Origin of the sequence: Thermomonas sp. HDW16 (genome assembly GCF_011302915.1) — a bacterium.
Taxonomy (GTDB): Bacteria; Pseudomonadota; Gammaproteobacteria; order Xanthomonadales; family Xanthomonadaceae; genus Thermomonas.
Map to the genome: position 1 here is coordinate 2,043,505 of NZ_CP049872.1, position 226,698 is coordinate 2,270,202.

Sequence of the window (226,698 nt, forward strand, 5' to 3'; positions counted from 1 at the left end):
CGGCTTGATGTGCTTCAAGCCGCGCACGATGTCGTCGCGGGTGAACAGGTTCGGTTCGGGCCACAGCATCAAGTCGCCGCCGCCTTCGGGTAGACCGCTGTTGTGCACCAGCAAGTCGCTCACGGTCATGTGCCGGGTGACCCATGGGTCGTGCATCGCGAACTGCGGCACGTGCTTCACCACAGGATCGTCCCAGCGCAGTTTGCCTTGTTGCACCAGCCGCGCCAACACCGCGGAGGTCATCGCCTTGCTGTTGGAGGCGATCTTGAACAGCGTCTTCGTGGTCACCGTATCGCCGGAACCCGCGACAGTTTCGCCATAGCCGCGCGCGTACACCACCTTGCCATCCTCGATCACACCAACGGCGATGCCGGGCAGCTGGTAACGATCGACGGTGGCGCGCACCGCGGCATCGATGGCGGCAGGCGTCGGCCCGAATGCCGGCTCTTTCGCCTGCACCATGGGCGCGAAAGCAACCGCAAGTGCGAGCAATGCATGCGATGCTGCGTGGTTCATGCGGGTTTCCAGTTATTGGCCAGTTGTTCGCCTGCGATCATCTCATCGAAGTACCATCGGCATCATGACGCGTCAGGGTAAACGGAACGACATGGCCGAGAAGCGATACCGGCGGGGTGCACTTCTCGCCTTGGGCGTCCTTGCGATGGCACTCGCCCTAGCCACACTCCCCGGTACCGCGCGCGACCTGGACAGGACGAGCGTGCTGCCCGCCAGCGGGGTAATCGGCGTTGAGGATGCGTATTTTTCGCCCGATTTCTGGATCGCCCGCCTGCGCGAGCCGGATGCCGTGCTGATGGATCGCGCGACGATCGATGCACGCAACGCGCGCCTGCTGCGCGAAGACGATTCGATGCATGACCTTGCGGCGTTGCCGTCGGCACTTGACCGCGCGCAAGTGGTCGGATGGATAAATGACCTCGCATCGCGGCCTGTAAAGGCCTTGTGGGATGAAGCCGGCAATCCGGTATCGAAAACTGCACTCGATGCCATCATCGCCAACCGCGCCATGGATGCGATTCCCGCCAACCAGGCCACGCGCTATGGCATGACGGTCAAGCGCGCCGCACTGCGCACTTTCCCCACGGCACTGCGGGTCTTCAGCAGCCAGGGCGACACCGACATCGACCGCTTCCAGGAAAGCGCGCTGTTCCCGGGTGACCCGGTGCTCATCGCGCATGCCAGCACCGACGGACAATGGCTGTTCGTGGTGAGCCCACGCTATGCCGCCTGGGTAGACGCCAAGACCATCGCCGAAGGCGACCTGGCCAGCGTGCTCGGCTATGGCGCGCGTGCGCCTTATCGCGTGATCACCGGCGCCAAACCGCGCACCGTGTTCACCCGCGAGGAGCCGCAACTGTCCGAGCTGCAGCTGGACATGGGGCTGCGCATTCCACTGGCCGGCGTGGCGCTGGACAAGTCGGTCAATGGCCAGCATCCGTACACGTCGTGGATCCTCGACCTGCCGTTGCGTGGCAACGATGGCCGCCTCGGCTTCGCCCCCGCGCTGCTGCAGAAGAATGCCGACAGCGCCGCCGATTACCTGCCGCTGACCCGCGCCAACTTGATCCGCCAATCCTTCGAGTTCCTCGGCGAACGCTACGGCTGGGGACATTCGTACAACGGCCGCGACTGCAGCGGTTTCGTGTCCGAGGTCTATCGCAGCATGGGCGTGCAGCTGCCGCGCAATACCAGCGACCAAGCGGTCAGTCCGGTCTTCGCGCGCACCCATTTCGAACCTCGCGATTCGCGCGAAACGCGCATGACTGCAGTCGAAGCGCTGGACGTCGGCGACCTGATCTATATCCCGGGGCACGTGATGATGTACATCGGCCGCATCGACGGCAGGCCCTACGTGATCCACGACACCAATGGCGGCAGCGTGCTCGACACCAACGGCGCCTTGTATTCGATGCACCTGAACGCCGTGTCGCTGACACCGCTGCTGCCCCTGCGATTCGACAAGGAACACGATTACGTCGACCGCATCACCAACATCGTCCGGGTGACTCGCGCGCAATGAAGATCACCGCCGTCCGCTTCGGCATGCTGCGCGCGCCACTGAGGACGCCGTTCAAGACCGCCTTGCGCACGGTGGAACAGGTGGAGGACGTGGTTTTCATGATCGACACCGACAGCGACCATGTCGGCTACGGCAGCGCACCGGCCACGGAAGCCATCACCGGCGACACCCATTCCTCCATCGTGGCTGCATTGCGCAACCATATCGCCCCGCGCCTGCTAGGCCAGGACATCGCCGATCTCGACCACGTCACCGCCCTGATCCAGGGCGCCGTCGCCGGGAACGGCAATGCGAAGGCCGCGGCCGAGATTGCAGCGCATGATCTTTGGGGGCAATTGCATGGCGAACCCTTGTACAAACTGCTGGGTGGCGGCACGCCCCGGCTGACCACCGACATCACCATCAGCGTGGATACCATCGACAAGATGGTGGCGGATGCCATCGATGCGGTGGAACGCGGCTTCGTTGCGCTGAAGGTCAAGCTGGGCAAGGATGCCGACGAGGACATCGCGCGCTGCAAAGCGATCCATTCCGCCGTATCCAACCACGCGCTACTACGGCTGGACGCCAACCAGGGCTGGACGGCAACGCAGGCCGTGCATGTGCTGCGCACGCTGGAAGCCGCGGGAATCGAACCGGAACTGATCGAACAACCGGTCAAGGCGAACGACCTGACCGGGCTGAAATACGTCTGCGAGCACGTGCACACGCCGGTGATGGCGGACGAAAGCGTGTTCGATGCCGAGCAAGCGCTGCGATTGATCGACATGCGGGCAGCCGACATCGTCAACATCAAACTGATGAAGGCCGGCGGCATTTCCCCTGCCCTGCAAATCGCCGATGTATGCGAACGGCACGAAACGGAGTGCATGATCGGCTGCATGCTGGAATCCAGCATCGGCGTGTCCGCCGCCGTGCACCTGGCAGTGGCGCGCTCTACCGTGATCCGCAAGGTGGACCTGGACGTCCCGATGCTGTGCCACTTCGATCCGGTGCACGGCAACGTGCGCTTCGACGGAGCCGCGATCGAAATCGACGATGCCCCGGGACTCGGCATTCGTAGCATCGAAGGATTGCAACCGCTGCCGCCGCATCTTGCCTGATAGCCGCCGCTCGGTGACCGCCAACCTGCGCTGGTGCATGCTTGCCGGTATCTTCATGCCTCAGTTTCCTGGAGCCATACGCATGTCGTTCCGCTACATTGCCTTGTTGCTGTCGCTACTCGCCACGGCCTGCGCACACCAACCCAGCACGAATGGCGAAGCCGCGCACTGGGCGAACGCCGGGCAACTGGTGCTGGTGACCACCACGGATTGGGATGCGCCGACCGGCACCCTGCGTTACTACGAACGCGCAGGCGATGGCTGGCGGCAGGTCGGGGATGCTTTCGATGTCACCGTCGGCCGCACCGGCACCGCCTGGGGCATCGGCCTGCATGCCGCGCGCAGCGATGGCCCGGTCAAGCGCGAAGGCGATGGCAAGGCGCCGGCCGGCGTGTTCGCCATCGGCACCGCTTTCGGTTACGCGCCCACCGCGACCACCGGCCTGGCCTACCAGGGCATGGGCGTGAACGACTGGTGCATCGACGTGCCGGAATCGAACTACTACAACAAGATCATCGACCGAAGCATGGTCAAGGCGCCCTTCCTCGACAAATCCAGCGAACCGATGCGTCGCGACCTGCATGTTGATGGCGACCAGCGCTACCGCGAGGGCTTCGTGATCGAACACAACGCCGATGGCGCCGTGCGCAATGGCGGCAGCTGCATCTTCGCCCACCTGTGGAAAGCGCCGGGCGAAGCCACCGCCGGTTGCACCGCGATGGCACCCGACAACATGGCGCCGTTGCTTGCCTGGCTGGATGCGCGCAAGCACCCGGTGTTCGTGGAATTGCCGCAGGCGCAGTACCAGCAATTGCGCACGAGCTGGAAACTCCCGGAGGTGAGCCCATGAGCACCACGGCACGCGTCCTCACCGGCCTGGTCGCCGGCATCGTGCTCGGCATCCTGCTGGCGTGGACGGACCCCGCGCTTGCGCACACGGTGGCCAGCATCGTCGAACCCTTCGGCAAGTTGTGGATCAATGCGCTGCAGATGACCGTGGTGCCGCTGGTGCTGTCGCTGGTGATCATCGGCGTCAACCAAGCGACCGACGTCGCCCAGTCCGGCCGGGTCGCGCGCCGCGCCATCATCATCTTCCTGGTGCTGTTGACCGCCGCCGCGGCGATGACTGCGGTGCTGGCACCCTTGGCGTTGTCGATGCTGCAACCCGACCCTGCCGTCGCCGCCGCATTGCGCGGCCACGAAGCCGAACTGCCGCAGACCACCGGCGGTTGGGCGAATGCGCTGACCGCGATCATTCCCAGCAATGCCGTGGGTGCCGCCGCAGCCGGCGCGATGCTGCCGCTGGTGACTTTCGCGCTGTTCTTCGGCTTCGCCCTCACCCGCATCGAACCCACTCGGCGCGCGCAAGTGGTCGGCTTCTTCCAGGCGATCAGCGACGCGATGATCGTGATCGTGCGCTGGGTGCTGTGGGTGGCACCGGTCGGGATCTTCGCGCTGGTGCTGGCGCTGACCGCGCGTTCCGGCATCGGCATGCTGCAGGCGCTGGGCATCTACATCCTGCTCGAATGCGCGCTGTACCTGCTGGCGACGGTGCTGTTGATCGGCTTGGCGGTGATCGCAGGCCGCCAGCGCCTGGGGCATTTCATGTCAGGGCTGGCGCCGGTACAGGCAGTCGCGGCCAGCACGCAGTCCTCTTTGGCCACCTTGCCGGCGATGCTGGAAAGCTCGGAACGCCGGCTCGGCTTCCCGCAATCGGTATCGGGATTGGTGCTGCCGATGGCGGTGTCGCTGTTCCGCATCACCTCGCCGATCCAGTACATCGCCAGCGCCAGCTTCATCGCCTGGGCGATGGGCATCGACCTGACCGCCGCGCAGCTCGCCACCGGCGTTGCCCTGTCGGTGCTGGTCAGCATGGGCTCAGTCGGCCTGCCCGGCCAGGCGATCTTCATCGCCACCAACCTGCCGGTCACGCAGGCGATGGGTCTGCCGATCGCGCCATTGCCGGTGCTAATGGCAGTGGACGCGATCCCGGACGTGCTGGCCACCGTGGGCAATGTCACTGGCGACATGACCGCGAATGCGCTGGTCGCATCGCGCAGCACGGGCAACGAAACGGTTTCAGGCGAGACCACTGCTTGACAGCCTTCGTTGCACTGCAGCACAGTCGAGCCATGTCCCGCCGCCTGACCACCACCACGACCATTACCGGTACCGGTACCACGCCGGTGCGGTCGGTCATGCCTGGATAAGTCTTCCACGTACACCGCCCCGCACTCGAACAGAGACGGGGCGCAGACCCCCTTCCTGACGCGATGCGGGGCTCCACAGGAGCCACGATGAACGCTTTGCCCGCGCGGGACGATTCAGAACCATCCAAACAGCCCGCCGTGCAGTGCCGCGTGCACAAGTTCGGCGGCAGTTCGCTGGCGGATGCCGGGCGCATTCGCCATGTCGCCGGACTGATGCTGGAGTCCGACGATCCACGGCAAGTCGTGGTGGTGTCGGCGATGCAGGGCGTGACCGATGCATTGATCGGCATCGCCAATGCCGCAGCCGAGGGCGCCGACTGGCAACCCGCGTTGGACAGCTTGCAGCAACGACATCTGGATGCCGCAAACGCGCTGCTTGATGCCCCGGTAGAAACGCAAGATTGGCTTGCAACGCAGTTCGCGCAACTGGCCGAACTTCTGCGCGCGGTTGGCCTGCTGCGGCAACCCGGGCGCGCCGCCTTCGAACGCATCCAGGGCATGGGCGAGGTGCTGTCCTCGCGCCTGTTGCAGGCGCACCTGCGCGAACGCGGCGGCGATTACGCCCTGCTGGATGCGCGCGAGGTGCTGGTGGTGCAGCCCGGCGAACTCGGCGTCATCGTCGATTGGGACGCGAGCGCACAGCGACTTTCCGCATGGCGGCAGGCGCACCCACAAACGCGCGCGGTGGCCACCGGCTTCGTCGCCGGCGGCAAGGACGGTCTGCCGACGGTGCTGGGCCGCAACGGCAGCGATTTCTCCGCGGCGATCTTCGCCGCCCTGTTCGATGCCGACGAACTGCACATCTGGTCGGACGTCGATGGCGTGCTGTCCGCCGATCCGCGATTGGTGCCGGAAGCGGTCTCGCTGACCGCGATGAGCTACCAGGAAGCCTGCGAACTGGCCTATTTCGGCGCGAAAGTGATCCATCCACAGACGATGACCCCGGCCATCGCACGCGGCCTGCCGATCCTGATGCGCAATACCTTCAATCCCGATTTCGCGGGCACGCGGATCGATGCCAATGGTGGCGCCGGCGGCCCGGTCAAAGGCCTCACGCTGAACACGGATCTCGCTCTGGTCAGCCTGGAAGGCGCCGGCCTGATCGGCGTGCCCGGCACCGCCGAGCGCGTGTTCGCCGCGTTGCATGCGACACGAATCTCGGTGGTGATGATCTCGCAGGGCTCATCCGAGCATTCGATCTGCTCGGTGGTACGCGAAAACGACGCCTCCGCCGCGCGCGACGTACTGTTGGACGAATTCGCGCGCGAACTCGCTTCCGCACAGGTGCAGGGCGTGCAGGTGGTGCCCGGCATCAGCGTGCTGGCCGCGGTCGGCGACGGCATGGCCGGCACGCCGGGCATCGCCGCGCAGCTGTTCGGCGCGTTGGCGCGGGCACGGGTGAACATCCGTGCGATTGCCCAGGGTGCGTCCGAACGCAACATTTCCGTCGCCATCGCCGCCGAAGACCAGACCCGCGCCCTGCGTGCTGCACACGCCGCGTTCTGGTTGTCGCCGCAGACGGTGGCACTGGCGGTGATCGGCCCGGGCAAGGTCGGCGCCGCCCTGCTCGACCAGCTGCAGGCCGCGTTACCGCGCCTGCGCAGCGAAGCCAATATCGACCTGCGCCTGCGCGCGCTCGCCACCAGCAGCAAGCTGTGGCTGAGCGAGCATCGCGACAGCAAGGACTGGCGCACGCGCATGAATGAAGCCCCCACTGCCACCGATCTGTCCGCCATCGCCAGCCATTTGCTGGACACCCACATGCCGCACGCCGCGATCATCGATTGCAGCGCCAGCAGCGCGGTGGCCGAACACTATCCGCAGTGGTTGGCGGCCGGCATCCACGTGATCACCCCAAACAAGCAGGCCGGCGCGGGCCCGCTGGAACGCTACGAATCCATCCGCGCCGCGCGTGCGCACAGTGGTGCGCGCTTCCGCTACGAAGCCACGGTCGGCGCCGGCCTGCCGGTGATCTCCACCCTGCGCGACCTGCTGGATACCGGCGACGAACTGATCGCCATCGACGGCATCTTCTCCGGCACCCTGGCCTGGCTGTTCAACAAGTTCGACGGCAGCGCGCCGTTCTCCGAACTTGTGCGCGAGGCGCATGCACTGGGCTATACCGAACCCGATCCGCGCGACGACCTGTCCGGCATGGACGTGGCGCGCAAGCTGACCATCCTCGCCCGCGAAGCCGGCATGCCGCTGTCGCTTTCCGATGTCGAAGTGGAAAGCCTGGTGCCGGAGGCCCTGCGCGATGCCGATCGCGACGGCTTCATGGCCGGGCTGGAATCGCTGGACGCGCCAATGCTGCAGCGCCTGCAGGCCGCGCGCGAACGCGGCTGCGTGTTGCGCTACGTGGCGCGCCTGCAAGCCGACGGCAGCGCAAAGGTTGCGTTGCTGGAACTGCCGAACGACCATGCCTTCGCCCACCTGCGACTGACCGACAACTGCGTGCAATTCACCACCCGCCGCTACTGCGACAACCCGTTGATCGTGCAAGGCCCCGGCGCGGGCCCGGAAGTGACCGCGGCCGGCGTGTTCTCCGACTTGCTGCGCCTGTCCGCCGCGTTGGGAGCGCGCTTGTGATTCGTATCGTCAAAGCCTTCTCGCCAGGCTCGGTGGGCAATATCGGCGTCGGCTTCGACATCATCGGCCACAGCATCGCCGGCATCGGCGATACCGCCACGGTGCGCCGCATCGATGAACCGACCGTCCGCATCAGCGCGATCCGCGGTACCGTCACCGACCTGCCACTTGAAGCGGAGTGCAATACCGCCGGCATGGCGTTGATCTCGTTGCGCGACGCGCTGGCCTTGCCGTTCGGCTTCGAGATCGAAATCGACAAGGGCATTCCGCTCGGCTCCGGGCTGGGCGGTTCGGCCGCATCGTGCGTGGCGGCGCTGGTCGCGGCAAACGCATTACTCGATGCGCCACTCTCCGCCGAAGACTTGTATCCGCACGCACTCAACGGCGAAGCCGTCGCCAGCGGCGGCAAGCATGGCGACAACGTCGGGCCGATGCTGCTGGGCGGCCTGGTGCTGGCCACCGCCGAACGCCTGACGAAAATCCATGTGCCAAGCGAGTGGCACGCTGCCGTCGTGCACCCGCATGCGGTGCTGGAAACCCGGCAGGCGCGTGCGGCACTCGCCGGCCATTACGCATTGGGCGAATTCGTCGCGCAGAGTGCACAACTCGCACAGGTGCTGCTGGGCTGCGAGCGCGGCGATGCCTCGCTGGTACGCGCCGGGCTTGATGATTTGCTGGTAGAGCCGCGCCGCGCGCCGCTGATCGTCGGTTTCGACGCGGTGAAGCGCGCAGCACTGGACGCCGGCGCGATGGGCGCCAGCATTTCCGGTGCAGGCCCCAGCGTCTTCGCCTGGTGCGAATCGCGCGCCGACGCCGAACGCGCCGCCACAGGCATGGCTGCTGCATTCGCGCAGGCCGGTTTCGACAGCGACGTGCACCTCACGCCCATCGCCGGCCCGGCTGCGGCGGTGATCGCATGAGGATGTTGAGCACGCGCGGCGTCGCCCCACCCGCTTCGATCAGCGATGCCATCGCCGCCGGCCTCGCGCCGGATGGCGGCCTGTACATGCCTGAATCGCTGCCGACGTTCGCACCAACGGATTTCGATGACGATGCGACGCTGGCGCAAGTCGCCAAGCACCTGCTTCAGCCATTCTTCGCGGGCGATGCGCTGGAACGCGAACTCGACGCGATCTGCGACACCGCCTTCGCCATCGAACCGCCGCTGCGTGCGTTCGGCGAGTCGGGCGACTTCATCCTCGAGCTGTTCCACGGCGCCACCGCCGCATTCAAGGATTACGGCGCGGGCTTCCTGGCGGCGGCGCTGGCCGCACTCCCGCGTGGCAACAAACCGTTGACGATCATTGTGGCGACCTCCGGCGATACCGGCGCCGCGGTCGGTGCCGCCTTCCATCGCAAACCCGGCGTGCGCGTGGCGATCCTGTATCCGGATGGCCGCGTGTCTCCGCGGCAGGCTCACCAGCTGGGTTGCTTCGGCGACAACGTGCGCGCGTTCCGCGTGGCCGGCAGCTTCGACGACTGCCAGCGACTGGTGAAGACCCTGCTGTCCGATGCCGCGTTCAAGCAGGAGGTGCCGCTGGGCTCGGCCAACAGCATCAGCCTGGGCCGGCTGCTGCCGCAGATGGCCTATTACGCGCACGCATCGCTGGCGCATTCGCGCGCCACCGGTCGATCGCTGAATTTCGTGGTGCCCACCGGCAACCTGGGCAATGCGATGGCCTGTTTCCTGGCCCGGCGCATGAGCCTGCCCATCGGCCGCATCGTGCTGGCGAACAATGCCAACGATGTGCTGGCGAAATTCTTCGCAGGTGACGACTACGCGCCGCAATCCAGCCTGTCCACCTTGGCGAATGCGATGGACGTGGGCGCACCGAACAACTTCGAACGCCTGCAATGGCTGGAACCCGACGCCACGGCGTTGCGCACGCAGCTGTCGGCCGAATCGGTGGACGACGACGAGATCCGCGACACCATCGTCGATGCATTCCAGCGCCACGGCGAAACCATCTGCCCGCACACCGCCTGCGCGGTGCGGGTGCTGCAGCGACTGCGCGCGGAGGGCGTGGAGGGCGTGGAGGGCGACTGGGCGGTGGTCTCGACCGCGCATCCGGCCAAGTTCCCGGAGGTGGTGGAACCGCTGATCGGCCGCGAGGTGCCGCTGCCGCCGGCCTTGGCGGCGATGCTGGAACGGCCCAGCCACGCGCAAGCGCTGGCCGATGATGCCGGCGCACTGCGAGCCATATTGCACGATTGACCGGCCATTGGGTGGCCGGTCGCCATCGCTTGCTTCAGGGTGATGCCGCTGACTTTGGCTTGTCCGCATTGGGCGGATTGGAAAATACCGGCGCGGTCAGGCCTTGCAGCGAACGACCGCTGCCGCCTTCGACTTCCAGCACCACCACTTCGTTGCGGCCCGGCTTCAGCCAGACACCGGGGACGTAGAGGGTCTGTTGTGGGCCGATCTGCCAGTAGCGGCCCAGGTGATGGCCGTTGACCCAGACATGGCCCTTGCCGAGTTCGCGCGTGTCCAGGAAGGTGTCGCCGACGTTCTTCAACGCGAAATGGCCACGGCGGAACACCGGTTGCGTGGCCGCCGACGCATCCTTGCGGAATTGCAGTGCGGACAGGTCGTCCAGCGGCAGCGGGTACATCGTCCAATCGTTCAGTTGTTCGTCGCCGATCCGCACCGAGCGGGTGATGCCCTTGTATTCGTCGACCAGCTTGCTGCCGAAATTGATCCGACCCATGTTCTCGACCAGCACATCCAGGGTGGTGCCGGCGGCGATGTCGGTCTCGAAGCCACGCTCGCCGAAGCGGCGATCCAACGTGCCGATGACCTTGCCGTTCGCCATCACCGTGGCGTAGTCGCGTACTTCGTTGATGTCGAGCTTGCCCTTCGCGGCGGCATCCAGGCGCTTGCGGTACAGCACGAAGCCGTAGTTCTGGCCGAGGTCTTCCATGCTGCGCGGGAAGTAATGCGTCTGCGGTTTGCCGAGCCGTGGCAATGCGTCGCGCAGCGTGACCGATTCGGTCAACGCAAACCGCGGCACCGCGATGGGTGATGCGCTTTGCGGAATCTCCGGCAGGGTTTCGCCCGGCGCCAGATGCTTGGCGATGACCTCGCGGAACAAGCGGTACTTCCTGGTGATGCCGCCGGCTTCGTCCAGCGCGCCGTCGTAGTCGTAGCTGGTGGTGTCCGGCTGGTACGGCGTCGACGCGCCTCCGCCATTGGCACCCGGCTGCCAGCCGAAGCTGGTGCCGCCGTGCCACATGTACAGGCTGAAGGAGATGTCGTTGCTCAGCATCCAGTCCAGTGCCTTCGCTTCTTCCTCCGGATCGGTGACGTGGTGCGTTTCGCCCCAATGGTCGAACCAACCCGCCCAGTATTCGCCGACCATGCGCGGGCCACCTGGACGGAATTTCTCGAGTTCCGCGAACGAGTCCTGCGTGTCCTTGAGGCCACCACCGAAGTTGATGACCGCAGTCACGCCCGGCATCGGGCCACCTTCGAAATAGCTGGGGCCGGCACCATCCGCGGTGAACAGCGGGATGTCGAAACCGGCGTCCAGCATTTGCTGCTTGATCGCCTGCATGTAGTCGCGGTCACGACCGAACGATCCGTATTCGTTCTCGACCTGGGCCATCACGATCGGGCCGCCGCGAGTCACCATCAGCGGCGCGAGCTCCTGGCCGACGCGCTGCATGTAGCGCGCACTGGCCGCGATGAAGCGCGAGTCCATGCTGCGCACGCGCAGGCCCGGCGTGCGCAACAACCATGCAGGAAATCCGCCGAAATCCAATTCCGTGCAGATGTACGGCCCCGGGCGCACGATCACGTCCAGGCCTTCCTCGCCGGCGATGCGGACGAATTCGGCGATGTCCAGGTTGCCGCTGAAATCGAACTTGCCGGGCTCGGGTTCGTGCAGGTTCCAGAACACATAGGTCTGGATCGTGTTCAAGCCCATCGCGCGCGCCTTCTGCATGCGATCGCGCCAGTACGCACGCGGCACGCGCGGGTAATGGATCTCGCCGGAACGGATCACGTGCGGCTTGCCGTCGCGCAGGAAGTGCCGGCCTTCGATGGCGAAACTCTGCGGTGCGGCGGCAAGTGCCGGGCCCGATAGCGCCACGGCCAAGAGGATGGCGGTCAACCAACGACGATGCATCGGGCGTTTCTCCTGGCGGATGAGCGCTCAGGAGAATATCGGGACAAGGCCGCGCTGTCGGCAAAGAGCCGTGCGCGATATCTTTCGAAACTGATCGGGATCCGCGCGTATGCGACCGCTGGCCAATCAGCCAGCCCTCTGCGATCTGCTCAGAAGCCCCTGACCCGAGCGGGCATTCCGCCAAGAACGACCGGGCGAATCGCCAATCCGCCGGTCGCATTGGCCGAAAGCGTGACCGGCTGCGATAATTGCGGGCTTGTGGCCCCGTAGCTCAGCTGGATAGAGCGGTCCCCTCCTAAGGGACAGGTCGTGCGTTCGAATCGCGCCGGGGTCACCACCAACACGCCTTTCGTATCTGGAGTTCCCCATGTCGCACCCCGTCCTCACCGCGCTCGGCCTTTCGGCCGTTGAATCCGGCACCTACCTCGGCAATGGCGAATGGTCGAAGACCAGCGATGCCGGCGTGATCGAGCCGATCAATCCGACCACCGGCGAGGTGCTGGGCCGCGTGCATGCGTCCTCCAAGGCCGACTACGACACCATCGTCGAGCGCGCCCAGGCCGCGTTCAAGGTGTGGCGCACCACTCCGGCGCCGCGCCGTGGCGAGGCGATCCGCCTGTGCGCCGATGCGTTGCGCGCGCACAAGGACGCGCTGGGTTCGCTGGTCGCGCTGGAAATGGGCAAGTCCAAGCCGGAAGGCGATGGCGAAGTGCAGGAAATGATCGATATCGGCGAATTCGCCGTGGGCCTGTCGCGCCAGCTGTACGGCCTGACCATGCATTCCGAACGCCCGGGTCACCGCATGTACGAGCAGTGGCACCCGATCGGCATCGTCGGGATCATCAGCGCGTTCAACTTCCCGGTCGCGGTGTGGGCGTGGAACTCGTTCGTCGCGGCGATCTGCGGCGACATCAGCATCTGGAAGCCGTCGCCGAAGACCCCGCTGTCCGCCATCGCCTCGATGAAGATCTGCAACGAAGCGCTGCGCAAGGGCGGCTTCCCGGACATCTTCTTCCTGTTCAACGATGCCGGCACCGAGCTCGCCTCCGAGTTCGTCGACGACAAGCGCATCCCGCTGATCAGCTTCACCGGCAGCACCAAGGTTGGCCGCACGGTCGGCGAGCGTTGCGCGCGCCGCATGGGCCGCAGCCTGCTGGAACTGGGCGGCAACAACGCGATCATCGTCGATGAAACCGCCGACCTGAAGCTGGCGATCCCGGCCATCGCGTTCGGCGCGGTCGGCACCGCCGGCCAGCGCTGCACCACCACCCGCCGCCTGATCGTGCACGAATCCGTCTACGACGACGTGCTGGCCAAGCTGATCGCCGCGTACAAGCAGGTCGAGAAGAAGATCGGCGATCCCACCGACCCGACCAACCTGATGGGCCCGCTCAACAGCAAGGACGGCGTGGACGCCTACCTCGACTCCATCGCCAAGGCCAAGGCCGCGGGCGGCAAGGTCGAGACCGGCGGCGAAGCGATCGACCGCCCGGGCAACTTCGTGTTGCCGGCCATCGTCACCGGCCTGACCAACGATGCCGAGATCGTCCAGCACGAGACCTTCGCGCCGATCCTGTACGTGATGAAGTACCGCGAGCTCGACGAAGCCATCGACATGCAGAACGCCGTGCCGCAGGGCCTGTCGTCCTCGATCTTCACCACCAACCTCAAGCGCGCGGAAGCCTTCCTGGCCGCCAGCGGTTCCGATTGCGGCATCGCCAACGTCAATATCGGCACCAGCGGTGCGGAGATCGGTGGCGCGTTCGGTGGCGAGAAGGAAACCGGCGGTGGCCGCGAATCCGGCTCCGATGCGTGGAAGGCCTATATGCGCCGGCAAACCAATACCATCAACTACTCCGACGCACTGCCGCTGGCGCAGGGCATCAAGTTCGACCTGTAACCAGTAACCCATCGATGAACGCCAACATTCGACAGACCAGCACGCTTGCGATCCTCAGCCTGATTTCCGGCGTGCTCGGCTGGAGCCTGCTGCCCTTCCTGGGCAGCATCGGCGCGGTCATCCTCGGCCACCTGGCGCGCAGTGAAATCCGTCGTGAGCCAGACCGCCTGGATGGCGATGGCCTGGCGGTCGCCGGGCTGGTACTGGGCTACCTGTCGATCGCACTCGGGGTGCTGTTCGTGGCTGCGATCTTCCTGTTCTTCGGCGGACTGGTCTGGTTCGCGGCGATGTTCGGGCAGTAACCGGGACACTGACGGCTTGTACGGACTCGCCCGCCCCTTCCTGTTCGCCTTCGATGCCGAGCGCGCGCACGGCCTCGGCCTGGCGTCGATGGAGGCTGCCTACCGCAGCGGCCTGAACCCGCTGCTGGCAACCACGCCCAAGCCGTTGCCGACCAAGGCATTCGGGCTGACTTTCCAGAACCCGGTCGGCCTTGCCGCCGGGCTGGACAAGAACGGCGCGCATATCGATGCCTTGATGGCATTGGGCTTCGGCTTCATCGAGATCGGCACCACTACCCCGCGCCCGCAACCCGGCAACCCGAAGCCACGCATGTTCCGCCTGCCGGAGCAGCAAGCGGTCATCAATCGCCTGGGCTTCAACAACGAGGGCGTGGACGCGCTGGTACGCAATGTCGAACGCGCGCGTCGCGACCGCGCCCTGCTCGGCATCAATATCGGCAAGAACAAGGACACGCCGAACGAATCGGCGGAATCCGATTACCTGTTCTGCCTGGAACGCGTGTATCCGTTGGCCGACTACATCACGGTGAACATCTCATCGCCGAACACTGCCGGCCTGCGCGAGTTGCAGGAAGAGCAGGCGCTGCGACGGCTAGTCGGCACTCTGCGCGAAGCGCAGGAAAAATTCGGTGCACAGCACGGCAAGCGGGTGCCGATGCTGGTGAAGATCGCGCCCGACCTCAGCGAAAGCGACATCGAGGCCGCCGGCCGCGTGCTCGGTGACCTTGGCGTCGATGGCGTGATCGCCGGCAATACCACCATTGCCCGCGAAGGCGTGGAAGGCGCGCGTTTCGCCGATGAAGTCGGCGGCCTGTCCGGCGCACCATTGATGGGCAAGTCCACCGCGGTGCTGCGCATGCTGCGCACGCGCCTGCCGGAAGCGATCCCGCTGATCGGCGTAGGCGGCATCCTGCATGGCGCCGATGCCGCGACCAAGCAGGCCGCTGGCGCGAGCCTGGTGCAGATGTATACCGGCTTGATCTATCGCGGTCCTGCGCTGATCGGCGAGTGCGTAGAAGCGCTGCGCCGCCGCAAGGAAGCACCGAGCCGCGGGACCTTGCCGCCCGGATGAGCGGCACCTACCGCATCGTGGAGAATGCGCGCCTCGACGCGCGCAATACCTTCGGCGTACCCGCCGTCGCACCGATGCTGGTCGAAGTGGCGGATGTCGCCGCGCTGCCGGAACTGTTCGGTTACGCCATGCTGCGCGACGGCCCGGTGCTGGTGCTCGGTGGCGGCAGCAACCTGCTGTTCGCAGGCGACCTACCCGGTGCAGCGCTGTCGCTGACCGCACAGCGCATCGAGACCATCGAAGACGATGGAAACATCGCCATCGTCCGCGCCGATGCCGGCGTGGTCTGGCACGACTTCGTGCTGTGGACGCTGGGCCATGGCCTGTGCGGCCTCGAGAATCTTTCGTTGATCCCGGGCACCGTTGGCGCCGCGCCGATCCAGAACATCGGCGCTTACGGCGTTGAAGTGCGCGATCACATCCATGCCGTTAAGGCCTTCGACCGTCGCAACGGCGGCTTCGTGCGCTTCGATGCCGCCGACTGCGCCTTCGCCTACCGCGATTCGCTGTTCAAGCACGATCCGGAACGCTACATCGTCACTGCGGTGGAATTCGCGCTATCGCGCACGCCGGCACTGAAGCTGGACTACGCCGGCATCGGCGAGGAATTGCAGGCGATGGGAATCGACGGCACGCCGCGCGCCTCGCAAGTGGCCGAAGCCGTCATCCGCATCCGCCAACGCAAGTTGCCTGATCCGGCGCTGCTGGGCAATGCCGGCAGTTTCTTCAAGAACCCCATCGTGCCGATGGCGCAAGCCGAAGCACTATTCGCCGATAACGCCAAGATGCCGATGTTCCGCGGCAGTAGCGACGACACCCGAAAACTGTCGGCAGCTTGGCTGATCGACCAATGCGGCTGGAAGGGCCATCGCGAAGGCGATGCCGGCGTCTCCGACGCGCATGCGCTGGTGCTGGTCAACCATGGCCAAGCCACGGGCGCGCAATTGCTGGACCTGGCCCGCCGCATCGCCGCTTCGGTGCAGCAGCGCTTCGGCGTGGCGATCGAACCAGAGCCGCGCATCATTGGCGCCACCTGGTGAGCATCCACCCATCGTGAATACCCAACTGCGCGCTGCCCTGCTGATGCTGGCCAGCACGGTCGGTTTCGGCCTGATGGCGATCTGCATCCGCCTGGCTTCGCAAACCGAACCGACCTGGGAAGTGGCGTTCTTCCGCAATGCCTTCGGCTTCCTCTCGTTGCTGCCGATCCTGCTGTGGCCGGTGTTGCGCCAGGGCGACCGCCCGCTAGCGCGCTTCGCGCAAAGCGTGCGTACCACCCAGTTCCCCCGCTACATCGTGCGCTGCGCGATCGGCATCGTGAGCATGTATTGCGGGTTCTGGGCGATCGGCCACCTGCCGCTGTCGCAGGCGATTTCGCTGGCGTATTCCTCGCCGATCTTCATCACGATCGCCGCCGCGCTGTGGCTGGGCGAGCGCGTACGCCTGCGTCGCTGGCTGGCAGTGGCGGCCGGTTTCATCGGCGTACTGGTGATCGTGCAGCCGTGGTCGCATGCGTTCACGCAAGGCACCCTGGTCGCGGTGGGCGCGGCGATGATGAACGCGCTGGTCGCGATCCAGATCAAGCAGCTCTCGCGCGTGGACAAGGCCGACACCATCGTGTTCTGGACCTACGTGCTGTGGGTGCCGATGTCGCTGCTGCCTGCGCTGTTCGTCTGGCATCCGCCGCAGGGCATCACCTGGCTGTGGCTGGTGCTGTCCGGCGTGCTGGGCACGGCCGGCCAACTGCTGTGGACGCGCGCGCTCAAGTTGGGCGAAGTGTCGGCATTGACCCCGATCAGCTTCGTGCAGCTACCCATCGTGACCCTGGCCGGCTGGTTGTTGTTCTCCGAGAAGATCGACGGCGCAACACTGCTGGGGGCGGCGATCATCCTCTCCGCCACTTTCTACATCGCGCATCGCGAAGCGCGGCTCGCGCGACAAGCCGCTTCGCAGGCACCGAGCGAAGCCGCCAAACCCGGCGAGTGAATCAGCCCGTGGCGGCCCGCCAAGGGCGTTCGCCATGGGCAAACACCAGCAGGTAGACGAACACCACCCATGCGGTGGCAGCGGCCCAACCGGCCAGGATGTCCGACGGGTAATGCACGCCGAGGTACACGCGCGACAAACCGACCGTCACCGCGAACAACACCGCCGGCACTGCGACCCACCAGCGCCAACGCGTGCGCCAGGCCAGCAATACCAATACCACCGCCAGCGTCATCGAGCCCATCGCATGGCCGCTGGGAAAACTGAAGGTGCTCTCCGGCGCGATCGACTCCCAGAGCGATGGCCGCTCGCGCGCGAAGAACCGCTTTGCGCCGAGGTTAAGCAAGGCCGAGCCCACCAACGCCGTCCCAGCGAACAGGCCCTCGCGACGCTTGCGCAACGCGGCCAGCACCAACACCAGCGCGATGTCGAACGGCACCACCCCCCATTCGTAACCGAGCTTCGAAGACAGCAGGAACAACCGATCCCATCCATGGCTGGCCAGGTCGTGGGCCAGCCGGAGCAAGGGTTCGTCGAAAAAGAAGGCCTCGCCGTCGTGCAGTTCCTCGGCAAGCGCGCCGAATCCCCACAACGGCAGCAGCACGCCGACGAAGGCCAGCAGCAAGCGCTTCCAGCGACGCCACAGGAAGTCGATGCCGAAGCGTGCGTCGTCGACCAGCTCAGCCGGCGTGGGAGCCGGTGCGCCCGTATTTTTTTTCGACATAACCATCGATCAGGGCAACGAATTCTGCCGCGATGTTCTCACCCCGCAGGGTGACGGACTTTTCACCGTCGATGAACACCGGCGCCGCCGGCGCTTCGCCCGTCCCCGGCAAGGAGATGCCGATGTTCGCGTGGCGCGATTCGCCCGGCCCGTTCACCACGCAACCCATCACCGCCAGCGTCATGTTCTCCGCGCCCGGATGGCTGATCTTCCATTCCGGCATCTTGCCGCGCACATGCTCCTGCACCACCTTCGCCAGTTCCTGGAAGAACTCGCTGGTGGTACGGCCGCAACCAGGACAGGCGGTGACCATCGGCGTGAACGCGCGCAGGCCCATGGTCTGCAACAACTCCTGCGCCACGATCACTTCCTGCGTACGCGATGCGCCCGGATCCGGTGTCAGCGAGATGCGGATGGTGTCGCCGATGCCTTCCTGCAACAGCACGCCCAACGCAGCACAGGAGGCGACGATGCCCTTGCTGCCGATACCGGCTTCGGTCAGGCCCAGGTGCAAGGCGAAATCGCTGCGCATCGCAAGATCGCGATAGACCGCGATCAGTTCCTGCACGCCACTGACCTTGGCGCTGAGCACGATGCGCTCGCGCGGCAGGCCGATCTCCACTGCCCGTTCGGCGGAGTCGATGGCGGAACGGATCAGCGCCTCGCGCAGCACGCGGCCGGCATCCCAAGGTTCGGCACGCTCGTGGTTTTCGTCCATCAGGCGTGCCGCCAGCGACTGGTCCAGCGAACCCCAGTTGGCGCCGATGCGCACCGGCTTGTCGTAGCGAATGGCGAACTCGATCAACTCCGCGAATTGCGTATCGCGCTTCTTGCCGAAGCCGACATTGCCCGGGTTGATCCGGTACTTCGCCAACGCTTCGGCGCACGCCGGCTCGTTCGCCAGCAATGTATGGCCGTTGTAGTGGAAGTCGCCGATGATCGGTACACGAATACCCATCATGTCGAGCTTCTCGACGATGCGCGGCACGGCGGCGGCGGATTCGGCATTGTTCACCGTGACCCGCACCAGTTCGGAGCCGGCGCGCCACAATTCGGCCACCTGCTTCACGGTGGAAGCGACATCGGCGGTGTCGGTATTGGTCATCGACTGCACCACCACAGGCGCCGAACCGCCGACCTTCACCCCGCCGATCTCGACCTGGCGGGTGTTGCGGCGCTGGTCCGGGCCGAAGCGGCCGGCATCGTGGCAGGGTTTGGTATCGCTGGCTGTGCTCATGCCGTCATTTTAGCCGTGAGTGTAGGGACGGCGTGACCGCCGGGTATTTGCGAAGCGACATTTCGAGTCGCGTAGCGAATACCCTGCGGTCACGCCGCACGGTAAACCAATGACTGGCCGCGAACACGATGCCGGGTATCCTGCCCGCATGGCGCATAACGACCCCATCCTCACCCCCAGCCAGCTGAACACCCTGGCCCGCGACCTGCTGGAAGACACCTTCCCGCTGGTGCTGGTGGAAGGCGAAATCGGCAACCTGTCGCGGCCGGCCTCCGGGCACATGTACTTCACCCTCAAGGACGCGCGCGCGCAGGTGCGCTGCGCCCTGTTCAAGCCCAAGAGTCAGTGGCTGAAGTTCGCCCCGCGCGAAGGTCTGAAAGTACTCGCACGCGGCCGGCTGACCCTGTACGAAGCGCGCGGCGACTACCAGTTGGTGTGCGATGCGCTGGAGGAAGCCGGTGAAGGCGCGCTGCGCCGCGCGTTCGAAGAGTTGAAGGCGAAGCTGACTGCGGAAGGCTTGTTCGATGCCGAACGCAAGCGCACCCTGCCCACCTTCGTGCGCCGGCTGGCGGTCATCACCTCGCCCTCCGGAGCGGTGATCCGCGACATCGTCAGCGTGTTGCGCCGGCGTTTCCCGCTGGTCGAGATCGACCTGTTGCCGGTGCCGGTGCAGGGTGAAGGCGCGGCCGCGCAGATCCGCGCGATGCTGCAGTGCGCGGATGCCAGCGGCCGCTACGACGCGATCTTGCTCGCCCGTGGCGGCGGTTCGCTGGAAGACCTGTGGGCTTTCAACGACGAAGCGCTCGCGCGCGCGATTGCCGCCGCGCATACGCCGGTGGTCTCCGCCATCGGTCACGAAACCGATTTTTCGCTCAGCGATTTCGCCGCCGACCTGCGCGCACCCACGCCATCTGCCGCCGCCGAACTGCTGGTGCCGGATGCCGCCACGCTGTCGGCACGCCTGCAGCAGCTGCATCGGCAACTGCAGAACACGCAGGCTAACGGGATGCGACAGCGCATGCAGCGCGTGGATCGTGCCTTCCTGCGCCTGCAGGCACTGCGTCCACAGGCGCGACTGGAGGCACTCGCACAACGCGCGCATCAGTCACGCGGACGCCTGGAACAGGCGATGCAACGCCGGCTGGAGCGCGAACGCGCCACCCTGCGCCATGCCGATGCGATCCTGCGCGCCACCCATCCGCAGCGGCGTTTGCAACTGCTGCGCGAACGGCTCGATGCCCTGCGCGACCGTCCACGCGCCCTGCTCGCGCAACGCCTGCAGCGCGAGGCCCTGCACCTGCGCGGACTCGCCCGTTCGCTGCACGCCATCAGCCCATTGGCCACGGTCGCGCGCGGTTACAGCATTCTCCAGCACGACGATGGCCGCATCGTGCGCAGCGTGGACGATGTCGCCATCGATGAAGCGATCGACGCGCGCCTGCACGACGGTCAGCTGCGCCTGCGCGTGGAAGGCCAGGACAAGGAGCCCGCCGCATGAAGACGTATCCCTATTACATCGCCAATCGCCCGCTGCAACCGAATGCAGACCTCGAAGTGCGCGACAAGTACAGCGGCGAAGTGGCCGCTCGCGTGGCCTATGGCGATGCCGCCGCGATCGACAGCACCATCGCCGCCACCCATGCCGCGCGCGAAGCGATGGCCGCATTCCCACCGGATGCACGCCGCGACGTGTTGGAACATTGCGTGCGACGCTTCGGTGAACGCAGCGATGAACTGGCGCTGGCCCTGTGCATCGAGGCCGGCAAGCCGATCCGCGATGCGCGCGGTGAAGTCACCCGGTTGATCGACACCTTCCGTATCGCCGCCGGCGAAGCCACCCGCATCGATGGCGAAGTGCTGGAACTGGGCATCTCGCCGCGCACCCGCGGCTATCGCGGCATGACCAAGCGCGTGCCGATCGGCGCCTGCAGCTTCATCACCCCGTTCAACTTCCCGCTCAACCTGGTGGCGCACAAAGTCGCACCCGCCATCGCCGCCGGCTGTCCGTTCGTGCTCAAGCCTGCCGCGAAAACCCCGCTGGGCGCGCTGATCATCGGCGAAGTACTGGCCGAAACCGACCTGCCGCCCGGCGCGTTCTCGATCCTGCCCTGCAGCAACGAGGACGCTGCCGCGCTGACCGAAGACCCGCGCATCGCCCTGCTCAGTTTCACCGGTGGCCTGGTCGGCTGGGAACTGAAGGCCCGCGCCGGCCACAAGAAAGTCACCCTGGAACTCGGCGGCAATGCCGCCTGCATCGTCGATGCCGATCCCGGCAAGCCGCTGGGCGAAGTAATCGAGCGGCTGGTGTTCGGCGCCTATTACCAGAGCGGGCAAAGCTGCATCAGCGTGCAGCGGATCCTGGTTCATCGCTCGCAATTGCAGGCGGTGAGCGAGGCGATGGCCGATGCCGTGCGTGCGTTGAAAACCGGCGATCCCCGTGATGAAACCACCTTCATCGGCCCGGTGATCGATGAAGCCGCCGCTCAGCGCATCGACGGCTGGATCGATGCCGCCATCGCCGGCGGTGCCAAGGTGCTCGTGCGCGGCCAGCGCAGCGGCAACATGCTGCCCGCCGCATTGCTTCAAGACGTCCCGCACGATGCCGACCTGTATCGCAAGGAAGCCTTCGGCCCGGTCGCCTGCATCGAGGCGTTCGATGATTTCGATGCCGCCCTCGACCGCGTCAACGACAGCGATTTCGGCCTGCAGGCCGGCGTGTTTACCGGCGATCTCGCCCATGCGATGCGCGCCTGGGATCGGCTCGAAGTCGGTGGCGTGATCGTCGGCGACGTACCCAGCTTCCGCGTGGACAACATGCCTTACGGCGGGGTGAAATCGTCGGGGCTGGGCCGCGAAGGCGTGCGCTGGGCGATCGCCGACATGACCGAGGAACGGCTACTGGTGATCCGCGACCGGTGATCCGCAGCTAGACCTGCTTCGGTTGCGGCCGGCCGTACAGGAAGCCTTGTGCGTAGGTGCAGCCGAGTTCCATCAGGCGTTCGCGCTGGGCGATGGTCTCCACGCCTTCGGCGATGATGTCGATGCCGAGGCTTCCGGCCAGGGCCACGATCGCGCGGATCACCGCCACGCTTTCCGCGCGTGCATCGCCGTTGAGGTCGGCGACGAAGCTGCGGTCGATCTTGAGCGCGGCGATCGGGAACCGGTGCAGGTAGGACAGCGCCGAGAATCCGGTGCCGAAATCGTCCAGTTGCGCCCGCACGCCACGCTCGCGCAGCAGGTTCAGGGTCTGGCTGATGCGCGGGGCATCGTCCAGCAGGGCCACCTCCGTGATCTCGATCCGCAGCCGCGATGGCGGAACCCCTGCCTCGTCCAGCAGGCGGAGCAGGCGGTCGGCGAAATCCGGCGAGCGGAAATGCCTGGGGGACACGTTGATGGAGACGTTCGCATCCCCGGTGCAACCGGACATGTCGGCGATCACCCGCGCATACATCAGCCAATCGACTTGTTCGATCAAACCGCTGTCCTCGCCCACGTCGAGGAACTCGCCGGGCGACAGCAAGCCACGTTGTTCGTGGCGCCAGCGCAGCAGGGCTTCGTATCCGACGATCGCGGCATCGGCCATGCGCACGATGGGCTGGTAATGCGGTTCGAACGCATCGCTGTTGATCGCGCGGCGCAAGTCCGCCTCCAGGTCGAGCGTGCGCATGGCTTCCTCGCGCATCGCCTCGTCGAACAGCGCGCAACGGTCGCGGCCCTCGCTCTTGGCGCGGTACATCGCCGCGTCGGCGTCGCGCAGCATTTCCTCGCCGTTGGCGTAGCGCGGATGCCACATCGCAATGCCGATGCTGGCGGTGGGGAACAGTTCGCGGCCCGCGATCCAGATCGGTGCACCGAGCGCAGCCAGCACGCGCAGCCCCAGCTCTTCCGCCATCGCCGGGCCCTCCAGGCCTTCGGCGAGGATCGCGTACTCGTCGCCACCCAGCCGCGAGACCACGTCGTTGCCGCGCACGGTGCCGACGATGCGGCGCCCGGCCTCGACCAGCAATTCGTCGCCGACCGCATGACCCACGCTGTCATTGACCAGCTTGAAGCGGTCAAGATCAAGGAACAGCACGGCGAAACAGGCGTTCTCATCGTCGCGCGCGGTGGCGATCGCCCGCGCCAGTCGCTCCAGCAACTGCACCCGGTTAGGCAAGCCGGTCAGCGCATCATGGGTGGCTTGGTAGGTCAGCTTGCGCTCGGCGCGCATGCGCTCGCCCATCTGTTCGACCAGCTCGGCGTTCGCCTCGGCCAGTTCGTGGGTGCGCTCGCCGACCCGTTGTTCCAGCCCGGCGTGCGCCTGCATCAGCTTGTCCTGCGCCTGCTTGCGGGCCAGGCCGCTGCCGATGTGATAGGCGACAAAGGTGAGCAGCTCCAGGTCGCGATTGCTGAAACCGATATCCGCGAAGTAGCTCTGTACGGCGATCACGCCGACCACCCGTTCGTCGTTCAGTAGCGGCACGCCGAGCCAGCAATGCGCCAGCGAGCCGATGCTGCGCACCTTGCCGGCCGCCTCCAGCTGGGCGATGCGTGGGCGATCCGCCAGCAACGCCTTGCCGCTGCGCAGCACGTACTCGGTCAGCCCCTTGGCGACCTTGCGCCGGCGGTTGATGGTGTCGCGTTCGTCGACCGAGTACGGGAACTCCAGCATGCTGCCGTCTTCGGACAGCATGGCGATGTAGAAATTGCGGGCGAACAGCAGGCCGCCCACCACCTTGTGGATTTCCGCGTAGAAGCGCTCGAGGCTCTCGCTGGTCATCGACAGCTCGGCGATGCGGAACAACGCGCGCTGCAGTTCCTGCGAACGCTGGCGCTCCAGCACCTCGGCCTGCAGGTCGGCATTGGCCTGCTTGAGCTCGCGGGTGCGTTCCTCGACCCGGTGTTCCAGCTGCTCGCGCGCATGATGTCGGTCGAGCGCGGTCAGGATGTGCTGCGCCACGTAGGCCAGCAGCACGCGCTCTTCCTCGCTGTACAGGTCCGGATGTTCGTAGCTCTGCACCACGATGCCGCCGACCACGCGGTTCTCGCGCAGCATCGGCACGCCCATCCAGTCGGCGCTGTCCGGGCCGTTGGTGGCGTCCCAGGCGATGCCGAGATGCTCGCGCAATTCGCTCGACGGCCCGCGCATCGCGGTGCCGCTGCGCAACATGGCCACGGTCAGGTTGGCCTCGGCCTGGTCGAAGTCGAGCTCGGCATCCGGATCGTTGACATAGGGATCCAGCTGGTCGACGAAGTACAGGAAGCGCATTTTCTGCCGGTTTTCGTCGTACAGGACGATGTAGAAATTCTCGGCATACATCAGCTCGCCGACGATCCCGTGGATGCGTCGCAACATCTCCTGCATGTCCAGCGTGCCGCCGGCAAGGTCGGCGATCTCGTACAACGCCAGCTGCAGGCGCTCGTTGCGGCGCAGGGATTCGATGCGTTGTTCGGCCACGTCCAGCTGGCGCAGTAACTCGTCCCGGCCGAGTCCTTCACGGCGGGATCGCGCGTCTTCGGTGCCCTGCGCAAACTGCACGATACGTCCCCCGTTCATGGACGTGAGGATACTTCTAACTACGCGTTAGTGGGCAAGCTCCGGCAACCCCACCGACCTTGTCCGTACGTTCGCCTGGTCATGAACCTCGCCCCTGTCGCTTCCGCCTGCCTGCTGGCGCCCTTCCCTGCACCGCCACCAATCCGTACGCTGGCGTGCATGGATGGCCGAGATGCCAGCGACGAAGCCCTGATGCTCGCCTATGCCGCTGGCGAAACGGCGGCGTTCGAGCAACTGTATGCCCGCCATCGAAGCAGACTGTACCGCTACCTCCTGCGTCAGTTGCGCGACAACGCATTGGCGGACGAGTTCTTCCAGGACGTCTGGCAGCGTGTGATTTCCGCCCGCGCCGGCTGGAAACCCGATGCCGGTTTCGCCACCTGGCTGTACACCATCGCCCATCACCGGCTGGGCGACCATTGGCGTAGCCTGAAGCACCGCCCGGCGGCACCGCTGGACGCGGATGAACGCACCGCACGCGTGGCCGATCCAGACACGCCGGAGCGGGTATTGTCCGAATTCGAACGCCGCCGCCAATTGCAACTGGCGCTGGACGACCTGCCCGAGGAACAACGCGAGGTACTGCTGTTGCGGTTGGAACAGGAGCTGACGCTGGAGGAAATCGGCGACATCACCGGTGTTGGCCGGGAGACGGTCAAGTCGCGCCTGCGCTATGCCATGGACAAACTTCGTTCGAGGCTGCCGGCATGAACCGCCATCCGCCGCCGCCCAACGAACGACTGGATGCCGAGGAACGCGCACTGGCCGCGCAGTTGCCGCGTGCGCATGGCCGCAGCGAGCCCGGCCCGGAACTGGATGCGCGCATCCTTGCGGCCGCGCAGGCGGCCGTGCATTGGCAATCGCCACCAAATCGCCGACGCAGGAGCTGGATCGCGCCGGTCGCCGTGGCGGCGTCGCTGGTGCTGGCGCTGGGCCTGGCTTGGCAGTTGCGCCCGCCGCCGACACCCGAATACCACGCGCAAGCCACGGATGCCGCAGCCGCGGCTCCGGCTGCGGGCGCTGTGGTCGCACGTACCTTCTCAGCGCCACCCGCACCCGAAGCGCAGGTGGCGCAGGTACCCGCCGCCACGATCGAGTCGAAACCGGCCCCGATACCTGCACCGCACGCAGTAGTCGCCAAGCAGGCATCGGCACCCGCCGCAATTGCCGATATCGCGGAAGTTGCCGCACCGACGGCGGCACCACCGCCACCTGCGCCACCCGCCCCACCAGCAGCGGTCGTTGCGCAGGATGCCGCCGCCAAGCCGCGAGCGGCGCAGTCCGCCGCTACATCCGCACCCGCCCCAGCGCCGGCGATGGCGATGGCGAAGGCCGCACGCGCCAGCGATACCACCCGCGAGCGGATCACGGTTTCCGGCACGGCTGCGGAGGAGCGCGTTGAACAGGACGAAGCGGACAGGGCCGCGAATGCCGCCATGCTGGATGCCGTCGGCGCCGACGATCCCGGCGTCGAAGTGCCGCCGGCCACCGCGGATTCGCCCGTTGTGCGCGATGCCTGGTTGCGTCGCATCGGCGAATTGCTGGAGCAGGGCCATACCGAGGACGCCAAGGCCAGCCTGAAGGAATTCCGGCGCCGCTATCCCGATGCCGAATTGCCGCCGGAACTGCGCAAGCTCGGCCCCTGACGCCCACGCGTCGCGCGGCTAACATGCGCGAATGAATTCTCCTGCACAAGCGCCGGCCAAGGCGCCCATCGGTTCCCTGCGCGCACTCTGGCCATTCGTGCGCCGCCACCGCGGCCTGTTCATCGCCTGGCTGCTGGCGCTGGCGATATCCTCCAGCGCCTCGCTGAGCCTGCCGGTCGCGTTCCGCACCATGATCGACGACGGTTTCCGCAGCGGCAGCGCGGGCAGCATCGACCGTGCGTTCCTGCTGTTGTTCGCGGTGGCGCTGCTGCTGGCGCTCGGTACCGCCGCGCGCTTCTTCTTCGTCTCGTTGCTGGGCGAACGCGTGGTCGCCGATCTGCGCACGCAGCTGTATGCGCACCTGATCGGGTTGGATGCCGGCTTCCACGACCGCACCCGCAGCGGCGAACTGGTCTCGCGCCTGACCGCCGACGTCGAGCTGATCCGCAACGTGGTCGGCAGCGTGATGTCGATCGCCCTGCGCAGCACGATCACCGCCGTCGGCGCGCTGGTGATGCTGTTCGTCACCAGCCCGAAACTGGCGGCCTGGGCGCTGGTCGGCATTCCGGTCGCGGTGGTGCCGGTGATCATCGGCGCACGCATGATCCGCAAGATCTCGCGCAACAGTCAGGATCGCGTGGCGGATGCCAACGCGCTGGCCACCGAAACCCTGGGCGCGGTGCGCACGGTGCAGGCGCACGCGCGCGAGGACTACGAACGCGGCCGCTTCGCCACCGCCGTGGCCAATACCGTGGACACCGCGCGCAAGCGGATCGGCGCACAGTCGCTGATGACCGGCACCACTATCACCCTGTTCTTCGGCGCGATCACCCTGGTGCTGTGGTCGGGTGCGCACGACGTCATCGCCGGCCGCATGAGCGCCGGCACGCTGATCCAGTTCGTGCTGTACGCCCTGTTCGGTGGCGGTTCGGTGGCGGCACTGGCCGAGGTCTGGAACGAGCTGCAGAAGGCCGCCGGCGGCATGGGCCGGATCAACGAGCTGCTGCAGGAGGACTCGGAGGTCGTCGCCCCTGCGCAGCCCACGCCACTACCGGTGCCGGTACGCGGCGACATCGTGTTCGATGCGGTCACCTTCCACTACCCGCAGCGCCCGGATACCGCAGCACTGCGGGATTTCAGCCTGCGCGTGCAGCCCGGCGAAACCATTGCCCTGGTCGGCCCGTCCGGCGCCGGCAAGAGCACGGTGTTCTCGCTGCTGCTGCGTTTCCACGACCCGCAGACCGGCCGCATCTCGCTGGACGGCATCGACGTGCGCGACCTCGACCCGCATGCGCTTCGCGATGCGATCGCGTTGGTGCCGCAGTCGCCCACCATCTTCGCCACCACGGCGATGGACAACATCCGCTACGGCAAGCTGGAAGCCAGCGATGCACAAGTACGCAAGGCGGCCGAATCCGCCGAAGCCGACGAATTCCTGGACACGCTACCGGAAGGCTTCGCCAGCGAGTTGGGCGAACGCGGCGCGCGCCTGTCCGGCGGACAGCAGCAACGCGTCGCCATTGCCCGCGCACTACTGAAGGACGCGCCGATCCTGCTGCTGGACGAAGCGACTTCCGCACTCGACGCGCAAAGCGAACGCGCCGTGCAGCACGCGCTGGAGAACCTGATGGCCGGGCGCACCACGCTCGTGATCGCGCACCGGCTGGCGACCATCCTCAAGGCTGACCGCATCGTGGTGATGGAGGCCGGCCGCATCGTCGCCGATGGCACCCACGAGCAATTGCTGGCACAGGGTGGCCTGTACGCCGAGCTGGCGAAACTGCAGTTCCTCGACTGAGCACGCACGCATGGCGACGGTCCTGATCACCGGTGGTTCCGGCTTCATCGGCAGCCACGCCATCCTGCAAGCGCTGGCCGCCGGCCACGACGTGCGTACCACCGTGCGCAGCCTGCAACGCGAAGGCGAACTGCGCGCACTACTGCATGCGAACGGCGCCGATGCCGACGACCGCCTGCGTTTCTTCGCGGCAGACCTTACCCGCGATGCAGGCTGGGCCGATGCGGCTGCCGGTTGCGACTACGTCCTGCACATCGCCTCGCCATTCCCCACCGGCATTCCCAAGCACGAAGACGAGTTGATCGTGCCCGCGCGCGACGGCGCCCTGCGCGCACTGCGCGCGGCGCGCGATGCCGGGGTGAAACGCGTGGTGCTGACCTCGTCGTTCGCCGCCATCGGTTACGGCCATCCGCAGCAGCAAGCGCCGTTCGACGAAACCACGTGGACGAATCTCGACGGCCCCATCGCGGCTTACACCAAATCGAAAACACTGGCCGAACGCGCGGCCTGGGACTTCATCGCCCGCGAAGGCGGCGGACTCGAGTTGTCGGTGGTGAATCCTGTCGGCGTATTTGGCCCGGTGCTCGGCCCTGACTACGCCACTTCGATCCAGTTGGTGCAGCGGCTGATGGACGGCGCCCTGCCCGGCTGCCCGAAACTGCGCTTCGGCGTGGTCGACGTACGCGACGTGGTCGACCTGCACCTGCGCGCGATGACCGCTCCGGCGGCGAACGGCGAACGCTTCCTGGCCGTGGCCGGCAGTTTCATGCGCGTGCAGGCGATGGCGCTGGCATTGAAAGCACGCCTGGGCGATGCCGCACGCAAGGTGCCGACGCGCGAACTGCCCAGCTGGCTTGTGCGGTTGGTGGCACTGGCCGATCCGACCGTGCGCCAGATCGTGCCCGACCTCGACAAATACAAGAACGCCACCGCCGACAAGGCACGGCGCGTGCTGGGCTGGTCGCCGCGCAGCAACGAAGACGCGCTGGCCGCGACTGCGGAAAGCCTGTTGCGGCTGGGTTTGCTGAAGCGCTGACCGCCACCATAAAAAAGCCCCGCACGAGGCGGGGCCTGAAATTCCTGTGCGCGATTGCAATCAGGCGGGCTTGACCCCGGTGGCTTGCGCACCCTTTGCGCCCTGGGTGACTTCGAAGCTGACCCGCTGGCCTTCCTGCAGGCTGCGGAAACCCGTGGAATCGATCGCGGAAAAATGCACGAACAGATCCGCACTGCCGTCCTCGGGGGTGATGAAGCCGAAGCCCTTGGCGTCGTTGAACCACTTCACGGTACCGTTTTGCATGGTGCGATGACCTCTAGCATGATCGTTTGCGGGAACGTGCCGCGCGTCTGCGGCACGGCGCGAGTATGCAACAACCGGGCGCGCATGCAATGCCCTGCGCTCATTCCATCGGATTCGCGTGCAATGCCGCGCCCAGCGCCGCGATGAAGTCTTGCTCCAGACGATAGCGCCGCCACCAGCCATGTTGGGTGCCGGAAAGCACGCGCAACATGTGCCCCCGCGCCAGCGGCAAACGGCCGGCTGGCAGGAAGGCCAGGTCGCGCAATCGCGCTACCCCATCGTGTGCGGACTGGAACAGCGGGGTGAGCCAGCGGCTGTAGCGATGGTAGGCGGCAAGATGCGCGCGACGTTCGCGTTCATAGGCATTCAGCGCGTCTGCCGATACCGCTACATCGCCCAAGTGCGCGGCCAACGCCACGGCATCCACCAGCGCCATGTTCACGCCCTGCCCCAGCTGCGGACTCATCGCGTGCGCGGCATCGCCCAGCAAGACTGCACGGCCCCGCCACCAGCGTCTCGGGATGGCATCACGATAGGCGGCGCGCGCCAGCCAGGCGATATCGAACTGATCGCCCAACCGCTCCCGCGCCTGCGGCCATAACGCGTCGAGTTGCTGTAGCCAAGCGTCGCGGCCAGCCTTGCGCCAGTCCTCGAAATCGCCGACCGGCAAACTCCAGAAGAAACTCAGTTTGCGCACCGGATCGGCAGGCGTGATACCCACCGGCAACATGCCTGCCATCTGCCGCGCCAGCCGATAACGCTGGCTCAATTCGCGGCGCCAAGGCCAATCGCCTTCGGGCAACAGGCACCACAGCGCGCCCCAGGGATAGGGCCGATCGATGCGTGTCTCGGTCACCTGCGCGCGCAAGTTCGAGGCCGCGCCGTCCGCCACGATCACCTGGTCGTACGGGCCATGCCAGTTGCCCAATGCATCACGCACACGCCCGGCATCGCAATCCAGTTCGACGATGCTGCAACCAGCGTGCAGCTGGATGCCGGTTTCCCCCGCAATCGCGCGATGCAGCAGGGCGAAAAGAGCACCACGCTGCATGCCGATGCCGGTCAGCCGCGGATCAAGATCGGCATAGCGCATATCCATGACTGCGCGGCCTGCCGCGGTCTCGCCGTACAAGCACTCGATCGGCGCACCCAGCGCGCAGGCAGCATCCAGCAACCCCAATCGCCACAGCGCCTGCAAGCCGGTCGGTTGCAGCAGGAAGCCGGCACCTACCGGCCCCGGATCGGCGACCCGCTCGAAGATTTCAACTTGCTCGCCTTGGCGTGCCAATGCCAATGCAGCGGCCTGGCCACCGCTGCCGTAACCGACGATGGCGACACGCCTCCTCGCCATAACGCGATCAGCCGGCCAACATCGCCCGCAGCAAACGCGCCGCGTCGTCCATCGCTGTTGCCACGTTGTCCAGCACATCCTGCAGGGTGATCACTTCGTCGGGATCGGGGCCGGCACCCGCCGCCCAATTGGCGACGATGGCCAGGCAGGCGTAATCCAGCCCGAGTTCGCGCGCCAACCCGGCTTCCGGCATGCCGGTCATGCCGACCAGGTCGCAGCCGTCGCGGCGCATGCGCGCGATCTCGGCCTTGGTTTCCAGGCGTGGGCCTTGTGTGGCGCCGTAGCAGCCGGCATCGACCAGGGCCACGCCGGCTCGTTTCGATGCGGCGATGACTTCGGCGCGCAGCGCAGGCGTGTACGGATCGCCGAAATCGACGTGCAACACCTCGGTGCCGGGTTCTTCGCACAAGGTACTGATGCGTCCCCAGGTGTAGTCGATCAATTGATCCGGGCAGGCCAGTACGCGCGGGCCGCATTGTTCGGTGATGCCGCCCACGGTGTTCAACGCCAGCACGCGCGTCGCACCGATGGCTTTCAATGCAGCGAGGTTCGCGCGGTAGTTGATCTTGTGCGGCGGCAGCGAATGACCTTCGCCATGCCGCGCGAGGAAGGCGACGCGCTTGCCGGCATAGGTGCCGACACGGATCGGCCCGGACGGCGCACCGTATTGCGTGACAGGCTGGTGGGTTTCGACATCGGCCAGCTCGCCGAGCGCGTAAACGCCCGTGCCACCGATGACAGCGAGGTCGATGGCCATGCTCATTCGCCCAGTGCGTAAATCGCCGGCAGGTTGCGGCCCTGCTCGTGGAAATCCATGCCGTAACCGAACACGTACGCATCCGGCACCTGCACGCCCACATGGTCGGCGCTGATGCCGTCCACGCAACGGTCATGCACCTTCTCGGCCAGCACCGCGATCCGCACCTCGGCCGCGCCCTGGTCTTCGCACCAGTGCTTGATCGCGAGCAAGGTATGGCCTTCGTCGAGGATGTCGTCCGCCAGCAGCACCTTGCGTCCGCGCAGCGGCGTGGCCGGGCGATGCAGCCACGCAAGCCCGGAGCCGCTGGTCTGCCCGCGATAGCGAGTGGCATGCAGGTAATCGAACTCGAGGTCGAGCCCACGTTCGCCAAGCGCGAATGCCAGTTGCGCGGCGAACGGCAAACCGCCGTTCATCACCGTCAGGTACACCGGGACTTCGCCATCGGCGTATTCGCCGCGAATGTCATCGGCGATCCGCTCGATCGACGCTTCCAGCACCTCGCGGTCGTGGACCACGTGCGAATTGGCCAATGCCTCGGCAAGCTTGGGTGCGCTCATGTCGCGTTCGCCTCGTCGTTCGCGCCGGAGGTGACTCCGACATCATGGGTGGAGACCGGCACCTCGCCGATCCGCGCCTGCGCATTGCCGTAACGCGCGTCCGCCAGCAAGGCATCCCATCCCGGCGCCGCGCGACCCATCATCCCGGCCAGGCCGGACGTCGCCAGCGGGCGATCCTCGACCGCGCGCAACGCTTCTTCCACCAGGTCCGGATGGCAGACCGGCACCGCATCGCAGCCTGCATCCAGGTGCGCATCGATGCGCGCCTTGACCCCGCCCGCACCGAAGGCGGCGGCCATGCCGATGTCGTCGGCGAATACCACGCCGCGGAAACCCATGTCCTCGCGCAGGATTTCCTTGATCCAGCGCGGCGAATAACCAGCCGGTTCCGGCGCGACCTGCGGGTAAGTCACGTGCGCCATCATCACTGCCTCCGCGCCCGCCTCAATGCCGGCCGCGAACGGCACGAGATCGAGGGCGCGTATCTGCTCCAGCGAACGATCGTCGATCGCGACTTCGTAATGGGTGTCTTCCGGCACCGAGCCGTGACCGGGGAAATGCTTGAGGGTCGCCGCCATGCCGGCACTGTGCATGCCGTCGACATAGGCGCGCGTGAACGCGGCGACCACCTGCGGGTCCGGCGAGAACGCGCGGTTGCCGATGGCGCGGTTGCCGCGACCCAGATCCACCACCGGCGCGAAGCTGAGGTCGAGGCCGGTCGCGCGGATCTCGCTGGCCATCAGCCAGGCGTGTTCGCGCGCGAGTTCGAGCGCAGTATCCGCGTCGCGCCGGTACAGCGCATCGAAGCCCTCCAGCGGCGGCAACTTGCTGTAGCCGTCGCGGAAGCGCTGCACGCGCCCGCCTTCCTGGTCCACGCAGAGCAGCATCGGTCGTGGCGCGGCTTCGCGGATCGATTGGGTGAGTTCCGTGACCTGTGCCTTCGAGGCGAAGTTGCGCAGGAACAGGATCACCCCGGCGCAGCCTTCATGCTGCAGCCAATCGCGTTCGCGCGCGCTGAGTTCGTGTCCGGAGACGCCGATGACCAACATCAGTCTGCTTCCTTCAGATCGGTGGCGAGGCGCTCGTCCTCGCGCCATTGCGAATACGGACGCGAGGCCAATGCCAGATTGTAGTAGCGCTGCGCATGGGTCGCTTCCACGCCCATCCACGCAGGCGTTGCGAAGACTTCATCGACGCTGCCCAACTCGATCTCGGCGACTACCAGGCCGGCGTTGTCGCCGAGGAATTCATCGATTTCCCACAGGTGCCCGGCGTGTTGGACGTAGTGCCGGCGCTTGTCGATCTTGCCGCCCACGCACAGCGCCAGCAGCGCACGTGCGTCGGCTACCGGGATCTCGTAGTCGAATTCCTGCCGGCTCGGCCCCGCTTCGCGCGATTTGATGTTGAGGAAGGCCGCATCGCCTTCGATGCGCACGCGCACCGAAGTCTGCATTGCGCTGGAATCGACCATGGCGAGGTCATTGAGATAGCCCTGCGCCATCGGCACGATCTTGTGCGCGGCGGATCGCCAACTGTCGTTGATAAGCAGGAACTTGCGTTCGATTTCGATGCCCATACTCAGCCCTTCTTCGGCGGATCGAACACGGCGATGGATTCGACATGCGCAGTGTGCGGAAACATGTCCATGACACCTGCTTCGCGTAGCGTCCAGCCTGCTTCGTTGACGAGGTAGCCGGCATCGCGGGCCAGCGAGCCCGGATGGCAGCTCACGTAGACGATCCGCTTCAGGCCCTTCAGCGGCAGCTGCTTCAGCACCTCGATCGCACCGGAACGCGCCGGATCCAACAGCAGCTTGTCGAACCCGGCCTTGAGCCACGGTTGCGCGGCCAAATCCTGGGAAAGGTCGGCGGCATGGAACTGCACATTGGTCAAACCGTTGTGCGCGGCATTGGCACGGGCGCGCTGCACCAGTCCGGCTTCGCCTTCCACGCCGACGACCTCACCATCGCCCGATGCACGTGCCAGCGGCAGGGTGAAGTTGCCCAATCCGCAGAACAGGTCCAGCACGCGTTCGCCCGGCTGCACGTCCAGCAACTCCAGCGCGCGCGCGATCATCGCCTCATTGAGCTTCGCATTGACCTGGATGAAATCCAGCGGGCGGAACAGCAGTTCGATGTCCCACTGCGGCAGGCGGAACGACAGCTGCGGCGCATCGCCCGACAGCGAATGCACGGAGTCGTTGCCGCCCGGCTGCAGGAAGATGGTGAATCCTTCCGCTGCAGCGAAAGCCTCGAGCTTGGCCTTGTCGGCATCGGACAGGGGCTGCAGGTGGCGGAAGACCAGCGCGATATGCGCGTCGCCGGTGATGAATTCGATCTGCGGGATGTCGCGGCGCGCGTCCAGGCCATCGACCAGCGCGCCGAGTGCCGCAACCTTGAAGCCGAGCTGCGGCACCACGACATGGCATTCGCCGATATCGGCGACAAAGCGCGGATCCTGCTCGCGGAAGCCGACCAGGGTCTTGTCCTTTTTCTCGACCCGGCGCACCGAGAAGCGGCCCTTGCGGCGATAGCCCCAACTGTCGCCGCGCAACGGCGGCAATACAGATGCCGGCGTTACGTGGCCGATGCGCTGCAGGTTGTCCAGCAACTGGCGCTGCTTGGCGTCGATCTGTTTGTCTTCGGCGAAATGCTGCAGCACGCAGCCGCCGCAGGTACCGAAGTGCGGACAGCGCGGTTCGACGCGATCCGGCGATGCCTCGAGTACTTCCAGTGTCTTCGCCTCGTCGAAATGTCGCGACCGCGCGGTCTGCTGCACGCTTACGGTTTCGCCGGGCAGCGCGCCGGACACGAACACGGTCTTGCCGGCGTTGGCATGGCCTTCCGGCCAACGCGCAACGCCACGGCCATCGTGGCCGAGATTAACGATGGAAACGGTCTTGGGGGAGTGATCGAGACGGGCCACGGGATCTTGCGATATGAATGGCCGACTATTGTCGCATCCCGCAAAAGCGAACGGCCCGCCGAAGCGGGCCGTTGTGGGCAAGCCGGGTTATTTCTGTTTCCAGCCGCCGCCACTCTGGTACCACCAGCCGCTGCGGGCGCTGTCCACCCACTGCTTGGCGAACACGTCGCGGATCTGGCTTTCCCACTCCGGATGGCCGTTGGCCACCGCGACTTCACGGTAGACCGCCTTGCGGTCGCGGTTGTCGTCGGCTACCGCGGCATTCATGGATACGCGATCCTTCAGCTCCAACTTGCCGGCATCGCGCACGCTGATCAGGCCGTCGCTGGTGAAGCCCAGCGCACCGCTGTCGAATCCGTCACGCAGCGTGCTGTTGAAGCGCGACTCCATGCGGCCCTGGATCGCCTGGATCGCCGGGGTCTTGATGCTGATGTCCGGCGCGGACTGCGCCTGCGCACTGCCGATGCCGAGCAGCATCCACGGGTCGAAATCGAAGCGATCCTGCAGCATGGCCATGCCGCCGCCGCTACTGTCCTTGATCTCGACTTTATCGGCCTCGTCGATTACCTTCTCGACGAACTCGCGCGCCGCCGCCTTGGCTTCCGCCGCCGGGAAATAGACATTGATGGTCACGCAGGCGGTGAGCAGCAATGCGCCCACGACCGGTACCCCGAACCACTGTTTCATTGCATTGCTCCTCAAGCGGCATGCTTTCAAACGACTACTTCACGACCGGTTTCACATCGCCCGACCCGACCGCCGCCAAGCGTTCGACAAGGGTGGGCCAATCCACCTGCTTGTTGAAGCCGACCACGCTCAGGCGCGGGAGCCCGGCACCTTCCACGATAGTAAAGGCGTTGTTACCTGAATGGAGGCCTGACATCACGCAGACTTCGTTCGCCAACCGACAGCCGATGCCGATCCGCCGATAACCGAAATCGTCGAACAGGCCGATCAACTGGCCCTGCAGGCTGGTCACGAAACTGGCATCGCCCACGCTGCTGATGTTCTGCACCGCGCGCTGGCTGATGCGTTGCTTCACGCCGGGACGTTCGTCGGTGATGAAACGCGCGTTGAACGCGACCGGCGTCCAATCGACCAGGCGCAGGCCGTCGATGCGGCCATCGATGCGCCCGGTGATGCTGCCGAAACCCAGCACTTCGGTCAGCCGCAGCAGGTCGAGATCATCGAGGGCGATATCCGCGCTCAGGCTGGGCGCGCTGCCGAACGGGCGCTCCAGCGCCAGCGAAGAGAATGCGACGCGGCCATCGAACAACTGCATCGACAGGCCACCGTCGAAATCGACGCGCTCGTTGGCGTAGTGCGCGTTCGGGATGGTGCCGCTAAGCCGGCCCTGGAATGCCGGCAGCCCGATCGCCTGCGAGACGCGACCGAAATCGATATCGTCCAGCACCAACGCGAAGCGGATATCGGCACCTGCCTCGCCCTGTGGCGGACGGATGGTGAGATCACGGAAGGTCATCGTGCCGCCCATCAACGGCACCGTGGCGTCCTCGCGGAAACGCAGCAGGCCATCGCTGCTTGCGAACGGCAGGCGCGCGGCATCGAAATCCAACCCGTAGAGTTTCCCGCGTTGCCAGCGCAGTTCGCTCTGCACCGGCGCTCCTGCCGAATAGCGCACGTCGCCCTGCAGGCCATCGAACACGAAGCGCTCGTTCGGGTCGCGCAGGTCGACGCCATGCACTCGGGCATCCGCGACCTGCAGCCGTCCATCGCGTAGCTGCACGTGCATGTCCATCGCGCCGTGCAGGTCGACCTCGCCCAGGCCGAACAGGCCCAGCCAGCCGGACAGATAACGTTGCCGCAACGGCGACATGTCGCTGCTGTGCACCTGCATGTCCAGCGCCTGCAGGCTGGCATCGCTGGCGAAACTGGCGCTGCCTTCGGCTGTCAGCGCGTCGCCGTCGCGCCATTCGATGCGCGGCAATTCCCAGCCATTGCCAGCATGCTGCATGGCATCGATGCGCAAGCCCACCGGCGTGGCCGGCAAGGCGACATAGGTGTTGCCCGCGAGGAATTCGCCGCCGCGCAGCTCGCCATCCAATGCGAGCAGCGACAACGCAGGCGTGGTGCGATAGTCGATGGCGAAACGACCTCCGAGCTTTTCCCCGGCGATGGAGGCATCGGCGGTTTCCAGACCGATGCCGCGCAGCGTAAGTGGGCCCGAAATCCGCAGGGGACGGCCCGTCGCTGCATCGATCATCAACTGCGCGTCGAACTCGCCGGATTTGAGATTCGCCTCCGGCCATGCTTTCGACATCAGCACCTGTGCCCACTGGATCGGCACGCGGGTGAGATCGAACGATGTCAGGTCGGGCGATGCGGCATTCCGATCCAGCGCGATCCGCGCCCCACCCTTCGACAGCGAAGCTTGCGTCGTGGCTGCATCGAAACGCACCGCCAACTGCAACGGCGCCGACGTGCCGGAGCGCAGCGCACCCGCGCACCGCCAGCCGTCCTTGCCCTCGCGCTGTAACGGGCAGCGCCAGTGCAGGTCGCGATAGCGATAGCCGAGATCGGGCGCTTCCACATTCCCCGCCCATAGCTGCAGTTCGCCGCTTTGGGCATCGGCTGCCCAGTCCACCCGCACGCGCACCTGCTCCAGTGTGGCGACCGGCGTGGTGATCTTGGCGATCTTCGCCTGCATGCTGCGCGCGGATGCGGGCATCGCGCCAAGCGCGGCCAGCAGGCACAGGGTTGCGGCTATGATCGGTCGCGACATGCCGGCAGCATACAAACACCGGATCACGAAACGATGAATCGATCCCCGAATACGTTGCCAACGCTACTACTGGTCGAGGACGACCCGGTCAGCGCGGTGTTCCTGCGCGATGCCGCAGCTGCTCTTCCTGCCGAGGTGGACGCGGCCGGCAGCATCGCCGAGGCGATGGCCGCAGCCTCCCTGCGCAGGCACGATTTGTACCTGATCGATGCCAACCTGCCGGACGGGCGTGGCGAAGTCCTGCTGCAGGAACTGCGCCGGCGTGGCCTCATCGCACCGGCGTTGGCGCACACCGCCGCGCGCGATACGGCGATCCGCGAGCGCCTGCTTGCCGCCGGTTTCGTGGACATGGTGAGCAAGCCGTTGGGCGTGGCCGAGTTGCATGCAGCCCTGCGTCCACATCTCGCCATCGCGCCTCCGACCTGCGGCAAACAGCCGAATTGGGACGATGACGCCGCACTGGCCGCACTCGGTGGCCAGCGGGCGCATGTCGATGCACTGCGCGGGCTGTTCCTCAAGGAATTACCCGGCCAGCGCCAACGCATCGAGGCAGCGGCCGCCGGCGGCGATGAAGCTGCGATTCGTGAAGAACTGCATCGACTGGTGGCTAGCTGCGGTTTCGTGGGCGCGGCGCGCTTGGCGGCGGCGGTGCGCGAACTGCAGTCGGTGCCGCTGGATGCCCAAGCATTTCAGCGGCTGGATTTTGCGATGGATGACTTGCTTGGACCTGCCTGAGCGAGAAACGGGGTCAGAGTGAATTTTGCGCCGATCCAGAGCGGTATTGCCGGAACACCCGGTCGCAAAACTTCACTCTGACCCCGTTTCTCTTCCCGCTTCTCCGCGCCGGCCGAGCCGCCCCAGCTCGCCCATCATGTCCCACGATTTCAAGCCGCGCCCGCCCAGATGGTGCAGCAACACCGCACGCAACGGCAGGCGCAGGCTAGCGATATCGTCCGAGGGCGGCAGCGTGTCGTCGGCCAGCGCCAGCAAGGCCTGTCCGGTGGCGGAATCGCGACGTTCGCCCGTGCGTTCGCTCAATACGCGATACGGCCCCTGCTCGGGATCCAGGCGATAGCGCGCGGCGGGATCGACCGGCACGCCATCGACATCACTGCCGAAATCAAAGCCAAAACCCAGCGCTTCGAGCAGGTCGCGCTCGAATCGGCGCAATGTCCAGGCCAGCGGCGCGCCAGCGCGCAAGCACTCGCGCACACGTGCGTAAACCGCATGTAGTTCCGCCTGCGGGTCGTGGCGCGGCGCCAGGCGCAGGCAAAGTTCGTTGATGTAGAACGCCGCCATCGCGGCATCACCATGCAGCAACGGGGCGGCATCCACGGCCTCGGCCGCGGTCAACTGCGCCAATTCACCGCGCTGCACGGCATCGAAACGAATGGATTGCAGCGGCTGCAGGGCTGCACGCAGCACATGCCGCTTCGGCCCCTGCACGCCGCGCGCAACCAGGCCGATGCGGCCGTGTTCCGCACTGAGGACTTCCACCAGCAGGCTGGTTTCGCGCCAGGCCCGCGCATGCAGCACGAACGCAGGCTCGGCGACGAAGCGCATGCTCAGTCGTGGTAGCCCAGCGCACGCAACGCGGCTTCGTCGTCGCTCCAGCCTTCGCGCACGCGTACCCAGGTCTGCAGGAACACCTTGCTGTCGAACAGGCGTTCCATTTGCAGGCGTGCGCGACTGCCGATCTCGCGCAGTCGCTCGCCGGCCTTGCCGATCACGATCGCTTTCTGGCCGTCGCGCTCGACCCAGATCACCGCGTCGATGCGGTAGACGGGTTGCCGACCGGTCAGGTCTTCCTCGAATTTCTCGACCTCGACGGTGGTCGCATACGGCAGTTCCTCGCCCAGCTGGCGCATCAGTTGCTCGCGTACCAGTTCGCCAGCGAGAAAGCGCTGGCTCTTGTCGGTGATCTCGTCCTCGGCGTACATCGGCGGCGCTTCGGGCATCAAGTCCAGCAGGGTTTGCACCAGCGGCTCCAGGCCCTTGCGCTTGAGTGCGGACAGCGGATGCACGGCGGCGAACTCGCGGCCCTCGCTGACCTTGGCGATGAACGGCAGCAACTCGCCCTTGTCCTTGATCTTGTCGACCTGGTTGACTACCAGCACCACCGGCACGCCGGCATCGCGCAGCGCGTCGTAGGCCAGGCCGTCCTCGGCATCCCAGCGGCCGGCCTCGATCACCAGCACCGCCGCATCCACGCCTTCCAGCGCACCGCGCGCGGCGCGATTCATCATCCGGTTCATCGCCTTGCCGGAACGCTTGCCCTGTTCGCCGTGGATGCCGGGCGTATCAACAAGCTGCAGCTGGCCGCCCGGGAAGGTAGCGATGCCGAGCAGCCGGTGGCGTGTGGTCTGCGGTCGGTTGGAGGTGATGCTGATCTTGGCGCCGACCAATGCATTGACCAACGTCGACTTGCCGACGTTGGGGCGACCGATGACCGCAACGGCACCACTGCGCTGTGTTTCCGTACTCATTTTTCGATGACCCGTAGCGCGGCTTCCGCCGCTTGTTGTTCCGCGGCGCGGCGTGAACTGCCCTCGCCTTCGGTATGAACGGCCGGTTCGGCCAAGGTGCAACTCACACGAAAGATACGTGCATGGTCGTCGCCACTTTCCTCGACCAGCGCATACACCGGCAATACGTGCTGGCGTGCCTGCAACCATTCCTGCAAGCGCGTCTTCGCGTCCTTACCAACCTTGTTCGGTGGAGGCAAGGCATCAATCAGCGGTGCAAACCACGGCAGCACCACTGCACGACAGGCTTCAAAACCGGCATCCAAGTGGATCGCCGCGACCAGTGCTTCCAACGCGTCGGCCAGGATCGAATCGCGGCGATGGCCGCCGGTCTTCATTTCGCCCGGGCCCAACACCAGGTGCTCGCCAAGCTTGAGCTCGCGGGCGAGGCCGGCCAGCGCGGATTCGCGCACCAACTCCGCGCGGGCGCGGGTGAGCGCGCCTTCATCGGCCTTTGGCCAATGCACATAAAGCGCCTCGGCGACGAACTGGTTGACCAGTGCGTCACCGAGGAATTCAAGGCGTTCGTTGTGCGGACTGCCGGCGCTGCGGTGGGTCAGCGCTTGGGCGAGCAAGGCTGGGGCAGCGAATGAGTGTCCGGCAAATTCCCGCGGCAACGCAGAATCATTGCGCGCCAGAGCCACGCGTCACGGCCTGTTCGGCATGAAATTTGGCTATTACGTCGAGATTGGCGAACAGCGGCGTCCGCCGCTCGTAGTCCATCACCAAATTGTAGCCGGTGTCGGTGGATTCGATCCTCAACATTTCGGGCTTGATGACGGAAACATAGTCGATCTGGATGTGCCTGGAGAACAACGCGCGGATCTTGTCCTTCGAGGCGTTCGCCGATCCCGGATCACTGGCGATACTCGCCAATGCTTTCTTGACCGAATAGAACTCGGTATACATCGGAAACAATTTCATCCCGCAAAACAGGAAGAACATGACCACCGCAAGAGTGATCAGGAAGCCGAGCATGGTCATGCCACTTTGCTTGCGATTCATCGCGTCCCCCTAGCTGAGTTGTTTAGCTGAGTTGTTATGGAATCTTGGTACCGATCCGCGAGACATCCACCTTGTCCTCGGCGCTCCAGTCGAAGTTCATCCAGACCAGGAACGCTTTGCCGCGCAGGTTCGCCTCCGGCAGGAACCCCCAGAAGCGACTGTCCTCGCTATTGTCGCGATTGTCACCCATGACGAAATAATGCCCCGCCGGAACCGTCCAGTCACCCTCGCCCTGCCCTTGCGGGATAAACGGCAGGTCTTCGCGCTCCAGGACATAGTGCGGGCGTCCAGGCAGTCCCTCGGTCAACTTGGTCGCCCCGGTTTCGTTCACACCCTGGCCAACGCCTTGGTACGCCCCCTCGGGGCGGTAGGGCAATTCCCTGCCGTTCACCGTAACCTTGTTGTCGTGGTAACCGATGGTATCGCCGGGCAGGCCGATGACCCGCTTGATCCAGTCCTCGCGCGGGTGGTGCGGCGGGCGGAACACCACCACGTCGCCGCGCTGCGGCTCGCCGTTGTCCAGGAACTTCTTGTTGGTGATCGGCCAGCGCAGGCCGTAGGCGAATTTGTTGACCAGGATGAAATCGCCGATCAGCAGTGTGGGCATCATCGAACTGGACGGGATCCTGAACGGCTCGGCGACGAAGCTGCGCAGGCCCAGCACCAGCGCCAGGATCGGGAAGAAGGCCTTGGCATAGTCGACCACCACCGGCTCTTTCGCTTCCTCCAGCACCCCGGACTCGGCGGCGCGGCGTCTGGCGAAGAACAGTTTGTCCAGCAACCAGATCAGGCCACTGAGTGCGGTCAACGAGACCAGAATCGTTTCGAACCACACCATCATGCGACGTTCTCCGGAATGTGAACCGCGCTCACTTGCTGTCCATCTGCAACACGGCGAGGAAGGCTTCCTGCGGGATCTCAACACTTCCCACCTGCTTCATCCGCTTCTTGCCGGCCTTCTGCTTCTCCAGCAACTTTTTCTTGCGGGTGGCATCGCCACCGTAGCACTTGGCCAACACGTTCTTGCGCATTGCCTTGACCGTGGTGCGGGCGATGACCTGGCCACCGATGGCGGCCTGGATCGCCACGTCGAACATCTGCCGCGGGATCAGTTCCTTCATCTTCTCGGTCAACTCACGACCGCGCCGATCCGCGTGGCTGCGGTGCACGATGATGCTCAACGCATCCACCTTGTCGCCGTTGATCAGCGTATCCACGCGTACGAACGGGCCGGCCTCGAAGCGCAGGAAGTGGTAATCCAGCGAGGCGTAGCCGCGGCTCACCGACTTCAGCTTGTCGAAGAAATCCAGTACCACTTCGGCCATCGGCAGTTCGTAGCTGACCTGCACCTGGCTCGCCATGTAGGTGATCCCGACCTGCACGCCGCGCTTTTCCTCGCACAGCTTGATCACGTTGCCGATGTAGTCCGGCGGGGTGAGGATGTTGGCGCGGATGATCGGTTCGCGGATTTCGGCCACCATGTTCACCGGCGGCAGCTTGGCCGGGTTGTCCATCGGCACGATGGCGCCGTCGGTCTTCAGCACCTCGTAGATCACCGTGGGCGCAGTGCTGATGAGATTCAGGTCGTACTCGCGCTCCAGCCGTTCCTGCACGATTTCCATGTGCAGCATGCCGAGGAAGCCGCAGCGGAAGCCGAAGCCCATCGCTTCCGAACTTTCCGGCTCGAAGCGCAGCGCGGCATCGTTGAGGCGCAACTTGTCCAACGCCTCGCGCAGATCGGGGTAATCCTCGGCATCGACCGGGAACAGGCCGGCGAACACGCGCGGCTGCATTTCCTGGAAACCCGGCAGCGGGTTCGGCGCGGGATCGCCGGCCAGTGTCAGCGTGTCGCCCACCGGTGCACCGTGCACGTCCTTGATCGATGCATGCACCCAACCCACCTCGCCGGCACCGAGCTTCGTCAGCTCCTTGCGCTTGGGGGTGAACACGCCGACCTTGTCGACCTGGTGGGTGCGGCCGGTCGACATCACCAGCAGCTTGTCGCCGGGCTTGATCTCGCCCTGCATCACGCGGACCAGGCTGACCACGCCCAGGTAGTTGTCGAACCAGGAATCGATGATCAGCGCCTGCAGCTTGTCGGTGTCGCGCGGCTTGGGCGGCGGGATGCGCTGGACGATGGCTTCCAGCACGTCGCCGACGTTGAGGCCGGTCTTGGCGGAAATCGCCACCGCGTCGGCGGCGTCGATGCCGATCACGGCTTCGATTTCTTCCTTGACCTTGTCGATGTCGGCGGTGGGCAGGTCGATCTTGTTGAGGATCGGCACCACTTCCAGCCCCTGCTCCACTGCGGTGTAGCAGTTGGCGACGGACTGCGCTTCCACGCCTTGCGCTGCATCGACCACCAGCAATGCGCCTTCGCAGGCGGCCAGCGAACGCGACACTTCGTAGCTGAAGTCGACATGGCCGGGGGTGTCGATGAAGTTCAGCTGGTAGGTCACGCCATCCTTGGCCGTGTACGGCAGGGAGACGGACTGCGCCTTGATGGTGATGCCGCGTTCGCGCTCGATCGGGTTGGAGTCGAGCACCTGCGCTTCCATCTCGCGCGCCTGCAGGCCGCCGCAGAGCTGGATGATGCGGTCGGCCAGGGTCGACTTGCCGTGGTCGACGTGGGCGATGATGGAAAAATTGCGGATGAACCGCATGGCGTCGTGCTGCATGAACGTAGGGCTGCTTCTGGCGACGACGGCCGCGGGATCGCAGCCGCCTGCACGGGTATGTGCTGGGGTAAACGCCGAATTATCGCACAGCCCCGCCTGCGCCTTGCCCGGCGCAGGCGTTCGCGGGCTCATTCTCCCGCCGGATCCACGGTGATGTACTGGGTGCCGCCGCCACGACGGATCAGCAGCATGACCGCCTGGCCCGGCTTCAATCCGCGCAGTTGTCCGTTGAGCGCATTGGCGCTGCCGACGTCGTTGCGCCCCACCGCCAGCACCACGTCGCCCGGACGCAGGCCGGCTTCGCGCGCCGCCATGCCTTCCACCCGCGCGATCAGCACGCCTTCGCCCGCCTGCAGGCCCAGCCTGCTGCGCTGTTGTGCATCCAGGTCCTCGCCAACGATCCCGAGCGCATTGGCCTGCGCAGCCGCGGCCGGACGCGGGGCATCCTGATCGTCGCCCTGATCGGCGCTGGCGACGCGTTCGTCCAATGCATTGAGCGTGGCGGTCACGGTGCGCGGCTTGCCGTCACGGATCAATTCCACTGTCACCTTGGCGCCGGGCGCCATCGCGCCGACGATCGGCGGCAGATCGCTGGATTCGTGGATGGATTGCCCGTTAATGCTGCGGATCACGTCCTGGCGCAGGATGCCGGCGCGCGACGCCGGGCTGTTTGGCTGCACGTCGGCCACCAACGCACCATTGCCATCTGCGATACCGAGCAACTTGGCTTGTTCGCGGTCCATCGGTTGGATCACCACGCCCAGCTGCCCGCGGGTCACCTTGCCGGTTGCCTTCAACTGTTGCACCGCGTTCATCGCCACGTCGATCGGGATGGCGAAGCTCACCCCCATGTAGCCGCCGGAGTTGCTGAAGATCTGCGAATTGATGCCGACCACCTGGCCGCGCGTATCCAGCAGCGGGCCGCCGGAATTGCCGCGGTTGATCGCCACGTCGGTCTGGATGAAGGGCACGTAGCGCTGGTTTGCGTACGGGTTCGCGCGGCCGACCGCGCTGACGATGCCGGCGGTCACCGAGTGATCCAGGCCAAACGGCGAACCGATGGCGACCACCCACTGCCCGGATTTCAGGCTCTTGGAATCGCCGATGCGCAGCATGGGCAAGCCGGTTGCCGCGATCTTCAGCAGGGCCACGTCGGACTGTTCGTCGCTACCGACGACTTTCGCAGTGAACTCACGACGGTCGGACAATTTGATGCGCACTGTATCCGCGCCATCGATCACATGATGGTTGGTCAGTACATAACCATCGGCGGAAATAATGAACCCGGTTCCCTGCGACACGCCTCGCGGGCGGCTACCGCCATCGGGCGCACCCGGCATCGGCATGCCGTCCGGGCCGAAGAAACGGCGGAAGAATTCGGGGATCTGCTCCTCGTTCGGCATCTGCGGCTGCTGGCCGCGTTGCGCGGTCGCCGTGCGCGGCTTGCCGCCGACTTCGGCCTCCACGCTGACCACGGCGGGCCCGACCTGTTCCACCAGGCGCGTGAAGTCCGGCAGGCCAACGACCAACTCGGGCGCAGGTGCCACCGACTGGGCCTGTGCCTGGGCGGACGAATACCAGCCGACGCCACCGCTGATGGCCAGCGCCAACGCAGCCGACAACAACGCGGGACGAAGCATGGGGGTACGCAGGTTCACGGACATCGTGGACGAATCCTCGGTCTATGGGGTGTTCGGATTGGGGGTTGTTTGCCGCGCGTCGCTCAGGGCTGCAACTCGGCACTGGCAGGTTGCGGTTCGCGTGCAGCGTCACCGTCGGCCGCAGTGGCAGTGATCGGCGGCAGGTTGCCGATGCCGGCCTGCGACTGGAACGGGTTATAGGCGGTGGAGCCGCGTGAGTGATCGCCGAAGCCGACATTCAAGCCGCCGCTGGCGTATTGCGGCAGCACCGAGCGCGGCCACGGCCGGGTCACGATGTCGGGCTGCGGGATGTTGCTGCGACTGGCCAGCAGGCGCTCGTTGGCGTCCGCGACCTGCGTTCCGGCATCGATGCCGGGGGCCGCTGCTCGCACGCGCGGGGGCGTGCGGGCTTGTTCGCTATTGCGACCGCGCGCGGGCCGGGTGGTGCTCACGGCGGCAATCGCACCAGCTGTCGCCAGGGCCTGCGTCGCGTTGCCGGTGTCCGGTGCCGATGGAGCCTGGGGCGCAGGCGTAGCGGGAATCTCGAGCGCCGGCGCCGACGCAGAAGCAATCTGCACCGATGCCGAGGCTGCCGGCGCTTCGGTGACCGGCTGGCGCGTCATCAACGCCGCCACCGCGAGTGAAGCCGCCATCGCCGCCCCACCGCCCCAGCGTAGCCACGCGGGCGAACGCTTGCTGCCCGCTTGCTGCGCAACCGCCACATCGCCGTGCAGGGCCGCACTCACGCGCGAGGCGAAATCCGCAGGCAGCCGCTGCGCAGGCGCCAGGCCGCGCATCACTTCAGCGGACAGCCGCCATCGCTCCCAGCATTCGGCCAGCGGGGCATCGTGCTGCAGCCGGCGCAACAGGAAACGGGTCTGGTCCGGCGGCAAGGCGCCGTCCATCAGCGCGGACAGCTGTTCGCGGCTGCTGAGTTGGGTCAGGTCGTTGGCGGCGGATTCGGTATTCATGTCATGTGCTTTCATGCGTGCGAGCGCTTCGGCAGGTCGTCATGGTCGAGTAGCGGTTTCATGCGCGCGTCGATCGCCTCGCGGGCGCGGAAGATGCGCGAACGCACCGTCCCGATCGGGCAATCCATGCGTTCGGCGATCTCCTCGTAACTCATCCCTTCCACTTCGCGGAAGGTGATCGCATCGCGCAATTCCTGCGGCAGTTCTTCGACCGCGCGCAGCACCGTTTGTTCCAGCTGCTGGCGCATCAATTCGCGTTCGGGGGTGTCGTTGTCGCGCAAGCGCAGGCCGGATTCGAACTGCTCGGCGTCCTCGATCTCGATGTCGTCGGTCGGCGGCTTGCGGTTGTGCGAGACCAGGTGATTCTTCGCCGTATTCACCGCGATCCGGTGCAGCCAGGTGGAGAACTGCGCATCGCCACGAAAGCCGCCGATGGCGCGGTAAGCGCGGATGAAGGTGTCCTGCGCCACGTCCTGCACTTCCGCCCAGTCGTGGATGTAGCGGGAAATCAGCGCACCGACCCGATGCTGGTACTTGCGCACCAGCAGGTCGAAAGCGGCGATGTCCCCGCGCTGTACGCGGGCGACGAGATCCTGATCCAGCGCTTGCGACACGTCATCCTCGGCCATTGCGCCGGTGCCTCGCGAGTGGGCCCGTGCGTCCGGGCCTTGTGACAGTAGTGGCCGGGAAAAAGTTCCCGGGATGTGGGCGAGGAGCGTTTTTGGAGTGGTATTCAAATCGACCCGGGATAGGATACGGCCCTACCCCTACTGCTCCGGATGGTACGCGCATGGCCGCCACCCACACTGCACCCGGCTTCGATGGATTGCGCTTCGCCCACTGGCAAATCGAGCGTCGCGACGATGGCGTGTTGATACTGTCGTTCGACCGGGCGGAATCCTCGGTGAACACGTTCAGCCAGGACGTACTGCTGGAGCTCGAATCGATCCTGGAGCGCATCGCCATCGAGCCCCCGAAGGGCCTGGTGGTGCGTTCGGCCAAGGCGGCGTTCGCCGCCGGTGCCGACCTCAAGTCGCTGCAGGAACTGGACCGCCGCGGGCAAGTGGGCGATTTCATCCAGTTAGGCCAGCAAGTCTTCCAGCGCATCGCCGAACTGCCCTGCCCCACGGTCGCCGCGATCCACGGCTTCTGCATGGGCGGCGGCACCGAGATCTCGCTGGCCTGCCGTTACCGCGTGGCCGCCAGCGACGCGCGCATCGGCCTGCCCGAGATCAAGCTGGGCATCTTCCCCGGCTGGGGTGGCAGCGCGCGCCTGCCGCGCCTGGTCGGTGCGCCAGCCGCGTTCGACATGATGCTGACAGGACGCACGTTGTCGGCCTCGGCCGCACGCGGGATCGGCCTGGTCGACAAAGTGGTGGAACCCGCGCAGTTGCTGGATGCCGCCATCGAACTGCTCAAGCGCGGCGTGCAGCGCCCGTTCAAGCAGCGCTTCATGGGCTGGGCGACGAATACTTTCCTCGCGCGCAAACTCCTTGCGCCGATGCTGGTCAAGCAGGTCGCGCGCAAGGCACCGAAGGCGCATTACCCGGCACCGTATGCGCTGATTTCCGCATGGGAACGCAGCGGCGGCGCCGGCATCCAGGGCCGCATCGCCGCCGAAAAGAAGGCCGTGGTGAAACTGGCGGGTACGCCCACCGCGAAGAACCTGATCCGCGTGTTCTTCTTGCAGGAGCGCCTGAAGGGCATCGGCGGCAAGGACTCCGGCATCCGCAAGGTGCATGTGGTCGGCGCCGGCGTGATGGGCGGCGACATCGCCGCGTGGAGTGCCTACAAGGGCTTCGAAGTAACCCTGCAGGATCGCGAACAACGTTTCATCGATGGCGCGCTGACCCGCGCGCAGGAGCTGTTCACCAAGCGGGTGAAGGACGAGGCCAAGCGCCCGGCGGTGGCCGCACGCCTGAAGGGCGATCTTGCCGGCGATGGCGTGGCTGATGCCGACCTGGTCATCGAGGCGATCATCGAAAATCCCGAGGCCAAGCGCGAGCTGTACACCTCGGTCGAACCGCGCATGAAGGCCGACGCGCTGCTGACCACCAACACTTCGTCGATCCCGCTGGATGAACTGCGCGAGCACATCGCGCGCCCGGCGCAGTTCGCCGGCCTGCACTACTTCAACCCGGTGGCGCTGATGCCGCTGGTGGAGATCATCCACCACGACCGGATGGCGCCGGAAACGCAGCAACGCCTGGCCGCGTTCTGCAAGCAACTGGACAAGCTGCCGGTGCCGGTCGCCGGCACGCCCGGCTTCCTGGTCAACCGCGTGCTGTTCCCGTACATGCTGGAGGCGGTGACCGCGTTGTCCGAAGGCATCCCCGGCCCGGCCATCGACAAGGCCGCGGTGAAGTTCGGCATGCCGATGGGCCCGATCGAGCTGGTCGATACCGTGGGCCTGGACGTGGGTGCAGGCGTGGCGAAGGAACTCGCACCCTTCCTCGGCATCGAAGTGCCGGCGGCGCTAGGCACGGTGGAAGCCGGCAAGCGCGGCAAGAAGGACGGCCAGGGCCTGTACAAGTGGGTCGAAACCGAAAAGGGCAGCAAGCCGCAGAAGCCGGAACTGCCGAAGGACTACAAGGCGCCCGACGACCTCGAGGACCGCCTGATCCTGCCGATGCTCAACGAAGCCGTGGCCTGCCTGCACGATGGCGTGGTGGCCGATGCCGAACTGCTGGATGCCGGGGTGATCTTCGGCACCGGCTTCGCCCCGTTCCGCGGCGGTCCGATCCAGTACATCCGCGACACCGGCGCTGATGCGTTGTTGGGCAAGCTGAAGGCGCTGCAGGCCAAGCATGGCGACCGTTTCGCACCGCGTGCGGGTTGGGATAGTCCGCTGCTGCGCGCAGACGCCACATCGAACGCCTGATGCGAAGAAGCCCGGCAATGCCGGGCTTCTTTTTGTTCGATATGACCCGATGACTACATCGTCTGGGTCGGCTGCTCCGCGTTGAGCGTGCCGGCCAGCACAGTCTCGATCTTCGATTTCACCGCTTCGCCCTCGGCGGTGTCGGCGAACTGCACGCCGATCCCTGCGGCGCGGTTGCCTTGCGCCCCGGTCGGGGTGACCCAACACACCTTGCCTGCGACCGGCAGGCGTTCGGACGAATCCGGCAACGTCAGCAGCAGGAATACTTCATCGCCGATGAAGTAGCGTCGCGGTGTCGGCACGAAGATGCCGCCCTGCTTGATGTAGGGCATGTAGGCGTTGTACAGCGCAGCCTTGTCCTTCACCGCCAGCGACAGGATGCCCTGCCTTGCGCCGCCCGCTCCGGTTGCTCCACTCATGCGTCTGTCCCCTGTCCTTGCAGGCGCGTCATGCGCACCACCCCAACAACGTTTCGGTCACCGCCAAGTCCGCGCGCACCGTGCTGCGCAACAGGTCGCGCGTACGGTTGGCGGCATCGAAGCGCGCGGCCAGCGTGCGGGTTCGCGCCGGATCGGTCAAGCCCGCGGCTTCGTGCAATGCCAGCTCCGCCAAGTGACGTAGACGTTCTTCGGCGCGGCCATCGGCCACCCAGCGCTGTGCCAGTTCCGCCGGCGCGGCCTGCCCACGCTGCAATGACTGGACGTCCTGCGCGACTGCACGACGCAAGGCCAGGCCATCGCCGGACGCCCACGCATCGGCCAGACCGGGATGACCGCGCGCCGCGTCCAGCGCTTCTCGCGCAAACTCGCCACCATGCCCGCGCGCGGCCAGCCAGTGCAGCGCTTCGTCCTGCGGCGGCAGACGCAGTTCCAGACGCTGGCAGCGACTACGAATGGTTGCCGGCAGCCGTGCCGGATTCGCGGACAGCAGCCACAGATAACGGCTGGGCTGCGGCTCTTCCAGCGTCTTCAAGAGTGCGTTGAACGCGCTGTAATTGATCGCATCGGCGGGGTCGACGATCACCACCTGCGCGCCGCCAAGCTGTGGAGTCAGGGTCATCGCCTCGGACAATGCACGGATCTGTTCGATCACGATTTCCGCGCGCGGCTTGCCGGTCTTCTGGTTGATCTCGTAGCCGACGAATTCCAGGTCCGGATGCGCGCTATGCCCCCATGGGTGCGAGGGCGAACTGTCCGGCCGCGTTTCCAGCGGATCGTATTGCGAACGCGAGGCGAACAAGCTGCAGCTCTTGCAGGCGCCGCAGGCTTCGCCATCGCTGCGCGGCGACAGGCAGAGCACGCGCTGCGCCAGGTGCTCGGCCAGCACGCGCTTGCCCAACTGCGCAGGCCCGACGATCAGGGTCGCATGGCCGAAATGCCCGCCACCCAGCGCAGAAGCCGCGTGTTCGTAGGCGCGTTGCTGCCATGGCGCAAGCGCGGGCAACAGGCTCATTGCATCGCCTCGCGGTACGCCGCCAACGCCTGCAATGCCGCTTCGGCGACCCGCTCCGCATCAGGGCTGGCATCGAGCACGCGGATGCGCTGCGGGTGCCGCGCCGCACGCAGCAGGAACCCTTCGCGCACGCGCTCGAAAAACTCGTCGCGTTCGCGCTCGATGCGATCCGGCGACGAGCCACCAAGCAGGTCGCGTCCGCGCGTGCGTTCGCGGCCGTGGGCCACGCCGAGGTCAAGCAGCAGGGTCAGGCCGGGTTCGATGCCGACTACGCGCCGTTCCAGTTCTGCAATGAAGGCTGCGTCCAATCCACGCGCCGCACCTTGGTAGGCATAACTTGAATCGGTGAAGCGGTCGCTGATCACCCATGCACCGCGCTGCAGTGCCGGCAGCACCACTTCGCGCACGTGTTGCGCGCGCGAAGCGAACATCAGCAGTAGCTCGGTTTCGGGCGATGCCGGTTCGTGCGAGGGATCCAGCAACAGTTCGCGGATGCGCTCAGCGAGCGGCGTACCGCCGGGCTCGCGGGTGGAGACGACTTCGAAGCCGTCCTCTGCCAGCGCATCGCGCAATGCGCGCAACACCGTGCTCTTGCCGGCCCCTTCGCCGCCCTCGATGCTCAGCAGGCGCGGCTGCCGTTGCAACTCCGCCATCACTTCGGCACCGATTGCTGTTGCGCGCGGTAACGCTGCAGGTATTCACGCACCGCCGTGTTGTGATCGGTCAACGACTTGGTGAACACGTGGCGGCCACTGCCATCGCCCACGGCGACGAAGAACAGCGCATCGCCGGCTTCAGGATGGGTGGCGGCCTGCAATGCGGCCTTGCCCGGCATCGCGATGGGCGTCGGCGGCAGGCCGTCGCGGGTATAAGTGTTGTAAAGCGTGTCGCGGGTCAGGTCGCTGCGACGGATATTGCCGGCATAGGCCGCACCCATCCCGTAGATCACGGTGGGATCGGTTTGCAGGCGCATGCCGATCTTCAATCGGCGCGCAAATACACCAGCAATCGCGGGGCGTTCTTCGGCGATGCCGGTTTCCTTCTCGACGATGGACGCCAGCACCAGCGCCTCGTCCCTGGTCTTCAACGGCACATCACCCGCACGCGATGCCCAGGCCGCATCCAGCGCGTTGTCCATCGCGTCATGCGCGCGCTTGAGGATGTCGAGGTCGGAATCGCCGCGCACCCAGGCATAGGTCTCCGGCAGGAAGCGACCTTCCGGATGCTGACCGGCATGGCCCAGCGTCTTCATCAGCGCCGCGTCATCGAGCTTCGTGCTCTCTTGTTGCAGCGATTCCACCTTCGCCAACGCCGCGCGCAATTCGCGGATGTTCCAGCCTTCGACGATGGTGAACATGCGCCGCTCCACCTTGCCGTCGCGCATGGCCAGCAGCAACGAGCGCGGCGAAGCACCGGCTTCCAGCGCGTATTCGCCCACCTGCAGCTTTCCTGCCGCATCGAGCTCGCGCGCCAGCACCTGCCATTGCAGGCGATCGCCCGTCTCGACGCCTTCGGCATCGAGCTTGCGCAGCACGCTGGCCAGCGAATCGCCACGCTCGACTACCAGGCTGTCGCCGGCTTCGATCCCGGCCAGCGGTGCGTCGGCGAAGCCCTGGTAGCGCTGCCACAACCAGGCGCCCGTGGCCAGCGCAACGATCAACAGAAACAGGAAAGCGCGGCGGAAGAAACCGCCCGTCTTGCCGCGGCGGGAACGACGACTCATGCGCTGTGCCCCGCCATCGAAAACATCGGATACGCCATCGCCAACCCTTCCTGCAAATCAGCCACCGCCGGATGCCGCGCCCATGCGCGCGTGCCCAGCAACCCGACCGGCAGGATACCGCGCACGGCGTTGCAGAGCGCCAGCGCATCGGCCGATTCGATCTTGTCCGGTTGCAGCACCGCGATTTCCGCGAGCCCCTGCTCCAGCAACCAGCCGCGCAACACGCCGGCAACGCCACATGCGTCCACGGGAGGGGTCAACCAGCGTCCGTCGCACAGCGCCAGCAAGTTGGCCGCTGTCGCACTGATCGCGTTGCCCGCCACGTCTTGCATCAGGCCTTCGTCGCAGCCTACGGATTCGACCTTGGCACGCGCCAGCACCTGTTCCAGCCGATTGCAGTGCTTGATGCCGGCCAGCGCAGGCTGCAACGCCAGCCGCGTTTCGCACCAATGCAGGCGCAGGCCATTGGCTGGCGATGCGGGAAGCGGATGCAGCGACAGCACCCAAACCGGTTCGGCATCGACCGGCGGCGCATAGCCGCGCCCGCCTTCGCCACGGGTCAGCAACAGCTTCAACACACCCGCATCGCAACCGGTCGCGAGTTCAGCGACGCGTGCTTCGATGACATCGATCGACGGCGGCGCGATCCCGAGCCGCAGCGCCCCGTCGCACAAGCGCCTCAGGTGCCGCGGCCACAGCGGCACATCGCCGCGATGCACGCGCATGGTCTCGAACAGGCCATCGCCATAGGCAAGGCCACGATTGGCCGGGTCGATGCTGGCGATCTCGCGTTCGCCGCGGAAGATGCGAATGCTCATCCAGCCACTCCCAGTGCGCGCATCATGCCGCGTGCTTTCGCACGGGTTTCGTCGAGTTCGCGCTGCGGATCGGAATCGATCACGATGCCGGCACCGGTGCGAAAACGCAGCGTATCGCCTTGCATCTCAGCGCTGCGGATCAGGATATTGAGATCCATGTCGCCATCGCGATTCAGCCAGCCCATCGCGCCGGTATACGCGCCGCGGCCGATGCCTTCCAGCTCGGCGATGATCTGCATGCAGCGCACCTTCGGGCAACCGGTGATGGTGCCGCCGGGGAACACGGCCGCAATCACTTGCCCCGGCGTGGCGCCCCCCTGCAGCGTGCCGCGCACGTTGCTGACGATGTGGTGGACGTGCGCGTAGCTCTCCACCGTCATCAGTTCGTCGACCTCGACGCTGCCGGCCTCGCAGACGCGACCGAGGTCGTTGCGCTCCAGGTCGATCAGCATCACGTGTTCGGCGCGTTCCTTGGGATGGCCGACCAGTTCGCGGATGCGCTGTGCATCGTCATCGCCATCGAAACGCGGACGGGTGCCGGCGATGGGGCGAGTTTCGACCACGGGGCCCTGCATCGACACCAACCGTTCCGGCGAGGCACTGACCACGCTCCCCCTCGGCATATGGAAGATGCCGGCAAACGGCGCGGGATTGTTGCCGCGCAGGCGCTGGAACAACTCGGCAGGCTCCGGCGGAACACCAAAACGCGCCGTCCAGCCGCGCGACAGATTCACCTGGAACACGTCGCCCGCGGCAAGGTATTCCAGTACGCGCGCCACGCCATCCAGATAGCGCTGTGGCGCGTCTTCATCGATGGCAATGGGTGGCGTCCAATCCGGCAGCGGCGGCAACGCGCCGGCCATCTCGACATCGGTGAGGATGCGTTCGATCCACGCCTCCGCGCCAGCTTCGGCCACCGCGATGCATTCGCCAGTACCGTGATCGCGCAGCACCGCCGCCGGGCAACGCAGCGCGCATGCCACGGGCAAATCGCCTGCTGCCTGCGGCAATCGCAGCACCGGCTCAACCTGTTGTGCCAACTCGTAATCCAACAGCAAGGCCCAACCGCCACGGAACGGCGATGCGGCATCAGCATCGCGTGGCACGCGCTGCTGATGCCACTGCGCGTCCAGCACATCGAGGAAGCGGCCCTCGATGGATGCGCCATCCTGGTCGCGCACCACGCCATCGCGATACAGCGCGAAGTTTTCGCCATCGTGCACCAGCAGCATGTCCCAGCGACCGTGCGCACCGGTCGCGCTGGACTCCAGAAGCACCGGGTAGCGCGCCGGATCGAGGCGATGCAGGTCGAGCAGGTCGAAATCGGCGCGGAGGGTTCGGGTGATCATCGGCAAAGAGCACCCCACCCCAACCCTCCCCTGCTACGCAAGGGAGGGAGCGGCATCAGATTCGCTTGAATACCAAGGTACCGTTGGTGCCGCCGAAGCCGAACCCGTTCGACACCACCACATCCACCTTCGCCTCGCGCGCGGTGTTAGGCACGTAATCCAGGTCGCAGCCTTCGCCCGGGTTTTCCAGGTTGATGGTCGGCGGGATGATGCCGGTTTCCAGCGCCTTGATCGTGTAGATCGCCTCCACGCCGCCAGCCGCGCCCAGCAAATGGCCGGTCATCGACTTGGTGGAACTGACCATGGTCTTGTAGGCGTGGTCGCCCAGCGCGCGCTTGATCGCCAACGTTTCGGCGAGATCGCCAAGCGGCGTCGACGTGCCGTGCGCGTTGAGGTAGCCCACGTCTTCGGGATTCACGCCGGCGTCCTTGAACGCCATCGCCATGCAGCGCGCGGGGCCTTCGCCGTTCTCGCTGGGCGCGGTCATGTGGAACGCATCCGACGACGCGCCGAAGCCGCCCAGCTCGCAGTAGATGCGCGCGCCGCGCGCCTTGGCGTGTTCGTATTCCTCGAGGATCAGGATGCCGGCGCCGTCGCCCAGCACGAAGCCGTCGCGCTCGCTGTCCCACGGCCGCGAGGCGCGGGTGGGATCGTCGTTGCGCGTGCTCATCGCCTTCATCGCGCAGAAGCCGCCCATCGAGGTCGGCGAGCTGCCGCGCTCGGCGCCGCCGGCGATCATGACGTCGGCATCGCCGTACTGGATCATGCGCATCGCCATGCCGATGCTGTGGTTGGCGGTGGCGCAGGCGGAGACGGCGGAAAAATTCGGCCCCTTGATGCCGGTCAGCAGCGAAATCTGCCCGGGCAGCATGTTGATGATGGTGCTGGGGATGTAGAACGGGCTGATCTTGCGCACCCCGCCCTCGTGCAGCTTGACCGAGGTTTCCTCGATGCCCCAGATGCCGCCGATGCCGGAACCGATCAGCGCGCCGATGCGTTCGGCATTGGCCTCGGTCACTTCCAGGCCGGCGTCCTGCATCGCCATCAGCGAGGCGGCCACGCCGTAATGGATGAAGTGATCCATCTTCTTCGCGTCCTTCGGGTTCACCCAACGGGTGATGTCGAAGTCGCGGATTTCGCCGGCGATGCGGGTGGGATAGGTGCTGGCGTCGAAGCCTTCGACCATGCCGATGCCGGAGCGGCCGTTGACGATGCCGTCCCAGTTGCTGGCCAGGTCGTTGCCCAGCGGCGAGACGATGCCCATTCCTGTGATTACAACGCGACGCTTCGACATGGCGTTCCCTCGGTTCGTTTGTTCGATGTTGCGGTGGTGCAAACGCACGGGGCCGCATCAGCGGCCCCGGCGTCAAGACTCGTGAAAGCGAATTACGCCTTGACGTGGGCCTTGATGTAGTCGATCGCGGCCTGCACGGTGCTGATCTTCTCGGCTTCTTCGTCCGGGATCTCGCACTCGAACTCTTCCTCGAGCGCCATCACCAGTTCCACGGTGTCCAGCGAATCCGCGCCCAGGTCGTCCACGAACGACGCGCTGGTGGTGACGTCTTCTTCCTTGACGCCCAGTTGTTCGATGACGATCTTCTTGACGCGCTCTTCGATGCTGCTCATGTCTGGTGGCTCCTCCCGGGAATCGGGTCAGTGGTTAGTTTACGTGAAAGCCGGCCGGCGCAAGCACCACCCGGCGGGTTTGGATCAGGGCATGTACATGCCGCCGTTGACGTGCAGGGTTTCGCCGGTGATGTAGCTGGCATTCGGGCCTGCCAGGAAGGCCACCGCCCGCGCGATGTCCGCCGGCTCGCCCAGGCGGCCCAGCGCGATCTGGCCAAGCATCGCCTCGCGGGCCTGTTCCGGCAGGTCGGCGGTCATGTCGGTGGCGATGAAGCCCGGCGCGACCACGTTCACCGTGATCCCGCGCGAACCGATTTCCTTCGCCAGCGATTTGCTGAAGGCGATGATGCCGGCCTTGGCCGCGGCGTAGTTGGCCTGCCCGGCATTACCGGTCACGCCGATCACCGAAGCGATATTCACGATGCGGCCCTTGCGCGCCTTCATCATCCCGCGCATCACCGCCTTCGACGAGCGATACACGGAGGTCAGGTTGGTGTCGAGGATGGCCTGCCAGTCCTCGTCCTTCATCCGCATCAGCAGGTTGTCGCGGGTGATGCCGGCGTTGTTGACCAGGATCGAGATGCCGCCGAATTCCGACGACACCGCATCGATCAATGCCTCGATGGCGCCGGCCTCATTGACGTTGAGGCGACGGCCGTGGCCGCCGACGGCAGACAGGCGTTCGCCGATGGCGAGCGCGCCGGCGTCCGAAGTCGCGGTACCGATCACGGTCGCGCCCTGCGCGGCCAGTTCGTCGGCAATCGCCGCGCCGATGCCGCGCGATGCGCCGGTGACCAATGCGACTTCACCTTTCAACAGCAACTCACTCATGCGTTCCATTCCTCGATGGCGCCGGCGAATTCGGCGGGCGTGCCGAGTGCGCGGGTGTCCAGTGATTTGTCGATGCGCTTGACCAGGCCGGTCAAGACCTTGCCCGGACCACATTCACCGATGCGGCCCACGCCGCGCGCAGCCAAGGCCTGCACGCAGCCGGTCCATTGCACCGGCAGGTAGAGCTGGCGCACCAGCGCCTCACGGATTGCATCGACGCTGTCGTGCGCCTGCGCATCCACGTTCTGGATCACCGGCAGCGACGGCATCCGCCAGTGCATCCCGGCCATCGTTTCGGCCAGGCGATTGGCGGCTTCGCGCATCAGTGGTGTGTGCGAAGGCACGCTGACCGCAAGCTTGACCGCCTTGCGCACCCCCTTCTCCTGCAACAGCGCCAGCGCGCGATCCACCGCCGCCGCATCACCGCCGATCACGATCTGGCCGGGAGAGTTGTAGTTGGCCGGTACGACGACCTGTGAGCCTGAGGCTTCGGCGCAGACGGCTTCGACCAGCGCGTCATCGGCGCCGAGCACGGCCGCCATCGCGCCCACGCCGGCCGGTGCGGCCTCTTGCATCAGTTGACCGCGAATCCGCACCAGGTGCGCGCCGTCGCGCAGCGACAAGGCACCGGCCGCGACCAGTGCGGTGTATTCGCCCAGGCTATGCCCAGCGAGCACCACGGGCTTCGCGCCGCCTTCCGATTCCCACAACCGCCACACGGCCACGCCCGCCGCCAACAGCGCCGGCTGGGTGTACTCGGTGCGGTTGAGCATTTCCTCGGGGCCGGCCTGCGAGAGCGCCCACAGATCGACGCCAGCACCATCCGAGGCTTCCTGGAAGGTCGCCTTCACCGACGGATGCAATTCGGACAGTTCGGCCAGCATGCCGATCGATTGCGACCCCTGGCCGGGAAAGACCAAGGCGAGTTGTGCGGGGGTTTCGCTCACGCAGGTTTCGGGCGTGGGGCGCCCGCAAAATCAAGGGACGGGCATGATACGAGCAATTGCTCTACTGCGTCTGTACCGGGGCGTATGCCCCATTCATATGTCTGTACCGAAGACGCAAGCCCTGCTCAGTAGCGCAGCAGCGCCGAGCCCCAGGTGAAGCCGCCGCCGAATGCCTCCAGCAGCACCAACTGACCGCGCTGGATCTTGCCCTCGCGCACGGCCTGGTCCAGCGCCAGCGGCACTGAACCCGAAGACGTGTTGCCATGTTTGTCCACGGTCACGATCACCCGATCCATCGGCATGTCCAGCCGCTTGGCGGTGGCTTCGATGATGCGCAGGTTGGCCTGGTGCGGCACCAGCCAGTCCAACTGATGGCGGTCCAGGCCATTCGCTTCCAGCGCTTCCTCGACTACCGAGTCCAGTGCCTTCACCGCATGCTTGAACACTTCGTTGCCGGTCATCAGCACGCGCACGCCGGCGTTCTTCTCTTCCGGCTTGAAGCCGACCGAAACGCCCACGGGGTTCCACAACAGCTCCTTCTTGCCGCCATCGGCGTGCATATGGGTGCTGAGGATGCCGGTTTCGGTATCGGCCTTCAGCACCACCGCACCGGCACCGTCGCCGAACAACACACAGGTGCCACGGTCGCTCCAGTCCAGCATCCGGGTCAGGGTTTCCGAGCCCACCACCAGCGCGGTCTTGGCCGCACCGGACTGGATGAACTTGTCGGCGATGGTCAGCGCATAGATGAAGCCGGAGCAGGCCGCATTGACGTCGAACGCCGGGCAGCCGTTGGCACCCAGCTTGTGCTGCAACAGGCAGGCCGAGGACGGGAAGATCAGGTCGGGCGTGGTGGTGCCGAGCACGATCAGGTCGATGTCGGCGGCGGTCACGCCCGCGGCTTCCATCGCGCGCAGCGAGGCCTGGTAGGCGAGATCCGAGGTGGTCTCGCCTTCCGCCGCAACATGGCGCTCACGGATGCCGGTGCGGGCCACGATCCACTCGTCGCTGGTCTCCACGAACTGGGTCAGGTCGGCGTTGGTCAGCACCTTCTCCGGCAGGTAGCTGCCAGTGCCGGCGATGCGGGAATAGATGCGACCTTCGGACTGACTCATGCGTGGACTCCTGGCTGACCCGTCACGATAGCGCGGACGGGTCGGGACATGCGGGGACTGGTTAATCCGGGACACAGAAACGCCGACGGCCGCACCATTTGGCGCGGCCGGGCGTCATCCAGCAACTACGACCTTGCGGCCGCGGATCACTCTTCGTCGACGACCTTGGTCTTCGGCGCGATGACCTGCTTGCCACGGTAGTAACCGTCGGCGGTCACGTGGTGGCGCAGGTGGGTCTCGCCGCTGGTCGGATCGGTGGCCAGCTGCTTGGCGGACAGGGCATCGTGCGCGCGGCGCATGCCACGGCGGGACGGGGAAACGCGGGACTTCTGGACAGCCATGGGACAACTCCAAATGAATACTTGCGTGAAGCTTGGTTACTGCAACTCAGCGCGACATTATCGCACTTATTTTTTCTTCAGGCCGGCCAACGCCGCGAACGGGTTGGCCTGCGCGGTTTCCTCCGCGGTCGGCACGAATTCGCGCTCCACCGCTTCGGCGTCTGGCGCGACCGGCACCACCGGCAACGCCAGGATCAATTCGTCTTCCACCAGCTCCGCCGGCTTCAGCATGCCGTCAGCCTCCACCAGCAAGGCCTCGTACTCCTCCGGCAGGGCCGATTCGTCGGCCTCGTCGCGGACCAGGCCCAGCCGTTGCACCAGCCGCACCGGCAGCACGAATCGCTGCAGGCTGCTCTGGCATTCCAGCGGCAACTCGGCCTCGATGTGCAGCTCCGCGTACGGCAGCCTCAACGCATCGGTACCGAACGCCAGCGTGTAGCGGACGTCGCCTTCGGGTTCCAGCAGGCTGTCGCGCAACCGGGTCATCGCCGCCAGCGGAATCCGGCCTTCGAATTCGCGCCGCGCCGCGACCATCCGCCAGGCATCCACGGTCTCTGGCACCAGGCTGTTCGATTGGTCGGACATAGCCGGAAAATGTTACGGGGCCGCGGGTTTCCTGTCAAATCAAGGCGATGCACCCGGTTTTGCCCGGGTTGAGCCGGATTGCCGCACGGCCGGTGCTCGCGCAGACTGCACGGATGAAACTGGCCCTGCCTCTGCTGTTGCTCGCCACCATCACGACGGTTCTGTGGCTGTCATTGCGTACCCGCCAGCGCAGCAAAACCCGCGAACGCACGATCCGCGGCGTGCTGGACGCCGCAGACGCACTTGAAGCCCGGCTGCGCACTGCCCGCGACGAGCTCGAAGCCGTCGCAGGCGAAAATGAGAATCCGGTGCGCGGTGCCATGCAGGAGATCTTGCGCCAGCGCCTGTGGCTGCAGGACAACGCCGCCTCCGCCGACCTGGCCCAGCTCGACGCCGTCCGCCGCTCGCTGGACAGCGCGCGGACGACCCTTGAGCAGCAGTTGCAACGGGTCTCGCAAGCCCGGTCCGGACAGTAAGCGTGCCGCGCCTGGTCCTTGCCTCCACCTCGCGCTACCGACGCGAACTACTGGAACGGTTGCGCCTGCCCTTTGATGTCGCGCGCCCCGACGTGGACGAAACCGCCCTGCCCGGCGAATCCCCGCGCGACCTTGCGATCCGGCTGGCCGAAGCAAAGGCGCGGGCCGTGGCCTCTCAACAGATCAACGACAGCTGGGCGCTGGGTTCCGACCAGGTCGCCGAAGTCGAAGGCCATTCGCTGGGCAAACCCGGTGGGTGCGGGGCCGCGATCGCACAACTGCGAGCGATGTCGGGCCGCGTGGTGCGCTTCCATACCGCGTTATGCCTTGCGCATGCGGATGGCCGCAGCTTCGCCGGCATCGACCTGACCGAAGTGCATTTCCGTGTGCTGACCGACGACGAGATCGAGCGCTATGTCGATGCCGAACAGCCCTTCGATTGCGCCGGCAGTTTCAAGTCGGAAGGCCTGGGCATCAGCCTGTTCGAACGCATCGACAATCGCGACCCGACCGCCTTGATCGGGCTGCCGATGATCGCGACCTGCGAGTTGCTGAGAAAAGCCGGCTTTCCCCTGCCGTAGGCAATCGACTCAGCGCACTTCGATCTTCTGCTCCGGCCAATCCTCGACACTGCCGTCCGCACCGCGCAGGCGCAGTCCCAACCAGTGTTCGCCGGGCGAAGCGCCTTCGACCCTCGCACGGAAATACACATTCGGATGGTTCGGGTCGGTGCTGAGCTTCCAGAAATCGGCGACGCCGGTATTCGCCTCGCCATAGCGGGCCTGCGCCACGACGCGACCGTCCAGCAACACATCGACCGCGCGCAGGCCGACACCGTCCTTGAACGCCCAGCCGGCAATATCGAACGCTCCAGTGACAACAGCGGAAGGCGTCGGCGTGTCGATGAACGCCAGCGCGGGCGTCGTACACGCACCGTCGCGCATCGGCCCGTCGAACGTGAACAGCAGAAAACGCTGGCGGCCGTGGTCGACGTTCAGCACCTGCGGTGGCGGCAATGGCCCGACCTGTGCGCACAGCGCGTGGTAATGCGCGAGCTGGTCGCGGAAATCGACGTCGTTCGCACTGGCGACCAGCAACACCGGGCCATCACCGAGCGAGGCGCGGGTGGAATGCGACAGTTTCCATAACGCCAGCTGCGGCGCCCGGCCATGCTTCTCGTTGAGCGGGTGATCGAGCACGGCGATATCCGCGTCATCGCGGGCAAAACCAAGTTCGGCGCCGATCTTGAAGTTACCGGCGAGGATGGTGCTGCCCGTCGGCATCGCCGCGAGTCTTTCGCGCACCGCGGCGTCCAGTTCATTCCAACCGGCGAAGTTGGTGGGATGGAAATTCTGCGCTGCCGTCTGCGCGCGCAACGACGGAGTGGCGGCGGCGATGTAATAGCCGAGTACCGCGGCCAAGCCGAGCGCGGCCGTTCCCCATGTCGCGAAGCGCCAGCCTCGCGACCAGCGTGAAAGCACCGCAGGCACCAGCGGCAACAGGGCGAGGTATCCCGGCAACGGCCAATGGAAACTCACCCGCTCGCGGTCGGAGAAGAAGCCGAGTGCGAGGAAGCCGAGCACGATCATCGCCCCGCTCAGTGCCAGGTATCGTGTTGCCGGCTTTGCATCGCGCACGCCGCGCCATGCAGCGACCGTCATTGCCGCCAACAACAGCGGCGTGGCCAGCAGCAATTGCATGCGGCCCAGGCGAATGCCTTCGCCGCTGAAACTCCACGGATGGCGATCGACCAGCTGGAAGCGCAGGCCGGCATCGGCGTTGTGCAGGTTCCACAGCAGCAACGGCAACCACGCCAGCGCACCGACAAGGACCGCAGCCCACACCCGTTTGTCGCGCAAGGCCGCGCGGCCCTCGCGCAACATCAGCAAGGCGACGAACCCCACCGCGATCACGGCGGCGAAGCGATAGTGGGTCAGGCTGCCCATGACAAGCCCGAACGCCAATTCGCCCGCCGAAAATGCATCGACACCGCGCAGCAGCCGCAGGCCGCCATCCAGGCAAAGCGCGGTGGCCAGCAACAATGGCACGTCGGGCAAGGCCAGCAATCCCAGCGTCCCGGCGAGCGGCAGCAGCAAGGCCAGCGTGCCCGCCTGCCAGCCGGTCTTCGCATCGAACTCGCGCGCCGTCATGCGTGCGACGAGCCACGGGATCGCGGCGGCAATCGCAAGGAACGGCAAGCGCAATGCGAGAGCGCCATCACCCAGCTCATCGCCGATCCGCGCCAGCCACGCGGTCAGGCCGGGCAGATCGGAATAGGCCCAGGCCAGATGGCGGCCTTCCTGCCAATAGAAGGCCTCGTCCACGAACAATGGCAGCTGGCTCGCCAACCCGACCTTGAACACGAGCAGGATCAGCCATACACCAATGAACCAGCGCTTGCCGACGTCCGCTTCCTGCATGCCCCGCATCTGTCCGTGACCTCGCTACACTGACCCAATCCAGACCGAGGACGCCCATGTCCGCACCCACGGCAACCGACGCGATGCTACCCGATGCTCTGCGTAGCGCATTGCGCGATGCGCAGGCGCAGGTCAATACATTGGTGCTGGGCAAGCCACTACAAGTGCGGCTCGCCTTCGTCGCCCTGCTCGCAGACGGCCACCTGCTGATCGAGGATCTGCCCGGCCTGGGCAAGACCACGCTGGCGCATGCGATGGCAGCAACGCTGGGGCTCGGCTTCCAGCGAGTGCAGTTCACCTCCGACCTGCTGCCTGCGGACATCCTGGGCGTATCCGTGTATGAGGCACAAACGCGCCGCTTCGAATTCCATTCCGGCCCGGTGTTCACCCATGTGCTGCTGGCCGACGAAATCAATCGCGCACCGCCGCGCACGCAAAGTGCGCTGCTGGAGGCGATGGCCGAACACCAAGTCAGCATCGACGGACAGACCCGCGCCCTGCCCGACCCGTTCCTGGTCATCGCCACCCAGAACCCTGTCGATCTGGCCGGCACCTATCCGCTGCCGGATTCGCAGCTGGATCGCTTCCTGCTGCGACTTGCATTGGGTTATCCGGATGAAGCCGCCGAACTTGCCCTGCTGGCCGGCAGCGACCGCCGCGACATGATCGCGCGGGCCACACCGCTGCTGGATGCCGAACGCGTCATCGCGTTGCGTCGTGCAGTACTCGACGTACATGCCAGCGAACCGCTGCTGTCATACGTGCAGGCGCTGGTGTCGCGCAGCCGCAAGCATCCGGGCGTGCGCGTAGGCCTGTCGCCACGCGCGGGGCTAGCATTGTTGCGCGCGGCACGCGCGCATGCGCTGCTGCTGGGCCGCGCCCATGTGATTCCGGAAGACGTGCAGGCGCTGTTCCCGTCGGTGGCCGAACACCGGCTGGTCGGCGACGCGGATACCTCGACCGCGACGCTGGCGAAGGCGATCCTGCACGCCGTGCCCGTCGACTGACCCATGCTGGCCGCACTGCGCCGACGCATGCAGTCGTGGATGCGGCCGCGCCAGGCGGAAACCCTGCCGGCGTGCCTGCAGCGCAACCGCATCTACGTGCTGCCCACGATGACCGGCCTGTTCTTCGGCTTGTTGCTCGGCACCATGGGCTTGGGCGCGCTCAACTTCAACAACAACCCGGCGCTGCTGCTGGCTTTGCTGCTGGCCGGCGCCGCGCAAGCCAGCCTGATTTCGGCGCACATGCAATTGTCCGGCGTCGTGGTCGACACAATCGCAGCCGACCCGGTGCCGGCAGGCGAGCCCTTGCGCCTGCGTATCGGATTGGGCGCGCACGATGCGCGCATGCGCCGTGGCATGCGCCTCGCCAGCGGGAATTCCCACGTACATGTCGAGTTCGACCACAACGGCGGTACCGCGGAACTACCGTTGCCGACCGAGCGCCGCGGCCTGATGCCGCTGCCGCGACTGGAGCTGAGCACGGTGCAGCCGTTGGGCCTGGCGCGCGCCTGGGCCTATGTCTGGCCCGCGCAATCGGCGCTGGTGTACCCGGCGCCGGAAGCGCAGGCACCGCCGTTACCCGCACCCGCCGGCGATGCCGGCCGCGCGCAAGTCACCCGTGCCGGCGACGATGTCCACCACCTGCGCGGTTACCGTACGGGCGATGCGCCGCGCAGCGTGGCCTGGAAAGCCTCCGCGCGGCGCGACAGCCTGCTGGTGCGCGAATACGAACAGCACCGCAGCGACCAGTTGTTGCTGGACTGGCCGCTCACCGCCGGCCTGCCCCACGAACAACGCATCCGTCGGCTGGCACGCTGGGTGGACGATGCCGAACGCGAAGGTCGTCGTTATGCCCTGCAGATTCCGGGGCAAGCACCAATCCCGATGGGACTTGGCGAGGCGCACCGCCATCGCTGCCTGCGTGCGCTGGCGCTGATGCCGGGCGAGGCTGCGCATGGTTGACCTGCGTAGGTTTTTTTCACATACCAAGTCACCACTGATGCGCGTACGCACGCATGCATTGACCCTGCTGGCCGCCGCTGCCTGTCTGCTGCCCTTACTGCTGCAATTGCCGCCTGCTCTTGGTCTTGGTTTCGGGCTTGTCGCGATCCTCATCGCGATCGCGTCCTGGAGGCGCAGGCTGCCGTTCCTGCTGCGCCTGCTGATCGGCATCAGCATGATCGCAGCGATCGCCATCATCGCTCCTGGCGTGGGCCGCGATACCGCCTGCACGGTGCTCGCGGCCATGCTGGCGCTGAAACCCTCGGAAACCTCCAGCCTGCGCGATGGCCGCAGCCTGGTCGGTTTCGCCTTGTTCGCCCCGTTCGCCGCCTTCCTGCTCGACCAAGGGCCAACCAGCCTGCTGCTTGCATTGGCCGCCGTGCTTGCGTCCCTGCTGGCACTGCAGCAACTGGCCTATGACGAAGCCCAAGTCCGCATCCCTGCCGCATACTGGCGGCAGGCTTCCAGCGGCGTGTTGAAACTGGTTGCACTCGGGCTGCCACTGGCGATGGCCGCGTTCTGGCTGTTCCCGCGCCTGCCTACGCCATTGTGGGGCCTGCCGGATCGAGCGGTCGCCAAGCCCGGACTCTCCGACAGCATGACGCCAGGTGGCTGGCTGGATCTCATGAACGACGACAGCCCGGCAGCACGCGTGCAGTTCTTCGGTGCAGCGCCCTCCCGGGAACAGATGTATTGGCGCGGCCCGGTGTTATGGGATTTCGATGGCCGCACCTGGCGCCAGATCAAGCAGCTGCAGTACATGCCCGCAGCACCGATGCAGGCAGCTGGCACGGGCTGGGACTACCTGATCGAACCCGAGCCGACCGAACACCGGCAGCTGATCGCACTGGATCTGCCGACACAAGTACCGGGTGGCGCTTTCATCGCCCTCGACTACAGCACGTACTCCACGGCACCGCTCAACGGCGTGACCCGCTGGCGAATGCGCTCAGCTGCGCCAGCTGCCGCGGAACCCGAGCTGCCACTGGTGTTGCGCCAACGCGCGCTGGAACTGCCGACCGGCTTCAACCCACGCACGCTCGCCATGGGTCGACAATGGCGGCGCGAGGCCGGCAACGACACACAGGGCCGTGCAGACGCCTCTATCGTCGATCGCGCCCTGGCAATGATCCGCCGCGAGTTCGCCTACACCCTGGACGTGCCTCTGGCCGGGCGAAACGAAATCGACGATTTCCTGTTCGACCGCAAGCAGGGGTATTGCGAGCATTTCAGTTCGTCTTTCGTGGTGTTGATGCGGGCCGCCGGCATTCCCTCGCGCGTGGTCACCGGTTACGCGGGCGGCTACCGCAACCCGGTGGGCGACTATTGGCTGGTGCTGAACTCGGACGCGCATGCCTGGGCCGAAGTCTGGCTGCCCCGGCGTGGCTGGGTACGGGTTGACCCCACCGCCGCCGTCGCTCCGGAGCGGGTGTTCGATACCCTCGTCGACCGCCAACCAGGTCGTATCGGCGCATTCGACGGCCTGGTGCCGATGTTCAATGTCGGCGACTGGCTACGCCGCGGCTGGAACGACTTCGTGCTTGGCTACGACGCCCAACGCCAGCAGCGGTTGTTCAACCCGTTCGGCAAGAATCGGATCAGCAGCCACGGATTGATCCTGATGTTTACCGCAGTCGCGGCGCTCGCGCTGGCGTGGATGGCTTGGCTGCTCGCACGCGGGGAGCGCGAGAAAGACCCGCTGCTGCGTGCATGGCATCAATTGGGGCGTCGCTATGCACGACAAGGAAACGGCCGTGCCATTCATGAACCCGCCGAGGCCTGGGCTGAACGCGTCGGCGCAGACGTACCAGAATCCGGGGCTCCCCTGCGCGCGCTCAGCCGGCGTTTCTCCAACGCGCGGTATGCTGCAAAAGACACCAGCGAGTTGCGCCGGCTGTTGCGCGACCTGGCCACGCATCGACCGTGAAGTTTTCCCTGCATCATGGAGCCGCCATGAACATCCGCATCCTGACCATCGGCATCGCCACGATCATGCTCGGTGCCTGCGCAACCGTGCCCAAGCCCCTGCAAGGTCAATTCCAGGTACTGACCCCGCACGAAGCCGCGGCAAGCGATCACATCGGCGCAACCGTGCGTTGGGGTGGCCGCATCATCCGCACTGAACCGCGCGCCGATCGCACTTGCTTCGAGGTGATTTCTACCAAGCTGAATGCCGATGGTCGCCCGTACCAAGCCAGCGATGACACTGCGGGCCGCTTCATCGCCTGCCGTACCGGCTTCTATGATCCGGCCTTGTTCGAGCCGAATCGCGAAGTGACCTTCACTGGCCGCATCGACGGCTATGAAGAGCGCAAGGTGGACGAATACGCCTACAAATTCCCGCGGGTCGCCGCCGACGTGGTCTACCTGTGGCCGCAACGCGAACGGGTGAACGTGGTGACGCGCCCGGATCCGTGGATGTGGGGCTGGAGTGGTAGATGGGGCTGGGGCTGGTAAGCACCCAGCTTCAGGTTCAGGCAGGCGTACCGAAGCGCCCCAACGGTGCACCCGCCAGCAGGTGCAGGTGGATCTGGAACACGGTCTGCCCGCCGTCGCCATTGCAATTCATGACGATGCGGTAGCCATCCCCGGCGAAGCCCTGCGCCTTCGCGTAGCGCGCGGCGGCGGTGGCAAGGCGGCCGATGACGATGGCCTGCTCTTCCGGCACGTCGTTCAGCGTGGCGAAGTCGATCTTTGGCACGAACAGCACATGCACCGGCGCCTGCGGGGCGATGTCGCGGAACGCGATCAGGTGCTCGTCCTCGTACACGATGTCGGCCGGGATCTCGCGACGGATGATCTTGTGGAAGATGGTCTCGCTCATGCGCTGCTCCGCTCTCAGGAGGTGATTTCGCTGCGGCTGCCGAAGGCATGCGACAACGTGCCGCGGTCCACGTATTCCAGCTCGCCACCCAGCGGCACGCCATGCGCCAGCCGGCTTGGGTGCACCTTGTGCGCCCGCGCCAGCTGCGCCAGGTAATGCGCGGTGGCCTCGCCTTCAACCGTCGGGTTGGTGGCGACGATCATCTCCTGCACCTCGCCCTCGCCCAGCCGCTGCGCAAGCTGGTCCAAGCCGAGTTCGCGCGGGCCGATCCCGTCCAGCGGGCTGAGCCGCCCCTGCAGCACGAAATACAGGCCGCGGAAACCGGTGGCCTGCTCGATCGCCAATCGATCCGCCGGCGACTCGACGATGCACAGCTGGTGCGCATCACGTGCGCCGCTGCTGCAGGTCGGGCACAACTCGGTCTCGCTGAAATCGCGGCAACGCTTGCAGTGGCCGACATGCTCCATCGCCTGCGCCAAAGCGCCCGCCAACCGTTTGCCGCCATCGCGCTGGCGCTCCAGCAGGTGGTAGGCCATCCGCTGCGCGGATTTCTGGCCCACGCCGGGCAGCACGCGCAAGGCGTCGATCAGTTGTTCAAGCAGCGAAACACTCACGTCGGGACTGCCTGCCGTTAAAACGGCAGCTTCATGCCCGGCGGCAACTGCATGCCGGCGGTGGCCGCCGACATCTTCGACTGCGATTCCGCATTGATCTTGTTGACCGCATCATTGAACGCGGCGGCGATCAGGTCTTCGGCCATTTCCGGATCGGCCAGCATCGACGGATCGATGCGCACCTTGCGGCAGTCCATGCGACCGCCCAGGGTCACGCTGACCATGCCGGCGCCGGCATTGCCGACCACTTCCAGCGCGGCCACTTCCTCCTGCGCACGCTGCATGTCTTCCTGCATCTTCTGTGCCTGCTGCATCAGCTGGGCGATGTTTCCACGCATGTCGGTGTCTCGTGTGTTCGTTTGGAAAAAGATTGCGTCGTTGCCAGGGGAAATCAATCCTTGCCGAGTGGCCGGATCGAATCCGGCACGATCTGCGCGCCATGCACCTGCACCAGCCGCTGGATATCCGGGTCTGCGGCGAAACCCTGCTCCGCGCCCGCCTGCTTCTCCTCGCGTTCGCGCACATTGCGCACCCGCGCAGTGTCGCCACGCGGCTCGCCGGTTTCGAAGCGCAGCTGCACCGCGCCACCAAGCAGTGATGACAAAGCATCGCCCAGCTGCAAGACCAGGCTGGGCGATTTCAGGTGTTCGTCCCCAGGCGCCAGGGTCAGCCGCAACACGCCATCGGAATGCGCCAGGAACGCTGCGTGCTCGGCCAACAGGCGTGCCGGCCCACGCAGGCTGCTGCGCGCGACCAGTTCCAGCCAATGTTCGCTGTCGGTGACCAGCATGGCGGTGGACGCCTGCGGCGATGCAGACACGACTACCGGCGGCGGGGCGAATTCCGCTTCGCGCGGCTCGGCGACGCGCATCGGCGGCGGCGTTTGCGGCTGTGCCTGCAGGCGCGGCGCGGGCTCCGCCAATGCGGCACGCGCCTGTTCGGCGGCCGCCGTTGGCGCATTCGAACGAACGACAGGTGTCGCTGGTTTCGTCGTCGCTGCGGCAGCGCGCGGCAGCGACGCCTGTGCGCTGGCTTCGCCCGGGCGGAACGCGAGCATTCGCAGCAGGCTCATCTCGAAGCCGCTGCGCGGACTGGGCGCATACCCCAAGTCGCGGCGGCCGTTGAGCGCCATCTGGTACCAGAGCTGCACCAGCTCCGGGCGCAGCTGCGTGGCCAACGCATCGATGTCGATGGCATCGCTGCCGGTTTCCACCGTCGGCACCAATTGCTTGACCTGGATCCGGTGCAAGGCCTCTGACAGCGCATCCAGCACGCTGCCCCAGTCCGGTGAGAACTCCGCGAGCTGCGCCGCCTCATCGAGCAAACGCTGGCCATCGCCATCGGCCAATGCGGACAGCAGTGCTTGCACGCGATTGCGATCCACCGTGCCCAGCATCGCCGCCACCGCAGCGGCGTCCAGGCGGCCGCCCGTGTAGGCGATCGCCTGATCCAGCAGCGACAGGCCATCGCGCAGGCTGCCATCGGCGGCATGCGCCAGCTGGCGCACCGCGTCGTCATCGGCCTCGATGTTTTCCGCGCCCAGGATCTTGCTGATTTGCCCGCGGATCTGCGCTTCGTCCAGCCGCTTCAGGTTGAACTGCAGGCAGCGGCTCAACACCGTGACCAGCAGCTTTTCCGGATCGGTGGTGGCGAACAGGAACTTGACGTGTTCCGGCGGCTCTTCCAGCGTCTTCAGCAGCGCATTGAACGCCTGCTTGGACAACATGTGCACTTCGTCGATCAGGTAGACCTTGTACTTGCCGCGCGACGGCATGTACTGCGCGTTCTCGATCAGCTCGCGCACGTTGTCCACGCCGGTGTTGGACGCGGCGTCGATCTCCAGCAAGTCGATGTAGCGGCCGGCATCGATGGCCAGGCACGTCTCGCATTCGCCGCAGGGATCGGCACCAGTGCCGCGCTCGCAGTTCAACGATTTGGCGAAGATGCGCGCGATGGTGGTCTTGCCCACCCCGCGGGTACCGGTGAACAGGAAGGCATGGTGGACGCGGCCGGTTTCCAGCGCATTGGTCAGCGCGCGCACCACGTGTTCCTGCCCGACCAATTCGGCGAAACGCTTGGGCCGCCACTTGCGGGCGAGGACGAGATAGGACATGCCCGCATTGTCGCATGCACCGACGCCCCGCTTCGATGAACGGGAGTCGCAGTGCTCTTGCTCTTTAAGCCCCCTTGGTAAGGGGGCGCTCGCGCAGCGAGCGGGGGATCGGAAGCACGTCGCGGGACCCGCGATTTCGCGCAGCGGAATCGTGGGCCATTTCGGGCACAGCCCGAAATGGGCGATGGCCCCGCCGGCTGACCTCGGCACCCGCGTCAATCGATACCGTTGCTGCCTTCCGGCCCTGGCGGAGTTTTCGATCTAGCGTCGCGAGGGGCCGACGGGGCCACCATGGAGACTTGCTGTTGAAACGAAGATGGCGGAGAGAGGGGGACACCCCCAAAACGCCTCAAAACCCTTATTTTCCGGGAGAAACAACCCGGTGAGAGTTTGTACCAGCTGGCGTACCAGCGTCGCCCGGCAAGTTTAGCAGCCCACAGGCGCGGCGCGGAAGCGCCCGCGCCCAGAGCCAGGGCCAAAGGCCCAGAGAACAGGCCGCCGAAGGCGGCCAACCCGGCGCGAAAGCGCCGGAAATCGCGCCAGTCCGTGACAGAAATCGCAACTGATTTCTCAGTTTTTGCAACTTTGACCGATGTGAAAAATGGCAAAAACGCCTTGTTTTTAGCTGCGGAACGCGCTTTTGCGTTTTACTCCCCCTCTCCCTCTTAGTCTTCCTTCTCAATCTACCTTCTGCTCTTTTCTGACCTTCAAGCTCAACTCAGTTGACAAACTCGCAACCAGCCGTTCAATGCTGGAAGCGAGGCTAGCGGGTTGCTGTCCTTCGCATGTTCTCCATCGAAGGCACTCCCCCATGACCCTCACCGAACAGACCCAGCAGGAAATCTCCGACGCCATCGACACCGCGCAACGCCAAGAGCCAGGCTCCGGCGAGATCAATGTCACTGTCTCCAAGAAACGCAAGAAGATCGAACCCATCAACCCCTTCGCGCTTTGCTTTGCTGAAAGCCTGGGGCAGCTGATCGTGGCGCGAAAGATCGGCGCGCCAGCGATGGCCGTCCTGTTCAAGCTCCTGGCCCTGGCCCAGCAAGGCAACCTGGTCAGCGTGAACCAGAAGGGAATAGCCGCCAGCCTGGGCGTGGACAAATCGGCAGTGTCCCGAGCAATCAACCAACTGATCAAGGCCGGAGTTTTGCTCGAAATGCCAGAGGGCATTTTCTTCAATCCCCAGTTGGTAAACCGCTGGGGCCTGGACGCGGTGGCCAAGCGCTTCCCCAAGACCGTAACGGCAGGGATTGAAGCGTTGAAAGCGCACAAAATGGGGGCCAACTGGGCAGTCCCGGAGGACGAGGCTAAGAAATAAACCCCGCTTGCCTCGTCTCCTGGAACTAGACCTAACGCCGATCAGTTGTTGCTGATTTGCGCCGGCTCGAGACCCGTGTCGTCAATGACACATTTGGCCCGCTGGGGAAGCTCTACCCCCAGCGCGTTTTTCGCCTGGAATGTGAACATGACAGCGATGTTGCCGGTGGGTGCGCGATAGACGCTGGTATTCAACAGGTCGCGGTCAAAGGTCGATGGGAAGTTCAGCTGACTTTTGACGCTATCCTCGCAAGCGGTGATCGCAGTTACATCACTAATGGCAGCAGTTTTGGCGTTCTTGGATACGACGCCGGCGTCTGATTTCAAATCGTCTTCGCTAACGTAGAAGCGCTGGCCATTCTTGCAATCGACGTAAAAAACCGCCTGTTGCTTCGGCTTACCCCGATCCGAGAGCCCCACTATCTCCACATAGTCGCAGCTGGCGGACTGGGCCACCTTCTCCGCCGCTTTCGGCATTGCGGCATTGATCCGCTTGACGCCAGCGCTGCCCCATTCGCGACGGGTCTTTTCCCAGCCATCGCCCTCGATCAAAAACACCGCGTCTGGGCTGATTTTCCTGCTCACATCCACCTTGGCAGGTGCCGCGGGGGTGGCAGGTGTTGGCGTTGGGGTAGTGGCACTAACGGGGGCTGGCGCAGCTTGGCCCGCCACCGTTGCGGCTGGCTCGGCTGCTGACTTCGACGGCTCGGAGTTGATCACGGCAATAGCCAGACCAGCAAAGAAGCAAACAAGCCCAATGCCGATTGCTGCTCCATTGCGCGCTACCGGGGAGATGAAACGACCAATCCAAGCCCCGGAAGGCGGAATGATCACCAATACACCTATGGCCATGACCAGGAACGCGATGAACGCCCCGGTGAAAAGCGCTCCCAGGGCCGTGAACCCAAGAAACAGACCCAACACCCAGCGAAGCACTTTCAGCAGCATGTCCATGTGTTTCCCCCTTGCTATTCCCCAGACTGTACATAAAAACGATTTAGGGGAGGCGGCGACTTGTGTCCCCGGTCTTTTTTGCTAGGTGTGTACACCCCGCCCCGAGAAAGACAATGCCTGATAGTACGAAAGCAACCCGGGCCGCATTCCGTGCGCTTTTGGATCAGTTGGCCAAAATCCGGGCCAAACAACAGCCGCAGCCACCGCCCGCGCCGAGTGGCCCCGTCCGCAAGACCCGCGTGAATGTGCGCGAGTTCCTGCGCGACAAAGAAGGAGACAACTGGTGGGACAGCAGTGGCGACGGAGACCCGTGGATTGGCCTGCGTCCCAGGCCGAGACCACGCGGGCCACGCCGACGCCGTTGATGGCCAGTGTTGACGCAACCCAGGAGCGGCAAAACTCACGCCCAGGGTGGGCGAGGTTTCGGTAACACCCGCGCCCTGGGCGCGGGTTGTTGCTTTGGAGCAGGAGGCGGAGGCGCGCTGCCGCTCGCCTGGAAACTCACCAGCGGTAGGCGACGGCTGCGCCGGTAGGCCGGCGACTTCTCGCGGATCAAATCGGCCTCGGTGGCAGAAACGGCCCAGATGGGCGGGCGGCCACGCCTCCGGCTTCCCGCCCGCGTGCCGTAGAACGCCAGGCTTTCGGTTGATCGGTGGCCCATCACTTGGGCGGCGAAATGGGCCGCCCCTTTCGGGTTGGCCGTAGCCGGGTCGGTAATCCAGGCTTTGAGGTCGCTCCCGAAGGCGTGGCGGAACGAGTAGCAGGAAAGACGATGCCGCGCCAAAGCCTTGTTGAGGCTACGGTAGTCGGCCTGGTTGGTGGTGAGAGTGAAGACCCCGCCCCGGGCGTCGGCTGTGGCCCGTAGGGCCGTCGCAGCTAGCCCGGCGGCTTCCACTAGCAGGGTGCGGGTGTGGTGGCCGCGCTCGTTGTCCACCTTCGCGCCCTTGATTTCCACTTGGAGCATGGGCCGCCCGTCGAGGTCGGTCGCCTGTATCCGGCCGCCCGCCATCATCTCGGCAGGCCGCAGGCCCGTCAGGGCCAGCAGGGCCAGCCGTTCGGCATGGCGGGCGGCCAGGGTGTCCCCCCGTACCGGGGGGCCGCCCTTGGCCGCCGGAAACAGCAGGGCCGCCACGGCTAGGTCAGGCTCCGGCGGCGTGTCCCGCCTCCGGCTCTTGCTGGGCGGGCGCTTGCCCTGCTTGGCCAGGGCTTTCCCCTTGGCCGCCCAGGTCAGGCGTGTGCGGGGCTGGCAGAACCAGCCATCCAGGGCCACCGCCAGGCGGTGGGCCTCGGCGGTCAGGCGTTGCGCGTTGTCCAGGTCGCCCGCCTTGCGGGCGCGTTCACTGGCCGCGCGCCAGCGTCGTACATCGTCCGCCATGCAGTACCGGCAGGCTGTCCGCAGCCGCTGCCAATGGGCCGGGCTGGTGGCCGCTTCCAGCGGCGACACCCCCCGCGCCCGCAGCCGGTCATAGTCGGCCCGATACTTCGCCAGGGTTTCCGCCTTGACCGATCGCGCCGGGAAGTCGTCCAGGATCGCCCGGGTCTGCTTGTCGGCTTCCAGTGTCCAGGGCTTGCCTGACCCGGCGGCGGCTTGCTGGGCGGACTGCTTCGCCTCGGCCAATGGGCCGGCGTGCGCAGCCTCCCAGCCACCCGCCAGACGCGCCCGTTCATACTTCGGCGGCGCGTCCTGCGCGGTCAACTCCGTTGCCCGCGTGCGCCCTTCACTCTCGCTCCGGGCGCGGGGGCCGCGCCCCCGTTTTGCCTTTTCGGCAATCGCTCACGCTCTTGCCTGGCAAAACTCCCCCCATTGTCGGTCGTTAGCACGCCCGACAATGGGGAGGAGCGGCGGCGCTGTTCAGGTTCGTTTTTGCTGGGCATGTCCCAGAGTAGGCAACGCGGAAGCGCCGGCTAGTTGCGGCTTGCGCTGTTTGCGCGAATGGGAACGAAAAACGGAAAACGGACCAGATGGCGTTAGCGCCCCCGGGTCATGACCCACCTATCAGGTGGGCTCCACCTTCCGCCGTCCCTGCTTCGCCTGTTCCGGGGCCGCGCCAACCGCCAGCAGAGGCCGCAGGCCGTCCAGGTCGATGACGCCTGCGGCGGCCCAGTTCAGCTCTGGATGGCAGGCCTTCGCCACGGCGGCCAGCGAGGTTATGCGCCTGCCGTTTTCGTCGCGGCCGTAGCTGTTCACATGGTCGCCGTCGAGCGTGCTGGTCTTCTCGGTCAGGTCGTGGCCGACATATCGCTCACGCCAGCCCTGGGATACGCCTTCCATTTTCTGGATGACGGTGGCGCGGAACGAGTGAAGCCCCATCTTTTTTTTGCCGCGTGGAGCTATGCCCCACGCTTTCAGGGCCACCTGGAAGGCTTTGGAGGTGGAGGCAGCGGGGCCGTTCTGGGTCAGCAGGTTGCCGGGGAATAGCCGGGTCTCCCCGGCGGCCTTCCTGGCTTCCACCCGATCCAGCAGGCCCAGGGCCAGCAGATCGGGATGGATGGGGATTTTTCGGATACTGGCGTCGCTCTTGGTGGTCTTGTCCTCGGCCAGGTTATTGATGTCCAAAACCGCGATGCCCGTGTCTTCGTCGGGGCCAACGTCCACCAGCTCCAACCGGGCCAGTTCGTTTGACCTGGCCCCGGTGTACAGGGCCAGCACCACTAGCCAGCGGTCTTTGAGCGTCGGCAGGGCGGCGAACGCGTCGGGCGCGAACATCGCCCGTAACTGCTCCGTCTTGAAGGCTTGGAAGCCCGTGCCGCGCTTGGGCGCCTTGTCCGCAGCCGTCAGGCGGATATGACCGGCTGCCGGGTTGGTCTTGTCGTCGGGGTAGTAGCCTGCGCCCTGGGCCCATTTGAAAAACCGGGTCAGGTAGGACTGGACGTTCGCGGCAGAGCTGCGCGCGAGACCGCCGGCCATCAGGTGATCGTAGAACTGGCCGCAGCGGCTGCGGTGGATGGTGTACAGCCGGGTTCCGGGCTTTACGAAGCCGGCGAAGGCGTCCCCGGCGGGTTTGAGCTTGCTGTTGAAGGTCTTGAACCGCGTCGGGGACTTCCAACTCGGTAACTCGGCTTTGAGCCAGAACTCCACCGCCTGATCCGTTCGGCAGATATGGACGCCCGGGGGCGGGCCGGGGGGCGGGGCCGCGTCGTTGACGGACGGCGCGGGCAGGTTCGCCAACGGGCCGGCACCGCCATACAGGTCGGCCAGCAACTTGGTTGCTTTCATCGCGGCGGCCAAGTCGGCCGCCTTGTCGTCGCTGTCCGGCATTTCGATTGAGTGGCCGGAGGCGTGCGTGACCTTCCAATCTTTCGGCTTGCGCCCGCCGGTCAGGCCCAGGGCTTCTGCGAGTTCGTCATCGTCGTTTTTCTCCCACGCCATGCCGGTTTTCTCCACGCGAGCAATGGCCGCATGGTAGGCGAGCAACAACGCGCCTGACCATGCATGCGCGAGGCGGGGGTCATGCGTCCGCAGGGCGCGCCGGATCTCGCCGCGCCCGAAGTGGCGGCGCAGGTGCTTGGGGATCACCAACCGGAAGGTGAAACCGCTGGGGCGGTGGAGCAAATACCGAGGCAGGCGCATGATTGTACCAATCCATGTACCAGGCCGTTTTCTCCCAAAAATGAAAAAACCCCTGAAAAACAGGGGTTTTGTGCAAACTGGCGGAGAGAGGGGGATTCGAACCCCCGAAGCGCGGTTTAGACGCTTACACACTTTCCAGGCGTGCTCCTTCAACCGCTCGGACACCTCTCCGCTGGAACCCGGAAGACCGCGTTGCGGCGGCGTTCCGGGCCGCGCAGTTTAGCGGCTGGCCCGCCCCGCGACAAGGAAACCGCTCAGGGCGCCGGATGCAGCCAGCCGGCGTCGCCCTCGGCGTAGCGCTCGCGCTTCCAGATCGGCACCCGCGCCTTGACCTCGTCGATGATCCAGCGGCAGGCGGCAAACGCCGCGTCGCGATGCGCGGCGGACACGCCCACCCACACTGCCATTTCGCCGATGGCGAGCTCGCCGATGCGGTGGGTGCACACGGCCTCGACGATATCGAAACGATGCATCGCATCCGCCAGGATCGCCTCGCCTTCGCGTTCGGCCAGCTCGGCGTAGGCCTCGTAATGCAGGCCGGTCACCGCGCGGCCGTCGTTGTGATCGCGCACCCAGCCCTCGAAGCTGGTGCAGGCGCCGGCGCGCGCATCGCGCAAACGCGACTGCATCGCGACGGGATCGATGGCCGATGCCGACAAGACGAAACGCACCAACTCAGCCTCCACTGACCGGCGGGATGAACGCGACGGTCGTGCCGTCGCGCGGCGCATCGCTCCAGCTCGCGAACGCGCCATCCACCGCCACGCGCAGCCGCGCTTGCGGGAAGGCCAGGCCATGACGCACCTGCAGTTCGGCGTACAACGCGGAAAGGTCCGTCGCAGCGGTCACCACCTGTTCGCTGGCGATACCCGCGGCGTCGCGCAAGGATGCGAAATACAGCACCTCGACATGCGCGCTCATGTCAGCGCCCCGACATCACGCTTGCCTCCGCGCTTGCCCAGCAATTTCGCCGGGCCGATCACGATGGCATGGCTTAGCGCCTTGCACATGTCATACACCGTCAGCGCGGCCACGGTGGCGCCGGTCAGCGCCTCCATCTCCACCCCGGTGCGGTGCACGGTCTTGACCGTGCAGTCGATGCGCAGGGTGCGCGCATCCTGCCAGTCGATGGAAAAACGACAGCCGTCGATGGGCAGCGGATGGCAGAACGGGATCAGTTCGTGGGTGCGCTTCACCGCCATGGTGCCGGCGATGATCGCGGTATCGACGATCCCGCCCTTGGCGCTTTTCAGACCGTTCGCGCGCAGTTGCTCAGCGACCGCGGCCGGGAATTTCACCCGGCATTCGGCGCGTGCCTCGCGTGCGGTCGCCTGCTTCGCGGATACGTCGACCATCGCCGGTCGGCCGGCGGGATCGAGGTGGGTGAGTTTGTTCGATGTGCGTGCCATGCGCGGATTATCACCCAGCCGCAATCGTGCGGACTCAGCCGCCAACCAGGTACATCTCGACATGCTTGCGCGAAGCGCCTGCCTCGCTGCGGATTTCGCTGTAGCGATCCGCGCGCTTCGACCACAGGCCGGCAACATGCCGTGCCAGCGCATCGTCGCCTTGAGCCAACACCCCACGCAGGTCGTGGCCCTGCCCCGCGAACAGGCAGGTGTACATCTGCCCATCGGCAGAGACACGGGCGCGGTGGCAGTCGCCGCAGAACGGCGCGGTCACCGAGCTGACGAAGCCGACTTCGCCACGTCCGTCTTCGTAGGCATAGCGCTCCGCCACCTCGCCGCGATAGTTCGCATCCAGTGCACGCAGCGGCCAGCGCGCGGCGATGCGGTCGCGCAGCTCGGCCGAAGGCAGCACGCGTTCGCGCAGCCAGCCGTTGCAAGTGCCCACGTCCATGTACTCGATGAAACGCAGCACATGGCCATGCTCGCGGGCGAATTCGGCAAGGGTTTCGATGCCGGCACCGTTCACCCCGCGCTGGACCACGCAATTGAGCTTGATCGGGGCGAAACCGGCGGCCTGCGCCGCCTCGATGCCGGCCAGCACATCGCGCAATTCGCCGCGACCGCCGGACATCGCGCGGAACGCCTCGGCATCCAGCGTGTCCAGGCTGACCGTGATTCGCCGCAAGCCGGCATCGCGCAGGGCTTGCGCGTGGGCAGCCAGCAGCGAGCCATTGGTGGTCAGGGCGAGATCCTCGATGCCGTCGATCGCAGCCAAACGCGCCACCAATTCCGGCAAGCGTTTGCGCAGCAAGGGTTCGCCACCGGTCAGGCGCAACTTGCGCACGCCGAGTTTGGCGAAGCCGCGCACGAGCGTCTCGATCTCGTCGAACGACAGACGCGAGGCCGCATCCAGCCCGTGGTCATCGGCGATGCGATCCGCCGGCATGCAATACGGGCAACGGAAGTTGCAGGCTTCGATCAACGACAACCGCAGGTCACGCAATGGCCGCGCCAATGCGTCGCGCGGCGACAGGTCACTCATCCTGGCTCCGCATCGGTCGGCCTGTGCAGCGGCACGATTTCACCCGGCACGCCGACGCGATGGCCACGCGCGCGCAGCGCCTCGCCGTCTGCCTCACTGGCGTAGTGGTAGAGCAGGCAGCGCGCCAGCAGTTCGCGTGGGTATTCGCGCTCCAGGTCGTCGATGCCGCTATGCGATGGATTGCCTTCCAACGCGCAGTCATGGGCGATCAGTTCATCGGAAGCGGCGTACTTCGCCAGCATTTCCGGGATCGGCCGGGTATCGCCGGTCCACACCAGGCTGCCCGGCAGGCGCAGCGCGAACGCGGTCTCCGGCCAATGATGGCGCGCCGGGAATACCTCCAAGCGCACGCCGTCGTGCCAGAAATGATCGCCGACCGGGATTACCCGGAACGCGTCCCAGAAATTCACCCCGCCTTCGGCCAGCGCGTTCGGATAGCTGGCCACGCGCTGGTGCAACAGCGGCAGCAGCGGCACCGGCACGTACAGGCGCACCTCGCCGCGATGCGCGTCATCGAAATAGCTGGCCACGAACAAGCGTTCGAAGCCGGCGATATGGTCCATGTGCGCATGGGTCATGAACAGCGCGGCGGGGATGCCGCCATAGGTTCGTCCATACGCGGTCAGCCCTTCGCCACCGCAGTCGATGGTCAGCCACGGCGCGCCATCGCGTTCGATGGTGGCCATCGCCGAGCCCAATTCCACCGCCGAGGCGTTGCCGACCCCGAGCAGGCGCAGCTGCCAGTCGCTTTCCTGGTTCATCTCAGTAGCCACGTTGCCAGGCGGCCTCATAGGCCACGCGCAGTTGCGCGAAGTCGGCATCCACCTGTTCGATGCTGCGCGCACCACGACGCTTGCGCAGCGAACGCTGCAGGCGTTCCAGGTTGGCGTTGCGCCAGCGGGTGGCGGGGATGCGCAATTGCGAACGGTCGAAATCGATCATCCAGCCGCGTCCCTGTTCGTCGAACAGGATGTTGTGCGCATTGAGGTCGGCATGGTCCAGCCCGGCGCGATGGAATTTCGCGATCAGCTGGCCCGTTGCTTCCCATGACGCCTCGCCGGCGGCGGCGAGTTCCGCCAAGGAGCGCACGCCCGGCAGCCGCTGCATCAGGATCGCCGCGCGGTAATGCATGCCTTCGCGCCGGTAGTAGGCGGCGAACGGCAGCGGCACCGGCAGTTTCTTTTCGCGCAGCACGCGCAACAGGCGGAACTCGGCGAAGCTGCGTACGCGATTGATGCCACGCCACAGGTGGCCATCGCGGCTCAGGCTTGCCGCCCAACCGCCGCGCAGGTACTGGCGCAGCACGGCATCGCCTTCGCCGGTTTCGATGAACCAGGCGCCACCGCGGCCACCTTCGGACACCGGCTGCGCGGCCTCGCCCCAGTGCGCGGGCGCGAACCAAGCCGGGTCGGGTTGCCGCAACTGCGTGCGGTCGAACAGAATCGCCCCATAGCCGCGCGCATCGCGGAACGGCGTCAGGTGTTCATTGGCGTCAAAGCCCGTCATCCATGCGAGTTTAACAAGCACGTGACCGAAGCCAACGCACCGCGTTCGATCTGCCTGCTGCGCCTGTCCGCATTGGGCGATGTCACCCATGTGTTGCCGCTGCTGCACACCTTGCGCCAGGCATGGCCTGGGCTAGCGATCACCTGGGTGATCGGCAAGGGCGAACATCGGCTGCTGGATGGCCTGCCCGGCGTGCGCTTCATCGAATACGACAAGAAATCCGGGCTGAAGGGCATGCGCGAGGTTCGCCGCCAATGCGGCAGCGGGTTCGACGTGCTGCTGCAAATGCAGGTCTCCGCCCGCGCCAACCTGCTGTCCGCGTTCATCCCGGCGCGGCGGCGGATCGGCTACGACAAATCTCGCAGCAAGGACGGGCACGGGCTGTTCATCAACGAACGCATCCCGGATCGTCCCGGCATCCATGTGCTGGACGCGATCGGCAGCTTTGCCGAGCCACTGGGCCTGCAGCGCGACGTGGTGGCCTGGAACATGCCGGTACCGGACGAGGCCCACACCTGGGCACGCGCGCAATGGGCAGACGACGGCCGGACCACGCTGATGATCTCGCCCTGCTCCAGCCACGCCCTGCGCAACTGGCGCCCCGAACGCCATGCCGCGTTGGCCGATCATGCGGCAGCGCAGGGTTGGCGGATCGTGCTCTGCGGCGGCCGCAGCGAGCTGGAGCGCAACACGGGTGATGCGATCCTCGCGGCGATGCAGGCGCGCGAGGGCGTGCTCGACCTGATCGGCAAGGACACCCTCAAGCAGCTGCCCGCGCTGCTTGCCCGCGCCGACCTGCTGGTGACGCCGGATTCCGGGCCGATGCACATCGCCAATGCGATGGGCACCAAGGTGCTGGGCCTGCACGCGGCCAGCAACCCGAACCGCAGCGGGCCGTATTCGGATCGGCGTTATTGCGTGGACCGCTACGACGACGCCGCGCGCAAATACCGCGGCAAGCCGGCATCCGAACTCAAATGGGGCAGCAAGATCGAAGCCGAGGGCGTGATGGACCTGGTGACGGTGGACGATGCCATCGCCGCATTCGAGCGCTATCGCGCTGCTGCCGGCTGAACGCAGCCGGCAGGATCAGGCACCCTGCCCGCTGCCGTAGTCCTGGTACGACTTTTCCTCGACATAGGCAGAGCCCAGCGCCAGGTTGATGTCCTTCTTCACTTTCGCGCGGGTGTCGTTCTCGAAATACACGGCGCGGGCAAGGCGGATGAACTCGGCATCGAAGGCCTGCGCTTTTTCCTGCAGGCGAATGTCGTCCTCGATCACCCACAGCCGCTCGTTGACCGCCTTCAGCTCGGCCCGCAGCCCGGTAATGTCCTGCGCGGCGGCCGGATGCGCCGCCCACGTGGTTTCCAGCGCCGCCAGCTCGTTGCGGACATTAGCCAGCTTGGCCGGGTCGGACATGCGCTCTGACTTGATCTGCAGGATGGCGATTTTGTCCAGCAGTTCACCGAAGGACACGGGGACGAGGATTTCGGACATGTGTGGCCGCGGAATGGGACGGGCGGCCAGTGTAGCGCCTTGCCCACAGGCGGCGCGGCCCGTATCATTCGCGGCCCGCGACACCCAAGTTTACGGAGAGGTGGCAGAGCGGTTGAATGTACCTGATTCGAAATCAGGCGTAGGTGTGAGCCTACCGGGGGTTCGAATCCCCCCCTCTCCGCCAGAGTACGCAAAACGCCCCTCGTGGGCGTTTTGCGTATCTACGTGGATGCCAGCGGACGAAGCAAGTCCGCGGGTTCGACGCATCGACAGGGGAACAGGCGGGTGCTTGCGAAGCGCTGCCAGGCGCCCGACTCGAACGTCCACGCGTACAGCGCGGGCCGGACAGCCGATGCGGACGGCCGAATGGCAGCCCGCCGGGGCCATGGATGAACCAGCCGCCCCTTCTTCGCACCATCTCCACGGACACAACCGCTACATTTCGACTTCAACCCGTCCGGTTCCCCCGTACGATTCCGTTACCCCCCTCAAGCCCCGGACGAATGTCGCCCGCATGATCGAATTCGGACACCTCAGCCATGTCGGCCTGCGCCGGGAACTGAACGAAGACACCTATTACGGCGACAGCGAGCTGGGGTTGTGGCTGGTCGCCGACGGCATGGGCGGACACGAGTACGGCGAAGTCGCCAGCGCGCTGGCGCGTGAGGCCATCGTCCGCGAGATCCGCGACGGCTCGCCGCTCGCGGAAGCGATCCGCACGGCCGACGAGGAAATCATCCGTTGTTCCAAGCGTCGCGGCGACAGCCTGCCGATGGGCACCACCGTGGTGGCGGCCAAGGTCATCGACAACCGCTTCGAGGTGGCTTGGGTCGGCGACAGCCGCGTCTACCTCTGGCGCGATGGCGCGCTGACCCAGATCTCGCAGGATCACAGCTACGTGCAGGAATTGATCGCACAGGGTGCGATCACTGCCGACCAGGCGCGCAGCCATCCGCACCGCAACGTGGTCACCCAGGCGCTCGGCGTCACCGACCCGAGCCAGCTCAACGTGGAAACCCTAACCGGCGAACTGCGCCCGGGCATGCAGCTGCTGCTGTGCAGCGACGGCCTGACCGAGGAAGTGGACGACCGCAGCATCGCCCGGGTGCTGGCGCACCAGGAATGCAGCGCGCAGGAATGCGTGGACGGTCTGGTTGCCGCTGCGCTGGACGGTGGCGGCTCTGACAACGTGACCGTGGTGCTGGTGCGCCGGCACTGAACCGGTCGCCGCGTCAACCGGCGGTTTCCAGCTCCAGCCACAGGCAGCGCCCGGCTTTCTTCTGCAGACCTTGCAAACGGGCCGCATGCGCCGCCGCTTCTTCGGCCTGGACCTGCACGCACGGGCGCACGGCATCGGTCGTCGCGACGGTTCGCACCACCGTTGTTGCGGCGGCCTGCGGCGCTTCGCTGGCGAAGCCGATCTCGCCCTGCCCCGAGGTCAATGCCAGGTAGACGTCGGTGAGGATCTGCGCATCGAGCAACGCGCCATGCAATTGGCGTTGCGAGTTGTCGACGCCGAGTCGCTTGCACAGCGCATCCAGCGAATTGCGCTGGCCGGGGAAGCGCTGCCGCGCCAACAGCAGGGTGTCCTCCACCGTGCAGCGCTCCAGCAGTTTGCCGAAGCCATCCAGTCGCGCCAGTTCGGCATCGAGGAAGCCGACGTCGAACGCGGCGTTGTGGATGACCAACTCGGCGCCTTCGACGAAGGCGATGAACTCATCCGCCACCTCGGCAAAGCGCGGCTTGTCGGCCAGGAACTCCAGCGTCAGTCCGGTGACTTCCTGCGCACCTGGCTCGAATTCGCGATCCGGGTTGAGGTAGCAATGGAACGTGCGTCCGGTCGGCCGCCGCTCCACCAGCTCCACGCAGCCGATTTCGACAACGCGGTTGCCCTTCTTCCACTCCAGGCCGGTGGTTTCGGTATCGAGCACCACTTGTCTCGTCGCATCCGCCTGCATCAGCCTGCCCGCTCCTTGATCTTCACTGCCGCCGCACGGGCCAGCATGTCCACGCGTTCATTGTCCGGATCGCCGGAATGGCCCTTCACCCAGCGCCAGTCGACCTTGTGCCTGGCGTTCGCCGCATGCAGTCGTTCCCACAGGTCGCGGTTCTTGACTGGATCGCCACCAGCGGTCTTCCAGCCGCGCCGTACCCAGTTCACCATCCATTCGGTGATGCCTTGGCGCACGTATTGCGAATCCGTGTGCAGGATCGCATCGCAGCCTTCCTTCAGCGCCTCCAGCGCGGAGATCGCCGCCATCAACTCCATCCGGTTGTTGGTGGTGTCCGGCTCGCCGCCTGAGAGCTCACGTTCGATGCCGCACCAACGCAACAACGCACCCCAGCCGCCGGGCCCGGGATTGCCCAGGCAAGCGCCATCGGTATGGATCTCGACCTGCTTGCGCACAACGCTCATGCGGTCGGCATCCCCGGCCGCCAAAGCGATTTGGTCGACGAACGCCTGGGCGTCAACGGCGAACGGCGCTTTTCGGCACGGATCAGGAAGGCCGCACGCATGCCCGCGCCGTCCTGCATCGCAGGCTCCGGCGCGATGCCCCAGCTCGGCCCCAGGCCGCGCGAGACCACATCCGGCACCAACCCGACCGCACGCAGGCGTCGCCGCCACGTCACAGGCTCCGCTGCCCGCGGCCCCTGCCCACGCCAGCGCAGCCGGTATGGCGACAACGGGTTCAGCGCCAGCAACCACAGACAGCCGCTTGGCACCAGCAAGCGCGCGCATTCCTCGAGGAGTACCGTCGGTTGCGTACTGATGTCGGCCAGGTGCTGCACCACCACCACCCCGCAAGATTCGGTGGGCAACGGCAGCGGCAAGCCGCAACGCACATCGCCTTCGAAACCACGCGCCGCCGCACGCAAGCGCAGGAACGGCAACTCGACCTCACCCTCACCCATGCCACTCGGGCATAGCCACAGGCCGGGCTGACCCGGACGCTCGAGGGCGGCCTGGCGCAGGCTGTCCGCTTCGCTGGCCAGGATCGCCTGCCCGGCCACGCCGGCGAACCACGCAGCCGCGGCGGCGGGTTCTGGCTGGCGGCGAAATCCGGACGAGGGCATGGTCGGGGGCATACCATCGGGATTCTGCGGGAAACGCCGCGACCCGTCACGACTGGACAACGCATGGATTTGCAGCCGCTGCCCGCGTTCGACGACAACTACATCTGGTTGTTGCGCGATACCGACGGCCGCGCGCTGGTCGTCGACCCCGGCGAAGCCGCACCCGTGCTGGCCGCGCTGGCCGATGCGCCGGTACCGCACGCGATCCTGCTTACCCACCACCACGGCGATCACATCGGCGGCGTTGCTGAATTGCTCCGGCGCTGGCCCGGCATCCCGATTTTCGCCCCGCAGGACGAACGCATCGCCATCGCCACGCATCGGGTAGACGACGGCGATACGATCACAGCCGGGCCTTGGCGCTTCGACGTACTGGAAATCCCCGGCCATACGACCAGCCACGTCGCCTTCCACGGCCGGCTCCCGGAAGGGATGAGCCTGCTGTTCTGCGGCGACACCCTGTTCTCGCTGGGCTGCGGGCGCATGTTCGAAGGCACGCCGGCACAGATGCTGGCCTCGTTGCGAACACTGGCAGCCCTGCCCGTAGATACCCTGGTCTGTTGTGGGCATGAATACACCGCCGCCAATGCCGCCTTCGCACTGACGGTCGATCCCGACAATGCAGCGCTGCGCGAACGTGCCGCGCAGGCGCGGGCGCAACGCGCGGCAGGACGGCCCACGCTGCCATCGACGCTGGCATCCGAACGCAATTGCAATCCGTTCCTGCGCAGCGACAATCCTGCCGTCCGTGCCGCCATCGCGACGCATGTCGGCCACTCCCCCAGCAACGACATCGAGGCCTTCGCACTGCTGCGTCGCTGGAAGGACGGGTTTCGCGCATGAAGACGATGGCCCTCGCCTGTCTCGTCGCCTTGCTACTGGCGCCCGCAGCCGCCAGCCCGGCGGCATCGCCGACGCTTGAAGCGATCTCCGCCCATTTCTGGAACGACCTGGCCGATCCACAATGCAGGAAGGCCCCGCGTCGCTGGCGGCAGCATTACGGCGATATCCCGCGACGCCTGCGCAGCCCGCGCGAAGCGCAACTGCGCCGCCATTTCGCGCACGTGCTGGACGCGTTGGACGATGCCGGCCTGCCCAGCGAATTCGCCCTGATCCCGTTCGTCGAAAGCCGCTACCACCCTTCTGCCCGCAGCCCTGGCGGCCAGGTAGGCCTGTGGCAGTTCACCGCCGTCACCGCACGCCGCAACGGGTTGTCCGTGGGCAAGGGCCGCGACCAGCGGCTGGACGCGGAAGCCTCCACCGGTGCCGCAGTGCGCTACCTGAAGCGATTGCATCGGATGTTCGGCAACGACTGGCGCTGGACGGCAATGGCCTATAACGCCGGCGAAGGCGCCGCACGCGCGGCCAAACGCGAGGGCGGCCCGCAACATCTTTCGTCGATCACCCGCCACTATCCGGACAAACTGCACGCGCTGGCCTGCCTGATTCCGCGCCCGCCTGACCCGTCGCACGCCAGCGGTTAAACTGGAGCCTTTGCTCTACCCCACACTTTCGCACGGAGAACACCATGGGTTTCCTGCAAGGCAAGCGCGCGCTGGTCACCGGCATCGCCAGCCAGCGTTCGATCGCCACCGGCATCGCCGATGCCATGCATCGCGAAGGCGCCGAACTGGCGCTGACCTACCAGAACGAAAAGCTGAAATCGCGCGTGGAAGACGCCGCGGCGGAATACGGCAGCAAGATCGTGCTGCCGCTGGACGTGGCCGACGATGCGCAGATCGACGCCTGCTTCGAGCAGCTCGGCAAGCACTGGAGCGACGGCTTCGACATCCTCGTGCACTGCATCGCCTTCGCCCCGCGCGAGGCGATCGAAGGCGATTTCCTCGACGGCGTGAACCGTGAACGCTTCCATATCGCCCACGACATCAGCGCCTATTCGCTGGCGGCACTCGGCAAGGCCGCGCGCCCGCTGATGAAAGGCCGCAACGGCAGCATCCTCACCCTGTCCTACCTGGGCGCCGAACGTGCGCTGGCCAACTACAACACGATGGGCGTGGCCAAGGCCTCGCTGGAGGCTACCGTGCGCTACATGGCGATGGCGCTGGGCCCGGAAGGCACCCGCGTCAACGCGATCTCGGCAGGACCGATCCGCACCCTCGCCGCCAGCGGCGTGGCCAATTTCCGCAAGATGCTCAGCCAGTTCGAGGCGGTGGCGCCGCTGCGTCGCGTGGTGACCATCGAGGACGTGGGCAATACCGCCGCCTTCCTGTGCTCGGACCTGGCCAACGGCATCACCGGCGAGATCACCTACGTGGATGCCGGCTACAACATCATGGGCATGAGCGGCATCGACTGAGCGTCGGGCCGACAACCCGCAGACGCGAAAACGCCCGGTCATCCCGGGCGTTTTCGTTTGCCGCCATTCGATCTGGAATCACAGGCGGTCTTCGGCCACCTTGATCTGGTACTTGGCCCGCGCCGACTTCACGTAGGCCTTCTGTGCATCCATGCCAGCAACTTGCGAGAGCTGCCCGCGCAGCTGGTCGCGCTGCTCTTCGGTGACCTGGGTCAGGTCGCCATCGCGTACCGCGCGGATTGCATACACCAGGTACTGGCCGCCCAGTTCGACCTTGTCGACCGGGATCCTGTTGTCCTGCGGGCGTGGCGTGGCGAAGAACGCCTCGACCGCACTGGGCGACGGCACTGGGCTGCCGCGTTCCAGACCATTGGCTTCCGCCATCGCCAGTTTCACGTCCGCCGCCGCTGCAGCCAAGCCCTTGGCCTTCGCTGCCTTGACCAGGGCATCCGCCGCCGCCATCGCAGCGTTGCGCTGGCGGTCGGCGCGGATCGCCGCAACCACGGCATCGGAGACCGAGGCCAACGGCAGCGGCGCTTCCGGCGAGTGTTCGACCACGCGGACGATCACGCTGTGGTTGGGAGCCAGTTCGATCGGATCGCTGGCGGTGCCGTCCTGGATCAGCGTGTCCGAGAACGCCGCGCGCAACACCTTCTGGTCGGCGGCAATGCCGGCGCCGCCGTTGCGCGCGAATGCCGACGTGGTCAGCACCGCAAGGCCCAGCGACTGCGCGGCCGGTTCCAGCGAACTCGGGTTCTTCAGCACGGCGTCGACCAGCTTGCCGCTGAGTTCGTTGTAGGCGCGTTCGTGTTCCGATTGCTGCAATTCAGCTTCCAGCTGGGCGCGCACTGCCTCGAACGGCTGCTGGTTGCCTGCGCGGATCTCGTTGACCTTGAGGATGTGCCAGCCGAAATCGCTCTTCACTGGGCCGCGCACTTCGCCGGCCTGCATCGCGAACGCGGCATCCTCGAACGGCCCCGGCAGGCTGCCCTTGGTCATCAGGCCCAGGTCGCCGCCCTTGTCCTTGGAACCGGTGTCGTCCGAATTGGCTTTCGCCAGCGCCGCGAAATCCGCACCGGGTGTACGCGCCTCGGCCGCCAACGTGTTGGCGCGCGCTTCCGCAGCCTTCTTGTCGGCGTCGCTGGCATCCGCCGCGACCTGCACCAGGATGTGCGACACCGAACGTTGCTCGGCGGACGAATACTTCGCGCTCTGCTCTTCGTAGCGCTTTTGCAGCATGGCCTCGTCGATCGCCGGCACCGGCAGCTTGCTGCCATCGATGTCGATGTATTCCAGGCGCACGGTTTCGGGACGCCGATAGCTCGACGCATGCGCCTTGTACCAGCCGTCGATCTGCGCGGCGGTCACCGGCGCCGTATCCACCGGCACCTGTGGCATCGCCACGAAACTCACGTCGCGCTGCTCACCCAGCAGGCGCAGCAAACGATCCACTTCACCGTTCGTCACGAACGCGGACTGCGCCAACTGGCTGGGGATCAGCGCGTAGTGCAGGTTGTCGCGGATCTTCCCTTCGAAATCGAGCGGCGTCATCGGCGGGCTCTGCGACGCCAGCAACAATTGGTAGCGATCCGTATTGAATTTGCCGTCGACCTGGAAATCCGGGACGGACTGGATCTCGGCGCGCACCTGGCCGTCGCTGATCACGATGCCATCGCGGTCGGCCGCCAACCGCATGACCTGCTCGTCGATCATCTGGTCGAGGATCCTGCGCTTGTTCTCCACCGACTCGAACGCCTTCGCGTCGAACTTGTCGCCCTGCTGTTCACGCGCGCGCATGCGTTCGGTTTCGAAGCGCTGGCGGAATTCGTTGCTGTCGATGTCGTGGGTCTTCCACAGGTAGGTCAGCGGCCACACCTGCGGTGCCGATACCCACCACGACGGCGGTTGCGAGATCCGCGCCGAATAGGTATCGACCCGTTGCGACAGGTACGACTCCATGCCGAAGAAGGCAAACGGGATGATCAGCAGGCCGAGGATCACGGTGGCGATCCAGCCGGAGGTCTTGTCGCGAAGTTTCTGCAGCATGGGCATTGACGATGAGGCGTAGCCCATTAGTTTAGCGCGCCGGGTCGCTTGTCACGCATCCTGCTTGCGCAGGCGCAAAAAAGAAGCCCCGCATCGCTGCAGGGCTTCGGAACAACTTGCTCGAATAAAAATGGCGGAGTGGACGGGACTCGAACCCGCGACCTCCGGCGTGACAGGCCAGCATTCTAACCGACTGAACTACCACTCCGCTGAGACGAACAATGATAGCGGGGCCGAAAATTTCCCGCAAGCTTTTTTCGATTCGATCATCGCTTGCGGCCGCTTTCAAGGCGCACCACCGATGCGATGCCGAAACCGCTACCGCATTTCCTGGTGGGCACTGAGGGGATCGAACCCCCGACCCGCTCCGTGTAAAGGAGCCGCTCTACCGCTGAGCTAAGTGCCCGGAGGCGGCATTATCGCAGCGACCGGGCCAAAACGAAAAGCCCGGCCTTGCGCCGGGCTTTTCGTTCAATGCGCAGGGTGGGTCAGTTGACCGCGTCCTTCAGCGCCTTGCCGGCCTTGAACGCCGGGTTCTTCGAGGCCTTGATCTTGATGGTTTCGCCGGTGCGCGGGTTGCGGCCGGTGCGGGCACCGCGCTTGCGAACCGAGAAGGTGCCGAAGCCCACCAAGGTCACGGTGTCACCCTTCTTCAGGGCCTTGGTAATGGCGGCGACCATCGCATCGACAGCGCGACCGGCGTCGGCCTTGGACAGTTCGGCGGCATCGGCAACGGAATCGACGAATTCGGCTTTGTTCATTAGCTTGATAACTCCCTGTACGAAATGTGACGCGAATATTCGGTGACCGGAACTGCGGCGCTCCCCTACCGCGCCCGGTGGACTGCCGCAACGCACAATCGATGCACGCTGCGGTTGCAAACCTTATACCAGCGGTTTTTTTCGCATGCAACCCGGAAAGCTAATGCTGGCGCGGGTTTCAGCGATTCACCGACGAAAGGCACCCGGCCCGTGCATCAATGCTTGACATCGGCTCGCGCGTCGTCGCCGTTTTTCGGCAAGGGAGGCTGTTCCGCATCGACCTTGACCACGCGCCCCGGCAAGGGACGTTCAAGTGCGAGATCCAGCACTTCGTCGATCCACTTCACCGGCACGATCTTCATGTGCTTGGTCACCGCAGCCGGAATATCGGCGAGATCCTTCTTGTTCTCGTCCGGAATGATCACGGTCTTGATGCCGCCACGCATCGCCGCCAGCAATTTTTCCTTCAGGCCACCGATTGCACTGACGCGCCCGCGCAAGGTGATCTCGCCGGTCATCGCCACGTCGTGGCGCACCGGGATCTTGGTCAGCATCGACACCAGCGTGGTCGCCATCGCGATGCCGGCACTCGGGCCGTCCTTCGGCGTGGCACCGTCCGGCACGTGCACATGCACGTCGTATTTCTGCAGGAAATCCAGGTCGATGCCGAGGCGCTCGGTGCGCGCACGCACCACGCTCAGCGCGGCCGAGGCCGATTCCTTCATCACGTCGCCCAGCTGGCCGGTGAGGATCAACTGTCCCTTGCCCGGCACCAGGGTGGATTCGATCTGCAGCAGATCGCCACCGACTTCCGTCCAGGCAAGTCCGGTGACCAGGCCGATTTCGTTCTCCGCTTCGGCACGGCCGAAGTCGAAGCGCTGCACGCCCAGGTACTTGTCCAGGTTCTTGGCGCTGACGGTGACCAGCTTGTCCTTTTTCGCGGCCTTCGGCTGCGGGCCCTTCAGCGCGATTTCCTTGACCACCTTGCGCGCGATCTTGGCGATCTCGCGCTCCAGGTTGCGCACGCCGGATTCGCGCGTGTAGTAGCGCACGATGTCGACGATGGCGCTCTCGGCGATCTTCAACTCGCCTTCGCGCAGGCCGTTCGCCTTCAGCTGCTTCGGCACCAGGTAGCGCATCGCGATGTTGAGCTTCTCTTCCTCGGTGTAACCGGGGATGCGGATCACTTCCATGCGGTCCAGCAGCGGACCGGGAATGTTCAGCGAGTTCGAGGTCGCCACGAACATCACTTCACTCAAGTCGAGATCGACTTCGAGGTAGTGATCGTTGAAGGTGTGGTTCTGCTCGGGATCCAGCACCTCCAGCAAGGCCGAAGACGGATCGCCACGGAAATCCATCGACATCTTGTCGATCTCGTCCAGCATGAACAGCGGATTCTTGGTGCCGACCTTGTTGAGGTTCTGCACGATGCGGCCCGGCATCGAACCGACATACGTGCGGCGATGCCCGCGGATCTCCGCTTCGTCGCGCACGCCACCAAGCGCCATGCGCACGAACTTGCGGTTGGTCGCCTTGGCGATGCTCTGCCCCAGCGAGGTCTTGCCAACGCCGGGTGGGCCGACCAGGCACAGGATTGCACCCTTCATCTTCGCCACGCGGGTTTGCACCGCGAGGTATTCGAGAATGCGTTCCTTGACCTTCTCCAGTCCGTAATGGTCGGCGTCCAGCACTTCCTCCGCGGCCTTGAGGTCCTTGCGCACCTTGCTGCGCTTCTTCCACGGCACGCCCAGCAACCAGTCCAGGTAGTTGCGCACCACGCCGGCTTCGGCCGACATCGGCGACATCTGCTTGAGCTTGTTGAACTCGGCCTTGGCCTTGGCCTCCACCGGCTTCGGCATGCCGGCGGCAGCGATCTTCTTGGCGATTTCGTCGAGGTCATTCGGCGCATCGTCCAGCTCGCCGAGTTCCTTCTGGATCGCCTTCATCTGCTCGTTGAGGTAGTACTCGCGCTGCGACTTCTCCATCTGCGACTTGACCCGGCCGCGGATGCGCTTCTCCATCTGCTGCACGTCGATTTCGCCATCGACCAGGCCGACCAGCATTTCCAGCCGCTCGGCGGTATCCAGCGTCTCCAGCAGCTTCTGCTTGTCGGACAGGCGCACGCCGATATGCGCGGCGATGGTATCGGCCAGGCGTGAGGGATCATCGATGCCGGCCAGCGTCTGCAACAGCTCGGGTGGCAGCTTGCGATTGGTCTTGATGTACTGCTCGAACAGGCCCATCAACGAACGCGCGATGGCGTCCAGTTCGCGGGGTTCGCGGCTGTCGGCGGAATCCACCACCACCGCAGAGCCGGACAGCGTGCCGTCGATTTCCTTGACGTCATCCACGCGCGCGCGAGTCAGGCCCTCGACCAGCACCTTGATGGTGCCGTCGGGCAGTTTCAGCAATTGCAGCACCTGCGCCAGCGTGCCGATGGGGTGCAGGTCGGCGGCTCCCGGGTCGTCGGTCTCGGCGGACTTCTGCGCGACCAGCAGGATGCGCTTGTCGCCCTCCATCGCGATATCCAGCGCGCGGATCGACTTGTCGCGGCCGACGAACAGCGGGATCACCATATGCGGGAACACCACCACGTCGCGCAGCGGCAGGACCGGCAGGACGAGGGTTTCGTGTTCAGTGCTGGTGCTCATGCGGACTCCAAATTCCTGGCGCGCCCGATGCGCGGCCATGGCATGTTTATGGGGTTGCCGGCCGGCGGATGCAAGCGGCGGCGCAATAGGACGCAGGCCTGCCGGGGTCCGAAACGCGAAAGGCCGCCAGACGGCGGCCTTTGCGAGATGAACGGCGGCGTTCAGTCGGCCGATGCGACCTTCGGCAGCGGGGTTTCCGCCGCAGGCTCGAACGAGGCGTTCTTGTAGATCAGGTAGGGCTCGGACTTGTGCTCGATCACCGACTCGTCCACCACCACCTTGCTGACGTTTTCCAGCGACGGCAGGTCGTACATGGTGTCCAGCAGCACCGATTCGACGATGGTGCGCAGGCCACGCGCGCCGGTCTTGCGCTTGAGCGCCTTCTTGGCGATGGCGGCCAGCGCGTCCGGGCGGATTTCCAACTCCACGCCTTCCATGTCGAACAGCTTCTTGAACTGCTTGGTGATCGCGTTCTTCGGCTCGGTCAGGATCTTGACCAACGCCGGCTCGTCCAGCTCTTCCAGGGTCGCGACCACCGGCAGGCGGCCGACGAATTCCGGGATCAGGCCGTACTTGATCAGGTCTTCCGGTTCCACGTTGGCCAGCACCTGGCCGATATCGGTCTTGCGCTCGGCGCTCTTCACCTTGGCGCCGAAGCCAATCCCCCCTGCCTCGCTGCTGCGTTGCTGGATCACCTTGTCCAACCCGGCGAACGCACCACCGACGATGAACAGGATGTTGCGGGTATCGACCTGCAGGAATTCCTGCTGCGGATGCTTGCGCCCGCCCTGCGGCGGCACGCTGGCCACGGTGCCTTCGATCAGCTTCAACAGCGCCTGTTGCACGCCTTCGCCGGAGACGTCGCGGGTGATCGACGGGTTCTCCGACTTGCGGCTGATCTTGTCGATTTCATCGATGTAGACGATGCCCTGCTGCGCCTTGTCGACATCGTAATCGCACTTCTGCAGCAGCTTCTGGATGATGTTTTCCACGTCCTCGCCGACGTAGCCGGCTTCGGTCAACGTGGTGGCATCGGCCATGGTGAATGGCACGTTGAGCATGCGCGCCAGCGTTTCCGCCAGCAGCGTCTTGCCCGAGCCGGTCGGGCCGACCAGCAGGATGTTCGATTTCGCGAGCTCGACCTCGTCCGACTTCTGCCGGCTCTCGATCCGCTTGTAGTGGTTGTACACGGCCACCGCGAGGGTCTTCTTCGCGCGCTGCTGGCCGATCACGTACTGGTCCAGCACGTCGAGGATCTCGCGCGGCTTCGGCAGCGAGCTGCGCGTGGACTGGGCTTTCTCTTCCAGTTCCTCGCGAATGATGTCGTTGCACAACTCGACGCATTCGTCGCAGATGAACACGCTGGGGCCCGCGATCAGCTTCCGCACTTCATGCTGGCTCTTTCCGCAGAAAGAACAGTAGAGGATCTTGGTGCTGTCGCCGGTGGTCCGGCTTGTACGATCTTCGCTCATTCGCCACTCGCTGACCGCGTTACGCGGAGTCGGCCCGAGAATACCATACGCCCCCGCTGGGCCAAGCGGGGGCGAAAAAGGGAGAAACCGCGTCAGTTCGCGGGTTGCAGGCCGGGAAACCGGCCCGCCAGGACACTTAGCCGGCCTGAATCGACTCGTCCGGGCGGCGCACCAGCACTTCGTCGACCAACCCGTAGTCGCGGGCGGCTTCGGCCGACTTGAAGTTGTCGCGCTCGGTATCGCGCGCGATCACGTCCAGCGACTGGCCGGTGTGGTTGGCCAGCACTTCGTTGAGGCGCTGGCGCAGGGTCAGGATCTCGCGTGCCTGGATCTCGATGTCGGTGGCCTGGCCCTGCGAGCCGCCCGACGGCTGGTGGATCATCACGCGCGCGTTCGGCAGCGCATAACGCTTGCCCTTGGCGCCGGCGGCGAGCAACAGCGCGCCCATGCTGCAAGCCTGGCCGACGCAGATCGTGCTCACGTCCGGCTTGATGTACTGCATGGTGTCGTAGATCGCCATGCCGGCGGTGACTACGCCGCCGGGCGAATTGATGTACAGGCTGATGTCCTTCTCGGGATTTTCGGCCTCGAGGAACAGCAGCTGGGCGACGATCACATTGGCGACATGGTCGTCCACGCCGCCCACGAGGAAGATCACCCGTTCCTTCAACAGACGCGAATAGATGTCGTATGCGCGTTCGCCGCGGCTGGTCTGTTCGACCACCATCGGTACGAGGTTGAGGGCTTTGGTCAGGTGATCCATGGTCTCTCGCTGGTTGAGTTGGGGTTACTGCCCGATCGCTTCCTGGAAGCCGATCGCCTGGTCCGTGTGCGTGGCGCGCTCGGCGATCCAGTCGATCACCTGCTCTTCCATCACCCGGTTCTGCAGACCCTGCATAAGCTGGGGATCGTTGCGGTAAAGATCAATGACCTGCTGCGGCTGCTCGTAGGTGGAGGCGATCAGCTGCATGGTTTCGTTCAGGCGGGCCGGCTCCAGGCGCAGCTCGTTGCGACGGGCGACTTCGCCCACCAGCAGTGCGACCAGCACGCGCTTGCGCGCAGCGTCTTTGAACGCCTCGGCATCGGTGCCGACCTGCTGGCCCTGGCGACGGGCCTGCTCGGTGGCGTTGGCCAGCAGCGCGCGGGCTTCGTTCTCGACCAGGCGCGGCGGCAGTTCCACGTCCTGGTAGGCGACGACCAACTGTTCGCCCACTTCGCGGCGCAGGCGATTCATCAGCGCGCCCTTCAGTTCGCGCTCCAGGTTGTTGCGGATTTCGGTCTTGAACTGCTCGGCATCACCGCTCTTCACGCCGAAGCTGCGGATGAACGCAGCATCGACCTCCGGCAGCACCTGCTCGGCGACATCGACCAGCTTGAAGGTCGAGGTCACGGTCTTGCCGGCGAATTGCGGCATGTGCCAGTCGGCCGGTAGGGTGACGTCGATGGTCTTCTCTTCGCCCGGCGGCATGCCGACGATGGCCTGCTCGACTTCCGGATACATCGAACCGGAACCCAGCACGGTGCTGGTCTTCTCCGCGCCTTCGGCCGGCAGGCGCTGGCCGTCGATCACGCTGGAGGTTTCCAGGTTGGCGAGGTCGCCGGCCTTCGCGGCGCGGGTGACCTTGCTCCAGCTGGCGCGCTGCTGCTGCAAGTTGCCGAGCATGCGCTCGATGTCGGCATCGCTCACTTCGGAGGTGTGGCGCACGACCTCCAGCTTGGTCATGTCGAGGTCGCCGAATTCCGGGATCAGCTCGACCGAGGCCACGTACTTCAGTTCGCCCTCGCCCGCCTCGTCCGCTTCGGTGATCTGCGGGGCACCGGCCACGCGCAGTTCGTTTTCGCGAACGGCCTGATCCATGCCTTGGCGCAGCAGGCCGTCGAGGATCTCGGCGCGCACCTGGCCACCATAGCGCTGCTCGATCACCTTGGTCGGCACCTTACCGGGACGGAAACCCTTGATGCGGGCGGTGCGCGCGATCTCGCGCAGGCGGCCGCCAACCTGGCTGTCGACATCCCCGGCCGGCAGGCTGAGGATGACGCGGCGTTCGAGGTTACCGGTGGATTCGACCTGGACTTGCATGATGCGATGACTCCTGGACGGGTTCGGCGCGAACCCGGTTGCGCGATTGGAATGGGGCACGCGAGGGAAAGACCCCGCACGGAACGCGATAGTTTCGCCGATGCGGAGCCCGCTGTCACGACCCGCGGCAGCACAGCCCCGGAAAAAGAAAACGCCCGGCACGGGGCCGGGCGTCTCGGGACTTGGTGGGCCGTCAAGGATTCGAACCTTGGACCTATTGATTAAGAGTCAACTGCTCTACCAACTGAGCTAACGGCCCGAGAAAACAATTGTAGCAAACGCCGGCATGCATGCAAACGGGAAGTCTTGCGTACACGCCCAAATTTGGGGTGGATGATGGGATTTGAACCCACGACCCCCGGAATCACAATCCGGTGCTCTAACCAACTGAGCTACACCCACCAAAGTTGTCTTGCCTGAAACAGATTTCCACCACGTTGGCGCGCCCGGCAGGAATCGAACCTGCAACCGCCGGCTTAGAAGGCCGGTGCTCTATCCGGTTGAGCTACGGACGCTCGAACCGAATTATCGCACCCAACTTCGCCTTCACGGGCCCGCATCGGAGTGGTCGGGGTAGAGGGATTCGAACCCCCGACATCCTGCTCCCAAAGCAGGCGCGCTACCAGACTGCGCTATACCCCGCCGACGGAACCGATACTGCCGCTGCGTTTGCAGGCCCTGCGTAACGCACCAGCGCCACGAAAGGCCGGGCATTGTCCGGCCGCGTGGGCGGGCTGTCAACGCAAATCGGTACTCGCGTTTTCCTCGCCCCGCTCGATTCACAATGTCGACCAACCGCGTGCAGCGCCATATCGGGCATGCCACGGCATCGCTACAATGCCCGCACGCGAAAGTGGCGGAATTGGTAGACGCCCTGGATTTAGGTTCCAGTGCCGCAAGGCGTGGGGGTTCGAGTCCCCCTTTCGCACCAGGACGATTGGGAAGCCGCATCGGCAAACGCCATCGGCTCGCGTTATGCTCCGGGCAAGCGGCGACCGCCGCGTTCTGCAGGAACCCGACACATGATGCGCAGCGGCAATCCCGCCTTGAAGGACAGCACTTTCCTCGACCTCGGCAGCGGCACCCTGGTGCAAAGCGATGCCGGGGTGATGACACTGAACGGCACCGTCAACAAGACCGCATTACTGCTGGTACTGACCCTGGTCGGCGCGCTGTTCACCTGGTCGCAGTTCTCGGCGGCGCTGGCGGCAGGCAACCCGGGCGCGGTGATGCCCTACGTCTGGGGCGGCATGATCGGCGGTTTCATCGTCGCGCTGGTTACCATCTTCAAGAAGCAGTGGGCGCCGATCACCGCGCCGATCTATGCGGTACTGGAAGGCCTGTTCCTGGGCGCGGTCTCGGCGATGTTCGAGTTGCGTTTTCCCGGCATCGTGATGCAGGCGGTCGGCCTGACCTTCGGCACCATGGCGGCGCTGCTGATGGCTTACCGCAGCGGCCTGATCAAGGCCACCGAGAACTTCAAGCTCGGCGTGGTCGCCGCCACCGGCGGCATTGCCCTGCTTTACCTGGTGCAGATCGGCCTGCAGTTCTTCGGCTTCAAGGGCATGGGCTTCATCCACGACAGCAGCCTGATCGGGATCGCGTTTTCCGGCTTCGTGGTGGTGATCGCCGCGTTGAACCTGGTGCTGGATTTCGACTTCATCGAGAACGGCGTTGAGCAAGGTGCGCCGAAGTACATGGAGTGGTACGCCGCATTCGGCCTGCTGGTCACCCTGATCTGGCTGTATCTGGAAATGCTGCGCCTGTTGAGCAAGCTGCAGTCGCGCAACTGATCCGCTTCGCGATATCAACAAAAATGGCGCCGATCGGCGCCCTTTTTCGTATCCGCGGTCAAGCCGCGGTTGCTGTCGCGACCGGCTTGCGCGCCGGCCACAGCATGAAGAGCACGGTGATGCCGATCAGCGCCCAGCAGTAATGCGCCTTGCCGATCAGCGACAGCGGCGACAGCGCCGCCAGCGAGGCCGCCAGCAGGATTTGCGCGCCGTACGGCAGCAGGCTCTGCACGCAGCAGACGAAAATATCCAGCACGCTGGCCGCGCGTGCCGGCGGCACGCCATGGCGCTGTGCGATGTCGCGCGCCACGCCGCCACTGACCAGGATCGCCACCGTGTTGTTGGCGGTGAACACATCGGTGACCGAGGCCAGTGCGGCGATGCTCCACTCGCCGGTGCGGCGGCCGTCGTTGCCGCGCGCGATCCGCGAGATCGCCTGCGCCAGCCATGCCAGCCCGCCGCTGGCCTTGATCAACGCGCCGAGGCCGCCGATCAACAAGGCCAACAGGACGATCTCGAACACGCTCTCGAAACCGGCGTAGATGTCGCCGGCGAATTCCGCCACGCCGTAGCCGTGCTCGGCGAAACCCGCACCGAACAGCGCCGCCACGACCAGTCCGATGCCGAGCACGGCGAGCACATCCAGCCCCAACAGGGCCAGCACCAGCACCACCAGATACGGGGTGATCAGCCATGGAGAAGCATGTTCCACGGTTTCCACCGGCGATGCTTCGCCGACGAAGGCCAGCGCAACCAAGGTCAGCAAGGCTGCCGGCAGCGCGATGCGTACGTTCTCGCGGAATTTCTCGCGCACCGTGGTGCCCTGCGTGCGCGCGGCGGCAATCGCGGTATCGGAAATCAGCGACAGGTTGTCGCCGAAGGTCGCCCCGCCGATCACCGCGCCGATCACCAGCGCGCGATCCAGCCCGGAGGCATCCGACACACCCAGCGCGATCGGGGTGATCGCGGCGATGGTGCCCATCGAGGTGCCGACCGACAGCGACAGGAACCCGGCCAGCAAGAACACACCGGGCAGGATCAGCATCGGCGGCAACGCGCCCACGCCCAGCGAGACCACGGCATCGACCGCGCCGATCTTGTTGGTGACCATCGCGAACGCGCCGGCCAGCAGGAAGATCAGGCACATCAGCACGATGTCCGGATCGGCGATGCCCTTCAGCAGGGTTTCCTGCGGAGCCACGCCGCGGCGGCGCGCCAACCACAGGCCCAGTACTACCGCCGGCAGGATCGCCACCGGCGCACGCAGCTGGTAGAAGGCCATCGGCACGCCCTGCGCCGTGTAGTACAGGCCAGCGCCGAAGAACAGGGCCAGGAACAACAGTAGCGGCGACAGTGCCCAGGCGCTCGGACGAATATTCATCGCTATATCCGGATATAAAGATGAATATTATGCCGAGCGGTGTTGCGCCGCACAAGATCGACCCGTCATGAAGTCATGAAAAAGGGCGCCATGCGGCGCCCTTCATTCCATCGCGAACAGCCGGCAATTGCTTACAGACGAGACGCGATCGCCTTCGCGAACGACAGCGTGTTGCCCTCGCCGCCCAGATCCGGGGTCAGCGAATCCTTGGCCTCCAGGGTGCCGACAATCGCCGCACGCAGGCGTTCGGCCTGTTCCGGCAGGGCCAGGTGGTCGAGCATCTGCGCCGCGCCCAACAGCAGCGCGCAGGGATTGGCGATGCCCTTGCCGGCGATATCCGGCGCGGAGCCGTGCACGGCTTCGAAGATGGCCGCCTCGGTGCCGATATTGGCACCCGGGGCCAGCCCCAGGCCGCCGACCAGGCCGGCGCACAGGTCGGAAATGATGTCGCCGAACAGGTTGGTGGTGACGATGATGTCGAACTGTTCCGGCTTCATCACCAGCTGCATGCAGGTGTTGTCAACGATCATCTCGTTGCACTGGATGTCCGGGTACTGCTGCGCCACTTCACGCGCGGTGCGCAGGAACAGGCCGCTGGTCGACTTCAGGATATTGGCCTTGTGCACCACGGTGACCTTCTTGCGGCCGGTCTTGCGGGCCAGGTCGAAGGCGTAGCGGACGATGCGTTCGGAACCGCGACGCGTGGTCTTGGTGATCGAGGTCGCCACTTCGCCATCGGCCGACAGTTCCTGGCCTTCGGCGCTGTACGCGCCTTCGGTGTTCTCTCGCACAGTGATCAGGTCCACACCGCTCGGAAAACGCGACCTCGTATTCGGGAACGACTTCGCTGGGCGCACGTTCGCGTACAGGTCGAAGCGCTTGCGCAGCTCGACATTGATCGAGGAGAAGCCCTCGCCGACCGGCGTGGTCAGCGGCGATTTCAGCGCGATGCGGTTCTTGCGAATCGAATCCATCGTCGCGGCCGGCAGCAACTCGCCGTGCTTTTCCAGCGCGACCAGGCCGGCGTCGGCGAATTCGTAGGTGAGGCCCAGCTGCATGGCATCGAGCACATGCAAGGTGGCGTCCATGATTTCCGGGCCGATGCCGTCGCCGCGGATGACCGTGATGGTTGTCGTCATTGTTCGATGCTTCCAGACAGGCGGAAACCGCGCATTCACGCGGTTTCAAGGTGATATGCAGCCTGCAATTATGACAGATGCCGTGCGCCGCCGTATGCGGCAGGGCATTCAACCATGGTCGTGTACAGCGGGCGTTGCGGCTTCGCCCTGTTCCAGCTTGTCGAGGAAATCCACCGCGCGACGCAGGTGCGGGATGACGATGGAACCACCGACCACCAGCCCAACCGAGAACGCCTCGAACATCTCGTCGCGGTTCACACCCGCTTCCTTGCACTGCGCCACGTGGTAGCTGATGCAGTCGTCGCAGCGCAGCACCATCGAGGCCACCAGTCCGCACAGTTCCTTGGTCTTCACGTCCAGCGCGCCGGGCTGGTACGTCTGCGTATCCAGCGCGAAGAAGCGACGCACTACCCGGTTGGGTTCGGCCAGGATGCGCTCGTTCATGCGCTGGCGGAATTCGGTGAACTCCTTCAGCCGATCCTGCTCGCCGCTCATGCGCCTGTGCCGGACAGCAACGCTTCCAGCTTGCCTTCACGATGCAGGGTCATCATGTCGTCGTAACCACCGACATGGGTTTCGCCGATGAAGATCTGCGGCACGCTGGTACGGCGGGTCTTCGCCACCATCTTCTCGCGCTCGGCCGGATCGGTGTCGATGCGCACTTCCGTCCAGCCCAGGCCCTTGCTCTTCAGGAAATTCTTAGCGGCCACGCAATACGGGCAGATCGCGGTGCTGTAGATGGTGATTTCAGGGGCGTTGGCGTCGCTCAAGGCGGTCTCCGGGAACATGCGAGGATGCGGGCGGTCGAACCTCTGTCTGCAATATGCGGTCAGTCACCATTATTTTCCAGCCACTCAACCGCCATTCACACCAATGCCGCCACAACACAGCATCCTGCCTGCATGAGCCCAACCCGCTTCCGACGCCTGCGCCCCGCCGCCCTCGCCTTCGCTCTGTGCTGGGCAACGGCCTCCGCACAGGAGACGCGCCTGCCGGATATCGGCTCATCGGCGGGCAGCGTGCTGTCGCCGGCCAAGCAGGCCGAGTACGGCTCCATGGTGCTCGCCCAGCTGCGCCACGAGGGCTACATCCTCGACGATCCATTGCTGGACGGCTGGCTGCGCGATGTGGGGCTGCGTCTGGCCGCCGCCAGCGATCGTCCGCAGCAGAGCTTCACCTTTTTCATGCTGCGCGACCGCCAGATCAATGCCTTCGCCACCTTGGGCGGGTACGTGGGGATGAACGCCGGGCTGGTGCTGGCCGCCGACCGCGAGGACGAAGTGGCCGGCGTGCTGGCCCACGAAATTTCCCACGTTACCCAGCAACACGTGCTGCGCGGCGCGGAAAAGGCCCAGCGCGAAAGCCTGCCGATCCTGCTGGCCACGCTGGGCGCGATCATCGCCGCACAGCAGGCCGGCGGCAATTCGAGCGGCGATGCCACCTCGGCAGCGGTGATGACCGGACTTGGCCTGCTGCAGCAACGGCAGATCGACTACACCCGCGACAATGAAGCAGAAGCAGACCGAGTCGGCATCCGCACCCTGGCCAATGCCGGGTTCGATCCGGAAGCGATGGCGGATTTCTTCCAGACCCTGCAATCCGTGGTGCGCATGAACCAAGGCGACGAGCGCAGCCGCACGCCCGACTACCTGCAAACCCACCCGGTCACCCTGACCCGCATCAGCGAAGCGCGCGAGCGCGCCGCCAAGCTGGAGAAAAACGCACCTCCAAGCAGCATCGGCATCGCCAGCAACCCCTTGCTGCCGGCGGGGTTGCGCATCGAAAGCCAAGGGCCGCGCGGGCGCGGCACCACCGGCGACTACGGTTGGGCACGCGAACGCCTGCGCGTGCTCAGCGCCAACACCCCGGCACAGGCGGTCCGCGAATACCAACAGATGGCGGCGAAAACACCGCTGGACGATGCCCAACGTTACGGGCTGGCCTACGCCCACCTGCGCGCCGGTGACGAGGCCAGCGCGTTGAAGGAACTCGCACCACTACAGGCCGCGCATCCGGACAGCCTGTGGCTGCAGATCAGCCTGGGCGAGATGGAGGCGAAGGCCGGCCGCATCGCGGAAGCCGACAAACGCTTCGAAACCCTGTTGGCGCGGATGCCCACCCACCGCGCCCTGGTCCTGAGCTACGCGCAGGTGCTGGCCGAGCGCAACACCAAGGCCAGCGGCACCCGCGCGGTGGCCGTGCTACGGCCACTATTGGCAACGACTTCCAACGATGCGCTGTTCCAGCAGACCTATGCCCGCGCGAATGAAATCGCCGGCGACGACGTCCGCGCCGGCGAAGCCTGGGCTGAGGCCGCCTATCTGGGCGGCCGACCGGAACAGGCACTGGTACAACTGAACAACCTGAAAAAGCGCGGGAACCTCGATTACTACGCGCGCAGCCGGATCGACGCTCGCATCGCCGCGATCACCCCAACCGTGCTGGAACTGCGCCGCCAAGGCGTGCGCGACGAGGACGCCACCGGCAAATGGAGCCTGGGCATGCGTGCCGGTGAGCATGGCGACAGCACGCGACCGACTTGGTGACAACGTCACAAAGTCGTCATAAAAGCGTCGTGTAATGGCAGGATAGCCGCTGTTGCGGCGCAACCACCCGGTGCCATGCAAAAGCGCATTCTGATCGTCGACGACGAACCCGCGATCCGCGACATGGTCGCCTATGCCCTGCGCAAGGGCGATTTCGACCCGGTGCTGGCCGGCGATGCGCGCGAAGCGCAGGCACAGATCGCCGAACGCGTGCCGGACCTGATCCTGCTCGACTGGATGCTGCCTGGCACCAGCGGCCTGGAACTGGCGCGGCGTTGGCGGCGCGAGGCGCTGACCCGCGACATTCCGATCATCATGCTGACCGCCCGCGGCGAGGAAAACGATCGCGTCGGCGGGCTCGAGGCCGGCGTCGACGACTACGTGGTCAAGCCATTCTCCGCGCGCGAACTGCTGGCGCGGATGCGCGCGGTGATGCGCCGTTCGCGCGAGGACGACGAGGACGGCAGCGTGCAGGTCGGCGGCCTGCGCATCGACGGTGCCGCGCACCGGGTGTACGCCGATGCCGACGGCGCCGCCACCCCGGTGCACATCGGCCCCACCGAATACCGCCTGCTGCATTTCTTCATGACCCACCCGGAACGCGTCTACTCGCGCTCGCAGCTGCTGGACCACGTTTGGGGCGGCAGCGTGTACGTGGAGGAACGCACCGTGGACGTGCACATCCGCCGCTTGCGCAAGACGCTGGAACCGCATCGACTGGATCCAATGGTGCAGACCGTGCGCGGTGCCGGCTACCGTTTCTCGGCAGCCGCGTGAACCCCGCGTGCAACGCGGCAGACGCATGCAACGCCTAGACTGAGCGCATGTCGCCCGACGCCCGCAATGCCTGGTTCCGCACCCTTGGACAGCTCGCCCTTGTGCTGGCCGCCGGCCTGGTGCTTGGCCTGCTGATCGGCCAACCGTGGCCCACGCTGACAGCAGCGGCGCTGGGCGTGGTGGCCTGGCACTACTGGAAACTGCGCAACGTGCTGGTGCGCCTCACTGCACGCCAGCGATTGGAACCACCACGCGGCGTGGGCGTGTGGAATGAACTCGACCGCCTGCTGTTCCGCAGCCAATCCGAGATGCGCACGCGCAAACGCCGCCTGCTGTCGATGCTGCGTGCGTATCGCGCCGCCGCCGCCGCGCTGCCGGATGCGGTGGTGGTGGTGGAACGCAACAACCAACGCGTACTGTGGTTCAACGAAGCCTCCACTCCGTTACTTGGCCTGCAGTTCCCGCGGCACCAGGACGCATCGATCGTCACCGCCCTGCAGCCGTTGCCGATGGCGCACTGGCTGGCCACAGGGCGCAACGCCGAGCCGATGACCGATGTCGCTTCACCGGCCAACCCCGACCTGCGCCTCAACCTGCGCCTGATCCCATATTCGGACGAACTGTGGCTGCTGGTCGCCCGCGACGTCACCCGCACCATGCGCTTGGAACACATGCGCCGCGACTTCGTCGCCAATGTCTCGCATGAGCTGCGCACGCCGCTGACCGTGGTGCACGGCTACCTGGAAATGCTCGATCCGGCCGACAATCCGGAATGGGCGCCGATGCTGGCCGAGATGCAACGCCAATCGCAACGCATGACCCAACTGGTCGAAGACCTGCTGGCATTGTCGCGCCTGGAAGCACGTGAAACCCTGCCCGAGGAACACGTGGCGATGGTGCCGATGCTGTCCACCCTGCGCCGCGAAGCCGAGGCGCTGAGCCAGGGCAAGCATCGCATCGTGGTCGCGGATGACGCCGGCATCGACCTGTGGGGTTCCAACAAGGAACTGCACAGCGCGTTCTCCAACCTGGTCAGCAACGCAGTTCGCTACACGCCGGTCGATGGCGAGATCGCGGTGCGCTTCACCCGCGATGCCGACGGCGGCGCCACCCTGTCCGTGCGCGATTCCGGCTACGGCATCCCTGCCGCCCACCTGTCGCGCATCACCGAACGCTTCTACCGCGTGTCCAACAGCCGCTCGCGCGAATCCGGCGGCACCGGCCTCGGCCTTGCCATCGTCAAGCACGTGCTGGGCCTGCACGGCGCGCGGTTGGAGATCGCAAGCGAAGTCGGCCAGGGTAGCGAGTTCGCCTGCCGCTTCAGCCCCGAACGCGTGCTCGCACGCGATGCCCGCCCCATCGCGGCCACCATGCCATGAACATCGAGCAACCCATGACCTCCCTGCGCGATCCGTCGCTGTACGCCAACCGCGAACTGTCGCAACTCGATTTCAATTTCCGCGTGCTCGCCCAGGCGCAGGATCCATCGGTGCCGCTACTGGAGCGGCTGCGCTTCCTGTGCATCAGTTGCACCAACCTCGATGAATTCTTCGAGATTCGCGGCGGTTCGGTGCGCCACGCCATCGAATTCGGCGGCCCGCCCTCGCCCGATGGGCTGGCCCCGGCCACCTTGCTCAACCGCATCCACGACCGCGCCGCGGAACTGGTGCAAGCGCAGTACCGCTGTTTCTACGAAGAGATCCGCCCGGCGCTGGATGCTGAAGGCATCCGGCTATTGCAGCGCGAGCAATGGAGCAAGGAACAGACCGCGTGGCTGCGCGAACACTTCCGCAACGAGATCATGCCGGTGCTGTCGCCGCTGGGCCTGGATACCGCGCATCCGTTCCCGAAGATCCTCAACAAGTCGCTGAACGTGGTGGTGCTGCTGGAAGGCAAGGACGCATTCGGCCGCGAGGGCCACATGGCCATCGTGCGTGCACCGCGTTCGCTGCCTCGGATCATCCGTCTCCCGGATGCGGACGGCGACGGCGATGCCTTCCACAATTTCGTGTTCCTGAGCTCGGTGCTGTCCGCCTTCGTGCACGAATTGTTCCCCGGCATGAAGGTCAACGGCGCCTACCAGTTCCGGGTGACCCGCAACTCGGAACTGATCGTCGACGAGGAAGACGTGGACAACCTGGCGCTGGCCCTGCGCGATGAACTCTTGGGTCGCGGCTACCTGCGCGCGGTGCGGTTGGAGATCGCCGAGCAGTGCCCGCAGGAGATCGTCGACAGCCTGCTGGCCAACTTCGAGTTGCCGGCCAACGCGGTGTACAAGATCAACGGCCCGGTCAATCTCAACCGGGTGATCCAGGTGTACGACCTGGTGCACCGCCCCGACCTCAAGTTCCCGCCGTTCCAGCCGCGCCTGCTGCGCGACGTGGATGCGATGTTCGAGAACATCCGCCAGGGCGATGTGTTGCTCCACCACCCCTACGACGCCTTCGCACCGGTGCTGGAACTGATCCGCCAGGCCGCGGACGACCCGAACGTGCTGGCGATCAAGCAGACCCTGTACCGCGCCGGCAAGGATTCGGCGATCGTCGAGCACCTGATCCAGGCCGCTCGCAACGGCAAGGACGTGACCGTGGTGGTCGAGTTGCGCGCGCGCTTCGACGAGGAAGCCAACCTGGGCCTCGCGGACCGCCTGCAGGATGCCGGCGTGCAGGTGGTGTATGGCGTGGTGGGCTACAAGACCCACGCCAAGATGCTGCTGATCGTGCGCCGCGAAGGCCAGGAACTGCGCCGCTACGTGCACCTGGGCACCGGCAACTACCATTCCGGCACCGCGCGCGCCTACACCGATTTCAGCCTGATGACCGCCAACCCGGACATCGGCCACGACGTGCACCTGATCTTCCAGCAACTGTCCGGCCTGGCCGCGCCGTTGAAGCTCAAATACCTGCTGCAATCGCCGTTCACCCTGCACAGCGGCGTGCTGCACCGGATCGAGCGCGAAGCGGAACATGCACGTGCCGGCAAACCTGCACGCATCATCGCCAAGATGAACGCCTTGAACGAGCCGCAGGTGATCGGCGCGCTGTACGCGGCGTCGCAGGCGGGCGTGGAGATCGACCTCGTCGTGCGCGGCGCCTGCACCTTGCGGCCGGGCATCCCCGGTATTTCCAACAACATCCGCGTGCGCTCGATCGTCGGCCGCTTCCTCGAGCATCATCGCGTCTGGTGGTTCGGCAACGACGGGGCGCCGGATCTGTACTGCTCCTCCGCCGACTGGCTGGAACGCAACCTGCTGCGCCGGGTCGAGACCGCTTTCCCGATCCTCGATCCCGCCTGCGCGCAACGGGTGCGCCGCGAAGGCCTGCTCAATTACCTGGCCGACAACCAGAACGCATGGGAGCTGGATGCCGACGGCAATTACGGCAAGATCGAGCCGACTGATGGCGAAGCGCCGTTCTCCGCGCAACTGTCGCTGCTCGATGGGTTGTATATCTGAGCCGCTGGCCAGCAGCGATAATGCGCAGATGAATCCGCACCCAGCCATCGCCAGCGCATGAGATCCGTCCCGCGACGCGGCAGCACCTTGCGCGCATCCGCGCCCGCACCGCTGCGCGATGGCGACATGCTGGCCGCGCTTGACCTGGGCTCCAACAGCTTCCACATGGTGGTGGCGCAGATGGTGCTGGGCCAGCTGCGGGTGGTCGACCGCCTGCGCGAAACCGTGCGCATGGCCGAAGGGCTCGACGGTTTCGGCGGCCTTGCACCCGAGGTGCGCGACCGTGCGCTGGACTGCCTGTCGCGCTTCGGCCAGCGCATCGCCGACATCCCGCCACAGCGCGTCCGCGCGGTGGCCACCAATACCGTGCGCCAACTGCGCGTGCCGGAGAATTTCCTGCTTCCGGCGGAAACCGCGCTGGGGCACAACATCGACGTGATCTCCGGGCGCGAGGAAGCGCGCCTGGTCTATCTCGGCGTCGCCCATGCGCAACCGCCGAAGGACGGCCAGCTGCGACTTGTGATCGACATCGGCGGCGGCTCCACCGAATGCATCATCGGCAGCGGACTGGACGCCATCGAACGCGAAAGCCTGCAAGCCGGCTGCGTGGCCAGCACGCGTCGTTTCTTCGCCAGCGGCAAACTCTCGCGCAAGCGCTGGAACGCGGCATTAACCGAAGTCACCGCCGAATTCCAGCAATTCGCGGCGGCCTATCGTTCGCTGGGCTGGGACGAGGCGATCGGTTCGTCCGGCACCAACAAGGCGATCGGCGAAATCTGCGCGGCGATGAAGCTGACCAAGGGCGCAGTCACCGCCGAGGCCTTGCCGCAAGTGCGCGAACGCCTGCTGCAGGCCGAACGCATCGATGACATCGACCTGCCCGGCCTGTCTTCCGACCGACGTCCGATCATCGCCGGCGGCATCCTGGTATTGGAAGCGGTGTTCGCCGCCCTGGGCCTGCAGCGGATGCACGTGAGCAAGGCCGCGCTGCGCGAAGGCGTGCTGTACGACATGCTGGGCCGCGGCGGCGCCGACGACCCGCGCGATGCCTCCACAGCGGCACTGATGCAGCGTTACGGCATCGATGTCGCGCAAGCGCGGCGCGTGGAAGGCACGGCGCTGCAACTGTTCGACCAGGTGGCGAAAGCCTGGAACCTGGATGCCGACGACCGCCAGATGCTGTCGCGCGCGGCGCGTTTGCACGAGATCGGGCTGGCCATCGCGCATAGCGGCTACCACGTGCATGGCGCCTACATCCTGGAGCATTCCGACATCGCCGGCTTCTCGCAACAGGAGCAGCGCTTCCTCGCCGCACTGGTGCGCACGCATCGTCGCGGCATCCCGAAGTCCGCGTTCGAGATGATCCCGGACCGCCTGTTGTCGAATGCCCGCCGCAACGCCGCCCTGCTGCGCCTGGCCGTGCTGCTGCACCGCGGGCACGACAACGAAGGCATCCCCGCCCTGCAACTGCAGGCCGATGGCGGAACGCTCATCCTGGCGCTGGACAAGCGCTGGCTGCAGGCGCGTCCACTGCTGCGCGCCGACCTGGAGGGCGAGCCCGAAGACATGCTGGGACTGGGCGTACAGTTGCGGCTCGCGACCGAATAGCGCTGCACGATGCATCCGGACACGCAGGCCTACAACGATGCGCAATCCGCCGCCGACAAGGCGATCTGCGACTTGCTCGCGCGGCAGATCGGCACTGCATTGCCAGAAGCCGAGAACAAACTCTGGCATCGCCACCCGGTGTGGTTCCTCGACGGCAATCCGATCGCCGGCTACAGCAAACTGAAATCCTGCATCCGCCTGCTGTTCTGGAGCGGACAATCCTTCGATGAGGCCGGCCTGCAGGACGAAGGCAGCTTCAAAGCCGCCGAAGCGCGTTACACCGATGTCGCGCAGGTGGATGTCGAGGCCCTGCAGCGCTGGCTGGGCAAGGCCCGCGACATCCAGTGGGATTACAAGAACATCGTCAAGCGCAAGGGCAAGCTCGAACGCTTGAAGTGAGCCGCGGGGATGGGAAATGGGGTCAGAGTGAAGTTTCCCGTCCAAGGCTCCGAACGAGTGGAAATGGTCGACGGGAAATTCACTCTGACCCCATTTCCTACTTCTTCGCGAAGTCCTTGAACTCCGGCCCCGCCAATCGCAGGTTCTCACGCAGGTAGGCACGCAGGCGCTGGCCCGGGGCTTCCGGCGCTGGCCCGCCAAGATGTTTCTGCAGCATGGTTTCCATGCCGAACAGATAAGCCTCGCGCGGAATCGGATCGACCGGCGAATGGCCGCCGCCCGGCTCCACCAGCAAGCTCACCGGCCTGCCCAGCGCTTTCAAGGTCGCGGCGTAATTCACCACTTCACGGATCGCCACCGTGCGGTCGGCACCACCGGCCATGATCAGCAACGGGCGCTGCATCTTCGCCGCGTTCACTTGCGGCGACTGCGCGTGCAGGCGTGCATAGGTCACGGGATCGGTGGCATCCAGCGACAGCGCGCGCAGGGTGTGCCGCAGCGAACGATCCGGCAGGTCGCCCTGGTCGCCGGCCGCGACCAGCCAGCGCATCGACCAGCCAAGGTCAGCCGGCGGCGAGCCGGCCACGCCGACCTTGAACAGCTCCGGCTGGAAGGTCAGGCCCAGCAGCGTGGAATAGCCGCCGAAGGAATGGCCAACGATGCCGACGCGATTCGCATCGCCAATCCCCTGTGCCAGCAACCAGCGCACGCCCTCGGCGATGTCCTGCTGCACGCGGCCATTGCCGTAGTCGCCGTTCGAGGCAAACGTGTAGCCGCGACCGTGACCGGTGGAGCCGCGGAAATTCGACTGGAACACCACGTAGCCACGATTGGCGAGGAACTGCGCGGTGCCGTCGTAGCCGGCGCGGAAGTGATTGATCGGACCGCCGTGCACCTGCGCGATCAGCGGCGCGCGCGATGCATCCACGCCCGGAGGCAGCAGCACGAAGCCATGCGCGCGCTTGCCATCGGAGGCGGTGTAGGCGATTGCAAGCTTGCGCGCCAGCGCGGATTCCTTCGGCGAATTCGCGGTGATGCCGGGATCGTCGAGGATCCTGCGCAAGTTGCCGTTGCGCGGGTCGTACAGGTACCAGCGCGGATCGCGCAGGGTCGCTGCGCGTTCGCTCACCAGCCAGCGCGCGGACGAACCGTTGCCGACCTGCACGCCGATATCGCGACCCGGCAATTTGCGCACGATGTCGGCGACGGCCGCCTGCGCAGCGCCAATGCCGTACGTCGCGGCGACGGTGCTGCGGTAACTCGCCACCAGCGGCTGTTGCGTGCGCGGATCCAGCGCGACATCGTCGAGGTCGGCTTCGTCGCGTGGATCCTGGTGCAGCGTCTGCAGCTTGTCGTCCGCGTCGAGGCGCAGTACGCGGCGGAAATCACCACCCGGGTTGCCTTCCATCAACAGGCTGCCGTCGGGCAACACGGCCAACAGTTCGATCCGCTCCATCGCCCGCAGGCGCAGCACTTCGCGCAACGTGCCGTCCTGGCGCAGGCGATACAGCGCATCGTGGTCGCCCTCGAAGCGCGCCAGCGCGACGATGCGTCCCGCCGAATCGAGTGCGACGTCATGGATCCAGCGCGCGTCCTCGCGCAGCTGGGTGCGCCTGCCCTGCGCATCCATGCGCACGATCCGCCAACGCTCGCCCTTGCCGACGCGCACGCGTTCGCGCAGCAGCACGGCGGCCGGTTGCGACGGATCGAGCTTCATCACCCGGCGTCGTTCGATGCCACCCAGCGGCACGCGCACGCCGCCACGGCCATCGACACCGACGATGGTCAGCGCGCGCGAGCCGCGCAGGAACAGCCAACGCCCATCGCGCGACCACATCAACTGGTCGGCCTGGGTGCTGCCGACCAGCATGCGTGCCTTGCCACCATCTTTATCGGTATTCGTTGGCAGTAGCCACAGGCTGCGCGAATCCTTCTGTTCGCGCAGGTAGGCCACGCGGTCGCCGGCCGGCGATAGCTGCGCAGCCACCAGCGTGCGGTTTTCGAGAAAGGCCGTGCGCGGCAGGCGCGGTGCGCGCGGCAATGCGCGTTGCGCGGCCTCCACCGAACGCAGGCTTTCGCTCGCCTGCGCCGGCACGGCGTGTGGTGCCAGCAGCAGCGCGCACAGCGCCAGCGTGCCGCACAGGTGTCGAAGCATCGTCATCGTCGTGTCCTCGTCCCTGCCCGCTCAGGCCGCGACCGGCCGCGCCTGCGGCACGGGCATCGGCAAGGTCTCGCGACGCGGATACAGCAGCCACAGGCTGGCGAGTGCGGGCAGGCCGACCAGGCCGCACAGCAGCACCCATGCCCATCGGCCGCGTGGGGAATGCACTTGGCGCCCGCTCACCCAGATCGCCGCCAGTAGCGACAGCAGGCAGCACGCGGCAGCCAGCCACAACACCGAATTCGGCACGCGTTCGGGCTTCGCTGTCAGCGGATCGTTCGCGGCGAACAGGTCGCGTGCGCCCAGGCAGATCGCGCGGATCACCGGCGACAGCCAGGTGTTGCGGTTGGTGTAGGCGGACGGCAGGTCGATGTTGATCGCACGACGTGCGACTTCATGCGCCTTGCCCGCGCCATCCACGCGCAGCACCTGCTGGAACGGCTGCTGCAGTTCGCCGCTCCACACACCCCAGGTGTAGGTGAACGACAGCAGGTAGCCATCCAGCAGTTCGATCGCGTCCACCCGGCTGAGCTTGCCGACATGGCCCGGCATCGGCACCCGCATGAGCGGCTGCAGCAGGTCGAGGCCATTCATCGCCTCGCGGCCGGGATAGAAGTAGGCGGCGCGGTCGCTGAGCACCAGGATGTTGTCGCCAGCGGGTTCGGGCGGGCTGGCCATGACTTCGCCCGCTGGAAGCCGGATGCGCTCGAAGAAGCGCTGCTGTTCCGACTCGTACTGGTAGGCGGCATGCGCGTTGAACAGGTAGGTGGCGCCGTACGGCATCGTCGGCGCCGGGAATGCCGCCTGCGCCTCGCCCACGCCCAGTTCACCGCGCGGGCGGTTGTCGAGCAGGCCACGACGGACGAAACGCGCACGGTCGTGGCTGAACACCAACATGGTGTTGTTGTCGCCATCGCTGAATTCCAGCGGCGACGGATTGGTCAGCGTGTTGCGCTCCGGCAGGTTGCGCAGCGGATAACGCGTATGCACGTCGGACAGCGCGATCTGCTCGCGCCACAGCGCGGCTTCGGGTGCACGGCTGCCCGCGATGCCCATCAGCAGCAGGTCCTTGCCTTCGGCGCGGTCGGCTTCGATGTAGCCACCCTTCGGCGGGGTCGGCATGTTCAAGGGATGCGTGCCGCTGACCGTCCAGCCCACTTCCACGCCATAGCCCAGCATCCACACCAGGAAATACGCACCCACCTGCACCGGCAGCGCCACCGCCAGCACGGCCAATGGATTGCGCGATGCGGCGGTCGGATCCGGCTTGAACGCGATCGCCAGCAGCACGGCGAGGAAGGCGATGGCGACCAGTTGCACGCCAAGCATCGCGATACCGGAGGCCTGCGAATACATGAACAGGTTCGGCAGCAGGAAGCCGGCGAACGAGTAACGACGGTCGCCGACCATCGCGTACGCGCCGGCCAGGTAACCCGAGACCGCGATCAGCCACGCGGCGATCGGCAGCAGCCAGTGGCGCATGTCGACCACCCGCGCGGTCATCGTGTCCTGGTACAGCGCGATCAGCGCGATCGGCAGCGCCACCGCCAGCAGCAACAGCACCACGCCGGCACCACTCAGCGCACCGGCGATGCGCAGGCGATGCAATGGGCGATGCAACAGGTTCAGCCATTGGTTCGGCTTGCGATAGCTGCCCATCTGGTACAGGCCCAGCAAGGCGCCGGCCACGGCATACACCACGCCGAACACCTGGTAGACCTGCAACGGCTGTTGCGCCAGGTCGACCATGCGGCTGAGGAAGCCGAGGATCGCGAGATTGATGAGCCCGGCAACCAGCGCCCACAGGCGGAAGCGCAGCAGCTCGCCCTTGAAGAGATCGATCATGTTGGTGTCCCCATTCTTATCGGAGCGTGTCGTTGCGCATCAGGCCGCAGCCGGCGCAGCGTGGTTCTTGGCAAGGAAGGCATTGACGGCGCGGTCCAGGCTGACCGGCATCGACTGCACGTTGCGTGCGCCGCTGGCGCGCAGGAATTGTTCGAAGCCGTCGTCCTGGTCCAGCACCAGGTAGTGGTGCAGGCCATCGAGGCGCTGCACTTCCAGCAGGCCGGGCACGGTATGCAGCTCCGGCCCCTTGAACGGCACGTCGGCCACCCAATGGCTGACCCGCGCGGTGAAGTCCTCCGGCGCCGACATGTGCTTCAGCTGGCCGCGCTCGAGGATGATCAGGTTGTCGGCGACGCGCTCGATCTCCTCCATCTGGTGCGAGCAATAGATCACCGTGCAGTCGTCGGCGGCATTGCTGTACAGCAGCGACTCCAGGAACGCGCGCTTGGCGACCACGTCCAGGCCCAGCGTCGGTTCGTCCAGCACCAGCAGTTCCGGCCCCTGCGCCAGCGCCAGCGCCAGGTTGAAGCCGGCGCGTTCGCCGCGCGACAACTGCCCGACCTTCTGTTCCGGCAGCACGTGGTAGTGGCCAATCACGCTGTCGTAGGCCTGCTGGTTCCAGCGCGGGTATTGGTGCTGTTGCATCGAAGCCACCTGCGACACGCGCATCCAGTTGGCCAGCGTGTGTTCCTCGTTGACGAAGCCGATGCGGCTGCGATCAGCCGGTGTCAGCAACTGACTGTCCTTGCCGAGGATGCGCGCCTCACCCGCGGTCGGCGGCATGAAGCCCATCAGGATCCGGAACAGGGTGGACTTGCCCGCGCCGTTGGCACCGACGATGGCGTGGATGCGCCCGCGCGGGATGCGCAGGTCGAGGTTGTCCAGCGCGAGCTTGCGGCCGTAGCGCTTGCTCAGCGCCCGGGTCTCGATCACGTAGTCGTTGCTTGCGTTCATGTGTGGGTGCTCGAAGCGGCTTGTATGGGGATTGGTTCAATCGCGCTCAGGCGATCTTTCGGGGAACCAGCTGGCGAAATTCGTGCTCGACCCGCGCCTGCACCTCGTCAGGCGCAAAACCGAGCGGGATCACGTCGTTGACGAAGCGGCCGATGGCGTCGTCGAGGCGGCGTTCGCGTTCGTCGTCGGACAGGCGCTGGCGCGGGGTGGCCACGTACAGGCCCATGCCCTGCCGGGATTCCAGCCAGCCCTCCGTGGTGAGCTCGGCGTAGGCCTTGGCGACCGTGTTCGGATTGATGGTCAGTTGCTGGGCCAGGCCGCGCACGCTGGGCAGCTGGTCGCCGGCAGACAGTTCGCCGGTGGCGATCTTCATCCGCACCGCATCCACGATCTGTTTGCCGATCGGGCGCGGATCGCCGGTGGCGATCTGGATCATCAAGGCTTGGGGACGGGCCATGCGCTGTCCTATCTGTACTATTAGAACTAGTACAGTACGAACAGAGCCCGGCCGTCAATCCGGGTTGCGACGAAACGGAGGTTTCGGGGATCGAAACCGGGGTTCACGCAGGCGGAACGGGCCGGCATTCGCTACGCGGCTCGAAATGCCACTGCGCGAACGCCGGCCCGTTCCGCCTCTATGCACTACCGCGCCTTGTCACCGCCGCGTCATCCCCGCGACACCGCGCGGTCACCCGCGTCGGGCAGCCTCCCGCAAACGGAGAGCTGCATGCGCTACGCCATCGTCACCGAGACCTACCCACCGGAAGTGAACGGCGTCGCCCTCACCGTGCAGGGGCTGGAACAGGGCCTGCGCGAGCGCGGCCACGACGTTGAACTGGTGCGTCCACGCCAGGACGGCGATGGCGGCCCCGCTGCCGACACCCTGCTGGTTCGCGGCGCCGGCCTGCCGCGCTACCCCGGCCTGAAGTTCGGCCTGCCGGCGACCCGGACCCTACGCAAACGCTGGCAGCTGGCGCGCCCGGATGCGATCTACGTCGCCACCGAAGGCCCGCTGGGCTGGTCCGCACTGCGCGCCGCGCGCCAGCTCGGCATCCCCGCCGCCACCGGCTTCCACACCCGCTTCGACGACTACATGCGCGATTACGGCGCGCCCTGGCTGCAGGGCGTGGCCCTGCGCTGGATGCGCCGGTTCCACAATGGCGCGCAAGCGACCCTGGTGCCGACCCGCGAACTGCAGGAATTCCTGCAAGGCGAAGGTTTCGACAACGTGGTGCGGCTGGCGCGCGCAGTAGATACGCAACAGTTCGATCCCACACGCCGCGACCGCGAACTGCGCGCGCAATGGCGGCTTGGCGATCGCGATGTCGCCGCGATCTACGTCGGCCGCATCGCTGCGGAGAAAAACCTGCCGCTGGCGGTGCGCGCCTTCCGCGAACTGCAAAAAATGCGCCCCGACGCGAAGTTCGTCTGGGTCGGCGATGGCCCGGCGCGCGCGCAATTGCAGCGCGACAACCCGGACTTCATCTTCTGCGGCGTGCAACGCGGCGACGACCTGGCCCGGCATTTTGCCAGCGGAGACCTGTTCGTGTTCGCCAGCCACAGCGAAACTTTCGGCAACGTCACCCTGGAAGCGCTGGCCAGCGGCGTGCCGACGGTCGCCTTCGACTACGGCGCCGCGCGCGAGATCCTGCGCAACGACATCCACGGCGCGGCGATCCGGGACGGCGACGATGCCGGCTTCATCGACGCGGTGGCACGCATCGGCAGCGACGACCTGCTGCGCAGCGCGATGCGCATGACCTGCCGAGAGGCCGTGAGTACGCTGCGGCCGGCGCAGGTCGCCGAGGACTTCGACCACATCCTGCAATCGCTGGCGAACGACGGAGGCAGCCATGTCGCGGCCGCTGCAACGTAACCGATTGCTCGATACCGAAAACGGCTGGTGTCTGCGCGCCAACCAGGTGTGTACGCGCAACGGCGCACTGCGCTATTTCGCGGCAGTCAGCCGGCTCGGCGATGGCGTGTTCTGGTACGCGCTGATGGGCGCGCTGATCGTGTTCGACGGCATGGCCGGACTGCGCGCGTCGCTGCATCTTGCGGTGACGGGCTTGATCGCGCTCACCTTGTACAAGCTGCTCAAGCGCTGGACACGACGCCCGCGCCCATTCGCCAGCGACGTGCGCATCCGCGCCTGGGTGGCACCGCTGGACGAGTTCAGTTTCCCTTCCGGCCACACCTTGCACGCGGTGGCCTTCAGCCTGGTGGCGATGGCGCATTACCCGGCACTGGCCTGGCTGCTGGTGCCGTTCACCGCCAGCGTGGCGGCATCGCGCGTGGTGCTCGGCCTGCATTACCCCAGCGACGTATTTGCTGCCACCGGTATCGGCAGCGCGATTGCTGCGTTGTCGCTGTGGTTGGTACCGGGAGTGTCCCTGTTCACGACGTGAGAAGGGCCGGCATTGCCGGCCCTTCGTACATCGCATGTCGTTTGCGATCAATCCTCGACGAACATCTTGCGCGGCAGCTTGGCCGGGCGCTGCGCCGTGTTGTAGACGAACGAGGCAACGATCGCCGAGGCCTGCTTGAGGTCGTCTGCCACCGCGTGATCCTGCACGTCCAGATGGGTGTGGTGGACGTGGCTGAAATAGTCCAGCTGGTCCTGCACGAACTGGAAGCCGGGGATGCCGACGCGGTCGAAGCTGACGTGGTCGGTGCTGCCGGTATTGCGCTGGGTCACGATGGTGGCGCCCACGTCGTTCCACGGCTTCAGCCATTCCTCGAAGATCGGCGCGGCCGCCAGGTTCTCCTGCGCGTAGATGCCGCGGATCTTGCCGCTGCCGTTGTCCAGGTTGAAGTAGGCGCTGATCTTCTCGTACGCACCAGTCTTGGCCAGCTTGCCCTTGTTGGTGCGGAACGCCGCCGGGATCGCCTTCTGCGCAGGATCGGTGGGCTCCGGGTAGGCGGCGAAATGCTTGGCCACGTAATCCTGCGAACCGATCAGGCCCTGCTCCTCACCCGTCCACAACGCCACGCGGATGGTGCGGTTGGGACGCGCGCCGACTGCCTTGAGGATGCGCACCGCCTCCATCATCACCGCCACGCCGGCGCCGTTGTCGTTGGCGCCGGAGCCGGTGTGCCAGGAGTCCATGTGCGCGCCCAGCATCACCACTTCGTTTTTCTGCGGGCCGGTGCCGGGAATCTCGGCGATGGTGTTGTAGCCGGGCTGGTTGGCCTCGTCCAGGAACCGCGCGTCCACGTTGATGCGCAGCTTCACCGACTCCTTGCGATCCAGCGCGCGCATCACCGTGTTGTAGTGTTCGGCCATCATCACCAACGCGGGTACCCCGACCGATTCGCCGGCCTTGCGCGAACCGCCGCCCATCACGCGGACGATGCCGTCGTTCCAGCTGCTGATCGACATGGTCGCGACCACGCCCTCATCGATCAGGAACTGGTTGAGCAACGGACCGAATTCCATGCGCTCGCGGAACTGCGCGATGCGATCCGCATCGCCACGGCGATCCATCGGCAGCGGATACGACAGCAACTCCTCCAGGCTCTCGTGGTCGTGGCGGTCGAAGTCGGACTTCTCGTTCGGCTTGTAGGCACGCAGTTCGTCGGTGAACAGCACCTTGCCCTTGAGCTTGCCCTTCCACTTCTCCAGGTCGGCCTTGTTCTGCAGCTTGGCGTAGATCGCCTCGCCCTCCACCGGGCCGGCAGTGCCGGGCGTCCACGCCTTCGGCAGCGCATGTAGCGGCATCACCCGCGGGCTAAGCATCTCCACGCCGGCATCGCTGAACGACCAGCCACGGCCGATGTCCTCCACCGCCTCGTCATGCACATTGGACAGGCCCCATTCGGTGAACTTGGAGCGCGTCCAACGATTGGCTTCCGCCATCGACGGCGAATTGGTTAGGCGCGGGCCGATCTCGTCGGTCAGGTGGTTCAGGGTCGCCATCACCTGCGAACGCTGGAACGCCTCCTGGCGGATGCGCCCGGTCATGTCCAGGTCGATCTTCTCTTGCGCGTTCGCAAACCCGCCCGCGAGCAGCGCGGCCGTCAACAACACTCGCTTCATTGCATTCCCCGGGACTGGCACAAACCACCGAGTCTAGGGGCGCAACCACCCTCGACGCCTAGCCCATCGGTCATGCACGGGCCGCATTCGCCCCTGTCGCGTGATGCACGGCACGCTCCAGCCGCGCCCGCAGCACCGTCGGGAAGTACTGCGCCGCCCAATCGCGGTCGTTGGCCACCTGTGCGTTCGCCCGGCTGGCCTCCAGCGCATCGAAATCCAGTTCGGCCACGGCCCAGGCCTCGTTGCCGCGGGTCTGCACCAACATGCCATCGGATGGCAGGCCCACGTCCATCGGCGCAATCAACGCGGCCTCGCCGGTGTTCGTGTCCAGCGCGGGGCTCCACGGCACTTCCCCGGCAGTCACGGCCTGCGCCACGAACATCCGGTTCTCCAGCGCCCGCGCCAGGCAGCCCACGCGCACACGGGTCGCGCCGGCTTCCGTATCGGTGCAACTGGGCACCAGCAGCAGGCGCGCACCGGCTTCGCACTGCGCGCGCACCGGCAGCGGGAATTCACTGTCGTAGCAGACCGCGATCCCTGCACGCACGCCCTCGACTTCGAATACCTTCAACGCATCGCCGGGCTCGATGATCCCGGTCTTCTTCTCGAAGCCGGTCAGCCGCAGCTTGTCCTGCCACGAATGCCCGCCGTCCGGCGCGAACAGGTCGCTGCGATTGCGATAACGGCCATGCCCGTGATCCAGCAGGAAGCTGCCGGCGTTGATCCACAGGCCCAGCGACTGCGCCAATCCGGCATACAGGGCCAGCCACGATTCGCGAAACGGCTGCAGCGCGGACAGCGAGGCGGCGAAATCATCGCGAGTCCCGGCATCGAAGATGGCCGCCAGTTCCAGCGACAGGTATTCCGGCAGTACCGCCAGTTGCGCACCGCGCGCCTTGGCTTCGCGCAGGCACTGTTCCTGTTTCGATGCAAAGGCCTCGAAGCCCCGTGGTTCGCCGATCGGATATTTCGCGACTGCGACTTTCATGTCGTCTCCAGTGGACGCAACCAGAACGTGAGCGGATGGGCGACTTCGCCGATCCCGACTTCGTTCCAGTGCAGTTGCATGGTCATGCCCGGCTGCCGCGCATAGCCGCGCTTGCTCCAGAACATATCGTTGCCGCGATGGCCGGCGGGCTTGCGTGGATCGTCCCCAGCACGATCCACCGCCGCGAACGCGGTGCAATCGAAACCGCCCAATGCACGCGCATGCGCCTCGCGCGCGTCGAAGAAGGCATGGCCGATGCCGCGTCCGCGATACGCCGGCAACAACACCGACTCGCCGCAATAGAACACCTTCGACACGTCGATACCGCGTTCAACGAATGGCGCCTGGAACTCGGCGCTGTCCTCGGCCAGCGGAATGCCGGTACTCGCGCCGATCACCGCATCGCCATCGCGCGCCAGCACCACCACGCTGTTCGGGGATCCTGCGTAGGCAGCGAGGTATTCGCGTTCGTAGCCCACATCGCCTTCATAGAGATAGGGCCAGTCGCGGAACACCGCGATGCGCAAAGCGGCCACCGCGTCCAGGTGCGGCAGCAGCGCCGCACCGGACAGGGTTTGCAATGTGATCGGATCGCGCATCGGTCGATTCTATCGGCAGGTCAGTTGGACGTCGGTGCCGATTGCGTGCCGATCCTCGACGCCACCTGGTACCAATCGACCTTGCGGGTGGCGACCATGATCGCGGCCAGCACCACGAACAGCAGGCCCGCACCCAACACCAGCGCGTTGTCCTCCGACATCAACAGGCCGTACAGCGCGGCATACAGCAGGCCCAGCATCGCGGCGAAGCCCAGCCCGCGCGCGCGGCTGCGCAGCACGTTGCCAACGTAGAAGCCGATCAGGCCGATACAAGCCACCGCCGCGGCAAGATAGGCCCAGCCGAAGGCGATGTGCTCGGACAGGCTGAGCAGCAGCAGGAAGAAGATCGCGAGCGCGAGGCCGACAAGCGCGTACTGGATCGGGTGGATCGGCAGCTGCTTGATGGTCTCGAACATGAAGAAACCGACGAAGGTCAGCAGCACGAACAGCAGGCCGTACTTGCTGGCGCGATCGACCTTGGAGTACAGATTGACCGGCTCGACCAGCGACAGGCCGACCTTGTCGATGGCGACCGCCGCATCGGCAGGCAGCGCGACCGCCGCGCCGTCACGACCAATCGCAGCTTTCTGCTTGTTCATCGCCGCATCGCCACCCTCGCGATACTGCGCCTGCGCATTGCTGGCCAGCGAAGACACGTCCCATTCGGCGTGGAAGCCCTTTGCATCGATGCGATGCGCACGCGGCAGGAAATCGCCGTTGAACTGCGGATGCGGCCATGAGGATGTCAGCACGATGCGGTTGCTGTCGGCCAGCGGCGCGATCGCCAGCGCCTCGGTGCCGCGCAGGGCAAAACCGAATTGCACCGGGAAAGCGATGCGCTCGCCCGCCACCAGGCTTTCCGGTAGCAGCGCGTGTATGCCACCGCCGCTGCGATCCTTCTGGCCTTGCAGGATCGGCATGCTGTTGCCAGCTACGCGCAATGTGGGTGCGCCAACCAGCCCGCGCACATCGGCGATGCCGATGTTCAGCCACGGCACGCCGATCTTGCGCGGACGTGCCGGATCGGCGGCAGGCAGGCGCGCATCGAATACCGCATCGATATCGCCCTGCCATTCATAGACCCGCACCTGGTGCAAACCGCGCTTGCGGATCGAGGGCAGCACCTTGCCACTGGCTTGCATCGTCTTCGGGAAGAACAGCCATTGCCGATCCACCTCGCGTACCTGCTTGCGCAGGACACCCTGTGCATCGCGCTCCTCCACTTCCACCTGCTCGCGATACGGCACCACCAGCACCGGCCCGGCAATGCCCTGCTCGCCCGCATAGCTGCGGGTCACTTCGTCCACCGCCTGCTGGCGGTACTGTTGCCGCTCCGCAATCGTGCCGCGGATCATCGAAAGCGGAATCAGGATCGCCAGCACCAGCACGACCACCATCGCGATCTTCAAGCCCAAACGCATGACGCCTCTCCCGTCCTGTGATGGGACGATGCTGGCGCGCTTCAGTGTGCGGTTGTCGTGCTGGCGATGAAGCGTGGGTGAAGTCGCTTGTCACGTTCCTCGCTACGCATCGTTGGGCGATGGGAATAGTCCGCCGCTCGTTCCAGTCATTCACGACTGATCTCGCGGGCGCGGGCCATCCATGGCCCGCTCGGACTATTCCCATCGCCCAACGCTGCTCGTGCAAGTCGCGGAGGTGTGCGTGCTCAGGCCGGCAACAACAGGACGGCGACGGTACCGCCACCCTCGCGCTCGCGCAGTTCAGCGCGACCACCATGCAATTCCGCCACCTGCGCCACGAACGGCAACCCCAAACCACTGCTGCGACTGCCTCCATCCGGACGCGGCAGCGAATAGAAGCGTTCGAACACACGTTCGCGCGCGTAGTCCGGCACGCCGGCACCATGGTCTGCGACTTCGAAACGGATCGCATCGCCAACACTCGACGCCCCCACCTCCACCGTCGAGCCTCGCGGCGCGAAATCCAGCGCGTTGTCGAGCAAGTTCACCAGCGCCTGTCGCAGCAGGAAGGCATCACCGGACAGCACCGCATCGGGTGATGCATCGACCATGATTTCGATGCCTTCCGCCTCGGCGCGTTGCGCCACCGCCTGCACGGCATCGTGCAGCAACGAAAACGCATCGATACGCATCGGCTGCTCGATCCGTTGCCGATGCTCCACCGCGGCCAGCGCCAGCAGCTTGTCCACCATCTGCGCCATGCGCTCGCCCTGCGCGGCAATGCTGGCGACGAATCGCTGGCGGTCGGCTTCCGGCAACGGTTGTTCCAGCAATTCCGCCGCACCGCGGATCGCCGCCAGCGGGCTCTTCAATTCGTGGGTCAGCGCATGCACGTACTGCTCGACGTACTGCTTGCCTTCCAGTTTCTCGCGCATGTCGTGCAGCGCGCGCCCGAGGTCGCCGAACTCACCCGCCGCCGCCGGTTGCGCCGCACGTTCGCCCGCAGTCACCGCATCCGCGTAACGCCGCAATGCGCCTAGCTGGCGCGACAGCCACCATGCCGCCATCACACCGACCAGCAGCGCCACACCCATCAGCACGAAGCCCCAGCGCGCCACGATGTTCTGGCTGCGCGCGATGAACGGCGCCATCGCGCTGTTCGGCTTGGCCACGCTCAGCACACCGACGATGCGCCCGCTTGCATCGCCATCTTTCCCATAGATGGGTGCGGCCACGTGCATCACCGTGCTGTCCGGATCGTCCGGATCGCTGCGGGTGGAACGCGCGCCGTATTGCCCGCGCAGGGTGCGATAGACATCGTTCCAGCGCGAATTGTCGCGGCCGACGTCGCGATCTTCGGAATCGAACACCACGATCCCGCGTGCATCAGCGACCGTGACGCGAAAGCCGCTGCGCTCCTTGGAGAACCCCGAGATGTCGGCGCCGACCTCGCGCGCCTGCACCGCGCGCACGCGTTGCGCGAACGCGCCATCGGCGATGCGCCCGGCCAGCATGTCGTCCGTCGCCAGTTCCGCCAGCGTATTGGCGGTATCGATCAAGGTGCCTTCCATCGCCTGGCGCACGCCCGGCTTGACCTGTTCGACGAAGACCTTGGTCACCAGCAGCGCCGCCAAGGCGACGATCAGGAAATAACCCAGCAGCACGCGCAGGCCGATGTTCATGCGCCAGGGTTTCATCGGTCAACCATCGACATGCACGGCATAGCCCAGGCCACGCACGGTGTGGATCGGGTCGGCCTCCGGCGCGATGGCGCGCAACTTCGCGCGGATGGTCTTCACATGGGTATCGATCGTGCGCTCGCCGGATTCCAGTGCATCGCCCCAGACCCGATCCATCAGCCGCGCCCGGTCCAGCACCGCACCCGGCCGCGCCAGCAAGGCCTCCAGCAGGCCGAATTCGTAGCGGGTGAGATCCAGCAGCACGCCATCGAAGCGCACCCGATGGCCGGCCGCATCCAGTTCGAAGCGCCCCATCCGCTTCCAACCGCCATCGCCCACCGCCACCTGCCGGCGCAAACGCGCACGCACCCGCGCCACCAGCTCGCGTGGCGAGAAGGGCTTGGCCATGTAGTCGTCGCCGCCCAGTTCCAGCCCCAACACGCGATCGAGTTCCGCATCGCGCGCGGTCAGGAACAGCACCGGCACCTCGCTTTCGCCACGCAGCGCGCGGCAGACATCGAAGCCGCTGGTGTCCGGCAGGCCCACGTCGAGGATCACCAGGTCGATGCCGCCACGCCGCAGCCGCGGCAGCACCTCGCCGCCCAGCAACACGTGTTCGGCCGCATAGCCTTCCGCGCGCAGGGCGTACAGCACGGTCTCGGCGATGGCACTCTCGTCTTCGGCCAGCAGGATGGTCATTGGCATGCGCCGCATCCTAGCCGAGGACGCGGTGCCGTTTGCGTGGCGGGTGTGAAGTGAGGAAAGGAAACGGGGTCAGAGTGAATTTCCCGTCGAGCACCTCCACTCGTTCCTTCGCAAAAGACGGGAAACTTCACTCTGACCCCGTTTCCCCCACAATGTCGCGATGAACTATCGCCACGCCTTCCATGCCGGCAACCACGCCGACGTGCTCAAGCACGTCGTACTGCTTGCCCTCTGCGACGCCCTCACCGCAAAACCGGCGGCCTGCTTCGCGCTGGATACCCACGGCGGCCGTGGCCTGTACAAGCTGGATGGCGAGGCCGCGCAAAAGACCGGTGAGGCGCAGGACGGCATCGCCCGCCTCCTGGCGGAGGCACCGCGCCAGCACGCGATCCAGCGCTACCTGGCTGCGATCAAGGCCTGCCGACAACAGCACGGCGCGCATGCCTATCCCGGTTCGCCCTGGTTGCTGGCGCATGCGCTGCGCGAGCAGGACCGCATCGCCGCCTGCGAGCTGCACCCCGAGGAAGCCAACGTCCTGCGCGACAATTTCGCCCATGACCCGCGCGTGGCGGTGCATGCGCGCGACGGTTACACCGCGATCAAGGCGCTGCTGCCGCCAAAGCATGGCGCCATGAAATTCGCCCGCGGGCTGGTGCTGATCGATCCGCCCTACGAGGCGCAACTGGATGAATTCGACATCGCCCTCGCCGCCATTCGCGAAGCACTGGCACGCTGGCCACAGGGAATGATCGCGCTGTGGTACCCGATCAAGCAGCGTCGCGCCCTGCAGCAGTTCTACCGCAAGGCGGGCGCGCTCGATGCCAAGTCCGTGCTGCTGCTGGAACTGCTGGTGCGGCCGGACGATTCGCCGCTACGCATGAACGGCAGCGGGATGTTGCTGCTCAATGCGCCCTGGCAGTTCGACGTGGCGATGAAGCCCGCGCTCGAGGCCATGCGCGCGGCGCTGGGCGAGGCCGGGGCGTCATCGCGCATGGAGTGGTTGCGCCAACCCGCCTGAACCTCAGGCTGCGACTTCGCCTTTCTCTTCGGGCTCGAAGAAGCTCCACTGCACTTCCGGGAAGGCGGCGCGGAAATCGCGCTCGATGGCGTCGATCTGCCGCGCACTGCCGACATCCCGGCGCAGCCGCGCCTGCACCGACACCATCGCGCGGGTGCCCAGCTGCAAGGTGATCAGGTTGTAGACGGTGTCGATCTCCGGCCGCACGCGCAGGAAGGCCAGCATTTCGTCCTGCCGGCGCGGGTCGATGCTCTGCCCCACCAACATCGCCTTCACCTCGATCGCCACGAACACCGCCACCACCACCAGCAACACGCCGATGGCGAGCGTGCCCACCGCATCCCACAGCGGATCGCCGGTGAGGATGCTCAGCGCGATGAACACCAGCGCCACGCTCAGGCCCAGCAAGGCGGCGATGTTCTCGCCCACCACCACGATGAGCTCGGCGCTGCGGCTCTCGCGGAACCAACGCCACAGGCTGCGGCCCTGGCGTTCAGCCGCCGCTTCCTTCAGGCAGGCATGGGTGGAATACCCCTCCATCGCGATCGAGAACAGCAACACGCCCACCGCCCATTGCCATTTTTCCAGCGGCTCCGGATGCGCCAGCTTGTGCAAGCCCTCGTAGATCGAATACATGCCGCCGATGGTGAACAGCATCACCGCAACCAGGAACGACCAGAAGTAGACCTCCTTGCCGCGCCCCAGTGGATGCTCGGCCGAAGGCGGGCCCTTCGCTTGCTTCATGCCGATCAGCAACAACACCTGGTTGCCGCAATCGGCCAGCGAATGCACGGTCTCGGCCAGCATCGCGCCGGAGCGGGTGAACCAGGCCGCCACGCCCTTGGCAACGGCGATCGCCAGGTTCGCGCCCAGCGCAACCAGCACCGCCTTGGTGGAATCGCCATGTGCGGACATCGTGCTACCTCGTTCGACAAGGCTGCATCTTAGCCATTACCTCGGCGCGCGCGGCGCATGGGAGAATCGGCGCATTCCATCCAAGCCAGCGCCCATGCCCTCCAGCTTCTTCGCCCTGTTCGACGACATCGCCACCCTGCTCGACGACGTCTCGGTGATGACCAAGGTCGCCACCAAGAAGACCGCCGGCGTGCTGGGCGACGATCTCGCCCTCAATGCGCAGCAAGTCAGCGGCATCAAGGCAGACCGCGAACTGCCGGTGGTGTGGGCGGTGGCCAAGGGGTCGATGGTCAACAAGGCGATCCTGGTACCGGCGGCGCTCGGCATCGCCGCGCTGGAGGCCTGGCTGCACGGCCGCGGCTACAACATCCCGCTGATCACGCCCTTGCTGATGATCGGCGGCGCCTTCCTCTGCTACGAGGGCGTGGAGAAGCTGGCACACAAGTTCCTGCACAGCCAGATCGACGATGCCAGCCACCACGCCGAGCTGGTGCACGCGGTCAGCGACGAATCGGTGGACATGCTCGCCTTCGAGCAGGACAAGATCAAAGGCGCGATCCGCACCGATTTCATCCTCTCCGCCGAAATCATCGTGATCTCGCTGGGCACGGTGGCCACCCAGCCGTTCGTGAAGCAGCTGGGCGTGCTGGTCGCCATCGCCCTGATCATGACCGTGGGCGTGTACGGCCTGGTCGGCGCCATCGTCAAGCTGGACGACCTCGGCCTGCGGCTCACCCGTGAAGGTGCCGGCAAGGCCAGCGCCACCCTCGGCCGCGGCATCCTCGCCTTCGCCCCCAAACTGATGAAATTCCTGTCGGTGGCCGGCACCGCAGCCATGTTCCTGGTTGGCGGCGGCATCCTGGTGCACGGCGTACCGGCCCTGCACCACCTGGCGGAGGCCGCCAAGGCCATCCCGCCCGGCTGGCTGTGGGAGAACCTGTTCAATGCCGCGGTCGGCATCGCCGCCGGCGCGGTGATCGTCGGCGTGGTCATGCTGGTGCGCCGCCTGCGCGGCAAACCGGCCGCCCCGGCGCACTGAACCGGGCAGCCATGCTGTATTCATCTTTTTAACCTCGATGCGGTGATCATTCCCGGATGGCCGCCCGCAACCGCATGCCCCCGTGGCACGAGAACGTCCGTCTCAGCAATGGCCGCGACGTCCTGATCCGCCCGATCCGTCCCGAGGACGCGGTACCGCTGCGCGCCGGCTTCCCCCTGCTGCAGCCGGATGAGGTGCGCCAGCGCTTCCTGCATCCGATGAAGGAACTGAGCCTGGAGCAGGCCGAACGCATGACCCGGCCGAATACCCGCCGCGAATTCGCCCTGGTCGCCGCCGAACCGCTGCCGCCGGGCGAAGCCTTGGTCGGCGCGGTGGCGCGGATCGTGGTGGACGACGACGGCCGCGCCGGCGAATTCGCCATCCTGGTCAGCCACTACATCAATGGCATGGGCCTGGGCCGCCACCTGATGCGCCGTCTGGTGCGCTGGGCCAAGGGTCGCAAGCTGGAACGCGTCTACGGCGACGTACTGGAAAGCAACTTGCCGATGCAGGCACTTGCGGCCTCGCTGGATTTCCGCCGCGAACCCGGCGGATCGCCCGGCCTGGTGCGGATGGTGCTGGACCTGCCGAAACCGAAGCCGCGTATCCCGCCCATCCCGCCTGCGTTGATCACGGGCTGACATCGGGCATGCACCCGTCGCGCTAAAATCGCGGCTCGCACCATCCCAATCCGTACACCCAAGCGCTGGCGCACCGCGTCCGGCGCGGAAGCCTTTTGCATGTCGCCAAGCAACAAGTCGTTGTCCCTGCCGGTTCTCTCGCTGAACGTCCCCCTGCCTCGCGCTGGCCAGTCCCGCGCGTACTGGCGCGCGCCGGCTTCGACCAGCGGACTTGCGGTCGCCATCGCCAGCGCCGCTGCACGCCTCGACTCACCACTGCTGGTGGTGGCCCGCGACAACCACGCCGCGCACCAGATCGAAGCCGACCTGCACACCCTGCTCGGCACCGACGCAGCGCTGCCGGTCTTGAACTTCCCTGACTGGGAAACCCTGCCCTACGACCGCTTCAGTCCACACCCGAACATCGTCAGCCAGCGCCTGGCCACGCTCGCCCGCCTGCCGGAACTGAAACGCGGCATCGTCGTGGTGCCGGTGGCAACGCTGATGCAGCGCGTCGCCCCGCGCGGCCACGTGATCGGCAGCCGCTTCGATTTCAAGCTCGGCCAACGCCTCGACCTCGACAACGAAAAACGCCGGCTCGAATCCGCCGGCTACCGCTACGCCCAGCAGGTATTCGATCCCGGCGATTTCGCCGTGCGCGGCGGCCTGCTCGACGTGTATCCGATGGGCGCCGATGCACCATTCCGCATCGAGCTGCTCGACGACGAAATCGAATCGATTCGCGCCTTCGATCCGGAATCGCAGCGTTCGCTGGACAGGATCGAACGCATCGAACTGTTGCCGGGTCGCGAGGTACCGCTCGACGACGCACCCATCAAGCGCGCACTGGATGCATTGCGCGACCGCTTCGACATCGACACCCGCCGCAGCGCGCTGGTGCAGGACCTGAAGGCCGGCCTGGCCCCGGCCGGCATCGAGTACTACCTGCCGTTGTTCCACGCCGGCACCGCGACCCTGTTCGATTACCTCGCCGCCGACACCCTGCCGGTGCTGGGCGATGGCGTGTTCGAGGCCGCCGATCACGCATGGACGCAGATCGGCGATCGCTACGAACAACTGCGCCACGATGTCGAACGCCCGCTGCTGGCGCCTGCCGAACTGTGGTTGTCGCCGGACGCGCTGCGCGAAACCCTCAACCGCGGCGAACGCATCGAAGTCTGCGATGCCAAGCATCCACGCCACGCCGAAGCGCACGCCCTGCCGCTGCAACCCGCACCCGCCTTGCCGCTGGCAGCGAAGGATCATGCCCAGGCGCAGGCCGTGCGCGATTTCCTCGACAACTATCCTGGCCGCACGCTGGTCGCCACCGATTCCCCCGGCCGCCGCGAAGCGATGCTCGAAGTGTTGCAGGCCGCCGGGCTGGCACCCGTCGTGCTCGCCGACTGGCCGGCCTTTGCCGCCAATGACGCGCGCTTCGCGATTGCCGTCGCCCCGTTCGACGACGGTTTCGCCCTGGACGATCCCGCGCTGTGCGTGCTCACCGAACGCCAGCTATTCCCCGAACGCGCCGCGCAGCCACGCCGCCGCAAGCGCGCCGGTCGCGAACCCGAAGCGATCATCCGCGACCTCGGCGAACTCTCACTGGGCGCGCCCATCGTCCACGAAGACCACGGCGTCGGCCGTTACCGCGGCCTGTTGTCGATGGACATCGGCGGCATGCCCGGTGAATTCCTCGACATCGAATACGCCAAGGGTGACCGCCTGTACGTGCCGGTCGCCCAGCTCGACCGCATCAGCCGCTATTCCGGCGCCAACCCCGATACCGCGCCGCTGCACAATCTCGGCGGCGAGCAGTGGACGAAGGCGAAGAAGAAGGCCGCCGAAAAGGTCCGCGACGTCGCCGCCGAACTGCTGGAGATCCAGGCCAAGCGGCAAGCACGCAAGGGCCTGGCCATCGACGTCGACCGCGCGATGTACGAACCGTTCGCCGCCACCTTCCCGTTCGAGGAAACCCCGGACCAGCACGCCGCGATCGAAGCGGTGATCCGCGATCTCGCCAGCAGCCAGCCGATGGATCGCGTGGTTTGCGGCGATGTCGGCTTCGGCAAGACCGAAGTGGCGGTGCGCGCCGCCTTCGTCGCTGCAGCCGCCGGCAAGCAGGTCGCGGTGCTGGTGCCTACGACTTTGCTCGCCGAACAGCACTACCGCAATTTCCGCGACCGCTTCGCCGACTGGCCGTTGAAGGTCGAAGTGCTGTCGCGCTTCAAGAGCAAGAAGGAAATCGAAGCCGAGTTGCAGAAACTCGCCGAAGGCAAGCTCGACGTGATCGTCGGTACCCATCGCCTGCTGCAGCCGGACGTGAAGTTCAAGGACCTCGGCCTGGTCATCGTCGATGAAGAGCAGCGCTTCGGCGTGCGCCAGAAGGAAGCACTGAAGAAACTGCGCGCGAATGTGCACCTGCTCACCCTGACCGCCACCCCGATCCCGCGCACCCTCAACATGGCAATGGCCGGCCTGCGCGACCTGTCGATCATCGCCACGCCTCCAGCCAATCGCCTCGCCGTGCAGACTTTCGTCCACGCCTGGGACGACGCCCTGCTGCGCGAAGCCTTCCAGCGCGAACTGTCGCGCGGCGGCCAGGTGTATTTCCTGCACAACGATGTCGAGAGCATCGGCCGCATGCACGACGAATTGCAGGCGTTGGTGCCGGATGCCCGCATCGGGATTGCACACGGGCAGATGCCGGAACGCGAACTGGAGCGGGTGATGCTCGACTTCCACAAGCAGCGCACCAATGTGCTGCTGTGCTCGACCATCATCGAATCCGGCATCGACATCCCCAATGCCAACACCATCCTGATCAACCGCGCCGACAAGTTCGGCCTCGCGCAATTGCACCAGTTGCGCGGTCGCGTCGGCCGCAGCCACCATCGCGCCTACGCCTACCTGCTCGTCCCCGACGGCCGCAGCATCACGCCTGATGCACGCAAGCGGCTGGATGCGATCAGCTCGATGGACGAACTCGGCGCCGGCTTCACCCTCGCCACCCATGATCTGGAAATCCGTGGCGCCGGCGAACTGCTGGGCGAAGGGCAAAGCGGGCAGATGGCCGAAGTCGGCTTCAGCCTGTACACCGAGCTGCTGGAGCGCGCGGTCAAGTCGATCAAGCAAGGCAAGCTGCCGGACGTAGACGACGTGGATCGCCACGGCGCCGATGTCGACCTGCACGTGCCCGCGCTGATCCCCGACGATTACCTGCCCGACCCGCACGCACGCCTCACGCTATACAAGCGCATCAGCGCCGCCCGCGATGCCGATGCGTTGCGCGAACTGCAAGTGGAGATGATCGACCGCTTCGGCCTGCTGACGGATGCGACCAAGCACCTGTTCGCCACCGCCGAACTCAAGCTCGATGCAACGCGCCTCGGTATCCGCAAACTGGATCTCGGCGAAAAGAGCGGCCGCATCCAGTTCGTGGAAAAACCCAATGTCGACCCGATGGCGGTGATCCGCCTGATCCAGGGCCAGCCCAAGCATTACAAGATGGACGGCCCCGACAAACTGCGCATCAGCCTCGACATGCCCGATGCCGCCACCCGTTTCAGTGCCGCACGCGGCCTGCTCACCGCATTGGCGCCGGCATGACCGAAACCCTCCCCGAATGGCAGGGCGACACCGCTGCCCTGCGCACGCTGCAAAGCGAACTCGCCGCGCAAGTCGTGCTCCGCGATCAGTTCGCCAAGCCTCTGCGCACCATCGCCGGCTTCGACGTCGGCTTCGAGGACGACGGCGCTACCACCCGCGCCGCTGCCGTTTTGCTCGATGCCGACACCATGGATCTCATCGACCAGCAAGTCGCACGCCTGCCCACCCGCATGCCCTACATCCCCGGCCTGCTCAGCTTCCGCGAACTGCCGGCGCTGCTCGACGCATTGGCGATGCTGAAACACGCGCCTGACCTCGCCTTCATCGACGGCCACGGCATCGCCCATCCGCGCCGGCTCGGGATCGCCGCACATTTCGGCATGGAGACCGATATCCCCAGCATCGGCGTCGGCAAGAAAATCCTGGTCGGCGAAGCACGCCTGACCCTGCACGAAATGCGCGGCGCCTTCACCCCGTTGCGCGACGGCCGTGAGCAGATCGGCTGGCTGCTGCGCAGCAAACCCGGCTGCCTGCCGCTGATCGTCTCACCGGGCCACAAGGTGGCGATGCCGTCGGCGCCGGAACTGGTGATGCGCTACGTCACCAAGTACCGCTTGCCGGAACCGACCCGTCTCGCCGACCGCATCGCCTCGCGCCGCGACCGCGCCGACGAAACAGCGGATGAACAAGCCGAATAAGCCTCGCGCGGCGTTCATGCATTGGCCCCTAGTCTTCGCCCATCCCATCACGCGAGCCCCGCCATGACCCGCATCGCCAGCCTGTTCGCCATCGCCCTGCTCGCCGGTTGCGCCGCGTTGCCGAACGGCGCCGCCCCTGCAGCCGATGGCGGCACCGTGACCCTCGGCCTCGGCCAGAGCACCCTGCTCGCCGACAACAGCCTGCTCACCTACACCCGCCTGGTGAACGATTCGCGCTGCGCCCCCGACGTGCAATGCGTCTGGGAAGGCGATGCCGAAATCGCCCTGCAATGGCGCGCCGCCGGCGGCAGCACGCAGGATCTGCGCCTGCACACCAGCGGCAAGGTCGGTGCGTCTACGGCCCGTGCCGGCGACCGCAGGATCACCTTGGTTGCACTCGAACGCGGCATCGCCCCCAAGACTAGCCTGCGCATCGACCGCGCCGACTGAGCTTCACGCTTCAAAAGCAATCCAGCGGGCTCGTCGTCGCCTGCGCCGCATCGCGGACGTGGGTGTAGATCATCGTGGTATCCAGGTGCCGATGCCCCAGCAGCTGCTGGATCGTGCGGATGTCGGTGCCTTGCGCCAGCAGGTGGGTCGCGAACGAATGCCTCAGCGTATGCAGCGACGCATGCCGATGGATGCCGCAGGCCAGCAATGCGGCCTTGAACGGCTCCTGCACGGACGACGGCGAGATGTGCCAGCGCAAGCAGCGCCCCGTGTCCGGGCAGCAATGCACCTTGCTTGAAGCGAACAGGAACTGCCAGCCGAACGCGCGCGAGGCGCGTGGGTATTTGTTCGCCAATCGTCCCGGCAAGGGTGCATGCCCACGGCCGTGCAACAGGTCTTCGCGATGCAGCGCCAACCGGCGCATCGCCAGCTGCTGCATCGATGCCGACAACCGCTTCGGCAGCACCGTGACCCGATCCTTCGTGCCCTTGCCGGATCGAACCGTGATCGTGCCGGCACGAAAATCGACGTCCTGTACACGCAACATCAACGCTTCGCCAACCCGCAACCCGGTGCCGTACAACAAGGCCGCGATCAGCCGCGACATCCCGTGCATCGCGTTGAGCGCCGCGCGTACTTCCGCCACCGACAGCACTTCCGGCAACCGCTCCGGTCGCCGCACCTGTCGCCGCCGTACTTCCAGCGCCGAAACTTCCAACCGCATCACGTGCCGAAACAGGAACAACAACGCATTCAAGGCTTGCAAGTGCGAACTCGTCGCGACCTCCCGTCGCTGCACCAGGTGGTCGAGGAAGCGCAGCGCCCCCACTTCTGAAGCCAGCGCCGACCGACTCGCCCCATGAAAGCGCATGTAGCGCGTCACCCAATGCGCATAGGCCGCTTCCGTACGGCGACTTAGATGCCGCGCCCGGCATGCTTCACGCACCCCCACCAGCAGATCCTGCCCGTCGTCCCGCCCCGCTTCGTCCCTACCCGTTCATCGTCGCAGCCCTCTCGTGGTGGAAAACCACGAGCGTAGTCCTGCGAAACCGACACCACTAGCGGTCCAGCGGACTCAGCACCGCATGCGGCCCGCGATTGAGCACATGCGTGTAGATCTGCGTCGTCGCGACATCCTTGTGCCCCAGCAGTTCCTGAATCGTGCGGATGTCGTAGCCCGCTTCCAGTAGATGGGTGGCGAACGAATGCCGCAAGGTATGCGCCGTCACATGCTTCACGATCCCCGCACGATCCCGCGCACGCTTCAGCGCCCGCGACACGAACTCCGCGTCCACATGGTGCCGCCGCTCGCGGTCATCGCGCGGATCCTGCGAGCGCCGCAACGCCGGGAACACGTACTGCCAACCAAAGTCGACCGGACCGTTGGGGTACTTGCGCGCCAATGCATGCGGCAACCACACCTCGCCGAAGCCCGCGCGCAAGTCCGCCCCATGCAACACCCGCGCCCGCTCGACTTCCGCCTGCAACGGCTCCACCAGGCTGCGCGGCAGGATCGTGCGCCGATCCTTGCCGCCCTTGCCATCGCGGATGGTGATCTCCCCGCGCGCGAAATCGACATCCTTCACCCGCAAGCGCAGGCATTCCATCAAGCGCATCCCGGTGCCATACAACACTGCCGCCAGCAGCCACGCCCGTCCCTCCAACTGCGCCAGCAGGATCCGCATCTCCTCCTGCGCCAACACCACCGGCAACTTGCGTGCAGGCTTCGCCCGTACCACGTCCTCCAGCCAGTCCAATTGTTGCCGCAACACGTCCCGATACAAGAACAGCAACGCCGACAACGCCTGGTTCTGGGTCGAAGGCGAGACCTTCGCCTCCACCGCCAACCGCGTCAAGAACGCTTCGACCTCGCGATGTCCCATCTCCGCCGGATGCCGCAAGCGGTTCTGCAAGATGAACCGTTTGATCCAACCCAGATACGCGGCCTCAGTGCGAAGGCTGTAGTGCCGCGCGCGAAACATGCGCCGAACATCAGCGACCAGCGCCGAAATCCGCGCCAACTGCGCCTCCTCAATCGGCGGATCAAAGCCCGCTACAACCGCTGGATATTTCTCGGTTTCGACCAGATAAAACATAGAGCCGCGCCTACCCCGGATTTGCAGCCAAGCGTGCCCCCATCCACCGAACCTGTCGTTCGGTAAACTACTGATCTTGAGATAGGATTTCGGTACAGGCGTTACCTAAAGCCATGAATCCAATCGTCTTATCCTGATCGTTTACTGACTACTAGGCGTTAGGGCTCACCCGTGGCACTTCGCACCTCCAGTGTTCTAACCCTTCTGTTAGGCGCAGTAATCAGCGCATCTTTCTATGTACTGACGCCGCGCGGACAGAATTTCGGTTGCCTGGGAGAATCGACCTGCCAATCGATGAGTCAAGGCGAGCGTGTATTCAACTCGCTGATCCCTCTCGCCGTCTCAGTCATTTGGGTCACCCTGGCGTGGGTAATCGCCAAGAGAAATCAGGAACTGGCCCGCCTTCTCTTGATAGTGCCACTCGTCTTAAGCTTGGTGCCATTCGTTGCAATTCTTGTAGCGGCGGTGTTGGGGCAGTGAGCCCTAACAATTCGTTCAAGCCGAGCCCGCTTCGCGGTCTCGTCGCAGTTTCACTCGCCGGACGCGGGCCGGCTTAACTCAGGCGTTAGGTTGCACAAAGACCATGTCGCAAATTGCGTTTAGCAAAGACGAGAAAGAGATCATCGTCCGCAAGATCCAGCTGTACTTCTCTGAAGAACTGAAGCAAAAGATTGGGCAATTTGACGCTGAGTTCCTCCTGGACTTCTTTTCGCAGGAAGTCGGCGCCTACTTCTACAACCGGGGCCTTTATGACGCGCAAGCTGCTCTCAACGCAAAGCTTGACGACATACAAGACGCCATCTATCAGCTTGAGCAACACACAGATTTCAAGCGCTAAAAGCGTGCAACCTAACAGTTCGTTCAAGCCGAGCCCGCTTCGCGGTCTCGTCGCGGTCTCACTCGCCGGACGCGGGCCGGCTTAACTCAGGCGTTAGGCCGTTGAAAATAGCCGCATCCATCTTTGCAGCTCTCATAGGCTTCGCAGCTGGTTGCGTTGCGACCCTTATGGCCCTCTTGTGGGCAATGAGTCCAAGCGGAGATTGCCCATCGCCTTGTGACGCGCCCGCTTACGTAGCTCTCGGCCTCGCAATATTCATCGCACCTCCTGTTGGAGTCTTGGTCGGCGGACTATCAGCTTGGGCTATTCTTCGGTTGTGGCCGGCAAAGACGCGCGCGTCAACGGCCTAACAATTCGTTCAAGCCGAGCCCGCTTCGCGGTCTCGGACCAGCCGAGTCGCATCGCGCGGGCCGGCTTAACTCAGGCGTTAGGCCCATGATGAAAATTCTCGCGCTATTAGCAGGATTTTTTCTACTTCTAAGCGCATTCCTGCTCAATTCCTTCTACACAGATCTACGGACACGACTTGTTTCGCCTTCTGATCGATTTTTCCTTGTGAGTTGGCAGGCTCCAAGTAGCATCAGAAAAGAGTTCATAGACAAATACGCCACGAAGTTAGTTAAGCCTGGTCTGACAGAAAGAAAGTTGAATCCTGAATACTCAAAGGCATTTGACTCGCATTTCGACAGGTACTGCAAGCTTGTCGGAAATGGCAAGGACTGGAGGAGCATCAAAACAATCTGCAGCCGAGAGTTTTCGTTTCCCGGCCCCAAGTGGATCACACAGACCACTCCAGAAGTCACCTTCGAAGATGGCCGTGATAAAGCGAATAGCTTGCTCTCACGAATGCGCCTAAAGCAGGGCTTGGCTCCGTCCTTTAACACGTCAGATTCGAACGAGATCAGTCAATCCGCTATGGCTCGCGCTTTCTGGCTTGGAGTTTTTCTTCCACTTAGCCTCGTTGCGCTTTCAATTGGCAGCATCTTGCTTGCCGTCATCAAGTGTCGTTGAGCATGGGCCTAACAATTCGTTCAAGCCGAGCCCGCTTCGCGGTCTCGGACCGACCGGTTTCGCTTCGGGCGGGCCGGCTTAACTCAGGCGTTAGCCATCACAGGGGAACTTCATGGCAGGCCGTTCAATTCGAATCTTTCTCGTCGATGGAACGCCATCCGGCGTTAGAACCGCTGAACTCGGCCTTTCAACAATCAAAGCGCTTGCTGTTCCGCGCGCATCCTTGCTGTCGATTGCCACACGACCAGAAGCAAAGAAGACCGGCGTGTATGTGTTAATAGGCCCGGATCCAGAAACGCCTGGTCAAAGGATGATCTACATTGGGGAAGCGGATACGCTAATCAAACGAGTCTCCGACCACAACAGAGACTCTGACAAAGACTTCTGGGAAGAATGCGTTTTTTTCTTATCGAAAGACGAGAATCTGACAAAAGCACACGGCCGCTACCTAGAGGCCAGACTTATCGCTTTAGCCAAAGATGCGAAACGCGCAAAGGTAAAAAACGGAACGGCGCCGAAGGAAGAAGGCCGCCTGCCGGAACCAGATGCAGTCGAAATGGACGAATTCATCGCTCAAGCACGCATTCTGCTCGGGTCACTTGGTTATGACCTATTCGAGCCATCTATCCAGCCTGATTCAACCGGTAATTCAAGCGCTTCCACCAGCAATCTACTCGGGCTGCAGTATTCCGGTGACGGGTACAGTGCTACTGCCACGCTTGATCAAGACGCAGGCCAGATCATCGTCAAGGCAGGATCAAAGGCTCGGAAGATGGAGGCACAATCACTGCAGCCAACCTACAAAAATCTTCGCAAACAACTTCAAACCAACGGTGTCCTGCAATCGATCAACGACACTTCTTACGAATTCACGCAAGACTATTCCTTTAGCTCTCCAACTGCCGCAGCCCAAGTCGTATCAGGCATTACGATCAATGGACGCATTGCATGGAAGCTTTCCTCAACCGGACAAGTTTTTGCTGAGTGGGAAGACGCCCAGTTGCCTACTGAAATCGCTGGTGATGGCTAACAATTCGTTCAAGCCGAGCCCGCTTCGCGGTCTCGGACCAGCCGAGTCGCATCGGGCGGGCCGGCTTAACTCAGGCGTTAGGCATCACTGAAGATCATCGAAGGGGGCAATATGGCTTCGTGCGGGAAATGTGGCAGCACCATCATGCTTGGCGGATTGAAGGTCGGAGATCAAAAATACTGCAATGCAAAATGCGCGGAAGGCGCACGAGCTGATAGCCCCGCTCGTCCACAAGCAACGCCTCCTGGCGCGAGGTCGGCCCAACTACTAATGTTCATTGGTTTCATGATGTTAGTAGTCGTCCCAAACTTCTTGGGAAAAGACAGCAGCGGCGTGATCCCGCTAGTCGGAGTCATCGTTCTTGTGGTTGGCATTTTCCGCTACTTCTCAGCAAAACGTTCAAGCGGTGATGCCTAACAATTCGTTCAAGCCGAGCCCGCTTCGCGGTCTCGGACGCGACCGGTTCGCATCGGGCGGGCCGGCTTAACTCAGGCGTTAGGCCGCAATGGAAAAACCTCAGCGTTCGCAGAAAGGCCTGAATCCTTACGTAGTGATTGCGCTTGGGTTCCCTGCGCTACTCTTTTTGCTGCTCGTGCTGCTCGTTTACGGCATGCGCGGCAGTCTCAATCCGGCTGAGGCAGGCATTTATTTGATTCTTGGAGCACCGGTCTGCCTTCTCGGTGGCTTGGCAGCAAGTGTAGTTGCCATCACGCGCCGTGATCGACCACGTTGGGCGGCTATCGCCGGCCTCGCAATCAATGGAATCTTGGTCGTGTACATGGCAATTTCCCTGCTACTGTCGGCCTAACAATTCGTTCAAGCCGAGCCCGCTTCGCGGTCTCGGACCAGCCGAGTCGCATCGGGCGGGCCGGCTTAACTCAGGCGTTAGGGCTCATGAAAGATAAGTTCGCCGATCTGGAAGAACCTAGAAAGCGCACGCTTCCAACCGCCATTGCGGTGCTAGTTGCGATCACTGCGCTCTTTGCATATCGGCTCTCGCACACCAAGCCGATCGAGCTGTCCGGACTCGTAGAGTCGGTCGCAGCCGGCCACGTGGCCAGGGTCCACCTCGACAATGGACTCACGATCAACGCCAAGGTCAGTTCGAGTCGCGACCCAAGCAGCGGGCAACGGGTAACGGTTCTCGAGACCGTCAGCCTACTCAGCACTCCTGCGTACGTCGTACAAGAAGAGGCTCCGTCGCAGTGAGCCCTAACAATTCGTTCAAGCCGAGCCCGCTTCGCGGTCTCGGGCGCAGCCGAGTCGCATCGCGCGGGCCGGCTTAACTCAGGCGTTAGACATTGCTGAGGACTATCGCGTGAAGGTGAAGGATCTCTTCTGGGTGCTTGTTCTCGGCGGTGGTGCTTTGTTTGCATACGACAAATACAAATCGCACAAATCCGATCAAGCTGAAATCTTGGCTGCGGCACCGGTTGCTGTGCAGCCGCAGCAAGCCGCGCCTTCCAGCGATGACCGTTCATGGATAAAGCCGCGCGCCGTAGAACCTACTGTCTCCGGCAGCCAATTCAAATGTGACGGTCGTACCCATTGCTCACAGATGAGATCTTGCGCAGAGGCAGAATTCTTCCTCAAGAATTGTCCAAACACGCAAATGGACGGCAATAATGACGGCGAGCCTTGCGAGCAGCAGTGGTGCAAATAAAGCGGGCAATGTCTAACAATTCGTTCAAGCCGAGCCCGCTTCGCGGTCTCGGGCGTAGCCGAGTCGCATCGCGCGGGCCGGCTTAACTCAGGCGTTAGGCGGCACATGAAATGGTTCGCAGCGATTTGCGTTTCACTTCTATCGGCGAGCTGTTCCGCTAGCCAAACAAGTGCTTGTGCAGGCTTTTCGCCAGACCTGCTCAGCTGCCCTGCTCCGCAAGCGCCTCGCGTTGCCGAACTCAAGCCTGGCAAGGTTGTTGTAATCCTCACGGTTGAACCAGACGGAACCGTGGCAAATGCCCACATCGCCTCGGCATCTGGCCATCCCGCATGGAAGGACGCCGTCCTTCAAGCCGTTCAATCCTGGCGTTTTAAGCCGACCGACCGCACTCGCACCGTCTCTGTTCCAGTTAATCTTGGGTTCGGTGGCTAGTGCCGCCTAACAATTCGTTCAAGCCGAGCCCGCTTCGCGGTCTCGGACCAGCCGAGTCGCATCGCGCGGGCCGGCTTAACTCAGGCGTTAGGCCTCATGAAAATTCTCGCACTATGTGGAAGCCTTCGGTCTGAATCTCGTAGCGCCGCTTTGCTGCGGGCAGCCAAGACATTGGCTCCGCTTGGCGTAGATTTCCAAATTTTTGATGGCCATGGACAGCTGCCATTGTTTAACCCTGAGCTTGAACCCTACGCACCTGTATCAGTAAAGGCGCTATGGGATGCAGTTACAGCCGCAGACGCCGTCGTCATCGCAAGTCCTGAGTACGCCCATGGCGTCACAGGGACTATCAAGAACACTTTAGACTGGCTCGTGGGTCACATTCCATTCGCCTACAAACCCGTCGCTGTCTTTAACCCGTCCTTTCAGTCTTACCACGCGGACGAAGCGCTAAAAGAAACACTCCGCACAATGGCTGCCGATCTTATCCCTGATGCATGCGTACGAATTCCCGTAATTGGATCAGGCATCAGTCCTGAGGACATTGCGACCACAACCAATTTTTCCTCGATACTGGAATCCGCTCTTCAGGCCATCATCTCTCATGTGCAAGCACAAAATCAGCCGCGAGAGGCCTAACAATTCGTTCAAGCCGAGCCCGCTTCGCGGTCTCGGATCGACCGGAACCGCATCGGGCGGGCCGGCTTAACTCAGGCGTTAGGTTTTGTGGACACTGATATCGCAACCCCAAAAGGCATACGTTTCCTAGCCGTCCCATTCGGCCTGCTCTTTGTTGCCGGTGGACTCTTGGCGCTGTTAACTGTTACTGGCGCAATTCCAGGTGAAATGCCTCGCACTTGGTATGCCCAGGTCTTCAGCATTACTGCATCAGTCACTTTTGCTCTTGCGGGAATTGGTTTTGTGTTTTTTGGCTTTGGCATGAAGAAAACCGCTGTAACAATTGGTGCACTCGCCCTTCTTTTCTTCGTCATCGCCTTCAATTGGATAGCCTTTGGCCCCGGCGAACGCAATTTCACACGTACGATCACGTTCAATGGGACTGTTTCACGTGCTACGGCTGTTTCAGAATTTGAGGGTCGTGCCGTCTTTGGCGGGTTCGCACTCCTCCTTGACCTTATGGTTGTTGGCGGTCTTGTCAAAGGTATCCGGAGCAAAACCTAACAATTCGTTCAAGCCGAGACCGCTTCGCGGTCTCGCGCGTGTCTCACTCGCCGGCTGCGGTCCGGCTTAACTCAGGCGTTAGCTGGGTGCAGACAAGCCTTCAGTAGGTCAAGGCTAAGAGCTCGTAGTTCACAGCGAGGCTCTTCAAAATTTTGGGCCAGCTTTGGCCATCAATTGGGCAAGAGCGGCTTGCCGGCGCTAGACCACAAGCAGTTCCTGACCCGTTACGTGATTTTGGGTAGAGCCGCAGGCGGAGTTCCAGGGCTGCTACCCAGCTAACAATTCCTTCAAGCCGACACCGCTTCGCGGCGCCGGCAAAGGCCGCTAAGATCGTGCCTTACCGGCGCCGCAAAGCGGTGCGTCTTAAGTCAGGCGTTAGGCCTCATGAAAATTCTCGCACTATGTGGAAGCCTTCGGTCTGAATCTCGTAGCGCCGCTTTGCTGCGGGCAGCCAAGACATTGGCTCCGCTTGGCGTAGATTTCCAAATTTTTGATGGCCATGGACAGCTGCCATTGTTTAACCCTGAGCTTGAACCCTACGCACCTGTATCAGTAAAGGCGCTATGGGATGCAGTTACAGCCGCAGACGCCGTCGTCATCGCAAGCCCTGAGTACGCCCATGGCGTCACAGGGACTATCAAGAACACTTTAGACTGGCTCGTGGGTCACATTCCATTCGCCTACAAGCCCGTCGCTGTCTTTAACCCGTCCTTTCAGTCTTACCACGCGGACGAAGCGCTAAAAGAAACACTCCGCACAATGGCTGCCGATCTAATCCCTGATGCATGCGTACGAATTCCCGTAATTGGATCAGGCATCAGTCCTGAGGACATTGCGACCACAACCAATTTTTCCTCGATACTGGAATCCGCTCTTCAGGCCATCATCTCTCATGTGCAAGCACAAAATCAGCCGCGAGAGGCCTAACAATTCGTTCAAGCCGAGCCCGCTTCGCGGTCTCGGATCGACCGGAACCGCATCGGGCGGGCCGGCTTAACTCAGGCGTTAGACCGCATGGACAGCAAGGACGCTCGGACAATCGCTTGGATCTTCTTCGCGATTTCCTTTTGGGATAATAATCCGGTAACAAGACTTGAAATCATGCACTCGGCGGATGCGATCAATCATTTGCAGCCTCTTGAGAGCGAAATGGATCTTGCGCTCGGATTTTTAGTCCAACATGATCTTGTTCAACAAACGGGTGACTCATTTTCACTGACGCAAATTGGTCAAACCTGCATCGACCAAGCAAGCGTAAATTCGGGCAACGTGTACGACACCATGAAGGCCCTTCAGCCCTTCGTTCTGTCGTATCGCGCGGTCTAACAATTCGTTCAAGCCGAGCCCGCTTCGCGGTCTCGGGCGCAGCCGAGTCGCATCGCGCGGGCCGGCTTAACTCAGGCGTTAGGCCGCTCACAAAAATTATGGCTAAGACCTTAAAGCTATCCTGGGCACGCTTCGGTTTCTGCTTCGCAATCATGAGCATTTTTCCGGCATTTCTGATCATTTCTGGCATCAAAGATAGAGACACTTGGCCTGCTGCAGTGGCGGTCTGCCTTTTGTTCCTTTCGCTTTTTGGCTTCTTCTCTCTTGGTTGGGCTCGGCTCCGGCGGGCAAACGCTACCCAGCCAATCCTCGCAACGGAGATTGATCGTGTCCGACAGTTGCTTATCGGACCCATTGGCCCGGCAGTGGCATGGTTCGTCGGCACTTTTCTTGTAATCATTGCTTTCGTGGTCGCATCGGCGCTCTTCTGGCCCGCGGCCTAACAATTCGTTCAAGCCGAGCCCGCTTCGCGGTCTCGGACCAGCCGAGTCGCATCGCGCGGGCCGGCTTAACTCAGGCGTTAGGGCCCAACATTGAGTAATGACGATCTCACGAAGTTGGCGATTGCGCTGATATCAGCCCTTACAGGCTGGGCGCTTGCCCAGTTCAGTGGACTTATCAAAAATTGGCTTCATCGCAGAAAAGTAATCAAGCTTCTCAAAGAGGAAATCAAAGACATTGAGGTTGAGGCAACTCGACTTCTGTATTTCCATGCACGGAATCTTCAGAAGCATGGCGCATACGTGGTGGGAGACACCGCTGCAGTAAGTATCTCCAATCCAATATTCAAGAACTACTACAAGGATGCAGTTCTAGGTCTCAACCAGAGCCAGAGAATTTCGTTCCAGATGATTCACAACCAAGTCGAAAATCAAAATCAACTGCTGATTGACTATAAGCAACTTAACTCCGCATTGCGTAAGGAGTACGAGGCCAATGGCCCAAGCAAGGAATTCCGAGCTGGAGCGCGTCGGCTTGGCGCAATTGCTGATCATGGCTACGGGAACTGCAAACTCATCATCTGGCACGTCAAGCATCACCTCAGCAACCACAAGTCTCCTGACTTGCACCCTAAAACAGAAGCACATGCTGCCTATCAGGCCTATCGTGATGAGGTTCGCAAGGAAATTAATGAGTTCGTTGAGTCTGGCAAGAAGCTAGAGTCAGAAGCATTCAGTGGCGACATGGAAGCTGAGCCCTAACAATTCGTTCAAGCCGAGACCGCTACGCGGCTCGGCTTAAATGGTGGGGTGTACCATTCTGCCGTGCCGCGCATCGGTCCGGCTTAACTCAGGCGTTAGGCGGCACCAAACAAATTCATGCTCACGTGGACACTACTCGCCATATCCGTACTCGCGCTGTTCGTAGGCTTTGTTTCTCGTGAGCGGCTATTTTGGGTAGTTGACAGTGATCACGTTGGCGCTGACATCCTAGAAAATTCTCATCTCACCAACGACCTATGGATCAAGTTCTACCGTAATAGGCATCGGATCGACAGTCAGTTCAGGACATTGATCAACGTGTATTTCTGGTCAAACGTAATCGGCACAATCTTGCTGCTGGCCGGGTTTGCATCACACTGGCTTGCCGCCTAACAATTCGTTCAAGCCGAGCCCGCTTCGCGGTCTCGGACGTGCCGAGTCGCATCGCGCGGGCCGGCTTAACTCAGGCGTTAGGTGCGGCGACAGATAACAGGAAGATCAGCATGAAAGGCAGCTGCCTCTGCGGTTCGATTGAAGTCACTGCTCCTGATCACGAGCAAATTGCTCTTTGTCACTGCTCCATGTGCCGCCGTTGGTCTGGCGGCCCAATGTTCGCTGTTCATTGCGGGAGCAACGTCGAATTTTCAGGCGCTAGCCCAGTCGCATACCGCTCATCGGAGTGGGCAGAACGAGGCTTCTGCGGCAAATGTGGGACACATCTCTTCTACCACTTGCTGCCGGGAAACGAGTACATCGTTTCTTCTGGGATCTTTCAGGATCATGAGTTCTCGCTAATTAGCGAGATCTTCATTGATGAAAAGCCAGGCTACTACGAGCTCAAGAATCAAACGGATAAGATGACTGGACAACAGGTGTTTGAGCAGTTCGCTCCAAAGTAATGGAGGCCGCACCTAACAATTCGTTCAAGCCGAGCCCGCTTCGCGGTCTCGGACGTGCCGAGTCGCATCGCGCGGGCCGGCTTAACTCAGGCGTGAGAGCGCTGACCATGTACTTAGCAGGCCGAATATTCACCGTAAGGCAGATGAGCAGCGCAGCCATGCTCTTGTCTGCGGTTGCTGCTCTCGCTTGGTTTGGCTACGACGCACTCGATGGCTCAATAAGTGTCTGTTCCCGGTACGGCAGTGGCTGCACGAATCGCGCATACACTGGAGCGGGAGACTATGGATACTGGCTCACGCTCGCGCTCTATTTGGGACTGGCTTCTGCACTTGCATGGCTCGCTTGGCTGGGACTCCGAGAACGCAAACGTGATCTCTACAAGTAAAGCTCGCACGCGCTCTAACAATTCGTTCAAGCCGAGCCCGCTTCGCGGTCTCGGACGTGCCGAGTCGCATCGCGCGGGCCGGCTTAACTCAGGCGTTAGGGCTCATGAAAGATAAGTTCGCCGATCTGGAAGAACCTAGAAAGCGCACGCTTCCAACCGCCATCGCGGTACTAGTTGCGATCACTGCGCTCTTTGCATATCGACTCTCGCACACCAAGCCGATCGAGCTGTCCGGACTCGTAGAGTCGGTCGCAGCGGACCACGTGGCCAGGGTCCACCTCGACAATGGACTCACGGTCAACGCCAAGGTCAGCTCGAGTCGCGACCCAAGCAGCGGGCAACGGGTAACGGTTCTCGAGACCGTCAGCCTACTCAGCACTCCTGCGTACGTCGTACAAGAAGAGGCTCCGTCGCAGTGAGCCCTAACAATTCGTTCAAGCCGAGCCCGCTTCGCGGTCTCGGGCGCAGCCGAGTCGCATCGCGCGGGCCGGCTTAACTCAGGCGTTAGAGGGCTCTGAAGTGTCTAGCTCGCCACAAGCGCAACTCCTAAGTGATTTGCTACTGGAACGCAGCGCACTCAGTTCTCCCGTCTCCGGGCTGACCGCATGGGAAGCGTTCAAGGCTTTCGGCCGTGAAGCTTTCGAACTCCCAGGAGTAGGCCTGCTGTTCCAAACGGGGACATTCGATTTCACGGGAAGCGAGCTGTTCTACTTTGACCCGGTCTGCCAGTTCGAGATCCTCGATCATGATGGAGAGCATGACCATTTCGAGCAGCTCCACTGTGAACTCACTTGCGAACCTCGTCCGGAACTGCAAACGGCTTCCGCAGAGTTGTGGTCATTTGATTTCCCCACTGCTGATGCATTCTTCAGTGCTGTGGAGTCGCTGCCAGCCTTTCAGATCGCTGCACGACAGTCTGACTACACTGTTTCGGTAACGCATGAAGACGTTTGAGCTGCCCTCTAACAATTCGTTCAAGCCGAGCCCGCTTCGCGGTCTCGGTCGCAGCCGAGTCGCATCGCGCGGGCCGGCTTAACTCAGGCGTTAGGCCGCAGGAATAGCTTTGTCTCGCAACGTTCTCTTCATCTGCACACAGAACCGGCTCCGCAGTCCGACTGCGGAACAAGTTTTTGCTGACTGGCCTGGAATCGAGTCACAGTCAGCCGGCCTCGGCAACGACGCGAGCACACCTGTTTCTCCAGAACTACTTGAGTGGGCTGACATGATCTTCGTCATGGAGAAGGCTCACCGCAACAAGCTGACCAAAAAGTTCCGTACACACTTGAACGGGAAACGAGTTATTTGCCTCGACATCCCTGACGAGTTTGAATACATGGATCCGTTCCTGATCCGTCTACTCAAGGCCAAAGTCCCAAGATTCCTGCCGGCGGCCTAACAATTCGTTCAAGCCGAGCCCGCTTCGCGGTCTCGGACCAGCCGAATCGCATCGGGCGGGCCGGCTTAACTCAGGCGTTAGGCCTTGCCAGTGAGACTTCAGTAGAAAAGACCACTCAACGTGGCTTTCTCGCAATGTTCCGCGCCGCTGCGCTCGCGCTCCACTCGCCACAGCCTACCTTCGGATCGTCCAGGAATTGGCACGCCAGATTTCATCAGGCGGTGCCGGTGTCGTCCCTCGCTTCGCCGTTTGGCTCCTCGCGTTCGCCCGCAGGCGCACGCAGCAACAAGCCCTGCCGCGCGTACCTGCGTACGAGTGTGAGATTTTTACTAAAGCACTGATTGCTTTCAGAACAGCGTTTGCAGGCAAGAGCAAAGGCTGGTCTACGGCCTAACAATTCGTCCAAGCCGACACCGCTTCGCGGCGTCGTCAAAGTCCCGCTAAGATTGTGACTGTGCCGCCGCCGCAAATCGGCGCGGCTTAACTCAGGCGTTAGGCGGCAAGAATAATGGTGACCGCATGATGTTCTACATCGGCCAAGGTGAGCGCATCGTTCCCATTGGCCCCACGCAAGAGCGGCACTGCCCTCGCTGTGAACAAGCGACGGCGTTCCAGCCACAACTCACATACAAATTCGGCCAACTCGACCTACTTTTCGGCTTTGTGTACGGCAAGCGCTACCAACTTGCGTGCTCGCAATGCAATCACGGCTGGCTCCTCGACACCAAGGCGACTGAGCGGGACATGGACAAAGTTCCTATTCCTTTTCACCTGCGCTACGGCTTCCTCGTACTCATTGGCATTGCGGCGCTGGGCGTTGCTGTTTACTTTGCTAGGCGCGCCGCCTAACAATTCGTTCAAGCCGAGCCCGCTTCGCGGTCTCGGACGTGCCGAGTCGCATCGCGCGGGCCGGCTTAACTCAGGCGTTAGCTGGGTGCAGATCAGCTTTCAGTAGTTCAAGGCTAAGAGCGCGTGGTTCGCGCGGTCGTTCTTCAAAATTTTGTGTCTTTCAAGCCATCAGAGTCGCAACAGCGGCTTGCCGGCCTGGACAGAAGGCGGTTTCTGACCCTTTACGTGAATTGGAGTAGAGCCAGCAGGCGTGGCTCCTCGGCTGCGTACCCAGCTAACAATTCCTTCAAGCCGACACCGCTTCGCGGCGCCGGCAAAGGCCGCTAAGATCGTGCCTTACCGGCGCCGCAAAGCGGTGCGTCTTAAGTCAGGCGTTAGACCGGTGCCCAGCACTTGCGGCGGTCTATTGTTGTAGTTACAATAACATATGCGCCTTAGCTACGATCCGATTAAACGGCAGAAGACGCTTGACGAGCGTGGCCTCGATTTCGAGGACGCAATTGCGGTCTTCGCAGGACTCACTTTTGAGGTTGAAGACACCCGTCAGGATTACGGTGAAACGCGCATGATCTGCTTTGGCTATTTGGCCAACCGCATGGTTGTGGTCGGTTATACGCAAAGGGGATCGGTCCGTCACATCTTTAGCATGAGGAAAGCCAATGAACGCGAGCAAATCCGCATCGGCCCGCACCTTGAAGTCTGATCTCAAGCGCGTAGCCGCTCACAAGGTCAAGGCGAGCGAGTACAAAGAACTCCCTGAGATCACAGATGACATGCTCAAGCGTGGTGTTGTAAAGCGCGCTGGGCGGCCTGTTGCAACAAACCCGCGGCGTCAAGTCACTATTCGTCTTCCTGAGTCGGTTCTTGAACACTGGAAAGAGTCTGGCCCTGGTTGGCAGACCCGCATGGCAGATTTGTTGACCAAACGAGCACCGGCCTAACAATTCGTTCAAGCCGAGCCCGCTTCGCGGTCTCGGACCGACCGGAGCCGCATCGGGCGGGCCGGCTTAACTCAGGCGTTAGGTCGCACAAGCGATTTCATGACAAGCCATCGACTTCGCTACTTCAGAACGATTTTGCTGGCCTGTTTCGCAGTTGGGTTCGTCAGTCTAGGCCTAATCGCCATTTTTGACGGCTACATCGACACTCCGCTCAAGCTGTTCGGCAGAGCCACGATCGGCGGCAATCCGCTGCAGTTCTGGTTCGTTGCGGTGTTCTACTTTGCGCTCGCGGCCGTTTGTGGCTACTTTTCGGTCATGGTTGCACCCAAGCGAAGTGCGACCTAACAATTCGTTCAAGCCGAGCCCGCTTCGCGGTCTCGGACCAGCCGAGTCGCATCGCGCGGGCCGGCTTAACTCAGGCGTTAGCACCCATGGAAGAATCAGTCGCCGAGTTGGAGGTCGAGATTGCACTGCTCCCTTCTGCGGGACAGAAGCGCTCGAATTACCGCCCAAACCACAAGCACCCGCTCACTGGGGAATTCTTTCTCGGCCAAGTCACCTTCCATGACGGCCTTGTTGACCCCGGCACAACTGCACGCGCCCTTGTCCGTCTGTTAGCGTATGACGATCAAATTGATTCACTCGTGCACTTTGGCTCCTGGACAATCTGGGAGGCGGCAACTCATGTGGGCAACGCCCGCATCATTGGCTGGGGTGCTAACAATTCGTTCAAGCCGAGCCCGCTTCGCGGTCTCGGGCGCAGCCGAGTCGCATCGCGCGGGCCGGCTTAACTCAGGCGTTAGGCCTGCACCACGAATTACATGGAGATTTGATTGATGATCAAGAAGTTCGCGGCCGCATTGGCTCTGACAGCCGTCATTTCATTGCTCGCCATGCCTCAAGTGCGGTCAGGCCAGTATCTAGAGGCATGGTCGCAAATCGCACCTAATCTTGCTGTTGAAGCATTGGGTCTTCTTGCTGCAGTTCTTTTCGCCGAACACTACTTGCGCAGGTTCCGGCTGTCAGGTGGAGTTGAGAAGATAGCCCCAACGTTGATGAGACAAATGGGACCGGCCGTCGTTGCCGACACCACTCTAATTCGCGCAATGGAGTACACACCACGCGAATTCAAAGCAATCCTCGGCGAATACATTGACGGGAGCTACGACCCAATGCACATCCCAAAGGATTTCGTCGATAGATTTGAAGCCGCTCTAAAACTTCTTCCGCCAGATTCCCTGAGCTCTTCTGCCGTCTCCATTCGTCGAGCTAGTGAGTTCGCAGGAAGATTTGCAAATCTCTTGGACGAAGAACAGTTGGTTCTTCTTGAATCCGCAGAATCTAATTGGGCGCATCTAGAGGATCTGCATAGCGACTCAAACTCCGAACCAAGGAGGCTTGCTGAAGCTTTCCTGGATGCCCATGACGTACTTGGCGACGTGGCACAGGCATTTGGCTTCCCCGAAGCAATCAAGAAAATTAAAGCCGAGCAGGCCTAACAATTCGTTCAAGCCGAGCCCGCTTCGCGGTCTCGGGCGCGACCGGGCCGCATCGGGCGGGCCGGCTTAACTCAGGCGTTAGACCACTCACGGGGCATTCATGCAATTCGTTAAAGCTTTCGCGCTTTTTGGACTTCTGTCGATCAGTAATTTTGCAGTTGCCGGTGAGCACTCAGAAAAACTCTCGAAATGCCTCACATCATCAATTACACCCGAAGACCAGACAGCCCTTGTCCGTTGGATTTTTGGCGCAGTTGCAAATCATCCAGACGTTGCCGACATTGCCAACCTTACTCCCGCTAAGTGGGACGAAATTTCCAAAAATGGAGCTTTCGTGTTCGAAAAATTGATTGCAGACAAATGCGCTAGCGAGTCTCGTTCTGCAATCATCAATGATGGCATGGCAGGCTATAAAAGTGCTTTTGAGACACTTGGATCTACTGCAGTCGGCGGACTCATGACCGATCCGGCCGTCGCAAAAGCCATGGAAGACCTTCAAAAATACTTAAGCGAGGAAAAGTTGATGAAAGCCCTCATGACCGGCACTCCACAATCGAATTGAGTGGTCTAACAATTCGTTCAAGCCGAGCCCGCTTCGCGGTCTCGGGCGTAGCCGAGTCGCATCGCGCGGGCCGGCTTAACTTAGGCGTTAGGTCTGCATGAGATAGAATGCGCGGCCCGCAAAGGGCGGACACAGGAGAAGTGCCATGAAGCGCATCAACGACAACCAGGCTTCCTTTTGAGGTCACGAGCAAGCGTCGCAAGGGTTTCCCTTCTGAGACCAATGTGAAGCAAGGCCGCAGATTTTGTCCACGGTGACAAAGAACTCTGCGAAAAGCTGGGCCGCAACGACCCCTGCCCCTGCGGGTCGACCAGCAAATTCAAGAATTGCTGCCTCGGCACTGGCAGCTTTTGACGGAATGAACCGTCACAGCTATCACCGCTAGCAACCAGACGCCAAGCTCATCCGGGCTTGGCGTCATCGCTTGCAGACCTAACAATTCGTTCAAGCCGAGTCCGCTACGCGGCCTCGGCAGAGCATCGTATGATCATTGCTCTGCCGCGGCCGCTCCGCTGCCCGGCTTAACTCAGGCGTTAGCTCCCCAACATGCATCCCATGACTTCCCTACTTGAATGGCTACCCGAAAGTGACTTCGGCGTCATGGATCATGGTTTCGTGCCTCATGGCCGCGATTACTATTTGCTGGTCGAGTGCTCTATGGGCCAGAACCAGGGCCGGCACCAACTTCAGTTCACCCATATCGCTGAACTCAGCTACACAACCGTCGTGGCTGATGATGTTTGGGCAAAATCTTGGGGTGAGGCGTTCGTTGATTATCAAGCGTGGCTAGATGCCGGCGAGCCAGATGGGTACGTTTGGGGTACCTGTTGGTCACTGGCATGGCCAGGCATTCGAGCAGTTGAGCCATCTACCAAAGCCATCGATTGGTCAGCCCGTTTTGGAAAATCAATGTACGAGGCGCAGATTGAGACTGATCGCTTCCGCATCAACCTTGTCTTCCACAGCTTGCGTTCTGCCAAGGTCAGTGATGAAACGTCTACTGTCTCAAGCGTCGTTATTCCGCTCTCCTAGCTAGGGAGCTAACAATTCGTTCAAGCCGAGCCCGCTTCGCGGTCTCGGACCAGCCGAGTCGCATCGGGCGGGCCGGCTTAACTCAGGCGTTAGGCCTCACTCATGAACACCTCGCAGAGCCTAGAGATCGAAAAAGCCATCGGCCCGCTTATCCAGGCCTTGGCCGCTCATTCGATCATTGCAGTTGGATCGCAGGTATCAGACTCTTTCGGCAACTTTGTTGTCTCGTTTCGTGGCGCCAGCAAAGAATTTCAGATCATTCGTGACCGCGGCCAGCTCATCGTCGGCGGCCCTGAGCAGCAGGAACTGGAGCAAGCTGGATTGTTTCGGGCATTTCCCGGCTTCCGCGAGCTTGAGACGCCACTCATGCAGTGGGTAAAGCGCAGTGAGGCCTAACAATTCGTTCAAGCCGAGCCCGCTTCGCGGTCTCGGGCGCGACCGGGCCGCATCGGGCGGGCCGGCTTAACTCAAGCGTTAGGCCGCAGAAGACAGACTTCAGGTAAAGAGCTTTTAAAGAATTTTTTGCCGTGAGTTGTCTGCCCTGCCCTTGAACAGCCTCGCCCGTGGCTCCGGCATAACTGAAACCCGTTATGCCTCCGCCCGGTTGCGGGTTCACGCGGGTCAAGGCACTCTCAGCACCTGGTCGTTGGGTCAAAGAAGCAAAGGCTTCAGCGGCCTAACAATTCGTTCAAGCCGAGCCCGCTTCGCGGTCTCGGACCGGCCGAGTCGCATCGCGCGGGCCGGCTTAACTCAGGCGTTAGGTTTTGTGGACACTGATATCGCAACCCCAAAAGGCATACGTTTCCTAGCCGTCCCATTCGGCCTGCTCTTTGTTGCCGGTGGACTCTTGGCGCTGTTAACTGTTACTGGCGCAATTCCAGGTGAAATGCCTCGCACTTGGTATGCCCAGGTCTTCAGCATTACTGCATCAGTCACTTTTGCTCTTGCGGGAATTGGTTTTGTGTTTTTTGGCTTTGGCATGAAGAAAACCGCTGTAACAATTGGTGCACTCGCCCTTCTTTTCTTCGTCATCGCCTTCAATTGGATAGCCTTTGGCCCCGGCGAACGCAATTTCACACGTACGATCACGTTCAATGGGACTGTTTCACGTGCTACGGCTGTTTCAGAATTTGAGGGTCGTGCCGTCTTTGGCGGGTTCGCACTCCTCCTTGACCTTATGGTTGTTGGCGGTCTTGTCAAAGGTATCCGGAGCAAAACCTAACAATTCGTTCAAGCCGAGCCCGCTTCGCGGTCTCGGACGTAGCCGAGTCGCATCGCGCGGGCCGGCTTAACTCAGGCGTTAGGCCTTGCCAGTGAGACCTAAGTAGAAACGGCAACTCAGCGCAGCCTTCTCGCAATGTTCCGCGCCGCTGCGCTCGCGCTCCACTTGCCACAGCCCAGCTTCGGATTGTCCAGGGATTGGCCCGCCAGATTTCATCAGGCGGTGCCTGTGTCGTCTCTCGCTTCGTCGTTTAGCTCCTCGCGTTCGCTCGCAGGCGCACGCGGCAACAAGCCCTGCCGCGCGTACCTGCGTGCGAGTGTGAGATTTTTACGGGGGTCAAGACCGGCCTTGCAGGAAGAGCAAAGGCTGGTCTACGGCCTAACAATTCGTTCAAGCCGACACCGCTTCGCGGCGTCGTGATAGGTTCTCGTTATTGAACCAACACGCCGCCGCAAAGCGGTGCGTCTTAACTCAGGCGTTAGGCCGCTAAAGGCAAAGATCGCAAGATCGGAGGTTATGTGGCACATCCGCTGATACTTCCAATGGCTGTCCACGTCGCATTCACTGCCCTGCTCTACGCCTTGCTCACTGTTGTTCGCGCTCCAAAGATCTGGGGTATCGGCCAGCGTCAAGACGGCTCAAATCCTTGGGCAGCAGTTGAACCCCGCATCAGCGCGAACCTATCGAATCAATTTGAGTGGCCGCTGTTCTTCTACGCGGCTTGCTTGCTGCTTATCCAAGGCCAAGTTGAAAGCTCAGCCGTAGTTCTGCTGGCTTGGGTGTTTGTTGGCGGCCGCTTCGCACACAGCTACGTTCAAATTTGCACCACAAACATCCGCGCTCGTGGCTTGGTGTTCACGGTCAATTTCCTCGCTACACTCGGGCTCTGGGTTGTGGTTCTCCAGGCAAGAGCTGCGGCCTAACAATTCGTTCAAGCCGAGCCCGCTTCGCGGTCTCGGACGTGCCGAGTCGCATCGCGCGGGCCGGCTTAACTCAGGCGTTAGGCTGCTTACGGAACATGACAGCAAACCGACGAAAAAATCTCGCCATTGCCCTTCTGACACTAGCCGCTCTGGCCGTGGCAACTGCAATTAGCCTCAACACCGACTACTACTACTTTCGGAACGATGGCGACATAGTGAACTGGCATCACCCAACCGGGAACTTCCTGATTTTCTGCTGTTTCTTCGTGGGTGAGGCGTTATTTCTAGCTTGGGCAATCGAGCTTGCGCCAAGCAGGCGCCTTTGGAAAAGAAGTCTGCTAGCGACGCTTCTGTTTATTCCATGGACTCTGTTCTCGTCCATGTTCGTTGTTCATGCGCCCGGCTACATGCATTTTCATATTCTTTGGGTCTGGACAATTCTCGTCACTCTTGTTCTAGCGACTACCATCTCGGCTGTAACCAGCATTGCAGCGCACTCCCGGACAGCAGCCTAACAATTCGTTCAAGCCGAGCCCGCTTCGCGGTCTCGGACGTGCCGAGTCGCATCGCGCGGGCCGGCTTAACTCAGGCGTTAGGCGGCAGAAATGGAACCGAAACGTAAACGCCAAGTTCTGTACCAACTGGCCTTACTGCTCGTCGCCTACCCAATAGCGCTGGTTGTTTTGATGCGCCTCGTCACCGCATACGTGCAGTCGCCGTGGATCAGTGGTGCCGTCTTCATCTTGTTCACGCTGCTGTTCTGGCGCATAGCCACTGGAGAGAAAACCCGTAAGATTCTTGGCAGGCGGTGGTAGTGCCGCCTAACAATTCGTTCAAGCCGAGCCCGCTTCGCGGTCTCGGACCAGCCGAGTCGCATCGGGCGGGCCGGCTTAACTCAGGCGTTAGGCGTACAAAAGCGGTACATCGGAGGCCAAATGACTAGGAACATCGCATCCGCAATCCTGTCCGCCATTGTCATGTTCTGCCTAGCAGGGCTTTTCAACGGTGTTTTGGCTAAGGAATTCATCCAGACGCATGTAAATGCCAGCATGCTTCGCGAGACTCCGAATCTCGCACTCATTTTTATTGGCTACCTGCTCCTCGCAACGCTCATGGTGCTGGCTTATCGCAAGGCCACATTGCCCGTGCTGGCCCCAATGAAGCGTGGCTTGACTGTTGGTCTTGCATTCGCAGTCATATGGCTAGTTCCCTATAGTCTTGTCTTGTTCTCCGTATACCGCTTTCCATACGAAGCACTCGCCATTGATCTTCCCTGGGCTCTTGTTGAACAAGGACTTGGTGGCTTGGTTATCGGCTTGATGCAAGGAAAACGAGCATACGCCTAACAATTCGTTCAAGCCGAGCCCGCTTCGCGGTCTCGGACCAGCCGAGTCGCATCGCGCGGGCCGGCTTAACTCAGGCGTTAGGCGGCACCAAACAAGTGTTCAGGAGAATCGCGTGACTGTGGCGAACCATGGCCCCTATCACCGCCGCGGCGAGCCAGGCGGTCCAGGTTGTTCCGTAACTGAACTTCCTGTTTCCGCAAAGCAACCAAATGGCGACATCGTTGCAATGACTCTCTTGAGCGCAGACAAAAATGCCACTGAGCTGGAGCTATTGCGGACAATCGCAAGCTCCTTCGGTGTGCAATGGGGCCGTGACGAGTTTGGCTGGTGGGCGGCACTACCAAATGTGTCTCCTGCCGCCTAACAATTCGTTCAAGCCGAGCCCGCTTCGCGGTCTCGGACCGACCGGATCCGCATCGGGCGGGCCGGCTCAACTCAGGCGTTAGGGCTACAAGATGAAGATCCTCGTTCAAACACTGCTTCTTTCACAGGCATTAGTCGCCCCGCTTGAGTTCAGTGACGCGCTAAAGCTCGCGGATAAGAATGAGGCTGGCCTGGAAGCTGGCGTGAAGAGCACTCTCGTTCAGAGTCAGGACACCGCATTGCACGCAGCAATGGCGAACTGCGTTGCTCTTGCGCCAGGCAAACTTCCTGCCTTCACGATCGTGTTGAAGCTAGACGCTTCCGGTCACGCACTCCAGTCGTGGCGCAACAATGATCTTCCCGTTGTGCGCTGTGCAGAAAGAGAACTCCGCAATGGGTCATATAAGACCAACGGGCAAGACGAGTTCTATACTTCCTTCGTCGTTAGCTTTACGCCCTAACAATTCGTTCAAGCCGAGCCCGCTTCGCGGTCTCGGGCGCAGCCGAGTCGCATCGCGCGGGCCGGCTTAACTCAGGCGTTAGGGCTCATGATCAAAATCAGTCGCAGATTGATGAGTGCCACCGCCATGCTCGTGGCACCTCTCTACTGCTTTGCAACTCTTCCGCGTAGTGAGAGCTGCCATGACACACTTTGCTTTTCCGTAGTCGAAGGCGAACCGGGCCTTATCAAGGATCGAACCTACCACTACCAAGAAGGTGGCAGACGGCTTTTGTTCACTCGCATGGCAAATGGAAGTGAACTTTCGCTCCTTCTCCGACCTGTTTCCCAAGCTGACTGCCCAAGCAACTTTGAAGATACGTACGCTCGTCTGGCCAAGCGTACAAGCACTGCAATTAGCTCCAGAGGCTGCCTGGCGGTCAAAGAGTCAGGAAAATTCTTCCGGATCGACTTCACTTTAGTCAGCCCCAAAGCACCGCTTGAACAGGAACTTCGGACACTCGCACCTCAAGCCTGGATCTACGACTTTAGGAACCCTTCTGTTGTCAGTCCTGTGCTTGTCTTGTCGCCATCAGGGCATGAGCCCTAACAATTCGTTCAAGCCGAGCCCGCTTCGCGGTCTCGGACGTACCGAGTCGCATCGCGCGGGCCGGCTTAACTCAGGCGTTAGGCTGCATGACAGAAATCTTCGTAGTCCAAGTAGAAGCTTCTCCCGACGGCGTCATGCATTCGACTACTGAGTTTGGTGGCGCCTACATCAATGTTTACACAACCGAGCTAAACATCCGCAATGCAATTGATATTGCAGAAAAGGAAGTCGTGGAAGCGGGTTGGCGCATCGAGAGAGTTGTTTCTGCCGCTCTAAACAACGCCGCCGACTTTGATGGTGAAGAATCAGGGCTGCAGTACTACGAACAGGCTCTACTGGACGGAACAGTTGTTGTAGTCCACATTTTCCCGCCAGAGCACGCTGAATGCGATTTTTTGCATTGAATGGCTTGCAGCCTAACAATTCGTTCAAGCCGAGCCCGCTTCGCGGTCTCGGGCGTAACCGGGTCGCATCGCGCGGGCCGGCTTAACTCAGGCGTTAGGTTGCAAGAGCCAACATCCATGCAATTCTCAGAAACAACAATCGTGAGATTTCAGCGTGGCGTCGCCGTGTTCTTCGTAAGCCTGCTTGTATTTGGATTCTTAGTGAAGATCGGATTTGTCGGCAAATACCAAACCTATGGTTCAGTACGGCCCTGGGCTCAAGTCATGAGTCAACTGGACTCTCTTGTAATCAAATCCTTAGTTCTTGCAGGCCTTGCTGCAGCGTGGCCCGTACGCGGTCGCTAGACTTGCAACCTAACAATTCGTTCAAGCCGAGCCCGCTTCGCGGCCTCGGCGCCAACCGGTTCCGCTCGGGCGGGCCGGCTTAACTCAGGCGTTAGGGCTCAAAGCACATGACTTCAAGACTATTGGTCATCGCGCTCCTAGCTTTATCCGCAGTTGCGAGCTGTAGCTCAGGCACAAACAACCAGGGCCCTGCCAATTCACGTGTTGATCCGAACTCAAAAAATTGCATTCGGCGTGGTGAAGATGGCCAATGCGCGCAGGTTTGCAACATTTGGCAGGGAGACAGTTGCGTTCACAGTTGTACTGTTGGCGTACCCTGTGATTGAACTCGGGCTTCTGAGCCCTAACAATTCGTTCAAGCCGAGCCCGCTTCGCGGTCTCGGGCGCAGCCGAGTCGCATCGCGCGGGCCGGCTTAACTCAGGCGTTAGGCCTTGCCAGTGAGACTTCAGTAGCAAGAGCAACTCAACGCAGTCTTATCGCAATGTTCCGCGCCACTGCGCTCGCGCTCCACCCGCCACAGCTCACCTTCGGGTCGTCCAAGGCAAGGCCCGCCAGATATTCATCAGGCGGTGCCTGTGTCGTCTCTCGCTTCGCCGCTTGGCTCCTCTCGTTCGCCCGCAGGCGCACGCGGCAACAAGCCCTGCCGCGCGTGCCTGCGTGCGAGTGTGAGATTTTTACTAGAGCATTGAACGCTCTCAAAGAAAGCGTTGTCAGGCAAGAGCAAAGGCTGGTCTACGGCCTAACAATTCGTCCAAGCCGACACCGCTTCGCGGCGTCGTCAAAGTCCCGCTAAGATTGTGACTGTGCCGCCGCCGCAAATCGGCGCGGCTTAACTCAGGCGTTAGGCCGCTATGAAAGTTAGCTCGCTACTTTTATTTTTCGTCATTTTTCTAGCATTCGCGTGTCTTTCTGCGTGCAGCAAGAACCCCTCGCAGACGGCGCTAACAGCACAAGTTCCGGCCCTGCGAGGCTGGAAGCAGCACTGTAATCTCGACGGTATTCAATTTCAGTCGGAACGCGATAGGAGCTATTTGCAGCAATTGGCGCAACGCTGTTCGCCTACTGATGCTTGCGTTCTAGCTTGCTCACGCACAGATTGTGCAAATGTTGGGGGTGGCTGCTCCCATGCTTGCTCACAAACAGATGATCCCGCCAGGGGCGCTGATGAGTTCTTGTCCAAGACATCTGAGTGGTGCAAATGGCGGCGGCCTAACAATTCGTTCAAGCCGAGCCCGCTTCGCGGTCTCGGACCAGCCGAGTCGCATCGCGCGGGCCGGCTTAACTCAGGCGTTAGGCGGCACGCACTCATCAATGCGATCTGAAATGACAATTTTCCTGTGCGCTCTTGGCTTAGCCCTAGTGGGATTTTCGGCCTGGATTCGCTACATGCAACGAAAGGCGTCATCTTGGCCTTTTGTAAATGGTCTGATCGTAGAGTCAGAACTACGCCACACAATTGATGAAACGTCTGCTCATATCGCCTATGAGTACAGCATCACTGGCAGGCGCCATAAGTCGAGTCAGGTGTCCTATTCGGGGATGTCAAAAGCCTCGTCAGAGCGAGAGGCTTTAATCTCGCGCTATCCGGTTGGCGCCGAGGTTACGGTCTACTATGATCCGACCGACCCGTCGCAGGCCGTTCTAGAGAACAAGCAGTCAAATACTTGGCATATCCCTCTGGCAATTGGGTTAGTCGTGCTCGCTGGCGGCCTCCTCACCGTAGTTGTGAACGGCTAAGTGCCGCCTAACAATTCGTTCAAGCCGAGCCCGCTTCGCGGTCTCGGACCAGCCGAGTCGCATCGCGCGGGCCGGCTTAACTCAGGCGTTAGATCGCAAGAAGGACTTCGGATGAACCGTGACGCAGGGTTGGAAGAACTTGTCCGTGACGACTTGCACGCAATCTCCGGACTTTCGGAGAAGGCTATGTTCGGCGGCTGGGCATGGCTTCTCAATGGAAACCTACTGTGCGGCTCACGCCAAGATGGCCTTCTTGTCCGTTTAGGCAAAGACAACGACGCTTGGGCTCTTCAGGTGGCCGGTATTGAGCCCATGCTTTCTGGCGAGCGCACTATGCATGGCTGGATTCGTTGCGGACCAGGTGTATTTGGTGACGACAAGATGCGTAATCAATTATTGTCTCAAGCGATTAAGTTCGTTCGCTTACTGCCTAGCAAGTAATCATGGCGGCGGCCTGACAATTCGTTCAAGCCGGGCCCGCTGCGAGGCCTCGGATAGACCGGAACCGCATCTGGCGGGCCGACCTGACTCAGGTACTAGGCAAAGGTTGAAGATTCGATGTAATTTTTAAGCGATTTCAGTACGGCAGGAAAATCCGAGGTGATCATCTTTCCAATCTTCTCTTCATCCCGACCAGCTGCGCCAGTAGCAAATATCACATTAACCTCCGATTCTGATACTTCTCGAATTCGGTAGCAAACCTTCACTGATGTTGACCCGATATCGGATACATCATCGAAGCGGACGTTCTCTTCCACATAATCCAGTGTGCTTTGGATTTCATCACCATCGGACGACGTCATGGTGAAATTTCCGCCTCTCGAAACAGTCCATGGAGTTCAATTTTCTTCACGCCATCGTTCCAACGATGGTCATTCATTGACGGCTTGGAAAACCTTCCACACACGGGAAGGCGCTGTTCGGATACGCATGGTTATCGTATCTGCATGTCTTTCCGCCATTGTCATGTTTTGTCTTGCGGGACTATTCACTGGCGTCCTGGCCTAGGATTTCATCCAGTCGCATGTCGATGGAACATGCTTCGTCAATCCCCGGATCTGGCGCTAACTTTCGTTGGCTACTTCGTTCTCGCCTGCCTGATGGTATTGACCTATCGCAAGTCAGCCCTGCTAACGGCAAATCCGGTCAAACGCGGCTTGGCTGTCGGCCTTGCATTCGCCGTGGTTTGGTTGATGCCCTACAGCCTCGTGCTCTTTTCCATGTATCGTTTCCCGTATGAAGCGCTTGCGATCGACTTTCCTGGACTCTCGTCGAGCAAGGGTTTGGCGGCGTGGTCATTGGCATGGCGCAAGGAAAACGACACGAAACTTGACGGTTCCTTGAATTCGACGCGACCCTTCAGCAGCAGCGCGTTTCAAGCAATTCGCGATTCCTGCGCCACAGCGAGCGACGGGCCTTGGTTCAAAATCACTTGCGCTATGAGACCTTTCATCGCTCTCATCGTTGCGGCCTTCGCGTTCGGCGCGACCGGCTGCACGAGCGACCAGACGAAGAACATGGCGGAAACCTGCCAGAATCCGCTTGAGCAGGTCGATCCTTCGGACGTGAAAACATTCATCTAGGATGCTCAGGAAAAACTCTCCTCGCTGAGCAAGCCGGGCGACAAGATCACCGCCTACCTGCGCGGCATCCAAGGCCCGGAGGTCATGACCTACAAGCCCGTCCTCGAGCAGTGCTTATGGCTGCTCAAGTCGCGCCAGACATGGTGAAGATGCGCTTCGCTTGTTTGTTGTAACGCGACTTTTTCGCGAAGGCAGGAGTGGCGACTCTTGAGGAGGCCACCAAGGCAAGCCCCCGCCTTGCTAGCACGCGGGTACGACTTTCGCTTCGCTTGCCGCATCGGCGACCCTCCACAAGTACAGGCTTGCATAGGTTCGATAGGGCCCCCAACGCTCGCCGCGGGCGAGCAACTCCCTGGATGTGGGCATCACGCCCAACCCATCCACGACTTGCGCACCCTTGCGGATACCGAGATCGTCGACCGGAAGAATATCGGGCCGCCCCAAACGAAACATCAGCATCATCTCCACCGTCCAGCGGCCGATGCCGCGGATGGGTACCAATGCTTCGACGATGGCATTCTCGTCCATGCAAGACATACGCCGCAGCCCCGGGATTTCACCGGCTTCTTCGCGCCTGGCGAGATCACGCAACGCAAGTAACTTGTTGCCGGATACCCCGCAAGCACGGATGTCCGCATCGTCGCGACGCGCCAGCGTATCGCAATGGAAACGCTTGCTGCCGATCGAGGTTTCCACGCGGGAAACGATTGTGGCAGCGGCTTTGCCGCTCAGCTGCTGGTAGAGGATCGCGCGCGCCAAGGCATCGACTGGATCGAATGGTTTGTGCCAACGTGGATCGGCCTGGATCGGGCCAAGCCTCTTCATCCATGCGCCGAGTTTGCGGTCGCGAAGGATCAGGTGCGCGAACGCCGCTTCGGTATCGAATCCTCGTGCGTACCGCGGCATTCACGTGTTCCTTTCGACAGGTTGCGTCTCGACAAAAAGACGAACGCCGCGACAAGCGCGGCGTTCGTTCGATGCATCGGCAGGCTATGCCTGCCCGATCACTTCAGCGGCCAATAAACGTCGAACTGGCCGTTCTCGGTGAACGCAGCTGCGACACCGGACTTGTAGGATTCATAGGCGCGGCCCGTGACTTCGTAGCCGGCGGTCACCGACCATGCACGCAACGCGTTACGCGCGTTTTCCAGCTCGGCCATGTAACCCGTGTAAGACGCGGTGGCCACCTTGCCCGGCTTGGACTGTTCGAACTTCACAGGCCCCTGCAAGGACACGTCGCCAACCGCGCCGCCGTCCTTCTTGCGCACGACCTGAACCACGTCGAAGTTGTAGGTCTCGCGAGCCAGCTCGGTGGTGACAATGCGCAGCGGCCCTACGGCTTCCAGCCCGTTCGCATCCATCACCCGGCGAATCCACTCGCTGTTGGCGGCGATCGATGCCTGGATCTGCGAGTTGCCGCGCTCGACGCTGCCGGCACTGACGAACAACACGTCTTCGGCAGGGCGATCGACGACTTTGAAACCGGTCAGCTTGCTGCCGGAGACGGCATAGTCGACGTTCGGCACTGCAGCCAACATGTTGACAATGCGCCCCAGCCCCATCTTCATGTCGTCGCCAACATGGCGCGACACGTACATCCCGGCGTAACGGCCCAGCAGGTTCCAACCGTACTCGACGTCGTAGGTCTGGGAGATCTCGACATTGCGATTGTTGCGGCCGGTTGGCTTGAAGGTGAAGCTGGTGCGCTTGTTGCTGCCGCGCTCCGGGTTATCGATCTTGTAGCTGATCTTCTCGCGCGGGACGCTTTCCGTGATTTCCCACGACCCCTTGCCCAGCTCCTCTTCCTTCGACACGTAGTCGAGACGGGCGCCCACACCCGAATCAGGGCCAGAGTAGCTGAACTGCACGCGCGGGTCGCGCAATACCAACGGGTTCCAGTCCTTGAAGCGGCGCACGCCGTTCAGGCTGTCGAACACGATGGTCAGCTTGCGATTGGTCTCGATCTTCTCGACCAGGTGGCGCTTGGATGGCAACACCAAGGCCACGACTAAGAACAGGCCCAGCACGATCGCAAGGGAAATCAGGATCTCGAGCAAACGAGTCATTCAGGAATCTCCGGGTAAGCCGCATCGCGGCGTACGGCCGCGCAGACCCGTCATCGTACCAAACCGACCGGGGGCCGTGGGAGAGGGAAAATTGCGACCGGTTAGACCAATTGCAGCTCGAACGCTTTCAACACGGCGCGCGTACGGTCGCGTACGCCCAGTTTGCTGAGAATGTTCGAGACGTGGTTCTTGATCGTGCCCTCGGCCACACCCAGCGAATTGGCGATTTCCTTGTTGGAAAAACCTGAGGCCATCAACCGGAGGATCTCGGTTTCACGGTCGGTCAGCGGATCCGGGCGATCCAGGCTGACGAATTCGTTGCGCATGTGCTCCAGCCCGGACAGCAGGCGCTGGGTCACGGCCGGTTGTACCAGCGAGCCGCCGCCGGCAACGGCCTGGATGGCATCGACCAGTTGCTCCAGTGACACGTCCTTGAGCAGGTAGCCCTTGGCTCCGGCCTTGATCCCGGCCAGTACCAGTTGGTCGTCGTCGAAGGTGGTGAGGATGATGGTCGGCGGCAAGGTGCCGGCGCGACCCATCGCCTGCAGGGCTTCCAGCCCGGACATCACCGGCATGCGCATGTCCATCAACACCACGTCGGGCCCGACGTGCGGGATGTGCTCGACGGCTTGGCGCCCGTCGGACGCTTCGGCCACCACTTCGATGCCCTCCGCCAATGCAAGCAGGGAGCGAATGCCTTGTCGCACCAGGGTCTGGTCGTCGACCAAGAAGACACGAATCATGCAGCCACTCCTTCGGGAATGCCGGGATCGACGTTCGAGGCCGCCGGCAAGGTCACTGTGAGTTGGAAACCTTCGCCGCGGCCGGTTGCGATCTCCAGTCGGCCACCGCACTGGTGCAGGCGCTCCCGCAAGCCCTGCAGGCCATTGCCTGGTACCAGGTCATCCGAACCGTCGCCGTCGTCGCGCACTTGCATCACCACCTGGGAGCCGTCGCCATGCGCGCTCAGCCACAGGTTGTGCGCACCGGCATGGCGTACCGCGTTGGTGATCGCTTCCTGGGCGCAGCGCAGCAACACGTGCGCGCGCTCCGGATCCTCGACCGTCAGCGGCTGCTGGATATCCATGTGGATGTCGAGCTTCGGCACGTTTTCGGCCAACGGGCGCAACGCGACGCCGAGGTCGATCGCCCCGCCCTCGCGCAACTGGCTGACTGCCTCGCGTACATCGGTGAGCAGCAAGCGCGCCAAGGTATGCGCTTGCTGCACATGTTCCTTGACCCGCCCCTCGGACAGATGGCCGGCCACCTCCAGGTTCAGGCTCAGCGCAGTCAGGTGATGACCCAGCAGATCGTGCAGCTCACGCGAGATGCGGGTGCGTTCATTGACGCGGGCGCTCTCGGCCAACAAGGCGCGGGTCGAACGCAGTTCCGCATTCAGCCGGCGCTGCTCCTCGCGCGCCTCCGATTGCTGCAACGCAACAAGACTGGTGATGAAAACGAAGCCGGAGAACCCCGCATACAACAGCGATTGCATCAACGCATCCAGCAGCGGGAAGTTCAGCCACAGCGCGAACACCGGCACGGTCGCCAACTGGCTGATCACCAACCAGGCCGCGCCCAGCTGCAGTGGCAATAGCCACGGCAATACGCAGGCCGCGACCATCAACAACACGCTCCCCAGCCCGGATCCGTTGAAGTAGCTGACCCCGAGCGCTGCCATGGTCAACAGCAGCAGTAGCATGTAATCGCCGACGGAACGGTTGCGGTGGCCCAGCCCGCGCGTCAACCAGGTGTAGCTCAAACCGAAAACGAAATAGGCGACCCAGCCCTGCCATGGCATCGGCGGCAGGATCAGTTCCTCGTCCCCGAGTTGCCCATACATCGGCCGGATCCAGGAATACAGCAATGGCAGGCCGACCATCGCCCAGGTGAACAGGCCGGCGTAGCGCAGCAGGCGGGTATGTGAGAGTCGGGAGAGCATGCGGATTTATAACCTCTTAACGGGCACCGCGCCCGCGCCGAAGGTCATGGCCGCGACGAACGGCCCATGCGATAATCCGGACAGGTCGCGCATCGGCGCGGCAGTCTGCAGCAAGCCATACGGAGCCAAGGAATGTCGATCGCCATCCGCGACGTGCGCGAGCACGAGCTGGATTCCGTCCTCGCCCTGAACAACGCCGCAGGACCCGCGATCCTCCCCCTCGATGCGGCCAGGCTTCGCCTGCTGTTCGACAGCGCGGAGTATTTCCGCGTGGCCGTGCGCGACGACGCCATCGCCGGCTTTCTCATCGGCCTCGGTTCGCACGCGCATCACGACAGCAGCAACTTCGCCTGGTTCCACCAGCGCTATCCCGACTTCTTCTATATCGACCGCGTCGCGGTGGCGTCGCGGCGGCGCGGTGGTGGTGTCGGCCGGGCGCTGTACGCTGACGTGCAAAGTTACGCCGAACTGCGCTACCCGCATATGGCCTGCGAAGTGTTCCTGCAGCCCGGCACCGACCACGCCCTGCTGTTCCACGGCAGCTTCGGTTTCCGCGAAGTCGGCCAGCACGTGATGCCCCTGTACGATGTGCGCGCGGCGATGTTGATGAAATCCCTATGTAGCTACCCATGGGTTCGCGATACCTATGGCGACGCGCTGCCTGATGAAGCCTGGCTGCTGCATCCGCGCCCGGTACGCGCCGCGCAACGTCCCACGGGTACCTGCGCATGAGCGCGGCGGTCGATTACGCCCAGGCGGGCGAACTGAAGTTCGGCCAAGTCGGCATCGCCAATCTGCGCGTGCGCACGCTGGATGTCGCGCAACTTGCCACGGAAATGCAGGGCCGCGTGCAGCGCGCACCCAACCTGTTCGCGCGTGCGGCGGTGGTGCTGGATTTCGGCGGACTGAGCCAGACGCCATCCCTCGAGGACGCCCGCGCTCTGGTCGAGGGCCTGCGTACCGCCGGCGTGCTGCCGGTTGCATTGGCCTATGGCACGAAAGAGATCGAAGCGCTCTCGCAACAACTTGGCCTGCCGCTGCTGGCCAAGTTCCGCGCGCAATACGAACGCCTCGATGGCGATACCCCGCCACCCACGCCAGCGGTCGAACCCGCTCGCGCGAAGAAAAGCGAGCCGCCGCCAGTAACCACGAAACCGGCAGCGGTTTCTGCCAGCCCCGGCCTGATCCAGCGCACACCGGTACGCTCCGGCCAGCAGGTGTACGCGGACAACCGCGACCTCACCGTGCTCAGCGCGGTCGGTGCCGGCGCGGAAGTGATCGCCGACGGCAGCATCCACATCTACGGCGCATTGCGCGGTCGCGCGCTGGCCGGCGCGCAAGGCAACGAGGACGCACGCATCTTCTGCCGCGAGTTCCATGCGGAACTGGTTGCGGTCGCCGGGCATTACAAGGTATTGGAAGACATCCCGAAGGAGCTGCGCGGCAAGGCTGTGCAGATCTGGCTGGAGAACGGGCAAATCAAACTCGCCGCGCTCGACTAGCGCGCATTGCGTTTCAACGGAGAAGCCAACTTGGCGGAAATCATCGTAGTCACATCGGGCAAGGGCGGCGTCGGCAAGACCACTTCCAGTGCCAGCATCGCCACCGGGCTGGCGCGCCGCGGCAAGAAGGTCGCGGTCATCGACTTCGACGTCGGCCTGCGCAACCTCGACCTGATCATGGGCTGCGAACGCCGCGTGGTGTACGACTTCGTCAACGTGATCCACGGCGAGGCCACCCTCAAGCAGGCGCTGATCAAGGACAAGCGCTTCGACAGCCTGTACGTGCTGGCCGCGTCGCAGACCCGCGACAAGGACGCGCTGACCAAGGAAGGCGTGGAGAAGGTGCTGAAGGACCTGGCCGACGACGGCTTCGACTACATCGTCTGCGACTCCCCCGCCGGCATCGAGAAGGGTGCATTCCTGGCGATGTATTTTGCCGACAAGGCGGTGGTGGTGGTGAACCCGGAAGTGTCGTCGGTTCGCGACTCGGACCGCATCCTCGGCCTGCTCGCATCCAAGACCCGCCGCGCCGAACATGGCGATGGCGACGTCACCGCCTACCTGCTGCTGACCCGCTACAGCCCGCAGCGTGTCGAGAACGGCGAAATGCTGTCGATCACCGACGTCGAGGAAGTGCTGGGCCTGAAGACGATCGGCGTGATCCCCGAATCCGGCGACGTGCTGAACGCCTCCAACAAGGGCGAGCCGGTGATCATGGATGCCGAATCCAACGCCGGCCAAGCCTATGACGACGCCGTCGCGCGCCTCATGGGCGAAGAGCGCCCCATGCGCTTCACCCAGCTGGAGAAGAAGGGTTTCTTCAGCAAGCTGTTCGGGGGTTGAGGCATGTCGATCTTTGATTTCCTGAAGCCCAAGAAGACCACCGCCGCCACCGCCAAGAACCGCCTGCAGATCATCATCGCGCAGGAACGCAGCTCGCATGGCGCGCCGGATTACTTGCCGCTGATGCGCCGCGAGATCCTGGAAGTGATCCGCAAGTACGTGAACGTGGATGCCGATGCGGTGAAGGTCGACGTGGTCAAGGACGGCGAACACGACGTACTGGATATCTCGGTGTCGCTGCCCGAACGCGGTGCGGCGGCAGGCGCCTGATCCAAGCCTGCGCGCTACGGGCAACATGATCCTGACTCTGGCGGACATCGGCTTCGACGATGCCGCCGCCCTGCTCGCTCGACACGGATTGACGCTACAGCGCGTCGATGACGGCGAGACGATCCCCGGTAGCTACTGGGGCGAATGCGAAGCCGGCATCATCGGCGACTGCGTGTACGCACGCAGCGACACTCCGGTGCATTCGCTGCTGCACGAAGCCTGCCACTTGATCGTGCTGCCGCCGGAGCGGCGTGCGCAGGTGCACACCGACGCCACCGATTCGATCGAAGAAGAAAACGCCGTATGCGTGTTGCAAGTCCTGTTGGGCGATGCACTGCCTGGCGTGGGTCGCGATCGCGTCCTTGCCGACATGGACGAATGGGGCTACACCTTCCGCCTGGGTTCGGCTCGTGCCTATTTCGAACGGGATGCCGAAGCTGCGTGGCAATGGTTGGATGCACGCGGGTTGGCCCATGGACGGACGATCGACCCGTAACTCGGGCCATCGAAACGAAACGTCCCGTTCCGCCGGCTTGCGGACATGCCCCCATGGTTATGCATAGTCTACTTGTGCAACGCTGCAGGCGAGCACTGCATATGCACAAACCGATTTCACGACCACTGGGGACAGCGCCATGGTGTCCGAACGCCGCCGTCATTTCCTGAAGCTCTCCGCCGCCGCCGCGGCCGGCACCATCGGCGTGCAGCTTTTGCCGAAAGTGATCCGCGATGCGATTGCGGTCGAACCCGCGGTGGTCACCGGCACGATCCAGGACGTGCAGCACGTGGTGATCCTGATGCAGGAGAATCGTTCGTTCGATCACTACCTGGCCGCGTTGCGCGGTGTACGCGGTTTCGACGACCCGCGCCCGATCCCGCTACCTGGCGGCGGCACCGTCTGGCAGCAACCGGATCGCATCGGCGGCAAGAAGGTCACGCTGCCATTCCACCTCGATACCGGCACGACCGCCGCGCAATGCCTGTCCGACATCGACCACAACTGGAAGCGCTCGCACGCGCTGTGGAAAAACCATGACGCATGGGTGCAGGTGAAGGGCCCGTTCTGCATGGGCCACTTCACCCGTGAGGACTTGCCGTTCTACTACGCAGTAGCCGATGCCTTCACCGTATGCGACGCGTACTATTGCTCGATCTTCGGGCCGACCAACCCGAACCGGATGCACATGTTCGCCGGCACCAGTGGCCTGACTGTTGGCAACAGCGGCATGCAGGCGGTGGGCAACAAGGACGACGGCAACTGGACCGCCGACATGTCCAGGGACGATCCGGATTTCGTGGCGTACACCTGGGGCACCTACGCCGAGCGCTTGCAAGACGCAGGCGTGAGCTGGAAGGTCTACCAGGAATACGACAACTACGGCGACAACTCGCTGCAGAATTTCGCCAACTTCCGCAACCTGCCCGCATCCTCCCCGCTGTATCAACGCGGCCGCGCATGGGTGGCGGGCTCCATCGCGGAGAACGCTTCCGCATCGCGCGGCGAATACCTCGTGAGCGCCTTCAAACGCGACGTGGAAGCGGGCACGCTACCGCAGGTCTCGTGGCTGGTACCGCCCTACATCATGAGCGAACACCCCGAGGCATCGCCCGCCTATGGCGAATCGCTGACTTCGCGTCTGCTGGAAGTACTCGCGGCCAATCCCGCTGTCTGGTCGAAGACGGTGTTCATCGTCAACTACGACGAGAACGGCGGCTTCTTCGACCATGTGCCCGCACCGCTGCCGGCGATCGAGCGCAGCATGGGACTGAGCACCGTCGATACCGGCACGGAGAACTACAACGGCGTGCCGGTTGGTCTGGGCCCACGCACGCCGATGTTCGTGATTTCGCCGTGGAGCAAGGGCGGCTGGGTGAACTCGCAGGTGTTCGACCATACATCCACGATCCGCTTCCTCGAACGACGCTTCGGGGTGATGGAACCCAACATCAGCGAATGGCGGCGCGCCGTGTGCGGCGACCTAACCACGGCCATGGCGTTCGCCCATCCCGATGTAGCCTGGCCCGCATTGCCGAATACCTCCGGCAATATCGGCGGTGCCGATGCCGCCTGCATGCTCGCCAAACCACGCGTACCGGCCGAGCAGGCGATGCCGCGCCAGGAACGCGGCCGGCGGCCGGCCCGCGCCCTGCCCTACGACCTGCAAGTCGACGGACGTCCCGATACCGCGAACGGCTTGTATTGGCTCGATTTCATCAACACCGGTGCGGCGGGAGCGTGCTTCAACGTGTACTCGCTCAATCGCGATGATGGCCCTTGGTTCTATACGGTAGAGGCCGGCAAGCGGCTGTCCGACTACTGGAACGCGGCCGCGGTGAGCACCGACAAATACGATTTGCGCGCATTCGGGCCGAACGGATTCCTGCGTGAATTCAGGGGCAACCTGCTGACCGCCGGTTCCGGGCATCCGCAACCGGAAGTGCAGGTACGTTACGACACTGCCGGCGGACGCATTCTTCTGCGCCTGCACAACGCGGGCAACGCCGCCTGCATATTGACGGTGACGCCCAACCTCTACAGCGCCGAACCGGCGCGCATCCATCCCCTTCCAGCAGGTGCGACCATCGACGATGCATGGTCGATCCTCGATGGCGACCATTGGTACGACCTCTCCATCGCTTCGGACTCCGACACCGATTTCCTCCGTCGACTGGCCGGACACATGGAAACCGGCCTGGCGAGCATCAGCGACCCGGCGATCGGCGCATAGCGTCCGCCACGCGGGACATGAACCACGTCACTTGCGGCCAGCGCTGGACACGGTAGCCTTGCCGTTCCTGCGCATTACGCTGCCGAGGTACGTCCCGTGAAACTACGCCCTGCCCTGCTTGCCCTTGCCATTGTCGGCAGCCTTGGCCTTGCCGCCTGCAAGCGCGATGCCGCAGCACCCGCCGCCACTGGCGTCGCCCCGTCGCCGGCAGGCGAAACCGCGGATCAGTTCATCGCCCGCGTCAACGACGAATTCCGCAAGAGCTACGCAGAACTGACTTCGGCGCAATGGCTGTCCAACACCTACATCAACAGCGATAGTGAAATGCTGGCGGCGAAGGCCAACGAACGCTGGCTGACCCAGCTCAATGGCTGGATCGAACAGTCCAAGCGCTTCGAAGGCAAGCAGATGTCGCCGGAGACCGCGCGTGCGATCAAGCTGCTCAAGCTGATGACCGCGATGCCGGCGCCGAAGGATCCGAAGAAGCTGGAAGAGCTGACCCAGATCGCCACCCGCATGGAAGGCATGTATGGCTCCGGCAACTACTGCAAGGGTGAAGGCGATGCCAAGTCCTGCCGCGACATCGGCCAACTCAGCGAAGTGCTGGCCACCAGCCGCGACTACGACGCCCAGCTGGATGCATGGCAAGGTTGGCACACCATCAGCCAACCGATGCGCAAGGACTACATCCGCTTCGCAGAACTGGTGAACGAGGGCGCGAAGGAAATGGGCTTCGCCGATGCCGGCGAGATGTGGCGTTCCGGCTACGACATGAGCCCGGCCGAGCTGGCCGCCGAAACCGATCGCCTGTGGGACCAGGTCAAGCCGCTGTACGAACAACTGCACTGCTACGCGCGCGGTAAGCTCGACGCGAAGTACGGCAAGGACAAGGGTGAAGTGGCCGGCGGCATGCTGCCGGCGCACCTGATGGGCAACCTGTGGCAGCAGGACTGGGGCAACCTCTGGGACATGATGCAGCCCTACCCGGGCGCCGGCAGCCTGGACGTGAACACTGCACTGCGCGCGATTTCCCAGGCCGACCTCACCAGCGAACGCGCGAAGCCCGGTACGCCGGGTGCATCCGCGGCACAACGCGAGGTGGATGCCGAACGCGCCGCCGCACTCGTCACCGCCAAGAAGATGACCGAGCGTGCGCAGGACTTCTACACCTCGCTCGACATGCCCAAGCTGCCGCAGAGCTATTGGGAGAAGACCCAGTTCATCAAGCCGCGCGACCGCGACGTGGTCTGCCACGCCAGCGCCTGGGACATGAACATGGCCGGCGACGTGCGTACCAAGATGTGCATCGTGCCCAACGAGGAAGAGCTGACCACGATCTACCACGAGCTCGGCCACATCTATTACGACCTGGCCTACAACAAGCAGCCGCCGCTGTTCCAGGGCGGCGCGCATGACGGTTTCCACGAAGCCATTGGCGACACCATCGTGCTGGCGATGACGCCGAAGTACCTGGCCTCGGTCGGCCTGGTCGGCGAACAGCAGCAGAGCAACGAGGCACTGATCAATGCGCAGATGCGCATGGCGCTGGCCAAGGTCGCGTTCCTGCCGTTCGGCCTGATGATCGACCGCTGGCGCTGGGGCGTGTTCGACGGTTCGATCAAGCCGGACGGCTACAACAAGGCGTGGTGGGAATTGAAGGCGAAGTACCAGGGCGTCGCGCCCGTCACTCCACGCGGTGAGACCTACTTCGATCCGGGCGCGAAATACCATGTGCCAGGCAACACACCGTACACCCGCTACTTCCTCTCGCACGTGCTGCAGTTCCAATTCTACAAGGCCTTGTGCGACGCCTCCGGCTACAAGGGCCCGCTGTACGAATGCAGTTTCTACGGCAACAAGGAAGCCGGCAAGAAGTACTGGGCGATGCTGTCCAAGGGCGCCAGCCAGCCATGGCAGCAGACCATGAAGGAACTCACCGGCGGCGAGAAGATGGACGCCTCCGCCGTGCTCGAATACTTCGCGCCGCTGCAGACCTGGCTGAAGGAACAGAACGCGGGCAGCAGCTGCGGCTGGAATGCAGCCGGAACTGCCGCTGGGGCAACGCCCGCTACCCCGCAGAAAGCCGGCTGAAATCCAAGCCCGGCATCGAAATCGAAGACCCGCATCGCGGGTCTTCTTTTTTCCGGCAAGCAAGCGCAATACTGGCGGGATGAATGACGATCTCTCTCCACAGCCTGCCAAGACTGCTACCGCCTTGCCGGCACGCTATTACGTCGATCCGTCGATGGCGGTGGTCGACCGCGAATTCATCCTCGACCGCAACTGGCAGTTGCTCGCACATGTGAGCCAGTTGCGCGAGGCCGGCGACCACATCGTCGCCGACCTCGGCGGCCTGCCGGTGATCGGCGTGCGCGGCACAGACGGCGAGATTCGCGTCTTCCACAACGTCTGCCGGCATCGCGCCGGACCAATCGCGCAGCGCGATGGCCTGGCCGCGAAATCACTGCGTTGCCGCTACCACGGCTGGAATTACGGACTAGATGGCGTGCTCAAGTCAGCGCCGGAAATGAAGGACGCGCAAGACTTCGATGTCGCCGAGATCCGCCTGCCGCAACTCGCGGTGAAGGTCTGGCAGGGCATGCTGTTCGCCGCGGTCGATGCGGAGCATGCGCCCGATTTCGATGCCTTCGTCGCCGGCATTGATGCACGGCTCGGCCCGGATCGTAGGCTGGACCGTTACGGTGGCCACCATCGCGCCAGCTACGACATCGCCTGCAACTGGAAGGTCTATGTCGACAATTACCTCGAGGGCTACCACGTCCCGCATGTGCATCCCGGCTTGAACCGGTTGCTGGACTACCGCAGCTATCGCACCGAGCTGTCGCCGTGGCATTCGCTGCAATGGAGTCCGCTGGAAAGCGACGCCTCTCTCTACGGCAATGGCGACGCGCTGTACTACTGGCTGTGGCCGAACGCGATGCTCAACATCCTTCCCGGCCGGCTGCAGACCAACCGGGTGATCCCGCTGGGCGTGGGCCGCTGCCGGGTGCTGTTCGACAGCTACTACGCGCTGGACGATGCCGGCGAACCCGACCCCGCCAAGCGCGACGCCGACCTCAATTTCAGCGACGAAGTGCAACACGAAGACCTCGGCATCTGCGAGGACGTGCAGCGTGGTTTCGCTTCGGGCAGCTATGTCCCTGGCCGCCTGAACCCGCTGCGCGAAACCGGCGTGCACCACTTCCATGAATTGCTGCGCGCGGCGTATTGCCAGGCCGCGACATCGACTCCCTGATCGTCCACCGAACCCGCAGAGGAACACCGCATGACCGATCCAGGCACTGAACCCCAGGTTGCGGCGAAGCCCCTCGGTTTGTGGATGGCGACCGCGCTGGTCGTCGGCAGCATGATCGGCAGCGGCGTGTTCCTGCTACCGGCCGCACTGGCACCGTACGGCGCCGCCAGCCTGGTGGGTTGGGCCATCGCCCTGTGCGGCGCGTTGCTGCTCGCGGCCACCTTCGCCAAGCTCGCGGTGCATTGGCCGTGCACGGGCGGGCCCTATGCCTATGTGCGCCGTTCGTTCGGGGATGCCGCCGGGTTCGGCATCGCCTGGAGTTACTGGATCTCGATCTGGTCCGGCATGGCCGCGATCGCCGTGGCCTTCGCCGGCAGCATCGGGGCGATCTTCCCGGCGCTCACCGCAACGCCAGTGCGCGCGGCGACCTGCGCCCTCGTTGCGCTGTGGATCTGCACCTTCGTCAATCTGGCAGGGCTGCGCGAGGCCGGACGGCTGCAGGTCCTGCTCACTGCGCTGAAACTGGTGCCACTGCTGTTGTTCGGCATCGTCGCGTTGTGGTTTGTCGATGCCGGCAACTACATCCCGTTCAACCCGAGTGGCGAATCCCTGCCGAAAGTCGCGCATGTCACCGTGATCCTGAGCATGTGGGCGCTGTGCGGACTGGAAGTCGCCACCGTGCCGGCAGGTTCGATCCGCGATCCAAAGCGCACCATCCCGCGAGCCACGCTGCTGGGCACCTTGCTGGCCGGCATCGCCACCATCCTCGCCTGCACCGCGGTGATCGGCCTGGTGCCGGGCGATGTACTCAAGGACTCCGGCGCGCCGATGGCCGAAGCGGCCGGGCGCGTGTGGGGACCGGGCGCGGCGCTCGGCATCGCGGCACTGGCAGCCGTCTCCACCTTTGGCGCGATCAACGGCTGGGTGATGGTCTGCGCGCAGGTCTCGCTGGCGGCCGCCGGTGATGGCCTGTTCCCGCGTGCATTCGCGCGCTTGGATCGCAACGGCACGCCGGCGTTCGGCATCCTGGTCGGCAGCGTGCTGGCAACGGTGCTGGTGATCGCTAGCTACAGCCGTTCGCTGGTGGAGCTGTTCACCTTCATCCTGCTGATCTCGACCTCGGCCATCCTGCTGCCCTATGCCGCCAGCAGCGCGGCCTGGCTGCGTAGTGGCGGCAGCAACGGCGGCCGTGCCGTCGCGTTCCTGGCCCTGCTGTACAGCCTGTTTGCCTTGTCAGGTGCCGGTGCGGAGGCGCTGGCCTGGGGCGCGGTGCTGTTGCTGGCCGGCGCGCCGATCTACCTGTGGATGAAGCGCCGCCCGACCGTGGTCGCCGGGCGGTAAAACCGCATCTCAGCGCGCCGCGCCTAGCTTTCCGGCGAAGGCATTTGCGGTTTCGGCAATCAAGCTCCCGAACGTCGCGCGGTAGGCTTCTGCGCTGGTCGGCGTGACTTCGTTGTCACGCGTCTTCTGCGCGCTACCGCCACCCAGCAAGACACCAATCGCGCCTACCACCAGATCATTGCGCTTGGTCTTGGCGGTGGTGGTGTCCGCACTGGTGAAGACGCCGGCGTCGCCGACCAGCTCGTCGTCCAGCGCCACCCAACCGTTGTGGCGCATGCGGCTGTTGCCGAAGGTGCGGCCACCGGCTTCGGTGACGAACTGCAACGCGGTTTCGTCGGCCCACAACATCGGCGACACCGTGACCTTGGCGCGCGCGGTCATGCCGCTGAACAAGCCGTTGTGCTTGGGGTTGTTCGGCTCGCCGAACGACGCCAGGTAGTTGATGTGTAGCAGCGTCACGCCCAAGGCCTTGGCGATCTCGCCTTCCTTCGCGCCACGTCCCTGGTTCTGCACATCGATGCGCTCACCGACGCTGCCGCGCAACACATCCGATTTGTTGCTGGACTGGTAATACGCCAACAGACCGGTTCCGCTGGGCGCGAAGATCTTGCTGATCGTGGGCTTGCGATCACCGAAGTGCTTGTCCTCATTGATGTATGGCGATGGATGGCCGTATTTGACGCCGAGTTCGCGATAAGTGGCGTTGGACTGCAGCACGGAAGGATCCACCACTTCAAAGCCGGCCTGTTGCAGCGCAGCCACGGTGTCGGCATAGGCCTTGTCGGTGATCGCCTGGAAATCCGCATCATCCACGCCAGCCAGCGTACTGCTGACATCGGCACGTGCCGCACCGCGCGTGGATTTCCCGTTCAACTGGGTGAAGAATTCGACGCCGAATTCCGCGATCGCGACCTTGTTTTGACCCTTGATGGCAGCGGTAGAAACATCGAGTTCCGGCGTTCCTGCCAGCGCGACCAATGGCAACGCCAGGCAGACGAATGGGACGAAGGCCAGCAGGACCAGCCGCTTCTTGACGCGCATGTTTGTTCCCCTTGTTGGTCGATACCGACGGGCGGTCAGTACGTGTCCTTCTTGCTCGTTTCCAGCATGGTCTCGGCGACCACCTCGAAGGCGTCCGCACTCTTGGCCACCACCTGGGTCACGGCTTGAAGGTCTTCGGCGGAAATATCCGCGGGAACCTGGGCGACGTAATAGAACACGCTGTCATCGCCGGAGGTTTTCAGCACCCAGCCACCCAGCTTCTGATTGCCGGACTTGAGCATCGCACCGGAGGTCAGTACCGCTTGGGCGGTGAGTTCCTCTTCGGTCTGCGGCTTCGACATCTTGCCGCCAATCGACAGCACTTCGCGGATGCGCATGCCACCAAGCGCCTCCGTCGGCGTGCGCACCCAGACGATTTGCGAGCGCCCGCCGTCCACGGCGAACAGCAGCTTGTAGTCGCCATCCCCGTCGACTTCGTATTTAAGCCCCGTGGCATCCAGCTTCTTGCCGACGGACGCATCCGGCGAAGCGGCATGCAGATTGCCGGCCACGAACAACAAACTCCCCAATACAGCGACATGATGCAGTTTCATGTTCATGACCTCCCCCTTGGTTGACGCAGCAAGGCTATGCAAGCGTTCGATCTGCCGACATACCCAGTTCTGGGGGGAGCCCGCCGCAATGCCTTGACGGCGACGATGGGCCTGCGCAGTCTTCGGTATCGCTCCAGGGGGAACCATCGAATGCGAACGGGTCTGGTGCTCGAAGATCAGCCACCGCTTGCGCGCTGGCTGCAGGAAACCCTGGAGGCGTGTTTCCCGGGCATCCGCGTGACCCATGCCGCGACACTGGCCGCAGGATTGCGCCATGTGGAAAACGAGGCGCCTGATATCGCCTTGGTCGATCTTGGCCTGCCGGATGGTTCCGGCATCGATTTGATCCATGCCATCCACCGCCGCCACCCCGATTGCCAAATCGTGGTCACCACCATCTTCGCCGATGATCATCACCTCTTCCCCGCGCTGCGCGCGGGTGCCGATGGCTACCTGCTGAAAGATCAACCGCACGAGAAAACCGCGCAGGCGTTGCGTGGCATTGCCGCAGGCGAACCGCCATTGTCGGCGAGTATCGCGCGACGCTTGTTGCGCGTATTCGATACCGAAGCCGCCAGTCCGGAGGCAAGTGACATCACACTTACGCCTCGCGAACGCGAAACACTGGCATTGATCGCCAAGGGCTACAAGATCGCCGAAGTCGCCGCCCAGCTTGGCGTCAGCTACCACACAGCGCACGAGTTCATCAAAAGCATCTATCGCAAACTGAAGGTCAACAGCCGCGCCGAAGCCGCGCTGGAAGCCACCCGCCTCGGCCTGGTGAATCCGCATGCCTGACCCGAACCTTGTCGCTGAATCGAACGAACCCGCAGCAACGTTGCCAGCACGCATCGGCCCCTACCGCATCCTCGGAATCCTGGGCGAAGGCGCGAGTGGGCGCGTGTACCTGGCCGAGGAAACCGAACCTTCGCGCGAAATCGCGTTGAAAGTACTGCGCACCGCCAGCCTGCCAGCCGAAGCGCGCCTGCGCTTTCGCCGCGAGGCGGAATTGCTGGCCCGGCTGGAGCACCCTGCCATCGCCCGCCTGTACGCCGCGGGCGTGGCCGACACCGAAGCAGGCCCATTGCCCTGGCTTGCGATGGAACGCGTGCAGGGCCACGACCTGCTGACTTGGGCGAACGCGCAACCGGCACCCAGCATCGACGCGAAGCTCGCGCTGCTGGCAGAAATCGGCCGCGCCGTGCATTACGCACATAGCCGCGGCATCGTCCACCGCGACCTCAAGCCCGCCAACATTCTGGTAGACGCGAACGGCCAGCCGCACGTGCTCGATTTCGGCGTTGCCCACATGACCCGCGAGGACGCGGCGATGACCATGGATGGCCAGGTGCTGGGCACCGTGCCGTACATGAGCACCGAGCAACTCGCAGGTTCGCGCGCGGCCGACGATCCGCGCAGCGATGTGTATGCGCTTGGCGTGATCGCCTATCAGTTACTCAGCGGCGTACTGCCCTATCCCGGGCTGTCCACTTCGACGGTCATGGAAGCCATCGCGGTACTGCGCGATGCGCGCGCCGAACGCTTGTCGCTGCATCTTCCGCAAGCACGCGGCGACACCGAAACCGTGGTGATGAAGGCGATGGCCGCCGAGGCCACGCAGCGCTACGGCACTGCCGCCGAACTGGCCGAGGAACTGGATCGTGTGCGCCAGCGCCAACCGATCATCGCCCGCGCCCCGACTGCCGGCTATCTGCTCAGGCTGTTCGTGCGGCGCCATCGTGCGTTGTCGGCCGCAATCGCGGTGGCGGCATTGGCGCTTGTCATCGGCAGCGTTGTCTCGATCCGTTACGGGATGTTGGAAGCGCGCGCCCGCGCCGAGGCGGATACCCGCGCAGCGCAGCTGGATGCATCGAATGCATTCCTTGAAAACATCCTGGCGGGTTCCGATCCTGAAGTCCTGCGCGGGCACCCGCCCAGCCTGCGCGAGTTCCTCGATGCCGCGCGGGTCTCCCTGGATAATGATCACTCGGTCCCCATGCCAGTGCGCGCCCTGGTTGCGCGCACGATGGGCCTGACCTTTGCGCGGAGCGGCGATGTCGAACAGGGCTTGGCACTCATCGCTTCTGCGCAGGCTGCGCTCGATGCAACGCCGGGGACCGATACCTACACCCGCAACCGCCTGCGCCTGGCGCATGCGGAAGTGTTCAGCGCTGCAGGACGATATGCCGGCGCCTTGCAGCTGCTACAGCCATTGCTGGCCGAACCGCAACCGCGCGACAAGCTTGGACAACGGTTATGGCTGGAGGCGCGCTCCCAGGCCGTCACCGATACCGCTACCCTGGGCCAAACACAGCAGGCCATCTCGGCCATCACACCGCTGCGTGCAGATTCCGAACGCCTGCTCGGCCTTGACGACAAACTGAGCCTGGCGATCGCTTCCCAGGCCATCCAGTTGCGCCATCAATCCGGCGACGGCAAGGGCGCGCTCGCCGACTACGAAGCCCTGTTGCCTGTTCTGCAAAAAACGCTAGGCCCATACCATCCGGATACATTCACAGCACGCCTCGCACAAGCAGCCATCGTTCGCGAATTGGGCGATCTCCCCCGTTCCGAGGCGCTCACGCGGGCACTGATGGCCGATCTCGACCGCACGCTCGGCCCGCGCCACATGCTCACCATCACCACCCACTTCATGCTGGCGGCAGCACTGCAATCGCAGGATCCGGCATCGACCGAGGCCGTGGCGCTGATGCGCGGCGTACTCGCGCAATACCGTGCGCAACTCGGGCCTGACCATCACTACACGCTGAGCGCGATGAGCGCACTGGCCGTATTCCTGCAGAAACAAAACCGTTACGAGGAAGCCGCGGCGCTATCGCGCCAAGCATTGGAATCGGCGCAACGGCAGGGTTTTGCCGACGGACCGGAAACGCTTTCGCACGAGAACGCCTACGCACTGAGCCTGATGCATCTTGGGCGCCTCAAGGAAGCCTGCACGCGCTTCGATGCGCTCGTTCCACGCGCACGCAAGGCGCTCGGCGAGGCCCATCTACAGACCATCACTTTCACCGCCAATGCCGGCGAATGCCTGTTGCGCGCACATGAGCCTGCACGGGCACTTGCCTTGCTGGAGCCGGATTACCAGCTTGCCGTGAAGCATCTGGGTCCTGCCCACCCACAAACGGCGCTGACCAGCCAGCGGCTTGCCGATGCCTATCGCACGCTTGGGATGCAGGCCAAGGCCGGCGCCCTGCTGCGAGCCGACCTGAAATAAGCGGGGAAACCCGGAAGCAAAACTGGCAACATCGCGCCATGCCCTGGTTTGCCATGTTGCCCGCCCTCGTCTTCGCGATGCTCGCGCTGTGGTTTTGGCGCCGCCAGCGGGTACTGCGCTCGCAACTCGACGACTTGCGCGAGACGGCTTCCGCCCAACTGGCCAACGAACGCCGCCAAGGCGCGGAAGACGAACGCAAGCGCCTGCTGGATGACCTTCACGACGATATCGGCGCCAAATTGCTGACCCTGATCCATACCCTGGAACAACCCGGACAGGCCGACCTGGTGCGGTCCGTCGTGCAGGACTTTCGCGACATCGTCAGCCGCAGCCACCAGGACGCATGCACCTTGCTGCAAGCGCTGGGCGAAATCCGCGAAGAAACCGAGGCCCGCCTGGAGGCGGTTGGCAGTTGCCTCGACTGGGAACAGCATCCGGACACGCCAGACCCGAACCTGGACGAACAGCAGACGCTGCACCTGTTCCGTATTGCGCGTGAGGCCGTGACCAACGCCTTGCGGCACGGCCATGCCAGCCGGGTACGCATGCGCGTCCGCGCGATCGGCCACGAACTGCTGTTCGATGTGACCGACGACGGCCCTGGACTGGCTTCGAATGCAGGCAGGGCGGACGGCCGTGGCGTTATCGGCATGCGCCACCGCGCCGAGGCCCTGAACGGCAGCGTCGGCTGGGAACCCGGCACGACCGGCGGCACCAAGGTGATCCTGCGGTTCCCGCTGCCAGCGGCACCCACCGAACCGGTATAATCCCGCCCGCACGGTGGGAGAAGCGCGCGGGCCCCGGCCACGCCGCGCTGCCGAAGGCGCAACCGCCCGGAATCGCTCAGGCCGAAGACCGCCGTGTGACTACACTCTGGAGAGATCGGCACCGCATTGGACAACGCGGCGCCGGCGCCGAAGGGGCAAGAAGCCGTGCGGATCCCCTCCCCGCCCGCGCGCTTCCAAACTCTCAGGCAAAAGGACAGAGCGGGCATCCCTCTCACGCGCAATCGCGCTTCCGGATGCCGCCATGACCCAGCCTTCGCTTCGCTCGCTCGAGCACCACGACGCTTTCATCGAACGCCATATCGGCCCGAACGATGGCGAGATCGCCGTCATGCTGGAAACCGTCGGCCATGCATCGCTCGATGCGCTGACCGATGCCATCGTGCCGGCTTCGATCAAGTCCGCCGCACCGCTGGCCTTGCCGCAGTCGATCACCGAAGTCGATGCGCTGGCGAAGATCCGCGCCATCGCCGCGAAGAACAAAGTGCTCCGCAGCTTCATCGGCCAGGGCTATTACGGCACCCACGTGCCGAATGTCATCCTGCGCAATATCCTGGAGAACCCGGCGTGGTACACGGCGTATACGCCGTACCAGGCGGAGATTTCGCAGGGCCGCATGGAAGCGCTGATCAACTTTCAGACCATGTGCGCCGACCTCACCGGCATGGAGATCGCTAACGCTTCGCTGCTCGATGAAGCCACCGCCGCGGCGGAAGCGATGACACTGGCCAAGCGCTCGTCCAAGTCGAAGTCGAACACCTTCCTGGTCTCCGGCGACAGCCATCCGCAAACGATCGAACTGCTGCGCACCCGCGCCGAACCGCTGGGCATTGCCATTGAACTGGCAAACTCGGCCGACGAGTGGAAGGCGGCCATGGACAAGGGCGATTTCTTCGGCGTGCTGATCCAGTACCCGGCGTCCAGCGGCTGGCTGGCGGACTGGACGCAGGACTGCGAAACCATCCACGCGCGCGGCGCGCTGGTGGTATTCGCCACCGACCTGTTGGCACTGACCCTGCTCAAGTCGCCGGGCGAAATGGGGGCCGACATCGTGATCGGCAATACACAGCGCTTCGGCGTGCCGTTCGGTTTCGGCGGCCCGCATGCGGCCTTCATGGCCTGCCGCGATGCATACAAGCGCTCGATGCCGGGCCGCCTGATCGGCGTGTCGATCGATACCGAGGGCAACAAGGCTTACCGCCTCACCCTGCAGACGCGCGAGCAGCACATCCGCCGCGAGAAGGCGACTTCCAACATCTGCACCGCGCAGGTCCTGCTGGCGGTGATGGCGTCGATGTACGCGGTGTATCACGGCCCGGACGGACTGACCCGCATCGCCTCGCGCGTGCATCGCCTCGCGTCCATCCTCAAGGCTGGTTTGTCCGAGTTGGGCTACAGCCACGATCACCACGGCACTGCCTTCGACACCATTTCGCTGAAGACCGACGGCAAGACCGATGGCCTGGTCGCGCGCGCCGCCTCGATGGGCGTGAACCTGCGCAAGGCGTGGAACGATTACATCTGCATCTCGCTGGATGAAACCACCACCCGCGCCGACATCGAATTGTTGTGGCGCATCTTCGCTGGCGACGATGCAACGCTGCCGAGCATCGACGCGCTGGATGCTAGCGCGCCGTCGCTGATCCCGGCCGAGCTGCAGCGCACCAGCAAGTTCCTCACCCACCCGGTGTTCAATACGCATCACAGCGAACACGAAATGCTGCGCTACATGCGCTCGTTGGCGGACAAGGACCTGGCGATGGATCGCACCATGATCCCGTTGGGCAGCTGCACGATGAAGCTCAACGCCACCGCGGAAATGATCCCGGTGACCTGGCCGGAATTCGGCAACCTGCATCCGCTGGCACCGGCGGACCAGGCGCAGGGTTACAAGGAACTGATCAGCGGCCTGGAAGACATGCTGGTGGAATGCACCGGCTACGACGCGGTCAGCCTGCAACCGAACTCCGGCGCGCAGGGCGAGTACGCCGGCCTGCTGGCGATCCGCGCCTACCACCGCGCCAACGGCCAGCCGCAGCGCGACATCTGCCTGATCCCGGAATCCGCGCACGGCACCAATCCCGCCTCCGCGCAGATGTGCGGCATGCAGGTGGTGGTGACCAAGTGCGATGCCAACGGCAACGTCGATGTCGAGGACATCCGCCGCATGGCCGAGAAGTTCAGCGACCGCCTGGCCGCGATCATGATGACCTACCCGTCCACGCACGGCGTGTTCGAGGAGGGCGTGGTCGAAATCTGCGAGATCGTGCACAAGCACGGCGGACAGGTGTACACCGACGGCGCCAACATGAATGCACTGGTTGGCGTGGCCAAGCCCGGCAAGTGGGGTTCGGACGTGTCGCACCTCAACCTGCACAAGACCTTCTGCATCCCGCACGGCGGCGGCGGCCCGGGCGTGGGCCCGTGCGCGGTCAAGTCGCACCTCGCGCCCTTCCTGCCGAAGGCCGTGCAGGACGACGGCTTCGCGACCTCCGGCGTCGGCAATGGCGCGCTGGTCAGCGCCGCCAGCTACGGCAGCGCCAGCATCCTGCCGATCAGCTGGATGTACATCGCGATGATGGGTGCCGATGGCCTGCGCAAGGCGACCCAGGTCGCGTTGCTCAATGCCAACTACATCGCCAAGAAACTCGCACCGCATTACGAGACCCTGTACACCGGCCGCAACGGCCTGGTCGCGCACGAATGCATCCTCGACCTGCGGCCGATCAAGGACGCCACCGGCATCAGCGCCGAAGACGTTGCCAAGCGCCTGATCGACTTCGGCTTCCACGCGCCGACACTGAGCTTCCCCGTCGCCGGCACGCTGATGGTTGAACCGACCGAGTCCGAATCGCAGCACGAACTGGATCGCTTCATCGACGCGATGATCCAGATCCGCGAGGAGATCCGCATGGTCGAGCGAGGCGAACTGGATCGCGAGGACAACCCGCTCAAGCACGCCCCGCACACCGCCACCCAGGCGGCCGCGGCGAAGTGGAACCACGCCTACAGCCGCGAGCTCGCGGTGTTCCCGCTGGCTACCCTGAAGCAGCAGAAATACTGGCCGCCGGTCGCCCGCGTGGACAACGTCTACGGCGACAAGAACGTGTTCTGTTCCTGCGTGCCGATCGGCGACTTCAAGGACGAGCCGGAAGCCTTCAGCGAGCCGATGGTGTCCTGAACGGGGAAGAAGACACCGCGCATCGGACGCGTTACAGTCCGATGACGCGGTGACCCTGCAGGACGGCCCCGGGAGAGGGGGACATCCACGACAACGCATGGTGAACATGCCCAGCAGGGGCACCCGGTTCAATTCACTACCGGGGAGATAGCCTGATGTCAGTGCGTGCCGTGCCGAACGTCCACCGCCTTACCCTTGCCCTGCTCGCTGCGTTGGCCTTGCCGGCGGTTGCGCAGGAATCCAGTACGACGGATAAAACGGACAAGGTAAAGACATTCGAACAAGTCACGGTTACTGGCTCGCGCCTCAAACGCACCGACATCGAGGAAGCGTTACCCGTCACGATTATCCAGAAAGCGGAGATCGATGCGCAGGGCATTACGTCTGCCGAACAACTGTTGCAGCAGCTGAACATCGCATCCAACGGATCGGACAACCTGGCGGCCAACAACTCCATTGCATCAGGCGAGGGACGGGGAAACCATGGCGTGTCCGGTGCCAACCTGCGAGGGCAAGGTGCCGATGCGACACTCGTGCTGCTCAACGGTCGCCGCGTATCCGCACACGGACTGGCCGGCCAGGTGGTCGACTTGAATTCCATTCCTTTTCAGGCGATCGAGCGCGTCGAAGTGCTACGCGACGGGGCATCGGCCGTGTATGGAACCGACGCGATCGGCGGCGTTATCAACTTCATCACCAAGACCGACTACCAGGGGCTGTCGCTTTCTGCAGGCACCGACATCACGCAGGAAGGCGGCGGCGATATCCATCACATCGACTTATTAGGTGGATTCGGCGACCTGGACACCGATCACTGGAATGTCTGGGTTGCAGGAACCGTGAAGAAAAACCAGATCCTGCGCGGCACCCAGCGCGACTTCACCAACAGCTTCCAGCCGGATCGAGGCCTCTCGCCCGACTCGCGCGGCGGCTCCTACGCCACCATCGGCAATGGACTGGGAAGCCTGATCAATACGCCCACGAACAGCGGCTTGAACGACCCGCTGGATAACAGCATCCAGCAGTGGGTGAACATCGCCGACCTTCCCGGTGGAATCGGTTGCGAAAACGCAGGCGACCTGATGGGACCGTATGGCGACCAGATCTGGAATCTGGCCTATCGCTATGCCTGTGCGTGGGACTACGGCCGGGCCCGCACGTTGCAACAGGCGGTAGACACCAAACAATTGATCGGTCGCTTCACCTACAAGATTTCCGACAATCATCAGTTCTACCTTGAGGCCATGGGTTCCGAAGTCCAGGCCAAGCGACGCTTCGAAGCGTTGCAATTCACCACGACGGTGGGCGCAGGACCCTCGGCATTGGATCCGTATCCGCTGAATGGGTTGACCCAAGACACCTACGACACGATGTACGACGCGCTCGTCGGCTACTTCGGCGCTACGCCGAAACTCGTTTACGGTAATCCGATCAATTTTCGCTGGCGCTGCTACGAATGCGGCCCACGCGAATACACCACTACCACCCGCGCCATGCGGCTGTTACTGGGCCTGGACGGCACCATTGGAAATTGGGACTACTCGGCAGGACTCTCTCGATCCAGCAGCAAGGCAAGATCCGTGCTGACAAGCGGCTTCGTCTTTACCGCGCCACTGAAACAGCTGATGAAGAGTGGCCAGCTCAACCCATTCCTGCTGCCTGGTCAGACACAGTCGCCAGAAGTGCTGGCGGCACTGGAGGCGATGTCGGCCAATGGCACCGAGCTGTACCACGGCGAAACCACGACCACGACGCTCGACGCCACCTTCAATGGCAGTCTTGGCTTCAAGTTGTGGGCAAGCGACGAGGTGCAGGCGGCGGTAGGCGCCGAGTGGCGTCGCGAGGAATACGAATTCGATGGTCCAGCGCTGTGGAACACGACGGCGAACCCCACCACCGGCGGCAGCGCCTGGATCTACCAAGCCGCAGGTGACGCAACCAACTACATGTCGGGCAAATCGCGTACCGTCAAGGCTGTGTATACCGAGTTCCTGGTACCGGTCATTGATTCACTCAACTTGACCGTATCCGGTCGCTACGACGACTACAGCGGCTTCGGCGGCACGTTCAACCCGAAGTATTCATTCAAGTGGCAACCGGCGGATTGGTTGGCGTTCCGCGGCTCTTACAGCACTGGCTTCAAGGTGCCGGATTTCGCCAGGCTGTTCCGCGGCACGACCGAATCGCCCAGCGTCGGTTCGGGCGTTGACATCGCCGACCCGGCGAAGTGCCCAGGTGGCGACCCGCAGGCTGGCGTTGCTGGCTGCGAAAACATCTGGCCGACCATCCTCACCGGCGGCAATCCGGCGCTGAAACCGGAAGAGTCCGAGCAACGCAGCATCGGCGTGGTATTCGCGCCGGGCGACCGCTTCAACATGAGCGTCGACTGGTGGGAAATCGAACGCCTTTCGTCGATCCGCTCCACGTCGTTGCGTGAGCTGAAGGACAACTACGACATCTTCACCGAGAACTGGATACGCGACTCCAGCGGCAATGTCGTACAGATCGACCAGCGTTACGTGAACACGGGCGGCACGCTGACCCGGGGCATCGAGGCGGACGCCAACCTGCGCGGCGAAGGTTTCGGCGGAAAATGGAACATCAACCTCAACGGCAATTACCTGGATCAGTACAAGACCAAGACCCTGGAAACATCGCCGTGGAGCGCCAACCAGGTCGGCAAGTTCACCACCTGGGGCATCCTGCCTCTGAAATGGAAGCACACGCTCAGCTTCGGCTGGGCCAGGGGCGACTGGACGCACGCGCTCACCCAGATCTATCGCAACGGTTACCTCGACGCACCCGCATCCGGCTACCAGCCGACCAGGATCAGGACAGGCGTGTACGTGCCGCCTGACTACAAACCGAAAGTCGACGAGTACATCACCTACAACTACTCGGTGAGCTGGGCCGGCATCGACAAACTGAAGGCCACCTTCGGCGTCCGCAACCTGCTCAACACCGATCCGCCATTCACCCTGGCCTACCTGGATTACGGCGGCGGCTCGGCATGGGAGCCGCGCGTGGCCGATCCGCGTGGGCGTTCATTCAACCTGCTCTTGGAATACAGCTTCTGGTGACTCGTTAACGCCTTGATTTGCCAGAAAAAAGAAGGCCCCGCAATGCGGGGCCTTCGCGTTTCATACCGTCGCTTCCGCTCTCGCTCAATAACCGTTCTTCTTCAGCCACGCATCGACCTGCGGCTTGCGTTCCGCGCGCAACTTGATGCGGGTCTGGATGCCGGAGATCACGGTCTCCGCGTCACGCCGCGAGGTCGCTGCGATATGCGCATCGGCGAAGGCGCGGATCTTGTCGACCATCTTCGGGTCGGTCGCATTGCCGCCCAAGCCCGGGTAATAGCGTGCGCGCGAAGTCGAATCGACCAGCTTGTCGACCTGTTCACGATGCGCCACCGCGAAGTCGAATGCCATGTCCGGATGCTCGCGCGAGACCGAGCCGATCATGCCCGCGCTGTTGGTAACGCCAGGCTCATCGGTCAGGGCCATGTCCAGCGCGCGCCTGGCCAATGCCTCGTCCTTGGCCGCCGCCAGCAGGCCGTAATACTGGTCGCGGATCATCGACGACTTCTCAGCCTTGGCCATCGCATGCAGCTTGTCCCAGGTCACCGCATCGGCATTGCGCGCGACGATGCCCAGCACGGTGCGCCGCAGGTCCGGCGACAACGACTTGGGATCGGCGAGCGATGCATCGAAACGGCGGCGCGCTTCGGTGATCACCTTCGCATCGCCCAATCCGCTGAGCGTGCCGATCAGGCCGGAGCGCAGCTGCTTCGTCGTGGCGCTATCGCCTTCCTTGTTGTCCCAGCCCAGTTGTTCGAACTTCGGCGACAATCGGGACAACGCGTACTTGCGGGCGGCCGCCTGGCGCTTGGCATCGCCCTCGAACATGTCGTCGATGCCGCCCAGCGTGCCAGCCACCATTTGCCACAGGTTCGGCGAGGCATCCAATGGCACCTTGCCGGTCAGCTCCAGCATGTCCGATTCCGGCTGCAGGCCGACCGCCGCCAGCGCGCTGGCATCCATCATCAGGCCCAGCTGATCGGCCACCGGCAGCTTGGCGAAGCCATCGCTCAGCGCCTTGAACTGCGCCGACGCATACAGCGTGCGGTAGTAGCCCTTCTGGCCGTCGTTGACCAGGATCGGGCCGCAGCCCGGCAGTTCCACGCTGGCCTTGCCGTCCACCAGGGTGCGCGCCACGGTACCGTCGGCACCGCGCACGGCCACCGGCACGTGCCAGCGCAGAGGCGTCTTGCCGGGACGGTCGATGGTGTACTCGCCCTGCTCCAGCGCGACCACGGTCTTGCCGGCGGCGCAGCTGGCGCTGGCCTTGATCAGCGGCACGCCCGGCTGCAGGGTGAAATCGTGCGCGACCTGCACGAAGGACTTGCCAGGCGCGGCCTTGTCGATCTCCGCCCACAGGTCGTCGGTGACCGCATTGCCGTAGGCGTGTTTCTTGATGTAGCTGCGCACGCCGCTGCGCCAGTTGTCGGAGCCCACGTAGTCTTCCAGCATGCCGATCACCGCCGAACCCTTGCCGTAGGTGATGCCGTCGAAGGCCTGGCTGGCCTGCTCCACGGTGGCCACGTGCTGCACCACCGGATGGGTAGTCGCATAGGCGTCACGGCCCATCGCACCACGGCTGGTGTAGACCGCATCCACGTTGTCCTGGTCCCATTCCGGATGCAGCTTCTGGGTGGTGCGTCCTTCCATCCAGGTAGCAAAGCCCTCGTTCAACCACAGGTCGTCCCACCACGCCATGGTCACCAGGTCGCCGAACCACTGGTGCGCGATCTCGTGCGCGGCGGTGGTGAACACGCGCTGCTGGTCGGACACATTGGAGATGCGCGGATCCAGCAGCAGCGCAGACTCGAAGGTGAAGATCGCGCCCCAGTTCTCCATCGCGCTGAAGAACTGGCTGCGACCGGGCGCGGCGATGTTGTCCAGCTTCGGCAGCGGGAACGGCACGCCGAAATAGTCGTTGTACTCGCGCAGCACGTCGCGGCTGGCTTCCAGCGCATAGCGCGCCTGCTCCACCTTGCCCTTCTGCGCGATCACGCCGATCTCCACCGGCTTGCCGCTGCCGTTTTCGCCCATCAGCGTGGCGCGGTCGAACTCGCCCAGGCTGAGGAACAGCAGGTAGGTCGACATCTTCGGCGAAGTCTGGAACACCACCCGCTTGATGCCGTTGCCGGCATCCTTCTCGCTGGCGATCGGCATGTTGCTCACCACCATCTCGCCCGTCGGTGCGTTGACGGTCAGGTCGAAGGTGGCCTTGAAGTCGGGCTCGTCCCAGGACGGCACGAACTTGCGCGCGTCGGAATTCTCGAACTGGGTGTACAGCGCGCGCTTCTGCCCGGCTTCGGTCTGGTAGTCCAGCGCGAACAGGCCATTGGCCTGGGTGTTGATCACGCCGGTGTAGTCGGTGGTCAGCACGTAACCGCCCGCGGCCAGCGGCTTGTCGAAGGTGAAGGTCGCGGTCTGGTTGTCGGCATCCACGCTCACTTTCGGCGTCAGCTTCTTGCCGGCCTTGGTGACCAGTACGCTGTTGGCGAAGGTCATGTTGGCCGCCTGCAGCACGATGCTCGAAGTCGGCATCAGGACATCCAGGCTGATCTTCACCTTGCCGTCGAATGCCAGCTTGTCCGCATGCGGCGTGACGTCGATGGCGTAATGGCTCGGACGCGCCGTGCGCGGCAGCTGTGTGGTGACCTGCGCGGATGGCGCGGCGGCCACCATTTCGGCGGTCGCCTGCGCGGGCGCCTGGAATGCGGCGCCGAAAAGCGCGAGCGTGATTGAGGCAGTCACCAGGTTGCGGCGCATGGGTTGTCCTTGGTCATGGGAGACGCGGGCGGCAGTCGCCGGCGAAGGTTGCGATCATCGCCAACGCGGGCGTCCAGCGGCAGCGCCGAAAGTCATGGCAGTCCACTCTGTGGCGAAACCTGCGCACCCCGGCGTTTGCTGAATGGGCTGCAGTTGCGACGCAGGCCCGCTTGCCAATGCAATTGGCCGCAGGCACGGCGTTGCCGCGTTGATGATGGGATAGGCAAACACACGCAAACCTGCCGAGGGGAGTTGCCATGCACAAGCGCCGTTCCGCCGCCAACCCGCGTTGGCTGGCTGCCGCCATGCTGATGTTCGCCTTCTGCGCTTATCCCACCGTCGTTGCAGCGCAGGATCAGCACGCGGACGACCAGGCCAGCGACGACGAAGAACCGACCGATGAACCCGCGGACGAAGCCGACGATCAGGCGAATGAAGCCGACGACACGACCGACCAGGCCGATGACGATCACGGCATGGCGATGCACAACGATGAGGCCAAGCCTCAGGATCAGGTCGATGTTGGCGACACGACCGATGATCAGGACGATCCGATCGAAGACGATGTCGCCGACGATGCCTGGGCCGGGGACTGGGATGAGGATGAAGACGAACAGGACGATGCCATCCCGGTCGACCATTCGCTGTTCGCCAAGGACGAGTACGTGTGGATGGTCGACGAAGAGGATGACCACGCAGAAGATTCCGTCGGCGGCGGCATGCCAATGATCCGCACCAGCAAGCGCGTCGCCGGCAAGTCCGGCAAACCCAGCCACAAACCGCCGCGCAACCCCGGCGACGACGAGGACACCGTCTATTCCTTCGGTGGCCTGCCGATCGCGGCCAGCTCGGTGCCGTGGCAGGCGCAGATCCTGTATCCCGCCGCGCCGCCGCAACCCGACGACAAGCGTCCTGCCTGGCAGCGCCAGCACTACTGCGGCGGCGCCCTGATCGCCACGGAGTGGGTGTTGACCGCCGCCCACTGCATCGACCAGTACAAGGTCAACCTCGGCTTCAAAGTCAGGATGGGAACCCGCGACATCTCCAAAGGCGATGGCGTGTTCTACAAGATCGATCGCATCGTGCGCCATTCGCAGTATGTGGACAGCAAAGATGTGAGTGTCTCCCCCAACATGTACGCTAACGACATCGCGCTGGTGCACATCGTCCCGGACGGAAAACCGGGCCCCGTCAACCCTCGCCTCGTGAGCCGGATCGAACTCAACCGCACGCCGTTGTCGGCATCGACGCAGGTATCGGCCACCGGCTGGGGCGTGACCGGCAGCAGCGAAAGCGCCAACACCATGAACGCAGTGCTGTTGCGTGTCGACTTGAAGGCGATGCCGAATGCCGTTTGCCGGAACCGCGACGGCTATGGCCCGGGCTCGCAGAAGATCAAGGACGTCGTCTTCTGCGCGGCCAACCCGAAGCAATCCACCTGCCGCGGGGACAGCGGCGGCCCGGTGGTGCTCACCAACGGCAAGCCGCTGCTGGTCGGCCTCGTCAGTTGGGGCAAGAAGAAATGCGCGGGCGATGGCCGCCCGGGCGTCTACACGCGTATCGACCAGTACACGCAGTGGATCGATCAGGCGATGAAGCTGCCCCCGGATCGAAACGAATTTCCCTGAGGAAACGCCCGCCCGGAAATACGGAAGGCCGCCTCGTGGCGGCCTTCCGCTTGTTGCGCTGCCCCGCGATCAGTGGCTGGGGGCTTCGGCCGGTGCCGGTGCGTTGCCGATCTTGTCGCCGCCCGACTGCGGCGAATCCTCGTTGTCATCCTTGGACGCATCGGCCGGGGGCGTCTCCGTGGCAGGCGCGGCGGCGGCAGGTTCCGCGTTCGCCGGCGCGGCAGTAGCGGCCGGTTCGGCCGCAGCCGGCATCGCCTCGGCGGCAGGCGCGGCGGACTCGTGGGGTTTACAGGCGGACAAGGCGCCCGGCAGCAGGATTGCAACCAACGCGAACTTGAAGAGTTTCATGACGGTTCCCCTAGAAAGGTGATGACTCGGACTTGCACGTTCCCCTGTTTCGGCGAACCCATCGAATGTGCGCCGCGTCACATTCTTGCACCCGCCTGCATCGGTCACAACATCCCGCCCTGATCCGTTCCGGGGCCCTGGCTCGCTCATGGGTCGAAACCTAGCCTGGCAAGCAGCGCCGCCATGCGTGCGTCCTTGCGCAAGGGATCCAGGAAAGGGTCGTTGCGCGCATAGATCAGGCCGGAGTCGCCCAGCTCGCGCGCCTTGAGCAGGCGCGTCATGGCGGTTTCCAACTCCCCCCACTGCGCCAGCACCTGCGCCTGTTGGTAGAGCACGCTGTCGCCCAGCTCGGCCACCAACTTGTCCATCGCCGCACGCGCCGCAGTGTGATCGCCACCCCGATGTTCGACGATGGCAAGGCCGGCCAAGCGGAAATCGGCCACCGGCTCGGCGAGGTACTCGTCGCGCGCCCGTGCCAGCTGGCCCAGGTGGACCAGCGCATCGGCGATCTGCGCATGCGCACGCGGCATCTGCGGGTTCATCTGCAACGCCCGACGCATCGGCGGGATCGAGGCCTCGAAACGCCTCGCCGCGTATTCGACGGTGCCCGCGCCACGGTAGATCAGCGCGTTCAGCACATCCCGCGACAATGCCCGCTGCATCGCCTCGGCAGCTTCCCGTTCGCGCCCGGTGCGTGCGCAGTACTGCGCCCAGCGCGCCTGCACATTGGCCTCGCCCTGCCCTAGCTGGCTGGATTTTTCGAACGGCTCGCGTGCCGCGCGCGCATCCAGCCGGCCCTGGAACTGCACGAAGCCCAGGATGGAATAAGCGTTGGCATACTTCGGCGCCAGCGCCACGGCATGCTTCGCCGCAGCGATCGCTTGGTCATACATGGCGGTGCGCTGGGCAACCTCGCCATATTGATTCGCCAGCGTGGTCAATGCCGCCGAGCGCGAGACGTGCGCCGCCGCATAACGGGGATCCAGTTCGATCGCCTTGTCGAACAAGGCAAGCGACTGCCGTTCCGATGCCTCGTCGTTGCCGTTCTCGTACAGCGCGCTTCCGCGCAGGTAGGCGTCGAATGCGGCAACATCCGTCGTGCCCCCGGACGCGGCACGCTGCTCCTGCGCCGTGCCCGGATCGGCGACTTGTGCGGCCAGCGCGGTGGCCACGGTGGTCGCGATTTCGCCCTGGACAGCGAACACGTCGTCGATGCGACGCTCGAACGTATGCGTCCAGCGACTGAAACCGGTGTTCCCGTCGATCAGATCGGCCACCACCCGCACTTCGTCGCCAGCCCAACGCACACTGCCGTCGAGCAGGAAGGCCACACCCAATTGGCTGGCGATGCGCACCGCACTTTCATCGCTGTCGCGGAATTTGCCCGACGACGTCTTCGCCATCACTTTCAGTTTCCGGTTACGCGCCAACGTGGCGCGCAATTCTTCCGATAGCCCGTCGGAGAAATAGGCCTTGCCCGGATCGCCACTGAGATTGTCGAACGGCAGCACCGCCACGCTGCCTTCGTCGGCGGATGGTGCAAAAGCACCGAACCAGCCACGTTGCCATCCCAGCGCGCCTGCCCCTGCAGCCGCCGCCAGCACGCCGCCACCGATCAGCAGCTGGCGGCGCCGTACATCATGGCCCGGCGCTTTCGCGCGCATCGGCGGACGCGGCACGGCCTCGCGCCCGGCCAGCGGCAATACCGCGCGCAACACCGCCTGCAGGGAATCGTCATCGATATGGCCATGGTCGAACACCAGCGGGATCGCCTGGTACTGGCGGAAACCCAGCGGTGGTTCGGTGCCGTCCAGCGACAGCGGCACCAGCTTCTTCATGTCACGGCCGTGCGCGGACTCGTCCAGCACCCAGTCCGAAGTCACCGAGTGCTCGGACCACGCCACGATCACTGCGTCGCTGGCCTGCAGAGCGGTCTCGATGGCCTTGGCGAAAGCCGCGCCGCCTTCGATCTGGTCGTCCCACCAGACCTGCAGGCCGGCGGCTTCCAGTGCCTCGACCAGCACGCGCACGCGCTCGCGATCCGCACGCGAATAGCTCAGGAACACGCTCGGCTGCGTTGGTGCCTGTGGCTCTGCTGGCCCGCTGGACATGGTCTTCGCCGCCGTCCCTTGGAGCGTTCAGCTTACCTCGCCAACGCAGCCAGGCGCTGCGAGCGGACGGCACACGAGCCGTGGGGCATCGAGGCCCCACGGCTCGAGGGGATCGATCAGGCGAACGGATCCTGCAGCACGATGTTGGCGTCGCGATCCGGCCCGGTGCTGACGATCGCCAGCGGGCAACCCGCCAGTTCTTCCAGCGAACGCAGGTAGGCGCGCGCGGCCGGCGGCAACTTGTCCCACTCGGTGATGCCGGCGGTGGATTCCTGCCAACCCGGGAACTCCAGGTAGACCGGCGTGCACTCGTCCCAGCCCTTCGCGTCCAGCGGCGCGTATTCGGTACGCTTGCCGCGGTATTCGTAGGCGATGCACATCTTCAGCGTCTCCATCCCGTCGAGGATGTCGAGCTTGGTGATGCACAGGCCGCTGATGCCGTTGATCGCCACCGCGCGCTTCAGGGCGACGATGTCCATCCAGCCGCAGCGACGCGGACGGCCGGTGGTCGCGCCGTATTCCTGGCCGCGATCACGGATGCCCTGGCCGATCTCGTCGTTGAGTTCGGTCGGGAACGGGCCGCCGCCGACGCGCGTCGCATACGCCTTGGCGATGCCCAGTACATAGTCGATCGCATCCGCGCCCACGCCGGTGCCGGCCATCGCACCGCCGACGGTGGTGTTGGACGAGGTCACGTACGGATAGGTGCCATGGTCGATGTCGAGCAGCGAACCCTGCGCGCCTTCGAACAGCACCTTGCGACCCTGCTTGCGCAGGTCGTGCAGGATGCCGGCGACATCGGCCTTCATCGGTTCGATGTACTCGCCGAAGGCCAGCGCCTCGTCCAGCGTCTGCTGGAAATCGACGGCATCGACCTTGAGGTAATTGGTCAGTACGAAGTTGTGGTAATCCAGCGCCACGCGCAGCTTTTCCGCCAGCTCGTCGGGGTAATGCAGGTCGGCCACGCGGATGCCGCGACGCGCCACCTTGTCTTCGTAGGCCGGGCCGATGCCACGGCCGGTGGTGCCGATCGCCGACTTGCCGGCGGCCTTCTCGCGCGCCTGGTCCAGGGCGATGTGGTACGGCATGATCAGCGGCGTGGCCGGGGAAATCTTCAGGCGCGAACGTACTTCCACGCCATTGGCTTCAAGTTCGGCGATCTCTTTCTGCAGCGCGCCCGGGTGCAGCACCACGCCATTGCCGATCAGGCACAGCGCGTCGTCGCGCAGCACGCCGGACGGGATCAGGTGCAGCACGGTCTTCTTGCCGCCGATCACCAGCGTGTGGCCGGCGTTGTGGCCGCCCTGGAAGCGCACCACCGCGCCGATGTCCTGCGTCAGCAGGTCGACGATCTTGCCCTTGCCTTCATCGCCCCATTGGGCACCGAGAACGACGACTGACTGACCCATTTCCGAACTCCAGACGTGAGAAAAGCCGAGGTCTGCCCCGGCTTTTCGACATTCTACGTGGTTCCCGGCCGGGCTGCGACCGTCAACCGCCCCGCACCAGGTACAAGGACACGATTCCCAGGATCAGCACGACCCCGCCAACCCGCCGCACATGCTCGTCCGGCATGTTCTGCAACTGCTCGGCGGCGCGTTTCCACGCGCCCGGGGCGGCGAACAGGAACAGGCCTTCCAGCACCGCGACCAGGCACAGCGCCGCCCACAGGTCGGACATGGCTCAGCGGTCGCTGCGCATGTACTGCAGGAACGGGTCGTTGCGCTCCAGCACGATCACGCTGTCGCCGCCGGCGAAGGACTTGCGGTAGGCCTCCAGGCTGCGCTGGAAGGCGTAGAAGCCCGGGTCGCGATTGGCCGCTTCGGCGTACAGGCGGGCGGCTTCGGCATCGCCTTCACCGCGCAGTTTCTGCGCGTCGCGCTCGGCCTCGGCGGCGATCACCGCGCGCTGGCGGTCGGCTTCGGACTGGATCTTCTGCGACAGCTCCTCGCCTTCCGCGCGCAGCAGGCTGGCCACCTGCTTGCGTTGCGCGCTCATGCGCCGGTACACCTGCCCGATCACCTCGCCGCCGGTCGGCAGGTCGATGCGCTTGATGCGGATGTCGGAAATTTTCACGCCCAGCACGGCAGCGCCCTTGTTGATCGAGGCCAGCTGCGCCTGCAGCACCTTGTCGCGGTCGCCGGAGACGACTTCCTGCAAGGTGTGCGCATTGATTTCGTTGCGCAGTGCGTCCTTGATGATCGGTGCCAGTCGCTGCGTGGCGATCGATTCGTCGCCGCCTGTGGCGCGATAGAAATCGCGCACGTTCTCGATCTTGCCAATGGCGAAGAAGTCGACGCTGACGTCCTTTTTCTCCGAGGTCAGGTAGCGCTCCGGTTCCGCGGCCAGGATCTGCAGGCGGCGGTCGAACACGCGTGCGGTCTCGATCAGCGGCAGCTTGAAATGCAGGCCGGGGCCGATATCGGTGCGCACCACCTTGCCCAGGTTGAGCACGATCGCACCCTGGCCTTCGCTGACCACGAACACCGAGCCCAGCAACAGCAACAACGCGGCGACGATGGCCGGCACCCATGCGGGGAATTTCATCGTACGTTCTCCTCACGGCCCGCACTGCGGCCCTGGCGGCCCGAGCGCGCCGGATCGGCGGTGGCTTCCACGGTCGACGACACAAGATCCGGCAGGATCGCCTGCGTCGGCACCGCCGGTTGGGTGGTGGTCGCGCCCTGCATCGGCACGTAGATCAGCTGGCGACCGTCGCCGCCGATCACCTTGCGGCTGTTGTTCGCCAGCACCTGCTGCACGGTTTCCAGCCACAGGCGCTTGCGGGTGACTTCGGGGGCGGCCTTGTACTGTTCGACCAGCAGGGTGAAGCGCTGCGCATCACCGGTGGCACGGGCGATCGCGGCGGTCTTGTAGCCTTCCGCTTCGGTACGCACGCGTGCGGCCTGGCCGCGCGCCTCGGGCACGATCTTGCTGGCGTAGGCCTCGGCCTCGTTCTTGGCGCGGTCCTTGTCCTGCTGCGCGCTGTTGACGTCATCGAACGCCGGCTTCACTTCTTCCGGCGGACGCGCGTTCGGCAGGTTGAGTTCGGTGACCACCAGGCCGGTGCGGTAGGCCTGCAACGCTTCCTGCAAGCGCTGCTTGGACGAGACCGACAGCGCGCTGCGCGCGCTCAGCACGGTGTCGAGGTCGGAACGGCCGACCTGTTCGCGCACCGCGCTCAGGGTCGCTTCCTTCAGCACGTCGTCGGCGTTGCGGGTGCCGAACAGGTACAGCTGCGCATCGCCGATGCGGTACTGCACGTTGATTTCCACGCTGACGATGTTCTCGTCGCGGGTCAGCACCGGCACGGTTTCACTGTAGGTCTTGATCTGGGTGGCGTTGACCTTGATCACCCGCTCCAGCGGCCACGGCAATTTCACATGCGGGCCGGGCTGCATCACCCGGTCGAACTGGCCGAAGCGCAGCACCACGCCACGTTGCTGTTCGGTCACCAGCACGAAGCAGTTGAACGCCAGCCACAGGCCCAGCACGATCCAGATCCAGCGCAACGGACTGCCGTCGCCGAAGCCGCCACCGAAGCTGGGCAACTTCTCGAACAGGCCGCCAAGTCCGCCGCCGCCACGGCGATTACCGCCATTCGAAGAGCCACCGGGCTTGTTCCAGGCCATCCAGCTCGCTTTTGGCCCGCGCGGGCCGCTATTTGAAGTCGTCATGCGTCGGATTCTACGGGAAGCTCGGTTTCAGGCACCGGCAACAGGGGGCGCAAGGGTGCGCCATCGGCCTGTGCGGCCAGACGCGCGGCATCCACCGCCGGCAGGTCGACCCGCAGGCGCCAGCCGTCGGCATCGTGTTCTTCGTGTTGCACGGCATCCAATGCATGCAGGCGCGCGCGCAGGCGGCCGGCATCGGTGGGCAGGACAATCTCGCCGACCACGCGGCGCAGGCCCAGCTTTTCGCCCAGCGCTTCGCGCAACAGGTCGATGCCGAGGCCATCGCGCGCCGACAGCCACACCGCATGGCCATCCTCGCCACGCTGGTCGATGCGCGGCACAGCACCTTCGATGCGGTCGATCTTGTTGAACACCAGCAGCTGCGGGATATCGCCGGCACCGATCTCGCGCAGCACTTCGTCGACCTGGGCCATGCGCTCGTCGCGCAACGGATCGTCGGCGTCGATCACGTGCAGCAGCAGGTCGGCCTCGCGCGCTTCGCTCAGGGTGGAACGGAACGCAGCGACCAGTTCATGCGGCAGGTCGCGTACGAAACCGACGGTATCGGCCAATACCACGCCGCCACCGGCAAGTTCGATGCGGCGGACAGTGGGGTCCAGGGTCGCGAACAGCTGATCGGCGGCATAGGCATCCGCACCGGTCAGCGTGTTGAACAAAGTGGACTTGCCGGCATTGGTATAGCCCACCAGGGCGACGCGCGGCAGCTCGCTGCGGACTCGCGCGCGGCGCATCTGGGTGTGCTGCACTTCGACCTTCTCCAGCCGCTTCTGCAGCATGTCGACGCGCTTCTGCAGCAGGCGGCGGTCGGTTTCCAGCTGGGTTTCGCCGGGGCCGCGCAGGCCGATGGAACCGCCGCGCTGGCGCTCAAGGTGGGTCCAGCCGCGCACCAGCCGGGTGGCCACGTGCTTGAGCTGGGCCAGTTCGACCTGCAGCTTGCCTTCGGCGCTGCGTGCGCGCTGCGAGAAGATATCCAGGATCAGGCCAGTGCGATCCACCACCCGGCGCTCCAGCGCGCGCTCCAGGTTGCGTTCCTGTACCGGGCTGAGCGGATGGTTGACCAGTACTAGGTCGGCGCCGGTGGCCTCGCAAGCCGCCTTCACCTCTTCCAGCTTGCCGCTGCCGATCAGGGTGGACGGATTGGGCTTGTCGATCTTCGCGGTCAGCACCGCGGCCACGCTGGCACCGGCGGAACGGGCAAGTTCGCCGAATTCCTCCAACACGCCCTCGCCCGGCGGGCCGCCGGCGTGGGGTTGGATGAGCAGCGCGTGTTCGCCCCGGCGGGAGCGTTCGAACAATTGGGTTGGCATTGCAGTTCAGATGCGGGCGGCGGATACCGATTGCAAGCCCGGAATGACCGGGCGGCCCGCGTCAGGAGCCGATCAGGCCTCGTCAGCGGCTTCGTCGTCCGCGTCGGTGCCGGTCGGGCCCACGCGCACGTTACGCGCCGGCACCACGGTGGAGATCGCGTGCTTGTAGACCATCTGGCTGACCGTGTTGCGCAACAGGATCACGAACTGGTCGAAGGATTCGACCGTGCCCTGCAGCTTGATGCCGTTGACCAGGTAGATCGAGACCGGCACGCGTTCGCGCCGCAATGCGTTCAGGAATGGATCCTGCAAAGACTGCCCCTTGGACATATGTTTCCCCACTGCTGCCGCTTCGATGAAGCATGTTGTTGTTTTGTATTCGTGGGCCAGATGCCGCATGGCATTCCCCCGGCCCCGCGCCCGCCCCGTTTCGGGGGGCGCAGGCCGATGGTAACGCAGCCGATCCGGTTACGCGCGACCGTTGCCGAGGAAACCGGCCACCGCCGCATCCAGTTGCGTGCGCTGGGTCACGGGATCGAACCACTGCGCGTCCAGTTCGCCGCGCAACCAGGTGAACTGGCGCTTGGCCAGCTGGCGGGTGGCGGCGATGGCGCGTTCGCGGAACGTGGCGGCATCGCTGGCGTCATCCAGGTATTCCCAGGCCTGCCGATAACCGACTGCGCGTATCGCGGGAAGATCGAGCGGATGCGGGTGCGCGGCCAGCGCCGGCAAGGCGCGCAACGCACGAACCTCATCGAGGAACCCCGCTTCCAGCATCGCGTCGAAACGCTGCTCGATGCGTTCGTGCAACACCGCGCGATCCGGTGGCGACAACACGAGCTTCAACACCTTCAACGGGAATCGCGTGCGTTTCGCTTCGCGCTGCCAATCGCTGATCGGCTTGCCGCTCAGCCGATACACCTCCAGCGCGCGCTGGATACGCTGCGCATCAGTGGCGTGGATGCGCGCCGCGGCCGCGGGATCGACCTGCGCAAGTTGCGCGTGCAGAGCCACCCAACCGCGCTCGTCCGCCTCGGTGGCGATCACCGCACGCATCGCTTCATCCGCTTCGGGCATGTCCGCCAGCCCTTCCAGCAGCGCGCGAAAATACAGGCCGGTGCCACCAGCCAGGATCGGCAGCTTGCCGTTCGCCACGATGCCGTCGATGGCGCGTTTCGCATCCGCCGCAAACTCCGCCGCCGAATACGGCTGCCACGGCTCACGCACGTCGATCAGGTGGTGCTGTGCCTGCGCCAGCTCCTCGCGCGTGGGCTTGGCCGCACCGATGTCCAGGCCACGATAGACCAGCGCGGAATCGACACTGACGATTTCGGCATCCAGCCGCTGCGCGAGCTCCAGCGCATACGCGCTCTTGCCCGAGGCAGTCGGCCCCAGCAGCGCGATGGCGCGCGGGCGCGTGTCGCCGCTCATCACCGTGCGCGCATCCGGATCAGGCGTCGTGTCCCTTCGCCAACAGGCTGTTGCGGCGCGCATACAGCAGATAAACCAGGATGCCGAACGCATTCCACAACAGGCACCACAACTGGGTCTTGGTCGGCAGGCTTGCGAACAGGTAGATGCAGCCCAGGATCGCCAGCGGCCCGATCAGCCAGGCCAGCGGCGCGCGGAACACGCGCGGACGATCCGGGTCGCGCTTGCGCAGCACCAGCATGCAGGACGCCACCGCGACGAACGCCACCAGCGTGCCGGCATTGGCCAGCGCGGCGATTTCATCGAGGCGTGCCACGCCGGCCAGCGATGCAGTGACGATCGCGGTGAACACGGTGATCGCCACCGGCGTGCCGCGTTTGCCGACTTTGGACAGGCCGCGCGGCAGCAGGCCGTCGCGCGACATCACGAAGAAGATGCGGCTCTGCCCGTAGAAGAACGCCAGCAGCACCGTCGGCAGCGCAACCACCGCCGCCGCCGCGACGATCTTCGCCGCCGCACCGTGGCCGAGCTCGCGCATGATCAGCGCCAGCGGTTCCGGGCTCTGGCCGAACACGGTGTAGCTCATCGCGCCGACCGCGGCCAACGCCACCACCATGTAGATGAGGGTGCAGCCGATCATCGAACCGACGATGCCGATCGACAGGTCGCGCCCCGGGTTCTTGGTTTCCTCGGCCGCGGTGGAAATCGCATCGAACCCATAGAAGGCGAAGAAGATGATCGCCGCCGCCGCCATCACCCCGTGCTTGGTGCCATCCGCGCCGATGGATTCGGCAAAACCGAACGGCATGAACGGCTGCAGGTTGGATGCATCGAAAGCAGGCAGCGCGATCGCCACGAACACTGCCAGCGCGATCAGTTTCGCGCCCACCAGGAAGGCGTTGAGCGTAGCGCTCTCGCGGGTGCCGGCGATCAGCAAACCGGCCACGGCAAAGGTGATGAAGATCGCCGGCAGGTTGAGCACGCCGCCGGCATGCGGCCCCACCGTCAACGCGGTGGGCAGATGCACGCCAAGACCTTGCAGGAAGCCGACAAAGTAGCCCGACCAGCCGACTGCGACCGTGCTCACTACCAGCGTGTATTCCAGGATCAGGCTCCAGCCCACGATCCAGGCGATGGCTTCGCCGAGCACCGCATAGCTGTAGGTGTAGGCACTGCCGGCGGCCGGCATCATTGTCGCCATCTCGGCATAGGCCAGCGCCGCGCAGGCGCAGACGATGCCGGCGGCCAGGAACGAGAGCAGCACCGCCGGCCCCGCCAGGTTCGCGCCCACGCCGATCAGCGTGTAGATGCCGGTGCCGACGATGGCGCCGATGCCTAGTGCGACCAAGTGCGGCCAGCTCAGTGTGGGCACCAGCCGCCGCCCTTCCTCGTGCACGGTGACCTGGTCGATGTCCTTGCGCCGCAGCCATGCCTGCATGGGATCCCTGCATCGTCGGTTGGAATGCGCACAGTGTGGGCCATCGCCGCCGGCAATGCGATGTGCGATGCAGCGCAGCGCCGACTTCAGCGCGAGTCGAGGTACTGCTTCAGCGCCTCGATCTCGGCATCGGTCAGCACCGAAAACCGATAGGCCGCGACTTCGCTCATGAAACCGGTCTTCGATTTTCCGCCAGTCGAGATCTCGCCGGTGCGCATCAAGCGCACGAATTGTTCCGGCGTGTAGGCCTTGGCGACCACCAGCGAAGGCGTCGGATCGTCGGGCCCCCAACCGTTGAGGTCGCGGCCATGGCATTCCGAACAGGACGTCAGCGCCAGGTGCCGGCCCAGCGCCAGCGACTCGGTTGGCCGCGTCGGTGGCGGCCGGTTGCCGGGGTCGGGCTTGTCGTCATCCTCGTACGCGAAGGTGCCGTCCTTGATCTGCTGCAAGGTCGTCGGCGACACCACGCTCTCGGCCAAGCCGGGATTGTCTGCCGCAGGCAGGCCACGCAACCATGCGGTGATGTCCCGCACTTCATGCTCGGCTCAGGTGCTGGAACATGTAGATGGGCATGCCGAACGCGCGGTGGCCGTCGTGGGTCTTGCCCTCGTGCAACAGCCGCACCAGGCCAGGGTCGTCGTACAGCGCGCGGCGCTGGGTGAGGTTGGGCGCCACGATCCTGTCACCCTGCGGGGTCTTGATATCCATGCCACCGCCCTTGCCGCCCTGCGAGTGGCAGCCGTCGCAACCCACTCGCCTGGCCACGCGCGCGCCCTCGATCGGATCGCCCTGCGGGGCTACTGCGACCTTGGCAACGGGCGCCTGTTGTTCGGGCGATGGCGATTTGCCGCAGGCGGCTAGCAGGAGCAGCGCGATCAAGCCCGTATTTCGCATCGTTCCCCCCGAATGCATCTGCCTCCCGGGGAAACGCGCCGAATCCGTGGGAGCGGCCAGCTCAGTCCTCAGGCCAGGCGATCGTCGGCTTTGTCTCGACGCGCGGCATCGGCACAGCCGCTACCGCATTCCAAACCTTCAACGCATCCACCGTAGCCGCCACGTCGTGCACGCGCAGCAGCATCGCGCCACGTTGCGCGGCAATCAGGTGCGCGGCAACCGATCCGGAAATGCGTTCGCGCGGGTCGTCGCGGCCTGTCAGTTCGCCGATGGTTTTCTTGCGGGACAGACCGGCCAGCACCGGCACGCCGAGTTCGCTGAAGCGCTGCAATTGCGCCAGCAAGTGCAGGTTGTGTTGCGAGGTTTTCCCAAAGCCGAAGCCCGGATCGACCACGATCTGCTTCTTGGCGATGCCAGCCATTTCCGCTGCGAAAATCCGCTCGGCCAGAAAGCGATGCACCTCGCCCACCACATCATCGTAGTCGGGGTTCGCCTGCATGCTGCGCGGCTCACCTTGCATGTGCATCAGTACCACCGGTACGCGCAGCTCCGCCGCTGCATCCAGCGCGCCATCGCGGCGTAGTGCGTACACGTCATTGATCATGCCCACGCCGGCAGCGACTGCTGCACGCATCACGTCGGGTTTGCTGGTATCGATGCTGATCGGGATCGAGACCTGCTTCACCAACGCCTCGATCACCGGGATCGTGCGCCGCAGTTCTTCTTCGATGGAAACGTCCTGCGCACCCGGCCGCGTCGATTCGCCGCCGATATCGAGGATCGCCGCACCTTCCTCCGCCAGCCTCAGGCCATGCGCGATGGCTGCATTGGCATCGAAATGATCGCCGCCATCGGAGAACGAATCCGGCGTGGTGTTGACGATGCCCATCACCCGCGGCGCATCCAGCTTCAGGATGCGACCATTGCAGTCGAGGTGCAGGCTGGTATCGAACATCGCATCGCCACCAATGAAAAAGGCCAGAGCGGACTCTGGCCTTTTCGCGGATCGACGGCAAGGCTGCCGATCAGGTCTGCGGCGAAGGCTCGACCAGTACCGGCGCGGTGGGCGACGACGAATCGTCCTTGTCGCCACCCTTTCCAGGCTTTTCAACCCAGCCTGCAGGCGGGTTGGGCGTGCGGCCTTCCATCAGTGCCTTGACCTGCTCGGCGTCGATGGTTTCCCACTCCATCAGCGCATTGGTCATCGCCTCGACGATGTCGCGCCTGTCTTCGAGGATGCGCTTCGCCACCCCGTACTGCTCATCCAGGATGCGGCGGATTTCGGCATCGACCTTCTGCTGCGTCGCCTCAGAAATGGTCTTGTTGTGCACGCCGAAACCGGCATCGTCGTCCGCGTAGACCATGGTGCCGAGCACGTCGGACATGCCGTACTTGGTGACCATGCCGCGCGCCAGCTTGGTGGCACGCTCGAAGTCATTGGAAGCACCGGTGGAAATCTGGCCGACGAAGATTTCCTCCGCAAGGCGACCGCCGAACAGGATCGAGATCTCCTCCAGCATCTTGTCCTTGTACTTGCTGAATTCGTCGTGCTCCGGCAACTGCCAGGTCACGCCCAGCGCCCAACCGCGAGGCATGATCGTGACCTTGTGCACCGGGTCTGCGCCGGGCAGCGTCATCGCCACTACGGCATGGCCGGACTCGTGGTAGGCGGTCTTGCGACGGTCTTCCTCGCGAATGACCATGCTGCGGCGCTCCGGCCCCATGTAGATCTTGTCCTTGGCGTCCTCGAAATCCTGCATGTCGACCTGGGACTTGTTGCGGCGCGCGGCGAACAACGCGGCCTCGTTGACCAGGTTGGCCAGATCCGCACCCGAGAAACCCGGGGTGCCGCGCGCCAGCACGTCCGCGCGCACGTTGTCGTGCAGCGGCACCTTGCGCATGTGCACCTTGAGGATCTGCTCGCGGCCCTTGATGTCCGGCAGGCCCACCATCACCTGGCGGTCGAAGCGGCCCGGGCGCAGCAGCGCCTTGTCCAGCACGTCGGGGCGGTTGGTCGCGGCGATCACGATCACGCCCTCGCCACCTTCGAAACCATCCATCTCCACCAGCATCTGGTTGAGGGTCTGCTCGCGCTCGTCGTGGCCGCCGCCCATGCCGGAACCGCGATGGCGGCCGACGGCGTCGATCTCGTCGATGAAGATGATGCACGGCGCTTGTTTCTTCGCCTGCTCGAACATGTCGCGCACGCGGCTAGCGCCGACGCCGACGAACATCTCCACGAAGTCGGAACCGGAGATCGAAAAGAACGGCACCTTGGCTTCGCCGGCGATGGCGCGGGCCAGCAGGGTCTTGCCGGTGCCGGGCGGGCCGACCATCAGCACGCCACGCGGAATCTTGCCGCCCAGCTTCTGGAAGCGGGAAGGGTCGCGCAGGAACTCGACCAGCTCGGACACTTCTTCCTTGGCCTCGTCGCAGCCGGCGACATCGGCGAAGGTGACCTTGATCTGGTCTTCGTTGAGCAGCTTGGCGCGCGAACGACCGAACGACATCGCGCCCTTGCCGCCGGCACCTCCGCCCTGCATCTGCCGCATCATGAACAGCCAGAACCCGATGATCAGCAGCACCGGCAGGAAGTTCAGCACCAGCGACCAGAAGGAGACGCCTGAATCCGGCGGCGCCTGCTTGATCTCGACCTTGTGCTCGATCAGGTCGTTGATCAGGTCGCGGTCGCGCACCGGTGCGGTGGTGGTGCCGGGGGTGCCGTCGTTGCGCACGAACTTCACGGTGCGCTCGTCGCTGGCGATATCGACCGTCTTGATCTTGTCGTTCTGCACGTCCTGCACGAACTGCGAATAGACCACGTCCTGGCCGGCGCCCGCTAGCTTCGGCGAGAAACTCTGGAACACCACCATCAACACGACGGCGACGACCACCCAGAGCAGCAAATTCTTCGCAAGATCGTTCATGTGAGCCTTCTGCTTCCTACTTCATGTGCGCAAGCTTGCCCTGTGCAAGCGCGTAGACCTCCGGCGACCGCTTGCGCGAGGCCGCCGGCTTGCGGATCACCACCTTGGCGTAACGCCGCCGCAGTTCCCGCACGTATTCATCGAAACCGGTTCCCTGGAACAGCTTGATCAGGAACGTGCCACCGGTGCGGAGCTGGCCATCGGCGAAGTCCATGGCGAGTTCCGCCAGGTGCATCGCGCGCGGCTGGTCCACCGCATCCATTCCACTCTTATTGGGGGCCATGTCGGACAAGACAAGGTCGACCTTGTCGCCATCCAGCATGTCCAGCAGCTTGGATAGGACGGCATCCTCCCTGAAGTCGCCATGAAGGAAGTCGACCCCGGCCAGCGAGGGCATCTCCAGGATGTCGCTGGCGATCATCCGGCCGCGCTTGGCGGTCTCCGGCAGGCTGCGCTCCATCTGGTCCAGCTCCTGCCGCACCCATTGCGACCAGCCGCCTGGGGCTGCGCCCAGGTCCACCACCACCATGCCCGGCTTGAGCAGGCGGTCGCGCTCCACCACTTCCTCCAGCTTGTAGGCCGCGCGCGAGCGCATGCCTTCCGCCTGCGCCTTCTTCACGTAGGGGTCGGAGAAATGTTCCTTGAGCCAGCGCTGGCTGGATTTGCTGCGGGTCGCCACGGCCGCGGAAGCCTGGGGGAATGGGTCGCCATGATACCCTGCCTGCTGTTCCCGTCCTTCTTCGTGCCGCATGCCAGTCGACCTGACCAACGCCCAGATCCGCTTCCTGCGAGGGCAGGCCCATGACCTGAAGGCGATGCTGCAAGTCGGCGGCAAGGGCATCAGCGACGCACTGGCGGCCGAGGTCGATGGCGCGCTGGAGCACCACGAACTCATCAAGATCAAGGTGGCCGCGGACGACCGCGACACCCGCGACGCGATGATCGCCGAGCTGGCCGCACGCACCGACGCCGCGCTGGTGCAGCGCATCGGCCATACCGCCGTGCTGTACCGGCCGAGCAAGGACAAGCGGCACATCGTGCTGCCGCGCGCTTAACCCATCTACCCTTCGGCGCGATGCAGCTCAACCTCGAACGCCCGGATTACCTGTACTTCCTGCGCGGTGCCGACGGCAACGGCGCACTGGTCAACGATCGCCGCCTGCAACGCAGCTTCGTGATCGCTCCCAATGCGCTGGTCGAAGACTGGCCGGTGCACGATGCTGCTGCGATGGTGCCATCCGACCTCGATGCCCTGCTCGCACTCGCGCCGGAGCTCCTCGTGCTCGGCACCGGCGCGCAACAACGCTTCCCGCCTGCCGTCGTGATGGCCGCCTGCCTGCAACGCGGGATCGGCATCGAAGTCATGACCAATGCTGCCGCAGCGCGCACCTATTCGGTATTGGCGGGCGAAGGGCGGCGAGTGGTCGCCGGATTCGTTTTCGCCTAACTCAGCGCCTCGGCAAATACTGCTGCGGATCCACCGGCTTGCCGTTGTAGCGGATCTCGAAATGCAGCATGTCGCGCGATGCGCCGCTGCGGCCCATCTCGGCGACCTGCTGTCCGGCCTTCACCACCTGACCTTCGTTGACCAGTCGCGCGCGATTGTGGCCATACGCGGACAGCCATTGGTCGTTGTGCTTGATGATCACCAGCTCGCCGTAACCGACCAGGCCGGAACCCGAATACACCACCACGCCATCCGCGGCGGCACGCACGGGCTGTCCACTCTTGCCGCCGATATCAATGCCCTGGCGAGTGGGATCGCCACCGGCATAGGTCTCGATCACGCCGCCATCCACCGGCCAACGCCAGCTGATGTTGCTGGTGGCGGGAATGACGACGGGTACCGGTTTCGATACGGACGGCGTTGCCGGCTTCGACGATGGCGTGGCCGGACGCGTCGCGGCAACACTCCCTTGTCCACCCGGATACAGGCGCAAGCGCTGGCCGGGATGGATGATGTAGGGGGGCGGGATGTCGTTCCACAGCGCCAGGTCGAGCGCGGTCAGGCCATTTTCAGTGGCGATCCGATACACGCTTTGCCCACGCTGCACGATGGCAGTGGCGCCGTATTTCGGCTGCGACACGCGGATCGGACGCTCGCCTGCTGGCACGCGCGTGTTGCGCGAATGCGAACCGGATTCACGGGTGACGTGGCTGCGACCACAAGCGGCCAGCAGGGCGAAGATGCAACAGGCGATGAGGAGTCGATGCGTGCGCATGTGCCGCATCATGCCCCATGCCCCCGCAACAGGAGCCAACCGACCGCAACGGCCATCAACACCAGCACGCTCCAGCCGATGGGTTCGATGTATTTGTGCAGGGTGCGTTCGGCGCGCTCGCCGCCGATGCGGATGGCCAGCGCCACCAGGTACAGACGCTTGCCGCGGCCGACCAGCATGCTGGCCATGAACGGCAGCATCGGCACGCCCACGATCCCGCTGGACCAGGTGAAGACCTTCATCGGGATCGGCGAGAACCCGGCCAGGACCAGGAACCAGAACACCGCCCATGGCGATTCGATACTCTTCGCGCGAACCACTTCGATGCCGTGCTCGATCGACGCCAGCATGCCCAGCTTGCCCAACAAGGGTTGCACCGCCTGCCACGCGTAATGCCCCAGGTAATAGCCGATCACCGCACCGCACATCGCAGCAGCCAGGCTGATCGTGGCGAACCAGAACCCGCGTTTGGGTTGGGCCAGGCACATCGGTGCCAGCATCACTTCCGGCGGGATGGGGAAGAAGATCGCCTCGATGAAACTGAGGAACGCCAACAGCCAGGTGGCATTGCGATGCCGCGCCCATCGCAGGGTGCGCTCATACATCGGCCCGAAGAGCTTCATTGATCGGTCATCCCCGACAGCAAGGGCACGAACACCACCGGCCCGAGATCCTGTTGTTCGATATTTCCATCCGCACTCTTGCGCAGGCGCAGCAGCGACTGCCCATTGGCACCTCCGACCGGCGCGACCAACGTGCCGCCGGGCGCGAGTTGCGCGGTCAGCGCCTCCACCAATGCCGGCGCGGCAGCGGTGACGATGATGCCGTCGAACGGTCCTTCCTCCGGCCAACCGATGCGGCCATCGTCATGCTTGCTGCGTACGTGCAGGCCAAGCGAACGGAAGCGCTTGCGCGCGTTGCGCAGCAAGTCGCCGATGCGTTCGACGGTGAACACTTCAAGGCCCAACGCCGCGAGCACCGCGCCCTGGTAGCCGGAGCCGGTGCCGATTTCCAGCACCGTCTTCGGCGAGGTTTCCAGCAGCGCCTCGGTCATCTTCGCCACCACCCACGGCTGCGAAATGGTCTGTCCATGGCCGATCGGCAGCGCGGTGTCTTCGTAGGCACGTGTCGCCAACGCTTCATCGACGAACTGATGGCGCGGCACCGTGCGGATCGCATTGAGTACGCGTTCGTCGACGATGCCGTTGCCGCGCAAGCGCTCGATCAGCCGGTCGCGCACGCGCTGGCTGGTCATGCCCATGCCGACATCGGCGGGCTGCAGGCGCAGGCGCGAGATCACGCCTTGTGCTCCAGCGTTTCGGCCAAGCCACCCACCCAGCTCGCCACCTGTTCCAGCGCCTGGTAACGGGTGAGGTCGACGTGGATCGGGGTGATCGCGATATGCCCGCTGCGCACGGCGTTGAAATCGGTGCCGGGGCCGGCATCGGCCTCGGGGCCGGCGGCGCCGATCCACCACCATTGGCGGCCGCGTGGATCCTGCTGCGGGACGCAGGCTTCGGCGCGATGCCGATGGCCGAGGCGGCTGGTTTCGAAGCCGCGGATCTCGCTCCACGGCAGGTCCGGCACGTTGACGTTGAGGATGGTGTCGGCCGGCAGCGGATCGGTGCGCAAGCGTTCGACAATCTCCACCGCCGCGCGTGCCGCGGTTTCGTAGTGCAGGCCCTTGTGGTCGGCGGTGACCAATGACATCGCCACCGCCGGCAGGCCCAGGAAGCGGCCTTCCATCGCTGCGGCGACGGTGCCCGAATAGATCACGTCATCGCCGAGGTTGGCGGTGTTGTTGATGCCGGAGACCACGATGTCCGGCTCGATCTCCAGCATGCCGGTGATCGCCACGTGCACGCAGTCGGTGGGCGTGCCGTAGACCTTCCACGTATGTTCGTCGAGTTGCACCACCCGGATCGGCGCATCCAGCGTCAGCGAATTGCTGGCGCCGCTGCGGTCGCGGTCCGGCGCGACCACCAGCACCTCATGGCCTGCTTCGCGCAGGCCCTTGGCCAAGGCCTTGATGCCGGGGGCGTCGACGCCGTCGTCGTTGCTGACCAGAACCCGCATCGTTACATCCTGTCCACGGCGGGCATCGAAACATTCTGCATGCGGCGATGATACCGGAAGGCCGCTGCGATACCCTGCACCAGTGCGAAAACCCCCCCGCCCGACGACGAACTGGACGATGCCGCGCTGTTCCGCGAGGCGATCGGCGCTGATCGCGGCAAGGTACGCGCCCTGCCCGCCGCGCCACCGCCACCTGCCGCACCGAAACCCAGGCCCTCGGCCAAGATGGCCCGCCGCGACGAAGATGCCGCCAGCAACGAATTCAAGCATGCGGTGATCGCCGCACTGGAAGCCGGCGACGTGCTCAGTTATCGCCGCGACGAGGTCTCGCCGCTGCTATTGAAACGCCTGGCGCGCGGCGAGTACTCGGCGCAGGAGGAACTGGACCTGCATGGCCTGCCCGCGCAGGCCGCCGAATCGCTGCTGCGGGAATTCCTGCGCGACTGTCGCGCGCACGGCGTCGGCTGCGTGCGCATCGTGCATGGGAAGGGGCGGAACTCGGAAGAACGCCTGCCGGTGCTGAAGAACCTGGTGGATCGCGTGCTGCGGCATCGCGCCGACGTGCTGGCCTTTCATTCGCCGCCGACGGCGCAAGGCGGCACCGGCGCTGTGCTGGTCTTGCTGGAAAAACGCTAGGACGAGGCGGCGTCGGTGATGTCGCCCAGCTCGCGCAAGACCACGGTCGCATAGCATCCGGGCGGCAGCGAAAAACCCAGTTCCAGTGCGCCGTCGTCCAGCCAACGCCACGCCAAGTCCTGTGGCCGTAGCCGCAATGCACGACGCTCCTGTTTCAGTCCCGCGCGTTCCAGTCCGCCACGCAGGCGCGTTGCGCTATCGCCCTGCATCGCAGCCAGCTCGACCTCACGCGCAGCATCGACGCTGCGCAACTCGCCTTCGCCCCACAGCGGACCGCTCGGGTGGATGTCGAACGCGGCCAGCCGCGCCTGCAGTTCATCGGTGAAGGCTTCAGGCCCGAACACACTGCGGCTGCCGTCGAGCATCCACACCTCGCCATCGAGTGCGGCGTTCCAGCTGCCAGCTTCGACGCGCGCGGCCAGCACACGATTGAACAATTCCGAACGCGCGGCCGACAACAACATTGTGCGTTCCTCGCGCTTGACCCGGCGGCCGGCGAACATCGCCACCGCCTGCTGCACGTTGTTGCCGCCGCGCCCGAAGCGCTGCTCGCCGAAGTAGTTCGGCACGCCGCCCACGGCAATTTCCTGCAGTCGTGTTTCGATGGCGGCACGCTCGCCCTCGACTTCACGCAGCAGCAACACGAAGCGATTGCCGGCCAACGCACCACGCGGCAGCTTGCGCGCATGCCAGGCATGCTCGAGTACGCGCAGTTCGTCGGACTGCAATGCGTCGATATCCGGCGCGATCTTCTTCGGCAACCACACCGTGAAGCGCTGCCGCGTCACTGCATGGCGATCCTTCAGTCCGGCATAGCCGATCGCCGATTCGTCCACACCGGCCCACTCAGCGATGCGCTTCGCAGCGAACGCGGTGTTCATGCCGCGCTTCTCGACCGTCAGCAGCAGGTGCTCACCCGCGCCGCTGGCGTCGAAACCCGACAGTTCCTCGACGAAAAAATCCTCCGGCGTACTGCGCATGCGCGCGGCCAGCACCGGCGCGCCGTGGGCGCGCGCAAGCTCGGTCACAGGCGCACCAGCAGGCAGATCGCCTGTGCGGCAATGCCTTCGCCGCGACCGGTAAAGCCCAGCGTTTCGGTGGTGGTGGCTTTCACGCTGACCGCATCCACATCGATGCCGAGGTCGGAAGACATCGCTTCGCGCATCGCCTGTGCGTGCGGGCCGACTTTCGGCCGTTCGCAGATCACGGTGATGTCGCAATTGCCGACCCGCCAGCCGCGCTCGCGGATCAAGCTGTCGCAATGGCGCAGGAACGCACGGCTGTCGGCGCCTTTCCAGCGCTCATCAGTAGGCGGAAAATGCCTGCCGATATCGCCCAGCGCCAGCGCACCGAGGATGGCATCGCACAGCGCATGCAGGACCACGTCGCCATCGCTGTGCGCCAGCACGCCAAATGCATGCGGCACGCGCACGCCGCCGAGCATCACATGGTCGCCATCGCCGAACGCGTGCACGTCGAAACCCTGACCGATGCGGATGTCCATTACTTCGTCCTCGCCAGCAGGAATTCCGCCAGCGCCAGGTCGGCGGGCGTGGTGACTTTCAGATTGTCCTCGCGGCCTTCGACCAGCGCGGGATGCAGGCCAAGGCGTTCGACCGCCATCGCTTCGTCGGTGACGATGACGCCATCGACTTTCGCGCGTTCCAGCGCGCGGCGCAGCACGCCGCGACGGAAGGCCTGCGGGGTCAGCGCGCGCCACAGGTTCGCGCGCGACTCGGTCGCGACGATGCGCACTTCCTCGTCCGCGCGCTTGAGCGTGTCGCGCACCGGCGCGGCGAGGATTGCGCCGTCGGCGCAGGCATTGGCGACATCGACCAGGTTGTCGATATCGCCTGCACACAGGTTCGGACGCGCGGCGTCGTGCACCAGCAGCAGCTCGTCGTCGGCGACGCCATCGGGCAAAGCCTGCAATGCCGCGAACACGGAATCGGCGCGCTCGCCGCCACCGATGCAGGTCACGATCGGCTTGCCATGCAATGACGTCCAACCCGGCCACAGCGGATCGCCTGCGGCCAGCGCGACCACCACGCCATCGATGGCCGGATGCGACAGCAGCGTATCCAGCGCATGTTCGATGAGTGGTTTTCCGGCAGCGTGCAGGTATTGCTTGGGCACCTCGCCGCCGAAGCGACGGCCGCTGCCGGCGGCGGGCAGCAGCGCCCAGGTCATTGCTGCGTGTCCGTCGCTGGTGGCGCGGACCGCGGTTTGCCGTCCTCGATCACCCGGTAGAAGGTCTCGCCCGGTTTGACCATGCCCAGCTCGCTGCGCGCACGTTCTTCCACCGCGGCTTCGCCGGATTTCAGGTTTTCCACCTCGGCCTTGAGCGCTTCGTTGCGCTGCTGCAGCTTGAGGTTTTCGGCTTCCTGCTTTGCCACCTGCGCCTGCAGTGCTTCGACCTCGCGCTGGCCGCCGTTGCCGAACCACAGCTTGTATTGCAGCAAGGCCAGCAACGCGACCAGCAGCAGCAACAACATGCTCATTGAGAGCAGGCGCGATGGCTTCACCGGCGCGCGGTTCCGTCAGCGCGCCAGCGACACGAATGCCGAACGCCCGGCATAGCGCGCATTGGCGCCCAGCTGCTGTTCGATGCGCAGCAACTGGTTGTACTTGGCCACACGGTCGCTACGGCACAGCGAGCCGGTCTTGATCTGGGTCGCCGTGGTCGCCACCGCGATATCGGCGATGGTGGTGTCTTCGGTTTCGCCGGAACGGTGCGAGACGATCGCCGCGTACTTGGCGTGATCGGCCATGGCGATGGCTTCCAGCGTTTCGCTGAGAGTGCCGATCTGGTTGACCTTGATCAGGATCGCGTTGGCCACGCCTTGTTCGATGCCGTCCTTGAAGATGCGCGGGTTGGTCACGAACAGGTCATCGCCGACCAGCTGCACCTTGTTGCCCAGACGCTCGGTCAGCTGCTTCCAGCCGGCCCAGTCGTCTTCGGCCATGCCGTCTTCGATGGTGATGATCGGGTACTGCGCGGCCCAGTTGGCGAGGAAGTCGACGAACTGCTCGGAGGTCAGGCGCTTGCCCTCGCCGGTGAGGTTGTACTTGCCGTTCTCAAAGAACTCGCTCGAGGCCACGTCGAGGCCGAGCAGGATGTCTTCGCCCGCCTTGTAGCCGGCCTTGCCGATCGCTTCCAGGATGGTTTCCAGCGCTTCCTCGTTGCTGCGCAGGTCGGGCGCGAAACCGCCTTCGTCGCCCACCGAAGTACTCAGGCCACGGCCCTTCAGTACCGACTTCAGCGCGTGGAAGATCTCGGTGCCGCTGCGCAGCGCTTCGGAGAACGAATCGAAGCCGACCGGCAACACCATGAATTCCTGCAGGTCGACGTTGTTGTCGGCGTGCGCGCCGCCATTGATGATGTTCATCATCGGCACCGGCAGGGTGGGCTGCCAGCCGGCCGGATGCTCGCTGATCGAGGCGATGTACTGCCACAGCGCCTGCTTCTTCGATGCCGCCATCGCGTGCGCGGCCGCCATCGAAACCCCGAGCAACGCATTCGCGCCCAGGCGGCCCTTGTTCTCGGTGCCGTCCAGGTCGATCAGGCGCTTGTCCAGGCCGTACTGGTCGGCGGCGTCGAAGCCCTTGAGCATGTCGGCGATCGGGCCGTTGACGTTGGTCACCGCCTTGAGCACGCCCTTGCCGAGATAGCGGGTCTTGTCGCCATCGCGCAATTCCACCGCTTCCTTGGTGCCGGTCGATGCGCCCGATGGCACCAGCGCGCGGCCGAAGCTGCCGTCGGCCAAAGTCACTTCGGCTTCGAGCGTGGGATTGCCGCGGCTGTCGAGGATTTCGCGGGCGTGGACGGAAGCGATCGTGGTCATGGGCAGTATTTGTCTATCGAATCAGAGAGTGGTTTCGATGAAGCCGTTGCGCTTGGTCGCGGCATCGAGCTCCAGCATGGTTTCAAGCAGCGCGCGCATCTTGTCCAGCGGCCACGCGTTCGGGCCATCGGACAGCGCCTTGCTCGGGTCGGGATGGGTTTCCATGAACACGCCGGACACGCCGACGGCGATCGCCGCGCGCGCCAGCACCGGCACGAACTCGCGCTGGCCGCCGCTGGAACTGCCCTGACCGCCGGGCAACTGCACGGAATGGGTGGCATCGAACACCACCGGGCAGCCGGTCTCGCGCATCACCGCAAGGCTGCGCATGTCGGAGACCAGGTTGTTGTAGCCGAAGGATGCGCCGCGCTCGCAGACCATGATCTGCTGGTTGCCGGTGGCCTTGGCCTTCTCGACAACCGGCTTCATGTCCCACGGCGCCAGGAACTGGCCTTTCTTGATGTTGACCGGCAGGCCGGTTTCGCAAACCTTGGTGATGAAATCGGTCTGGCGCACCAGGAAGGCCGGTGTCTGCAATGCGTCCACCACCGAGGCCACTTCGTCCATCGGCGTGTACTCGTGCACGTCGGTCAACACCGGCACGCCGAGCTGGCGCTTCACTTCGGCCAACACGCGCAGGCCTTCTTCCATGCCGGGGCCGCGGAAGCTGTTGAGCGAAGTGCGATTAGCCTTGTCGAAACTCGACTTGAAGATGAAGTTGATGCCCAACTCGCCAGTGATCTCTTTCAGTTTGGCCGCGGTATCGACCTGCAGCTGCTCGGATTCGACCACGCAGGGGCCGGCGATCAGGAAGAACGGTTGGTCCAGGCCAACCTCGAACCCGCACAACTTCATGCCGCCACCTCGTTGTTGACGCTGCTTTCGTTGAGCAACCTGCCGCCGGCCTTGCGCTCGCGCGCGGCGCGCACGAAACCGATGAACAGCGGATGCCCGCTGCGCGGCGTGGACAGGAATTCCGGGTGCGCCTGGCAGCCGAGGAACCACGGATGCTGCGGCCACTCCACCATCTCGACCAGGGTGTCGTCGGCGGACTTGGCGGAGAACACCAGGCCCACGTCTTCCAGCGGCGCGCGATAGTGGTTGTTGAATTCGTACCGATGGCGATGACGTTCGCCGACCACATCCTTGCCGTACAGGCGATGGGCCAGCGTGCCCGGCTTGATCCGCTGCTGCTGCAGGCCCAGGCGCATGGTGCCGCCAAGATCCGAGTCTTCGCTGCGGCGTTCCAGCTCGCCACTGGACGTGCGCCACTCGGTGATCAGGCCGATCACCGGATGCGCGGCCTGCTTGTCGTTCTCGGTGCTGTTGGCACCGGTGAGGCCGGCCAGGTTGCGCGCGGCATCCACCACCGCCGCCTGCATGCCGTAGCAGATACCGAAATACGGCACGCCCTGCTCGCGCGCGTACTGCGCGGTCAGCACCTTGCCCTCGAAGCCGCGATCACCGAAGCCGCCCGGCACCAGCACGCCATCGATGCCCGCCAGCGCCTTCGCCGCGCCATCGCGCTCCACGTCCTCGGATTCCAGCCACTTCAGGTTGACCCGGGTGCGCTGGCGGATGCCGCCGTGCTTGAGCGCCTCACCCACCGACTTGTACGCATCCTTGTGGTCCACGTACTTGCCGACGATGCCGATGGTGACCTCGTCGATCGGATGCTGCGCGGCATCGACCACCGCGTCCCATTCGGACAGGTTGGCGACCGGCGCGGCGCGATCCTGCAAGTGCAGCTGATCCACCACCAGCTGATCCAGCTGCTGATCGTGCAACCAGCGCGGAATCTTGTGGATGTTGTCCTGGTCGATGACCGAAATCACCGCTTTTTCCGGCACATTGGTGAACAGCGCGATCTTGCGGCGCTCGCTGTCCGGCAACGGCTGCTCGCTGCGGCACAACAGCACGTCCGGCTGGATGCCGATGCTGCGCAGCTCCTTCACCGAATGCTGGGTGGGCTTGGTCTTCAGCTCGCCCGCCGCCGCGATGTACGGGATCAGGGTGAGATGGACGAACATCGCCTGCGCCGCGCCACGCTCGGTGCGCAGCTGGCGGATCGCTTCCAGGAACGGCAGCGATTCGATGTCGCCCACGGTGCCGCCGATTTCCACCAAGGCCACGTCGAAGCCTTCGGTCGCGGCATCGATGCAACGCTTGATCTCGTCGGTCACGTGCGGGATCACCTGCACGGTGCCGCCCAGGTAATCGCCGCGGCGTTCCTTGCGCAGCACCGAATCGTAGATCTTGCCGGTGGTGATCGAGTTCAGCCCGGACAGGCGGGTGTTGACGAAGCGCTCGTAATGGCCGAGGTCGAGGTCGGTCTCGGCGCCGTCGTCGGTCACATAGACCTCGCCGTGCTGGAACGGGCTCATGGTGCCCGGATCGACATTGAGGTAGGGGTCCAGCTTCATCATCGTGACCTTGAGGCCACGCGCCTCGAGGATCGCGGCGAGCGAAGCGGCGGCAATGCCCTTGCCGAGCGAGGAGACCACGCCTCCGGTGACGAAGACGATGGGGGTCTGGGATGCGGGGGAAGTCATGTCGGCAGCGCGTCGCTGGAAAGCCACATTCTACCGGCTGGCGCGGCCCTCTGCACGCGTCCGCGGCGGAACCCATTGATCCATAACGGGAATGCCGAAAACCCCGGTTTCAGGCCGCTTGACCCGGCCCCGCCCCACGGCGATCCTGCCGCGTCCCCATGCAGTGCGCATCATGAGCAGCCGCTACAACGCAGAAGATATCGAAGTCCTGTCCGGGCTGGACCCGGTCAAGCGCCGCCCCGGCATGTACACCGACACCACGCGCCCGAACCACCTGGCGCAGGAGGTCATCGACAACGCGGTGGACGAGGCCCTGGCCGGCCACGCGAAACGCATCGAAGTCACCTTGCACGCCGATGGCAGTTGCGAAGTGGCCGACGACGGCCGCGGCATGCCGGTGGACATCCATCCGGAGGAGAAGATCCCCGGCATCGAACTGATCCTCACCCGCCTGCACGCGGGCGGCAAGTTCAGCAACAAGAACTACACCTTCAGCGGCGGCCTGCACGGCGTGGGCGTGAGCGTGGTCAATGCGCTGAGCAAACACGTCGATGTGTTCATCAAGCGCGACGGCAACGAATACCGGATGTCGTTCAAGGACGGCGACCGTGCCTCCGCGCTTGAGATCGTCGGCAGCGTCGGCAAGAAGAACACCGGTACCCGCCTGCGCTTCTGGCCGGACCCGAAGTATTTCGACACCCCGAAGTTCAGCCTGCGTGCGCTGCGCCATCTGCTGCGTGCGAAAGCTGTGCTCTGCCCCGGGCTCACCGTCAGCCTGTTCGACGAGGCCAGCGGCGAGCGCAACGAGTGGTATTACGAAGACGGTCTGCGCGATTACCTCAAAGGCGAACTCACCGACCGCGAATTGCTGCCGCCGGAGCTGTTCGTCGGCAACCTGAAAAAGGACACCGAAGTCGTCGACTGGGCCGTGGCCTGGGTACCCGATGGCGAACTGGTGCAGGAAAGTTACGTCAACCTGATTCCCACCGCACAGCACGGCACCCATGTGAACGGCCTGCGCACCGGCTTCACCGACGCGCTGCGCGAGTTCTGCGATTTCCGCAACCTGCTGCCGCGCGGCGTCAAGCTGGCGCCGGAAGACGTGTGGGATCGCGTCGCCTTCGTGTTGTCGCTGAAGATGACCGACCCGCAGTTCAGCGGGCAGACCAAGGAACGTCTGTCGTCGCGCCAGGCCGCCGGCTTCGTCGAAGGCGCCGCGCACGATGCCTTCAGCCTGTGGCTGAACACGCATACCGAGTTCGGCGAGAAGATCGCCCAGCTCGCCATCGAACGCGCCAGCGCACGACTGAAGACCGAAAAGCAGATCGTCCGCAAGAAGGTCACTCAAGGACCGGCCCTGCCCGGCAAGCTGGCCGACTGCATTTCGCAGGATCTCTCGCGCACCGAACTGTTCCTGGTCGAAGGCGATTCCGCAGGCGGCAGCGCGCGCCAGGCCCGCGACAAGGATTTCCAGGCCATCCTGCCGCTGCGCGGCAAGATCCTGAACACCTGGGAAGTCGGCAGCGGCCAGGTGCTGGCTTCGACCGAAGTGCACGACCTTGCGGTGGCGATCGGCTGCGATCCCGGCAAGGACGACATCGACGGCCTGCGTTACGGCAAGGTGATCATCCTGGCCGATGCGGATTCCGACGGCCTGCATATCGCCACTTTGCTGACCGCACTGTTCCTCAAGCACTTCCCCGCCTTGGTCGCCGCCGGCCACATCTTCGTGGCGATGCCACCGCTGTTTCGCGTCGACGTGGGCAAGCAGGTGTTCTACGCGTTGGACGAAGAGGAGAAGCGCCTCCTTCTGGAGAAAATCCAGCGCGAGAAACTCAAGGGCCAGGTCAACGTCACCCGCTTCAAGGGCCTCGGCGAGATGAACCCGCAGCAGCTGCGCGAATCCACCATGCACATCGACACCCGTCGATTGGTGCAACTCACCGTCGACGACGGCGACGCCACCCGCTCCCTGATGGACATGCTGCTGGCGAAGAAGCGCGCCGGTGATCGCAAGGCATGGCTGGAGCTGAAGGGAGATTTGGCGACGCTGGAGGTGTGACCCAGATCATCGAGCGACAGCTGCGTCAGGAAGGCAAGGCACATCTGCCTTGCTATCCTCCCGACTAGGAATACCGTTACCTAGGGGAAGACCGCATGAAATTTGTTCCGACCGTAGCCCTTGCCGCTGCTGCCTTGGCCCTAGCCTTGCCAGCCCATGCGCAACGCATTGCCGTCGAGGAATTCACCAAGCGTCCCGAGGCATGGGAAGTCTCGCTGTCGCCTTCCGGGAAATATGTCGCGCTTGCCGTGCCGACAACCGATGGCACGGAGACGCAACTGGAAGTCGTGGACGTGACCACGGGCAAGCGGCAGGCGATGCGGTTCGGTCCCAAGCAACATGTTTCCGACATCATATGGACAAGCGACGAGCAGTTGGTCGTGGCGCGCGCCGAACTGGAGCCATTGAAAGCGAAACCAGTGGCTTCGGGCGAGCTTTACACGACGGATGTCCAGGCGAAGAACCAGGACGTTCTCTTCGGCTACGTGCCCGACAACGGCAACAGACGTGGCAAGCGCAAGGACGAAGGCTGGTCGACGATCGCGAAGGTCCTGACCAACGAGCCCGGGATGGCCTTGGTCGACTTCACCTGCTGGAATTGCGGGCAAGAGCCGGATACCGTCATCTTCAAGGTCGATACGCGCACCGGAGCGCGCCAGGAAATCGAACGTGGCGACAAGTTGGCGAGCTACCAGTTCGACCAGACCGGCGAACCTCGCTTGCGTACCACATGGGACGCCAACGATGAGCCCGTCCTGCACTACCGACGTAGCCCTGGAGACCCCTGGACGCCGTTGCCGAGCACGATCGCGGGCCGCATGATCTACGGGGCGCGATTCGCCGCGGACAACAATACGGCGTACGCACTGGTCACCGATGCCCTGGAACCGGCACAGGCGTATCGCATCGACCTGAAGGCAGGAACCCGCACCAAGCTGGCGGGGAATCCGGATGTTGCCGTCAACAGCTTCATGTACGAAGGATTGGGAGGCGTCCCGTTCGCCGTCACCTTCAATGCATACAAGCCATCGCTGCAATACATCAACCCGGAGTCGGATTGGGCCAAGCTCCATGCATCGCTGATGAAGGCCTTCCCGGGCCAGTTCGTGACGTTCAATAGTTTCAGTCGCGACGGCAACAAGGTGATGGTCGGGATCTGGTCGGATCGCAATATCGGCAGCTATCACGTCTATGACCGCAGCGCGGGCAAGATGCTGAAGATCGTCGACTACATGCCGGGACTCAAACCGGAGGCGATGGCGCAGAGCCGCCCGATCGAATTCATGAACCGCAACGGGCAAAAACTGTTCGGTTTCTATACGGCAAAGGGCTCCGGCCCGATGCCGATGGTGGTCATGGCGCACGGTGGTCCGTTCGACGTCTACGACAATTGGGGATTCGACGATCAGGTCCAGTTCCTCGCGAACCGGGGCTACGCCGTGCTGCAGGTGAACTTCCGCGGCTCAGGCGGTCGTGGAGAGGCTTTCGCACGTTCCGGCTGGCAGGGTTGGGGCACGACCATCCAGGACGACATTACCGATGCGGTGCGTTGGACGATTGAGCAAAAGCTTGCCGACCCGAAACGCATCTGCACGTTCGGCGCGAGCTTCGGCGGCTACACCGCCCTGTTCCAGCCGATCCTCAACAAGGGCATGTACAAGTGCGCGATCGGTTACGTCGGGGTCTACGACTTGCCTTTGATGCGCAAGACCGACAAGAACCAGGGGCAGGCGAAGCGCACCGGACGGTTCTTCGACCGGACCTTGGGCACCGATAACGAGGTTCTGGCCAAGATATCGCCCGCACGGCGTGCGAACGAGATCGACGTGCCGGTCATGCTCGTGCATGGCAGCCTGGATCAAACCGCCGGTCTCAACCAGTACACGACGATGCAAGCCGCGTTGCGCGATGCCGGCAAGCCCGCAGAGACATTCCTGGCGGAAGGCGAGGGGCATGGCTTCGTGAAGCCCGAGAATCGCGCCGAACTGTTCCGTCGCATCGAGGCATTCCTGTCCAGGCATATCGGCCCAGGCGCGCAATAAACACTGGGCGCGACTCGACCAAGGGCGGCCTCTGCCGCCCTTTTTCGTTCAGTCCGGAAGCGCAATCCCCAACAAGCGCCGCAACAACGCCTGCAGACGCCCAGCCTTCACTTCGTCGTACTCGAAACTGTCCTCATCCATGTAAGTCCGCTGGCTGAGTTCGAGCTGGATGGCGTCGATGCCGTGGCCCGGATCGGCGTAATGCCGGGTGATATGTCCGCCCTTGAAGCGACCGTTGACCACCCAGTCGTAATCGCCCTGCGCGCCCAACTCGCGCTCGATGCGCGCCTGCACGGCCGGCGAACAACTCGCCCCGTTGGCGGTGCCGAGGTTGAGATCCGGCAAGCGCCCCTCGAACAGGAATGGCAGGCCGCTTCCCTTGATCGAATGCCCTTCCCACAGCACCGCGCGTCCGTGCTGCACACGAATACGATCCAGTTCCTCGCGCAACGCCGCATGGTACGGGTGCCAATAGGTTTCGATGCGGGCAGCCACTTCGGCGGCATCGGGCTCCATCCCCGGCAGGTACACGGGCTCGCCGGTGAAACGCACCTGCGGCACCAGGCCGGTGGTGTTTTGGCCGGGATACAGGCTGGTGTCGTCCTCGCCACGGTTGAGATCGATCACGTAACGCGAATGCCTCGGCACCAGGATGGATGCTCCGAGATCGCGTGCGAACGCGTACAGCCGCGAGACGTGCCAGTCGGTGTCGGGCGCGCGTTGTGCTTGCGGCGTCATCCGTGCGGCCAGTACGGACGGAATTGCGCTGCCGTCGTGTGGCAGGCTGACCAGCAGCGGCGCGTTGCCGCGATGCAGGGTGTAGATGGCATCGCTCATGCGAAGCGCTCCGGTGCGAAGGGCGCGGGATCCACGGCAGAAGCGCGGCCCGCGATCAGGTCGGCGAGCATCTGCCCGCCCCCCGCGCTCATGCCGACGCCCATCATGCCGTGCCCGGTCGCCAGCCACAGATGTTTGTGGCCGGGTGCGCGGCCGATCAGCGGGATGTCGTCGCGGCTCATCGGCCGCCAACCGAACCAGCGTTCGCGCAGTTCCGGCCCGATCGGATGATGCAGGTACTTGCGTGCGCCACGTTCAAGCGCCCCCAGGCGACTTTCGTTGAGCGTGGTGTCGTAGCCGGAGAACTCCATGGTGCTGCCGAGGCGGAAGCCGCTGCCCCAGGCGGTGACGCAGACCGACACTTCACGCAGGGTCAGCGGCCGCTTCGGCACCACCGCCGGCGCGCTGTAAGTCATCGAATAGCCCTTGCCCGGCTGGATCGCCTTGCGCAGCCATGGCAGCCCGATCGCACGGGCCATGGTGGGCGACCACGCGCCGGCCGCGATCACCGCGTCGTTCGCGCGGATTTCGCCCTGCGCGGTGATGGCGCGGATGCCGTTTGCATCGGAGCGCAACGACTGCAACGCGCAATGCTCGATGATGGTGCCGCCACGTTCACGCACCACCCGCGCCAGTTCCGCTACGTAGCGATCCGGTCGCAACGCGGCATCGCCAGCGAAGCGGATCGCGCCAGATACGCCAGGCTTCAACGCAGGCTCCTGTGCTTCATAGGCAGGACCATCGATGATCTCGGCCCCGATACCGAATTCGCGCAGCAGCGGCAGCTCGCGCATCTCGTGCTCCATCGCGCGCGGATCGTGGAACACGTAATCCTCGCCGCTTTCGACGAATTCGCATTGCAGGCCGTCATCGCGCACCCAATCCGCGATCCGCTGGCGTGAATCGTTGAGCAGGGCCGACTTCGCACGCGTGCTGGCGATCCAGTCGCGTTCGTTGCAGCGCATCGCGAAGCCAGCCAGCCAGCGCCACAGCGCCGGATCGAAGCGCGGCGGGATGTACAGCGGCGCATCCGGCGTGAGCATCCATTTCATGGCGCGCAGGATGGTGCCAGGTGCTGCCAATGGCGGCGCATGGCTTGGCGTCAGCGTGCCGCAGTTGCCGTGCGAGGCGCCGCCGCCGATGCGGCCGGCATCGATCACAGTCACGCTGCGGCCATCCTTGATCAATGCCAATGCAGTGGCCAGGCCGGCAACACCGGCACCGACGACCAGCACATCGAAACCGCCATCGTTTTCTCTCAGCGTCACACTCGCACCAGTGTCGGCAGGAGATCCCATTATCCGGACAACCTCGATCTTCGCCACTGTACTCGTGGCCTTCGCCAAAATGAAAACGGCCCGCAATGCGGGCCGTTTCGACAAAGCCTTGAAGCATGGATCAGTGCTGGTGGCCACCGTCGCCATGGACGTGACCGTGCGATAGTTCCTCAGCGGAGGCCTCGCGCACTTCGACGATCTCGATGTCGAAATCCAGGTCCTTGCCGGCCATCGGGTGGTTGAGGTCGACGTCGACCACGCTCATGCCCACCTTCTCGATTGTGACCGCGCGCGGACCGAAGTTGGTCTGCAACACGACCTGCATGCCCGGCTCCAGCTTCTGCGCGCCGAAATGCTTCTTCGGGATGCGCTGGCTCAGGCCTTCGCGTTTCTCGCCATACGCCTCGGCGGCAGGCACGGTGACTTTGAAGCTGTCGCCCGCCTCGCGGCCTTCCATCGCCTTCTCGAGACCGGGGATGATGTTGCCGTGGCCGAACAGGATCGCCAGCGGCTGGCCGCCGTCCTTGGAGTTCTCCACCGATTCCTGGCCGGCTTCGGCGACGGCGTAATGGAAACGGACGACGCGGTCTTTTTCGATCTTCATTGGGTCTGCTTTCGGTTGGGCGCTTGCCGCCGCGGTGCGATGCGGGAACACTGCGCGAATGACGGAACCAGCCGACTGCCAACAGCGACCGGGTGCGCATTATCGGCGCAATGCCGTGCTTGCGCTATCGACCGCTCTGCTGCTTGCCGCTTGCGGCGGCGAACAGGTTCGTCCTTCGTCGCCACCGACCGCGGCCAAGCGTGGCTGGGCCGATCCGCGTCCAGCCGATCCAGCCAAGGCCAACGCGGTGTTGATGCGGGCGATCAGCCTAGTCGGCACGCCCTATCGCTATGGCGGCAACACTCCAGAGGGCGGCTTCGACTGCAGCGGACTGGTCAACTATGTGTACCGCGACATGCTGGACATGCGCCTGCCGCGCACCTCGCGCGACCTGGCCGCGATGGAGGGCCCGCGCATCGCGCCGGATCGGCTCGCCAGCGGCGACTTGGTGTTTTTCGGCAGCGGCGAGGCCATCAGCCATGTCGGCATCTATGTAGGCGAAGGCCGTTTCGTGCATGCGCCGAACAGCGGCGGCACGGTGCGACTGGATCAGCTTGACGGCAGCTGGTGGCGGGATCACTACCGTGGTGCGCGCAGATTGCTGCATTGATTCAATAATTTACGTTACACACTCGACTCACGAACATGAATGGGGACGGTATCCATTTTTGTGATCGCCGATTGCATTCATTTACGTGGGCCTAACGAAATTTGAACCCTTCGGCCGCGTTCGACGGGTAAGGTCGCCGCTAGTTTCGATTCGTGATGACCGCGTGACGACAGCGCCCCTGCCCCACGGCCATTCCGCCGCCCGCCCCACTCGCTGGGGAATCCGTCTTTCCATCGCCATGGCGCTTGCCGCCTGCGCCGTTCCGGCGATGGCGATGAACCCCGTGCAGCAGCCGGCCGATGCCGCCATGCCGGCCACCGCCGCTAGCCTGGCACCACTGGACGCTGTGGCTCCGGTCGACCTGGCCAGCCCGGACAACGCGCCTCTGGCGGCACAGATCGCCGCATTGCGTGAAGCGCAGAACTCACCGTCCACCTCCAGCCGCATCAAGACCGTCCTGCAACGCGCGTTCGCCCTGCTCGGCACGCCGTACCGCTGGGGCGGCACCAGCCCGGAACGCGGCTTCGATTGCAGCGGCCTGGTCGGTTACGTCTTCCGCACCATTGGCATCGATCTGCCACGCGTCTCCCGCGCGATGGCCAACGAAGGCACCGCGGTCGCAGACCGCAACGCACTGGCCGAGGGCGACCTGGTGTTCTTCGGCAAGCGTGGCCGCGTCGACCACGTCGGCATCTACATCGGCGAGGGCAAGTTCCTGCATGCCCCGCGCACCGGCCGCGACGTCACCGTCTCCAGCCTGACGTCCGGCTACTGGAGCCAGAAGTACCTGGAAGCGCGCCGCGTCGCCGCCGGCACCTGATCGCGCACCGCACCGAAAGCGGAACGCCGCCCGTGGGCGGCGTTTTTCGTTGGCCGATGCCGATCGCTGCCTCAGCGATCCGACGTATCGGCATCGCGATAGCGGGCCACGGCTTGTTCGATCCCCTTGCTCAGCGCCATCACCTGCGTCGCGTATTCGGACAGGCGTTTGTCCTCGTCGCTGACCGGCGTCCACACCGGCACCGGCACCGGTTTTCCGGTTTCGTCCAGCGCCACGAACACGATCACGCAATGCGTGCACAGGCGCTCGCCCTCCTCGTCCATCGGATCGCGCGCGCGCACGTCCACCGCGAAATGCATCGAACTGGTGCCGGTATAGACCAGCACGGTCTCGACGGTGACCAGGTCGCTGATCCGGATCGGTGCGACAAAGCGGATGCCGCCCACCGCCACGGTCACGCTGTACCTGCCGCTCCAGCCGACCGCCGCCGCATAGCCGGCCTGGTCGATCCATTTCATCACCTGGCCGCCATGCACCTTGCCGCCGTAATTGACATCGGTCGGCTCGGCCAGGAAGCGCATGGTCAATTCGCGTTGGCGTCCGCTCATTCGTCGATCCTCAAATGACATGTGCATCGTAGCCGCTTGCATGCCCGATGGCTGCGCGCGATGCTGCACCGGGGCGGCACATCGGATGACATGCACATGGGACGCACGATCCTGGGGGCGGTGGTTGGCCTGGTGCTGGCCGTGATCACCATCATGTTGGTCGAATTCGCCGGCCAACAGATCTACCCGCCGCCAGCCGGACTGGATCCACGGGTGGCCGAAGACATGGCGAAGCTCGTCGGTATGCTGCCGACCGGCGCGTTGCTGTTCGTGGTCGCGGCCTGGGTGATCGGCGCCTTCGATGGCGGCTTCGTCGCCGCACTCATCGCACGCAAGGGCCATCCGCGTGCAGCCGCCATCGTGCCCGCCTTGATGGTGATGGCAGGCGTGGCCGGCATGATCGTGGTGATGCCGGCACATCCCAAGTGGATGGGCGTAGCCGGCCTGCTGCTGCCGATCCCTGCGGCCCTTGCCGGCGCGTGGCTGGCCGGCAAGGCCGGTTATCGCGGCGAAACCCGGTAGAACATCCCCACCGATTTCTCCGACTGCGCGAAGCCGTATTTCTCGTACAGGTGTTTCGCGTCGCCATCGGCGAACAGCGAGACATGCGCGGTCGGCAGCGCATTCACGCGCAGCCAAGCATCCAGCGCGCCCATGATCCGCTTGCCCAGGCCTTGCCCCTGCAACGCCGGATCCACCGCGATGTCGACCACGAAATGGAAGCAGGCGCCGTCGCCGATGATGCGGCCCATGCCGACGACCTCCTCGCCGCGCAGCAAGCTGACGCCGAAGGTCGTGTTGCCCAAGCTGCGCCGCGCGGCTTCTTCGGATTTCGGCGACAACCCGGTCAGCGCGCGCATGCGCACGTAGTCGGCCACGCCGGGGAAACGCTCGACCAGGCGGATCGCATCGCTCATGCGCGGCTGCCGCCGTCCTCGTCCAGGTCGGCATCGATCTCGCCGGCGTCGTACACCGCGCGATCCAGCATCCCGGTTTCCTTCGCCACCAGCACCGGCACCAGCATCTGCCCGGTGACATTGGTCATCGTCCGCATCATGTCCAGCACGCGGTCGATGGCGTACAGGTAGCCGATCGCCTCCAACGGCAGCCCAGCGGCGCTCAGCACCACGGTGGCCATGATCACTGCCGTGCCCGGCACGCCGGCGGTGCCGAAACTGCCCAGCACCGAGGCCAGCGCGATGATCACGTATTGCGACATCGACAGTTCGGTGCCGGTGTACTGGGCGATGAAAACCGCCGCCAGCGCCGGGTAGATTGCGCCGCAGCCGTCCATCTTGATGGTGGCACCCAGCGGTACCGCGAACGCGGCATAGTCCTTGTCCACGCCCAGGTTGTAGGTGACGCTGCGCAGCGACACCGGCAGCGCGGCGAAGCTGCTGGAGGCCACGAAGCCGACTTCCATGCCGGGCGCGGCGCCGCGGAAGAACTTGATCGGGCTCAGCCCATGCGCCAGCAGCAGGCCGCTGTAGACCACCACGATGTGGAACGTGCAGGCCGCGTACAGCGCCACCACGAACATCAACAACGGCTTCAGTTGCTCGAAACCGTAACCGCCCACCAGCGCCGCGATCAGGCCGAAGGTGCCGATCGGGGTGAACTCCAGCACGAAGCGGGTGACCTGGATCATGATCTCGCTGGCCTCGCCGACCAGCTTGCGCATGCCGGCCACCTTCTCGCCCAGCTTGACGATGGCGAAGCCGACCATGCCGGCGAAGAAGATCACCTGCAGCACCGTGCCGTTGCGCGGCACCAGCACGGTCATGCCGTCTGACGTCTTGGCGCTGGCAGCGCCACCCAGCGCCTGGAACGGGTTGGACGGCACCAGGTTGAGCAGCATGTCCAGCACGCCGGGTACCTGTTTCTCCTTGTAGTCGGAGGCGATCTGCAACACGCCCACGCCCACGCCCGGCTTGATGATCCAGCCGAAGGCCAGGCCCACGCCCACTGCCAGCACCGCGGTGATCGCGAACCAGACGAAGGTGCGCCCGGCCAGCGCGGCGATCGATTTCTGCCCGCTCAGCGACGCCACTGCATTGATCACCGCGAAGAACACCAGCGGCACCGCGATCATCTTGATCAAGGTGACGTAGAGGTCACCCAAAGGGCCGAACCAGGTCTCCGCATTCGGCCCGAACGCCCAACCGGCCAGTGCGCCCAACACGAAGCCGGCGACCACGCGTTTCCAGAACTTGATGCGGAACCACCAGTCGAACATGCGGGCCATCCCGTCGAGGCAAGACAGCGACGATACCCGACCGCGCCGGCTCGCGGCAGTGGCCGTACTGGAACGCTGAAGTAGCGCTGTCGCATCCAGCCGTCATAATCGGCGGATCGCACCGGGAACAGAACATGCGCCGACACGCTTCCGCCCTCGCTTTCGCCATGACCCTCGCCATCAGTGGCTGTGCCAGCACCGGCAATCCGACCGTCGCACGCGACAGCGCAGTCCATATCGACGTGCCGAC

At 64.4% G+C, this 226,698-nt stretch carries 223 protein-coding genes, 10 tRNA genes, 1 other RNA gene and 1 riboswitch (2 of these 235 cut by a window edge); of the genes, 109 read left to right on the plus strand and 125 right to left on the minus strand.

Translation table 11 applies throughout. The features are described 5' to 3' along the window. Positions 1–516 carry the 5' end (the start) of a serine hydrolase gene (locus G7079_RS09485; protein ID WP_240906158.1) on the minus strand. Its footprint begins 1,062 nt before the window's first position, so 516 of the gene's 1,578 nt are visible here — the first part of the coding sequence; the start codon lies at positions 514–516; the stop codon falls past the left edge of the window. A 145-nt stretch (positions 517–661) separates the two neighbouring features. On the opposite strand from G7079_RS09485, the gene G7079_RS09490 reads away from it, so the two are divergent. From G7079_RS09490 to thrC, 7 genes are all read left to right on the plus strand, one after another. Beyond that, positions 662–2,038, plus strand: coding sequence for an SH3 domain-containing protein (locus G7079_RS09490; RefSeq protein ID WP_240906159.1), 1,377 nt, complete (start codon positions 662–664; stop codon positions 2,036–2,038). Then, positions 2,035–3,141 carry a dipeptide epimerase gene (locus G7079_RS09495; RefSeq protein WP_166057079.1) on the plus strand — a complete coding sequence of 369 codons (1,107 nt, stop codon included), beginning with the start codon at positions 2,035–2,037 and terminating at the stop codon, positions 3,139–3,141. The genes G7079_RS09490 and G7079_RS09495 overlap by 4 nt, the downstream gene beginning before the upstream one ends. Positions 3,142–3,223: 82 nt before the next feature. Beyond that, on the plus strand, positions 3,224–3,991 hold the full coding sequence (locus G7079_RS09500; RefSeq protein ID WP_240906160.1) for a L,D-transpeptidase family protein: 768 nt from the start codon (positions 3,224–3,226) through the stop codon (positions 3,989–3,991). Next, complete coding sequence (locus G7079_RS09505) at positions 3,988–5,241, plus strand: dicarboxylate/amino acid:cation symporter (RefSeq protein WP_166057080.1); 1,254 nt, start codon at positions 3,988–3,990, stop codon at positions 5,239–5,241. Before G7079_RS09500 ends, G7079_RS09505 begins: the two co-directional genes overlap by 4 nt. A 260-nt stretch (positions 5,242–5,501) precedes the next feature. Then, a complete protein-coding gene (gene thrA, locus G7079_RS09510; RefSeq protein ID WP_240906283.1) occupies positions 5,502–7,940 on the plus strand; it encodes a bifunctional aspartate kinase/homoserine dehydrogenase I in 2,439 nt (812 codons plus the stop codon). After that, positions 7,937–8,860, plus strand: a complete 924-nt coding sequence (locus G7079_RS09515; RefSeq protein WP_240906161.1) for a homoserine kinase — start codon at positions 7,937–7,939, stop codon at positions 8,858–8,860. Before thrA ends, G7079_RS09515 begins: the two co-directional genes overlap by 4 nt. Further along, positions 8,857–10,155 (plus strand): threonine synthase, encoded by a 1,299-nt coding sequence (gene thrC / locus G7079_RS09520; protein ID WP_166057082.1) that lies wholly within the window; start codon positions 8,857–8,859, stop codon positions 10,153–10,155. The genes G7079_RS09515 and thrC overlap by 4 nt, the downstream gene beginning before the upstream one ends. Positions 10,156–10,189: 34 nt before the next feature. Here thrC and G7079_RS09525 read toward each other — a convergent pair whose 3' ends face one another. After that, positions 10,190–12,067, minus strand: coding sequence for a beta-galactosidase family protein (locus tag G7079_RS09525; RefSeq protein ID WP_166057083.1), 1,878 nt, complete (start codon positions 12,065–12,067; stop codon positions 10,190–10,192). A 260-nt stretch (positions 12,068–12,327) separates the two neighbouring features. Between G7079_RS09525 and G7079_RS09530 the strand changes: the two genes are divergently transcribed. From G7079_RS09530 to G7079_RS09555, 6 genes are all read left to right on the plus strand, one after another. After that, positions 12,328–12,404, plus strand: a tRNA-Arg gene (locus tag G7079_RS09530). Between the two features lie 30 nt (positions 12,405–12,434). After that, complete coding sequence (locus G7079_RS09535; protein WP_166057084.1) at positions 12,435–13,967, plus strand: aldehyde dehydrogenase family protein; 1,533 nt, start codon at positions 12,435–12,437, stop codon at positions 13,965–13,967. A gap of 14 nt (positions 13,968–13,981) precedes the next feature. Beyond that, positions 13,982–14,269, plus strand: coding sequence for a DUF4190 domain-containing protein (locus G7079_RS09540; protein WP_166057085.1), 288 nt, complete (start codon positions 13,982–13,984; stop codon positions 14,267–14,269). A 16-nt stretch (positions 14,270–14,285) separates the two neighbouring features. Then, entirely contained in the window at positions 14,286–15,341 is a 1,056-nt protein-coding gene (locus G7079_RS09545) for a quinone-dependent dihydroorotate dehydrogenase (RefSeq protein WP_166057086.1), read from the plus strand. Next, positions 15,338–16,381, plus strand: a complete 1,044-nt coding sequence (murB, locus tag G7079_RS09550) for a UDP-N-acetylmuramate dehydrogenase (protein WP_166057087.1) — start codon at positions 15,338–15,340, stop codon at positions 16,379–16,381. Before G7079_RS09545 ends, murB begins: the two co-directional genes overlap by 4 nt. Positions 16,382–16,391: 10 nt before the next feature. Next, positions 16,392–17,327 carry a DMT family transporter gene (locus G7079_RS09555; RefSeq protein WP_255453196.1) on the plus strand — a complete coding sequence of 312 codons (936 nt, stop codon included), beginning with the start codon at positions 16,392–16,394 and terminating at the stop codon, positions 17,325–17,327. 1 nt (position 17,328) lies between these two features. Here the strand turns inward: G7079_RS09555 and G7079_RS09560 are convergent, their stop codons facing one another. Together G7079_RS09560 and ispG are read right to left on the minus strand one after the other, a co-directional pair. After that, on the minus strand, positions 17,329–18,051 hold the full coding sequence (locus G7079_RS09560) for a phosphatase PAP2 family protein (RefSeq protein ID WP_166057088.1): 723 nt from the start codon (positions 18,049–18,051) through the stop codon (positions 17,329–17,331). After that, a complete protein-coding gene (gene ispG, locus G7079_RS09565; protein WP_166057089.1) occupies positions 18,008–19,288 on the minus strand; it encodes a flavodoxin-dependent (E)-4-hydroxy-3-methylbut-2-enyl-diphosphate synthase in 1,281 nt (426 codons plus the stop codon). Before ispG ends, G7079_RS09560 begins: the two co-directional genes overlap by 44 nt. Positions 19,289–19,436: 148 nt before the next feature. Between ispG and xseA the strand changes: the two genes are divergently transcribed. After that, a complete protein-coding gene (gene xseA / locus G7079_RS09570) occupies positions 19,437–20,786 on the plus strand; it encodes an exodeoxyribonuclease VII large subunit (RefSeq protein ID WP_166057090.1) in 1,350 nt (449 codons plus the stop codon). Next, complete coding sequence (locus G7079_RS09575) at positions 20,783–22,207, plus strand: aldehyde dehydrogenase family protein (RefSeq protein ID WP_166057091.1); 1,425 nt, start codon at positions 20,783–20,785, stop codon at positions 22,205–22,207. Before xseA ends, G7079_RS09575 begins: the two co-directional genes overlap by 4 nt. A gap of 7 nt (positions 22,208–22,214) precedes the next feature. Here the strand turns inward: G7079_RS09575 and G7079_RS09580 are convergent, their stop codons facing one another. Beyond that, positions 22,215–24,824, minus strand: a complete 2,610-nt coding sequence (locus G7079_RS09580; RefSeq protein ID WP_166057092.1) for an EAL domain-containing protein — start codon at positions 24,822–24,824, stop codon at positions 22,215–22,217. A gap of 159 nt (positions 24,825–24,983) precedes the next feature. On the opposite strand from G7079_RS09580, the gene G7079_RS09585 reads away from it, so the two are divergent. Genes G7079_RS09585 through G7079_RS09600 form a run of 4 tightly spaced genes read left to right on the plus strand, consistent with a single transcriptional unit; the run spans position 24,984 to position 29,304 of the window. Continuing rightward, positions 24,984–25,535 (plus strand): RNA polymerase sigma factor, encoded by a 552-nt coding sequence (locus G7079_RS09585; protein ID WP_166057908.1) that lies wholly within the window; start codon positions 24,984–24,986, stop codon positions 25,533–25,535. Then, complete coding sequence (locus G7079_RS09590; RefSeq protein WP_166057093.1) at positions 25,532–26,470, plus strand: hypothetical protein; 939 nt, start codon at positions 25,532–25,534, stop codon at positions 26,468–26,470. The genes G7079_RS09585 and G7079_RS09590 overlap by 4 nt, the downstream gene beginning before the upstream one ends. 31 nt (positions 26,471–26,501) lie before the next feature. Then, positions 26,502–28,268: an ABC transporter transmembrane domain-containing protein gene (locus G7079_RS09595; protein WP_166057094.1), complete on the plus strand. Its 1,767-nt coding sequence runs from the start codon at positions 26,502–26,504 to the stop codon at positions 28,266–28,268. A 10-nt stretch (positions 28,269–28,278) separates the two neighbouring features. Beyond that, positions 28,279–29,304 (plus strand): NAD-dependent epimerase/dehydratase family protein, encoded by a 1,026-nt coding sequence (locus tag G7079_RS09600; protein ID WP_166057095.1) that lies wholly within the window; start codon positions 28,279–28,281, stop codon positions 29,302–29,304. 60 nt (positions 29,305–29,364) lie between these two features. On the opposite strand, the gene G7079_RS09605 is transcribed toward G7079_RS09600, so the two are convergent. From G7079_RS09605 to G7079_RS09645, 9 genes are all read right to left on the minus strand, one after another. After that, positions 29,365–29,568: a cold-shock protein gene (locus G7079_RS09605; RefSeq protein ID WP_166057096.1), complete on the minus strand. Its 204-nt coding sequence runs from the start codon at positions 29,566–29,568 to the stop codon at positions 29,365–29,367. A 100-nt stretch (positions 29,569–29,668) separates the two neighbouring features. Next, positions 29,669–30,919, minus strand: a complete 1,251-nt coding sequence (locus tag G7079_RS09610; RefSeq protein ID WP_166057097.1) for an NAD(P)/FAD-dependent oxidoreductase — start codon at positions 30,917–30,919, stop codon at positions 29,669–29,671. A gap of 7 nt (positions 30,920–30,926) precedes the next feature. Next, entirely contained in the window at positions 30,927–31,682 is a 756-nt protein-coding gene (locus G7079_RS09615; protein WP_166057098.1) for an S-methyl-5'-thioinosine phosphorylase, read from the minus strand. Further along, a complete protein-coding gene (locus G7079_RS09620) occupies positions 31,679–32,236 on the minus strand; it encodes a hypoxanthine-guanine phosphoribosyltransferase (protein ID WP_166057099.1) in 558 nt (185 codons plus the stop codon). Before G7079_RS09620 ends, G7079_RS09615 begins: the two co-directional genes overlap by 4 nt. After that, positions 32,233–33,285 carry a beta-N-acetylhexosaminidase gene (gene nagZ / locus G7079_RS09625; RefSeq protein ID WP_166057100.1) on the minus strand — a complete coding sequence of 351 codons (1,053 nt, stop codon included), beginning with the start codon at positions 33,283–33,285 and terminating at the stop codon, positions 32,233–32,235. Before nagZ ends, G7079_RS09620 begins: the two co-directional genes overlap by 4 nt. Then, the gene (locus tag G7079_RS09630) at positions 33,285–33,812 is read right to left on the minus strand and encodes a CYTH domain-containing protein (RefSeq protein WP_166057101.1); all 528 of its coding nucleotides are present in this window, start codon (positions 33,810–33,812) and stop codon (positions 33,285–33,287) included. Before G7079_RS09630 ends, nagZ begins: the two co-directional genes overlap by 1 nt. Before the next feature lie 2 nt (positions 33,813–33,814). Then, positions 33,815–35,161: a 23S rRNA (uracil(1939)-C(5))-methyltransferase RlmD gene (gene rlmD, locus G7079_RS09635; protein WP_166057103.1), complete on the minus strand. Its 1,347-nt coding sequence runs from the start codon at positions 35,159–35,161 to the stop codon at positions 33,815–33,817. 87 nt (positions 35,162–35,248) lie between these two features. Then, positions 35,249–35,848 (minus strand): YdbL family protein, encoded by a 600-nt coding sequence (locus tag G7079_RS09640; protein ID WP_166057104.1) that lies wholly within the window; start codon positions 35,846–35,848, stop codon positions 35,249–35,251. 34 nt (positions 35,849–35,882) lie between these two features. Further along, on the minus strand, positions 35,883–37,904 hold the full coding sequence (locus tag G7079_RS09645; protein WP_166057105.1) for a hypothetical protein: 2,022 nt from the start codon (positions 37,902–37,904) through the stop codon (positions 35,883–35,885). Positions 37,905–37,937: 33 nt separating this feature from the next. Here G7079_RS09645 and G7079_RS09650 point away from each other — a divergent pair, with 33 nt between their 5' ends. Next, positions 37,938–38,639, plus strand: a complete 702-nt coding sequence (locus tag G7079_RS09650; protein WP_166057106.1) for a response regulator — start codon at positions 37,938–37,940, stop codon at positions 38,637–38,639. 72 nt (positions 38,640–38,711) lie between these two features. Here the strand turns inward: G7079_RS09650 and recO are convergent, their stop codons facing one another. The 9 genes from recO to rpoE form a co-directional block, all read right to left on the minus strand. Then, complete coding sequence (gene recO / locus G7079_RS09655) at positions 38,712–39,467, minus strand: DNA repair protein RecO (RefSeq protein ID WP_166057107.1); 756 nt, start codon at positions 39,465–39,467, stop codon at positions 38,712–38,714. Between the two features lie 2 nt (positions 39,468–39,469). Beyond that, positions 39,470–40,390 carry a GTPase Era gene (gene era / locus G7079_RS09660; protein ID WP_166057108.1) on the minus strand — a complete coding sequence of 307 codons (921 nt, stop codon included), beginning with the start codon at positions 40,388–40,390 and terminating at the stop codon, positions 39,470–39,472. Beyond that, the gene (gene rnc, locus G7079_RS09665) at positions 40,387–41,046 is read right to left on the minus strand and encodes a ribonuclease III (RefSeq protein ID WP_240906162.1); all 660 of its coding nucleotides are present in this window, start codon (positions 41,044–41,046) and stop codon (positions 40,387–40,389) included. Before rnc ends, era begins: the two co-directional genes overlap by 4 nt. A 7-nt stretch (positions 41,047–41,053) precedes the next feature. Beyond that, the gene (locus tag G7079_RS09670) at positions 41,054–41,434 is read right to left on the minus strand and encodes a DUF4845 domain-containing protein (RefSeq protein WP_166057109.1); all 381 of its coding nucleotides are present in this window, start codon (positions 41,432–41,434) and stop codon (positions 41,054–41,056) included. Positions 41,435–41,468: 34 nt separating this feature from the next. Next, positions 41,469–42,272, minus strand: coding sequence for a signal peptidase I (lepB, locus tag G7079_RS09675; protein ID WP_166057910.1), 804 nt, complete (start codon positions 42,270–42,272; stop codon positions 41,469–41,471). A 31-nt stretch (positions 42,273–42,303) separates the two neighbouring features. After that, a complete protein-coding gene (gene lepA / locus G7079_RS09680; protein ID WP_166057110.1) occupies positions 42,304–44,097 on the minus strand; it encodes a translation elongation factor 4 in 1,794 nt (597 codons plus the stop codon). A gap of 143 nt (positions 44,098–44,240) precedes the next feature. Beyond that, complete coding sequence (locus tag G7079_RS09685) at positions 44,241–45,776, minus strand: DegQ family serine endoprotease (RefSeq protein WP_166057111.1); 1,536 nt, start codon at positions 45,774–45,776, stop codon at positions 44,241–44,243. A gap of 59 nt (positions 45,777–45,835) precedes the next feature. Next, on the minus strand, positions 45,836–46,738 hold the full coding sequence (locus G7079_RS09690; protein ID WP_166057112.1) for a sigma-E factor negative regulatory protein: 903 nt from the start codon (positions 46,736–46,738) through the stop codon (positions 45,836–45,838). Continuing rightward, positions 46,735–47,352 carry an RNA polymerase sigma factor RpoE gene (rpoE, locus tag G7079_RS09695; protein WP_166057113.1) on the minus strand — a complete coding sequence of 206 codons (618 nt, stop codon included), beginning with the start codon at positions 47,350–47,352 and terminating at the stop codon, positions 46,735–46,737. Before rpoE ends, G7079_RS09690 begins: the two co-directional genes overlap by 4 nt. 161 nt (positions 47,353–47,513) lie before the next feature. Here rpoE and G7079_RS09700 point away from each other — a divergent pair, with 161 nt between their 5' ends. After that, positions 47,514–49,604, plus strand: coding sequence for a 3-hydroxyacyl-CoA dehydrogenase NAD-binding domain-containing protein (locus G7079_RS09700; RefSeq protein ID WP_166057114.1), 2,091 nt, complete (start codon positions 47,514–47,516; stop codon positions 49,602–49,604). 53 nt (positions 49,605–49,657) lie between these two features. Here G7079_RS09700 and G7079_RS09705 read toward each other — a convergent pair whose 3' ends face one another. The 13 genes from G7079_RS09705 to G7079_RS09765 form a co-directional block, all read right to left on the minus strand. Then, a complete protein-coding gene (locus G7079_RS09705; RefSeq protein WP_166057115.1) occupies positions 49,658–50,023 on the minus strand; it encodes a PilZ domain-containing protein in 366 nt (121 codons plus the stop codon). Positions 50,024–50,051: 28 nt separating this feature from the next. Continuing rightward, positions 50,052–51,050 carry a DNA polymerase III subunit delta' gene (locus G7079_RS09710; RefSeq protein ID WP_166057911.1) on the minus strand — a complete coding sequence of 333 codons (999 nt, stop codon included), beginning with the start codon at positions 51,048–51,050 and terminating at the stop codon, positions 50,052–50,054. Positions 51,051–51,052: 2 nt separating this feature from the next. Continuing rightward, the gene (tmk, locus tag G7079_RS09715) at positions 51,053–51,709 is read right to left on the minus strand and encodes a dTMP kinase (protein WP_166057116.1); all 657 of its coding nucleotides are present in this window, start codon (positions 51,707–51,709) and stop codon (positions 51,053–51,055) included. Next, complete coding sequence (gene mltG, locus G7079_RS09720) at positions 51,709–52,779, minus strand: endolytic transglycosylase MltG (protein WP_166057117.1); 1,071 nt, start codon at positions 52,777–52,779, stop codon at positions 51,709–51,711. Before mltG ends, tmk begins: the two co-directional genes overlap by 1 nt. Beyond that, a complete protein-coding gene (pabC, locus tag G7079_RS09725) occupies positions 52,776–53,597 on the minus strand; it encodes an aminodeoxychorismate lyase (protein WP_166057118.1) in 822 nt (273 codons plus the stop codon). Before pabC ends, mltG begins: the two co-directional genes overlap by 4 nt. After that, positions 53,594–54,946, minus strand: a complete 1,353-nt coding sequence (locus tag G7079_RS09730) for an aminodeoxychorismate synthase component I (RefSeq protein WP_166057119.1) — start codon at positions 54,944–54,946, stop codon at positions 53,594–53,596. The genes pabC and G7079_RS09730 overlap by 4 nt, the downstream gene beginning before the upstream one ends. A gap of 55 nt (positions 54,947–55,001) precedes the next feature. Further along, entirely contained in the window at positions 55,002–56,240 is a 1,239-nt protein-coding gene (gene fabF / locus G7079_RS09735) for a beta-ketoacyl-ACP synthase II (protein ID WP_166057120.1), read from the minus strand. Positions 56,241–56,332: 92 nt separating this feature from the next. Then, on the minus strand, positions 56,333–56,572 hold the full coding sequence (acpP, locus tag G7079_RS09740; protein ID WP_139715304.1) for an acyl carrier protein: 240 nt from the start codon (positions 56,570–56,572) through the stop codon (positions 56,333–56,335). A gap of 84 nt (positions 56,573–56,656) precedes the next feature. Continuing rightward, positions 56,657–57,403 (minus strand): 3-oxoacyl-ACP reductase FabG, encoded by a 747-nt coding sequence (gene fabG / locus G7079_RS09745; RefSeq protein WP_166057121.1) that lies wholly within the window; start codon positions 57,401–57,403, stop codon positions 56,657–56,659. Next, the gene (gene fabD / locus G7079_RS09750; RefSeq protein ID WP_255453155.1) at positions 57,400–58,350 is read right to left on the minus strand and encodes an ACP S-malonyltransferase; all 951 of its coding nucleotides are present in this window, start codon (positions 58,348–58,350) and stop codon (positions 57,400–57,402) included. Before fabD ends, fabG begins: the two co-directional genes overlap by 4 nt. 125 nt (positions 58,351–58,475) lie before the next feature. Beyond that, a complete protein-coding gene (locus tag G7079_RS09755; RefSeq protein WP_166057123.1) occupies positions 58,476–59,465 on the minus strand; it encodes a beta-ketoacyl-ACP synthase III in 990 nt (329 codons plus the stop codon). A gap of 146 nt (positions 59,466–59,611) precedes the next feature. Further along, positions 59,612–59,806, minus strand: a complete 195-nt coding sequence (rpmF, locus tag G7079_RS09760) for a 50S ribosomal protein L32 (protein WP_139715308.1) — start codon at positions 59,804–59,806, stop codon at positions 59,612–59,614. A 66-nt stretch (positions 59,807–59,872) separates the two neighbouring features. Continuing rightward, on the minus strand, positions 59,873–60,391 hold the full coding sequence (locus tag G7079_RS09765; protein WP_166057124.1) for a YceD family protein: 519 nt from the start codon (positions 60,389–60,391) through the stop codon (positions 59,873–59,875). Between the two features lie 113 nt (positions 60,392–60,504). Between G7079_RS09765 and G7079_RS09770 the strand changes: the two genes are divergently transcribed. Both G7079_RS09770 and G7079_RS09775 read left to right on the plus strand, forming a co-directional pair. Beyond that, entirely contained in the window at positions 60,505–60,867 is a 363-nt protein-coding gene (locus G7079_RS09770) for a hypothetical protein (protein ID WP_166057125.1), read from the plus strand. Positions 60,868–60,869: 2 nt separating this feature from the next. Further along, positions 60,870–61,448, plus strand: a complete 579-nt coding sequence (locus G7079_RS09775) for a Maf family nucleotide pyrophosphatase (protein WP_166057126.1) — start codon at positions 60,870–60,872, stop codon at positions 61,446–61,448. A 9-nt stretch (positions 61,449–61,457) separates the two neighbouring features. Here the strand turns inward: G7079_RS09775 and G7079_RS09780 are convergent, their stop codons facing one another. Next, entirely contained in the window at positions 61,458–63,296 is a 1,839-nt protein-coding gene (locus tag G7079_RS09780) for a glycosyltransferase family 39 protein (RefSeq protein ID WP_166057127.1), read from the minus strand. 47 nt (positions 63,297–63,343) lie between these two features. Between G7079_RS09780 and G7079_RS09785 the strand changes: the two genes are divergently transcribed. The 4 genes from G7079_RS09785 to G7079_RS09800 are packed head-to-tail and all read left to right on the plus strand — an operon-like array spanning position 63,344 to position 67,750. Continuing rightward, on the plus strand, positions 63,344–64,294 hold the full coding sequence (locus G7079_RS09785; RefSeq protein WP_166057128.1) for an AAA family ATPase: 951 nt from the start codon (positions 63,344–63,346) through the stop codon (positions 64,292–64,294). A gap of 3 nt (positions 64,295–64,297) precedes the next feature. Then, the gene (locus tag G7079_RS09790) at positions 64,298–65,254 is read left to right on the plus strand and encodes a DUF58 domain-containing protein (protein ID WP_166057129.1); all 957 of its coding nucleotides are present in this window, start codon (positions 64,298–64,300) and stop codon (positions 65,252–65,254) included. A gap of 37 nt (positions 65,255–65,291) precedes the next feature. Next, positions 65,292–67,220: a DUF3488 and transglutaminase-like domain-containing protein gene (locus G7079_RS09795; RefSeq protein WP_166057913.1), complete on the plus strand. Its 1,929-nt coding sequence runs from the start codon at positions 65,292–65,294 to the stop codon at positions 67,218–67,220. Between the two features lie 26 nt (positions 67,221–67,246). After that, positions 67,247–67,750 (plus strand): Slp family lipoprotein, encoded by a 504-nt coding sequence (locus tag G7079_RS09800; protein WP_166057130.1) that lies wholly within the window; start codon positions 67,247–67,249, stop codon positions 67,748–67,750. A 16-nt stretch (positions 67,751–67,766) separates the two neighbouring features. On the opposite strand, the gene G7079_RS09805 is transcribed toward G7079_RS09800, so the two are convergent. The 5 genes from G7079_RS09805 to ffs form a co-directional block, all read right to left on the minus strand. After that, on the minus strand, positions 67,767–68,117 hold the full coding sequence (locus G7079_RS09805) for a histidine triad nucleotide-binding protein (RefSeq protein ID WP_166057131.1): 351 nt from the start codon (positions 68,115–68,117) through the stop codon (positions 67,767–67,769). 14 nt (positions 68,118–68,131) lie between these two features. Further along, on the minus strand, positions 68,132–68,731 hold the full coding sequence (recR, locus tag G7079_RS09810) for a recombination mediator RecR (protein WP_166057132.1): 600 nt from the start codon (positions 68,729–68,731) through the stop codon (positions 68,132–68,134). Positions 68,732–68,748: 17 nt separating this feature from the next. After that, positions 68,749–69,069 (minus strand): YbaB/EbfC family nucleoid-associated protein, encoded by a 321-nt coding sequence (locus G7079_RS09815; protein ID WP_166057133.1) that lies wholly within the window; start codon positions 69,067–69,069, stop codon positions 68,749–68,751. A gap of 53 nt (positions 69,070–69,122) precedes the next feature. Continuing rightward, on the minus strand, positions 69,123–70,844 hold the full coding sequence (gene dnaX, locus G7079_RS09820; protein WP_166057134.1) for a DNA polymerase III subunit gamma/tau: 1,722 nt from the start codon (positions 70,842–70,844) through the stop codon (positions 69,123–69,125). Between the two features lie 187 nt (positions 70,845–71,031). Further along, an RNA gene (ffs, locus tag G7079_RS09825) (signal recognition particle sRNA small type) lies at positions 71,032–71,128 on the minus strand. 527 nt (positions 71,129–71,655) lie between these two features. Here ffs and G7079_RS09830 point away from each other — a divergent pair. Then, positions 71,656–72,165: a helix-turn-helix domain-containing protein gene (locus G7079_RS09830; protein WP_166057135.1), complete on the plus strand. Its 510-nt coding sequence runs from the start codon at positions 71,656–71,658 to the stop codon at positions 72,163–72,165. A gap of 41 nt (positions 72,166–72,206) precedes the next feature. On the opposite strand, the gene G7079_RS09835 is transcribed toward G7079_RS09830, so the two are convergent. The 10 genes from G7079_RS09835 to G7079_RS09880 form a co-directional block, all read right to left on the minus strand. After that, positions 72,207–73,118, minus strand: a complete 912-nt coding sequence (locus tag G7079_RS09835) for a hypothetical protein (RefSeq protein WP_166057136.1) — start codon at positions 73,116–73,118, stop codon at positions 72,207–72,209. Between the two features lie 400 nt (positions 73,119–73,518). Then, on the minus strand, positions 73,519–74,814 hold the full coding sequence (locus G7079_RS09840) for a hypothetical protein (protein ID WP_166057137.1): 1,296 nt from the start codon (positions 74,812–74,814) through the stop codon (positions 73,519–73,521). A 300-nt stretch (positions 74,815–75,114) separates the two neighbouring features. After that, positions 75,115–76,689, minus strand: coding sequence for a DUF6538 domain-containing protein (locus G7079_RS09845; protein ID WP_166057138.1), 1,575 nt, complete (start codon positions 76,687–76,689; stop codon positions 75,115–75,117). 78 nt (positions 76,690–76,767) lie between these two features. Beyond that, positions 76,768–76,860 (minus strand) — tRNA-Ser (locus G7079_RS09850). Between the two features lie 83 nt (positions 76,861–76,943). Next, on the minus strand, positions 76,944–77,420 hold the full coding sequence (locus G7079_RS09855) for a molybdenum cofactor biosynthesis protein MoaE (protein WP_166057139.1): 477 nt from the start codon (positions 77,418–77,420) through the stop codon (positions 76,944–76,946). After that, positions 77,365–77,610 (minus strand): MoaD/ThiS family protein, encoded by a 246-nt coding sequence (locus G7079_RS09860; protein ID WP_166057140.1) that lies wholly within the window; start codon positions 77,608–77,610, stop codon positions 77,365–77,367. Before G7079_RS09860 ends, G7079_RS09855 begins: the two co-directional genes overlap by 56 nt. After that, the gene (gene moaC, locus G7079_RS09865) at positions 77,607–78,098 is read right to left on the minus strand and encodes a cyclic pyranopterin monophosphate synthase MoaC (protein ID WP_206203202.1); all 492 of its coding nucleotides are present in this window, start codon (positions 78,096–78,098) and stop codon (positions 77,607–77,609) included. Before moaC ends, G7079_RS09860 begins: the two co-directional genes overlap by 4 nt. A gap of 34 nt (positions 78,099–78,132) precedes the next feature. Then, positions 78,133–79,140 carry a GTP 3',8-cyclase MoaA gene (gene moaA / locus G7079_RS09870; RefSeq protein WP_166057142.1) on the minus strand — a complete coding sequence of 336 codons (1,008 nt, stop codon included), beginning with the start codon at positions 79,138–79,140 and terminating at the stop codon, positions 78,133–78,135. Beyond that, a complete protein-coding gene (locus G7079_RS09875) occupies positions 79,137–79,901 on the minus strand; it encodes an MBL fold metallo-hydrolase (protein ID WP_166057143.1) in 765 nt (254 codons plus the stop codon). Before G7079_RS09875 ends, moaA begins: the two co-directional genes overlap by 4 nt. Position 79,902: 1 nt before the next feature. Then, positions 79,903–80,646 (minus strand): 3-deoxy-D-manno-octulosonic acid kinase, encoded by a 744-nt coding sequence (locus G7079_RS09880; protein WP_166057144.1) that lies wholly within the window; start codon positions 80,644–80,646, stop codon positions 79,903–79,905. 21 nt (positions 80,647–80,667) lie between these two features. Between G7079_RS09880 and G7079_RS09885 the strand changes: the two genes are divergently transcribed. Continuing rightward, complete coding sequence (locus G7079_RS09885) at positions 80,668–81,720, plus strand: glycosyltransferase family 9 protein (protein WP_240906164.1); 1,053 nt, start codon at positions 80,668–80,670, stop codon at positions 81,718–81,720. A gap of 15 nt (positions 81,721–81,735) precedes the next feature. Here the strand turns inward: G7079_RS09885 and G7079_RS09890 are convergent, their stop codons facing one another. After that, positions 81,736–82,143: a DUF6165 family protein gene (locus G7079_RS09890; protein ID WP_166057146.1), complete on the minus strand. Its 408-nt coding sequence runs from the start codon at positions 82,141–82,143 to the stop codon at positions 81,736–81,738. Between the two features lie 94 nt (positions 82,144–82,237). Between G7079_RS09890 and G7079_RS09895 the strand changes: the two genes are divergently transcribed. Together G7079_RS09895 and G7079_RS09900 are read left to right on the plus strand one after the other, a co-directional pair. Further along, a tRNA-Ser gene (locus tag G7079_RS09895) sits at positions 82,238–82,327 on the plus strand. A gap of 330 nt (positions 82,328–82,657) precedes the next feature. Then, entirely contained in the window at positions 82,658–83,362 is a 705-nt protein-coding gene (locus G7079_RS09900) for a PP2C family serine/threonine-protein phosphatase (RefSeq protein ID WP_166057147.1), read from the plus strand. A 13-nt stretch (positions 83,363–83,375) separates the two neighbouring features. Here the strand turns inward: G7079_RS09900 and dnaQ are convergent, their stop codons facing one another. From dnaQ to G7079_RS09915, 3 genes are read right to left on the minus strand one after another with little or no spacing between them, the layout of a single operon-like run. Continuing rightward, positions 83,376–84,101 (minus strand): DNA polymerase III subunit epsilon, encoded by a 726-nt coding sequence (gene dnaQ, locus G7079_RS09905; protein ID WP_166057148.1) that lies wholly within the window; start codon positions 84,099–84,101, stop codon positions 83,376–83,378. Next, on the minus strand, positions 84,101–84,559 hold the full coding sequence (gene rnhA / locus G7079_RS09910) for a ribonuclease HI (protein ID WP_166057149.1): 459 nt from the start codon (positions 84,557–84,559) through the stop codon (positions 84,101–84,103). The genes dnaQ and rnhA overlap by 1 nt, the downstream gene beginning before the upstream one ends. Continuing rightward, a complete protein-coding gene (locus G7079_RS09915; protein WP_166057150.1) occupies positions 84,556–85,230 on the minus strand; it encodes a hypothetical protein in 675 nt (224 codons plus the stop codon). The genes rnhA and G7079_RS09915 overlap by 4 nt, the downstream gene beginning before the upstream one ends. A 51-nt stretch (positions 85,231–85,281) precedes the next feature. On the opposite strand from G7079_RS09915, the gene gloB reads away from it, so the two are divergent. From gloB to G7079_RS09930, 3 genes are read left to right on the plus strand one after another with little or no spacing between them, the layout of a single operon-like run. Then, positions 85,282–86,061 (plus strand): hydroxyacylglutathione hydrolase, encoded by a 780-nt coding sequence (gene gloB, locus G7079_RS09920; protein ID WP_166057151.1) that lies wholly within the window; start codon positions 85,282–85,284, stop codon positions 86,059–86,061. Beyond that, positions 86,058–86,702 (plus strand): lytic transglycosylase domain-containing protein, encoded by a 645-nt coding sequence (locus G7079_RS09925; protein ID WP_166057152.1) that lies wholly within the window; start codon positions 86,058–86,060, stop codon positions 86,700–86,702. Before gloB ends, G7079_RS09925 begins: the two co-directional genes overlap by 4 nt. Positions 86,703–86,746: 44 nt before the next feature. Continuing rightward, positions 86,747–87,535 carry an enoyl-ACP reductase gene (locus G7079_RS09930; RefSeq protein ID WP_166057153.1) on the plus strand — a complete coding sequence of 263 codons (789 nt, stop codon included), beginning with the start codon at positions 86,747–86,749 and terminating at the stop codon, positions 87,533–87,535. Positions 87,536–87,613: 78 nt separating this feature from the next. Here the strand turns inward: G7079_RS09930 and G7079_RS09935 are convergent, their stop codons facing one another. From G7079_RS09935 to G7079_RS09990, 12 genes are all read right to left on the minus strand, one after another. Continuing rightward, complete coding sequence (locus tag G7079_RS09935; protein WP_166057154.1) at positions 87,614–89,581, minus strand: SurA N-terminal domain-containing protein; 1,968 nt, start codon at positions 89,579–89,581, stop codon at positions 87,614–87,616. 131 nt (positions 89,582–89,712) lie between these two features. Beyond that, positions 89,713–89,789: transfer RNA gene (locus G7079_RS09940), tRNA-Asp, on the minus strand. A 123-nt stretch (positions 89,790–89,912) separates the two neighbouring features. Continuing rightward, positions 89,913–89,987 (minus strand) — tRNA-Val (locus G7079_RS09945). Between the two features lie 82 nt (positions 89,988–90,069). Continuing rightward, positions 90,070–90,342, minus strand: a complete 273-nt coding sequence (locus G7079_RS09950) for an HU family DNA-binding protein (protein WP_166057155.1) — start codon at positions 90,340–90,342, stop codon at positions 90,070–90,072. A 215-nt stretch (positions 90,343–90,557) separates the two neighbouring features. Continuing rightward, positions 90,558–92,993: an endopeptidase La gene (lon, locus tag G7079_RS09955; protein ID WP_166057156.1), complete on the minus strand. Its 2,436-nt coding sequence runs from the start codon at positions 92,991–92,993 to the stop codon at positions 90,558–90,560. A 161-nt stretch (positions 92,994–93,154) separates the two neighbouring features. After that, a complete protein-coding gene (gene clpX / locus G7079_RS09960) occupies positions 93,155–94,465 on the minus strand; it encodes an ATP-dependent Clp protease ATP-binding subunit ClpX (protein ID WP_166057157.1) in 1,311 nt (436 codons plus the stop codon). A 136-nt stretch (positions 94,466–94,601) separates the two neighbouring features. Then, positions 94,602–95,228 (minus strand): ATP-dependent Clp endopeptidase proteolytic subunit ClpP, encoded by a 627-nt coding sequence (gene clpP, locus G7079_RS09965; protein WP_139715339.1) that lies wholly within the window; start codon positions 95,226–95,228, stop codon positions 94,602–94,604. A gap of 24 nt (positions 95,229–95,252) precedes the next feature. After that, a complete protein-coding gene (gene tig / locus G7079_RS09970; RefSeq protein WP_166057158.1) occupies positions 95,253–96,545 on the minus strand; it encodes a trigger factor in 1,293 nt (430 codons plus the stop codon). Positions 96,546–96,728: 183 nt separating this feature from the next. Beyond that, positions 96,729–96,804, minus strand: a tRNA-Lys gene (locus tag G7079_RS09975). Between the two features lie 66 nt (positions 96,805–96,870). Next, positions 96,871–96,947, minus strand: a tRNA-His gene (locus G7079_RS09980). 36 nt (positions 96,948–96,983) lie between these two features. After that, a tRNA-Arg gene (locus G7079_RS09985) sits at positions 96,984–97,060 on the minus strand. A gap of 50 nt (positions 97,061–97,110) precedes the next feature. Continuing rightward, positions 97,111–97,187, minus strand: a tRNA-Pro gene (locus G7079_RS09990). A 205-nt stretch (positions 97,188–97,392) separates the two neighbouring features. On the opposite strand from G7079_RS09990, the gene G7079_RS09995 reads away from it, so the two are divergent. Both G7079_RS09995 and G7079_RS10000 read left to right on the plus strand, forming a co-directional pair. Then, a tRNA-Leu gene (locus tag G7079_RS09995) sits at positions 97,393–97,476 on the plus strand. A gap of 94 nt (positions 97,477–97,570) precedes the next feature. Then, the gene (locus G7079_RS10000) at positions 97,571–98,338 is read left to right on the plus strand and encodes a Bax inhibitor-1/YccA family protein (RefSeq protein ID WP_166057915.1); all 768 of its coding nucleotides are present in this window, start codon (positions 97,571–97,573) and stop codon (positions 98,336–98,338) included. Between the two features lie 58 nt (positions 98,339–98,396). On the opposite strand, the gene G7079_RS10005 is transcribed toward G7079_RS10000, so the two are convergent. From G7079_RS10005 to grxC, 4 genes are all read right to left on the minus strand, one after another. Next, the gene (locus tag G7079_RS10005; protein WP_166057159.1) at positions 98,397–99,719 is read right to left on the minus strand and encodes a Na+/H+ antiporter NhaC family protein; all 1,323 of its coding nucleotides are present in this window, start codon (positions 99,717–99,719) and stop codon (positions 98,397–98,399) included. A 131-nt stretch (positions 99,720–99,850) separates the two neighbouring features. Continuing rightward, positions 99,851–100,858, minus strand: a complete 1,008-nt coding sequence (locus G7079_RS10010) for an isocitrate dehydrogenase (RefSeq protein ID WP_166057160.1) — start codon at positions 100,856–100,858, stop codon at positions 99,851–99,853. 108 nt (positions 100,859–100,966) lie between these two features. Next, the gene (locus G7079_RS10015; RefSeq protein WP_166057161.1) at positions 100,967–101,353 is read right to left on the minus strand and encodes a carboxymuconolactone decarboxylase family protein; all 387 of its coding nucleotides are present in this window, start codon (positions 101,351–101,353) and stop codon (positions 100,967–100,969) included. Continuing rightward, the gene (gene grxC, locus G7079_RS10020; protein ID WP_166057162.1) at positions 101,350–101,646 is read right to left on the minus strand and encodes a glutaredoxin 3; all 297 of its coding nucleotides are present in this window, start codon (positions 101,644–101,646) and stop codon (positions 101,350–101,352) included. The genes G7079_RS10015 and grxC overlap by 4 nt, the downstream gene beginning before the upstream one ends. Before the next feature lie 114 nt (positions 101,647–101,760). Between grxC and G7079_RS10025 the strand changes: the two genes are divergently transcribed. From G7079_RS10025 to G7079_RS10050, 6 genes are all read left to right on the plus strand, one after another. Then, positions 101,761–103,404 carry a M48 family metalloprotease gene (locus G7079_RS10025; RefSeq protein WP_166057163.1) on the plus strand — a complete coding sequence of 548 codons (1,644 nt, stop codon included), beginning with the start codon at positions 101,761–101,763 and terminating at the stop codon, positions 103,402–103,404. A 75-nt stretch (positions 103,405–103,479) separates the two neighbouring features. Beyond that, positions 103,480–104,181, plus strand: a complete 702-nt coding sequence (gene phoB / locus G7079_RS10030; protein ID WP_166057164.1) for a phosphate regulon transcriptional regulator PhoB — start codon at positions 103,480–103,482, stop codon at positions 104,179–104,181. 47 nt (positions 104,182–104,228) lie between these two features. Beyond that, positions 104,229–105,560, plus strand: coding sequence for a phosphate regulon sensor histidine kinase PhoR (gene phoR / locus G7079_RS10035; RefSeq protein ID WP_166057165.1), 1,332 nt, complete (start codon positions 104,229–104,231; stop codon positions 105,558–105,560). After that, complete coding sequence (gene ppk1 / locus G7079_RS10040; RefSeq protein WP_166057166.1) at positions 105,557–107,635, plus strand: polyphosphate kinase 1; 2,079 nt, start codon at positions 105,557–105,559, stop codon at positions 107,633–107,635. The genes phoR and ppk1 overlap by 4 nt, the downstream gene beginning before the upstream one ends. Before the next feature lie 57 nt (positions 107,636–107,692). After that, a complete protein-coding gene (ppx, locus tag G7079_RS10045; protein WP_166057167.1) occupies positions 107,693–109,243 on the plus strand; it encodes an exopolyphosphatase in 1,551 nt (516 codons plus the stop codon). Between the two features lie 9 nt (positions 109,244–109,252). Beyond that, on the plus strand, positions 109,253–109,642 hold the full coding sequence (locus G7079_RS10050; RefSeq protein ID WP_166057168.1) for a DUF1801 domain-containing protein: 390 nt from the start codon (positions 109,253–109,255) through the stop codon (positions 109,640–109,642). 97 nt (positions 109,643–109,739) lie between these two features. Here G7079_RS10050 and G7079_RS10055 read toward each other — a convergent pair whose 3' ends face one another. From G7079_RS10055 to G7079_RS10070, 4 genes are read right to left on the minus strand one after another with little or no spacing between them, the layout of a single operon-like run. Further along, positions 109,740–111,803 carry an alpha/beta fold hydrolase gene (locus tag G7079_RS10055; RefSeq protein ID WP_166057169.1) on the minus strand — a complete coding sequence of 688 codons (2,064 nt, stop codon included), beginning with the start codon at positions 111,801–111,803 and terminating at the stop codon, positions 109,740–109,742. A 24-nt stretch (positions 111,804–111,827) separates the two neighbouring features. Beyond that, positions 111,828–113,648: a hypothetical protein gene (locus G7079_RS10060; protein WP_166057170.1), complete on the minus strand. Its 1,821-nt coding sequence runs from the start codon at positions 113,646–113,648 to the stop codon at positions 111,828–111,830. Between the two features lie 39 nt (positions 113,649–113,687). Beyond that, complete coding sequence (locus tag G7079_RS10065; RefSeq protein ID WP_166057171.1) at positions 113,688–114,602, minus strand: ATP-binding cassette domain-containing protein; 915 nt, start codon at positions 114,600–114,602, stop codon at positions 113,688–113,690. Positions 114,603–114,648: 46 nt separating this feature from the next. Further along, the gene (locus G7079_RS10070) at positions 114,649–115,059 is read right to left on the minus strand and encodes a GntR family transcriptional regulator (protein WP_166057172.1); all 411 of its coding nucleotides are present in this window, start codon (positions 115,057–115,059) and stop codon (positions 114,649–114,651) included. 270 nt (positions 115,060–115,329) lie between these two features. On the opposite strand from G7079_RS10070, the gene G7079_RS10075 reads away from it, so the two are divergent. Next, the gene (locus tag G7079_RS10075; RefSeq protein ID WP_166057173.1) at positions 115,330–116,478 is read left to right on the plus strand and encodes a glycosyltransferase family 1 protein; all 1,149 of its coding nucleotides are present in this window, start codon (positions 115,330–115,332) and stop codon (positions 116,476–116,478) included. After that, a complete protein-coding gene (locus G7079_RS10080; protein WP_166057174.1) occupies positions 116,456–117,010 on the plus strand; it encodes a phosphatase PAP2 family protein in 555 nt (184 codons plus the stop codon). Before G7079_RS10075 ends, G7079_RS10080 begins: the two co-directional genes overlap by 23 nt. Positions 117,011–117,057: 47 nt before the next feature. Here the strand turns inward: G7079_RS10080 and G7079_RS10085 are convergent, their stop codons facing one another. The 6 genes from G7079_RS10085 to creB form a co-directional block, all read right to left on the minus strand. Continuing rightward, a complete protein-coding gene (locus G7079_RS10085) occupies positions 117,058–118,641 on the minus strand; it encodes a M20/M25/M40 family metallo-hydrolase (protein ID WP_166057175.1) in 1,584 nt (527 codons plus the stop codon). Positions 118,642–118,711: 70 nt separating this feature from the next. Next, the gene (locus tag G7079_RS10090) at positions 118,712–119,629 is read right to left on the minus strand and encodes a carbon-nitrogen hydrolase family protein (protein WP_166057176.1); all 918 of its coding nucleotides are present in this window, start codon (positions 119,627–119,629) and stop codon (positions 118,712–118,714) included. Continuing rightward, positions 119,626–120,228: a GNAT family N-acetyltransferase gene (locus G7079_RS10095; RefSeq protein ID WP_166057177.1), complete on the minus strand. Its 603-nt coding sequence runs from the start codon at positions 120,226–120,228 to the stop codon at positions 119,626–119,628. Before G7079_RS10095 ends, G7079_RS10090 begins: the two co-directional genes overlap by 4 nt. 20 nt (positions 120,229–120,248) lie before the next feature. Further along, positions 120,249–121,649 carry a cell envelope integrity protein CreD gene (gene creD / locus G7079_RS10100; protein WP_166057178.1) on the minus strand — a complete coding sequence of 467 codons (1,401 nt, stop codon included), beginning with the start codon at positions 121,647–121,649 and terminating at the stop codon, positions 120,249–120,251. A gap of 245 nt (positions 121,650–121,894) precedes the next feature. Then, positions 121,895–123,331 (minus strand): two-component system sensor histidine kinase CreC, encoded by a 1,437-nt coding sequence (gene creC / locus G7079_RS10105; RefSeq protein ID WP_166057916.1) that lies wholly within the window; start codon positions 123,329–123,331, stop codon positions 121,895–121,897. An 18-nt stretch (positions 123,332–123,349) separates the two neighbouring features. Then, positions 123,350–124,033: a two-component system response regulator CreB gene (gene creB, locus G7079_RS10110; protein WP_166057179.1), complete on the minus strand. Its 684-nt coding sequence runs from the start codon at positions 124,031–124,033 to the stop codon at positions 123,350–123,352. Positions 124,034–124,193: 160 nt separating this feature from the next. On the opposite strand from creB, the gene rlmJ reads away from it, so the two are divergent. Beyond that, positions 124,194–125,051: a 23S rRNA (adenine(2030)-N(6))-methyltransferase RlmJ gene (gene rlmJ / locus G7079_RS10115; RefSeq protein ID WP_166057180.1), complete on the plus strand. Its 858-nt coding sequence runs from the start codon at positions 124,194–124,196 to the stop codon at positions 125,049–125,051. Between the two features lie 3 nt (positions 125,052–125,054). Here the strand turns inward: rlmJ and G7079_RS10120 are convergent, their stop codons facing one another. Further along, positions 125,055–125,966 (minus strand): cation diffusion facilitator family transporter, encoded by a 912-nt coding sequence (locus G7079_RS10120; RefSeq protein WP_166057181.1) that lies wholly within the window; start codon positions 125,964–125,966, stop codon positions 125,055–125,057. Between the two features lie 94 nt (positions 125,967–126,060). Between G7079_RS10120 and G7079_RS10125 the strand changes: the two genes are divergently transcribed. From G7079_RS10125 to G7079_RS10145, 5 genes are all read left to right on the plus strand, one after another. Then, on the plus strand, positions 126,061–127,005 hold the full coding sequence (locus G7079_RS10125) for a DUF808 domain-containing protein (protein WP_166057182.1): 945 nt from the start codon (positions 126,061–126,063) through the stop codon (positions 127,003–127,005). A 56-nt stretch (positions 127,006–127,061) separates the two neighbouring features. After that, positions 127,062–127,646: a GNAT family N-acetyltransferase gene (locus G7079_RS10130; protein WP_166057183.1), complete on the plus strand. Its 585-nt coding sequence runs from the start codon at positions 127,062–127,064 to the stop codon at positions 127,644–127,646. A gap of 99 nt (positions 127,647–127,745) precedes the next feature. Then, a complete protein-coding gene (gene mfd / locus G7079_RS10135) occupies positions 127,746–131,231 on the plus strand; it encodes a transcription-repair coupling factor (protein WP_166057184.1) in 3,486 nt (1,161 codons plus the stop codon). Then, positions 131,228–131,929, plus strand: a complete 702-nt coding sequence (gene nfi, locus G7079_RS10140) for a deoxyribonuclease V (RefSeq protein WP_166057185.1) — start codon at positions 131,228–131,230, stop codon at positions 131,927–131,929. Before mfd ends, nfi begins: the two co-directional genes overlap by 4 nt. A 63-nt stretch (positions 131,930–131,992) precedes the next feature. Beyond that, positions 131,993–132,379, plus strand: coding sequence for a hypothetical protein (locus tag G7079_RS10145; protein ID WP_166057187.1), 387 nt, complete (start codon positions 131,993–131,995; stop codon positions 132,377–132,379). Positions 132,380–132,389: 10 nt separating this feature from the next. Here the strand turns inward: G7079_RS10145 and G7079_RS10150 are convergent, their stop codons facing one another. Further along, complete coding sequence (locus G7079_RS10150; RefSeq protein ID WP_343160883.1) at positions 132,390–133,331, minus strand: integron integrase; 942 nt, start codon at positions 133,329–133,331, stop codon at positions 132,390–132,392. 106 nt (positions 133,332–133,437) lie between these two features. Further along, entirely contained in the window at positions 133,438–134,400 is a 963-nt protein-coding gene (locus tag G7079_RS10155; RefSeq protein WP_255453197.1) for an integron integrase, read from the minus strand. Between the two features lie 658 nt (positions 134,401–135,058). On the opposite strand from G7079_RS10155, the gene G7079_RS10160 reads away from it, so the two are divergent. From G7079_RS10160 to G7079_RS10335, 34 genes are all read left to right on the plus strand, one after another. Next, positions 135,059–135,313, plus strand: a complete 255-nt coding sequence (locus G7079_RS10160) for a DUF2164 domain-containing protein (RefSeq protein ID WP_166057189.1) — start codon at positions 135,059–135,061, stop codon at positions 135,311–135,313. A gap of 435 nt (positions 135,314–135,748) precedes the next feature. After that, complete coding sequence (locus G7079_RS10165) at positions 135,749–136,324, plus strand: hypothetical protein (RefSeq protein WP_166057190.1); 576 nt, start codon at positions 135,749–135,751, stop codon at positions 136,322–136,324. Positions 136,325–136,436: 112 nt separating this feature from the next. Further along, on the plus strand, positions 136,437–137,354 hold the full coding sequence (locus G7079_RS10170) for a GIY-YIG nuclease family protein (protein WP_166057191.1): 918 nt from the start codon (positions 136,437–136,439) through the stop codon (positions 137,352–137,354). A gap of 505 nt (positions 137,355–137,859) precedes the next feature. Next, entirely contained in the window at positions 137,860–138,162 is a 303-nt protein-coding gene (locus G7079_RS10175; RefSeq protein ID WP_166057192.1) for a hypothetical protein, read from the plus strand. Positions 138,163–138,248: 86 nt separating this feature from the next. Further along, a complete protein-coding gene (locus G7079_RS10180) occupies positions 138,249–138,563 on the plus strand; it encodes a hypothetical protein (RefSeq protein WP_166057193.1) in 315 nt (104 codons plus the stop codon). Between the two features lie 109 nt (positions 138,564–138,672). Beyond that, on the plus strand, positions 138,673–139,017 hold the full coding sequence (locus G7079_RS10185) for an excalibur calcium-binding domain-containing protein (protein WP_240906168.1): 345 nt from the start codon (positions 138,673–138,675) through the stop codon (positions 139,015–139,017). A gap of 528 nt (positions 139,018–139,545) precedes the next feature. Next, positions 139,546–140,088: an NADPH-dependent FMN reductase gene (locus tag G7079_RS10195; RefSeq protein WP_166057195.1), complete on the plus strand. Its 543-nt coding sequence runs from the start codon at positions 139,546–139,548 to the stop codon at positions 140,086–140,088. An 87-nt stretch (positions 140,089–140,175) separates the two neighbouring features. Beyond that, positions 140,176–140,631, plus strand: a complete 456-nt coding sequence (locus G7079_RS10200) for a hypothetical protein (RefSeq protein ID WP_166057196.1) — start codon at positions 140,176–140,178, stop codon at positions 140,629–140,631. 384 nt (positions 140,632–141,015) lie between these two features. Then, the gene (locus tag G7079_RS10205) at positions 141,016–141,558 is read left to right on the plus strand and encodes an NADPH-dependent FMN reductase (protein WP_166057195.1); all 543 of its coding nucleotides are present in this window, start codon (positions 141,016–141,018) and stop codon (positions 141,556–141,558) included. A gap of 87 nt (positions 141,559–141,645) precedes the next feature. Next, positions 141,646–141,957, plus strand: coding sequence for a hypothetical protein (locus G7079_RS10210; protein ID WP_166057197.1), 312 nt, complete (start codon positions 141,646–141,648; stop codon positions 141,955–141,957). A 152-nt stretch (positions 141,958–142,109) separates the two neighbouring features. Then, a complete protein-coding gene (locus G7079_RS10215; RefSeq protein WP_166057199.1) occupies positions 142,110–142,400 on the plus strand; it encodes a hypothetical protein in 291 nt (96 codons plus the stop codon). Positions 142,401–142,514: 114 nt separating this feature from the next. Next, the gene (locus tag G7079_RS10220; protein WP_166057200.1) at positions 142,515–143,159 is read left to right on the plus strand and encodes a hypothetical protein; all 645 of its coding nucleotides are present in this window, start codon (positions 142,515–142,517) and stop codon (positions 143,157–143,159) included. Between the two features lie 503 nt (positions 143,160–143,662). After that, entirely contained in the window at positions 143,663–144,058 is a 396-nt protein-coding gene (locus G7079_RS10225; protein ID WP_166057201.1) for a GFA family protein, read from the plus strand. A 490-nt stretch (positions 144,059–144,548) separates the two neighbouring features. After that, positions 144,549–144,863, plus strand: a complete 315-nt coding sequence (locus G7079_RS10230) for a hypothetical protein (RefSeq protein WP_166057202.1) — start codon at positions 144,549–144,551, stop codon at positions 144,861–144,863. A 136-nt stretch (positions 144,864–144,999) separates the two neighbouring features. Then, a complete protein-coding gene (locus G7079_RS10235; RefSeq protein WP_166057203.1) occupies positions 145,000–145,398 on the plus strand; it encodes a hypothetical protein in 399 nt (132 codons plus the stop codon). A gap of 109 nt (positions 145,399–145,507) precedes the next feature. Further along, positions 145,508–145,840, plus strand: a complete 333-nt coding sequence (locus tag G7079_RS10240) for a low molecular weight protein tyrosine phosphatase family protein (protein ID WP_166057204.1) — start codon at positions 145,508–145,510, stop codon at positions 145,838–145,840. Between the two features lie 519 nt (positions 145,841–146,359). Beyond that, positions 146,360–146,689 (plus strand): hypothetical protein, encoded by a 330-nt coding sequence (locus G7079_RS10245; protein WP_240906169.1) that lies wholly within the window; start codon positions 146,360–146,362, stop codon positions 146,687–146,689. Positions 146,690–147,116: 427 nt separating this feature from the next. Continuing rightward, on the plus strand, positions 147,117–147,392 hold the full coding sequence (locus G7079_RS10250) for a BrnT family toxin (RefSeq protein ID WP_166057205.1): 276 nt from the start codon (positions 147,117–147,119) through the stop codon (positions 147,390–147,392). Further along, positions 147,349–147,630 carry a BrnA antitoxin family protein gene (locus G7079_RS10255; protein WP_166057206.1) on the plus strand — a complete coding sequence of 94 codons (282 nt, stop codon included), beginning with the start codon at positions 147,349–147,351 and terminating at the stop codon, positions 147,628–147,630. The genes G7079_RS10250 and G7079_RS10255 overlap by 44 nt, the downstream gene beginning before the upstream one ends. A 99-nt stretch (positions 147,631–147,729) precedes the next feature. Then, a complete protein-coding gene (locus G7079_RS10260; RefSeq protein ID WP_166057207.1) occupies positions 147,730–147,975 on the plus strand; it encodes a hypothetical protein in 246 nt (81 codons plus the stop codon). Between the two features lie 86 nt (positions 147,976–148,061). Further along, complete coding sequence (locus G7079_RS10265; RefSeq protein ID WP_166057208.1) at positions 148,062–148,421, plus strand: hypothetical protein; 360 nt, start codon at positions 148,062–148,064, stop codon at positions 148,419–148,421. 45 nt (positions 148,422–148,466) lie between these two features. Then, positions 148,467–149,129, plus strand: coding sequence for a hypothetical protein (locus G7079_RS10270; RefSeq protein ID WP_166057209.1), 663 nt, complete (start codon positions 148,467–148,469; stop codon positions 149,127–149,129). 100 nt (positions 149,130–149,229) lie between these two features. Further along, positions 149,230–149,691: a hypothetical protein gene (locus tag G7079_RS10275; RefSeq protein WP_166057210.1), complete on the plus strand. Its 462-nt coding sequence runs from the start codon at positions 149,230–149,232 to the stop codon at positions 149,689–149,691. A gap of 555 nt (positions 149,692–150,246) precedes the next feature. Beyond that, positions 150,247–150,723 carry a hypothetical protein gene (locus tag G7079_RS10285; RefSeq protein WP_166057211.1) on the plus strand — a complete coding sequence of 159 codons (477 nt, stop codon included), beginning with the start codon at positions 150,247–150,249 and terminating at the stop codon, positions 150,721–150,723. Between the two features lie 102 nt (positions 150,724–150,825). After that, positions 150,826–151,119, plus strand: coding sequence for a hypothetical protein (locus G7079_RS10290; protein WP_166057212.1), 294 nt, complete (start codon positions 150,826–150,828; stop codon positions 151,117–151,119). A 151-nt stretch (positions 151,120–151,270) separates the two neighbouring features. Beyond that, entirely contained in the window at positions 151,271–151,945 is a 675-nt protein-coding gene (locus tag G7079_RS10295; RefSeq protein ID WP_166057213.1) for a hypothetical protein, read from the plus strand. Positions 151,946–152,487: 542 nt separating this feature from the next. Then, on the plus strand, positions 152,488–152,868 hold the full coding sequence (locus tag G7079_RS10300; RefSeq protein WP_166057215.1) for an MAPEG family protein: 381 nt from the start codon (positions 152,488–152,490) through the stop codon (positions 152,866–152,868). A 95-nt stretch (positions 152,869–152,963) separates the two neighbouring features. Further along, entirely contained in the window at positions 152,964–153,383 is a 420-nt protein-coding gene (locus G7079_RS10305) for a hypothetical protein (RefSeq protein WP_166057216.1), read from the plus strand. Positions 153,384–153,473: 90 nt separating this feature from the next. Then, the gene (locus G7079_RS10310; RefSeq protein WP_166057217.1) at positions 153,474–153,683 is read left to right on the plus strand and encodes a hypothetical protein; all 210 of its coding nucleotides are present in this window, start codon (positions 153,474–153,476) and stop codon (positions 153,681–153,683) included. A gap of 120 nt (positions 153,684–153,803) precedes the next feature. Continuing rightward, entirely contained in the window at positions 153,804–154,214 is a 411-nt protein-coding gene (locus G7079_RS10315; RefSeq protein ID WP_166057218.1) for a hypothetical protein, read from the plus strand. Between the two features lie 455 nt (positions 154,215–154,669). Next, positions 154,670–155,038 (plus strand): hypothetical protein, encoded by a 369-nt coding sequence (locus tag G7079_RS10320; protein ID WP_166057219.1) that lies wholly within the window; start codon positions 154,670–154,672, stop codon positions 155,036–155,038. 674 nt (positions 155,039–155,712) lie between these two features. Next, on the plus strand, positions 155,713–156,030 hold the full coding sequence (locus tag G7079_RS10325; protein WP_166057220.1) for a hypothetical protein: 318 nt from the start codon (positions 155,713–155,715) through the stop codon (positions 156,028–156,030). Positions 156,031–157,699: 1,669 nt separating this feature from the next. Continuing rightward, positions 157,700–158,113, plus strand: a complete 414-nt coding sequence (locus G7079_RS10330; protein ID WP_166057221.1) for a DUF3592 domain-containing protein — start codon at positions 157,700–157,702, stop codon at positions 158,111–158,113. A gap of 111 nt (positions 158,114–158,224) precedes the next feature. Beyond that, positions 158,225–158,554, plus strand: coding sequence for a TfoX/Sxy family protein (locus G7079_RS10335; RefSeq protein ID WP_166057222.1), 330 nt, complete (start codon positions 158,225–158,227; stop codon positions 158,552–158,554). A 95-nt stretch (positions 158,555–158,649) separates the two neighbouring features. On the opposite strand, the gene G7079_RS10340 is transcribed toward G7079_RS10335, so the two are convergent. Next, positions 158,650–158,916, minus strand: coding sequence for a hypothetical protein (locus G7079_RS10340; protein ID WP_166057223.1), 267 nt, complete (start codon positions 158,914–158,916; stop codon positions 158,650–158,652). Positions 158,917–159,150: 234 nt separating this feature from the next. On the opposite strand from G7079_RS10340, the gene G7079_RS10345 reads away from it, so the two are divergent. Further along, entirely contained in the window at positions 159,151–159,696 is a 546-nt protein-coding gene (locus G7079_RS10345; protein ID WP_166057224.1) for a hypothetical protein, read from the plus strand. Between the two features lie 240 nt (positions 159,697–159,936). Here G7079_RS10345 and G7079_RS10350 read toward each other — a convergent pair whose 3' ends face one another. The 4 genes from G7079_RS10350 to G7079_RS10365 all read right to left on the minus strand — a co-directional run bounded on the left by G7079_RS10350 (position 159,937) and on the right by G7079_RS10365 (position 163,704). Beyond that, on the minus strand, positions 159,937–160,602 hold the full coding sequence (locus tag G7079_RS10350; protein WP_166057225.1) for a DNA-3-methyladenine glycosylase: 666 nt from the start codon (positions 160,600–160,602) through the stop codon (positions 159,937–159,939). A 98-nt stretch (positions 160,603–160,700) separates the two neighbouring features. Next, a complete protein-coding gene (locus G7079_RS10355) occupies positions 160,701–161,762 on the minus strand; it encodes an SRPBCC family protein (RefSeq protein ID WP_166057226.1) in 1,062 nt (353 codons plus the stop codon). A 101-nt stretch (positions 161,763–161,863) separates the two neighbouring features. Then, positions 161,864–162,505: a response regulator transcription factor gene (locus G7079_RS10360; RefSeq protein ID WP_166057227.1), complete on the minus strand. Its 642-nt coding sequence runs from the start codon at positions 162,503–162,505 to the stop codon at positions 161,864–161,866. Beyond that, complete coding sequence (locus G7079_RS10365) at positions 162,502–163,704, minus strand: sensor histidine kinase (RefSeq protein WP_166057228.1); 1,203 nt, start codon at positions 163,702–163,704, stop codon at positions 162,502–162,504. The genes G7079_RS10360 and G7079_RS10365 overlap by 4 nt, the downstream gene beginning before the upstream one ends. Positions 163,705–163,836: 132 nt before the next feature. On the opposite strand from G7079_RS10365, the gene G7079_RS10370 reads away from it, so the two are divergent. From G7079_RS10370 to G7079_RS10410, 9 genes are all read left to right on the plus strand, one after another. Then, positions 163,837–164,436 (plus strand): GNAT family N-acetyltransferase, encoded by a 600-nt coding sequence (locus G7079_RS10370; protein ID WP_166057229.1) that lies wholly within the window; start codon positions 163,837–163,839, stop codon positions 164,434–164,436. Then, positions 164,433–165,206 (plus strand): septum site-determining protein MinC, encoded by a 774-nt coding sequence (minC, locus tag G7079_RS10375; RefSeq protein WP_166057230.1) that lies wholly within the window; start codon positions 164,433–164,435, stop codon positions 165,204–165,206. The genes G7079_RS10370 and minC overlap by 4 nt, the downstream gene beginning before the upstream one ends. Positions 165,207–165,236: 30 nt before the next feature. After that, the gene (minD, locus tag G7079_RS10380; RefSeq protein WP_166057231.1) at positions 165,237–166,049 is read left to right on the plus strand and encodes a septum site-determining protein MinD; all 813 of its coding nucleotides are present in this window, start codon (positions 165,237–165,239) and stop codon (positions 166,047–166,049) included. Between the two features lie 3 nt (positions 166,050–166,052). Beyond that, positions 166,053–166,319: a cell division topological specificity factor MinE gene (gene minE / locus G7079_RS10385; RefSeq protein ID WP_166057232.1), complete on the plus strand. Its 267-nt coding sequence runs from the start codon at positions 166,053–166,055 to the stop codon at positions 166,317–166,319. Positions 166,320–166,344: 25 nt separating this feature from the next. Then, positions 166,345–166,815 carry a hypothetical protein gene (locus tag G7079_RS10390; protein ID WP_166057233.1) on the plus strand — a complete coding sequence of 157 codons (471 nt, stop codon included), beginning with the start codon at positions 166,345–166,347 and terminating at the stop codon, positions 166,813–166,815. Positions 166,816–166,954: 139 nt separating this feature from the next. Then, positions 166,955–169,048, plus strand: a complete 2,094-nt coding sequence (locus G7079_RS10395; protein WP_166057234.1) for a phospholipase C, phosphocholine-specific — start codon at positions 166,955–166,957, stop codon at positions 169,046–169,048. A gap of 96 nt (positions 169,049–169,144) precedes the next feature. After that, on the plus strand, positions 169,145–171,139 hold the full coding sequence (locus G7079_RS10400; protein ID WP_166057235.1) for a M2 family metallopeptidase: 1,995 nt from the start codon (positions 169,145–169,147) through the stop codon (positions 171,137–171,139). Between the two features lie 79 nt (positions 171,140–171,218). Then, a complete protein-coding gene (locus G7079_RS10405) occupies positions 171,219–172,304 on the plus strand; it encodes an aromatic ring-hydroxylating dioxygenase subunit alpha (protein ID WP_166057236.1) in 1,086 nt (361 codons plus the stop codon). 30 nt (positions 172,305–172,334) lie between these two features. Then, a complete protein-coding gene (locus tag G7079_RS10410) occupies positions 172,335–173,645 on the plus strand; it encodes an amino acid permease (protein ID WP_166057237.1) in 1,311 nt (436 codons plus the stop codon). Between the two features lie 9 nt (positions 173,646–173,654). Here G7079_RS10410 and G7079_RS10415 read toward each other — a convergent pair whose 3' ends face one another. Next, a complete protein-coding gene (locus tag G7079_RS10415) occupies positions 173,655–174,686 on the minus strand; it encodes a hypothetical protein (protein ID WP_166057239.1) in 1,032 nt (343 codons plus the stop codon). Positions 174,687–174,721: 35 nt separating this feature from the next. Beyond that, a complete protein-coding gene (locus tag G7079_RS10420) occupies positions 174,722–175,246 on the minus strand; it encodes a hypothetical protein (RefSeq protein ID WP_166057240.1) in 525 nt (174 codons plus the stop codon). Between the two features lie 144 nt (positions 175,247–175,390). On the opposite strand from G7079_RS10420, the gene G7079_RS10425 reads away from it, so the two are divergent. From G7079_RS10425 to G7079_RS10445, 5 genes are all read left to right on the plus strand, one after another. Further along, positions 175,391–176,038, plus strand: a complete 648-nt coding sequence (locus tag G7079_RS10425; RefSeq protein WP_166057241.1) for a response regulator transcription factor — start codon at positions 175,391–175,393, stop codon at positions 176,036–176,038. After that, the gene (locus G7079_RS10430; protein WP_166057242.1) at positions 176,031–178,475 is read left to right on the plus strand and encodes a serine/threonine-protein kinase; all 2,445 of its coding nucleotides are present in this window, start codon (positions 176,031–176,033) and stop codon (positions 178,473–178,475) included. Before G7079_RS10425 ends, G7079_RS10430 begins: the two co-directional genes overlap by 8 nt. A gap of 38 nt (positions 178,476–178,513) precedes the next feature. Beyond that, positions 178,514–179,242 (plus strand): ATP-binding protein, encoded by a 729-nt coding sequence (locus G7079_RS10435; RefSeq protein WP_166057243.1) that lies wholly within the window; start codon positions 178,514–178,516, stop codon positions 179,240–179,242. 96 nt (positions 179,243–179,338) lie between these two features. Then, positions 179,339–179,470: riboswitch (glycine riboswitch) on the plus strand. Positions 179,471–179,504: 34 nt separating this feature from the next. Then, positions 179,505–182,441: an aminomethyl-transferring glycine dehydrogenase gene (gcvP, locus tag G7079_RS10440; protein WP_166057244.1), complete on the plus strand. Its 2,937-nt coding sequence runs from the start codon at positions 179,505–179,507 to the stop codon at positions 182,439–182,441. A 155-nt stretch (positions 182,442–182,596) separates the two neighbouring features. Then, positions 182,597–185,521 (plus strand): TonB-dependent receptor, encoded by a 2,925-nt coding sequence (locus tag G7079_RS10445; protein WP_166057245.1) that lies wholly within the window; start codon positions 182,597–182,599, stop codon positions 185,519–185,521. Between the two features lie 84 nt (positions 185,522–185,605). On the opposite strand, the gene G7079_RS10450 is transcribed toward G7079_RS10445, so the two are convergent. Then, positions 185,606–188,281: a M1 family metallopeptidase gene (locus G7079_RS10450; RefSeq protein ID WP_166057246.1), complete on the minus strand. Its 2,676-nt coding sequence runs from the start codon at positions 188,279–188,281 to the stop codon at positions 185,606–185,608. A gap of 257 nt (positions 188,282–188,538) precedes the next feature. Here G7079_RS10450 and G7079_RS10455 point away from each other — a divergent pair, with 257 nt between their 5' ends. Then, positions 188,539–189,909: a serine protease gene (locus tag G7079_RS10455; protein ID WP_166057247.1), complete on the plus strand. Its 1,371-nt coding sequence runs from the start codon at positions 188,539–188,541 to the stop codon at positions 189,907–189,909. Between the two features lie 69 nt (positions 189,910–189,978). Here the strand turns inward: G7079_RS10455 and G7079_RS10460 are convergent, their stop codons facing one another. The 15 genes from G7079_RS10460 to rlmE all read right to left on the minus strand — a co-directional run bounded on the left by G7079_RS10460 (position 189,979) and on the right by rlmE (position 204,739). Further along, complete coding sequence (locus G7079_RS10460; RefSeq protein ID WP_166057248.1) at positions 189,979–190,257, minus strand: hypothetical protein; 279 nt, start codon at positions 190,255–190,257, stop codon at positions 189,979–189,981. Positions 190,258–190,403: 146 nt separating this feature from the next. Then, complete coding sequence (locus tag G7079_RS10465; protein WP_166057249.1) at positions 190,404–192,368, minus strand: TIR domain-containing protein; 1,965 nt, start codon at positions 192,366–192,368, stop codon at positions 190,404–190,406. Positions 192,369–192,484: 116 nt separating this feature from the next. Then, positions 192,485–193,777, minus strand: a complete 1,293-nt coding sequence (locus tag G7079_RS10470; RefSeq protein ID WP_166057250.1) for an adenylosuccinate synthase — start codon at positions 193,775–193,777, stop codon at positions 192,485–192,487. 82 nt (positions 193,778–193,859) lie between these two features. Further along, positions 193,860–194,048, minus strand: coding sequence for a DUF2065 domain-containing protein (locus G7079_RS10475; RefSeq protein ID WP_166057251.1), 189 nt, complete (start codon positions 194,046–194,048; stop codon positions 193,860–193,862). Positions 194,049–194,051: 3 nt separating this feature from the next. Beyond that, a complete protein-coding gene (locus tag G7079_RS10480; protein ID WP_166057252.1) occupies positions 194,052–194,915 on the minus strand; it encodes a protease modulator HflC in 864 nt (287 codons plus the stop codon). Beyond that, positions 194,912–196,000, minus strand: a complete 1,089-nt coding sequence (gene hflK / locus G7079_RS10485; protein WP_166057921.1) for an FtsH protease activity modulator HflK — start codon at positions 195,998–196,000, stop codon at positions 194,912–194,914. Before hflK ends, G7079_RS10480 begins: the two co-directional genes overlap by 4 nt. Positions 196,001–196,041: 41 nt before the next feature. After that, positions 196,042–197,358 carry a ribosome rescue GTPase HflX gene (gene hflX, locus G7079_RS10490; RefSeq protein ID WP_166057922.1) on the minus strand — a complete coding sequence of 439 codons (1,317 nt, stop codon included), beginning with the start codon at positions 197,356–197,358 and terminating at the stop codon, positions 196,042–196,044. A gap of 84 nt (positions 197,359–197,442) precedes the next feature. Further along, positions 197,443–197,700 (minus strand): RNA chaperone Hfq, encoded by a 258-nt coding sequence (gene hfq / locus G7079_RS10495; protein WP_166057253.1) that lies wholly within the window; start codon positions 197,698–197,700, stop codon positions 197,443–197,445. Between the two features lie 138 nt (positions 197,701–197,838). Further along, positions 197,839–198,801: a tRNA (adenosine(37)-N6)-dimethylallyltransferase MiaA gene (miaA, locus tag G7079_RS10500; RefSeq protein ID WP_166057254.1), complete on the minus strand. Its 963-nt coding sequence runs from the start codon at positions 198,799–198,801 to the stop codon at positions 197,839–197,841. A gap of 19 nt (positions 198,802–198,820) precedes the next feature. Further along, positions 198,821–200,239, minus strand: coding sequence for an amino acid permease (locus G7079_RS10505; RefSeq protein ID WP_166057255.1), 1,419 nt, complete (start codon positions 200,237–200,239; stop codon positions 198,821–198,823). A gap of 86 nt (positions 200,240–200,325) precedes the next feature. Further along, positions 200,326–200,772, minus strand: coding sequence for a cytochrome c (locus tag G7079_RS10510; protein WP_166057256.1), 447 nt, complete (start codon positions 200,770–200,772; stop codon positions 200,326–200,328). 1 nt (position 200,773) lies between these two features. After that, positions 200,774–201,118 (minus strand): hypothetical protein, encoded by a 345-nt coding sequence (locus tag G7079_RS10515; protein WP_166057257.1) that lies wholly within the window; start codon positions 201,116–201,118, stop codon positions 200,774–200,776. Positions 201,119–201,194: 76 nt separating this feature from the next. Next, positions 201,195–202,088, minus strand: a complete 894-nt coding sequence (gene folP, locus G7079_RS10520) for a dihydropteroate synthase (RefSeq protein ID WP_166057258.1) — start codon at positions 202,086–202,088, stop codon at positions 201,195–201,197. Positions 202,089–202,158: 70 nt separating this feature from the next. Then, the gene (gene ftsH, locus G7079_RS10525; RefSeq protein ID WP_166057259.1) at positions 202,159–204,060 is read right to left on the minus strand and encodes an ATP-dependent zinc metalloprotease FtsH; all 1,902 of its coding nucleotides are present in this window, start codon (positions 204,058–204,060) and stop codon (positions 202,159–202,161) included. A 16-nt stretch (positions 204,061–204,076) separates the two neighbouring features. Continuing rightward, the gene (gene rlmE / locus G7079_RS10530; protein ID WP_166057260.1) at positions 204,077–204,739 is read right to left on the minus strand and encodes a 23S rRNA (uridine(2552)-2'-O)-methyltransferase RlmE; all 663 of its coding nucleotides are present in this window, start codon (positions 204,737–204,739) and stop codon (positions 204,077–204,079) included. A 70-nt stretch (positions 204,740–204,809) separates the two neighbouring features. Between rlmE and yhbY the strand changes: the two genes are divergently transcribed. Next, a complete protein-coding gene (gene yhbY / locus G7079_RS10535; protein WP_166057261.1) occupies positions 204,810–205,115 on the plus strand; it encodes a ribosome assembly RNA-binding protein YhbY in 306 nt (101 codons plus the stop codon). 20 nt (positions 205,116–205,135) lie between these two features. Continuing rightward, on the plus strand, positions 205,136–205,507 hold the full coding sequence (locus tag G7079_RS10540) for an MTH938/NDUFAF3 family protein (protein WP_166057262.1): 372 nt from the start codon (positions 205,136–205,138) through the stop codon (positions 205,505–205,507). 1 nt (position 205,508) lies between these two features. Here G7079_RS10540 and G7079_RS10545 read toward each other — a convergent pair whose 3' ends face one another. From G7079_RS10545 to surE, 4 genes are read right to left on the minus strand one after another with little or no spacing between them, the layout of a single operon-like run. Then, a complete protein-coding gene (locus G7079_RS10545) occupies positions 205,509–206,282 on the minus strand; it encodes a peptidoglycan DD-metalloendopeptidase family protein (RefSeq protein ID WP_166057263.1) in 774 nt (257 codons plus the stop codon). Positions 206,283–206,290: 8 nt separating this feature from the next. Further along, a complete protein-coding gene (locus G7079_RS10550; protein ID WP_166057264.1) occupies positions 206,291–206,905 on the minus strand; it encodes a YqaA family protein in 615 nt (204 codons plus the stop codon). Beyond that, on the minus strand, positions 206,902–207,582 hold the full coding sequence (locus G7079_RS10555; RefSeq protein ID WP_166057265.1) for a protein-L-isoaspartate(D-aspartate) O-methyltransferase: 681 nt from the start codon (positions 207,580–207,582) through the stop codon (positions 206,902–206,904). The genes G7079_RS10550 and G7079_RS10555 overlap by 4 nt, the downstream gene beginning before the upstream one ends. Further along, positions 207,579–208,358 carry a 5'/3'-nucleotidase SurE gene (surE, locus tag G7079_RS10560; protein WP_166057266.1) on the minus strand — a complete coding sequence of 260 codons (780 nt, stop codon included), beginning with the start codon at positions 208,356–208,358 and terminating at the stop codon, positions 207,579–207,581. The genes G7079_RS10555 and surE overlap by 4 nt, the downstream gene beginning before the upstream one ends. 69 nt (positions 208,359–208,427) lie before the next feature. On the opposite strand from surE, the gene G7079_RS10565 reads away from it, so the two are divergent. Beyond that, positions 208,428–208,994, plus strand: a complete 567-nt coding sequence (locus G7079_RS10565; protein ID WP_166057923.1) for a Smr/MutS family protein — start codon at positions 208,428–208,430, stop codon at positions 208,992–208,994. Here G7079_RS10565 and truD read toward each other — a convergent pair. From truD to G7079_RS10600, 7 genes are read right to left on the minus strand one after another with little or no spacing between them, the layout of a single operon-like run. Then, a complete protein-coding gene (gene truD, locus G7079_RS10570) occupies positions 208,991–210,022 on the minus strand; it encodes a tRNA pseudouridine(13) synthase TruD (protein WP_166057267.1) in 1,032 nt (343 codons plus the stop codon). The two genes, G7079_RS10565 and truD, sit on opposite strands and share 4 nt — an antisense overlap. Further along, on the minus strand, positions 210,019–210,498 hold the full coding sequence (gene ispF, locus G7079_RS10575; protein ID WP_166057268.1) for a 2-C-methyl-D-erythritol 2,4-cyclodiphosphate synthase: 480 nt from the start codon (positions 210,496–210,498) through the stop codon (positions 210,019–210,021). The genes truD and ispF overlap by 4 nt, the downstream gene beginning before the upstream one ends. Beyond that, on the minus strand, positions 210,498–211,184 hold the full coding sequence (gene ispD / locus G7079_RS10580) for a 2-C-methyl-D-erythritol 4-phosphate cytidylyltransferase (RefSeq protein WP_166057269.1): 687 nt from the start codon (positions 211,182–211,184) through the stop codon (positions 210,498–210,500). The genes ispF and ispD overlap by 1 nt, the downstream gene beginning before the upstream one ends. Further along, positions 211,181–211,495, minus strand: a complete 315-nt coding sequence (gene ftsB / locus G7079_RS10585; RefSeq protein ID WP_166057270.1) for a cell division protein FtsB — start codon at positions 211,493–211,495, stop codon at positions 211,181–211,183. Before ftsB ends, ispD begins: the two co-directional genes overlap by 4 nt. A gap of 39 nt (positions 211,496–211,534) precedes the next feature. Next, a complete protein-coding gene (gene eno / locus G7079_RS10590; RefSeq protein ID WP_166057271.1) occupies positions 211,535–212,839 on the minus strand; it encodes a phosphopyruvate hydratase in 1,305 nt (434 codons plus the stop codon). A gap of 21 nt (positions 212,840–212,860) precedes the next feature. Then, positions 212,861–213,694, minus strand: a complete 834-nt coding sequence (gene kdsA / locus G7079_RS10595) for a 3-deoxy-8-phosphooctulonate synthase (RefSeq protein ID WP_166057272.1) — start codon at positions 213,692–213,694, stop codon at positions 212,861–212,863. Next, positions 213,691–215,391, minus strand: coding sequence for a CTP synthase (locus G7079_RS10600; RefSeq protein WP_166057273.1), 1,701 nt, complete (start codon positions 215,389–215,391; stop codon positions 213,691–213,693). Before G7079_RS10600 ends, kdsA begins: the two co-directional genes overlap by 4 nt. Positions 215,392–215,563: 172 nt before the next feature. Here G7079_RS10600 and parE point away from each other — a divergent pair, with 172 nt between their 5' ends. Further along, entirely contained in the window at positions 215,564–217,453 is a 1,890-nt protein-coding gene (parE, locus tag G7079_RS10605; RefSeq protein WP_166057274.1) for a DNA topoisomerase IV subunit B, read from the plus strand. Between the two features lie 95 nt (positions 217,454–217,548). Continuing rightward, positions 217,549–219,495 (plus strand): alpha/beta fold hydrolase, encoded by a 1,947-nt coding sequence (locus tag G7079_RS10610; RefSeq protein WP_166057275.1) that lies wholly within the window; start codon positions 217,549–217,551, stop codon positions 219,493–219,495. 48 nt (positions 219,496–219,543) lie between these two features. On the opposite strand, the gene hutG is transcribed toward G7079_RS10610, so the two are convergent. The 3 genes from hutG to G7079_RS10625 all read right to left on the minus strand — a co-directional run bounded on the left by hutG (position 219,544) and on the right by G7079_RS10625 (position 222,213). Beyond that, the gene (gene hutG / locus G7079_RS10615) at positions 219,544–220,332 is read right to left on the minus strand and encodes an N-formylglutamate deformylase (RefSeq protein ID WP_166057276.1); all 789 of its coding nucleotides are present in this window, start codon (positions 220,330–220,332) and stop codon (positions 219,544–219,546) included. After that, positions 220,329–221,630 carry an FAD-dependent oxidoreductase gene (locus tag G7079_RS10620; RefSeq protein ID WP_166057277.1) on the minus strand — a complete coding sequence of 434 codons (1,302 nt, stop codon included), beginning with the start codon at positions 221,628–221,630 and terminating at the stop codon, positions 220,329–220,331. The genes hutG and G7079_RS10620 overlap by 4 nt, the downstream gene beginning before the upstream one ends. Before the next feature lie 100 nt (positions 221,631–221,730). After that, the gene (locus G7079_RS10625; protein WP_166057279.1) at positions 221,731–222,213 is read right to left on the minus strand and encodes a peptidylprolyl isomerase; all 483 of its coding nucleotides are present in this window, start codon (positions 222,211–222,213) and stop codon (positions 221,731–221,733) included. A 58-nt stretch (positions 222,214–222,271) separates the two neighbouring features. Here G7079_RS10625 and G7079_RS10630 point away from each other — a divergent pair, with 58 nt between their 5' ends. Then, the gene (locus G7079_RS10630; RefSeq protein ID WP_166057280.1) at positions 222,272–222,823 is read left to right on the plus strand and encodes a C40 family peptidase; all 552 of its coding nucleotides are present in this window, start codon (positions 222,272–222,274) and stop codon (positions 222,821–222,823) included. 163 nt (positions 222,824–222,986) lie between these two features. Then, positions 222,987–223,643: a C40 family peptidase gene (locus G7079_RS10635; RefSeq protein ID WP_240906170.1), complete on the plus strand. Its 657-nt coding sequence runs from the start codon at positions 222,987–222,989 to the stop codon at positions 223,641–223,643. A gap of 71 nt (positions 223,644–223,714) precedes the next feature. Here G7079_RS10635 and G7079_RS10640 read toward each other — a convergent pair whose 3' ends face one another. Next, positions 223,715–224,212: an acyl-CoA thioesterase gene (locus G7079_RS10640; protein WP_166057281.1), complete on the minus strand. Its 498-nt coding sequence runs from the start codon at positions 224,210–224,212 to the stop codon at positions 223,715–223,717. 96 nt (positions 224,213–224,308) lie between these two features. Between G7079_RS10640 and G7079_RS10645 the strand changes: the two genes are divergently transcribed. Further along, positions 224,309–224,734, plus strand: coding sequence for a hypothetical protein (locus tag G7079_RS10645; RefSeq protein WP_166057282.1), 426 nt, complete (start codon positions 224,309–224,311; stop codon positions 224,732–224,734). Here the strand turns inward: G7079_RS10645 and G7079_RS10650 are convergent. Next, positions 224,713–225,129: a GNAT family N-acetyltransferase gene (locus tag G7079_RS10650; RefSeq protein WP_166057283.1), complete on the minus strand. Its 417-nt coding sequence runs from the start codon at positions 225,127–225,129 to the stop codon at positions 224,713–224,715. The genes G7079_RS10645 and G7079_RS10650 overlap by 22 nt on opposite strands. Next, positions 225,126–226,448 (minus strand): dicarboxylate/amino acid:cation symporter, encoded by a 1,323-nt coding sequence (locus G7079_RS10655; RefSeq protein WP_166057284.1) that lies wholly within the window; start codon positions 226,446–226,448, stop codon positions 225,126–225,128. Before G7079_RS10655 ends, G7079_RS10650 begins: the two co-directional genes overlap by 4 nt. A gap of 134 nt (positions 226,449–226,582) precedes the next feature. Here G7079_RS10655 and G7079_RS10660 point away from each other — a divergent pair, with 134 nt between their 5' ends. Continuing rightward, positions 226,583–226,698 carry the beginning of an alkaline phosphatase gene (locus tag G7079_RS10660; RefSeq protein ID WP_166057285.1) on the plus strand. The gene runs 1,594 nt beyond the window's last position, so only the first 116 of its 1,710 coding nucleotides appear in the window; it begins with the start codon at positions 226,583–226,585; its stop codon lies off the right edge, out of view.

What these genes read in the sequence shown, in the direction of transcription:
- G7079_RS09780 (WP_166057127.1), bottom strand. Translation starts at nt 63,296, where the DNA reads ATGCGGGGCATGCAGGAAGCGGACGTCGGCAAGCGCTGGTTCATTGGT.
- G7079_RS10460 (WP_166057248.1), bottom strand. Translation starts at nt 190,257, where the DNA reads ATGAAACTCTTCAAGTTCGCGTTGGTTGCAATCCTGCTGCCGGGCGCC.
- dnaX (WP_166057134.1), bottom strand. Translation starts at nt 70,844, where the DNA reads ATGTCCTATCTCGTCCTCGCCCGCAAGTGGCGGCCCAAGCGTTTCGCC.
- G7079_RS10455 (WP_166057247.1), top strand. Translation starts at nt 188,539, where the DNA reads ATGCACAAGCGCCGTTCCGCCGCCAACCCGCGTTGGCTGGCTGCCGCC.
- era (WP_166057108.1), bottom strand. Translation starts at nt 40,390, where the DNA reads ATGAGTACGGAAACACAGCGCAGTGGTGCCGTTGCGGTCATCGGTCGC.
- G7079_RS10125 (WP_166057182.1), top strand. Translation starts at nt 126,061, where the DNA reads ATGCCCTCCAGCTTCTTCGCCCTGTTCGACGACATCGCCACCCTGCTC.
- G7079_RS09575 (WP_166057091.1), top strand. Translation starts at nt 20,783, where the DNA reads ATGAAGACGTATCCCTATTACATCGCCAATCGCCCGCTGCAACCGAAT.
- G7079_RS09605 (WP_166057096.1), bottom strand. Translation starts at nt 29,568, where the DNA reads ATGCAAAACGGTACCGTGAAGTGGTTCAACGACGCCAAGGGCTTCGGC.
- G7079_RS09615 (WP_166057098.1), bottom strand. Translation starts at nt 31,682, where the DNA reads ATGAGCATGGCCATCGACCTCGCTGTCATCGGTGGCACGGGCGTTTAC.
- creC (WP_166057916.1), bottom strand. Translation starts at nt 123,331, where the DNA reads ATGAACATCGGCCTGCGCGTGCTGCTGGGTTATTTCCTGATCGTCGCC.
- G7079_RS10025 (WP_166057163.1), top strand. Translation starts at nt 101,761, where the DNA reads ATGAGCCCAACCCGCTTCCGACGCCTGCGCCCCGCCGCCCTCGCCTTC.
- G7079_RS10230 (WP_166057202.1), top strand. Translation starts at nt 144,549, where the DNA reads ATGAAAGATAAGTTCGCCGATCTGGAAGAACCTAGAAAGCGCACGCTT.
- G7079_RS09600 (WP_166057095.1), top strand. Translation starts at nt 28,279, where the DNA reads ATGGCGACGGTCCTGATCACCGGTGGTTCCGGCTTCATCGGCAGCCAC.
- yhbY (WP_166057261.1), top strand. Translation starts at nt 204,810, where the DNA reads ATGCCAGTCGACCTGACCAACGCCCAGATCCGCTTCCTGCGAGGGCAG.
- G7079_RS10610 (WP_166057275.1), top strand. Translation starts at nt 217,549, where the DNA reads ATGAAATTTGTTCCGACCGTAGCCCTTGCCGCTGCTGCCTTGGCCCTA.
- G7079_RS09585 (WP_166057908.1), top strand. Translation starts at nt 24,984, where the DNA reads ATGGATGGCCGAGATGCCAGCGACGAAGCCCTGATGCTCGCCTATGCC.
- G7079_RS09900 (WP_166057147.1), top strand. Translation starts at nt 82,658, where the DNA reads ATGATCGAATTCGGACACCTCAGCCATGTCGGCCTGCGCCGGGAACTG.
- grxC (WP_166057162.1), bottom strand. Translation starts at nt 101,646, where the DNA reads ATGTTCCCGGAGACCGCCTTGAGCGACGCCAACGCCCCTGAAATCACC.
- G7079_RS09525 (WP_166057083.1), bottom strand. Translation starts at nt 12,067, where the DNA reads ATGCATCGTCGTTGGTTGACCGCCATCCTCTTGGCCGTGGCGCTATCG.
- G7079_RS10600 (WP_166057273.1), bottom strand. Translation starts at nt 215,391, where the DNA reads ATGACTTCCCCCGCATCCCAGACCCCCATCGTCTTCGTCACCGGAGGC.
- G7079_RS10545 (WP_166057263.1), bottom strand. Translation starts at nt 206,282, where the DNA reads ATGCGCACGCATCGACTCCTCATCGCCTGTTGCATCTTCGCCCTGCTG.
- G7079_RS10195 (WP_166057195.1), top strand. Translation starts at nt 139,546, where the DNA reads ATGAAAATTCTCGCACTATGTGGAAGCCTTCGGTCTGAATCTCGTAGC.
- rpoE (WP_166057113.1), bottom strand. Translation starts at nt 47,352, where the DNA reads ATGGCCGAGGATGACGTGTCGCAAGCGCTGGATCAGGATCTCGTCGCC.
- G7079_RS09490 (WP_240906159.1), top strand. Translation starts at nt 662, where the DNA reads ATGGCACTCGCCCTAGCCACACTCCCCGGTACCGCGCGCGACCTGGAC.
- nfi (WP_166057185.1), top strand. Translation starts at nt 131,228, where the DNA reads ATGACCGAAACCCTCCCCGAATGGCAGGGCGACACCGCTGCCCTGCGC.
- gloB (WP_166057151.1), top strand. Translation starts at nt 85,282, where the DNA reads ATGGATTTGCAGCCGCTGCCCGCGTTCGACGACAACTACATCTGGTTG.
- clpP (WP_139715339.1), bottom strand. Translation starts at nt 95,228, where the DNA reads ATGGATCACCTGACCAAAGCCCTCAACCTCGTACCGATGGTGGTCGAA.
- minC (WP_166057230.1), top strand. Translation starts at nt 164,433, where the DNA reads ATGAGCGCGGCGGTCGATTACGCCCAGGCGGGCGAACTGAAGTTCGGC.
- G7079_RS09685 (WP_166057111.1), bottom strand. Translation starts at nt 45,776, where the DNA reads ATGTCCGTGAACCTGCGTACCCCCATGCTTCGTCCCGCGTTGTTGTCG.
- G7079_RS10010 (WP_166057160.1), bottom strand. Translation starts at nt 100,858, where the DNA reads ATGACGACAACCATCACGGTCATCCGCGGCGACGGCATCGGCCCGGAA.
- G7079_RS09765 (WP_166057124.1), bottom strand. Translation starts at nt 60,391, where the DNA reads ATGTCCGACCAATCGAACAGCCTGGTGCCAGAGACCGTGGATGCCTGG.
- fabF (WP_166057120.1), bottom strand. Translation starts at nt 56,240, where the DNA reads ATGTCGAAGCGTCGCGTTGTAATCACAGGAATGGGCATCGTCTCGCCG.
- G7079_RS10120 (WP_166057181.1), bottom strand. Translation starts at nt 125,966, where the DNA reads ATGTCCGCACATGGCGATTCCACCAAGGCGGTGCTGGTTGCGCTGGGC.
- G7079_RS09645 (WP_166057105.1), bottom strand. Translation starts at nt 37,904, where the DNA reads ATGTCGCGACCGATCATAGCCGCAACCCTGTGCCTGCTGGCCGCGCTT.
- G7079_RS09785 (WP_166057128.1), top strand. Translation starts at nt 63,344, where the DNA reads ATGTCCGCACCCACGGCAACCGACGCGATGCTACCCGATGCTCTGCGT.
- G7079_RS09730 (WP_166057119.1), bottom strand. Translation starts at nt 54,946, where the DNA reads ATGATCACCCGAACCCTCCGCGCCGATTTCGACCTGCTCGACCTGCAT.
- G7079_RS10245 (WP_240906169.1), top strand. Translation starts at nt 146,360, where the DNA reads ATGATGTTCTACATCGGCCAAGGTGAGCGCATCGTTCCCATTGGCCCC.
- G7079_RS10175 (WP_166057192.1), top strand. Translation starts at nt 137,860, where the DNA reads ATGGAAAAACCTCAGCGTTCGCAGAAAGGCCTGAATCCTTACGTAGTG.
- G7079_RS10070 (WP_166057172.1), bottom strand. Translation starts at nt 115,059, where the DNA reads ATGGCCCGTCCCCAAGCCTTGATGATCCAGATCGCCACCGGCGATCCG.
- G7079_RS10055 (WP_166057169.1), bottom strand. Translation starts at nt 111,803, where the DNA reads ATGACGATGCTTCGACACCTGTGCGGCACGCTGGCGCTGTGCGCGCTG.
- G7079_RS10315 (WP_166057218.1), top strand. Translation starts at nt 153,804, where the DNA reads ATGACTAGGAACATCGCATCCGCAATCCTGTCCGCCATTGTCATGTTC.
- G7079_RS09805 (WP_166057131.1), bottom strand. Translation starts at nt 68,117, where the DNA reads ATGAGCGAGACCATCTTCCACAAGATCATCCGTCGCGAGATCCCGGCC.
- G7079_RS10475 (WP_166057251.1), bottom strand. Translation starts at nt 194,048, where the DNA reads ATGTCCGACCTGTGGGCGGCGCTGTGCCTGGTCGCGGTGCTGGAAGGC.
- moaA (WP_166057142.1), bottom strand. Translation starts at nt 79,140, where the DNA reads ATGAGTGACCTGTCGCCGCGCGACGCATTGGCGCGGCCATTGCGTGAC.
- G7079_RS09835 (WP_166057136.1), bottom strand. Translation starts at nt 73,118, where the DNA reads ATGGACATGCTGCTGAAAGTGCTTCGCTGGGTGTTGGGTCTGTTTCTT.
- dnaQ (WP_166057148.1), bottom strand. Translation starts at nt 84,101, where the DNA reads ATGCAGGCGGATGCGACGAGACAAGTGGTGCTCGATACCGAAACCACC.
- G7079_RS10310 (WP_166057217.1), top strand. Translation starts at nt 153,474, where the DNA reads ATGGAACCGAAACGTAAACGCCAAGTTCTGTACCAACTGGCCTTACTG.
- G7079_RS09670 (WP_166057109.1), bottom strand. Translation starts at nt 41,434, where the DNA reads ATGAATCGCAAGCAAAGTGGCATGACCATGCTCGGCTTCCTGATCACT.
- G7079_RS10205 (WP_166057195.1), top strand. Translation starts at nt 141,016, where the DNA reads ATGAAAATTCTCGCACTATGTGGAAGCCTTCGGTCTGAATCTCGTAGC.
- G7079_RS10090 (WP_166057176.1), bottom strand. Translation starts at nt 119,629, where the DNA reads ATGAAAGTCGCAGTCGCGAAATATCCGATCGGCGAACCACGGGGCTTC.
- G7079_RS10265 (WP_166057208.1), top strand. Translation starts at nt 148,062, where the DNA reads ATGGAAGAATCAGTCGCCGAGTTGGAGGTCGAGATTGCACTGCTCCCT.
- lon (WP_166057156.1), bottom strand. Translation starts at nt 92,993, where the DNA reads ATGAGCACCAGCACTGAACACGAAACCCTCGTCCTGCCGGTCCTGCCG.
- G7079_RS10625 (WP_166057279.1), bottom strand. Translation starts at nt 222,213, where the DNA reads ATGAAGATCGAAAAAGACCGCGTCGTCCGTTTCCATTACGCCGTCGCC.
- G7079_RS09880 (WP_166057144.1), bottom strand. Translation starts at nt 80,646, where the DNA reads ATGACGGGCTTTGACGCCAATGAACACCTGACGCCGTTCCGCGATGCG.
- rpmF (WP_139715308.1), bottom strand. Translation starts at nt 59,806, where the DNA reads ATGGCTGTCCAGAAGTCCCGCGTTTCCCCGTCCCGCCGTGGCATGCGC.
- G7079_RS09855 (WP_166057139.1), bottom strand. Translation starts at nt 77,420, where the DNA reads ATGCGCCGCGCGACGGCACGACCGTCGCGTTCATCCCGCCGGTCAGTG.
- G7079_RS09915 (WP_166057150.1), bottom strand. Translation starts at nt 85,230, where the DNA reads ATGCCCCCGACCATGCCCTCGTCCGGATTTCGCCGCCAGCCAGAACCC.
- G7079_RS10165 (WP_166057190.1), top strand. Translation starts at nt 135,749, where the DNA reads ATGATGAAAATTCTCGCGCTATTAGCAGGATTTTTTCTACTTCTAAGC.
- minE (WP_166057232.1), top strand. Translation starts at nt 166,053, where the DNA reads ATGTCGATCTTTGATTTCCTGAAGCCCAAGAAGACCACCGCCGCCACC.
- G7079_RS09700 (WP_166057114.1), top strand. Translation starts at nt 47,514, where the DNA reads ATGGCCGCCACCCACACTGCACCCGGCTTCGATGGATTGCGCTTCGCC.
- ftsH (WP_166057259.1), bottom strand. Translation starts at nt 204,060, where the DNA reads ATGAACGATCTTGCGAAGAATTTGCTGCTCTGGGTGGTCGTCGCCGTC.
- G7079_RS10270 (WP_166057209.1), top strand. Translation starts at nt 148,467, where the DNA reads ATGATCAAGAAGTTCGCGGCCGCATTGGCTCTGACAGCCGTCATTTCA.
- G7079_RS10410 (WP_166057237.1), top strand. Translation starts at nt 172,335, where the DNA reads ATGACCGATCCAGGCACTGAACCCCAGGTTGCGGCGAAGCCCCTCGGT.
- lepA (WP_166057110.1), bottom strand. Translation starts at nt 44,097, where the DNA reads ATGCGGTTCATCCGCAATTTTTCCATCATCGCCCACGTCGACCACGGC.
- G7079_RS10325 (WP_166057220.1), top strand. Translation starts at nt 155,713, where the DNA reads ATGACAGAAATCTTCGTAGTCCAAGTAGAAGCTTCTCCCGACGGCGTC.
- tmk (WP_166057116.1), bottom strand. Translation starts at nt 51,709, where the DNA reads ATGGCGGAGTTGCAACGGCAGCCGCGCCTGCTGAGCATCGAGGGCGGC.
- surE (WP_166057266.1), bottom strand. Translation starts at nt 208,358, where the DNA reads ATGCGGGTTCTGGTCAGCAACGACGACGGCGTCGACGCCCCCGGCATC.
- phoB (WP_166057164.1), top strand. Translation starts at nt 103,480, where the DNA reads ATGCAAAAGCGCATTCTGATCGTCGACGACGAACCCGCGATCCGCGAC.
- G7079_RS10415 (WP_166057239.1), bottom strand. Translation starts at nt 174,686, where the DNA reads ATGCGCGTCAAGAAGCGGCTGGTCCTGCTGGCCTTCGTCCCATTCGTC.
- G7079_RS10335 (WP_166057222.1), top strand. Translation starts at nt 158,225, where the DNA reads ATGAACCGTGACGCAGGGTTGGAAGAACTTGTCCGTGACGACTTGCAC.
- clpX (WP_166057157.1), bottom strand. Translation starts at nt 94,465, where the DNA reads ATGAGCGAAGATCGTACAAGCCGGACCACCGGCGACAGCACCAAGATC.
- G7079_RS10470 (WP_166057250.1), bottom strand. Translation starts at nt 193,777, where the DNA reads ATGGGTCAGTCAGTCGTCGTTCTCGGTGCCCAATGGGGCGATGAAGGC.
- lepB (WP_166057910.1), bottom strand. Translation starts at nt 42,272, where the DNA reads ATGGTGTGGTTCGAAACGATTCTGGTCTCGTTGACCGCACTCAGTGGC.
- G7079_RS10430 (WP_166057242.1), top strand. Translation starts at nt 176,031, where the DNA reads ATGCCTGACCCGAACCTTGTCGCTGAATCGAACGAACCCGCAGCAACG.
- G7079_RS10340 (WP_166057223.1), bottom strand. Translation starts at nt 158,916, where the DNA reads ATGACGTCGTCCGATGGTGATGAAATCCAAAGCACACTGGATTATGTG.
- miaA (WP_166057254.1), bottom strand. Translation starts at nt 198,801, where the DNA reads ATGAGCGGCGACACGCGCCCGCGCGCCATCGCGCTGCTGGGGCCGACT.
- thrC (WP_166057082.1), top strand. Translation starts at nt 8,857, where the DNA reads ATGAGGATGTTGAGCACGCGCGGCGTCGCCCCACCCGCTTCGATCAGC.
- G7079_RS10650 (WP_166057283.1), bottom strand. Translation starts at nt 225,129, where the DNA reads ATGAGCGATGCGATCCGCCTGGTCGAGCGTTTCCCCGGCGTGGCCGAC.
- G7079_RS10225 (WP_166057201.1), top strand. Translation starts at nt 143,663, where the DNA reads ATGAAAGGCAGCTGCCTCTGCGGTTCGATTGAAGTCACTGCTCCTGAT.
- G7079_RS10420 (WP_166057240.1), bottom strand. Translation starts at nt 175,246, where the DNA reads ATGAACATGAAACTGCATCATGTCGCTGTATTGGGGAGTTTGTTGTTC.
- kdsA (WP_166057272.1), bottom strand. Translation starts at nt 213,694, where the DNA reads ATGAAGTTGTGCGGGTTCGAGGTTGGCCTGGACCAACCGTTCTTCCTG.
- G7079_RS09925 (WP_166057152.1), top strand. Translation starts at nt 86,058, where the DNA reads ATGAAGACGATGGCCCTCGCCTGTCTCGTCGCCTTGCTACTGGCGCCC.
- G7079_RS10435 (WP_166057243.1), top strand. Translation starts at nt 178,514, where the DNA reads ATGCCCTGGTTTGCCATGTTGCCCGCCCTCGTCTTCGCGATGCTCGCG.
- G7079_RS10260 (WP_166057207.1), top strand. Translation starts at nt 147,730, where the DNA reads ATGACAAGCCATCGACTTCGCTACTTCAGAACGATTTTGCTGGCCTGT.
- G7079_RS10370 (WP_166057229.1), top strand. Translation starts at nt 163,837, where the DNA reads ATGTCGATCGCCATCCGCGACGTGCGCGAGCACGAGCTGGATTCCGTC.
- gcvP (WP_166057244.1), top strand. Translation starts at nt 179,505, where the DNA reads ATGACCCAGCCTTCGCTTCGCTCGCTCGAGCACCACGACGCTTTCATC.
- G7079_RS09630 (WP_166057101.1), bottom strand. Translation starts at nt 33,812, where the DNA reads ATGGGCATCGAAATCGAACGCAAGTTCCTGCTTATCAACGACAGTTGG.
- murB (WP_166057087.1), top strand. Translation starts at nt 15,338, where the DNA reads ATGAGCGGCACCTACCGCATCGTGGAGAATGCGCGCCTCGACGCGCGC.
- ispD (WP_166057269.1), bottom strand. Translation starts at nt 211,184, where the DNA reads ATGACCTGGGCGCTGCTGCCCGCCGCCGGCAGCGGCCGTCGCTTCGGC.
- G7079_RS10550 (WP_166057264.1), bottom strand. Translation starts at nt 206,905, where the DNA reads ATGAAGCTCTTCGGGCCGATGTATGAGCGCACCCTGCGATGGGCGCGG.
- G7079_RS10630 (WP_166057280.1), top strand. Translation starts at nt 222,272, where the DNA reads ATGACGGAACCAGCCGACTGCCAACAGCGACCGGGTGCGCATTATCGG.
- G7079_RS09950 (WP_166057155.1), bottom strand. Translation starts at nt 90,342, where the DNA reads ATGAACAAAGCCGAATTCGTCGATTCCGTTGCCGATGCCGCCGAACTG.
- G7079_RS09620 (WP_166057099.1), bottom strand. Translation starts at nt 32,236, where the DNA reads ATGAGCGCACCCAAGCTTGCCGAGGCATTGGCCAATTCGCACGTGGTC.
- moaC (WP_206203202.1), bottom strand. Translation starts at nt 78,098, where the DNA reads ATGGCACGCACATCGAACAAACTCACCCACCTCGATCCCGCCGGCCGA.
- acpP (WP_139715304.1), bottom strand. Translation starts at nt 56,572, where the DNA reads ATGAGCAGCATCGAAGAGCGCGTCAAGAAGATCGTCATCGAACAACTG.
- G7079_RS09830 (WP_166057135.1), top strand. Translation starts at nt 71,656, where the DNA reads ATGACCCTCACCGAACAGACCCAGCAGGAAATCTCCGACGCCATCGAC.
- G7079_RS10160 (WP_166057189.1), top strand. Translation starts at nt 135,059, where the DNA reads ATGTCGCAAATTGCGTTTAGCAAAGACGAGAAAGAGATCATCGTCCGC.
- G7079_RS10180 (WP_166057193.1), top strand. Translation starts at nt 138,249, where the DNA reads ATGAAAGATAAGTTCGCCGATCTGGAAGAACCTAGAAAGCGCACGCTT.
- G7079_RS09930 (WP_166057153.1), top strand. Translation starts at nt 86,747, where the DNA reads ATGGGTTTCCTGCAAGGCAAGCGCGCGCTGGTCACCGGCATCGCCAGC.
- G7079_RS10395 (WP_166057234.1), top strand. Translation starts at nt 166,955, where the DNA reads ATGGTGTCCGAACGCCGCCGTCATTTCCTGAAGCTCTCCGCCGCCGCC.
- G7079_RS09540 (WP_166057085.1), top strand. Translation starts at nt 13,982, where the DNA reads ATGAACGCCAACATTCGACAGACCAGCACGCTTGCGATCCTCAGCCTG.
- G7079_RS10645 (WP_166057282.1), top strand. Translation starts at nt 224,309, where the DNA reads ATGGGACGCACGATCCTGGGGGCGGTGGTTGGCCTGGTGCTGGCCGTG.
- G7079_RS10450 (WP_166057246.1), bottom strand. Translation starts at nt 188,281, where the DNA reads ATGCGCCGCAACCTGGTGACTGCCTCAATCACGCTCGCGCTTTTCGGC.
- G7079_RS09935 (WP_166057154.1), bottom strand. Translation starts at nt 89,581, where the DNA reads ATGCTGCAGAAACTTCGCGACAAGACCTCCGGCTGGATCGCCACCGTG.
- G7079_RS10005 (WP_166057159.1), bottom strand. Translation starts at nt 99,719, where the DNA reads ATGAATATTCGTCCGAGCGCCTGGGCACTGTCGCCGCTACTGTTGTTC.
- parE (WP_166057274.1), top strand. Translation starts at nt 215,564, where the DNA reads ATGAGCAGCCGCTACAACGCAGAAGATATCGAAGTCCTGTCCGGGCTG.
- G7079_RS10305 (WP_166057216.1), top strand. Translation starts at nt 152,964, where the DNA reads ATGACAGCAAACCGACGAAAAAATCTCGCCATTGCCCTTCTGACACTA.
- G7079_RS10465 (WP_166057249.1), bottom strand. Translation starts at nt 192,368, where the DNA reads ATGTCCAGCGGGCCAGCAGAGCCACAGGCACCAACGCAGCCGAGCGTG.
- G7079_RS09815 (WP_166057133.1), bottom strand. Translation starts at nt 69,069, where the DNA reads ATGCGTGGAAACATCGCCCAGCTGATGCAGCAGGCACAGAAGATGCAG.
- G7079_RS09560 (WP_166057088.1), bottom strand. Translation starts at nt 18,051, where the DNA reads ATGTCGAAAAAAAATACGGGCGCACCGGCTCCCACGCCGGCTGAGCTG.
- eno (WP_166057271.1), bottom strand. Translation starts at nt 212,839, where the DNA reads ATGACCACGATCGCTTCCGTCCACGCCCGCGAAATCCTCGACAGCCGC.
- phoR (WP_166057165.1), top strand. Translation starts at nt 104,229, where the DNA reads ATGTCGCCCGACGCCCGCAATGCCTGGTTCCGCACCCTTGGACAGCTC.
- G7079_RS10145 (WP_166057187.1), top strand. Translation starts at nt 131,993, where the DNA reads ATGACCCGCATCGCCAGCCTGTTCGCCATCGCCCTGCTCGCCGGTTGC.
- G7079_RS10620 (WP_166057277.1), bottom strand. Translation starts at nt 221,630, where the DNA reads ATGGGATCTCCTGCCGACACTGGTGCGAGTGTGACGCTGAGAGAAAAC.
- rnhA (WP_166057149.1), bottom strand. Translation starts at nt 84,559, where the DNA reads ATGAGCGTTGTGCGCAAGCAGGTCGAGATCCATACCGATGGCGCTTGC.
- G7079_RS10540 (WP_166057262.1), top strand. Translation starts at nt 205,136, where the DNA reads ATGCAGCTCAACCTCGAACGCCCGGATTACCTGTACTTCCTGCGCGGT.
- G7079_RS09845 (WP_166057138.1), bottom strand. Translation starts at nt 76,689, where the DNA reads ATGCGCCTGCCTCGGTATTTGCTCCACCGCCCCAGCGGTTTCACCTTC.
- G7079_RS09890 (WP_166057146.1), bottom strand. Translation starts at nt 82,143, where the DNA reads ATGTCCGAAATCCTCGTCCCCGTGTCCTTCGGTGAACTGCTGGACAAA.
- G7079_RS09690 (WP_166057112.1), bottom strand. Translation starts at nt 46,738, where the DNA reads ATGAAAGCACATGACATGAATACCGAATCCGCCGCCAACGACCTGACC.
- G7079_RS09590 (WP_166057093.1), top strand. Translation starts at nt 25,532, where the DNA reads ATGAACCGCCATCCGCCGCCGCCCAACGAACGACTGGATGCCGAGGAA.
- G7079_RS10345 (WP_166057224.1), top strand. Translation starts at nt 159,151, where the DNA reads ATGCTTCGTCAATCCCCGGATCTGGCGCTAACTTTCGTTGGCTACTTC.
- G7079_RS09650 (WP_166057106.1), top strand. Translation starts at nt 37,938, where the DNA reads ATGAATCGATCCCCGAATACGTTGCCAACGCTACTACTGGTCGAGGAC.
- G7079_RS10275 (WP_166057210.1), top strand. Translation starts at nt 149,230, where the DNA reads ATGCAATTCGTTAAAGCTTTCGCGCTTTTTGGACTTCTGTCGATCAGT.
- nagZ (WP_166057100.1), bottom strand. Translation starts at nt 33,285, where the DNA reads ATGTTGGTCATCGGCGTCTCCGGACACGAACTCAGCGCGCGCGAACGC.
- G7079_RS10050 (WP_166057168.1), top strand. Translation starts at nt 109,253, where the DNA reads ATGCATCCGGACACGCAGGCCTACAACGATGCGCAATCCGCCGCCGAC.
- G7079_RS10210 (WP_166057197.1), top strand. Translation starts at nt 141,646, where the DNA reads ATGGACAGCAAGGACGCTCGGACAATCGCTTGGATCTTCTTCGCGATT.
- G7079_RS09595 (WP_166057094.1), top strand. Translation starts at nt 26,502, where the DNA reads ATGAATTCTCCTGCACAAGCGCCGGCCAAGGCGCCCATCGGTTCCCTG.
- ispF (WP_166057268.1), bottom strand. Translation starts at nt 210,498, where the DNA reads ATGGACATCCGCATCGGTCAGGGTTTCGACGTGCACGCGTTCGGCGAT.
- G7079_RS10640 (WP_166057281.1), bottom strand. Translation starts at nt 224,212, where the DNA reads ATGAGCGGACGCCAACGCGAATTGACCATGCGCTTCCTGGCCGAGCCG.
- G7079_RS09795 (WP_166057913.1), top strand. Translation starts at nt 65,292, where the DNA reads ATGCGCGTACGCACGCATGCATTGACCCTGCTGGCCGCCGCTGCCTGT.
- G7079_RS10015 (WP_166057161.1), bottom strand. Translation starts at nt 101,353, where the DNA reads ATGAGCGGCGAGCAGGATCGGCTGAAGGAGTTCACCGAATTCCGCCAG.
- mltG (WP_166057117.1), bottom strand. Translation starts at nt 52,779, where the DNA reads ATGAGTCGTCGTTCCCGCCGCGGCAAGACGGGCGGTTTCTTCCGCCGC.
- G7079_RS10255 (WP_166057206.1), top strand. Translation starts at nt 147,349, where the DNA reads ATGAACGCGAGCAAATCCGCATCGGCCCGCACCTTGAAGTCTGATCTC.
- G7079_RS10285 (WP_166057211.1), top strand. Translation starts at nt 150,247, where the DNA reads ATGACTTCCCTACTTGAATGGCTACCCGAAAGTGACTTCGGCGTCATG.
- tig (WP_166057158.1), bottom strand. Translation starts at nt 96,545, where the DNA reads ATGCAAGTCCAGGTCGAATCCACCGGTAACCTCGAACGCCGCGTCATC.
- G7079_RS10000 (WP_166057915.1), top strand. Translation starts at nt 97,571, where the DNA reads ATGCGCAGCGGCAATCCCGCCTTGAAGGACAGCACTTTCCTCGACCTC.
- folP (WP_166057258.1), bottom strand. Translation starts at nt 202,088, where the DNA reads ATGTTCGATACCAGCCTGCACCTCGACTGCAATGGTCGCATCCTGAAG.
- G7079_RS09875 (WP_166057143.1), bottom strand. Translation starts at nt 79,901, where the DNA reads ATGAACCAGGAAAGCGACTGGCAGCTGCGCCTGCTCGGGGTCGGCAAC.
- G7079_RS10320 (WP_166057219.1), top strand. Translation starts at nt 154,670, where the DNA reads ATGAAGATCCTCGTTCAAACACTGCTTCTTTCACAGGCATTAGTCGCC.
- G7079_RS10215 (WP_166057199.1), top strand. Translation starts at nt 142,110, where the DNA reads ATGAGCATTTTTCCGGCATTTCTGATCATTTCTGGCATCAAAGATAGA.
- G7079_RS10130 (WP_166057183.1), top strand. Translation starts at nt 127,062, where the DNA reads ATGGCCGCCCGCAACCGCATGCCCCCGTGGCACGAGAACGTCCGTCTC.
- hutG (WP_166057276.1), bottom strand. Translation starts at nt 220,332, where the DNA reads ATGAGCGATGCCATCTACACCCTGCATCGCGGCAACGCGCCGCTGCTG.
- G7079_RS10330 (WP_166057221.1), top strand. Translation starts at nt 157,700, where the DNA reads ATGACAATTTTCCTGTGCGCTCTTGGCTTAGCCCTAGTGGGATTTTCG.
- G7079_RS10095 (WP_166057177.1), bottom strand. Translation starts at nt 120,228, where the DNA reads ATGCGCGATCCGATCACATTGCAAACCCTGTCCGGTGCGGCGCTGCTG.
- G7079_RS10300 (WP_166057215.1), top strand. Translation starts at nt 152,488, where the DNA reads ATGGCTGTCCACGTCGCATTCACTGCCCTGCTCTACGCCTTGCTCACT.
- G7079_RS10360 (WP_166057227.1), bottom strand. Translation starts at nt 162,505, where the DNA reads ATGATTCGTGTCTTCTTGGTCGACGACCAGACCCTGGTGCGACAAGGC.
- G7079_RS10425 (WP_166057241.1), top strand. Translation starts at nt 175,391, where the DNA reads ATGCGAACGGGTCTGGTGCTCGAAGATCAGCCACCGCTTGCGCGCTGG.
- G7079_RS09500 (WP_240906160.1), top strand. Translation starts at nt 3,224, where the DNA reads ATGTCGTTCCGCTACATTGCCTTGTTGCTGTCGCTACTCGCCACGGCC.
- G7079_RS09770 (WP_166057125.1), top strand. Translation starts at nt 60,505, where the DNA reads ATGAAACTGGCCCTGCCTCTGCTGTTGCTCGCCACCATCACGACGGTT.
- G7079_RS10080 (WP_166057174.1), top strand. Translation starts at nt 116,456, where the DNA reads ATGTCGCGGCCGCTGCAACGTAACCGATTGCTCGATACCGAAAACGGC.
- G7079_RS09790 (WP_166057129.1), top strand. Translation starts at nt 64,298, where the DNA reads ATGCTGGCCGCACTGCGCCGACGCATGCAGTCGTGGATGCGGCCGCGC.
- G7079_RS10480 (WP_166057252.1), bottom strand. Translation starts at nt 194,915, where the DNA reads ATGAAATTCCCCGCATGGGTGCCGGCCATCGTCGCCGCGTTGTTGCTG.
- G7079_RS09505 (WP_166057080.1), top strand. Translation starts at nt 3,988, where the DNA reads ATGAGCACCACGGCACGCGTCCTCACCGGCCTGGTCGCCGGCATCGTG.
- G7079_RS09705 (WP_166057115.1), bottom strand. Translation starts at nt 50,023, where the DNA reads ATGAGTGGAGCAACCGGAGCGGGCGGCGCAAGGCAGGGCATCCTGTCG.
- G7079_RS10405 (WP_166057236.1), top strand. Translation starts at nt 171,219, where the DNA reads ATGAATGACGATCTCTCTCCACAGCCTGCCAAGACTGCTACCGCCTTG.
- G7079_RS09755 (WP_166057123.1), bottom strand. Translation starts at nt 59,465, where the DNA reads ATGAGTCAGTCCGAAGGTCGCATCTATTCCCGCATCGCCGGCACTGGC.
- G7079_RS10655 (WP_166057284.1), bottom strand. Translation starts at nt 226,448, where the DNA reads ATGTTCGACTGGTGGTTCCGCATCAAGTTCTGGAAACGCGTGGTCGCC.
- pabC (WP_166057118.1), bottom strand. Translation starts at nt 53,597, where the DNA reads ATGAGCATTCGCATCTTCCGCGGCGAACGCGAGATCGCCAGCATCGAC.
- creD (WP_166057178.1), bottom strand. Translation starts at nt 121,649, where the DNA reads ATGCGTTTGGGCTTGAAGATCGCGATGGTGGTCGTGCTGGTGCTGGCG.
- G7079_RS10060 (WP_166057170.1), bottom strand. Translation starts at nt 113,648, where the DNA reads ATGATCGATCTCTTCAAGGGCGAGCTGCTGCGCTTCCGCCTGTGGGCG.
- rlmJ (WP_166057180.1), top strand. Translation starts at nt 124,194, where the DNA reads ATGAACTATCGCCACGCCTTCCATGCCGGCAACCACGCCGACGTGCTC.
- G7079_RS10085 (WP_166057175.1), bottom strand. Translation starts at nt 118,641, where the DNA reads ATGAAGCGAGTGTTGTTGACGGCCGCGCTGCTCGCGGGCGGGTTTGCG.
- hfq (WP_166057253.1), bottom strand. Translation starts at nt 197,700, where the DNA reads ATGTCCAAGGGGCAGTCTTTGCAGGATCCATTCCTGAACGCATTGCGG.
- G7079_RS09800 (WP_166057130.1), top strand. Translation starts at nt 67,247, where the DNA reads ATGAACATCCGCATCCTGACCATCGGCATCGCCACGATCATGCTCGGT.
- fabG (WP_166057121.1), bottom strand. Translation starts at nt 57,403, where the DNA reads ATGAGTGAGTTGCTGTTGAAAGGTGAAGTCGCATTGGTCACCGGCGCA.
- G7079_RS10355 (WP_166057226.1), bottom strand. Translation starts at nt 161,762, where the DNA reads ATGACTCGTTTGCTCGAGATCCTGATTTCCCTTGCGATCGTGCTGGGC.
- G7079_RS10065 (WP_166057171.1), bottom strand. Translation starts at nt 114,602, where the DNA reads ATGAACGCAAGCAACGACTACGTGATCGAGACCCGGGCGCTGAGCAAG.
- G7079_RS10170 (WP_166057191.1), top strand. Translation starts at nt 136,437, where the DNA reads ATGGCAGGCCGTTCAATTCGAATCTTTCTCGTCGATGGAACGCCATCC.
- G7079_RS10250 (WP_166057205.1), top strand. Translation starts at nt 147,117, where the DNA reads ATGCGCCTTAGCTACGATCCGATTAAACGGCAGAAGACGCTTGACGAG.
- creB (WP_166057179.1), bottom strand. Translation starts at nt 124,033, where the DNA reads ATGCCAATGACCATCCTGCTGGCCGAAGACGAGAGTGCCATCGCCGAG.
- G7079_RS09860 (WP_166057140.1), bottom strand. Translation starts at nt 77,610, where the DNA reads ATGAGCGCGCATGTCGAGGTGCTGTATTTCGCATCCTTGCGCGACGCC.
- G7079_RS09495 (WP_166057079.1), top strand. Translation starts at nt 2,035, where the DNA reads ATGAAGATCACCGCCGTCCGCTTCGGCATGCTGCGCGCGCCACTGAGG.
- G7079_RS10505 (WP_166057255.1), bottom strand. Translation starts at nt 200,239, where the DNA reads ATGCAGGCATGGCTGCGGCGCAAGGACATCGACCAGGTCACCGTGCAC.
- ftsB (WP_166057270.1), bottom strand. Translation starts at nt 211,495, where the DNA reads ATGAGCATGTTGTTGCTGCTGCTGGTCGCGTTGCTGGCCTTGCTGCAA.
- recO (WP_166057107.1), bottom strand. Translation starts at nt 39,467, where the DNA reads ATGCGCTTCGTCGCCGAGCCTGCGTTCGTGCTGCATGCGCGGGCCTGG.
- G7079_RS10445 (WP_166057245.1), top strand. Translation starts at nt 182,597, where the DNA reads ATGTCAGTGCGTGCCGTGCCGAACGTCCACCGCCTTACCCTTGCCCTG.
- G7079_RS10075 (WP_166057173.1), top strand. Translation starts at nt 115,330, where the DNA reads ATGCGCTACGCCATCGTCACCGAGACCTACCCACCGGAAGTGAACGGC.
- xseA (WP_166057090.1), top strand. Translation starts at nt 19,437, where the DNA reads ATGGCGCATAACGACCCCATCCTCACCCCCAGCCAGCTGAACACCCTG.
- G7079_RS09610 (WP_166057097.1), bottom strand. Translation starts at nt 30,919, where the DNA reads ATGGCGAGGAGGCGTGTCGCCATCGTCGGTTACGGCAGCGGTGGCCAG.
- mfd (WP_166057184.1), top strand. Translation starts at nt 127,746, where the DNA reads ATGTCGCCAAGCAACAAGTCGTTGTCCCTGCCGGTTCTCTCGCTGAAC.
- G7079_RS10290 (WP_166057212.1), top strand. Translation starts at nt 150,826, where the DNA reads ATGAACACCTCGCAGAGCCTAGAGATCGAAAAAGCCATCGGCCCGCTT.
- ppx (WP_166057167.1), top strand. Translation starts at nt 107,693, where the DNA reads ATGAGATCCGTCCCGCGACGCGGCAGCACCTTGCGCGCATCCGCGCCC.
- G7079_RS09580 (WP_166057092.1), bottom strand. Translation starts at nt 24,824, where the DNA reads ATGAACGGGGGACGTATCGTGCAGTTTGCGCAGGGCACCGAAGACGCG.
- G7079_RS09535 (WP_166057084.1), top strand. Translation starts at nt 12,435, where the DNA reads ATGTCGCACCCCGTCCTCACCGCGCTCGGCCTTTCGGCCGTTGAATCC.
- ispG (WP_166057089.1), bottom strand. Translation starts at nt 19,288, where the DNA reads ATGAGCACAGCCAGCGATACCAAACCCTGCCACGATGCCGGCCGCTTC.
- ppk1 (WP_166057166.1), top strand. Translation starts at nt 105,557, where the DNA reads ATGAACATCGAGCAACCCATGACCTCCCTGCGCGATCCGTCGCTGTAC.
- hflK (WP_166057921.1), bottom strand. Translation starts at nt 196,000, where the DNA reads ATGGCCTGGAACAAGCCCGGTGGCTCTTCGAATGGCGGTAATCGCCGT.
- G7079_RS10365 (WP_166057228.1), bottom strand. Translation starts at nt 163,704, where the DNA reads ATGCTCTCCCGACTCTCACATACCCGCCTGCTGCGCTACGCCGGCCTG.
- G7079_RS09640 (WP_166057104.1), bottom strand. Translation starts at nt 35,848, where the DNA reads ATGAAACAGTGGTTCGGGGTACCGGTCGTGGGCGCATTGCTGCTCACC.
- G7079_RS10350 (WP_166057225.1), bottom strand. Translation starts at nt 160,602, where the DNA reads ATGCCGCGGTACGCACGAGGATTCGATACCGAAGCGGCGTTCGCGCAC.
- G7079_RS10390 (WP_166057233.1), top strand. Translation starts at nt 166,345, where the DNA reads ATGATCCTGACTCTGGCGGACATCGGCTTCGACGATGCCGCCGCCCTG.